Annotated in this window: 188 protein-coding genes, 4 tRNA genes and 1 pseudogene (2 of these 193 cut by a window edge); 115 read left to right on the top strand and 78 right to left on the bottom strand. The window is 63.1% G+C overall.

The features are described from left to right. The 4 genes from JQ628_RS06080 to metC all read right to left on the bottom strand — a co-directional run. Positions 1–148, bottom strand: the 5' end (the start) of a protein-coding gene (locus tag JQ628_RS06080) for a CpaD family pilus assembly protein (protein WP_212220739.1). 593 nt of this gene lie to the left of the window's left edge; the window shows 148 of its 741 coding nt (coding positions 1–148); it begins with the start codon at positions 146–148; its stop codon lies off the left edge, out of view. Positions 149–188: 40 nt separating this feature from the next. Continuing rightward, positions 189–1706, bottom strand: a complete 1518-nt coding sequence (locus tag JQ628_RS06075; protein ID WP_212220736.1) for a type II and III secretion system protein family protein — start codon at positions 1704–1706, stop codon at positions 189–191. Between the two features lie 17 nt (positions 1707–1723). Continuing rightward, the gene (gene cpaB, locus JQ628_RS06070) at positions 1724–2524 is read right to left on the bottom strand and encodes a Flp pilus assembly protein CpaB (protein WP_212220733.1); all 801 of its coding nucleotides are present in this window, start codon (positions 2522–2524) and stop codon (positions 1724–1726) included. 255 nt (positions 2525–2779) lie between these two features. After that, on the bottom strand, positions 2780–3979 hold the full coding sequence (metC, locus tag JQ628_RS06065) for a cystathionine beta-lyase (RefSeq protein WP_212220730.1): 1200 nt from the start codon (positions 3977–3979) through the stop codon (positions 2780–2782). A 324-nt stretch (positions 3980–4303) separates the two neighbouring features. Here metC and JQ628_RS06060 point away from each other — a divergent pair, with 324 nt between their 5' ends. The 4 genes from JQ628_RS06060 to JQ628_RS06045 are packed head-to-tail and all read left to right on the top strand — an operon-like array spanning position 4304 to position 8822. After that, positions 4304–5320, top strand: a complete 1017-nt coding sequence (locus tag JQ628_RS06060) for an amino acid ABC transporter substrate-binding protein (RefSeq protein ID WP_212220727.1) — start codon at positions 4304–4306, stop codon at positions 5318–5320. Positions 5321–5343: 23 nt separating this feature from the next. Beyond that, the gene (locus JQ628_RS06055; RefSeq protein WP_212220724.1) at positions 5344–6546 is read left to right on the top strand and encodes an amino acid ABC transporter permease; all 1203 of its coding nucleotides are present in this window, start codon (positions 5344–5346) and stop codon (positions 6544–6546) included. Further along, the gene (locus tag JQ628_RS06050; protein WP_212220721.1) at positions 6546–8069 is read left to right on the top strand and encodes an amino acid ABC transporter permease; all 1524 of its coding nucleotides are present in this window, start codon (positions 6546–6548) and stop codon (positions 8067–8069) included. Before JQ628_RS06055 ends, JQ628_RS06050 begins: the two co-directional genes overlap by 1 nt. Positions 8070–8078: 9 nt before the next feature. Continuing rightward, positions 8079–8822: an amino acid ABC transporter ATP-binding protein gene (locus JQ628_RS06045; protein WP_212220718.1), complete on the top strand. Its 744-nt coding sequence runs from the start codon at positions 8079–8081 to the stop codon at positions 8820–8822. 138 nt (positions 8823–8960) lie between these two features. Here the strand turns inward: JQ628_RS06045 and JQ628_RS06040 are convergent, their stop codons facing one another. Then, positions 8961–10001, bottom strand: a complete 1041-nt coding sequence (locus JQ628_RS06040) for a cysteine synthase A (RefSeq protein ID WP_212220715.1) — start codon at positions 9999–10001, stop codon at positions 8961–8963. An 87-nt stretch (positions 10002–10088) separates the two neighbouring features. Further along, the gene (locus JQ628_RS06035; protein ID WP_212220713.1) at positions 10089–11315 is read right to left on the bottom strand and encodes an SAM-dependent methyltransferase; all 1227 of its coding nucleotides are present in this window, start codon (positions 11313–11315) and stop codon (positions 10089–10091) included. 664 nt (positions 11316–11979) lie between these two features. Here JQ628_RS06035 and JQ628_RS06030 point away from each other — a divergent pair. From JQ628_RS06030 to JQ628_RS05990, 9 genes are all read left to right on the top strand, one after another. Continuing rightward, a complete protein-coding gene (locus tag JQ628_RS06030) occupies positions 11980–13542 on the top strand; it encodes an efflux transporter outer membrane subunit (protein WP_433996108.1) in 1563 nt (520 codons plus the stop codon). Continuing rightward, positions 13532–14908, top strand: a complete 1377-nt coding sequence (locus tag JQ628_RS06025) for an efflux RND transporter periplasmic adaptor subunit (protein WP_212220711.1) — start codon at positions 13532–13534, stop codon at positions 14906–14908. The genes JQ628_RS06030 and JQ628_RS06025 overlap by 11 nt, the downstream gene beginning before the upstream one ends. A 24-nt stretch (positions 14909–14932) precedes the next feature. After that, entirely contained in the window at positions 14933–18079 is a 3147-nt protein-coding gene (locus JQ628_RS06020) for an efflux RND transporter permease subunit (RefSeq protein WP_212220708.1), read from the top strand. Continuing rightward, positions 18079–21180 carry an efflux RND transporter permease subunit gene (locus tag JQ628_RS06015; RefSeq protein ID WP_212220705.1) on the top strand — a complete coding sequence of 1034 codons (3102 nt, stop codon included), beginning with the start codon at positions 18079–18081 and terminating at the stop codon, positions 21178–21180. The genes JQ628_RS06020 and JQ628_RS06015 overlap by 1 nt, the downstream gene beginning before the upstream one ends. 36 nt (positions 21181–21216) lie before the next feature. After that, complete coding sequence (locus tag JQ628_RS06010; RefSeq protein ID WP_212220702.1) at positions 21217–21933, top strand: tRNA-uridine aminocarboxypropyltransferase; 717 nt, start codon at positions 21217–21219, stop codon at positions 21931–21933. Positions 21934–22013: 80 nt separating this feature from the next. Continuing rightward, positions 22014–22087, top strand: a tRNA-Cys gene (locus JQ628_RS06005). Between the two features lie 65 nt (positions 22088–22152). Continuing rightward, on the top strand, positions 22153–23136 hold the full coding sequence (locus tag JQ628_RS06000) for an SGNH/GDSL hydrolase family protein (protein WP_212220699.1): 984 nt from the start codon (positions 22153–22155) through the stop codon (positions 23134–23136). A 200-nt stretch (positions 23137–23336) separates the two neighbouring features. Further along, the gene (locus tag JQ628_RS05995; RefSeq protein ID WP_212220696.1) at positions 23337–24845 is read left to right on the top strand and encodes a TIR domain-containing protein; all 1509 of its coding nucleotides are present in this window, start codon (positions 23337–23339) and stop codon (positions 24843–24845) included. Next, on the top strand, positions 24842–28057 hold the full coding sequence (locus JQ628_RS05990) for an AAA family ATPase (protein ID WP_212220693.1): 3216 nt from the start codon (positions 24842–24844) through the stop codon (positions 28055–28057). Before JQ628_RS05995 ends, JQ628_RS05990 begins: the two co-directional genes overlap by 4 nt. A gap of 25 nt (positions 28058–28082) precedes the next feature. Here JQ628_RS05990 and JQ628_RS05985 read toward each other — a convergent pair whose 3' ends face one another. Beyond that, positions 28083–28262 (bottom strand): hypothetical protein, encoded by a 180-nt coding sequence (locus tag JQ628_RS05985; protein WP_212220690.1) that lies wholly within the window; start codon positions 28260–28262, stop codon positions 28083–28085. Positions 28263–28517: 255 nt separating this feature from the next. Here JQ628_RS05985 and JQ628_RS05980 point away from each other — a divergent pair, with 255 nt between their 5' ends. The 9 genes from JQ628_RS05980 (at position 28518) to JQ628_RS05940 (ending at position 44067) form a co-directional block, all read left to right on the top strand. Then, positions 28518–28778, top strand: a complete 261-nt coding sequence (locus JQ628_RS05980; protein ID WP_212220688.1) for a hypothetical protein — start codon at positions 28518–28520, stop codon at positions 28776–28778. Positions 28779–29055: 277 nt separating this feature from the next. Continuing rightward, positions 29056–30147 (top strand): helix-turn-helix transcriptional regulator, encoded by a 1092-nt coding sequence (locus JQ628_RS05975; RefSeq protein WP_212220685.1) that lies wholly within the window; start codon positions 29056–29058, stop codon positions 30145–30147. A 445-nt stretch (positions 30148–30592) separates the two neighbouring features. Further along, complete coding sequence (locus tag JQ628_RS05970) at positions 30593–35782, top strand: FG-GAP-like repeat-containing protein (protein ID WP_212220683.1); 5190 nt, start codon at positions 30593–30595, stop codon at positions 35780–35782. A gap of 515 nt (positions 35783–36297) precedes the next feature. Next, positions 36298–36372, top strand: a tRNA-Asn gene (locus JQ628_RS05965). Positions 36373–36628: 256 nt separating this feature from the next. Further along, a complete protein-coding gene (locus JQ628_RS05960; protein WP_212220680.1) occupies positions 36629–37294 on the top strand; it encodes a protein-L-isoaspartate O-methyltransferase family protein in 666 nt (221 codons plus the stop codon). Between the two features lie 227 nt (positions 37295–37521). Continuing rightward, positions 37522–38928 (top strand): TolC family outer membrane protein, encoded by a 1407-nt coding sequence (locus JQ628_RS05955; protein WP_212220677.1) that lies wholly within the window; start codon positions 37522–37524, stop codon positions 38926–38928. A gap of 391 nt (positions 38929–39319) precedes the next feature. Further along, positions 39320–40042, top strand: a complete 723-nt coding sequence (locus tag JQ628_RS05950) for a PopZ family protein (protein ID WP_212220673.1) — start codon at positions 39320–39322, stop codon at positions 40040–40042. Between the two features lie 188 nt (positions 40043–40230). Next, entirely contained in the window at positions 40231–43098 is a 2868-nt protein-coding gene (locus tag JQ628_RS05945) for a valine--tRNA ligase (RefSeq protein WP_212220671.1), read from the top strand. Between the two features lie 183 nt (positions 43099–43281). Then, positions 43282–44067, top strand: a complete 786-nt coding sequence (locus JQ628_RS05940) for a hypothetical protein (protein ID WP_212220668.1) — start codon at positions 43282–43284, stop codon at positions 44065–44067. Between the two features lie 30 nt (positions 44068–44097). On the opposite strand, the gene JQ628_RS05935 is transcribed toward JQ628_RS05940, so the two are convergent. Continuing rightward, complete coding sequence (locus JQ628_RS05935; protein ID WP_212220665.1) at positions 44098–44703, bottom strand: DNA-3-methyladenine glycosylase; 606 nt, start codon at positions 44701–44703, stop codon at positions 44098–44100. Positions 44704–44838: 135 nt separating this feature from the next. Here JQ628_RS05935 and lipA point away from each other — a divergent pair, with 135 nt between their 5' ends. From lipA to JQ628_RS05920, 3 genes are read left to right on the top strand one after another with little or no spacing between them, the layout of a single operon-like run. Further along, positions 44839–45798 carry a lipoyl synthase gene (gene lipA / locus JQ628_RS05930; RefSeq protein ID WP_212220662.1) on the top strand — a complete coding sequence of 320 codons (960 nt, stop codon included), beginning with the start codon at positions 44839–44841 and terminating at the stop codon, positions 45796–45798. A 15-nt stretch (positions 45799–45813) separates the two neighbouring features. After that, positions 45814–46350 (top strand): DNA topology modulation protein, encoded by a 537-nt coding sequence (locus tag JQ628_RS05925; RefSeq protein ID WP_212220659.1) that lies wholly within the window; start codon positions 45814–45816, stop codon positions 46348–46350. Beyond that, the gene (locus tag JQ628_RS05920) at positions 46350–46808 is read left to right on the top strand and encodes a type II toxin-antitoxin system RatA family toxin (protein ID WP_212220656.1); all 459 of its coding nucleotides are present in this window, start codon (positions 46350–46352) and stop codon (positions 46806–46808) included. Before JQ628_RS05925 ends, JQ628_RS05920 begins: the two co-directional genes overlap by 1 nt. Positions 46809–46824: 16 nt before the next feature. On the opposite strand, the gene JQ628_RS05915 is transcribed toward JQ628_RS05920, so the two are convergent. The 3 genes from JQ628_RS05915 to JQ628_RS05905 form a co-directional block, all read right to left on the bottom strand. After that, positions 46825–48024: a Spy/CpxP family protein refolding chaperone gene (locus JQ628_RS05915; RefSeq protein ID WP_212220653.1), complete on the bottom strand. Its 1200-nt coding sequence runs from the start codon at positions 48022–48024 to the stop codon at positions 46825–46827. A gap of 137 nt (positions 48025–48161) precedes the next feature. After that, positions 48162–48770: a CinA family protein gene (locus tag JQ628_RS05910; protein ID WP_212220650.1), complete on the bottom strand. Its 609-nt coding sequence runs from the start codon at positions 48768–48770 to the stop codon at positions 48162–48164. 2 nt (positions 48771–48772) lie between these two features. Continuing rightward, positions 48773–49954 carry a bifunctional 2-C-methyl-D-erythritol 4-phosphate cytidylyltransferase/2-C-methyl-D-erythritol 2,4-cyclodiphosphate synthase gene (locus JQ628_RS05905; RefSeq protein ID WP_212220645.1) on the bottom strand — a complete coding sequence of 394 codons (1182 nt, stop codon included), beginning with the start codon at positions 49952–49954 and terminating at the stop codon, positions 48773–48775. 354 nt (positions 49955–50308) lie between these two features. On the opposite strand from JQ628_RS05905, the gene dusB reads away from it, so the two are divergent. From dusB to ntrC, 3 genes are read left to right on the top strand one after another with little or no spacing between them, the layout of a single operon-like run. After that, positions 50309–51310 (top strand): tRNA dihydrouridine synthase DusB, encoded by a 1002-nt coding sequence (gene dusB / locus JQ628_RS05900; RefSeq protein WP_212221135.1) that lies wholly within the window; start codon positions 50309–50311, stop codon positions 51308–51310. Continuing rightward, positions 51307–52479, top strand: a complete 1173-nt coding sequence (locus tag JQ628_RS05895) for a two-component system sensor histidine kinase NtrB (protein WP_212220642.1) — start codon at positions 51307–51309, stop codon at positions 52477–52479. Before dusB ends, JQ628_RS05895 begins: the two co-directional genes overlap by 4 nt. An 18-nt stretch (positions 52480–52497) precedes the next feature. Continuing rightward, positions 52498–53940, top strand: a complete 1443-nt coding sequence (gene ntrC, locus JQ628_RS05890; RefSeq protein ID WP_212220639.1) for a nitrogen regulation protein NR(I) — start codon at positions 52498–52500, stop codon at positions 53938–53940. Here the strand turns inward: ntrC and JQ628_RS05885 are convergent. Beyond that, positions 53937–55172 carry an MFS transporter gene (locus JQ628_RS05885; protein WP_212220636.1) on the bottom strand — a complete coding sequence of 412 codons (1236 nt, stop codon included), beginning with the start codon at positions 55170–55172 and terminating at the stop codon, positions 53937–53939. The genes ntrC and JQ628_RS05885 overlap by 4 nt on opposite strands. Before the next feature lie 98 nt (positions 55173–55270). Further along, on the bottom strand, positions 55271–56101 hold the full coding sequence (locus tag JQ628_RS05880; RefSeq protein ID WP_212220633.1) for a class I SAM-dependent methyltransferase: 831 nt from the start codon (positions 56099–56101) through the stop codon (positions 55271–55273). A gap of 192 nt (positions 56102–56293) precedes the next feature. Here JQ628_RS05880 and JQ628_RS05875 point away from each other — a divergent pair, with 192 nt between their 5' ends. From JQ628_RS05875 to JQ628_RS05850, 6 genes are all read left to right on the top strand, one after another. Further along, positions 56294–57823: a helix-turn-helix domain-containing protein gene (locus JQ628_RS05875; RefSeq protein ID WP_212220630.1), complete on the top strand. Its 1530-nt coding sequence runs from the start codon at positions 56294–56296 to the stop codon at positions 57821–57823. Between the two features lie 158 nt (positions 57824–57981). Continuing rightward, positions 57982–60333 carry a sensor histidine kinase NtrY-like gene (locus JQ628_RS05870; RefSeq protein WP_212220627.1) on the top strand — a complete coding sequence of 784 codons (2352 nt, stop codon included), beginning with the start codon at positions 57982–57984 and terminating at the stop codon, positions 60331–60333. 17 nt (positions 60334–60350) lie between these two features. After that, on the top strand, positions 60351–61721 hold the full coding sequence (locus tag JQ628_RS05865) for a sigma-54-dependent transcriptional regulator (protein ID WP_212220624.1): 1371 nt from the start codon (positions 60351–60353) through the stop codon (positions 61719–61721). A 278-nt stretch (positions 61722–61999) separates the two neighbouring features. Beyond that, the gene (gene hfq / locus JQ628_RS05860) at positions 62000–62248 is read left to right on the top strand and encodes an RNA chaperone Hfq (protein WP_006020546.1); all 249 of its coding nucleotides are present in this window, start codon (positions 62000–62002) and stop codon (positions 62246–62248) included. 11 nt (positions 62249–62259) lie between these two features. Beyond that, the gene (gene hflX, locus JQ628_RS05855) at positions 62260–63639 is read left to right on the top strand and encodes a GTPase HflX (RefSeq protein WP_212220621.1); all 1380 of its coding nucleotides are present in this window, start codon (positions 62260–62262) and stop codon (positions 63637–63639) included. Between the two features lie 3 nt (positions 63640–63642). Beyond that, positions 63643–64599, top strand: a complete 957-nt coding sequence (locus tag JQ628_RS05850) for a phosphotransferase family protein (RefSeq protein ID WP_212220618.1) — start codon at positions 63643–63645, stop codon at positions 64597–64599. Between the two features lie 50 nt (positions 64600–64649). Here JQ628_RS05850 and JQ628_RS05845 read toward each other — a convergent pair whose 3' ends face one another. Together JQ628_RS05845 and mazG are read right to left on the bottom strand one after the other, a co-directional pair. Continuing rightward, entirely contained in the window at positions 64650–65627 is a 978-nt protein-coding gene (locus tag JQ628_RS05845; protein ID WP_212220614.1) for a Bug family tripartite tricarboxylate transporter substrate binding protein, read from the bottom strand. A 181-nt stretch (positions 65628–65808) separates the two neighbouring features. Further along, positions 65809–66648 (bottom strand): nucleoside triphosphate pyrophosphohydrolase, encoded by an 840-nt coding sequence (mazG, locus tag JQ628_RS05840; protein ID WP_212220611.1) that lies wholly within the window; start codon positions 66646–66648, stop codon positions 65809–65811. Positions 66649–66775: 127 nt separating this feature from the next. Here mazG and queC point away from each other — a divergent pair, with 127 nt between their 5' ends. Further along, entirely contained in the window at positions 66776–67489 is a 714-nt protein-coding gene (gene queC / locus JQ628_RS05835; protein ID WP_212220609.1) for a 7-cyano-7-deazaguanine synthase QueC, read from the top strand. A 123-nt stretch (positions 67490–67612) separates the two neighbouring features. Here the strand turns inward: queC and JQ628_RS05830 are convergent, their stop codons facing one another. From JQ628_RS05830 to nthA, 3 genes are read right to left on the bottom strand one after another with little or no spacing between them, the layout of a single operon-like run. Beyond that, entirely contained in the window at positions 67613–67987 is a 375-nt protein-coding gene (locus tag JQ628_RS05830) for a nitrile hydratase accessory protein (protein ID WP_433996107.1), read from the bottom strand. Next, complete coding sequence (gene nthB, locus JQ628_RS05825; RefSeq protein WP_212220608.1) at positions 67987–68646, bottom strand: nitrile hydratase subunit beta; 660 nt, start codon at positions 68644–68646, stop codon at positions 67987–67989. The genes JQ628_RS05830 and nthB overlap by 1 nt, the downstream gene beginning before the upstream one ends. Beyond that, positions 68643–69284: a nitrile hydratase subunit alpha gene (nthA, locus tag JQ628_RS05820; RefSeq protein ID WP_212220606.1), complete on the bottom strand. Its 642-nt coding sequence runs from the start codon at positions 69282–69284 to the stop codon at positions 68643–68645. The genes nthB and nthA overlap by 4 nt, the downstream gene beginning before the upstream one ends. A gap of 98 nt (positions 69285–69382) precedes the next feature. Here nthA and JQ628_RS05815 point away from each other — a divergent pair, with 98 nt between their 5' ends. Then, on the top strand, positions 69383–70189 hold the full coding sequence (locus tag JQ628_RS05815; protein ID WP_212220604.1) for an enoyl-CoA hydratase/isomerase family protein: 807 nt from the start codon (positions 69383–69385) through the stop codon (positions 70187–70189). A gap of 26 nt (positions 70190–70215) precedes the next feature. Here the strand turns inward: JQ628_RS05815 and JQ628_RS05810 are convergent, their stop codons facing one another. After that, on the bottom strand, positions 70216–71985 hold the full coding sequence (locus tag JQ628_RS05810) for an outer membrane beta-barrel protein (RefSeq protein WP_349628023.1): 1770 nt from the start codon (positions 71983–71985) through the stop codon (positions 70216–70218). Between the two features lie 262 nt (positions 71986–72247). On the opposite strand from JQ628_RS05810, the gene JQ628_RS05805 reads away from it, so the two are divergent. After that, complete coding sequence (locus JQ628_RS05805) at positions 72248–73300, top strand: S1/P1 nuclease (RefSeq protein WP_212220600.1); 1053 nt, start codon at positions 72248–72250, stop codon at positions 73298–73300. Positions 73301–73449: 149 nt separating this feature from the next. On the opposite strand, the gene JQ628_RS05800 is transcribed toward JQ628_RS05805, so the two are convergent. Next, entirely contained in the window at positions 73450–74322 is an 873-nt protein-coding gene (locus tag JQ628_RS05800; RefSeq protein ID WP_212220597.1) for a LysR substrate-binding domain-containing protein, read from the bottom strand. A gap of 280 nt (positions 74323–74602) precedes the next feature. On the opposite strand from JQ628_RS05800, the gene JQ628_RS05795 reads away from it, so the two are divergent. The 15 genes from JQ628_RS05795 (at position 74603) to JQ628_RS05725 (ending at position 92835) form a co-directional block, all read left to right on the top strand. Then, positions 74603–75682 (top strand): ABC transporter substrate-binding protein, encoded by a 1080-nt coding sequence (locus JQ628_RS05795; RefSeq protein WP_212220594.1) that lies wholly within the window; start codon positions 74603–74605, stop codon positions 75680–75682. Positions 75683–75785: 103 nt separating this feature from the next. Beyond that, the gene (locus JQ628_RS05790; protein ID WP_212220591.1) at positions 75786–76667 is read left to right on the top strand and encodes a branched-chain amino acid ABC transporter permease; all 882 of its coding nucleotides are present in this window, start codon (positions 75786–75788) and stop codon (positions 76665–76667) included. 3 nt (positions 76668–76670) lie between these two features. Continuing rightward, positions 76671–78509, top strand: coding sequence for a branched-chain amino acid ABC transporter ATP-binding protein/permease (locus JQ628_RS05785; RefSeq protein ID WP_212220589.1), 1839 nt, complete (start codon positions 76671–76673; stop codon positions 78507–78509). Next, the gene (locus JQ628_RS05780) at positions 78509–79210 is read left to right on the top strand and encodes an ABC transporter ATP-binding protein (RefSeq protein ID WP_212220586.1); all 702 of its coding nucleotides are present in this window, start codon (positions 78509–78511) and stop codon (positions 79208–79210) included. Before JQ628_RS05785 ends, JQ628_RS05780 begins: the two co-directional genes overlap by 1 nt. A gap of 36 nt (positions 79211–79246) precedes the next feature. After that, positions 79247–80569 (top strand): LLM class flavin-dependent oxidoreductase, encoded by a 1323-nt coding sequence (locus JQ628_RS05775; protein WP_212220584.1) that lies wholly within the window; start codon positions 79247–79249, stop codon positions 80567–80569. After that, positions 80562–81062, top strand: coding sequence for a flavin reductase family protein (locus JQ628_RS05770; protein ID WP_212220581.1), 501 nt, complete (start codon positions 80562–80564; stop codon positions 81060–81062). The genes JQ628_RS05775 and JQ628_RS05770 overlap by 8 nt, the downstream gene beginning before the upstream one ends. Beyond that, positions 81055–82164: a mandelate racemase/muconate lactonizing enzyme family protein gene (locus tag JQ628_RS05765; protein WP_212220579.1), complete on the top strand. Its 1110-nt coding sequence runs from the start codon at positions 81055–81057 to the stop codon at positions 82162–82164. Before JQ628_RS05770 ends, JQ628_RS05765 begins: the two co-directional genes overlap by 8 nt. A 280-nt stretch (positions 82165–82444) precedes the next feature. Then, the gene (locus JQ628_RS05760; RefSeq protein ID WP_212220576.1) at positions 82445–83230 is read left to right on the top strand and encodes an ABC transporter permease; all 786 of its coding nucleotides are present in this window, start codon (positions 82445–82447) and stop codon (positions 83228–83230) included. Between the two features lie 29 nt (positions 83231–83259). Then, positions 83260–84255 carry an ABC transporter substrate-binding protein gene (locus JQ628_RS05755; protein ID WP_249127502.1) on the top strand — a complete coding sequence of 332 codons (996 nt, stop codon included), beginning with the start codon at positions 83260–83262 and terminating at the stop codon, positions 84253–84255. Between the two features lie 10 nt (positions 84256–84265). After that, on the top strand, positions 84266–85102 hold the full coding sequence (locus JQ628_RS05750; RefSeq protein WP_212220573.1) for an ABC transporter ATP-binding protein: 837 nt from the start codon (positions 84266–84268) through the stop codon (positions 85100–85102). A gap of 27 nt (positions 85103–85129) precedes the next feature. Next, positions 85130–86803, top strand: coding sequence for a carbon-nitrogen hydrolase family protein (locus JQ628_RS05745; protein ID WP_212220570.1), 1674 nt, complete (start codon positions 85130–85132; stop codon positions 86801–86803). Positions 86804–86886: 83 nt separating this feature from the next. Further along, a complete protein-coding gene (locus tag JQ628_RS05740) occupies positions 86887–87822 on the top strand; it encodes a LysR family transcriptional regulator (RefSeq protein ID WP_212220567.1) in 936 nt (311 codons plus the stop codon). A gap of 383 nt (positions 87823–88205) precedes the next feature. Further along, the gene (locus tag JQ628_RS05735) at positions 88206–89225 is read left to right on the top strand and encodes a TRAP transporter substrate-binding protein (RefSeq protein WP_212220565.1); all 1020 of its coding nucleotides are present in this window, start codon (positions 88206–88208) and stop codon (positions 89223–89225) included. Positions 89226–89264: 39 nt separating this feature from the next. Continuing rightward, positions 89265–91160: a TRAP transporter large permease gene (locus JQ628_RS05730; RefSeq protein WP_212220562.1), complete on the top strand. Its 1896-nt coding sequence runs from the start codon at positions 89265–89267 to the stop codon at positions 91158–91160. Positions 91161–91179: 19 nt separating this feature from the next. Further along, positions 91180–92835, top strand: coding sequence for an acyl-CoA synthetase (locus JQ628_RS05725; protein ID WP_433996106.1), 1656 nt, complete (start codon positions 91180–91182; stop codon positions 92833–92835). A 103-nt stretch (positions 92836–92938) separates the two neighbouring features. Here the strand turns inward: JQ628_RS05725 and JQ628_RS05720 are convergent, their stop codons facing one another. From JQ628_RS05720 to JQ628_RS05690, 7 genes are read right to left on the bottom strand one after another with little or no spacing between them, the layout of a single operon-like run. Then, entirely contained in the window at positions 92939–93571 is a 633-nt protein-coding gene (locus tag JQ628_RS05720; protein WP_212220556.1) for an antibiotic biosynthesis monooxygenase family protein, read from the bottom strand. 17 nt (positions 93572–93588) lie between these two features. Next, positions 93589–94395 (bottom strand): MBL fold metallo-hydrolase, encoded by an 807-nt coding sequence (locus tag JQ628_RS05715; RefSeq protein ID WP_212220553.1) that lies wholly within the window; start codon positions 94393–94395, stop codon positions 93589–93591. Continuing rightward, positions 94392–95183, bottom strand: coding sequence for a TatD family hydrolase (locus JQ628_RS05710; RefSeq protein ID WP_212220550.1), 792 nt, complete (start codon positions 95181–95183; stop codon positions 94392–94394). The genes JQ628_RS05715 and JQ628_RS05710 overlap by 4 nt, the downstream gene beginning before the upstream one ends. A gap of 9 nt (positions 95184–95192) precedes the next feature. Beyond that, positions 95193–97118, bottom strand: a complete 1926-nt coding sequence (metG, locus tag JQ628_RS05705) for a methionine--tRNA ligase (protein ID WP_433996105.1) — start codon at positions 97116–97118, stop codon at positions 95193–95195. 50 nt (positions 97119–97168) lie between these two features. Beyond that, on the bottom strand, positions 97169–98218 hold the full coding sequence (locus tag JQ628_RS05700) for a DNA polymerase III subunit delta' (protein WP_212220544.1): 1050 nt from the start codon (positions 98216–98218) through the stop codon (positions 97169–97171). Beyond that, entirely contained in the window at positions 98215–98904 is a 690-nt protein-coding gene (tmk, locus tag JQ628_RS05695; protein WP_212220541.1) for a dTMP kinase, read from the bottom strand. Before tmk ends, JQ628_RS05700 begins: the two co-directional genes overlap by 4 nt. Before the next feature lie 3 nt (positions 98905–98907). Then, positions 98908–100164 carry a D-alanyl-D-alanine carboxypeptidase family protein gene (locus JQ628_RS05690; protein WP_212220538.1) on the bottom strand — a complete coding sequence of 419 codons (1257 nt, stop codon included), beginning with the start codon at positions 100162–100164 and terminating at the stop codon, positions 98908–98910. A gap of 170 nt (positions 100165–100334) precedes the next feature. On the opposite strand from JQ628_RS05690, the gene JQ628_RS05685 reads away from it, so the two are divergent. Then, complete coding sequence (locus JQ628_RS05685; protein WP_212220535.1) at positions 100335–101270, top strand: alpha/beta fold hydrolase; 936 nt, start codon at positions 100335–100337, stop codon at positions 101268–101270. Positions 101271–101282: 12 nt separating this feature from the next. Here the strand turns inward: JQ628_RS05685 and JQ628_RS05680 are convergent, their stop codons facing one another. Together JQ628_RS05680 and JQ628_RS05675 are read right to left on the bottom strand one after the other, a co-directional pair. Next, complete coding sequence (locus JQ628_RS05680; protein WP_212220532.1) at positions 101283–102206, bottom strand: septal ring lytic transglycosylase RlpA family protein; 924 nt, start codon at positions 102204–102206, stop codon at positions 101283–101285. A gap of 667 nt (positions 102207–102873) precedes the next feature. Beyond that, positions 102874–103464 (bottom strand): hypothetical protein, encoded by a 591-nt coding sequence (locus JQ628_RS05675; RefSeq protein ID WP_212220529.1) that lies wholly within the window; start codon positions 103462–103464, stop codon positions 102874–102876. Positions 103465–103690: 226 nt separating this feature from the next. Between JQ628_RS05675 and JQ628_RS34685 the strand changes: the two genes are divergently transcribed. From JQ628_RS34685 to JQ628_RS05660, 4 genes are all read left to right on the top strand, one after another. Continuing rightward, positions 103691–103813 (top strand): hypothetical protein, encoded by a 123-nt coding sequence (locus JQ628_RS34685; RefSeq protein WP_283815767.1) that lies wholly within the window; start codon positions 103691–103693, stop codon positions 103811–103813. 98 nt (positions 103814–103911) lie between these two features. Further along, positions 103912–104001, top strand: a tRNA-Ser gene (locus JQ628_RS05670). A 541-nt stretch (positions 104002–104542) separates the two neighbouring features. Next, positions 104543–105190, top strand: coding sequence for a CoA transferase subunit A (locus tag JQ628_RS05665; RefSeq protein ID WP_212220526.1), 648 nt, complete (start codon positions 104543–104545; stop codon positions 105188–105190). Between the two features lie 5 nt (positions 105191–105195). Continuing rightward, positions 105196–105846, top strand: a complete 651-nt coding sequence (locus tag JQ628_RS05660; protein WP_212220523.1) for a 3-oxoacid CoA-transferase subunit B — start codon at positions 105196–105198, stop codon at positions 105844–105846. Between the two features lie 130 nt (positions 105847–105976). On the opposite strand, the gene fabI is transcribed toward JQ628_RS05660, so the two are convergent. The 3 genes from fabI to JQ628_RS05645 are packed head-to-tail and all read right to left on the bottom strand — an operon-like array spanning position 105977 to position 108953. Further along, positions 105977–106768 carry an enoyl-ACP reductase FabI gene (gene fabI / locus JQ628_RS05655; RefSeq protein WP_212220520.1) on the bottom strand — a complete coding sequence of 264 codons (792 nt, stop codon included), beginning with the start codon at positions 106766–106768 and terminating at the stop codon, positions 105977–105979. Beyond that, positions 106765–107979 carry an acetate/propionate family kinase gene (locus JQ628_RS05650; RefSeq protein WP_212220517.1) on the bottom strand — a complete coding sequence of 405 codons (1215 nt, stop codon included), beginning with the start codon at positions 107977–107979 and terminating at the stop codon, positions 106765–106767. Before JQ628_RS05650 ends, fabI begins: the two co-directional genes overlap by 4 nt. Positions 107980–107984: 5 nt before the next feature. Next, positions 107985–108953 carry a phosphate acetyltransferase gene (locus JQ628_RS05645; protein WP_212220514.1) on the bottom strand — a complete coding sequence of 323 codons (969 nt, stop codon included), beginning with the start codon at positions 108951–108953 and terminating at the stop codon, positions 107985–107987. 299 nt (positions 108954–109252) lie between these two features. On the opposite strand from JQ628_RS05645, the gene pflB reads away from it, so the two are divergent. From pflB to JQ628_RS05625, 4 genes are read left to right on the top strand one after another with little or no spacing between them, the layout of a single operon-like run. Further along, positions 109253–111523: a formate C-acetyltransferase gene (gene pflB / locus JQ628_RS05640; RefSeq protein ID WP_212220511.1), complete on the top strand. Its 2271-nt coding sequence runs from the start codon at positions 109253–109255 to the stop codon at positions 111521–111523. Positions 111524–111539: 16 nt separating this feature from the next. Continuing rightward, positions 111540–112367 carry a pyruvate formate-lyase-activating protein gene (gene pflA / locus JQ628_RS05635; RefSeq protein WP_212220508.1) on the top strand — a complete coding sequence of 276 codons (828 nt, stop codon included), beginning with the start codon at positions 111540–111542 and terminating at the stop codon, positions 112365–112367. A 27-nt stretch (positions 112368–112394) separates the two neighbouring features. Next, on the top strand, positions 112395–113996 hold the full coding sequence (locus JQ628_RS05630; RefSeq protein ID WP_212220505.1) for an aspartate:alanine exchanger family transporter: 1602 nt from the start codon (positions 112395–112397) through the stop codon (positions 113994–113996). A 23-nt stretch (positions 113997–114019) separates the two neighbouring features. Next, positions 114020–114892, top strand: coding sequence for a formate/nitrite transporter family protein (locus JQ628_RS05625; RefSeq protein ID WP_212220503.1), 873 nt, complete (start codon positions 114020–114022; stop codon positions 114890–114892). Here JQ628_RS05625 and JQ628_RS05620 read toward each other — a convergent pair. Next, positions 114887–117097: a DUF3141 domain-containing protein gene (locus JQ628_RS05620; protein WP_212220499.1), complete on the bottom strand. Its 2211-nt coding sequence runs from the start codon at positions 117095–117097 to the stop codon at positions 114887–114889. The two genes, JQ628_RS05625 and JQ628_RS05620, sit on opposite strands and share 6 nt — an antisense overlap. A gap of 115 nt (positions 117098–117212) precedes the next feature. Here JQ628_RS05620 and JQ628_RS05615 point away from each other — a divergent pair, with 115 nt between their 5' ends. After that, positions 117213–117731, top strand: a complete 519-nt coding sequence (locus JQ628_RS05615; RefSeq protein WP_212221129.1) for a GNAT family N-acetyltransferase — start codon at positions 117213–117215, stop codon at positions 117729–117731. Positions 117732–117778: 47 nt separating this feature from the next. Here JQ628_RS05615 and JQ628_RS05610 read toward each other — a convergent pair whose 3' ends face one another. Together JQ628_RS05610 and JQ628_RS05605 are read right to left on the bottom strand one after the other, a co-directional pair. Beyond that, positions 117779–118705 carry a DUF2950 domain-containing protein gene (locus tag JQ628_RS05610; protein ID WP_212220496.1) on the bottom strand — a complete coding sequence of 309 codons (927 nt, stop codon included), beginning with the start codon at positions 118703–118705 and terminating at the stop codon, positions 117779–117781. 1 nt (position 118706) lies between these two features. Next, positions 118707–120398: a DUF3300 domain-containing protein gene (locus tag JQ628_RS05605; protein WP_212220493.1), complete on the bottom strand. Its 1692-nt coding sequence runs from the start codon at positions 120396–120398 to the stop codon at positions 118707–118709. A 348-nt stretch (positions 120399–120746) separates the two neighbouring features. Between JQ628_RS05605 and JQ628_RS05600 the strand changes: the two genes are divergently transcribed. After that, entirely contained in the window at positions 120747–121199 is a 453-nt protein-coding gene (locus tag JQ628_RS05600; RefSeq protein ID WP_212220490.1) for a hypothetical protein, read from the top strand. A 33-nt stretch (positions 121200–121232) separates the two neighbouring features. Beyond that, entirely contained in the window at positions 121233–122033 is an 801-nt protein-coding gene (ppk2, locus tag JQ628_RS05595; protein WP_212220487.1) for a polyphosphate kinase 2, read from the top strand. Between the two features lie 39 nt (positions 122034–122072). Here the strand turns inward: ppk2 and JQ628_RS05590 are convergent, their stop codons facing one another. From JQ628_RS05590 to JQ628_RS34810, 3 genes are read right to left on the bottom strand one after another with little or no spacing between them, the layout of a single operon-like run. Next, positions 122073–122507, bottom strand: a complete 435-nt coding sequence (locus JQ628_RS05590; protein WP_433996104.1) for a hypothetical protein — start codon at positions 122505–122507, stop codon at positions 122073–122075. Positions 122508–122552: 45 nt separating this feature from the next. After that, positions 122553–124286 (bottom strand): SulP family inorganic anion transporter, encoded by a 1734-nt coding sequence (locus tag JQ628_RS05585; RefSeq protein ID WP_212220484.1) that lies wholly within the window; start codon positions 124284–124286, stop codon positions 122553–122555. A gap of 12 nt (positions 124287–124298) precedes the next feature. Then, on the bottom strand, positions 124299–124481 hold the full coding sequence (locus JQ628_RS34810) for a hypothetical protein (protein WP_349628022.1): 183 nt from the start codon (positions 124479–124481) through the stop codon (positions 124299–124301). A gap of 218 nt (positions 124482–124699) precedes the next feature. Here JQ628_RS34810 and JQ628_RS05575 point away from each other — a divergent pair, with 218 nt between their 5' ends. Further along, positions 124700–125533 carry an alpha/beta hydrolase family protein gene (locus JQ628_RS05575; protein ID WP_433996110.1) on the top strand — a complete coding sequence of 278 codons (834 nt, stop codon included), beginning with the start codon at positions 124700–124702 and terminating at the stop codon, positions 125531–125533. 6 nt (positions 125534–125539) lie between these two features. Next, a complete protein-coding gene (locus tag JQ628_RS05570) occupies positions 125540–126115 on the top strand; it encodes an invasion associated locus B family protein (RefSeq protein ID WP_212220478.1) in 576 nt (191 codons plus the stop codon). Between the two features lies 1 nt (position 126116). Here JQ628_RS05570 and JQ628_RS05565 read toward each other — a convergent pair whose 3' ends face one another. The 3 genes from JQ628_RS05565 to JQ628_RS05555 form a co-directional block, all read right to left on the bottom strand. After that, on the bottom strand, positions 126117–126494 hold the full coding sequence (locus JQ628_RS05565) for a response regulator (RefSeq protein ID WP_249127499.1): 378 nt from the start codon (positions 126492–126494) through the stop codon (positions 126117–126119). A 174-nt stretch (positions 126495–126668) separates the two neighbouring features. Then, positions 126669–127280 carry a response regulator transcription factor gene (locus JQ628_RS05560; RefSeq protein ID WP_212220475.1) on the bottom strand — a complete coding sequence of 204 codons (612 nt, stop codon included), beginning with the start codon at positions 127278–127280 and terminating at the stop codon, positions 126669–126671. 9 nt (positions 127281–127289) lie between these two features. Further along, positions 127290–129116 carry a sensor histidine kinase gene (locus JQ628_RS05555; RefSeq protein ID WP_349628021.1) on the bottom strand — a complete coding sequence of 609 codons (1827 nt, stop codon included), beginning with the start codon at positions 129114–129116 and terminating at the stop codon, positions 127290–127292. Between the two features lie 271 nt (positions 129117–129387). Between JQ628_RS05555 and JQ628_RS05550 the strand changes: the two genes are divergently transcribed. Beyond that, complete coding sequence (locus tag JQ628_RS05550) at positions 129388–130071, top strand: helix-turn-helix domain-containing protein (protein WP_212220469.1); 684 nt, start codon at positions 129388–129390, stop codon at positions 130069–130071. Between the two features lie 126 nt (positions 130072–130197). Here JQ628_RS05550 and JQ628_RS05545 read toward each other — a convergent pair whose 3' ends face one another. The 3 genes from JQ628_RS05545 to JQ628_RS05535 all read right to left on the bottom strand — a co-directional run bounded on the left by JQ628_RS05545 (position 130198) and on the right by JQ628_RS05535 (position 133501). Next, on the bottom strand, positions 130198–131316 hold the full coding sequence (locus JQ628_RS05545) for an AI-2E family transporter (RefSeq protein ID WP_212220466.1): 1119 nt from the start codon (positions 131314–131316) through the stop codon (positions 130198–130200). 401 nt (positions 131317–131717) lie between these two features. Further along, a complete protein-coding gene (locus JQ628_RS05540) occupies positions 131718–132101 on the bottom strand; it encodes a carboxymuconolactone decarboxylase family protein (RefSeq protein ID WP_212220463.1) in 384 nt (127 codons plus the stop codon). A gap of 11 nt (positions 132102–132112) precedes the next feature. Beyond that, positions 132113–133501 carry an MmgE/PrpD family protein gene (locus JQ628_RS05535; RefSeq protein WP_212220461.1) on the bottom strand — a complete coding sequence of 463 codons (1389 nt, stop codon included), beginning with the start codon at positions 133499–133501 and terminating at the stop codon, positions 132113–132115. A 199-nt stretch (positions 133502–133700) separates the two neighbouring features. Between JQ628_RS05535 and JQ628_RS05530 the strand changes: the two genes are divergently transcribed. From JQ628_RS05530 to JQ628_RS05480, 11 genes are all read left to right on the top strand, one after another. Further along, on the top strand, positions 133701–134594 hold the full coding sequence (locus JQ628_RS05530) for an NAD(P)-dependent oxidoreductase (RefSeq protein ID WP_212220458.1): 894 nt from the start codon (positions 133701–133703) through the stop codon (positions 134592–134594). Then, complete coding sequence (locus JQ628_RS05525; RefSeq protein WP_249127497.1) at positions 134567–136009, top strand: MmgE/PrpD family protein; 1443 nt, start codon at positions 134567–134569, stop codon at positions 136007–136009. The genes JQ628_RS05530 and JQ628_RS05525 overlap by 28 nt, the downstream gene beginning before the upstream one ends. 63 nt (positions 136010–136072) lie before the next feature. Then, entirely contained in the window at positions 136073–137008 is a 936-nt protein-coding gene (locus JQ628_RS05520) for a branched-chain amino acid ABC transporter permease (protein ID WP_212220455.1), read from the top strand. Between the two features lie 2 nt (positions 137009–137010). Beyond that, positions 137011–138792 carry a branched-chain amino acid ABC transporter ATP-binding protein/permease gene (locus tag JQ628_RS05515; protein WP_212221122.1) on the top strand — a complete coding sequence of 594 codons (1782 nt, stop codon included), beginning with the start codon at positions 137011–137013 and terminating at the stop codon, positions 138790–138792. Then, a complete protein-coding gene (locus JQ628_RS05510; RefSeq protein WP_212220452.1) occupies positions 138779–139486 on the top strand; it encodes an ABC transporter ATP-binding protein in 708 nt (235 codons plus the stop codon). Before JQ628_RS05515 ends, JQ628_RS05510 begins: the two co-directional genes overlap by 14 nt. A gap of 36 nt (positions 139487–139522) precedes the next feature. Beyond that, positions 139523–140773 (top strand): ABC transporter substrate-binding protein, encoded by a 1251-nt coding sequence (locus JQ628_RS05505; RefSeq protein WP_212220449.1) that lies wholly within the window; start codon positions 139523–139525, stop codon positions 140771–140773. Positions 140774–140811: 38 nt separating this feature from the next. Then, positions 140812–142047, top strand: coding sequence for an ABC transporter substrate-binding protein (locus JQ628_RS05500; RefSeq protein WP_212220446.1), 1236 nt, complete (start codon positions 140812–140814; stop codon positions 142045–142047). Between the two features lie 28 nt (positions 142048–142075). Continuing rightward, on the top strand, positions 142076–142456 hold the full coding sequence (locus JQ628_RS05495) for a carboxymuconolactone decarboxylase family protein (protein ID WP_212220443.1): 381 nt from the start codon (positions 142076–142078) through the stop codon (positions 142454–142456). Positions 142457–142465: 9 nt separating this feature from the next. Further along, a complete protein-coding gene (locus JQ628_RS05490; RefSeq protein ID WP_212220440.1) occupies positions 142466–143236 on the top strand; it encodes an SDR family oxidoreductase in 771 nt (256 codons plus the stop codon). A gap of 125 nt (positions 143237–143361) precedes the next feature. Then, positions 143362–144075 carry a GntR family transcriptional regulator gene (locus JQ628_RS05485; RefSeq protein WP_212220437.1) on the top strand — a complete coding sequence of 238 codons (714 nt, stop codon included), beginning with the start codon at positions 143362–143364 and terminating at the stop codon, positions 144073–144075. 23 nt (positions 144076–144098) lie between these two features. Further along, positions 144099–145076, top strand: a complete 978-nt coding sequence (locus tag JQ628_RS05480; RefSeq protein WP_212220434.1) for a tripartite tricarboxylate transporter substrate-binding protein — start codon at positions 144099–144101, stop codon at positions 145074–145076. Between the two features lie 98 nt (positions 145077–145174). On the opposite strand, the gene JQ628_RS05475 is transcribed toward JQ628_RS05480, so the two are convergent. The 5 genes from JQ628_RS05475 to JQ628_RS05455 form a co-directional block, all read right to left on the bottom strand. Then, positions 145175–146485 (bottom strand): HlyD family type I secretion periplasmic adaptor subunit, encoded by a 1311-nt coding sequence (locus JQ628_RS05475; protein ID WP_212220431.1) that lies wholly within the window; start codon positions 146483–146485, stop codon positions 145175–145177. A 3-nt stretch (positions 146486–146488) separates the two neighbouring features. Further along, positions 146489–148234, bottom strand: coding sequence for a type I secretion system permease/ATPase (locus tag JQ628_RS05470; protein ID WP_433996103.1), 1746 nt, complete (start codon positions 148232–148234; stop codon positions 146489–146491). Between the two features lie 114 nt (positions 148235–148348). After that, complete coding sequence (locus JQ628_RS05465) at positions 148349–158389, bottom strand: choice-of-anchor I family protein (protein ID WP_212220428.1); 10041 nt, start codon at positions 158387–158389, stop codon at positions 148349–148351. Positions 158390–158674: 285 nt separating this feature from the next. Next, positions 158675–160126, bottom strand: coding sequence for a catalase (locus tag JQ628_RS05460; protein WP_212220425.1), 1452 nt, complete (start codon positions 160124–160126; stop codon positions 158675–158677). A 62-nt stretch (positions 160127–160188) separates the two neighbouring features. Then, positions 160189–160830 (bottom strand): HD domain-containing protein, encoded by a 642-nt coding sequence (locus JQ628_RS05455; protein ID WP_212220422.1) that lies wholly within the window; start codon positions 160828–160830, stop codon positions 160189–160191. Positions 160831–161004: 174 nt separating this feature from the next. Here JQ628_RS05455 and JQ628_RS05450 point away from each other — a divergent pair, with 174 nt between their 5' ends. Then, a complete protein-coding gene (locus JQ628_RS05450; protein WP_212220420.1) occupies positions 161005–161991 on the top strand; it encodes a GlxA family transcriptional regulator in 987 nt (328 codons plus the stop codon). A gap of 115 nt (positions 161992–162106) precedes the next feature. Here the strand turns inward: JQ628_RS05450 and JQ628_RS05445 are convergent, their stop codons facing one another. From JQ628_RS05445 to JQ628_RS05425, 5 genes are all read right to left on the bottom strand, one after another. Then, positions 162107–162571, bottom strand: coding sequence for a DUF1348 family protein (locus JQ628_RS05445; protein WP_212220416.1), 465 nt, complete (start codon positions 162569–162571; stop codon positions 162107–162109). Between the two features lie 149 nt (positions 162572–162720). Further along, positions 162721–165570, bottom strand: a complete 2850-nt coding sequence (locus JQ628_RS05440; RefSeq protein ID WP_212220412.1) for an ATP-binding protein — start codon at positions 165568–165570, stop codon at positions 162721–162723. A gap of 247 nt (positions 165571–165817) precedes the next feature. Then, the gene (locus JQ628_RS05435; RefSeq protein ID WP_349628020.1) at positions 165818–166276 is read right to left on the bottom strand and encodes a GlcG/HbpS family heme-binding protein; all 459 of its coding nucleotides are present in this window, start codon (positions 166274–166276) and stop codon (positions 165818–165820) included. A 438-nt stretch (positions 166277–166714) separates the two neighbouring features. Next, positions 166715–168013, bottom strand: coding sequence for an MFS transporter (locus JQ628_RS05430; protein WP_212220405.1), 1299 nt, complete (start codon positions 168011–168013; stop codon positions 166715–166717). A 156-nt stretch (positions 168014–168169) separates the two neighbouring features. After that, entirely contained in the window at positions 168170–169162 is a 993-nt protein-coding gene (locus JQ628_RS05425) for a Bug family tripartite tricarboxylate transporter substrate binding protein (RefSeq protein ID WP_212220402.1), read from the bottom strand. 357 nt (positions 169163–169519) lie between these two features. Here JQ628_RS05425 and JQ628_RS05420 point away from each other — a divergent pair. Next, a pseudogene (locus JQ628_RS05420) lies at positions 169520–170164 on the top strand (transglutaminase-like cysteine peptidase); the annotation flags it as partial. 261 nt (positions 170165–170425) lie between these two features. Here JQ628_RS05420 and JQ628_RS34440 read toward each other — a convergent pair. From JQ628_RS34440 to JQ628_RS05410, 3 genes are all read right to left on the bottom strand, one after another. Next, positions 170426–170659 (bottom strand): DUF6894 family protein, encoded by a 234-nt coding sequence (locus tag JQ628_RS34440; RefSeq protein WP_249127494.1) that lies wholly within the window; start codon positions 170657–170659, stop codon positions 170426–170428. 58 nt (positions 170660–170717) lie between these two features. Further along, positions 170718–171203: a helix-turn-helix domain-containing protein gene (locus JQ628_RS05415; RefSeq protein WP_212220399.1), complete on the bottom strand. Its 486-nt coding sequence runs from the start codon at positions 171201–171203 to the stop codon at positions 170718–170720. 310 nt (positions 171204–171513) lie between these two features. Continuing rightward, the gene (locus tag JQ628_RS05410) at positions 171514–172188 is read right to left on the bottom strand and encodes a type 1 glutamine amidotransferase domain-containing protein (RefSeq protein WP_212220396.1); all 675 of its coding nucleotides are present in this window, start codon (positions 172186–172188) and stop codon (positions 171514–171516) included. 267 nt (positions 172189–172455) lie between these two features. On the opposite strand from JQ628_RS05410, the gene JQ628_RS05405 reads away from it, so the two are divergent. Next, the gene (locus JQ628_RS05405) at positions 172456–173097 is read left to right on the top strand and encodes a helix-turn-helix domain-containing protein (RefSeq protein ID WP_212220393.1); all 642 of its coding nucleotides are present in this window, start codon (positions 172456–172458) and stop codon (positions 173095–173097) included. A 143-nt stretch (positions 173098–173240) separates the two neighbouring features. Here JQ628_RS05405 and JQ628_RS05400 read toward each other — a convergent pair whose 3' ends face one another. Then, positions 173241–176102 carry an ATP-binding protein gene (locus tag JQ628_RS05400; RefSeq protein WP_212220390.1) on the bottom strand — a complete coding sequence of 954 codons (2862 nt, stop codon included), beginning with the start codon at positions 176100–176102 and terminating at the stop codon, positions 173241–173243. Between the two features lie 322 nt (positions 176103–176424). Here JQ628_RS05400 and ccoN point away from each other — a divergent pair, with 322 nt between their 5' ends. The 8 genes from ccoN to ccoS are packed head-to-tail and all read left to right on the top strand — an operon-like array spanning position 176425 to position 183341. After that, entirely contained in the window at positions 176425–178077 is a 1653-nt protein-coding gene (ccoN, locus tag JQ628_RS05395; RefSeq protein ID WP_212220387.1) for a cytochrome-c oxidase, cbb3-type subunit I, read from the top strand. Between the two features lie 5 nt (positions 178078–178082). Next, positions 178083–178826 carry a cytochrome-c oxidase, cbb3-type subunit II gene (ccoO, locus tag JQ628_RS05390; protein ID WP_212220384.1) on the top strand — a complete coding sequence of 248 codons (744 nt, stop codon included), beginning with the start codon at positions 178083–178085 and terminating at the stop codon, positions 178824–178826. Then, positions 178823–178993, top strand: coding sequence for a cbb3-type cytochrome c oxidase subunit 3 (locus JQ628_RS05385; protein WP_212220381.1), 171 nt, complete (start codon positions 178823–178825; stop codon positions 178991–178993). Before ccoO ends, JQ628_RS05385 begins: the two co-directional genes overlap by 4 nt. After that, complete coding sequence (gene ccoP / locus JQ628_RS05380) at positions 178984–179868, top strand: cytochrome-c oxidase, cbb3-type subunit III (RefSeq protein ID WP_212220378.1); 885 nt, start codon at positions 178984–178986, stop codon at positions 179866–179868. Before JQ628_RS05385 ends, ccoP begins: the two co-directional genes overlap by 10 nt. Beyond that, a complete protein-coding gene (locus JQ628_RS05375) occupies positions 179865–180110 on the top strand; it encodes a hypothetical protein (RefSeq protein ID WP_212220375.1) in 246 nt (81 codons plus the stop codon). The genes ccoP and JQ628_RS05375 overlap by 4 nt, the downstream gene beginning before the upstream one ends. After that, complete coding sequence (locus tag JQ628_RS05370; protein ID WP_212220372.1) at positions 180107–180901, top strand: DUF2189 domain-containing protein; 795 nt, start codon at positions 180107–180109, stop codon at positions 180899–180901. The genes JQ628_RS05375 and JQ628_RS05370 overlap by 4 nt, the downstream gene beginning before the upstream one ends. 26 nt (positions 180902–180927) lie before the next feature. Next, positions 180928–183189 (top strand): heavy metal translocating P-type ATPase, encoded by a 2262-nt coding sequence (locus JQ628_RS05365; protein ID WP_212220369.1) that lies wholly within the window; start codon positions 180928–180930, stop codon positions 183187–183189. Then, entirely contained in the window at positions 183186–183341 is a 156-nt protein-coding gene (ccoS, locus tag JQ628_RS05360) for a cbb3-type cytochrome oxidase assembly protein CcoS (RefSeq protein ID WP_212220366.1), read from the top strand. The genes JQ628_RS05365 and ccoS overlap by 4 nt, the downstream gene beginning before the upstream one ends. Before the next feature lie 13 nt (positions 183342–183354). Here the strand turns inward: ccoS and JQ628_RS05355 are convergent, their stop codons facing one another. Next, positions 183355–184173 (bottom strand): aminoglycoside phosphotransferase family protein, encoded by an 819-nt coding sequence (locus tag JQ628_RS05355; RefSeq protein ID WP_212221118.1) that lies wholly within the window; start codon positions 184171–184173, stop codon positions 183355–183357. A 1212-nt stretch (positions 184174–185385) separates the two neighbouring features. Between JQ628_RS05355 and JQ628_RS34680 the strand changes: the two genes are divergently transcribed. Next, positions 185386–185508: a hypothetical protein gene (locus JQ628_RS34680; protein WP_283815766.1), complete on the top strand. Its 123-nt coding sequence runs from the start codon at positions 185386–185388 to the stop codon at positions 185506–185508. 294 nt (positions 185509–185802) lie between these two features. Here JQ628_RS34680 and JQ628_RS05350 read toward each other — a convergent pair whose 3' ends face one another. Beyond that, positions 185803–185976 carry a hypothetical protein gene (locus JQ628_RS05350; protein WP_212220363.1) on the bottom strand — a complete coding sequence of 58 codons (174 nt, stop codon included), beginning with the start codon at positions 185974–185976 and terminating at the stop codon, positions 185803–185805. A gap of 179 nt (positions 185977–186155) precedes the next feature. Next, positions 186156–187256 (bottom strand): substrate-binding domain-containing protein, encoded by a 1101-nt coding sequence (locus JQ628_RS05345; RefSeq protein WP_212220360.1) that lies wholly within the window; start codon positions 187254–187256, stop codon positions 186156–186158. A 115-nt stretch (positions 187257–187371) separates the two neighbouring features. Between JQ628_RS05345 and JQ628_RS05340 the strand changes: the two genes are divergently transcribed. Next, positions 187372–188859, top strand: a complete 1488-nt coding sequence (locus tag JQ628_RS05340; RefSeq protein ID WP_212221116.1) for an aldehyde dehydrogenase family protein — start codon at positions 187372–187374, stop codon at positions 188857–188859. 1665 nt (positions 188860–190524) lie between these two features. Here JQ628_RS05340 and JQ628_RS05335 read toward each other — a convergent pair. Next, positions 190525–190686 (bottom strand): hypothetical protein, encoded by a 162-nt coding sequence (locus tag JQ628_RS05335; protein ID WP_212220356.1) that lies wholly within the window; start codon positions 190684–190686, stop codon positions 190525–190527. A gap of 1189 nt (positions 190687–191875) precedes the next feature. Between JQ628_RS05335 and JQ628_RS05330 the strand changes: the two genes are divergently transcribed. Together JQ628_RS05330 and JQ628_RS05325 are read left to right on the top strand one after the other, a co-directional pair. Further along, on the top strand, positions 191876–192121 hold the full coding sequence (locus JQ628_RS05330) for a hypothetical protein (protein ID WP_212220353.1): 246 nt from the start codon (positions 191876–191878) through the stop codon (positions 192119–192121). Between the two features lie 57 nt (positions 192122–192178). Beyond that, positions 192179–192838 (top strand): DsbA family protein, encoded by a 660-nt coding sequence (locus JQ628_RS05325; RefSeq protein WP_349628019.1) that lies wholly within the window; start codon positions 192179–192181, stop codon positions 192836–192838. On the opposite strand, the gene JQ628_RS05320 is transcribed toward JQ628_RS05325, so the two are convergent. Together JQ628_RS05320 and JQ628_RS05315 are read right to left on the bottom strand one after the other, a co-directional pair. Beyond that, complete coding sequence (locus JQ628_RS05320; protein ID WP_212220350.1) at positions 192835–193098, bottom strand: PilZ domain-containing protein; 264 nt, start codon at positions 193096–193098, stop codon at positions 192835–192837. The two genes, JQ628_RS05325 and JQ628_RS05320, sit on opposite strands and share 4 nt — an antisense overlap. A 523-nt stretch (positions 193099–193621) precedes the next feature. Beyond that, positions 193622–194401 carry a Spy/CpxP family protein refolding chaperone gene (locus JQ628_RS05315; RefSeq protein ID WP_212220348.1) on the bottom strand — a complete coding sequence of 260 codons (780 nt, stop codon included), beginning with the start codon at positions 194399–194401 and terminating at the stop codon, positions 193622–193624. 461 nt (positions 194402–194862) lie between these two features. On the opposite strand from JQ628_RS05315, the gene JQ628_RS05310 reads away from it, so the two are divergent. From JQ628_RS05310 to JQ628_RS05270, 9 genes are all read left to right on the top strand, one after another. Beyond that, positions 194863–196203 (top strand): ABC transporter substrate-binding protein, encoded by a 1341-nt coding sequence (locus JQ628_RS05310; protein ID WP_212220345.1) that lies wholly within the window; start codon positions 194863–194865, stop codon positions 196201–196203. A gap of 108 nt (positions 196204–196311) precedes the next feature. Beyond that, positions 196312–197250: a carbohydrate ABC transporter permease gene (locus JQ628_RS05305; RefSeq protein ID WP_212220343.1), complete on the top strand. Its 939-nt coding sequence runs from the start codon at positions 196312–196314 to the stop codon at positions 197248–197250. Then, a complete protein-coding gene (locus JQ628_RS05300; RefSeq protein ID WP_212220340.1) occupies positions 197250–198161 on the top strand; it encodes a carbohydrate ABC transporter permease in 912 nt (303 codons plus the stop codon). The genes JQ628_RS05305 and JQ628_RS05300 overlap by 1 nt, the downstream gene beginning before the upstream one ends. A gap of 11 nt (positions 198162–198172) precedes the next feature. Beyond that, entirely contained in the window at positions 198173–199273 is a 1101-nt protein-coding gene (locus tag JQ628_RS05295; RefSeq protein ID WP_212220337.1) for an ABC transporter ATP-binding protein, read from the top strand. 28 nt (positions 199274–199301) lie between these two features. Beyond that, positions 199302–200291 (top strand): hydroxyacid dehydrogenase, encoded by a 990-nt coding sequence (locus JQ628_RS05290; protein ID WP_212220334.1) that lies wholly within the window; start codon positions 199302–199304, stop codon positions 200289–200291. 72 nt (positions 200292–200363) lie between these two features. Then, the gene (locus JQ628_RS05285) at positions 200364–201788 is read left to right on the top strand and encodes an amidase (RefSeq protein WP_212220331.1); all 1425 of its coding nucleotides are present in this window, start codon (positions 200364–200366) and stop codon (positions 201786–201788) included. 170 nt (positions 201789–201958) lie between these two features. Continuing rightward, complete coding sequence (locus JQ628_RS05280; RefSeq protein ID WP_249127493.1) at positions 201959–202333, top strand: hypothetical protein; 375 nt, start codon at positions 201959–201961, stop codon at positions 202331–202333. Between the two features lie 182 nt (positions 202334–202515). Beyond that, positions 202516–203334, top strand: a complete 819-nt coding sequence (locus JQ628_RS05275; protein WP_212220325.1) for a DUF2147 domain-containing protein — start codon at positions 202516–202518, stop codon at positions 203332–203334. Positions 203335–203559: 225 nt separating this feature from the next. Then, positions 203560–203880, top strand: a complete 321-nt coding sequence (locus JQ628_RS05270; protein WP_212220322.1) for a hypothetical protein — start codon at positions 203560–203562, stop codon at positions 203878–203880. A gap of 5 nt (positions 203881–203885) precedes the next feature. Here JQ628_RS05270 and JQ628_RS05265 read toward each other — a convergent pair whose 3' ends face one another. Beyond that, entirely contained in the window at positions 203886–204293 is a 408-nt protein-coding gene (locus JQ628_RS05265; protein WP_212220319.1) for a (R)-mandelonitrile lyase, read from the bottom strand. A 23-nt stretch (positions 204294–204316) separates the two neighbouring features. Then, positions 204317–205015, bottom strand: a complete 699-nt coding sequence (locus tag JQ628_RS05260) for a ribonuclease activity regulator RraA (RefSeq protein ID WP_212220316.1) — start codon at positions 205013–205015, stop codon at positions 204317–204319. Between the two features lie 213 nt (positions 205016–205228). On the opposite strand from JQ628_RS05260, the gene pxpB reads away from it, so the two are divergent. The 4 genes from pxpB to JQ628_RS05240 all read left to right on the top strand — a co-directional run bounded on the left by pxpB (position 205229) and on the right by JQ628_RS05240 (position 208325). After that, positions 205229–205963, top strand: coding sequence for a 5-oxoprolinase subunit PxpB (pxpB, locus tag JQ628_RS05255; protein ID WP_212220313.1), 735 nt, complete (start codon positions 205229–205231; stop codon positions 205961–205963). Next, positions 205960–206994, top strand: a complete 1035-nt coding sequence (locus tag JQ628_RS05250; protein ID WP_212220310.1) for a biotin-dependent carboxyltransferase family protein — start codon at positions 205960–205962, stop codon at positions 206992–206994. The genes pxpB and JQ628_RS05250 overlap by 4 nt, the downstream gene beginning before the upstream one ends. An 18-nt stretch (positions 206995–207012) precedes the next feature. Then, positions 207013–207783: a LamB/YcsF family protein gene (locus JQ628_RS05245; protein ID WP_212220307.1), complete on the top strand. Its 771-nt coding sequence runs from the start codon at positions 207013–207015 to the stop codon at positions 207781–207783. A gap of 161 nt (positions 207784–207944) precedes the next feature. Further along, positions 207945–208325 carry a hypothetical protein gene (locus tag JQ628_RS05240; protein WP_212220305.1) on the top strand — a complete coding sequence of 127 codons (381 nt, stop codon included), beginning with the start codon at positions 207945–207947 and terminating at the stop codon, positions 208323–208325. 299 nt (positions 208326–208624) lie between these two features. On the opposite strand, the gene JQ628_RS05235 is transcribed toward JQ628_RS05240, so the two are convergent. From JQ628_RS05235 to JQ628_RS05215, 5 genes are all read right to left on the bottom strand, one after another. Continuing rightward, a complete protein-coding gene (locus JQ628_RS05235; RefSeq protein WP_212220302.1) occupies positions 208625–208780 on the bottom strand; it encodes a hypothetical protein in 156 nt (51 codons plus the stop codon). A gap of 231 nt (positions 208781–209011) precedes the next feature. Next, on the bottom strand, positions 209012–210616 hold the full coding sequence (locus tag JQ628_RS05230; protein ID WP_212220299.1) for a sulfite reductase subunit alpha: 1605 nt from the start codon (positions 210614–210616) through the stop codon (positions 209012–209014). Beyond that, positions 210613–212406: a NirA family protein gene (locus JQ628_RS05225; RefSeq protein ID WP_212220296.1), complete on the bottom strand. Its 1794-nt coding sequence runs from the start codon at positions 212404–212406 to the stop codon at positions 210613–210615. Before JQ628_RS05225 ends, JQ628_RS05230 begins: the two co-directional genes overlap by 4 nt. Before the next feature lie 335 nt (positions 212407–212741). Continuing rightward, positions 212742–213908 carry a CmpA/NrtA family ABC transporter substrate-binding protein gene (locus tag JQ628_RS05220; RefSeq protein WP_212220293.1) on the bottom strand — a complete coding sequence of 389 codons (1167 nt, stop codon included), beginning with the start codon at positions 213906–213908 and terminating at the stop codon, positions 212742–212744. Continuing rightward, complete coding sequence (locus JQ628_RS05215; RefSeq protein ID WP_212220289.1) at positions 213905–214495, bottom strand: ANTAR domain-containing response regulator; 591 nt, start codon at positions 214493–214495, stop codon at positions 213905–213907. Before JQ628_RS05215 ends, JQ628_RS05220 begins: the two co-directional genes overlap by 4 nt. A gap of 114 nt (positions 214496–214609) precedes the next feature. Between JQ628_RS05215 and rimO the strand changes: the two genes are divergently transcribed. Then, positions 214610–215935 (top strand): 30S ribosomal protein S12 methylthiotransferase RimO, encoded by a 1326-nt coding sequence (gene rimO, locus JQ628_RS05210; protein ID WP_212220286.1) that lies wholly within the window; start codon positions 214610–214612, stop codon positions 215933–215935. A 13-nt stretch (positions 215936–215948) separates the two neighbouring features. Here the strand turns inward: rimO and JQ628_RS05205 are convergent, their stop codons facing one another. After that, entirely contained in the window at positions 215949–216905 is a 957-nt protein-coding gene (locus tag JQ628_RS05205; protein ID WP_212220281.1) for a hypothetical protein, read from the bottom strand. Between the two features lie 321 nt (positions 216906–217226). Here JQ628_RS05205 and JQ628_RS05200 point away from each other — a divergent pair, with 321 nt between their 5' ends. Together JQ628_RS05200 and JQ628_RS05195 are read left to right on the top strand one after the other, a co-directional pair. Next, positions 217227–218423 (top strand): acetylornithine transaminase, encoded by a 1197-nt coding sequence (locus JQ628_RS05200; protein WP_212220278.1) that lies wholly within the window; start codon positions 217227–217229, stop codon positions 218421–218423. 29 nt (positions 218424–218452) lie between these two features. Next, positions 218453–218529: transfer RNA gene (locus tag JQ628_RS05195), tRNA-Arg, on the top strand. A gap of 48 nt (positions 218530–218577) precedes the next feature. Here the strand turns inward: JQ628_RS05195 and JQ628_RS05190 are convergent. From JQ628_RS05190 to pcsA, 3 genes are all read right to left on the bottom strand, one after another. After that, the gene (locus tag JQ628_RS05190; protein ID WP_212220276.1) at positions 218578–219552 is read right to left on the bottom strand and encodes a quinone oxidoreductase family protein; all 975 of its coding nucleotides are present in this window, start codon (positions 219550–219552) and stop codon (positions 218578–218580) included. A 90-nt stretch (positions 219553–219642) separates the two neighbouring features. Next, positions 219643–220371 carry a TerC family protein gene (locus tag JQ628_RS05185; RefSeq protein WP_212220273.1) on the bottom strand — a complete coding sequence of 243 codons (729 nt, stop codon included), beginning with the start codon at positions 220369–220371 and terminating at the stop codon, positions 219643–219645. Next, a complete protein-coding gene (gene pcsA, locus JQ628_RS05180; RefSeq protein ID WP_212220270.1) occupies positions 220368–221102 on the bottom strand; it encodes a phosphatidylcholine synthase in 735 nt (244 codons plus the stop codon). The genes JQ628_RS05185 and pcsA overlap by 4 nt, the downstream gene beginning before the upstream one ends. Before the next feature lie 126 nt (positions 221103–221228). Between pcsA and JQ628_RS05175 the strand changes: the two genes are divergently transcribed. Next, positions 221229–222413, top strand: a complete 1185-nt coding sequence (locus JQ628_RS05175) for a UbiH/UbiF family hydroxylase (protein ID WP_212220267.1) — start codon at positions 221229–221231, stop codon at positions 222411–222413. Between the two features lie 112 nt (positions 222414–222525). Here the strand turns inward: JQ628_RS05175 and JQ628_RS05170 are convergent, their stop codons facing one another. Then, complete coding sequence (locus JQ628_RS05170) at positions 222526–223479, bottom strand: AEC family transporter (RefSeq protein WP_212220264.1); 954 nt, start codon at positions 223477–223479, stop codon at positions 222526–222528. Positions 223480–223600: 121 nt separating this feature from the next. On the opposite strand from JQ628_RS05170, the gene hspQ reads away from it, so the two are divergent. Next, positions 223601–223933, top strand: a complete 333-nt coding sequence (gene hspQ, locus JQ628_RS05165) for a heat shock protein HspQ (RefSeq protein WP_212220261.1) — start codon at positions 223601–223603, stop codon at positions 223931–223933. Positions 223934–224077: 144 nt separating this feature from the next. Here hspQ and JQ628_RS05160 read toward each other — a convergent pair whose 3' ends face one another. Beyond that, complete coding sequence (locus JQ628_RS05160; protein ID WP_212220257.1) at positions 224078–224911, bottom strand: invasion associated locus B family protein; 834 nt, start codon at positions 224909–224911, stop codon at positions 224078–224080. 185 nt (positions 224912–225096) lie between these two features. Between JQ628_RS05160 and JQ628_RS05155 the strand changes: the two genes are divergently transcribed. The 4 genes from JQ628_RS05155 to JQ628_RS05140 all read left to right on the top strand — a co-directional run bounded on the left by JQ628_RS05155 (position 225097) and on the right by JQ628_RS05140 (position 230282). After that, complete coding sequence (locus JQ628_RS05155) at positions 225097–227004, top strand: extracellular solute-binding protein (RefSeq protein ID WP_212220254.1); 1908 nt, start codon at positions 225097–225099, stop codon at positions 227002–227004. After that, positions 226988–228508, top strand: a complete 1521-nt coding sequence (locus JQ628_RS05150) for a class I adenylate-forming enzyme family protein (RefSeq protein WP_212220251.1) — start codon at positions 226988–226990, stop codon at positions 228506–228508. The genes JQ628_RS05155 and JQ628_RS05150 overlap by 17 nt, the downstream gene beginning before the upstream one ends. Positions 228509–228590: 82 nt before the next feature. Then, positions 228591–229817 (top strand): GGDEF domain-containing protein, encoded by a 1227-nt coding sequence (locus JQ628_RS05145; RefSeq protein ID WP_212220248.1) that lies wholly within the window; start codon positions 228591–228593, stop codon positions 229815–229817. A 66-nt stretch (positions 229818–229883) separates the two neighbouring features. Further along, the gene (locus JQ628_RS05140) at positions 229884–230282 is read left to right on the top strand and encodes a PRC-barrel domain-containing protein (RefSeq protein WP_212220245.1); all 399 of its coding nucleotides are present in this window, start codon (positions 229884–229886) and stop codon (positions 230280–230282) included. Between the two features lie 54 nt (positions 230283–230336). Here JQ628_RS05140 and mfd read toward each other — a convergent pair whose 3' ends face one another. Then, a protein-coding gene (gene mfd, locus JQ628_RS05135; RefSeq protein ID WP_212220242.1) for a transcription-repair coupling factor crosses the window boundary here: on the bottom strand, positions 230337–230686 show its end. It continues 3169 nt past the right edge of the window; the window shows 350 of its 3519 coding nt (coding positions 3170–3519); its start codon lies beyond the right edge, outside the window — the gene reads right to left on this strand; the stop codon is at positions 230337–230339.

Below are 230686 nucleotides of genomic sequence, written 5' to 3'. Positions count from 1 at the left end.
GATGACGCTGCCGGTAATCGGTCGGCGGAACGCTCGCGGTGACTTCGCCGCCATAGACCGTGCACGCGCCGAGCGCCGCCGAAAGGGCGACGAGCGCAGTCAGGCTGCGCAGCGTCTTGAGGCGGTTGAGATCTGTCTTGCCCGTCATTCTGTCGTCCCCTATGCCCCGCGTCAGTCGAGCGCCCGCCTCAGTCGATGATGTAGCCAAGCTGACCCTGGTAACCTGTGCCCGGCTCGAAGCGCGCGATGCCGTAGATCCGGTTGATGCGGGCGAGCAGGACGGATTGGGAATCGGAAGCCGGCGCGAAATTGTCATCCGGGCGCGACAGCTCCTTCTGCGCGACCGCGCGCACCACATAGGGCGTCACCAGCACCATCAGCTCGGTCTCGTTGTTGACGAAATCCTGGCTGCGGAACAGCGCGCCAAGCACGGGAAGCTGGTCGAGTCCGGGCAAGCCGTTGATCGCCTGCTTGGTCTGCTGCTGGATCAGGCCGGCCATCGCCATCGAACCGCCCGAGGGGATTTCCAGCGTGGTTTCGGCGCGGCGGGTCCGGATCGAGGGCACCGTCAGCGACGAGCCGTTCTGCACCAAGGTGATGGAATTGTCGTTGGAGACCTCGGAAACCTCGGTCATGACGCGCAGGCTGATCCGGCCTTCGGTCAGCACCACCGGCGTGAAGTTGAGCGAGATGCCGAACTTCTTGTACTGGATCTGCGTCGTACAGACGCCTGTCCTGGGATCGCAGAAATAGCCGGCTGGAATCGGAAATTCGCCGCCGGCGATGAAAGTGGCGGATTCGCCCGAGATGGCCGTGAGGTTGGGCTCGGCCAGCGTCCGCACGACACCGGCCGATTCCATCGCGCGCAAGGTCGCGGTGACCTGCGGCACGCCCTTGAGGAGCGCTCCCGCCTGGAAACCGTTGTCGGGCACCAGCGGACGGCCGAGGGCGGTGAACGGGGTGGAGTTGTTGAAGTTCACCACGGCGGTGCCGTAGTTCATGCTGGCGCTGAGATCGACGCCCATCTGCTTGACGATGTCGCGCCGCACTTCGGCAACGGCGACCTTGAGCATCACCTGATCGCGGCCGCGCACGACGATGGAGTTGATGACCTTGTCGGGGCTGCCGACCAGCCGCGAGGCGACGTCGGCGGCCTGCTGGGCCTCGACAGGGCTGCCGACCGTTCCGGTCAAGAGCACGCCTTCGCCGACACCTTCGATATTGATCCCGGGCAGGCTCTGGCGCAGCGCCGCCCGGACGCCGTTGAGGTCGCGCTTCACCGCGATGTCGTAGGAGGCGATCTGCTGGCCGTCGCCGTCGAAGAACACGACGTTGGTCTGGCCGACGTCCCCGCCGATGATGTAGGCGCGCTGCGCCGAACGGATCACGGCGTTGGCGACCTTGGGATTGGCGACCAGCACGTCCTTGGCTTCGCGCGGCAGGTCGACGATCACGGACTTGCCGGTGCCAAGCGACAGGAAGCGCGTCCTCAGCGATCCCGAATTGATCGCGCCGGTCGGAGCGGGATCGGGTTTCAGCTCCGGCCGCGATTCGGCTCTGGCTTCTGCTTTGGAGTCGACCCTGGCTTCCGGCTCGTTCGCAGTGACGGGCGAGGGGACCAGATGGAACGCCACCGCGGCGACCGCCGCCAGTGACAGCGCACGGACGGCCGTTCGAGCCGTCAGTCGATTGTTACCGCACTTCATACTCGCGTCCCCTCAAATCACTTCTGTGTCGTCGTGATGGTTTGGACGCCGTAGCGAACCACCTTGACGCTCTCGCCCCGCTTCGGGGACTCCTGATCCGATGAATTGTCGGCATCGGTCTTGTTGATGTCGGCGATGCTGCGCAGCGCGAGCTGTAGCGTGCCGGTCTGGCGCGCGCGGGCCAGCGTCTCGGCCTGCTCGGGCTTCAGCTCGAGCGTCACGGTCTTGCCGACGACGGCGTTCTGGCCGTCCTTTTCCTTCGGCGCCTGGTCGATCGCGAGCACGCGGACGTTGGAAAGCAGGATTTCCGAATTGACGATGTCGGCGCCGCCCTTGTCGGGATTCTTCTCGCGTTTGGAGAGGATCACGTCGACGCGGTCGTTCGGCAGGATGAAGCCCCCGGCGCCGGTTTCGGCCGAGATTTCCGTCGAGATGGCGCGCATGCCGGTCGGCAGGATTGCCGCCATGAAGCCGGAGCCGTTGGCCTTGACCAGCTTCTGCTCGCGGATCGGTTCACCCGTGATGAAGGGCGAGCGCGCGATCGAGCCGATCACGCTCTCCATGCCGTTGCCGTTTTCACGGCGGATAAAACTGTTGCTGGCGGTCGAGGCTGGCCAGGTCTGCCATTGCAGATCTTCCGCCTTCACGGTCTGGCCGAGGCCAATGTCCGATTTGGCGACGAGGATTTCGGTTGTCGGCAGTTGAACGACCGGCGGCGGCTCGGGGCGCTGCGATGTGTCGGTGCCACGCGCCAGATATGCCGCGATACCGCCGGCACCAAGAGCAATGGCAAGGACGACGATACGGGCTGTCTTCATACGCTACGCTACTCACACGCCGGGACGGTGCGGCCTTTCGAGCCTCACCCGCGACCATGACTAGGCCAGTAAAAGTATAAGGGAGATTGCGCGGCCCGATCCCGGTTCCAGGGAATCGTCGCCATGGTGAACAGTCCGTTATTGAAACGAGACAAACCCGCATAAACACGGAGCGTTTGCACCGGCGGCGACGTCAAAGGCCGCGCAACCTCTGCGCGACCGGAGCCTGGTTAACCGTCGGTAAAGGGGGCGGTTCTAGCTCGACGCAGCCTTCAGCGCCGCAAAGCCGCGGTCGAGATCGGCCTTGAGGTCGTCGACATTCTCGAGGCCGATGTGCAGGCGCAAGGTCGGCCCGCCCGGCGACCATTTGGTGGCGGTGCGGTAGCCGTCGCAGTCGAAAGGGATGGCCAGGCTCTCGAAGCCGCCCCATGAATAGCCCATGCCGAACAGCGTCAAGGTGTCGAGCATGGCGTCGACCGCCTGCTGCGGCGCCGGCTTCAGCACGATGCTGAACAATCCGGAGGCGCCGGTGAAATCCCGCTTCCAGATCGCGTGGCCAGGATCGCTTTCCAGCGCCGGATGCAGCACGCGAGCCACTTCCGGCCGCGCCGCCAGCCAGCGCGCCATCTCAAGGCCTGAGCGGTAATGCTGCGCCAGCCGCACCGACAGGGTGCGCATGCCGCGCAGCGCGAGATAGACGTCGTCAGGTCCGGCGCAGACGCCGAGCAGGCGGATGTTTTCCGAAATGATCGGCCAGGCCTTTGCGTTGGCCGAGATGGTCCCGAACATGATGTCGGAATGGCCGCCGATATATTTGGTGCCGGCCTGCATGCTGATGTCGACGCCCTGGTCGAGCGAGCGGTGGTAGAGCGGCGTCGCCCAGGTGTTGTCGTCGATGACGAGCGCATCGCGCGCATGCGCCACCGCCGCGATGGCGGGGATATCGGGCATCTCGAAGGATTGCGAGCCGGGCGCCTCGACCAGCACCGCGCGCGTGTTCGGCTTGAACAGCTTTTCGATGCCGGCGCCGATCTGGGGGTCATAATAGCTGGTTTCGACGCCATAACGGGCGAGCAGGCCGTTGCAGAAATTGCGCGAAGGCCGGTAGACGTTGTCGCAGACCAAGAGATGGTCGCCGGCCTTCAGCACCGCGAGCAGCGTGGTCGAAATCGCGGCGAGGCCCGATGGCGCAAGGCCGACGCCGGCGCATTGCGGGCCCTCCAGCTTCATCAGCACATCCTGTAGCGCCCGCGTGGTCGGGGTGCCGTGACGGCCATAGGTGTATTCGGCGCGATGGGCATGCAGGTCGTCGGCGGACGGATAGAGCACGGTGGAGCCGCGGAACACCGCCGGATTGACAAATCCCTTTTGCGCCTTGGCATCGCGGCCCGCCGTCACCAGTCGGGTTTCGGCTTGTTGCTGAGACGACCGATCGTCCGCCCCTGAAGAGTTCATGCGCTTGCACCAAAGACTTTTTGCCGCAGCCGCAACGCATCAGGTCCGCCGGGCTGCGGGTCCGGTCGGGTTTTCCTAGTAACAGGACAGCGAAGAGCGCCGTCAACCCCTTGACCCGGAGCCCCAGTCGTTCTGTGATGCAACCCGACACTCCAGTCGCAGCATGTTGAGGGGCCTGCCGCGACCTTCGGTCAATTGCCTGTCTGTAGCGAACGTCTATCTGCCGTTTTACAACGACGTTTCCGGCAAGGGATCATCGGGTTGGCCCACGACATGCATGGCGCGGAGCCAATGTTCCCGGACGACCCCTGAAAGGCCTTTGCCATGAAACGCGTATCCCTCGTTCTCACCCTTGCCGTTGCCGCCGGTCTCTCGGCCCAGGCCGCCTCCGCGCAAACCCTCAAGACGGTCAAGGACCGGGGCATGCTGTCCTGCGGCGTCAGCCAGGGCCTGCCTGGCTTCTCCTCGCCGGACGACAAGGGCAACTGGACCGGGCTGGACGTCGACATCTGCCGTGCGATCGCGGCCGCGGTCTTCAACGATCCGTCCAAGATCAAGTTCGTGCCGCTCTCGGCCAAGGACCGCTTCACCGCGCTACAATCGGGCGAAATCGACGTACTGTCGCGCAACACCACCTGGACGCTGTCGCGCGATACCTCGCTCGGCGCCAATTTCACCGGCGTGACCTATTACGACGGGCAGGGCTTTCTGGTGAAAAAGTCGCTCCAGGTGAAATCGGCGCTGGAACTGAATAGCGCCTCGGTCTGCGTGCAGACCGGCACCACCACCGAGCAGAACCTGGCCGACTACTTCAAGGGCAACAACATGAAGTATGAGGTGATCGCGTTCGCGACCGCCGACGAAACCGTCAAGGCCTATGAATCCGGCCGCTGCGACGTGTTCACCTCCGACGTCTCGCAGCTCTATGCCGAGCGCTTGAAGCTCGCCAACCCGGCCGACCATGTCGTGTTGCCGGAAGTGATCTCCAAGGAGCCGCTCGGGCCGATGGTCCGCCATGGCGACGATCAGTGGTTCGACGTCGTCAAGTGGACGCTGTTCGCCATGGTCAGCGCCGAAGAGCTCGGCATCACCCAGAAGAACGTCGACGAGATGGCCAAATCGGACAAGCCCGAGCTGAAGCGCGTGTTCGGCACCGACGGCAATCTCGGCGAACAGCTCGGTCTCACCAAGGACTGGGTGTCGCGGATCGTTAAGGCGGTCGGCAATTACGGCGAATCCTTTGAGCGCAACGTCGGCGCCGGCTCCAAGCTCGGCATCGCCCGCGGCCTGAACCAGCTCTGGAACAAGGGTGGTATCCAGTACTCGCCGCCGATCCGCTGATCGCTGGCCGGGGGGCCACGGCGATGACCATCGAACCTCGAAAGCCGCCATCGCAGTTCATTCCAAGACTGCAACGGGCGCTGGGCGGCAGCGCGGGCTGGAGCGGCTTTATCGTCCAGTTGCTGTTCGTCGCTGCGCTCGCCTGGATCGCCTATGAGATCGTCGCCAATGCCCGCGCCAATCTGCAAGCGCAGCGGATCACCGCGGGCTTTGGCTTTCTTGCCAACAATGCCGGCTTTGACGTCAGCCAAAGCCTGATTCCCTATTCGGGCTCCGATCCCTATACCCGCGTCTTCCTGGTTGGCTTGCTCAACACGCTGCTGGTCTCGGTGATCGGAATCTTCTTCGCCACCGTGCTCGGCTTCCTCGTGGCGCTGGGCCGGCTGTCGCCGAACTGGCTGCTGTCGCGCATTTCGGGCGGCTATGTCGAACTGATCCGCAACCTGCCGGTCCTTTTCCAGATCCTGTTCTGGTATCTGGCGGTGCTCGCCGCGCTGCCCAACCCGCGGCAGAGCATATCCATCCTCGACAGCATATTCCTGTCCAACCGCGGTCTGGTGGTTCCAAAGCCGGTGGGTACGGCAGGTTTTGAGCCGTTCGTCGCGGCGCTGCTGATTGCGATCGTGGTTGCCATTGCGCTGTGGCGCTACGCGCGCCGGCAACTGTTCCTGCACGGCAAGATGATCAAGGTCTGGCCGTATGCGCTGGGTCTTGTGATTGGACTGCCGCTGCTGTCGGCGCTGATCTTCGGGGCACCGGTGAAGTTCGACGTGCCGGTGCTGCGCGGCTTCAATTTTGCCGGCGGCTCGCGCATCATCCCTGAATTCGTCGCGCTGACGCTGGCGCTTTCGACCTATACGGCCGCCTTCATCGCGGAGATCGTGCGCGCCGGTATCCTTTCCGTTCACAAGGGACAGATGGAGGCGGGCTCCTCGCTCGGCCTCCAGCGCGGCTCGGTGCTGCGACTGATCGTGATCCCGCAGGCGCTGCGCGTGATCCTGCCGCCGCTCACCAACCAGTATCTCAACCTGACCAAGAATTCCTCGCTGGCGGTCGCGATCGGCTATCCCGATCTGGTGTCGGTGTTTGCGGGCACGACGCTGAGCCAGACCGGGCAGGCCATCGAGATCATCGGCATTACCATGGGCGTCTATCTGCTGATTTCGCTGGTCACCAGCGCCATCATGAGTTTCTACGGTTGGCGCATCAGCCGGAGTATGGGGTGATGAGCGACGCGCTGCCATCTTCGTTCGTCCGCCAGGAACTGGTGCCGGAACGCCCGGCGCCGGTGAAGACCACCGGATTCATCGGCTTCCTGCGCACGCGCCTGTTCAACTCGCCGACCAACATCCTGATCACCATCGTCAGCGCACTGCTGCTGTGGTTCCTACTCGTCCCGGCCATCAGGTTCATGCTGATCGATGCGGTCTGGACCGGCAAGGACCGCACCGCGTGCCTTGCCAAGGATGCCTCGCAAACGGTCGGCGCCTGCTGGCCGTTCATCCAGGCCAAATTCAGCCAGTTCATCTACGGCTTCTATCCGGAGCCGGAGCGCTGGCGGGTCAACATCGTGTTCTTCCTCGGCGCGATATTGTTGCTGCCGCTGCTGATTCCGCGACTGCCGGCCAAGAGCCTCAACGCCGGCCTGTTCTTCCTCGCGTTTCCCGTCGTCGCGTTCTTCCTGCTGTATGGCGGGGGATTGAAGGGCTTGGGCGTCAGTTGGACCGCCGGGCTTCTGTCCGGATTCAACGACAGCATCGGCGATGGCGGGCGCAAGCTCGTGGCGTCAGGTGAGGCCACGGCGGTGATCGGACCCTTGCTGTGGGTGATCGGAAAGCTGCTCGTGCTGCTTTCCACGCTCGTGTCGTGGATCCTCTTGCCGCTGACCTGGCTGCGCGACTTCATTCAGAGTTTTGGCCGCCCGGTATGGGCGGATCTCGCGTTCACCACGATCATCGTCGTCGGTCTGCTGTTCTGGCTCACCGGCGGCTTCCGCGCCGGCTGGCGACCCCTGATCAATTGCCTCGCGGTGTTTGCCGGCATCGGCCTCCTCATCGCGATCATGGGCCTCGACCGCGGCGGATTGCCCATCGTCGACACGCGGCTGTGGGGCGGCCTGCTGGTGACGCTGGTGGTCGCCGTCGTCGGCATCGTCACCTCGATGCCGGTCGGTATCGCGCTGGCGCTCGGGCGGCGCTCGACCATTCCGCTGATCCGGATCTTTTCGATCGCCTTCATCGAATTCTGGCGCGGCGTTCCGCTGATCACGGTGCTGTTCTTCGCAACCTACATGTTGCCGCTGTTCGTCCCGACCGGATTTACCATCGACGGACTGATGCGCGCCCTGATCGGCATCGCGCTGTTTACCGGCGCCTACCAGGCCGAAAACATCCGCGGCGGCCTTGCCGCGATCCCGCGCGGGCAGGGCGAGGCCGCGAACGCGCTCGGCCTGTCCTGGGCCAAGACCACGTTCCTGGTCGTCTTGCCGCAGGCGCTGCGTCACGTCATCCCCGGCCTCGTCAACAGCTTCATCAGCCTGTTCAAGGATACCTCGCTGGTCTCGATCGTCGCGCTGTTCGACCTGCTCGGCCAGTTGCGCGCCTCGTTCTCCGATCCGGTGTGGTCGACGCCCACCACGCTGTTCACGGGCTTTGCGTTCACCGGGATCATCTACTTCGTGTTCTGCTTTGGCATGTCGCGCTACTCGCTGTTCGTCGAGAACAGGCTGAACGCGCATCGCCGCAACTGAGTGAACAACATGGCAGCGAATTCGATCGTCAACATCAGCGGCCTCAACAAGTGGTACGGCGATTTCCACGTGCTGCGCGACATCAACCTTGCGGTCGCCAAGGGCGAGCGGATCGTGATCTGCGGCCCGTCGGGGTCGGGCAAGTCGACGCTGATCCGCTGCATCAATGCGCTGGAGGAATTCCAGGAGGGCCAGATCAACGTCGAGGGCATCGAGCTCGGCCCGAACCTGAAGCGCGTCGATGAAGTGCGGCGCGAAGTCGGCATGGTGTTCCAGAGTTTCAACCTGTTTCCGCATCTGACCGTGCTGGAGAACTGCACGCTGGCGCCGATCTGGGTGCGCAACATCCCGCAGAAGGATGCCGAAGCGACCGCCATGAAATATCTGGAGCGGGTGAAAATCCCGCATCAGGCCAACAAATATCCCGGCCAGATGTCGGGCGGACAGCAGCAGCGCGTCGCGATCGCCCGCGCGCTCACCATGAGCCCGAAGGTCATGCTGTTCGACGAGCCGACCTCGGCGCTCGACCCGGAAATGGTCAAGGAAGTGCTCGACACCATGGTCGATCTTGCCAGGGAAGGCATGACCATGCTGGTCGTGACCCACGAAATGGGATTTGCGCGGGAAGTCGCCAACCGCGTCGTGTTCATGGACGCGGGGCAGGTGATCGAGTCAAATACGCCGCAGGAATTTTTCGCCAATCCGCAGCACGCGCGGACGAAGCTGTTCCTCAGTCAGATTTTGCGGCATTAGCGGCTTTCATCCTTCGAGACGCACGCTGACGCGTGCTCCTCAGGATGAGGTCGAGAGCGGAGTGGGATTGCTAGACCCTCATGGTGAGGAGCGCGGCAACGCCGCGCGTCTCGAACCACGAGGCCGAAGTCTAGCCTATTACACCTTCTCGAACGGCGGCTCGATCTTGCTGCGCTTCTCCATCCATTCCGGCACGGGGAGATTCTTCGAGCGCATGAATTCCGGATTGAACAGTTTTGACTGATAGCGATTGCCGGAATCGGCGAGGATGGTGACGATGGTCTTGCCCGGTCCGAGCTGCTTCGCCAGCCGGATCGCGCCCGCGATGTTGACGCCGGTCGAGCCGCCGAGGCAGAGGCCTTCGTGCTGCAACACGTCATAGATCACCGATACCGATTCCTCATCGGGGATGAGGAAGGCGGTATCGACCCTGGCTTCCTTGACGACGGACGTGATGCGGCCAAGTCCGATACCTTCGGTGATGGAGTCGCCTGGTGTCGACTTGGCCTCGCCGTTCTTGAACAGCTCGTACATGGCAAAGCCGGGCGGATCGGCGCAGGCCGTCACAATGTTCTTGTTCTTTGATTTCAGGAACGCGGTGGTGCCGGCGATCGTGCCGGCGGTGCCGACCGAGCAGATGAAGCCGTCGACCTTGCCGCCGGTCTGCTCCCAGATTTCCGGACCGGTGGATTCGAAATGTGCCTTCGCATTGTCGAGGTTGTTCCACTGGTCGGCGAACAACACGCCATTGGACTCGGTCTTGCGCAATTGATCGGCGAGCCGGCGGCCGACATGCTGATAATTGTTCGGATTGGAATAGGGCAGCATCGGCACTTCCACGAGCTCGGCGCCGCACAACCGCAGCATGTCCTTCTTTTCCTGACTCTGGGTGTTGGGAATGAGGATCAGCGTGCGATAACCGCGCGCGCTCGCCACCACGGCAAGCCCGATGCCGGTATTGCCCGCGGTCGATTCCACGACGAGGCCGCCCGGCTTGAGGTCGCCGCGCTTCTCGGCTTCCAGGATCATCCATTTGCCGGCACGGTCTTTCACCGACTGGCCCGGATTCATGAATTCGGCCTTGCCCAGAATGGTGCAGCCCGTCAGCTCGGAGGCCTTCTTGAGCTTGATGAGGGGCGTGTTGCCGATCGCCTGGATGACGTCGTTGTTGATGGTCATGTCTTTGATATCGCCGGTTGTTTCCTCTGCGCGGGCGACCCTAAAGGACCGCCGCCCGGGGCACAAGCCGACGGGAACGCGCGCGTGTCATCCGGATTTGGCGAACACCACCTGACGCACGTCGATATTCCCCGACAGAAATCCGGCCTCGCAATAGGCGAGGTAGTATTCCCACAGCCGCTTGAAGCGGTCGTCGAAGCCGAGCGGCTTCAGGTTCGGCCACGCCTCGCGGAAATTGCTGCGCCAGGTCGAAAGCGTCTTGGCATAATCTTCCCCGAAAATGCGCTCGCGGATGACCGGCACGCCGAACTTTTCGCCGAGCGCTTTGAGCACCTGCGGCGAGGGCAACATGCCGCCGGGAAAAACGTAGCGCTGGATGAAGTCGACCTCGCGCCGGTAGGCGGCGAACAGGCTGTCCTGGATGGTGATGGCCTGGATGCCGGCGAGCCCGCCTGGCAGCAGGCGGTCGCGTAGCTGCGAGAAGTATTTCGGCCAGAACTGCTCGCCGACCGCTTCGATCATCTCGATCGAGGCGATGCGGTCATACTGGCCGCGCTCGTCGCGATAGTCCTGTAGGCGGATCTCGACCTTTTCCGAAAGTCCCGCCCGCTGGATGCGGGCTTGCGCAAAATCGCGCTGCTCCCGGCTGATGGTGAGGCCTACCACCTTTGCGCCCTGCTTGGCGGCAAACTCCGCAAAGCCGCCCCAGCCGCAGCCGATCTCCAGCAATTTCTGGTCGGGGCGCAGATCGATCGCTTCGGCAAGCCGGCGATACTTGTTGTTCTGCGCCGAGGTCAGGTCCGGCGTGTGATCTTCATACAGCGCCGACGAATAGGTCATGCTCGGATCGAGCCATGCCGAGTAGAAGGCGTTGCCGATGTCGTAATGCGCATAGATGTTGCGGCGGGCCTGCCGCCTGGTGTTGCGGTTGAACCAGTGCCTGACGATCTGGACCGAGCGCATCACCGGATTGCCGACCAGCATCTTCTGCATCCAGTCCTGGTTGACGCAGAACAGATACAGGAACTGCGTCAGGTCGGGCGTATCCCATTCGCCGCGCAGATAGGCTTCGGCAATGCCGATATCGCCGCCGCGCAGCAGGCGCGAGGCAAAGGCGAAATCATGGACGTTCATGGCGGCTGATGGTCCCGGCCCGTTGCCGCCAAGCCGAACCGTGCGGCCGTCGGGCAGCGTCACGTCCAGCGTGCCGCGCTGAAGTTTGGCGCCGTAACTGAGCGCCAGGCGGACCACGCGCGGCAGGTCGGGCGGCAGTTTGTCTGCGGTATCAGAAGTGATCGCGATCAATTCGGGCATGGCCGATCCCATCCACAGGCCTCGCCCTTCGGTCCAAATTTCCCCGTGACAGATCGGCTAGTCCGACCCCCACTGGACCAGAGCGCCTTGGCGCGGGCAGGCAACGCCAGCGTAACATAATTGTTCCCGTCGGGAACCGACAAGGTGTCGCGCGCTTCGTTCGCATTTGCGGAATCAGGACGCGGCACGATGGTGGCATATCGTTGCCTCGACAAAAGGCAAAGGAGAGGCGGGCAAGAGTTCTTCTATCGCGGCGGCCGCAAATCAATTTGGCTGCACTGATGACGAGTCCCTGAGGCATCGTCGGCGATTCCCGTTCCGATGACCGCGATCCGCATTCCAGTGGCTCTCGCTTGCGCCATCGAGATTCGGCGCGGCGGGGCCTTGCGCCGCGAGTGCCTCCGAAACCGGGGAAAATCCCCATGAAATCTTGGTAATCCTTTTCCCTTTCAGACTGTCTCGAATCGCGAGAAGTGCCCATAAAATAAGGAGAAGTAAGCTATCCGGCTTCGCCTTCCGGCACTCAAACAGCAACGCGCGTCAAGGTCTGCGGGACTGGGCGCGTCGGGATCGCAAGGGTAGGATGGCGTTCCGGTTCCATCGGATGCATCACCGTGTTCGCCTTGCAGAAATGCCCTTCAGAAATCGTCCGCGCCCGGGCCGGATGCGATTCGGTGCGGCTGCGGGGCACGCTACTGAGGCGGGGAGAGCGGGGGTGACCCAAAGCGTCATGGGGACGGGCGCCGCGGGGCTGAATTTGACAGGACGCGATCTAGGAAGGCCCGATTTAGGAAGGGCTGGGCGCCTGGCGGGATGGCTTGCCGTGCTTTGTCTTGCGCTGAGTTCGTCAGGCTGCCTGCTGACCAAGGATCTGCCCGATCCTGCGCTGGATATCCCGCCGGCTTACAAGCAGGCCGGCAAGAAGAATCCGCTCGATGCCCCGCCGACGCTGGACTGGTGGCACGGATTCCGCTCGTTGGAGCTCACGCATCTGATGGAGGAAGCACAGACCGTCAACCTCGACATTGCAGCGGCCACTGCGCGCTTCCAGCAGGCCGATGCACAGGCGCGCATCGCCGGCGCCGTGCTGCTGCCGGCACTACAGCTCAACGGTTCGGAGAGCTATTCGCGCACCTCGGGCTCGAGCCAGAGCGGCCTCTCCATCGGCGGGCGCGAGGTCGTCAATTATTCGGCTTCGCTCAGCGCCAGCTACGAGCTCGATTTCTGGGGCAAGAATCGCGACGCCGCGCAGGCGGCGGAAGAGACGGCGATCGCCAACCGCTTCGACCGCGACGTGGTGGCACTGACCACGCTGACCAGCGTCGCCACCGCCTATTTCCAGGTGCTGGCCTCGCAGGATCGCCTCAAGGTCGCCCAGCGCAACATCGCCAGCGCCACCCGCATCCTCGATGCGATCAAGCAGCGGCTCTCCGCCGGCACCGGCACCGATCTGGATGTGGCGCAGCAGGAGAGCGTGCTCGCCAACCAGCGCGCGCTGGTGCCGCCGCTGCGGCAGACGCTGGACCAGAACATCAACGCGCTCGCAACGCTGGTGTCGCGCCCGCCGGAGAGTGTCCGTGTCGCGGGCGGCACGCTGGATCGGATTGCAATCCCGCGCGTCACGCCCGGGCTGCCGTCCGAGATCCTGACGCAGCGTCCGGACATCAGGCGGCAGGAGGCGCAACTGGCTTCCGCTACCGCCAATGTCGGCAATGCGCGGGCGCAGTTCTTCCCGAGCATCCAGCTCACCGGGCAGGGCGGCTATCAGAGTTCGTCGCTGTCGTCGCTGTTCCAGCCGCATGCGGCGTTCTTCAGCATGGTCGGCAGCCTGACCCAGCCGATCTTCGACGGCGGACGGATTCTGGGCAATTTCGAGTTTACCAAGGCGAGACAGGACGAGTTGCTCCAGACCTACCGCAAGACGGTGGTGCAGTCCTTTGCCGACGTCGACAATGCCCTGACGTCGATTCGCGAAACCACCATCAGGCTGCGGCTACAGCGCGACGTCGTCGCCTCGTCGCGCCGGGCCTTTCAACTGGCCGGGGATCAGCTCCGGGCCGGAACAGCCGACATCGTAACCGTGCTAAACGTACAACTGACATTGTTCCAGGCTGAGGACGCGCTGGTGCAGGCACAACTGGCGCGCCTGCTCGCGATCATCAGCCTTTATCAGGCGCTGGGGGGCGGCTGGGAGCCGAGGATGGAAAGGCCGGTCGATGCTCTTTAAGCCGGAATTGAACGAGACCGCGAAAGCCGCCGGCAGAAGCGTCGTGCGCAGCGTGCTGCGGCGAATGGTGTCGCTCACCATCCTGCTGCTGATCCTCGGCGGGCTCGGTTACATCGGCTGGCTGGCCTATCAGCCGAAGCAGGGCGGCGCCGGCCGCAACGGTCCGCCGCGCGATCTTCCCGTGCCGGTGCTGGCGGCGACGCCGCGCGTGCAGGATGTGCCGGTTTATCTCGATGGCGTCGGCTCGGTGCGCGCGCTCAATACGGTCACCGTGCGCGCGCAGGTCGACGGCAAGCTGCTCGCGGTCAATTTCGTCGAGGGGCAGGACGTCAAGAAGGGCGATGTGCTCGCCGAGATCGATCCGGCGATCTATCAGGCGCAATACGACCAGGCGGTAGCGAAGAAGGCGCAGGACGAAGCGATGCTGGTCAACCAGAAGCTCGATCTGGCGCGCTATCAGCAGCTTGCGGCGTCCAATGCCGGCTCCAAGCAGCAGGCCGACACGCAAAAGGCGCTGGTCGCGCAGCAGGAAGCGCTGATCAAGGCCGATCAGGCAGCGATCGACAATGCGGCGGCGACGCTTAGCTACACCAAGATCGTCGCGCCGCTGACGGGGCGCGCGGGCCTGCGCCAGGTCGACCAGGGCAATATCATCAAGGCCTCTGATACGACGGGCCTGGTGATCCTGACGCAGCTACAGCCGATCGCGGTGTGGTTCAGCCTGCCGCAGCAGCAGATCGTGCGCGTGAACGCCGCCGCCGCCAAGGGCCCGCTCTCCGTCGACGTGTTCGGCAATGACGGCGTCACCGTGGTCGACACCGGCATCCTGAGAGGCATCGACAACCAGGTCGATCCCACCACCGGCACGCTGAAGCTGAAGGCCGAATTCCCCAATAGCAATTTCCAGCTCTGGCCGGGGCAGTTCGTCAACGTGCGGCTCAAGGTCGAGACGCTGCCGAAATCGATCGTCATTCCGACATCGGCCGTGCAGCGCGGACCCGCCGGCACGTTCAGCTACGTCATTGGCGAGGGCGACATCGCCACGGCAAAGCCGATCGTGGTGACGCAGCAGAACGAGCACGATGCCGTCATCGCGAGCGGCATCTCGACCTCCGATCGCGTGGTGACGACCGGGTTTGCCAACCTGTCTGACGGCGCGAAGGTGTTCATCGGCAAGGATGACGCCGCGCCGTCAGCCGATCTCGCGCCGCGCAAGCGCAGCCGCAGTCCGGATGCCAAGGGCACCGATAAGGGCGGCGGTCCGGCCAGGGAGGGCGAGCATCGCGGCCGGCGCGGCGAGGGCGATCAGAAGGGGCAGACCGGCCCGGCTCCGGCAAGTCCGTCGTCCGGCACTGCCAAACAGTAAACGCGTGACAACAGCGAGCGCGCCATGAGCGTCTCCGAACCATTCATCCGCCGGCCGATCGCGACGTCCCTGCTCGGGATCGCGCTGATGATCGGCGGCGCGCTGGGCTACTGGGCGCTGCCGGTCTCGGCGCTGCCGCAGGTCGATTTCCCGACCGTGCAGGTGACGACGCAACTGCCGGGCGCGAGTCCGGATGTGGTGGCTTCGCTGATCACCGCGCCGCTGGAGCGCCAGCTCGGGCAGATTCCGTCGCTATCCGCGATGCAGTCGACCAGCTCGTTCGGCGTCAGCCAGATATCGCTACAGTTCGATCTCAACCGGGACATCGACGGCGCGACGCAGGACGTGCAGGCCGCAATCAACGCCGCCGCCGGAATCCTGCCGCGAACCCTGCCGTATCCGCCGGTTTACGCCAAGGTGAATCCGGCCGATGCGCCGGTGCTGACGCTGGCGCTGACGTCCGAGACGATCTCGCTGCGCGCCATGAGCGACATCGCCGACACTGTTTTGGGCCAGCGCCTTGCCCAGATTTCCGGCGTCGGACGGGTGTCGATCCTCGGCGGCCTGAAGCCCGCTATCCGTGTGCAGGCCGATCTGGCGCGACTCGCCGCCTACGGCATCTCGATGGAGGATTTGCGCAACGCGATTGCCGGCGCCAATGTTTCGGGGCCCAAAGGCTCGCTCGACGGCGCGCAGCAGTCCTATACCATTGCCGCCAACGACCAGATCGCGGCGGCGGAAGCCTACAAGCCGATCATTATCGCCTATCGCAACGGCTCTCCGGTGACCATCGGCGACGTCGCCGTGATCGTCGACGGGCTGGAGAATGACCGCACCGGCGGCTGGTACCAGGGCACGCCGGCGGTGATCATCGACATCCAGCGCCAGCCCGGCGCCAACGTCATCGAGGTGGTGCGCCAGATCCGCGATGAGATCCCGAAGCTGCAACGCCTGATTCCGGCCGGCGTCAATCTGCACATCGTCAGCGACCGCACCGTCACGATCCGAGCCTCCGTGCGCGACGTGCAGTTCACGCTGATCCTTTCCGTCGTGCTGGTGACGCTGGTCGTGCTGCTGTTCCTGCGCTCGCTGCGGGCAACGTTGATCGCGGGCGTGGCGCTGCCGCTGTCGCTGATCACGAGCTTCGGCATCATGTATTTTGCCGGCTTCTCGCTCGACAATCTGTCGCTGATGGCCCTGACCATCGGCACCGGTTTCGTCGTCGACGACGCCATCGTCATGATCGAGAACATCGTCCGTCACATGGAAGACGGCGATTCTGTGATGGAGGCCTCGCTCAAGGGCGCCAGCGAGATCGGCTTTACCGTGATCTCGCTGACGGTGTCGCTGATCGCGGTGTTCATCCCGCTGCTGTTCATGTCGGGACTGGTCGGCCGCATGTTCCGCGAGTTCGCGCTGACGCTGACGATCGCGGTGGTGACGTCAGCCATCGTCTCGCTGACGCTGACGCCGATGATGTGCTCGCGGATGCTCAAGCATCTGCACGAGGAAATGGCGGTTCCCGGCCTTGCCACCATCAGCCGCGGCATCGACCGCATGGTCGAATTCTATCACCGCACGCTGTTGTGGGTGTTGCGGCACCAGCGCGCGACGCTCGCGGTGACCTTCGCCACCATCGTGGCCACGCTGCTCATGTATGTGATCGCGCCGAAGGGATTTTTGCCGCTCCAGGACACCGCCTCGATCACGGCAGTGACCGAGGCCGGGGCCGATGTCTCGTTCGCGGAAATGACGAGCCGGCAGGCGAGGGCGGCGGCCGAGATCAAGGCCGATCCCGATGTGATCGGCGTCGTCTCGGTGATCGGCGCAGGATCGGTCAACCCGACGACGAATGTCGGGCGTCTCGTGATGACGTTAAGACCGCGCGGCGAACGCCACGACGATATTTCCGTCGTGGTGAACAGGCTGAAGCGGCGCGTCGCCGACATCCCCGGCATGACCATCTACTTCCAGCCGGTGCAGGACGTGCAGATCTCGACCCAGTCGAGCCGCTCGCAATACCAGTACACGCTGACCGGGACCGACGCTGCGGAAGTGAGCCTTTGGGCCGGCAAACTCGTTGCCGAGATGCGCAGGGATCCCCTGTTCCGCGACGTCTCGTCGGAAGCGCAGGAAGGCGGCCTGCGCGCCGCGCTCGACATCAACCGGCAGCGCGCCGGCCAGCTCGGCGTCAGCCTTCAGGCCGTCAACGACACGCTCAACGACGCCTTCGCGCAGAGGCAGATTTCGACCATCTACGGCCAGGCCAACCAGTACCGCGTGGTGCTGGAGGCGCTGCCGATGTACCAGCGCGATCCCTCGATCCTGTCAAAACTCTATCTGCCGGGAGCGGCGGGCACCGCCGGCGGTCCCGGCGCGCAGGTGCCGCTCTCGGCAGTGGCGACGCTGACGCGCACCACCGCACCGCTCGCGATCTCGCATCTGGCGCAATTCCCGGCCGTCTCGCTCAGCTTCAATCTCGCTCCGGGCGAGGCACTCGGCGACGCGGTCGAGGCGGTGAAGGCGATCGAGAAGAGGATCGGCATGCCCGCCAGCATCGCCGGTGTCTATTCGGGTGACGCGGCGGAGTTCGCAAAATCGCTGGCCGGGCAGCCCTGGCTGATCCTAGCCGCGATCGTCACGATCTACATCGTGCTCGGCGTGCTCTATGAGAGCTACATCCACCCGATCACCATCCTGTCGACGCTGCCGTCGGCGGGCATCGGCGCGATTCTCGCACTGATGCTGTGCGGCCAGGATCTGTCCGTGATCGGCCTGATCGGCATCATCCTCTTGATGGGCATCGTCAAGAAGAACGCGATCATGATGATCGACTTTGCGCTGGAGGCCGAGCGGCATCGGGGCATGTCGGCCTATGATGCGATCGTGCAGGCTTGTCTCCTGCGCTTCCGCCCCATCATGATGACGACGCTGGCAGCGCTGTTCGGTGCGCTGCCGCTCGCGATCGAAAGCGGCACCGGCGCCGAACTGCGCTTTCCGCTCGGCATTTCCATCATCGGCGGTTTGCTGCTCAGCCAGGTGCTGACGCTCTACACCACGCCGGTGATCTATCTCGCGCTCGACCGGCTCAATCGTAGGATCGAGCAGGCGGTGCCCGATCCCGGACCGTCCGGCCGGCCGGTGCCGGGGGCCACCGAAGGGATGCAGTGATGGTCTCGATATCCGAGCCCTTCATCAAGAGGCCGGTCGGCACCACGCTGCTGGCAATCGGCCTGTTCCTGCTCGGCATCGTCGCCTACCGGTTCCTCCCCGTCGCTTCCGTCCCGAATGTCGACTTCCCGATGATCATGGTCTCGGCAACGCGTCCGGGCGCCGACCCGTCGGTGATGGCCGCGACCGTCGCCGCACCGCTGGAACGAAAGCTCGGCCAGATAGCGGGCGTCGAGCAGATCACTTCGACCAGTTCGCTCAGCAATACCAGGATTCAGCTCCAGTTCTCGATCGGGCGCGACATCGACCGCGCCGCGCGCGACGTGCAGGCGGCGATCAACGCTTCGCTGGCGGACCTGCCGAGCGACCTGCCGACGCTGCCGCGATTCCGCAAGGCCAATCCGGCGGCGGCGCCGGTCTTCGTGCTGGCGCTGACCTCGAAGACGATTTCGACCAGCGCGATGTATGACGTCGCCGACACGGTGCTGGCCCAGCGGATATCGCAGGTGCCGGGCGTCGGCGAGGTCACTGTGTCAGGCGCGGACCAGCCCGCGGTGCGCATCGCGCTCAATCCGGTGGCGCTGTCGAATGCGGGGATTGCCACGGATGACGTCCGGCAGGCGATCGTCAATGCCAATCCGCTCGGTCCCGTCGGCATTTTCAACGGCGACCGCCAGAGCGAGACGCTCTCGATCAACCGCCAGATGCGCACCGCCGCGGAATTCCGCGACATCGTCATCAAGAGTTCTAGCGGCAATTTTGTGCGGCTGTCCGACGTTGCCGACATCGAGGATTCCGTTCGCAACAGCCGCTCGATTGCCTGGTTCAACAAGCAGCCGGCGGTCCTGATCCAGATCACCAAGCAGGGCGATGCCAACGTCATCGACACCGTCGACCGGGTGAGGGCGCTGATCCCCGAGATCAAGCAATGGATTCCGGCCGGCGTCGAAATCTCCACGCTGGTCGACCGCACCGGCACCATCCGCGCCAGCGTGCTCGACATGCAGTTCACGCTGCTGGCGACCGCCTTCCTGGTGATGTTCGTGGTGTTTGTATTCCTGCGCAGGATGACGCCGACCATCGCGGCAGGCATCTCGGTGCCGCTGGCGCTCGCCGGCACCTGCGCCGGGATGTGGCTCGCCGGCTTTTCGATCGACAACCTCTCCCTGATGGCGCTCGCCATCTCGGTCGGCTTCGTGGTCGACGACGCCATCGTCATGATCGAGAACATGTACCGCAATCTCGAGCAGGGCATGGCGCCTTATCCGGCGGCGCTCGAAGGAGCCAAACAGATCGGCTTCACTGTCGTGTCGATCAGCCTGTCGCTGATCGCCGCCTTCACGCCGCTGATCTTCATGGACGGTCTGGTCGGCCGGCTGCTGCGCGAATTTTCGCTGACGCTGACGTTCGCGATCCTGTTTTCCACCCTGGTGTCGCTGACCATCACGCCGATGATCTGCGCCCACTACATCAGGGAGGCCACGTCGGACCGGGCGACCTGGTTCGACCGGCTGGTCGAGGGCACGCTGTCGGCGATGGTGCGTTTCTACACGCGCACGCTTCGGGTCGTGCTCGGCTTTCCGTTCCTGACATTGATCGTGTTCTTTGCCACCATCGCGCTGACGGTGGTGCTGTATATCAAGACGCCGAAGGGCTACTTTCCGACCGACGATTCCGGCTTCGTCATCGGCTCGACCCGCGCCTCGGCCGATATTTCATTCCAGGCGATGCTGAAATTGCAGCAGCAGCTTGCCGATATCGTGATGGCCGATCCGGCGGTGGCCGGCATCGGCTCTTCGCTGGGCAGCGGCGGCGGGCCCGGCGGCGGCACCTCCAACCGCGGCACCATGTTCATCAGCCTGAAGCCGCCGGAAGAGCGCGGCGCCACCACCGCGCAGGTGATCGATCGCCTGCGGCGCGAACTCTATCGCGTCGCAGGCATCCGCCTGTTCATGTTCGCGGCCCAGGATATCCGCACCGGCGGCCGCCAGAGCGATTCCGATTACCAGTACACGCTGTCCAGCACCGATCTCGATCTGTTGCAGAAATGGGCGCCGATCGTCGCCAAGCGCATGGAGACGGTCGAAGGCATCACCGACGTGTCGTCGGACCGCGATCCCGGCGGGCTGCAACTGACGCTGAAGATCGATCGGCAAAAAGCGTCGTCGCTCGGCGTGCGCGTGCAGGACATCGACAACGCGCTCAATAACGCCTTCGCGCAGCGGCAAATCTCGATCATCTATACCCAGCGCAACCAGTACATGGTGGTGCTGGAGATCGATCCGAAATTCCAGAGCGATCCCTCCAACCTCGAACGCATCTATGTCGCCGGCGCCGGCGATGCACAGGTACCGCTGTCGGCGGTGGTGCGCTACGAGCGCGGCCTGTCGCCGCTGGCGGTGTACCATTCGCAGTCCTTCCCCTCGACGACGGTGTCGTTCAACCTGATGCCGGACGTTCCGCTGGAGGTCGCGACCACGAATATCCAGCGCGCGGTCGACGAATTGCACATGCCCGAGGGCATCCGCGGCAGCTTTGACGGCAACGCCGGCGATTTCAGAAAGACCAGCGGCCGGCAGCCGCTGCTGATCCTCGGCGCGCTGGTGGCGATGTATATTGTGCTAGGGGTGCTCTACGAGAGCCTCGCCCATCCCCTGACCATCATCTCGACATTGCCGTCGGCAGGCCTCGGCGCGCTGCTGGCGCTGCAAATCACCAATACGCCGCTGACCGTGATCGCCTTTGTCGGCATCATCCTCTTGATCGGCATCGTCAAGAAGAACGGAATCATGATGGTGGACTTCGCGCTTGACGCCGAACGGCATCGCGGCCTGTCGTCGGCCGACGCCATCTTTGAAGCCTGTAGCGCGCGCTTCCGCCCCATTCTGATGACCACGATGGCGGCGCTGTTTGCCGGCATTCCGCTTGTCATCGCGACCGGTCCGGGCACCGAGCTGCGCCGCCCGCTCGGCATCACCATCATCGGCGGATTGTTCGTCTCGCAGATCCTGACGCTCTACACGACGCCGGTGATTTACCTGCTGATCGACCGGCTGCGGCGGCGGCAGGAGCCGAGGGCGGTGGCGGCGCCGGCGGAATGACCTTGAATAGCGGGCCATAACGCGTATAGCGGGCCCATGCCGGAACAAACCGAACCCGCCGAGCTGCTCGCCGACTGCCCGCATTGCGGCAAGCCGATGCCGCTGTGCATCTGCGACAGCGTCACGCCGATCGAGAACCGCATCTCGCTCCTGATCCTCCAGCACCCGCAGGAGCAGGACAGGGCGCTCGGCACTGCACGACTAACGGCGCATCACTTTGCAAATGCCGTCGTGAAGATCGGCCTGTCCTGGCCAAGCCTCTCCAAGGCGCTGGGACGTCCCGTGTCCGATCCCTCGCGCTGGGCCGTTCTCTATCTCGGTTCCGCGACGGTGGAGAATTTCGGTACCGACGCCGAAATCGTCGCCATCAACCGCAAGGGCGAGATGGAGCAGGGGCAGCGCGCCATCCTGAACGGCATCGAAGGCGTCGTGCTGCTCGACGGCACCTGGAGCCAGGCCAAGGCGCTGTGGTGGCGCAACGCCTGGATGCTGAAATGCCAGCGTGTGATTCTCGGCCCCAAACATCCCTCGCGTTACGGGCAACTGCGGAAAGAACCGCGCCGCGACGGGCTTTCCACCATCGAGGCGGCCGGCCTGCTGCTCGGCGCGCTCGAAAAGCGGCCAGACATCACCGCGGCGCTCGATGGCAGCTTCGGACGAATGCTGGCGCAGTATCGCGAGGTCCAGCGCACGATGCCGGAATTGGCGCCAAAGCCGAAGAAACGCGATTTCCGTCGCCGGAAGCGGGGCTGATATCGACGCTTCGAGCGCGTCAAAAGAGAGGAAGCTCTCGGTTGCCTATATCAGGCAGGGTGTATATGAGTGCCCCATGGGGCCACGTGGCGGAGTGGTTACGCAGCGGTCTGCAAAACCGTTTACTCCGGTTCAATTCCGGACGTGGCCTCCATCCAACTATTTGAAAATATTTCAAAAATACCGTCCTGATCTGTTCCGTTGACGGAACCCCCGGTGATGACGCAAGCGCCCGAGCGCGGCAGGTTCCGGCAGATGTCGGGGGCAATCGCCACTGGTCTAGTGGTGACGATCCTGACGCTTGCGGCGCTCGAAATCGTTCTCCGCATCGCCGACTTTCGGGAATTGCGCCAAGGCGTGAGCGAGCGGTCGCTCAGCTATCGCTATGACGCGGAACTGGGATGGACGGCAATTCCCGGTTCGGCTTCGACCGCCACCAATGCCCGCACCGTTGCCGTCCGCCACAACAGTCTTGGCTTGCGCGACGAGGAATTTGCGCCGGACGGCAAGCCGACCATTCTGTTCCTCGGCGATTCCTTTGTCTGGGGGCTGGATGCCGAACCCCACGAGCGCTTTTCCGAGCTGTTGAAGCCGCGCATCCCGAGCCACAGGATTCTCGCGGCCGGGATTTCCGGCTACGGCACCGACCAGGAATATCTGCTGCTGCAAAAGCTCTGGCCGCAGGTCAAGCCGGCGATCGTTGTGCTGGTGTTCTGCACCATGAACGATCGGGGAGATAACAGCACCAACATCCGTTACGAGGGCTATCACAAGCCGTACTTCGTCACCGCTGCGGATGGCTCGCTCGAACTGAAGGGGCAGCCCGTTCCGCTGTCGCGCCTGCAATACATCAACGAGGTCTGGTGGGTCCGCAACATCTGGTTGGGAAGGCTGGCCAACGCGGTCTACCTGAAGATACGCCATCCGAAGCTGGAGGTGCCGGATCCGACCGAGCGGCTGGTCGACAGCATTGCTGAATTCGTCTCGTCCAAGGGCGCGAAATTTTTCGTCGGCCTACAGGCAACGGACAAGGAACTCATCGAGCACCTGCAAGCGCGCAATATTCCCTTCGTCAATCTTGAAGGCGCGCCGTTTTATCCGGGTGCATCGGTTGGCGGTCACTGGACCCCCGAGGGTCAGAAAGTCGTGGCCGATCGGCTGTTCGACCTTTTGTCTGCCAGCAAGGCGATTCCGGCAAACTGATTCCAGTCCTGCTGCGCACTTGCTTTGGCATTGTCCCGATTCAGGACTCCAGCCATTCGGCCATTGTGAATTACCGCACACTCGGCAACGTCATTATCGCGTACAGATTGTAGAAGGCGGTCAATGCTTGACCCCGCGATGGCGGTCATACGAAACTGGTCCAACGGACAGTCGACAACCGGAGCGAAAGGGGCGCGACTGTGGCGGATATTTTTGTTTCCTACGCGCGCGACGATGATCTTCCGCCGCCGGACAGGCCGGATCGAAAAGGCTTTGTCTCGTTCCTGTACGACTCCGTTCAGTACGAATTTCGCGACCTCGGCCCCAACCGTCCGAAGATATGGCGGGACATCAACCGCATTTCGGACGGCGACCAGTTTACGCCCGAACTGGAAGGCGCATTGCAGCAGGCGTCCATCCTCCTCGTCGTTCTCTCGCCAAACTGGATGGCGAGCCAGTGGTGCAACCGGGAACTCCAGACATTCGCCAGGTATCACGGCTCCGATCCCCAATGCATCGTCGTCGTGAGCAAGCACCATATCGATTTCGACCAGCGGCCTGCGTTGTTGCAGGGACAAACCGGTTTCGAATTCTATGTGCGGAACAAGGACCCCGACGACATTGCCGGCGACACCGAGTTCTTTGACCGCGGCGAAGCCCGCGATGAACGCTACTGGGAAAAGGTCAAGGCACTCGTCGCGCATTTGCTGAAGCGCAAGCCTCCGCCGCCTCCGCCGCCGCCTTATCCGCCGAGCGGCAGGACGATCTACGTCGCCAAGCCCGCATCCGACATGCGCGCAAGCTATGACCGGATCGTCAGCGAGCTGATCGGCCGGGGGCACACCGTCGTGCCGCCGCCGGCCGAGGAGATTCCGCTCAACAATGCGGTCGAGATCATCGACAAGGCGCTGTCGAGCGCGGAAATTTCGATTCACGTCCTCGGCGAGAAGGCGGGCCAGGCGCCGGAAGACCAACTGCCGATGGTCAAGCTTCAGCTCGCGCGCGCCGCCGAAACGGCGGGCGCCGACGGCAGCGGTAAATTCCACCGGCTCGTGTGGGCTCCTTCGCTTTGGGCGGCGCCGGCAGCAGTGGCCGGCCAGCCTCCGGAGGAGGTGGTGCGGCATCCCGTCGACGTGCTGGCGCGGTTCGACCGCCAGTTGCCTTCCGACAAGGTCGAAGGCGACAGCCTCAGCAAATTCGTCGACTTCATGAACCAGCACCTGGCCGCAATTGCGCCGCCACGACCGCTGTCGGCGCTGGCGGGCACGAGGAGCGGCGACATATCGCTCTACCTCTATCACTCGCAGGAGGACAGCGATTATGCGCTCAACCTTGCGGCGGCGCTCCAGCAGCGCAAACTCGATGCATTACTTCCCGTATTCGACGGGCCTGATGCCGAGATCAAGAGCTTTAACGGCAAGCAGCTTGCGCAATGCGACGCGGTGATCCTGTGCTGGGCGGCCGCGTCGGAAGTCTGGGTGCGCGCCCAGGCAAGCGCGTTGCGCAACTGGCAGGAGCTCGGCCGCAAGCAACAGTTCTCCTATCGGGCGGTGGTCGCCGCGCCGCCACCCGGCGTGCGCAAGAAGAACGGCAAGCTGCTGTTCCCGCGCAGTGACATCGACCTTTGGATCGACCTGTCCGACAAGGACATTCCGAGCGCCGACCTGCTCGATGTGCTGGTGCCGGCCGCGCATGCGGGCGGTCCGTGAACGCCCCGGTGCAATTCCTGGCGACGTCGGCCGCGTCTCCCTTTCCCGGCCTCCGCCCGTTCGCCTATCAGGACCATGAGTATTTTTTCGGGCGCGAGGATCAGATATTTGCGCTCTACCGTCTGATCGACCGGTCGCGCTTCATCGCGGTGGTGGGAAGCTCCGGCAGCGGGAAATCGTCGCTGGTCCGCGCCGGACTGTTGCCGCTGCTCGACCTCGAGACAAAGGATTCCGGCGGACGCAACTGGCTGTGGCGCGAAATGCGGCCGGGCGATGCGCCACTTCAGCGGCTGGCCAATCTGCTCGCGAGCCTGTCGACCGCTGACGATCCGGCCGTCGCATCCGGCCGTCGCGAACGGATCGCGATGCAGTTGCAGCGATCGAGCTTTGGCATATCGGAGGCGCTTTCCGAAACCAGCGGCGCGACCGGCAAGACGCTGGTCATTGTCGTCGACCAGTTCGAGGAGTTGTTTCGCTACGCCGCTGCGGGCGCGGCGCGGACCAATCTGACTGCGGAAGACGCGCGCGCCCGCGACGAGGCGGCGCAATTCGTCCAGCTCCTGCTCGAAGCGAGTAGGTCGCCGCTCCGGCAGATCAGTATCGTGCTGACCATGCGCTCCGACTTCATCGGCGATTGCGCGCGCTTTCACGGGCTTCCCGAGGCGGTCTGTGCGGCTCAATTCCTGGTGCCGTCATTGACCCGCGACCAGCTCGACGAGGTCATTCGGCGCCCCATCGAGAAAGCCGGCGCGACGATCGAGCCGGAACTGGTCGAGCGGCTGCTGAACGATTGCGGCACCGAACTCGATCAATTGCCGGTGTTGCAACATTGCCTGTCGCGGCTGTGGGAGGAGGCGGGAGAGTCGTTGGGCAAGATGACGCCGAGCTCTTCCGCGCCATCGGGCACACCGGGAAGCAGCGGCGGCGCCGGACGGCACCTGTCGCTGATTCATTACCGCAACATCGGCGGGTTCTCCGACGCCTTGTCGCGCCATGCCGACGAAATCCTGAAAGACCTCGGCCCGCGGCTTGGACTTGCGGTGACGCAGGTGTTCAGCGCGCTGTCCGAACTCGACAAGGAAGGCCGCGCCATCCGCCGCGCATTGCGGTTCGCGCAGCTTGTCGCGGAAACCGGTATTGACGAGGGCGATGTCCGGCGGGTGCTCGACCGGTTCCGTGCCGATGACTGCTCCTTCGTGGTGCCGCCGCGGTTCGACGTCAAATGGCTGGAGCCGGATACGCGCATCGATGTCGGGCACGAGGCCCTGTTGCGGCGCTGGGAGAAGGTGAGCGGCCACGGGGTAGAGCTCGGATGGCTGCGGGCCGAACAGCAGGCGGGCGAACGCTATCGCGGTCTGCTTGCGATAGCCGACAGCGGCGCCACGCTGCCGTCGCATCTGGTCGACGAGCGCCTGGCCTGGTGGAAGGCGCGGCCGCGAACCGCGGCCTGGGCCGAGCGATATGGCGGCGGTTTCGACCACGTGGTGCGGCTGCTTGAGACCTCGCAATGGAAGCAGCGGGTCAAGCGATGGAGTTTTGCGGCGACATTCCTGTTTGCCATCGGACTGGCCGTCCTGATGGGCTCGCTCTGGCAGCGCGCCAGCACCGCGCAAAGGGAGGCCGACGAAAGCCGCAAGACCGCACTCAATGCGACCAGTGAATCGGTCGGACGGCTGGGTGACTTCGTCAACAACGGCACGCTGTCGGCAAAAAACGCCGAGCAGCTTCTTGAAGACGCCAGGGGAACGCTGGAGGATCTGGCGAGGAACGAAAATCAGTCGCCGGATATCTCCGCGATCGAGATCGTGCTTCTGCTCAATTTCTCCGATGTGCGTGAGGCGCTGGGATATCATGACGACGCCTTGACGTACGCCGAACGCGCGCTCGCGATCGCGGGACGGCTGAACCGGCAATATCCCGATAACCAGGATGTTATGCGGCACATCTTCGCGGCGCGCTTTCGTATTGGCGACCAGAAAGCGGCCCGCAAGCAAAATGCGGAAGCCGCAACGCATTTCGCCATCGCGCTCGACTATGCGGAGAAGCGGGCCTCGCTCAAGTCGGGCGACCTGCAACGTCAGCGCGACATCGCGTTCATCCTCAACAAGCTCGCCGATCTCGACACGGTGAAGCATGACTGGAACACGGCGCTGGATCGCTATAACAGGGGCTTGAGGATCGCCGAGGCCGGCGCTGCGAAATATCCGATCGACGTCGCGACACAGAAGAGCCGAATAGCGCAATTGCTGAGCGACCGCGGCGAGCCGGAAGACGGACAGAAGGCGTTAGCGACATATCGCGAGGCGTTGGCGATCCAGACCGCGCTGCTGCGGGAAAAGCCCGACAATTCGACCCTGCTGTCGAACGCGGCGCTGACTCATCGGCGCATTGGCGGGCTGTTGAAGGCCGACCCCGCAGCGGCGCAGGCCGAATACCGGGCTGCGGTCGACATGCGCAAGACGCTCTACGAGAGGGATCCGGGTATCGTGCCGTGGCGAACCGGACTGGCGATGGATTACAAATTGCTTGGCGATACTCTGCTGGCCCAGAAGGATTTCAGAGGCGCGTTGCAGAACTATGCCGCCGCCGGTTCGATCGAGGAGGGCCTGCTCAAGAAGGAGCCCGACAACATCGCCTGGCAGCGCACGCATGCCATCACCAACACGAAACGAGGCGATATCCTGATCGCCCGGGCCAATGAGGCGCTGATCAATCCGGAGCCGGTTGTCGACGAAACGGTCCGCCGCATCGCCGATGCCTCGCTGCGATACCAGCGCGCCGCTGAAATTTTTGAAAAGCTCCTCGATCGGGAAGAAGCCGGTTCCGCGCGGTTTGCAAACCTGTTCTCGGTCAGGATCAAGCTTGGCGATGTGCTGGCGCGGCAGAACAAATATGGCGAGGCGCTCGATGCCTACCAGTCGGCACTGGCGGTTGCGACAAAGGCGCCCGCGACGCAGCCTGCCGCGGCGTGGCAGATCAAGGTCGCCGACATGATCGCGCAAGCCTGCGAATTCCTCGCGCACAGGGACGGCGATGGGACCGGCCGCAATCCCGCGCTCGCCGGCGCGGACGGGCCCGACGCCCTGACCTGCTATCAAAAAGCATCGGCGGCCATCGAGGCTGCCGCGGAGAGGGAGCCAGACGATTCGGCCGTGAAGGAGAAGAGGGCTGCGCTGTCGGCCAGAATCGAGGCGCTTCGCGCCGGAAAATGATCTTCAACCGTTTGCTGAACTTGCTTCAGCAGGCCGCGTACCAGCCTTCGGGAAACGGCAGCAGCGGCCAGGCCTTGCGCTGATTGTCGTTGGCGGCGCGTGGCGGCTGACGAACAGGCAATGGTTGGGCCACGAAATCCTCCTCGGGCAGCGCAATGGCCGTATTCACGGCGTCCAGCAACAGGTCGAACTCAACTTCACTCATCGCGCACTCCCGCCTTGGGCAGTGCACGGTCGCAAAACTGTCTTGTGGGCGAATTTAACGGATCGTTCGAATTTTAACGATCCGCCGATCGCGGTAACGACAGTAACTGAATGGTTGATCGCCCCTTTGGGACCGTAGTCCGGCCAGCGGGAGACCAAGTGTGAGAAAAATCACATTTCGCGAAAATAATTTGACGTATGCGCTCTGGTCAGCGGAGGCGCTGAGAAGCGCCGGCACGATCAGGGAGACGCAATCATGATGGCCGGATTTTCACGAATATCGAGCAGGGCCCGCACGCGTTGCGCGATCGGCTTGTTTCTCTCGCTGTTCGCAGCCGCGCCGGCGTCTGCGCAGTACCAGGGTACGGCCGAGCAGCGCCGCGCCTGCACGCCGGATGTCTATCGTCTGTGCGCCGGCGAAATTCCCAATGTCCGCGCCATCACGGCATGTCTGCGCCGGCAGCGGGGAAGCCTGAGCCCGGCATGTTCGGCGGCCTTCGAGCAGGCGCAGCGATAAGCGCAGCATCTGGTTCGCACCATCAGCCTTTAGCCGCGGCTGTGATGCCGCTTCGATTGGGCCGCCTCTGCCTCGGGCGCTCAATGCCTGAAACCTGGAGTAATCAAATTCCCGGAGTTGGATTCGAGCCAGCGATCGGTCGACCAACAGTCATTGAGCCCATCGTTTCTCGGCATCTCAACAGCATTTTACCCTAAGCGATGGATATCATTGACTTATCCACCAATGCCCAGCATTCCTGTACCATACCACCAAGCATTTCATTTACGGACAAAAATTGGCTGAGTTCGATATCAACGCAATCGCTTCGACCTTGAATGCTGCTGCGCTGGATCCCGATCGGTGGGATCATGCGATTGAGGCAATCGTCAAAGCCACAAGTTCTTTTGGGGCTATCATCTTTCCTGTCCGGGGCGCGCTACCGTTCGTTCCGGCAACCAAATCGATGGGAAAGGCATTTGAGGTATATGTTCGGGACGGATGGGTGCACCGGGATGAACGGATAATACGCGGCACAAATCGAATCTTCAGAAAGGCCGTCCTCACCGACAAGGACATAATGCCGGAGCAGGAAATCCGCCGGCATCCCTACTATCAGGACTTTCTCGGCCGAACGAACCTCAAAGGTTGGGTGGCAGTGCGGGTTGGCGTGGACGATCAGGTGTGGTCGCTCACCTTCCATCGCACCACGCAACAGGACGAGTTCTCGGCTGCCGAACTTCGCAATTTTGAAGAGCTATCGCGTCAACTGGCCAGTACCGCGCAAATAGCCAGCGCGCTTGCATTCGCCCGAGGCCAAGCGGCGCTTTCCACCTTCGAAATATCGGGAAAGGCCGCACTGCTGCTTAATCGTGGTGGAGAGGTCATTCTGGCAAACGCTGCCGCCGATCGACTCTTCGATGAGCACGTCAACATCTCCAAGAAGCGCCTCTTCTGTTCGGACCGCCAGGCTACGGATCGCTTCGAAAATGGCCTGAAGCGGCTGTTGTGGTCGGCAGACCAAGCCGGCGTACCCCCGATAGCGCTTCCACGCCCCGGCAAGAGCGCAGTCGCTGCGTATCTGATGAGGAGCTTTCAACTGGCCGATACGCCGCTCTCCACCTATCACGCGATTGCGGTTCTGGTTGATCCAGATGCAAGGCTGACGCCGGATATCGGTACTTTGAGAGCAATGCTCGACCTGACGCCTGCTGAAGCTCGCCTCGCCGTAGCATTGCAATCAGGTAACGATGTTAGTGAAGCGTCCGTTCAATTGCACATTTCGCCGGAGACCGCCCGCAAGCATTTGCGATCCATTTTTGCCAAGACCGGAACCAGGCGTCAGGCCGACCTTGTCGCTTTGATCTCCAATCTGCTGCCCGACGTCTGAAAGCTCTGACCGCTCAACAAATGGGCCCACATACCCCGTTTGGGGTATGAAAAGTGCGTCGGGGTGGGATACGCAGTTTTGAATATTTTTGCGACTGGCGTGATGCAATTGCCTCGTGTGGCGCCTGTGAAGTTGAAAATGCCGTTGTTCGATTATTTTTGCTTTCAAACGAATTGGCCAACAGACAATCAGCTTTCATTTGCGGGGGCGAATTTCGATTGCCGAAGCGCCCCTTCTTCGCGGCTAGCCTCTCCGAAAAGCGCCTCCCGTATCACGCTCTGCGCCTTGCGGCGATCTCCGTTGCCTGGAGGGGCCGCATGTCGCCGCCAGTAAACAGACTCTCCGTCAGCGGCATCGATGCAGATGCCCACGTGATTGCGCGCTGCTTTGAGCAAAACGCCGCGCCAGGCTCCTTACTCTCATCTGCAAATTGCTGGAGGAACACATGACCAGAAAGCACAACGACTTCAACGGCGACGGCATGGATGACATCGTGTGGCGCAACGATGCCGGCGTCGTGCAGCTCTGGGACATGAGCGGTAGCACGATTCTTCACGCCAACTCTCTGGGCGCGGTGCCCAACAACTGGAATATCCTCGGAACCGGCGATTTCAACGGTGACAACAAGACGGATTTTATCTGGCGCAACGATGCCGGCGTCACGCAGATCTGGAACATGAACGACGGCACCATCGCCAGCACGCGCGCGCTCGGCGTGATTCCGGCGAACTGGAAGCTCCTGGGCACGGACGACTTCAACGGCGACGGCAAGACGGATCTGCTCTGGCGCAACGATGCCGGCGTCACGCAGATATGGAACATGGACGACGGCACGATCGTCAGCACCCGCTCGCTCGGCGTGATCCCGGCGAACTGGAATCTCGCAGGCACCGGAGATTTCAACGGTGACGGCAAGGCCGACCTGTTGTGGCGCAACGATGCCGGCGTCACACAGATCTGGAACATGAACGACGGCACCATCCTCAACACTCCCTCGCTCGGCGTGATCCCGGCGAACTGGAAAGTTGGGGCCGTGGACGACTTCAACGGCGACGGCAAGACGGATCTGCTCTGGCGCAACGATACCGGCGTCACTCAGATCTGGAACATGAACAGCGACGGCACGATCGCCAGCACCCGCTCGCTCGGCATAATTCCGTTGAACTGGACTCTCGCAGGCTCGGGAGACTTCAACGGCGACGGTATGGCCGACTTGCTTTGGCGCAACGATGCCGGCGTCGTGCAGATGTGGCAGATGAACGACGGTACCATCAGCCAGGCCACTTCGCTTGGCGTGATCCCGGCGAATTGGCGCATCGTCCTGCCTGGCAGCAACATCAACACCGTGACAGGCACGTCCGGCAATGATTCATTGTCCGGCACCAGCCAGGTCGACAACATCTATGGACTGGACGGTAACGACCGCCTGCAAGGCCTTGCCGGCAACGACACACTGGACGGCGGCAACGGCTTCGATCGCGCTGTTTACGCCGATGCGACCGGGTCGGTCACGGTGAACCTGGCGGCCGGCACGGCCGGCGGGGCCGGGGTAGGCACCGACACGCTCGTCGGCATCGAAGCGGCGTACGGCAGTGCCTTCGCTGACACTTTGACCGCCGCGGGATTTACCGGATTGACCGGCCAGCCCGGCGTCGGGGCCGGCCAAAGCGGCTTCGAGGGGGCCGGCGGCAACGACACCATCACGGGTGCGATCAACGCCCTGGGCCAGTCGATGACCCGTGTCGAATACCTCAACGCTTCCGCCGCGGTGACGGTGGATCTCGCCGCCGGCACTGGCCAGGGTACGGCGGCCGGCGATGCCGCCAATGTCGGTGTCGACACCTTCACCAACGCGTTGCAGGGCGTGTGGGGGTCGGCTTACGGCGACACAATTTATGGCAGGAATAACGGCCCCTTCACGTTTGAAGCGTTTGAAGGGCGCGGTGGCAACGACTTCATCGACGGCCGTGGCGGCTACGACATCGCCAACTACAACAACGACACGACGACCACCTCGGGCATTACGGTCAATCTCGCTGCGGGCACGGTGACGGGCGACTCCACGGTCGGCACCGACACGCTTCGTGACGTCGAAGCTGTGCGCGGCACAAACTTTGCTGACGTGCTCGATGCAACCGGTTATGGCCTTGCCGGGGCGCTGAACATCTCCTCCACCCAGGGCAACTTCGTCGACTTTGCCGGAGCCGGGGGCAACGACACCATCATCGGCAACGGCAACACCCGCCTTAACTTTCAGATCGCGGCGGCTGCCGTCACGGTCGATCTGCAGGTCACCGCCGGCACGGCACTCACGGTCGCCGGCGCATCGTCCGGTGCTACCGAGGGCGTTGATACCTTCACCGGCGTCAATGCGGTGCAGGGCTCGATGTTCGGCGACACGCTGCTGGGCTCCAGCTTCAACAACCAGTTCATCGGCCTTGGCGGCGACGACCTGATCGACGGTCGCGGTGGGTTCGACATCGCGATCTATCAAAGCCTGAGCACGGTGACGGGCCCCGTCACGGTGAACCTGGCGGCTGGTGTCGCGTCGGGCAATGCCTCGATCGGCACCGATACGCTGCGCAACATCGAGGGCGTTCAGGGCACCAATTTTGTCGACACTTTCAATGCCACCGGTTACGGGCTCGCCGGGGCGGCTAACGTCTCCACCAGCAATGGCAACTTCAACCAGTTCGAAGGTCTCGCGGGTAACGACAGCATCACCGGCAACGGCGCCACACGCGCGGTCTACGGCAATGCCACCTCCGCGGTGACGATCACCATCGGGGCGGGCGGCACGGGCTCGGGATCCGGCGATGCATCGGTTGGCACCGACACGTTCACCGGGGGCGTCAATGGCGGTTGGGGCAGCAACTTTGCCGATACTTACAACGCCTCGGCTTACACCGGCGGCAACACGTTCCAGGGCAATGGCGGCAACGACACCATCACCGGCAACGGCAGCACGCGGGTCGAGTTTTTCAATACCAGCGGGGCCGTGACGATCACGATCGGGGCCGGCGGCGCCGGTTCGGCGACAGGTGATAGCTCAGTCGGTACCGACACCTTCACCGGCGGCGTAAATGCTGCGATCGCCGGCAATTTTGCCGATACCTACAACGCTTCGGCCTTCAACAATGGTTTCAACTGGTTCCAGGGCAATGGCGGCAACGACACCATCACCGGCAATGGCTCTACCCAGATCAGATATGACACCGCAACCGCCGCGGTGACGGTCAACTTGTCGACCGGCACGGCGACGGGCGACGGTTCGGTCGGAACCGATACGATTACCGGCGGCGTGAACAACGTGCTCGGCTCGAACTTCGGTGACAACATTACCGGTAGTGCGAACGTTGACTTCCTGTTCGGCGGCGCCGGCAATGATCGTCTCCAGGGCCTGGGCGGCAACGATCAACTGGATGGCGGTCTTGGCTTCGACCGGGCGGTCTACGGCGATGCCACCGGCGGTGTTACCGTCAATTTGGCGGCTGGGACGGCGAGCGGTGCGGGCGTCGGCAGCGATACGCTGATCGGCATCGAGGCCATCTCCGGCAGCAATTTTGCCGATACGCTCGACGCGACCGGCTTCACCGGCGACACCGGTACGCCCGGCACGCAAGTCGGTTTCAACGAGTTCGAGGGCCGGGGTGGCAATGACACCATCACGGGCGGCACCAACAGCCAGGGGGCGATGCTGACGCGCATCTCCTATGCCAATGCCACGGCCGCAGTGACCGTGGATCTGGCGGCGCACTCGGCCACCGGCGATTCGTCCGTCGGAACCGATACGCTTGTTGGTTCGGGATTTAGCGGTGTTGTCGGTTCGGGTTTTGCCGATCAACTGCTCGGCAGCAGCAATGTCCAGGGCACGGTTGAGATATTCGAAGGCCGGGCCGGCAACGACACCATCAACGGCCGCGGCGGCTTCGATCGTGCGGACTATGCGCTCGATCCGGCGGCGGTGGGTGGCATCAGCGTGAACCTGGCCGCAGGCACCGTCACGGGCGATGCTGCAACGGTTGGCACCGATACGCTTATCTCTGTCGAAGCAGTGCGTGGGTCGATCAACGCCGATACCTATGACGCTACCGGCTTCAGCGGCAGCAGCACCAACGCGGGTTCGAACGGCACGTTCAACGAATTCAATGGCGCGGCGGGCAATGACACGGTCATTGGCAACGGCAACACACGTCTGGCCTTTGTCAATGCGACCGGAGCGGTCTTTGTCGATCTTCAAACGGGCGGCACGCCGGGTACCGGCACGGCGATCGGTGACGCATCGACGGGAACGGACACATTCAGTGGCGTCAATGCCGTGCAGGCCACGATGTTCAACGACACCATGTTCGGCAGCAACAACACCGCGGTCACCGAAACGTTTACTGGTCTCGCCGGCAACGACACCATAGATGGTCGCGGTGGCTTCGATATTGCCAGCTACAACAACATCTATTACTCGACCGGTCCTTTGACCATCGACATGGCGGCCGGCACGGCCACGGGAGATGCCTCGATCGGAACGGATACGCTGCGCAACATCGAAGGCATCCAGGGCACCAACTTCGCTGACAGCTACGTTGCGACTGGTTATGGCAGCGGCGGCGCCCTCAACGTGGGCAGCAACGGCAACTTCAACCAGTTTGAGGGTGCTGGCGGCAACGACACCATCACCGGCAACGGCAACACGCGCGCGATGTACCAAAATGCCACGGGCGCCGTTGCCGTGACGATCGGCGCCGGCGGCGCAGGCTCGGCCACCGGCGATGCATCGACAGGCACCGATACCTTCACCGGCGGCGTCAATTCCGCGTGGGGCAGCAACTTTGCCGACAGCTACAACGCCTCTGCCTTCGACAGCAACCAGTTCAACGCGTTGGAGGGCCGGGGCGGCAACGACACCATCACCGGCAACGGCTCCACCCAGGCGCATTACAGCACCGCCACCGGGGGCGTGACGATCACGCTCGGGGCCGGTGGCGCCGGTTCGGCGTCAGGCGATGCCTCGGTCGGCACCGACACCTTCACCGGCGGCGTCATCGGCGCGCTCGGCGGCAACTTTGCCGACAGCTACAATGCCTCGGCCTTTGTCGGGTTCAACTCGTTCCAGGGCGGCGGCGGCGCCGACACCATTACCGGCAACGGCTCCACCCAGGTGCAGTATGGTGGCGCCACCGGTGCGGTGGACGCCAACCTGTCGACCGGCATTGTGGCCGGCGGCGATGCTTCGGTGGGCACCGACACCATCACGGGTGGCGTCAACAGTGTGATGGGTTCGAACTTCAACGACCTCATCACCGGCCGCACCGCCGCTGACATCCTTAACGGCAATGCAGGCAACGACACCATCAAGGGCGGCGGCGGGGCCGACGTGCTCACCGGCGGCTTGGGCAACGATAATTTCGTGTTTGTATCGGGTTCCACAGTCGGTGCGACCATCACCGACTTTACCGGCAATGACGCCTCGGCCGGCGATACGCTCGAATTCCACGGCTTCGGCACGGCTGCCGGTGGTGCGACCCTGACGTTTATTTCGGGCACCCAGTGGCAGGTTCATTCCGGTCTGGACGGGCATAACGAAATCATCAACATCACCGGCAACGTTCATGCCAGTGACTACCAGTTCCTGGCATGATGCGTACTCGAGCGGAGCTCTACTGATCTTCTGTTCAATGCCCGTGGGTTGGTTGAAGACCACTTCTGGCCCATGGCAGGATTCCAGAACTGAAGCCCGCTTTCGGTGTTAGCCGAAGGCGGGAGGCGAGGGCACGCTGAAATGCCACGACACCTGGTCACACGGTTCAGCGGAATGGCCCGCTGAACCCGCGACGAATCGTGCTCGTCCATTGCGTTGCCAGGGGCGCACAGGACCCGGATCGAGCTCGCAGTGGTCGCGCTCTCCGATATGCCCGATCGGTCAGGACGGCGAGCCCGCCGATCAGCGTCTCTTGCAGATGTTCGGAAAAGATCGCCGTGGATGGCGAGCCGCGCGAGGGCAGCGTCCGCGCGGGCCGAAAATCCCGGCAAATCCTTATCGCGCAGGCGGTTTCGGCCCTCGCCTCAGGCAGCCGAAACAGTCGATTTGGTCCTTTGCAACGGCAAAAGCCTTTGTTATACGCAGGCCCGCTGCGGAACGCCTGTTTCGCCTATTCCCGGATAGCTCAGCGGTAGAGCATTCGACTGTTAATCGAATGGTCGCTGGTTCGAATCCAGCTCCGGGAGCCAATCAAATCAACCAGTTACTCACTTTTCGGCGCAGCGCCCTCAGGTGCCGCTTCCTGTTGGGCCACTTCTAGGGCCCACGTGAGAAATTTTGGGCTCATGAGCCGCATGCATTGGGTGCTGCCACAGCATCGTCAAATCTGAAGCGAGCCAGTTTGCGTCGGCGGCCCAGCGCTTTCGGGCGCGCCGATTATTGCGTTTTCGCCCGCGCTGTACCAAAAGGTGGCCAGTTTCTCACCGGTTTTCGGGGTCTCTTCACATGTCCGGTTTTTCGACGGCACGCCAGAAAATGGTCGATGGCCAGGTGCGTACCAGCGACGTTACCGACAGCCGGATTCTCGATGCCATGCTGGAAGTGCCGCGCGAGGCCTTCGTGCCGGAGAGCAAGCAGGCGCTGGCCTACCTCGATCTCGACCTCGACGTGAGCGCGGCCGGCGGCCCAAAGCGCTGCCTGATCAAGCCGGCCGTGACCGCAAAGCTGCTACAGGCCGCCGCGATCAAGGCCACCGACAGGGTGCTGGTGGTCGGCGTGGCCAGCGGCTATGCGGCCGCGCTGGTGGCGAAGATGGCTGCCGAAGTGACGGCGACCGAGAGCGATTCGGCGCTGGCGGCGAAGGCCGGCAGCATTTTGCGCCAGATCGGCTGTGGAAATGTCACCGTCAAGACGGGGGCGGCTGCCGACGGGGATACCGCGGGCGCCCCCTATGACGTGATCGTCCTCAACGGGGCCACCGAAATCACCCCGTCGGGGCTCTACGAGCAGCTCGCTGAGGGGGGCCGTCTGGTCGGGGTTTTTGCCGCTTCCCAGCCGCCCCGGGCGGCCATCGTGACCCGTTCCCACGGCGATTTCGGGAACCGGACGCTGTTTGACGCGGCGGTGCCCGTCCTGCCGGGCCTGGAACGGATGCCAGCATTCGTGTTCTAGCCCCTTGCTGGAAGTCTTTCCGTAACTAATGCCCGATAAAATCCGTTCTAAATCAGAAGTGTGGCCAGATTGCCCCACGTGAAGAGTTTCCGCAGCGCGGTGCTCGTTGGGGTGTTCCGTCGCGACTGGCTGCGCACTAAGGTGAGCTGGGACTCACTTGGAATGAAGCGGCACCGGCCCATGCGCGCGGGCCGGCAGTTGAACTGAACATAGGCGGATATTTGGGGATGCTTGGGGTGAAGGTATTCACCGGAGCTGCGGCTGCGGCCCTTCTTTTGGCTTGTGCGGGCCCGATGCCTGCTTTGGCCGATACGATCGAGGCCGCGCTAATTCGCGCCTATCAGACCAATCCGCAGCTCAACGCGCAGCGCTCACAGGTGCGCGCCACCGACGAAAACGTGCCGCAGGCCTTGTCGGGCTATCGCCCGAAAGTCGCCGTCACCGCGAGCGCCGGCTATCAGTATACCGACGTGCTCACCACCGCCGGCGGTACGCCCAACACGCTCGTGCGCAGCAACGTTCACGGTACCAACGCGCCGAGGAGCGCAGGCGTCACCATCTCGCAGACGCTGTTCAACGGCAATCAAACCGCGAACCGGACCCGCGCCGCGGAGAGCCAGGTTTCGGCGGCGCGCGAAGGTTTGCGCGTGCTGGAGCAGACTGTGCTGCTCTCGGCCGCGACCGTGTACATGGACTATCTGCGCGACTCCGCGATCGTCGAGGTTCAGAAGAGCAACGTCCGCGTGCTGGAGCAGACGCTGAAGCAGACCAGGGACCGCTTCAACGTCGGCGAAGTCACCCGCACCGACGTTGCGCAGTCGGAAGCCCAGCTTGCCGCCGGCAAGACCCAGCAACTCACTGCCGAATCCAACCTGACCACGACGCGAGCCAATTTCCGGCGCATCATCGGCAGCGAACCCGTGGCGCTCGCACCGGGCTCGCCGGTGGATCGTTTTCTGCCGCCGACCTTGCCCGGGGCTGTCGATCTCAGCCTGACGCAAAACCCGAACGTAACCGCGGCGATGTTCGGCATCGACGTCAGCTATCTCCAGGTCAAGGTGAACGAAGGCGCGCTGTTTCCGACCGTGACGCTACAGACGTCGGTGCAGCAATCCTATGAGCAGTCGCTGACGATCTTCCGTTCCTTCGGCGCTTCCACCGTCGCGCAGTTGTCAGTACCGGTCTACCAGGGCGGCGCGGAATATTCGCTGATCCGCCAGTCCAAGGAAACGCTGGCGCAGCAGCGCCTCAACCTGGAACAGGTCCGCGACCAGGCCCGCGCCAACGTGGTGCAGGCGTGGGGTCAGCTCGTTGCCGGCAAGGCGCAGGTGCAATCGGCGCAGTCGCAGGTGACCGCTTCCGAAATCGCGCTGAACGGCGTGCGCGAAGAAGCCAAGGCCGGCCAGCGCACCACGCTCGACGTGCTCAACGCGCAGCAGGCGCTGGTCAATGCGCGCGTTGCGCTGGTCACCGCCCAGCACGACCGGGTGGTGGCGTCCTATTCGGTGCTGAACGCGGTTGGTCGGCTGTCGCCGATCGTGCTCAATCTGAATACGAACGTGTATGACCCGAGCATCCACTATCACCAGGTCCGCGATAGCTGGGCCGGCGTGCGGACACCCGACGGCCGTTAACGTCGATTGCGTGTTCGCTTGATGGCGAGCCGCTCATTTGCTTGCACTATTATTGTCATGACGTAGCCTTATCTGGGGCGAGAGGGCGATTCGCGCCGTGCTTTCGCGCCGGTCGGCGTTAGAACATGATCCGGAAAAGTGGGTACCGGTTTTCCGAAAAGATCATGCTCGAACAAAAAGATAGAGCGGGATGACGATTCGAAGAAAAGTCATCGCGCTCTGGTGATTCGCCGACGGGCGCAGAATAGCGATGTGCGCGATCGGTTTTTGCGGCGCTTGATCTGGGGACAAGTCAGGCGGTTGCCATGGAAAATCCGGACCCGCAAATGCGGAACCAGCGAATCTCCTCCGGCTTGGTGTAAAACTCGGCGTTGATGATGTGGAGTCGGAGATGACGCAGCCTGCAAAGGTCCAAGAGCCCTCGATGGAGGAGATTCTGGCGTCGATCCGGCGTATCATCGCCGATGACGAGGCGAAGCCCGCGGCCGAAAAGTCCGCTGCGCCGCCACCAAAGTCCGCGATGAGGGATATCCCGCCCTCGGCGATTTCCACCGCATCGGCTGCGGCGGCCAGGACGGCCACGCCACCTCCAAAGCCCGCGCCGCCACCTCCGCCGGCGCCTGCTGCGGCCAACAGCCAGGATGACATCGACGCGATGCTGGCGAGCCTCGACGAGGCGACGCCTGAGGCCGAGGTGCGCTCGCCCCAGCCCGACGCTGAAGTCCTTGAGCTCACCGACGAGATGGCGCTGCCGGATCCGCCGCCACCGGCACGAGCTACCGCATTCAAGAAGGTCGATCCGCAGGACGATATCGAATTCACGGAGGCCGCTGCGGCTGCGCGGACCATGCCGCCACAGCCGGCCTATGAACCGCCGCCGATCGAAACGGCGGCTTCCCAGCAGGCGATCCTGTCGCGTTCGACCGTGAATGCGGTGGAGTCCGCCTTCAATACGCTCGCCAATACCGTCTTGAGCAACAATGCGAGGACGCTCGAGGATCTGGTGAAGGAAATGCTGCGGCCGATGCTGAAATCCTGGCTCGATGACAATCTGCCAGGACTGGTGGAACGCATCGTCAAGGCCGAGATCGAACGGGTTTCCCGCGGCAGGTAGGGCATGATCCGGAAAAGTGGGCACCGGTTTTCCGAAAGATCATGCCCAATTGAATAGCCGTTTCGGGTCGATATCGCCCCGATTTGACCAATACAAAAGCTTCAAATTGGCCTTTCCGGCGCCGGTCATGTTGACTTGGGGCGCCATGGCGGCTTTCTAGCCCTCCTCAAGCCATTTCCCGCGATGCCATGATCGAGAAAAATTACCAGCCCGCCGACATTGAAAGCCGCATGTCCCGCATCTGGGATGAGAGCGGCGCCTTCAAGGCTGGCCGCCCCGAGCGCAAGGGCGCCGAGCCCTTCACCATCGTGATCCCGCCGCCGAACGTGACGGGCTCATTGCACATGGGCCACGCGCTCAACAACACGCTCCAGGACATCTTGTGCCGCTTCGAGCGCATGCGCGGCCGCGACGTGCTGTGGCAGCCCGGCACCGATCACGCCGGCATCGCAACCCAAATGGTGGTCGAGCGGCAGTTGATGGAGCGGCAGGAACCCGGCCGGCGCGATCTCGGCCGCGAGAAATTCCTCGAACGCGTCTGGCAGTGGAAGGCCGAGAGCGGCGGCACCATCATCAACCAGTTGAAGCGACTGGGCGCCTCCTGCGACTGGTCGCGCGAGCGCTTTACGATGGACGAGGGGCTTTCGCGCGCGGTCGTCAAGGTGTTCGTCGAGCTGCACCGCCAAGGCCTGATCTACAAGGACAAGCGGTTGGTCAACTGGGATCCGGCGCTGGTCACCGCGATTTCCGACCTCGAAGTGCAGCAGGTCGAGGTCAAGGGCCATCTCTGGTATCTGCGCTATCCGATCGAGGGCAAGAATTTCAGCCCTGATGATCCGACCTCGTTCATCGTCGTCGCTACCACGCGGCCGGAGACGATGCTGGGCGATACCGGCGTCGCCGTGAATCCGGACGATGAGCGCTACACGAACCTGATCGGCAAGAACGTCATTCTGCCGCTGGTCGGGCGCAAGATCCCGATCGTCGGCGACGAAATTTCCGACCCCGAGAAAGGCTCGGGTGCGGTGAAGGTCACCCCCGCACACGACTTCACCGACTTTGAAATCGGCAAGCGCCATGGCCTGCCGCAGATCAACGTGTTCGACAAGGAGGCCTGCCTCACCCTGGTCGATAACGAGGATTATCTGCGCGGCCTGCCTGAAGGGGCCTCGCAGCTTGCCGAAGAGCTCAACGGGCTTGACCGTTTTGTCGCGCGCAAGAGGATCGTTGCGCGTCTGGAGGACTTTGGCTTCCTCGAAAAGATCGAGCCGAACGTGCACATGGTGCCGCATGGCGACCGCTCCAACGTGGTCATCGAGCCGTACCTGACCGATCAATGGTATGTCGACGCGAAGACCCTTGCCGCGCCCGCGATCGCAGCGGTGCGTTCCGGCGCCACCACGTTCGTGCCGAAGAACTGGGAAAAGACCTATTTCGAGTGGATGGAGAACATCCAGCCCTGGTGCATCTCGCGCCAGCTCTGGTGGGGTCACCAGATCCCGGCCTGGTATGGTCCCGACGGGAAATTCTTCGTCGCCGAGACCGAGGAAGAAGCCGTCGGCAACGCGCTCGGCTATTACGTCGAGCAGGAAGTGATCACGCCGGAGCAGGGCGCCGAGATGGCGCGCGACGCCTCGAAGCGTGAAGGCTTCATCACCCGCGACGAGGACGTGCTCGACACCTGGTTCTCCTCGGGACTGTGGCCGTTCTCGACGCTCGGCTGGCCCGACGAGACGCCGGAGGTGCAGCGCTACTATCCGACCAACGTGCTGGTCACCGGCTGGGACATCATCTTCTTCTGGGTCGCCCGCATGATGATGCTGGGCATCCATTTCATGGAAGAGGCGCCGTTCTCGACCGTCTACATCCATCGCCTCGTTCGCGACGAGAAGGGCGCGAAGATGTCGAAGTCGAAAGGCAACGTCATCGATCCCCTCGGCGTCATCGACGACTATGGCGCGGATGCGCTGCGCTTTGCGCTGGCGCGCGGCGCCGCGCACAGCCACGACATCAAGCTGTCGCCGCAACTCGTTGAAACCAATCGCAACTTTGCGACCAAGCTGTGGAATGCCTGCCGCTTTGCAGAGATGAACGGCTGCGCGATGCCGGCCGATTTCGATCCGGCCAACGCGCAGGAGACGCTGAACCGCTGGATCGCGCATGAGACCTCGCGGGCAACGCGCGAGGTCACCGAGGCGATCGAGGGTTATCGCTTCAACGACGCGGCGAATGCGATGTATCGCTTCGTCTGGAACGTCTATTGCGACTGGTATCTCGAACTCGCAAAGCCGGTGCTGACGGGCGAGGAGGGGACCGCGAAGGCGGAGACGCGCGCGATGGTTGCCTGGGCGCGCGACGAGATTTTGAAGCTGCTGCACCCGTTCATGCCGTTCATCACCGAAGAGCTGTGGGCGGTGACCGCAAAGCGCGACGGCCTGCTCGTGCTGGCGGACTGGCCGCGCAAGGCGGGCGCGCTCTCGGACGAGCAACTGGCATCGGTCGTGACCACCAGTCCGAGCGATGCGGTGATCCCATCGGTGATTCTCGCGCTCGATGCCGGCGAGTTTTCCGATCCCGAGGCCGAAGCCGAGATCGGCTGGGTGGTCGACCTCGTCACGGCGATCCGCTCGGTGCGCGCCGAAATGAACATCGCGCCGTCTGTCCTGACGCCGCTGGTGCTGGCCGCCGCCTCGGATGAAAGCAAGGCTCGGGCGCAGCGCTGGATCGACACCGTCAAGCGGCTGGCGCGGCTGGCCGATGTCTCCTTTGCCGACCGCGCGCCGGAAGGCGCGGTGCAACTCCTGATCCGTGGCGAGGTGGCCGCGCTGCCCCTCAAGGGCGTGATCGACTTTGCGGCGGAGCGCTCGCGGCTGGAAAAGGAGATCGGCAAGGCCGACGGCGACATCAAGCGCGTCGATGCAAAACTCGGCAACGAGAAATTCGTGGCGAACGCGCCGGAAGAGATCGTCGAGGAAGAAAAGGAAAAGCGCGAGGCCGCGCTGGCGCGAAAGACAAAGCTACAGGAAGCGCTGGAGCGCCTGAAGCGGGCATCCTAGCCGGCGCCTCTCGGCCGAAGCGGTCTGTCATCATCCGGTTCAACTTGTACCGGTGGCGTGAACCTCTGTCCGCATGGCGCCGACCAAACAGCCGACATGTTTGCCAGACAATCCGATCCTGCCGGCCGAAATCCCCGAAGAATTTCCCGCCGGGCCCTTTTGTTGACGATGGGAGCATTGCCGATGATCGCGGTTGATGGCGCCGCCGCGCCGGCGAAATCCCAAGTGAAATCCCAAGTGAAGCCGCGCCACGTCCTCTGCTTTCTTGGCGGTGAAGGTGGCAAGCAACGCCTGTCCGAGGCAGTGTCGGGGGCAATCGCAGAATTCGCAAAGGGTTTTGCCATCGACGAGATCTATTCCCGCACGGAAGCAGACCCTCGGATGGAACGCTCGTTCGGCGTTTGCTGGGACCGCGTCGAGCCCAATGCGTGGACAGACAAGGACGAGGAAGCCGTCCTCAACCATAAATCCGTGCTCTATGTGCAGGGACCACCGATGACGGCCGACACCGCCGTCACGGTTTCGGCGGGGGCCCTGATGCTGGTCGTTGCCGCAATCAAGGCGGGCGCTGTGGCTATCAAGGGCGAGAGCGCCGGTATCGCGCACGGGTTGGCGCGATGGCAGCGATTGGCCATTCAGGCCGGTTCGGCGTTGCAGTCCGACGACGACCTTGCGCTGCGTCGCATCTGCCGTCTTGCCTTCGCCAAGCGGCCGTTGTCGTCGGAAAAGTACCTTGAGAGCGTCGGCTTTCATCTGATCGGCCTGCCGGACGTCTATGTCGCAAAATCGTATGGCAGCGAGCGGGAGGCTGTCGCGCTGATGGATGGCGTTGCCGAAGACATGGCGCGGCAAAAGCTCGGCGATGTGCTGCGGGCGCGCAAGGCAACGCTGTCCCGCGAGCAGTCCTATGCTGCCGATGATTTCAAGTTCAACCCCTACGGCATCGTGGTCATCGACCGGCGCATCTGAGGCGAGGGCGCAGTCGCGCGATCAACCTCCTCAAAACGGCTTGCTCAGGAATTTCGAACCCATCAGCCCATAGCGCCACGGCAGTGCCACCGCCTTGGTGATGCCGATGCGGATGCCCGTTGCGATCTCAGGCTTTGCCATGCGCGCAAACAGCGCGATCGGCGGCTTATCGAGCGGCAGCTCGCTGTGCGCGATCGTGATGCCCATCGCCTGGCAGAGCTTTCCTGGTCCCGAACACAATGCGCGCTCGTCGCCGAGGCCGCGGCGGCGGCGCATGGCGGCGAGCCCATGGGTCGGCTCGATCGCGCGGATCAGCACCGCGCTCGCAGAACCCTCGCCTTCGCAGACGAAATTGACGCACCAGTGGATGCCATAGGAGCGGTAGACATAGGAAAACCCAGCCGGTCCGAACATCACGCGGTTGCGGGGCGTCGGGCCGCGATAGGAATGCGCGGCCGGATCGGTGTGGTGGTAGGCCTCGACCTCGACGATGATGCCGCCGACGCCATTGACCAGGAATGTCGCCCCGATCAAATCGGGCGCAACCTCATGCACGCTGCGGTCGAAAAACGCGCGCTTGAGCGGCTTGCCGAGGGTCGGGGTCACGGCAATGGCCGGTTTCGAGTTTCGAGGCATTCTGAAGCGGGGAATCGGGCTGGAACAGTCGGGAATAGGCCGCAAAGTGTTGCATGTTTGGGACGGCTTCGCGAGCCGGGTTGCAGGTGCCGGCCATACGGATTACCTAGGTATTTCAATCGCCGGGCACAGCCAATGGTCACCATCGTCGATACCATCTCATCCAATCCGCTGCGCCCGCGCCACCCCGAAAAGGTGAACCGGCCCGACGCGCTGTCGCCGCCAAAACCCGATTGGATCAGGGTGCGCGCGCCGAACACGCGCGGCTATGCCGACACCCGTAACATCGTCAAGGAAAACGGCCTCGTCACGGTGTGCGAGGAGGCGGGCTGCCCGAACATCGGCGAATGCTGGGACAAGAAGCACGCCACCTTCATGATCATGGGCGACACCTGCACCCGCGCGTGCGCGTTCTGCAACGTCAAGACCGGCATGCCCGGCGCGCTCGATCTGTCCGAGCCGGAACATGTGGCGGAAGCGACCTTCAAGCTCGGGTTGAAGCACGTCGTCGTCACCTCCGTCGACCGCGACGACCTCGCGGACGGCGGCGCCGGGCATTTTGCAAAAACCATCCGCGCGATCCGCGCCCGGTGCCCGAACACCACCATCGAAATCCTCACACCGGACTTCCTGCGTAAGGAAGGCGCACTGGAAGTGGTGGCCGCCGCAAAACCCGACGTGTTCAACCACAACCTCGAAACCGTGCCGTCGCGCTACCTCTCGGTCCGCCCGGGTGCACGCTATTTCCATTCGATCCGGCTGTTGCAGCGGGTCAAGGAGATCGATCCCACCATCTTCACCAAGTCGGGCATCATGGTGGGGCTGGGCGAGGAGCGGCACGAGGTGTTGCAGGTGATGGACGATCTTCGCTCGGCCGAGGTCGATTTCCTCACCATCGGGCAGTATCTACAGCCGACCCGCAAGCATCACGCTGTCATGCGCTACGTCACGCCGGATGAGTTCTCGGGCTATGAGAAGGTCGCCTACACCAAGGGTTTCCTGATGGTGTCCGCAAGCCCCTTGACCCGCTCGTCGCATCACGCGGGCGAGGACTTTGCCAAATTGCAGGCAGCGCGCGCGGCGCAAGCACGCTGACGCCGGAACGTTTCAATGCAACGCATCATGGTCATGGGATCGTCGGGGTCCGGCAAATCCACATTTGCTCGGCGGCTGTCTGACATCACGGGTATTCCCGTGGTGTCGATCGATGCGCTGTTCTGGCAGCCCGGCTGGGTCGAATCCGAACGGAGTGAGTTCAGGAAGCGACTGGCCGAGGCAACGCGCGAGCCCCGCTGGATCATGGACGGCAACTACACCTCTGCCGAGGGCGAATTGCGCCGCGAGATCTGCGATACCGTCTTCTGGTTTGACTTGCCGCGCCGGACCTGCATGCTCGGCATCCTGACGCGGATCGCAAAGAGTTACGGCCACGTCCGGCCGGAAATGGCGCCGGGTTGCCCCGAAAAGATCGATCTCGAATTCTTCCATTATGTCTGGACCTACCGGGCAAGGCAGCGGCCGAATCTGTTGGCCTTTTTCGAAGGGCTACGGCGCGATCAGACATTCATCACGTTTACCGACCGTGCGCAGGCCGACCGCTACTTACGCGACCTGGCGCCCGTGCCGAACCTTGCGAGCGTGCACTGATGCCGCGGTTTTCGAGCAAGCGCCGGGTGCGTCATACTGCACCGCAAATGTTCGACCTCGTCGCCGATGTCGAGCGCTATCCCGAATTCGTGCCGCTCTGCCAGGCGCTGAAAATCCGCCAGCGCACGCCCAACGATGACGGCACGGAGGTGCTGATCGCCGACATGACCGTGTCGTTCAAGCTGGTGCGGGAAACCTTCACCAGCCGCGTCACGCTCGACCGTCCCAATCTGAAAATCCTGGTCGAGTATTTGAAGGGCCCGTTCAGCAATCTGGAAAACCGCTGGACGTTCGAGCCGCGATCCGAAACCGAGTGCGATGTCGGCTTCTTCCTGTCCTACGAGTTCAGGAGCCGCATGCTCGCGATGCTGATGGGCTCGATGTTCGATGCGGCCTTTGCGCGATTTTCCGCCGCATTCGAGAAGCGCGCGGATAAGGTGTACGGGAAGGTAGGCTAGCGTATTCTCGTGCCCCTTACGCCGCTCGCTTCTGCCCGATCGCCTCGAACTGCGCCTTCTGCTCGTCGCTTAGTGTCTCATAAAATTCCCCGAGCGCGGTGTTCACGAGATAGACGGCTTGCTGCATGGCATTCAGCCGCCCTTCCACGGCATCGAGGCGGGCAGGTGGTGTCGTCGTGTCGTCCGGCGGGCACGCACTCAGGATCTCCCTGGCTGTGCCGTTGGCGTCCTGGAGCGCCTTGAACGCGGCGCGTTGGGTGTCGTTCAGGCGAAGCCTGGTCCCGATTTCATCCGGCCATCGCAACGGAGCCGGTTGCGCCGGACTGCAAGCTCGTGCGGGTGCGTCCATCTTGCGGCGGTCTTCGGCGAGCATCTTGAGCCTTGCTTCCTGCTCCTGGTCGAGGAGGTCGTAGAATTTGATCAGCGCCGGCTGCACGGTCGATTGTGCCTTGATCATCACGCCGATGCGATGCTGCATGATGGTGAGCCGCTCCGGTGCTGAAAGTGCAGCGTGTGCCGGACAGGTCGCACGGATCATGTGGCCGGCCGTGATCAACGCCGTGGCGAGATCCTCCAGGGCAGCGCGCTGTGCCTCATTGCCCGGCTGCACGGTTTGCTGGAGCTGGCCGATGAGGCCTTCGGAAATCAGGCGGCTGTCGTCGCCGCAGAGCTGTGCGACCAGCGGGACCTTGCGGTAGCGCCGGCCAGCGGGACGCGAGCCGGTGTAGGCGGCAAGCTCGGTGCGGCTATAAGGGGTGAAGATCGCGGCATGGATATCCGGGTAGCCGTAGCTCCAGAAGCCGGTGCCGTCGCCCCACATCGCATAATCGTAGACGTCATAGATGGCGAACGGCCAGAACATCGGCCCGACCCAACCATATCCGCCATCGTCGTGTTCCCACCATCCGCCCGAGGCGCGGCCGTTGTTCCAGCCCGCCAGCGCCGCGACCGCCGCGATCTGCTTGCGCGCCGCCGGGTCGGTCACGCCTGAGGCCATGGCCCTGCGGACGTTTCGCGACCTGTCGCCGGCCATTCGCGCGTGGCGGTAGTGGGCGTGACGACGGACGTGATGCGGTCGTCCGAGCGAAAGCACGCGGCCTACCGCGAGCCTGGCGACGCCGATGGGACTGACACCGATACGGATACCGGCAAACGCTTCACTCGACGGCAGAATCGTCAGAAGGGCAACGGCAATTCCTATGGGCCATTTGGGCATGGCACCTCTCCCGCGGAAAGCCCGGTCGCGTTACTTGTCGGCGGATAGATGACGCGTGGGGGAACTGAAAGTTCCCGCGAGTCGAACCTTGCGCTGAAAACCGGCAACAATCAGGTCGTCGCGCCTGAGATCGTCGATTAAGCGCGCGGAGGCGGCCTTCGCCGTTTTACCGGTGTACCGCCGCGCAGTGTCCGCGCCGCGCGTGGCCGCAGGCGGCTGGCCGCCTCGCGCCGCGGCTTTTTCGGCGCCTGCGGGCCGCGCGCCAGCTCCATCAGCATGCGCAAGGCTTCCACCACCGAACGTTGGCGCACGGCAATGCGGCCGATGGCGCCGAAACGATGCTCGCGGTGGATGATGCGGCCATCGCGCGCGGCGACCGCGAAATGCACGAGGCCGACCGGCTTGCCGGGCGTGGCGCCGCCGGGGCCGGCAATGCCGGTGATGGATACCGCAAGGTCGACACCAGCCTTTTCCAGCGCGCCGATCGCCATCTGTGTCGCGGTTTCCTTGCTCACCGCGCCAAATGTCGCAAGCGTGCTGGCTTTCACTCCGAGCATCGCGCGCTTGGCGTCGTTGGAATAGGTGACAAAGCCGCGGTCGATGACGTCGGAGGAGCCGGGGATGTCGGTGAGGGCGCCGGCGACGAGGCCGCCGGTGCAGGATTCGGCGGTCGCAATGGTCAGCTTGCGCATCCGGCAGAGATCGAGCAGCGAGCGGGACAATGCGCGGGCGTCGCTGCCGCTCATGGCTACTCGCTCCAGGGAAGTCGGATAGTGGCGCTCGCGGTCGCCGCGATGCCTTCCTCGCGGCCGGTGAAGCCGAGCCGCTCACTGGTGGTCGCCTTCACGGCGATGCGGGAGATATCGATGCCGGAAATCTCCGCGATCTTCGCGCGCATGGTGTCGCGCAGCGGGCCGATTTTCGGCCGCTCGCAGATCATGGTGACTTCGAGATTGGCGACACGCCCGCCGCGCGCGGTGACGCGGTCGACCGCGTATTTCAGGAAACGGTCGGAGGAGGCGCCCTTCCACTTGGGATCGCTGGGCGGAAAGTGCGAGCCGATATCGCCATCGGCGAGCGCGCCCAGAATGGCATCGACCAGCGCATGCAGGCCGACATCGCCGTCGGAGTGGGCGAGAAAGCCCTTATTGTGCGGCACGCGCACGCCGCAGATCATGACGTGGTCGCCCTCGCCGAAGGCATGCACGTCGTAGCCGGTGCCGGTCCTGATGTCGCCAAGCATGGCGCCAAGCCGGGCTTCCTCGCGCACAAAATCCTCTGGAGTGGTGAGCTTCATGTTCGCAGCATCGCCTTCAAAGGTCGCAACCGTCAATCCCGCCCATTCGGCGAGCGCCGCATCGTCGGTGAAATCGCTGCGGCCATCGCGCGCGGCGCGGCGATGCGCTTCCAGGATCACGTCATAGCGAAACGCCTGCGGCGTCTGTGCGATGCGCAGCCGGGCGCGCTCCGGCGTGCCGGTGACATCGCCGCCGTCATCGACCTGCTTGATCGTGTCGGTGACGGCAATGACGGGGACAGCCGCGCCGGTGCGCCCCGCCGCGTCGATCGCGCGCGAGATCACCGCCGATGTCACGAAAGGACGCGCCGCGTCGTGGATCAGCACGATATCCGGCTTGTCGTTTGCCAATGCCTCGAGCCCGGCATGCACCGATTGCTGACGCGTCGCGCCGCCATTGGCGGGAGGCGCGTGGCGCAGGCTGGAGACGGCCTCGTTGAAGAGAGCGACATCATCGGGATTTACGACCGGCTGCACCGTCGCCACATCGGGATGGCGGCAAAAGGCCTGCATGGCCCGGAAGATCACGGTCTGGCCGCCGATCGTGCGGTACTGCTTGGGGCCGCCCGCGCCCGCGCGGAGCCCGCGCCCGGCTGCGACTAGGATGGCGGCGGTACGCACGGGCTTTTGCATTTGACTCAAAATCTTGGAGGCGTCGGTTGATGCGGGGCAGGAGGTTGCCGTCGGCGCCCAGCCCTTACCACGGCTCGCGCTGAAAGACAGAGCGATTCCATAGCGCGGGTTGGAAAAGTGGAAACCGGTTTTCCGAGGCGGACAGAACGGGATGACGGGTCAAGCCGTTCTTCCTGTGGAAAAGCAGATTTTGTTGCAGTGCACTTGCACAAATGATAGAACTGTCTAAACTGTAGGCATGAAGCTTGACTGCACAAGATTTGTGCTCAGAATAGGCGCTGGCGGTTGCAATGGCGCGGCTGCCCGAGAAACGAGACACCTGTGACCGGCCTGGAATTCCGACGCCCTAAGCCGTTGAAAATAGGCGACATTGAGCTCGCCAACCGGGTTCTTCTCGCGCCGATGTCCGGCGTTACCGATGCTCCCTTCCGGCGACTCGTGGCGCGCCTTGGCGCCGGTCTGGTCGTCTCCGAAATGACCGCCAGCGACGACCTTGTGAATGGCAAGCCGATGTCCCGGCTGCGCTGCGAGGCGGCCGGCATCGGCCCCCACGTGGTGCAGCTTGCGGGCTGTGAGGCCCGCTGGATGGCAGAGGGCGCGCGGATTGCCGAGGCCGCCGGCGCCGACATCATCGACATCAACATGGGCTGCCCGGCCCGCCATGTGACGGGCGGCCAGTCCGGCTCGGCGCTGATGCGCGATCTCGACCACGCGCTCACGCTGATCGAGGCGACGATCTCGGCGGTGAAGGTGCCGGTGACGCTGAAGATGCGGCTCGGCTGGGACGACCGCTCGATCAACGCGCCGGAGCTGGCGCGCCGCGCGGAAAGTGCCGGTGTGCAGATGATCACCGTGCATGGCCGCACCCGCTGCCAGTTCTACAAGGGCGATGCCGATTGGGCCGCGGTGCGCGCGGTCAAGCAAGCGGTGTCGATTCCGCTGGTCGTGAACGGCGACATCACCTCGTTCGAGATGGCCGTCAGCGCGCTGGAAAAATCCGGCGCCGACGCCGTCATGGTCGGCCGCGGCGCGCAGGGCCAGCCCTGGCTGCCCGGCCAGGTCGGCCGCCGGCTCGATACCGGCACGACAGAGGCCGCACCGCCGCTCACCGAGCAGCTCAATCATGTCCGTGCGCTCTATGACGAGGTCTGCCGCCATTACGGGCTGCGCGTCGGCCTTCGTCATGCGCGCAAGCATCTCGGCTGGGCGCTCGACGTCGCTGCCCTCTACAGCCGGGCGCCGGCCGCGACGCTGAAAGGCTGGCGGCAGAAGATCTTGACCTCCGACGAACCGGCGAGTGTGCACCGCTCGCTCGGCGAGGCCTATGACGACTTCGCATGGAGTGCCGCTGCATGAACACAGCCGCAGAATACCGCAGCAGGCCGACGCCCTCCGACGGCGAAGCGATTCTCAATGCGCTGCCGAATCCTGTGGTCCTGGTTGCGCCCGACGGCAAGATCGTCGATGCCAATATCGCAGCGGAATCGTTCTTTGAAATCTCAACGCAATTCCTGCGGCGCCAGTCGCTGAAGGAGCTGGTGCCGTTCGGCAGTCCGCTGCTTGCGCTGATCGATCAGGTCCGCGCCACCGGCTCGCCGGTCAACGAATACAAGGTCGATCTCGGCACGCCGCGGATCGGCGGCGACCGCCAGGTCGATCTGCATGTCGCACCGCTGACCGAAAGGCCCGGCCATATCGTCGTGATGCTCCAGGAGCGCACGATCGCCGACAAGATGGACCGTCAGCTCACCCATCGCAGCGCCGCCCGCTCGGTGATCGCGCTCGCCGCCATGCTGGCGCACGAGATCAAGAATCCGCTCTCCGGCATCCGCGGCGCGGCGCAGCTCCTGGAGCAGCAGGCCTCGTCCGAGGACCGCATGCTGACACGACTGATCTGCGACGAGGCCGACCGCATCGTTACCCTGGTCGACCGCATGGAGGTGTTCGGCGACGAACGCCCGGTGGCGCGCGGGCCGGTCAACATTCATTCCGTGCTCGATCACGTCAAACGGCTGGCGCAGTCGGGCTTTGCCCGCAATATCAAGTTCATCGAGGATTACGATCCCTCGCTGCCGCCGGTGCTGGCCAACCAGGACCAGCTCATCCAGGTGTTCCTCAATCTCGTGAAGAACGCCGCCGAAGCCGTCGCCGACCTCGGCAGCGATGCGGAAATCCACCTCACGACGGCGTTCCGCCCGGGCGTGCGCCTCTCGGTGCCGGGCAAGAAGACGCGGGTATCGCTGCCGCTCGAATTCTGCGTCAAGGACAACGGCTCCGGCGTGCCGGAAGATTTGTTGCCGAACCTGTTCGATCCCTTCGTCACGACCAAGCAGACCGGCAGCGGCCTTGGCCTTGCGCTGGTCGCCAAGATCGTCGGCGATCACGGCGGCATCATCGAATGCGAGTCGCAACCGCGCAAGACCACGTTCCGCGTGCTGATGCCGATGTACAGCACTTCCAGGAAATTCGACCCCAGCAATCGCGACGACGTTCCGGGTACGCCGTCGCCTGCCTCACAGGAATAACGATGAGGAATAACGAAAATGCCCGCAGGTAGCATTCTGGTCGCCGATGACGATACCGCCATCCGCACGGTTCTGAACCAGGCCCTGTCACGCGCCGGATACGAGGTGCGCCTGACCGGCAACGCGGCAACGCTCTGGCGATGGGTAAGCCAGGGGGAGGGCGATCTCGTCATCACCGACGTGGTGATGCCGGACGAGAACGCATTCGACCTGTTGCCGCGCATCAAGAAGATGCGGCCGAACCTGCCGGTCATCGTCATGAGCGCGCAAAACACCTTCATGACGGCGATCCGCGCTTCCGAACGTGGCGCCTACGAATATCTGCCAAAGCCGTTCGACCTGAAGGAGCTGATCACCATCGTCGGCCGCGCGCTGGCGGAGCCGAAGGAGCGGGCGGCCAGCCACGAAGACGAATCCGAATTCGATGCGATCCCGCTGGTCGGCCGCTCGCCGGCGATGCAGGAAATCTATCGCGTGCTGGCGCGGCTGATGCAAACCGACCTGACCGTGATGATTTCGGGCGAGTCCGGCACCGGTAAGGAACTGGTGGCGCGCGCGCTGCACGATTACGGCAAGCGGCGCAATGGCCCGTTCGTCGCCGTCAACATGGCGGCGATCCCGCGCGACCTCATCGAGTCGGAACTGTTCGGCCATGAGCGCGGCGCGTTCACCGGCGCCAACACCCGTGCTTCCGGCCGCTTCGAGCAGGCCGAGGGCGGCACGCTGTTTCTCGATGAAATCGGCGACATGCCGATGGAAGCGCAGACGCGCCTGCTGCGCGTGCTCCAGCAGGGCGAGTACACCACCGTCGGGGGCCGTACTCCGATCAAGACCGACGTGCGCATCGTCGCCGCCTCGAACAAGGATTTGCGCATCCTGATCCAGCAGGGCCTGTTCCGGGAAGACCTGTTCTTCCGCCTGAACGTCGTGCCGCTGCGCCTGCCGCCCTTGCGGGAGCGGATCGAGGATCTGCCCGATCTTGTCAGGCACTTCTTCTCGCTCGCCGAAAAGGACGGCTTGCCGCCGAAGAAGCTCGACACGCAGGCGCTGGAGCGCCTCAAGCAGCACCGCTGGCCCGGCAACGTCCGCGAACTGGAAAACCTCGCGCGCCGGCTTGCTGCGCTCTATCCGCAGGACGTCATTACGGGTTCCGTCATTGACGGCGAGCTTGCGCCGCCCGCCGTCACGTCGGGCAGCAACGCCAGCCAGAGCGTCGACAATCTCGGCGGTGCGGTCGAGGCCTATCTCTCCTCGCACTTCTCGGGCTTTCCCAACGGGGTGCCGCCGCCGGGCCTCTATCACCGCATCCTCAAGGAGATCGAGGTGCCGCTGCTGACGGCCGCGCTGGCGGCCACGCGCGGCAACCAGATCAGGGCCGCCGATCTGCTCGGGCTGAACCGCAACACGCTGCGCAAGAAGATCCGGGATCTCGATATCCAGGTCTACCGCAGCGGAGGCTAGGCGAGGGCGGGGCGGCCCAGCCTCGCCTGACGATGCCGCCGGTACCAGAACAATGCCGCGACAATCAGAAGGTTGATGATCCCTCCGATCGCGGCGTTGGCGTAGGGCAGCAAATAGCTCGCCGTGATGTCGTAGAAGAAGCCGGCCTGATAGCCGCCGAGCCCCATGCCGATCCACCCCGCCGTGGTGACGATCGACATCGCCGTGCCGGATAGCCGCAGCGGCGCTGCCTCGCGGGCGCAGATCAGGAGGCATGTCATTACGCCGGCAAAGCCGAAGCCGAACAGGATCGAGAGGTTGAACAGCATGGCGATGTCGCGCGTCTGGGTGAACCAGAACACCACGGATGTCTGCGCCAGCGAGGAGAGGAAGTAGGTTGCGAGGCCACCGATCCGGTCGGCAAGCCATCCAAAGAACACGCGGCCGAAAACGCCCGAGATCATCAACGAAAGCAATAGGCCCGCGGCCGTGCTCGGGCTGCATCCGATATCGATCCCGAGCGGCACCAGATGCACCAGCGGCACCGCCATGCAGATGCAGCAAAACAGGCCGGCGAGGCTGAGCCAGGCGATGCTGATCGCATGCGGCACATTCCAGAGATTGGAATCGTCCTGCACGTTCTGGCGCGTCGCCATGGCAACCGAGGGCGCGGGCAGCAGGAAAAACATCAGCGGAAACAGCAGGACGAAATAGCCGGCTCCCAGATAAAGTGCGGCGGTCCGCCAGCCGAAATCGGCGATCAGATGTTGCAGGGCATAGGGCACGATGCCCTGACCGATCGCACCGCCCGCGGTCGCGATGCCGATGGCAAGACCCTTGCGCGCGCTGATCCACAATCCCGCGAGCGCCAGCATCGGCGTAAACAGGCAGGCAAATCCGGCAAAACCGATCAGGAAATAGATCGCGTACAGCGACGGCAGACCGGCAAGCCATCCAAGCGCCGCGATGCCGCCGGACATTCCGAAGGTGCCGATGACGGCAATCCGCTTCACGCCGATCCTGTCCGAAAGGCTGCCCCACATCAGGCCGCCGAGCGCGGCGCCAATCGTGTGCATGGTGTAGGCCATCGACGTGTCGGCGCGCAGCCAGCCAAACTCCTGCTCGAACGGCTTCATGAACACCGACACCGTGGCGCCGGCGCCGAAGCCGAGCGCCAGGCAGACGGTGGATATCGCGACGATCACCCAGCCATAGGGCGGATCGGTCACGCGGTCGTTTGCAAGCGTCGTCATGCTATGTCTTCCGTCGGGCAGTGCGAAGCGTAAGGCGGCACTGCCTCGAAATCCGCCGGAGGCAGCGCCGCAGGTTGATGGCTGTGGAGACCCGTGGCTCAGCCGCGCCTGGTGGCGACCACTTCGAGATATTCGCTCGGGATCACCACGGTGCCATCCTTGGCGGTGTTGAACTTGCTGATGAGCGCGTGAATGTCGGCCGCGAGCGACTGCTGCGCGGTGGAATCGATCGCCGCAAAGGCTTTCAGCACGGGGCCATAATAGGTGCGGAAGATCTCCAGCTTGTGCTCGGGCGATTTGTAACGGAACGCGAAATACTTGCTCGTTGCCTCGACCGTCGCCTTCGCGCCGAACAGGGCGTCGAGATGCGCCTTCGTGCCCCACAGCGCGGGCGATTTTACGCCCGGCGCCGGCGGCACGTATTTTCCGATGGTCTTGAACAACTGGCCGATAAACCCATCCGGCGTCCAGTTGGCGAGGCCGATCTTGCCGCCTGGACGGCAGACGCGTGCAAGCTCGTTCGCGGCCTGCTGCTGGTCGGGCGTGAACATCACACCGAAGGTCGACAGCACCACGTCAAAGCTGGCAGCGCCAAACGGAAGCCTTTCCGCGTCGGCTTCCTGAAAGGTGACAGGCAGCCGTTCCGCGGTCGCGCGTTCGCGGCCGCGTTCGAGCAGCGCGCCGACATAGTCGGTCGAAACGACTTCAGTGAAGCGGCGGGCGGCGGCAAGCGTTGCATTGCCATTGCCGGCGGCGACGTCGAGCACGCGCTGGCCGGCGCGCAGGTCGATCGCCTCGCAGAGCGATTCACCGACGATCTGAAGCGTGGTGCCGACGATCGCATAATCGCCCGAACTCCAGGCGGTTTGCTGGCGGGTCTTGACGGCGGACAGGTCGGCGGTGGGAGCGGCCGTGGTCTGAATGTTCATCCTAAGGCTCCTTGGCTTGGGGTGAATGGCGCGCCGCCGGAGACCGGCGCTTCCATCGCAATTGAGTAGGCCGAGGGGCGGTTTCCACCTATCCAAATTGCGACATGGCTATCCGTCCGGCGAAACCTTCGGCGCGTTCGCAGCCGGGAACTGGGCTATAATGCCCCGACCAGCGCCTCCCGAAGGTGACTCGTGACGATCGAGCGAAATGAAAAATCCGAAGCCGCCGCCGTGCTGCCGCGCGGCGTTCGGCGCGCGCTCGACCTGATGCAGTCGGCCGGGAAGCGCGACATCGGCATCGCCGAGCTTGCCGCGGCCGCCGGTCTTTCCGGCCGCGCCCTACAGCGGCAGTTCCGCGCCTTCCTCGGCAAGACGCCTTTGGAGGCGTTGCACGATGTGCGCTTCGAGGATGCCCGGCGGCAGTTGCTTCGCGCCGCGCCCGGCACGAAGGTAATGGATGTCGCAGCGCGTTGCGGCATTGCGCATTTCGGCCGGTTCTCGATCGAGTACCGCAGGCGCTACGGCGAGACGCCGTCGCAGACGCTCAAGCGTCAGGCGACTTTCTTCAACACCATCTCCTCGCGCCTGTTGCCGCCGATCCATGACGAGCGGCCGCGGCTGACGATCGGTCCGATCGAAACGGTAGACGGTCATGGCGAAGTGGCCCGCGACATCGAAGGCGAACTGTCGACCGCGCTGCTGCGGGCGGGCGTTGCCGTTTGCAGCCACACCGGGTCGACGCGCTATCATCTCAGCGGCACGATCCGCCAGACCTTGGGGCAGGCCCGCCTGATCTTTCGGCTGATCGATCGCGAGACCGGACGGCATCTGTGGGCGCACCGGGCGGAAGCCCCGCTCGGTGTCGCCGCTTTCGACGAGCAATTGGCAACCCGCATTGCGGGCGCGTTGTATCCGAGCCTGCGCTCCGCGGAGATCGACCACGCACGCGACAAACCGGACTCTGAACTTAACGCCCGCGATCTCGCACTCCGTGCCATGCCGGGCGTGCTCTCGCTCGATGCGGAGGGCAATGCCCGTGCGCTGGCTCTGTTGAACCGCGCGATGGAGCTTGATCCGGATCACGCGCTCTCGGCCGCGCTCGCGGCCTGGGCATACGGCCAGCGCAGCATCTATTTCTTCGTTTCGGATCCGGCCGAGCGCGCCCGCGCCGTCGAACTGGTCCGGCGCGCCTTGACACTACGTGGCGATCCGACGGTGCTGGCGATCGCGGGCAGCGCCCTTTCGGTGCTTCACGAGATCGATGCGGCGGAACAGGTGATCGGCAAGGCGCTCGCGACGGGTGCCAGCCTGTCCTGGGTCTGGAACCGGGGCGGGTGGATCGATGCCTACAGGGGCAACGACGAATCAGCGATCGAGAAATGCACCATCGCGCTGGAACTGGCGCCCGATGATTCGCTCGCCTTCAACGCCATGGTCGGAATCGGCGCCGCGCATTTCAATGCCGGCCGGTACCAGGAATCGGCGCGCTGGCAGGCGAGGGCGCTGGCCGAGCATCCGTCCTCGGCCTGGATCCATCGCACGCTTTGCCCCGCTTACGCGCTCGCCGGCGAACGGGAGATGGCCGAACGCAGCCTGCGGGCGCTGCGGCAGGCCCATCCGGACCTGACACTTTCAAAGGTGATGGCGGATTTTCCGCCGCTGACCGACAGCTATCGCGCGCGCGTTTTTGAAGCCCTGGAAGGCCTCGGACTGCCCTCGTGAGTTGAATCGGTCGGGAAGTATTTCTAGAATCGTGTTGTTGACGGTGTTGTTACGGAAGAACACGCCGCGGAATTGTCGCAATTCGGCAACAATGTGATATGAATGCATCAGTCCGTTGGCAGGCGGACCAAAAGCTTCAGCTCACCATTTTAGTTTTGATGACCACGGCAGACAACTCGGCCACCGAACTCGACCCGCCATTCCCCGCGCCGAAGGGCTTTTCCCTGCGGCGATGGCTGGGACCGCTCGCGGTCGGCATGGCGTTGCTGTCGGCCTTCCTGACCTTCGTTGTCCTCACCGGGCTGACGCCGATCGAGCCGAAGCGCGATGTCGTCTACAGCTTCCTGCTGATCAACGCGGCGATGATCCTGCTGCTGATCGGGATCATCGGCCGCGAGGTCTGGAAGGTCGTGCAGGCACGGCGGCGGGGCCGGGCGGCGGCGCGGCTGCATGTGCAGATCGTCAGCCTGTTCTCGGTTATCGCGGTGCTGCCGGCGGTGCTGGTGGCGATCGTCGCCAACGTCACCATCGATCGCGGCCTCGACCGGCTGTTCTCGGGTCCGACCAAGGAGGTGATCCAGAACTCGCTGATCGTGGCCAATGCCTATCTGCATGAGCACGCCCAGCTCATCCGCGGCGACATCCTGGGGATGGCCAACGATCTCTCCCATGCCCGGCCGCTGTTCGATCTCGATCGCTCCAGCTTCCTCAAGCTGCTCACCACCGGCGCGGCCTCCCGCAATCTGCCGGGCGCGATGCTGATCGACGACAAGGCCAACGTGCTGGTCACCGCACAAACGGGCATTCAGGCGGATTTCCAGACGCCCGCGCCGGATTTCCTGACAGGCGTCGACGACAACGAGCCGCAGATCGCGGTCTTTCTTGAAGCCAATTACGTTGCCGCCGTGATCCGGCTGCGTTCCTTCAACAATACCTTCCTTTACGTCGCCCGCCTGCTCGATCCGCGGCTCGTGGCGCAGTTGCATCAAACCCAGGCCAGCGTGGCCGAATATGCCGCGCTGGAATCGCGCAAGCTCGGTATCCAGGTCGCGTTTGCGCTGATGTTTGCGGTGATCGCGTTGACCATTCTGATGGCCTCGGTGTTGATCGGCCTCAACTTCGCCAACCGTCTGGTGGCGCCGATCCGGCGGATCATGGGCGCAGCCAACATCGTCTCGACCGGCGACCTCAACGTCCAGGTTCCCGTACTGAAGTCGGAGGGCGATCTCGCCCAGCTCGGCGAGACCTTCAACAAGATGACGCAGGAACTGCGCACCCAGCGCGACGAGCTGGTCAGCGCCAGCGAGCTGGTCGACAGCCGCCGCCGCTTCATCGAGGCTGTGCTGTCCTCGGCCAGCGCCGGCATTATCGGCGTCGATGCCTCGGGCAGCATCGGCATCCTCAACCGCTCCGCCGAAAAACTGATCGGCAAGGCTGAATCCGAGGTGCTGGACCACCCGCTGTCGGAAGTTCTGCCCGAACTCGACGATCTCATGAAGACCGCGCGTGAAGGCACGCAGAAGCTGGTGCAGGGCCAGATCACCATCAACCGCGAAGGCCACGAGAGCAATTTGTCGGTACGCGTCAGCGCCGAGCAGACCAGCCAGTCGCGCGACAGCTACATCATCACGCTCGACGACATCACCGAGCTCGTCTCGGCGCAGCGCACCTCGGCCTGGGGCGACGTCGCCCGCCGCATCGCGCATGAGATCAAGAATCCGCTGACGCCGATCCAGCTCTCGGCCGAGCGCATCCGCCGAAGATTCGGTCGTACCGTCACCGAGCCCAAGGACAAGGAAATCTTCGACCAGTGCACCGACACCATCGTGCGCCAGGTCGACGACATCAGGCGCATGGTCGATGAATTTTCGCGCTTTGCCCGCATGCCAAAGCCCGTGATGGAAGGCGAGGACGTCGCCGACGTGGTGCGGCAGGCGGTGTTCCTGATGAAGGTCGGCCATCCTGACCTCGATATCGAGGCCGACATCAAGCAGGACAAGATTGCAGCCCAGTTCGACCGCCGGCTGATCTCGCAGGCGCTCACCAACATCATCAAGAACGCCACCGAGGCGATCGAGCAGGTTCCGCCGGAAGAGCTCGGCAAGGGCCGCATCGACGTCATCGCCGCGCAAGAGGGCGACGACGTCCTGATCGACGTCATCGACAACGGCATCGGCCTGCCGAAGGTCGCGCGACAGCGCCTGCTCGAGCCCTATGTGACGACGCGTCAGAAAGGCACGGGCCTTGGCCTTGCGATCGTCGGCCGCGTGCTGGAAGACCATGGCGGCCGCATCGAATTGAAGGATGCCTCCGACTTCCGTCCCGGCCAGCGCGGCGCCTGGATGCGGCTGCGCTTTGCCGTGTCGGGACAGGCCGCCAGGCCGGAACACAAGCAGCAGGGCGAGCAAAAAGACGCGCCCGAACAAAAAAATGCGCCGGAATCTGAGACCAACAACCCGCCAGACGCGACCAACAATGAATCAAAAATCAAAGCCGCAACAGGTAGCTGACAAGACAGGTGTAACCCATGGCCAGTGACATTCTGATTGTCGACGACGAAGCCGATATTCGTGACCTCGTGGCGGGCATTCTGGACGACGAGGGATTTTCCACCCGCACGGCGCGCGACAGCGATTCCGCGCTGGCGGAAATCGCCAATCGCCGCCCCCATCTGGTCTTCCTCGATATCTGGCTACAGGGCTCGAAACTGGACGGGCTGCAACTGCTCGAGCAGATCAAGAAGGACAATGCGGATCTGCCTGTCGTGATGATCTCCGGCCACGGCAACATCGAAACCGCCGTCGCTGCGATCAAGCGCGGCGCCTATGACTTCATCGAAAAGCCGTTCAAGTCCGACCGGCTGATTTTGGTGGCAACGCGCGCGCTGGAAACCTCGCGGCTCAAGCGCGAGGTCAAGGAACTCAAGCAACTGGCCCCGGCCGCGAGCATCCTGACCGGCCGCTCCGCCTGCATGAACCAGCTTCGCCAGACCATCGACCGCGCCGCCAAGGCCAACAGCCGCATCATGATCGTCGGCCCCTCGGGCTCCGGCAAGGAACTGGTGGCCCGCACGCTGCACGTTGCCTCCAGCCGTTCCGACGGCCCGTTCGTGGTGATCAATGCCGCTGCCATCACGCCCGAGCGGATGGAAGTCGAGTTGTTCGGGATCGAGCAGACCAATGGCGAGCAGCCGCGCAAGGCCGGCGCACTGGAAGAGGCGCATGGCGGCACGCTGTTCATCGACGAAGTCGCCGACATGCCGCGCGAGACCCAGAACAAGATTCTTCGCGTGCTGGTCGATCAGACGTTCCAGCGCTCCGGCGGCACCGCAAAAGTCCATGTCGACGTCCGCATCATCTCCTCCACCGCGCGCAACCTGGAGGAGGAGATCGCCGAGGGAAGGTTCCGCGAGGATCTCTATCACCGCCTGTCGGTGGTGCCGATTCGCGTGCCGCCGCTGTCGGAGCGGCGCGAGGACATTCCTGAACTGATCGACTACTTCATGGACCAGATATCCGCCGCCACCGGCCTGCCGAAGCGGCAGATCGGGCAGGACGCGATGGCGGTGCTGCAATCGCACGTCTGGCCCGGCAACGTGCGCCAGCTCCGCAACAACGTCGAGCGCGTGATGATTCTGGCGAGCGGCGGTCCGGAGGTGATCATCACCGCGGACATGTTGCCGCAGGACGTCGGCTCGATGGTGCCGGCGATGCCGACCAGCAACAATGGCGAGCACATCATGGGCCTGCCGCTGCGCGAGGCGAGGGAAGTGTTCGAACGCGACTATCTGATCGCCCAGATCAGCCGATTTTCCGGAAATATCTCTCGAACGGCGGAATTTGTCGGCATGGAGCGCTCGGCGCTGCATCGGAAATTGAAGGCGCTTGGGGTCGGCTGAGCACGTTTTTGCGGCCTTTACGGATCATGTTAGCGCAAACAGTGTGGATGCACTTGCTTGGGAAATTTCTCTCTTTCCGTGGCCTAATGGAGAAAGGCCACCGCGTTATCCCGGCCGGATACGCGAACCGACTTGCCTAAAAACCGCGCCTGCCTTCTAATCATACCGCCGCGCCCCAGGAGGGGGATCTCAAGGGGTGGCGGGGGCTGGGGGAGGCTCCGTTAGAGGGCAGCAACCGGGCTCAAATAAAAAACAAACAAGACTGCGGGATAAGAAAAATGGCGGCAGACCGCGCACAAAACCTACAAGACACCTTCCTTAATCACGTTCGCAAAACCAAGACGCCACTCACGATCTTTCTGGTCAACGGAGTAAAGTTGCAGGGGATTGTCACCTGGTTCGACAATTTCTGTCTGCTGCTTCGGCGCGACGGTCATTCGCAGCTTGTCTACAAGCATGCGATCTCGACCATCATGCCGGGCGCTCCGATCCAGTTGTTCGAGGGCGGGGAGGATGCTCCGGCTTGAGAGTGACCTGATTGGAACCCCGGCAATTTGACGGGGGCGCCGACCGTCCACGGTCGGACGGGGGGAAGGCAACCGGGCGGGTGATTGTCATCGGCCCGTATTTGCGGATGCGCCGCGGCGAGGCCGATGCGCAAACGGATCACGCTGTCCGCGATTCCGAGGCACGACTCGAGGAGGCCAAGGGGCTGGCGCGCGCCATCGACCTCGTGGTCGCTGACGCGCTGATCGCGCCGATCGGCCAGATCAGGCCCGCGACTTATCTCGGCAAGGGCAAGGTCGAGGAGATCAGCGGTCTCATCGCTGGCCATGGCATCGAGCTCGTGGTGATGGACTGCGCGCTGTCGCCGATCCAGCAGCGCAATCTCGAAAAGGCCTGGAATACGAAGGTGCTCGACCGCACCGGGCTCATCCTCGAAATCTTTGGCCGCCGCGCCAAGACCAAGGAAGGCGCGTTGCAGGTCGAGCTCGCCCATCTCAATTACCAGCGCAGCCGCCTGGTGCGCTCATGGACTCACCTTGAGCGCCAGCGCGGTGGTTTTGGCTTCATGGGCGGCCCCGGCGAAACCCAGATCGAGGCCGACCGCCGGCTGATCGGCGATCGCATCACACGGCTCGAGAACGAATTGAAGAAGGTGCAGGCGACGCGCCGGCTGCACCGCGCGGGACGCCAGCGCGTACCGTACCGTGTGGTGGCGCTGGTCGGCTACACCAACGCCGGCAAGTCGACGCTGTTCAACCGCCTGACCCGCGCCGACGTGCAGGCCGTCGACATGCTGTTCGCCACCCTCGATCCGACCTTGCGCGCGCTCAACCTGCCGCATGGCGGCAAGGCGATGCTGTCAGACACCGTCGGCTTCATCTCCAACCTGCCGACGCAACTCGTCGCCGCCTTCCGCGCCACGCTGGAAGAGGTGCTGGAAGCCGACGTTATCCTGCATGTCCGCGACATCTCGCATGAGGATGCCGAAGCGCAGGAGCGCGACGTCGAGGCGGTGCTGCGCCAGCTCGGCATCGATCCCGATGCCGGCTCCGGCCAGCGCATCATCGAGGTCTGGAACAAGATCGACCGCTTCGATCCCGAGGAGCGCGAGAACCTGAAAAACATCGCCGCGCGCCGTCCGCCGGAGCGGCCGTGCTTTCTGGTCTCGGCCCACACGGGGGAGGGCCTGGACGAATTGCTGCTCGCCATCGAGAACCGGCTCGCCACCAAGCGCGCCACGCTCGACCTTTCCATCGACGCTTCCGACGGCGCCGGCATTTCCTGGCTGCACCGCAATTCCGAAGTGCTGAACAAGGAGCTGCACGACGGCCGCTTTGCGATGACCGTGCGCGTGGACGAGACCAAGCGGGATATTGTGGTGAGCCGGTTTGCGGCTGTGCCGCACGCGTGACAAATGCCGTTGCACCTCAAGCCGGACTTGCAATTGTCGGTCGCGACTGCGCAGGCGATTGTTGATCAGGCCGGATCGGAACACGCGGTTGCGGCGGTCTCCAGGCTGCATGGCGGCGAGATCGCAGCGGTCTACGAGATTGCTTTCGTGGACCCGGCGTCGTCGCCGCTCGTGCTGAAGGTCTATCCCGACGAACTGCATTGGAAGATGCAGAAGGAGGTCACCGTCATCGGCCTCGTCCAGGATCGCGTCAGCGTGTCTGTGCCGCGCATCCTGTTTTCGGATGACTCGAAAAGATTGCTCGGTCTGAACTTCACGTTGATGACCAGGCTCGATGGTTCGATATTGGGACGGCTGGAAACAGCTTTGCCTTCGGCGCAAAAGCTCTCCGTCTACGCACAGATCGGCGGACTGCTGCGGGAGTTTCATCGCATCTCGATGGAGGCTTTCGGCTATATCGGCCCGAAGGGCGTCTGGACGGCGCACCCGACAAATCGGCTCTACCTGACGCATCAATTCCAGCGGAAGCTCAATGAATTTACCGAGCGCGGTGGAGATGCCGGCCTCGCCCAGCAGGTCGCCGACCATTTCGCCGGCCGCGCCGAATTGCTTGACGCCTGCACGCGCGCAGTGCTGTGTCACAATGATCTGCATGCCGGAAATCTGCTTGCATCAGTTGCAGACGGGAGCCCACGGCTCACGGGTGTCCTGGATTTCGAAAACGCGCTGGCTGGCGATCCGTTAATGGACGTCGCCAAGTCGCTCTATTATCTGGACGCCGAGTCCAGACAGGCCGTTGTCCGGGGATACGGCACCATGGACCGGGCACGCTGGTCGCAAACGCTCGATCTCTATCATCTTTACTTCGTGCTCGAGCTTTGGTGCTGGATGGCGCAAATCGGAAACGGGCAGCGGCTCGAACAACTGACGTTGGACCTGACAACGGCGCTGGAAATTTGATCGCACTCGATGGGTGCGAGGGTCATCCTGATCTCGCCGCGCCGCGCGTCCTAATCGACCTTGGCGCCGGCGAACTTGACCACCTTGCCCCATTTCTCGGTTTCATTGGACAACAGCTTAAAGAAGTCCGTCGGCGAACCCGGGAGCAGAAGCGCGCCAAGTTCTGTAAACCGCGCTTTCGCCTTGGGATCGGCAAGTATCTCGTTGATCGTGCTATTGAGCCGAGCGATGATTTCAGGCGGCGTGCCCTTTGGCGCCGTGACGCCGTACCAGGCGCTCGCCTCGTAGCCGGGCAGAAAATCCGCGAGCGTCGGCAGGTCCGGCAGCACGTCCGAGCGCGTCGTGCTGGTGACGGCGAGGCCGCGAAGCTTGCCGGATTTGACGTGCTCGGCGCAGGTCGGAAGGTTATCGAACATCACCTGGACCTGGCCGGCGAGCAGATCGGTGAGGGCCGGAGCCCCGCCGCGGTAGGGCACGTGCACCATGTTGATGCCGGTCAGCATCTTGAACAGTTCGCCCGACATGTGGATGGTGGATCCGTTGCCGGAGGACGCCATGTTGAGCTTGCCGGGATTGGCCTTGGCGTAAGCGATCAGCTCGGGGATTGAGTTGATCGGCAGCGAGGGGTGCACCACCACGACATTCGGAAAGCGAATGAGCCCGGCGACCGGGTCCATATCCCGCAGAAAATCGAAATTGAGTTTGTCGTACAGCGTGGCGTTGATAGCGTTTGCCGGCGCGGCCAGCAGAAGCGTGTAACCGTCAGGCGGCGCGCGGACCACCGATTCCGTCGCGATATTGGTGCCGCCGCCTGGCCGGTTCTCGACGACAAAGGATTGCCCGAGCCGTTCCGACAGCCACTGCCCCATCAGGCGCGCGGTGAGGTCCGCCGAGCCGCCCGGAGTATAACCGATCACAATGCGAACCGGCCGCGACGGATAGGCCTGTGCGTGAGCGATCCCTGAGGCAATCGGGAGCGTCGCAGTACCGGCCGCCAGCCGCAAGAATTGACGACGATGAAGTTTCATGACGTCTCCTCCGACAGGACCCCGGCCGGCGCCGTTTAAGTGAGGAGAGCGCGCCGGGCTTGCTCAGGGTCAGCGTATCCTAGCGGGTTGCTTCGGACATTCCTATCAAGCCGACGACATTTTCGTCCGCCCTATTCTGCCGCCTGTCGGGACTCTCGGAGACAAGCCTGCCAGGCCGGCTTTATGCCGAACTGGGGCTCGCGAGGACGGCTTCCTTCGCCTTCGCCTCATCCCACAAGGCATCCATCTCTTGCAGTGTTGCGCTCTCCAGCGTCCGTCCCTGCGACGCCAGCGTGCGCTCGATATAGCCGAACCGCCGCTCGAATTTTGCGTTGGCCCCGCGCAGCGCCATTTCCGGATTGGCATCGACATGGCGCGCGAGATTGACCAGCGCGAACATCAGGTCGCCGGTCTCTTCCGCCAGCTCTTCCTTGTCGCCGCGGTCGAGCGCGGCTTCGATCTCGTCGGCTTCCTCGCGGATTTTGCGCAGCACCTCGCGCGGGTCGTTCCAATCGAACCCGACGCTGGACGCCTTGCGCTGGAGGTCGAGCGCGCGGCCGAGTGACGGCTGCCCCGTCTTGACGCTGGAGAGCAGGGTCTTCTCAAGACGCTCGCCCGGTCGCCGCGCAGCGCGCTCGGCCCGTTCCTCGGCCTTGATGCGCTCCCAGGCGCTGGTGGCGCCCGCCGGCGTCAGGCGCCCGTGCTCGTCGGCGAACACGTGCGGGTGCCTGCGGATCATTTTCTTCGTGACCGCCTCGACCACGTCGCCGAATGCGAACGCGCCTTGTTCCTCGGCCATGCGCGAGTGGTAGACCACCTGCAACAAGAGATCGCCGAGCTCGTCCCGGAGGTCGTCGAAATCGCCGCGCGCGATAGCGTCGGCGACCTCATAGGCTTCCTCGATCGTGTAGGGCGCAATCGTCGCAAAATTCTGCTCGAGGTCCCATGGGCAGCCGGTGACGGGCGTGCGCAGCGCCGCCATGATCTCGATCAGGCGTGAAGTATCGCGGGAAGGGGTCATGGAATTTCCGAATGCTTGGCGTTTCCCGCCTTATGCCGCATCGGGCCCGCCGATCCCAGCGAAACGAGCCGGCTGGCGCGAATTCGGGCCGGTTGGCCTGTGGATCGCGGGGTGGTAGAGCCACCGCATGACCGATCAAAGTTCCGAAACCGCGCTTGTGCTGTTTTCCGGCGGGCAGGATTCCACCACGTGCCTCGCCTGGGCGCTGTCGCGCTTTGCCCGCGTCGAGATGCTGGGCTTTGCCTACGGCCAGCGCCATGCCATCGAACTGGACTGCCGGGAGCGCCTGTTGTCAGGCATCAAATCGATGCGCCCGGACTGGGCCGCAAGACTCGGCGACAGCCACACGCTGGAAATCCCAACGCTCGCCGAAATCTCCGACACCGCGCTGACCCGCGACGTCGAAATCAGGATGGGCGAAGACGGCCTGCCGAACACCTTTGTGCCCGGTCGAAACCTGGTCTTTCTGACCTTCGCCGCTGCGCTCGCCTACCGGCGCGGCATCCGTCACATCGTCGGCGGCATGTGCGAAACCGATTATTCCGGCTACCCCGACTGCCGGGACGAAACCATCAAGGCTTTGAACTCCGCGCTCAATCTCGGCATGGCCAAAAACTTTGAGCTGCACACGCCGCTGATGTGGCTCGACAAGGCCTCGACCTGGCAGCTCGCGCACGATCTCGGCGGGGCAGGGCTGGTCGACCTGATCCGCGAGCACTCGCACACCTGCTATCTCGGCGAACGCGGCGCCCGGCACGACTGGGGCTATGGCTGCGGCGAATGCCCGGCGTGCAGCCTCCGCGCCAAAGGCTGGCGGGAGTATGCGGGGCGCGTTTCGTAGGATGGGTAGAGCGAAGCGAAACCCATCACGCTCCGTGTCGTATCGATGGGTTTCGCTTCCAGCATCGCCTGCGGAAGCTTCGGCACTCGTAGCCGCTCTACCCATCCTACGAACGGAGTGGCACTACCCAAAATCCTCTTCCGTCAGCTCAATCGGCGACCCATGCGGGGTGCGATCGGCGGCATGGTCCCAGGCGTCGCGGTATCGATGCAGGGTTTCGGATGTGGCAACGCCCTTTGCGGCGACCAGATTCTCCAGCGTTGCCAGCCAGTGCCGGTAATAGGTCTCGCCGGTGTCCGGATCGCCCTTCGCTTGCGCGCGCTTGATCTCATCGGCGAGGGCCGCGGCCCATTCGGGCCAAGTGAACAATCCGCGCTCGTGCAATGTCAGCGCCATCGCGAATGCCTGAGCCTCCCAAGGCTCGCGAAACACAGGACCGTCCTCGTCGCGCGGAATGCCCGGAACAGCTTTAGCCGCTGCGGCAGCAACGGTGTCCATCAGATCGCCTCCAAATATGGTTCGAATGCGTCGATGGATATCTTCACGGTTGGATCGGTACCCGGTCCCCAGAGTTCAGCCCCATCGAATACGACAGTGTAGAGCCACTGCGGGTCCTCGCCGGCCTCCATCGCAGCGGAGTCCGGAAACACATGGCACCCGTGATCACGCTCGATCACGCCGACGTGGCCGCGTACGTAGCGCGGCAGCCTTGTGTGGGTTGCCGGATGAAGATTTTTCGCACGGACGCGATCGCCCTGCTTGAACCTTGCAGCGGCGGGAGCGGGACGATCGAATTTTCCTCGCACCATGACGCGCTCGACATCGCCGAGCACGAACTTGCCGCGCTTGAGCGGCTTCGGCGGTTGCACGGCATGGCCGGCAGCAACATCGTCGGCGGTGACAAAGCCCTTGTCGATCAGGAGGTCTTCGAGGCCGAGCAGCCATTTCCTGTAATATGAGCTGCTGAGATAGACATGCGGCGGCAACATCTCCCGATAGAACCGCGACGTATCGATATTGAAAGCACCGGCGGCGCCCATCGCGCGCACCATCGCCAACACACGCGCCTCCCATTCGGTGTGAAACATCGGCTCGTTCGGTTCGGGCTCGACCTTGCCAAAACCATCCATGCCGCCCATGTCGTGCACGCCGTTCATGATGGCGCACCAGGCAGCTTCGGAAATCCGGTGCCGATCATCGAGTCGCGTGTGACGAGTTCGGCGAGCTGCCGCTCGCTCCAGCCCTCGGTGCCCGGAGGTCGCATCGGCAGCACCAAAAAGCGCGTTTCGGCAGTCGAATCCCAGACGCGGATCTCGGTTTCCCTCGGCAGGCTGACGCCGAAGTCGGCGAGCACGCCGCGCGGGTCCTTTACTGCGCGAGAGCGATATGGCGCGGCCTTGTACCAGACCGGCGGAAGCCCGAGCATTTCCCAAGGGTAACAGGAACACAGCGTGCAGACGACCATGTTGTGACGCGCCGGGGTGTTCTCGACCACGACGAGATGGTCGCCGACCCGGCTTACATGGCCGAGGGTGCTGACCGCCTTGCTCCCATCCTCGAGCAGGGCGCGCTTGAAAACCGGGTCGGTCCAGGCCTTGGCGACGACCTGCGCGCCGTTATGCGGGCCGATCTTGGTCTCATAGGCCTGGATGATGGCGTCGAGCGCAGCCGGTTCGACATAGCCTTTTTCAGTCAAAATCGTCTCGAGCGCGCGCACGCGCAGCTCGGTCTCCGACAATTCGGAATGGTCGTGATCGTGGTGGTGATGATGGTGGTCGTGATCGTGTCCGTTCATGAGCGGAGGATAGGCGCAAAATCCCGGCTATGTCGAGGCGGGCGGTCTGGTACATTCGCCGTTGTGAACGAACAAGAAAAGCGGGCAGGGAGGTTGCGTTGACGGGATATGTCAGAATCGAGAAGGGCCTCGGCCCCGAAGGCCGCATTGCGGTGGTGCGGTTCGACCGCGGCGACGGCATCAACGCATTGTCCCCGGAAGCGCTGCGGCAGCTTACCGATGCCGCGCGCAGTTTTGAGGATGATGCGGCAACCTCGGTGGTGGTGCTGACCGGCGGCGCGAAATCGTTCAGCGCGGGCTTCGATCTCAAGGATGCGGAAGGCCGCTCACGCAAGGAAATGGACCTCGGCACGCTGCGCCGGCACCTGAAGCTCGGGCCGCGGCTGACGCAGGCCTGGCAGGACATGGAGCAGGTCACCATCGGTGCGATTGAAGGCTTTTGCATCGGCGGCGGCGTAGCGCTCGCGGTGGCGCTGGATTTTCGGATAATGGCGCGCGATGCCCATCTGCGCGTGCCCGAGATCGGGCTCGGCATGAACATGAGCTGGCAGAGCGTGCCGCGCATGCTGCATCTGATGGGCCCGGCGCGCACCAAGCAGGCGGTGATCCTGGCTGACCAGCGCATCTCGTCCGCGGAGGCCTACGAATGGGGGCTGGTGGAGGAGGTGGCCGATCCCGGCAAGAGCTTTGATGCCGCCATGGCGCTCGCGACAAAAGTCGCCGCGCAGCCGCCGCTGTCGGTCGCCATGACCAAGCTGACCGTCAACCGCCTCGCGCACGCCCTCGACGATCTCGCCAGCCACATGGACGTCGACCAGTTTGCGCTGGCGAGCCTGAGCGAGGATCACAGGGAGGGCGTGGCCGCATTCCTGGAGCGGCGGAAGCCGAGGTTCCGGGGACGCTGATCGGATCAGCGCCGGCTCATCCAGAACTACAGGTGCGGCCGGCCCACGGCGGACGGAACGCTAAACCTGTAGGAGGCTTGCACCAGCAGGCCAGCCTGTTCAGTCGCTGCTTTGATTGGAGCTGATGGCATGCAGGGTGCGGTACCGGCTGCGAATGCACAGTACTGCGCCTGCGTCGTCCACATCGCCCAATAGCGGCCGCCCAGCCCAACGCTGAACCGGTCAGTCAACGCATAGGAGAGCATCGCCTCGAGTTGGACGCCCGCACCATGTCCGGCCTGCGGGAACACCGTGTCAAGTATTCCGGAGTTGCCCTTGAAATGATTGTCCTCGCCGTCAAATTTCACATAGGGCAAATAGGCGGCCTCCGCCGTAAGCTTCAGGCGATCGGTCAGCATGTAGTCCCCGACGACGCCGAGGCGCAGCGACTGCCACGTGGCCCTTTCCGTGATGACCGCACTGCCGGTTGTCGGAACTGGTTGGAAACCGGGATTGCCCGGAGCGCAAGGAGCGCCTGGATTGGCGGGACTGGCGATTTGAACGCAGCCGAATGCGTTCATCTTCTCGTTAAAGTAATTGTAGCCAATGAATGAGCCGACCCTGTAGCGCGCGTCCTTCAGCCACGCGTAACCCAGATCAGCGGTTGCATAGCGAATGCTGCCGTCGACTTTGTCATGCCGGGTGTTGGTATAGGAAATCGCCGGTGCGCCAGGGTCCTGTATGCCCCAGTCCTCGTCATTCATATGGCCGCCGCCAGTCCAGCCCCTGCCGACGAATCCTTTGGCGAAGATCCCCCACGGGCTGTCAACGCGCCCGAACACTTCGCTGGCGTGCGTTTTCCGATCATCATAGGTCAGCCGCGATTGAACGAGACCTCCGACGGCACCGGCATTGTCCCATTGGAATCGGTTGAGATTGTACCAGTAGCGCGGGCCGATCTCGATGTCCCAACCGGAAGCCCACGCAACGCGCGGAGGCGCCTTCACGGGAAGGGCCGTCGACACGGCGCTGTCCCAGCCCGCTTTGGGAGCCACGCCCCATCGATAGTTCACGCCAAGCTTCACCAGATGGAGGTCCTGGGACGCACTCGATACGTTGCCGGGAATAATTGTCGTTATTCCGCCGGGGGTCACTGTTTCGCTGGCAGGTGTAGCGACGTTCATGCCGCCGAAATGCAAATAGTCGTACTCCAGTTTCAAAGACCATGCTGGCGTTAGCGCTTGCTCAATACCGGCGCCGGCCGTCCAACCCCATCTCGTGGGTCCGCTTGCCGTCGAAATGGCAACGCCGCTGTTGAACAGATTGTTGGTCGTTATGTCGATGCTGTCGTGCAGCCAGGCGGCGCCGCCTTTGGCATAGAGCAAGGTACGCCCGCTCGGGCCGGCGGCATATCCGAAGCGTCCGGTGAAAGTGCCGGTAGCGCGCGGACGAACCCGGCAATTCGCTGAGACAAAGTCGCCGGAAAACGCAAAGCAGGTGGAGGTCCCGTCCGAATCGAGGCCGCTGATATCGGCCTCGGCCCCAAGAACCCAGCGTGTCGACGGCAACTCCCAGTTGTAGCCAATCTGGCCGCCGCCGAGGAAGCCGGGGGTTCTGACCTTGTCGCCGAAAATGGAGGGACCGAACGGATCAGAAAAATTGCTTGCGCCCGATCCGCCACCGACGTGGAATCCGACATAAAGCCCCGTCCAGCTCCAGGGCGCAGGCGGCGGCACCTTGACTGCAAGGTCGGCTGCGCTCGCAGCGACAGTTGTAGCGAACGAAAAGAGCAGAACGCTCCGAGCAAGCACTTTCACGGCAGCCCCCAAGTTCTTGCCGACGACAGCAAGCGACGTGCAAAGAACGCAACCAAACGAACGACCGAATCTCTCTGACGCCGTCTCAACTATAGCAAAAACTGAAGGCCGGCATTTTGCGGGATGGCTGTTGCTGACGCGTGACATCGCTGATCGCAATTTCGCCCGGTGCGGACAACATCCCCGTCACATGGCCGCGTTAAGACGTTGGCTTCGAGATTGTATATCGCGTAGGCTACAACCATTCTGCAGCGAGGCCGTCATGTGTAGATTCGTCTTTGCGCTCAATTGCCTGCTCGCGTTGCTTTACCCGGTCACGGCATCCGCCTGGGGCTATCAGGGCCACAAGGTGGTCGGCTCGATTGCCGACAAGCTGCTCAAGCCGAATGCGAAGGAGCAGGTGAGGCAGATCCTCGGTCCCAATCTCGATCTGCGAAGAGTCGCGCCATGGGCCGATTGCGTCCGCAGCGTGGTCCGTCACGACAACGGCACTTACGAATACGTCGCGAACCCCGAACATCTCGACTATGAAGTGCCGTGCACGCCCTTCAAGTCCGACGCGGAGAGGGCCGCCATGGTGGACTACGTCTCGCGCAACTGGACCACGTGCACATACCAGCCCGATCCGAACCGGCCGCCGCAGGGCTGCCTCAACCTCTTCCATTTCGAGAATATCGCGATCCAGCGCGACCGCTACGAGCAGGGCTACAGGGGCACCAACGAGCGCGATCTGGTGGCGGCGATCGGCGCCGCCATCGCCGTGCTGGCGGACAAGCCGCCCTCGCCATTGTTCTCGTTCAAGGACAAGCGGGAGGCGCTGTTCCTGCTCGCGCATTTCATCGGCGACCTGCATCAGCCGCTGCATGTGGGAACGGTCTATCTCGACGATGACGGCAAGCTGGTCGATCCGGACAAGGCCAATCCTTACGATCCCAAGACCGAGACCGCCGGCGCCAACGCCATTCAGGACCAGAACCTCAACCTGCATCACGAGTGGGACGATATCCCCACCGACATCGGCGAAGCCTCGACACGGGAGCTGCTTGCCGCAGCCAGAAAGGTGCCGGCAAGCCAGGGACCGATGGAAAGCTGGCCTGCCGCATGGGCGACAGAATCCCTCCTGGTCGCGCGCGACGCGTTTGCCGGCCTGAGCTTCAAGTTCAATCCGCCGGAGCCGCCCGACACAAGGCGGCAGTGGTTCGTCTCCTTCGACGACCACACCGCCTATCTGTGGCAGGCGGATTTGATCAAGCGCAAGCAGCTCGCCAGGGGCGGCGCGCGGCTGGCCGAAATCCTCAATACGATCTGGCCCTGAGCATAGCGGCCGCGTTCCGGCTGCAGGCAGGTAAACCCGAGGGCCGGCGGCGATAGCCTGCTTGGCACGCGCTGCCCATCGGCTTTGCGAAAATAACCTGTTTGCTCACTCATTGGGCATTGCAAGCCTGATGGCGCAACAGCCGCGCATCAGGCGGGTGCGCGTGCCGTGCGTTCGATTTCTTCCGCCAACCGTTTCGCAGCCACGGACACGTCGGACCGCCGCCGCCAAAGCATGAGCTCGACGGCAGGGAGCGGCGGAAGTCCGCTTCGATCTCCGAGAATCTCGAGACCTTCGGTCTGGACCGACTGCGCCGTGACGATGATTGCGGAATCGGACAGCGCAACGGCCTGCAAGCCGGAAATGCTGTCGGACGTACACGTGATACGCCAAGGTCGTCCGGCCTGATGAAGCGAATTCAACGCGAGATCGCGATGAAGATTCCCTTCGGACAATAACGCCAGCGGCAGCGTTTCCTGCCGAGACGCGCTGCCCCCCTTTGCGCCCTGCCAAACCAATGGCTCGGTGCGAAGCTTGCAGACCAGGCCGTCCCTGGGCGCGACGCCGGGCATGCGGGTGGCGACCGCTACGTCGACCCTGCATTCATCGATCGCGCGCGCCAGTTCTTTCGTCAACGCGCATACGACGGTCACCTCGACCTTCGGATAGGCCTGCCTGAAGCTTGCGAGAGTTCGCGGCAGAATGAATGCCGCATAGATGTCGGGACAGCCCAGCGTCACGCGCCCGTTCACTTCATCGGCCGACAGGCGGGAGTGAACTTCGTCATGCGTCGTCAGCAGATTGCGGGCGTAGGGCAGTAGCATCTCACCATGAGCCGTGAGACGGATATGACGAAGATTGGATTCGAACAGCGGGCGCTCGACCGCGTCTTCAAGACGACGAATCTGTAGACTGATAGCCGGCTGTGTCCGGTGAAGTCGTCTCGCTACGCGAGTGACGCTGCGTTCTTCGACAAGCATCACGAACGTGCGTAGAAGGCCAATCTCCAGAACACGCTGCATGAGTGATAAAAAACACTTTGGTTGCTGCAAAGCAAATTAAATTTGTCTTTGCAGAAACGTTCGCCCATCCTTCTTGTAACACGCAATCTGCTCTGCCAAGTCAACAAGCACGTTGCGATAAAAATAAACAGCAATCGAACAAATCTTGATCAATCACACGCGGCCGCGTGAACGAGGCCGCATGCGCAGGGGACTGGTGCTGATGAGTGTTTCGATCTCGGGACGATGGAAAGCGATCGCTGCAGGTGTGGCAGCTGCAACGATATCAACAGCAGCGTCGATGCCAGGCGCTGTCGCAGCAGAGCCCACCATTCCGATCGGCATCTGCCAAAGCACCGCGCAGGGTCCCGCGAAATTTGCAACCGCGCTGCTGAAGGGCGCCCAGCTCTCGGTCGACACATTCAATGCTGCGGGCGGCGCCAAGGGCCGTAAGATCGAGATCATTCCACTCGATATCGGCAACAACGATCCGTCGCAGGCGCGGCTGTCGTTCACGAAGGGTATCGAGGTAGACAAGATCGTCGCGCTGATCTGCTGGGGAACGAACGTCATGGCCCAGAACGGGCCGATTGTAGATGGGGCCGGCGTTGCCGCGTTCGCGATGTCCCAGGGCCTGAACGTGCCGAAGAAGTCGAAGTTCACGCAGCAGCTCGAAGCCATCACGACGATGCAGTGCCGCGTCACGGCAAAGTACACCAAGGAAAACTTTCCGAACGTGAAGCGCCTGGCGGTCCTCTACGTGAACTACGAATTCGGCATCGAGATTCGTGACCAGTGCCAGATCGAGTTCGGAAAAGTCGGTATCGAGATGGTTGCTTCCGAGGGCCATCCGAACGCGCCGACCGATCTTCGCGCCCAGACGACGAAACTGCTTGAAGCCAAGCCCGACGCCATCTTCCTCGCGCCGATCGGCGGCGGCACCATTCCGCTCGGCATCCGCGCCGGTCGGGAGCTCGGATACACCGGCCTCTACATGACGACGTCGGCCGGCGATACCTCAGACGTCTACACCTTCAAGCTTGCCGAAAAAGACTTCTTCTTCGTCGCGCACGACATCCCGGCCAGCGCACCGGCTGCGTTAAAGGATGTTGCGGCAGCCTACGGCGGCTATGCCGCCGCCGGTTATGAGTACGGCTGGCTCGTCGGCAAGCTGGCGAACGACCTCACGGCTGCGGGACAGCCGGTCAACGGGCAGGGGATCATCGACAAGATCCGCGGCGTGAACACAGTCGAAACGCCCCTTAACACTTATGTGTTCAAGAAGGACGGCGATACCGTCCGGCCGCTTGGCATCTTCGGCGTCAACGGCGGCGCGCGGAAATTGCTGAAGGCCTATTCGGCCAAGGACCTCGCGGAATAGCGCCGGTCATCACGATGAACCGGGGCGCGCCAATCGCGCGCCCCTCGGCACCGGGCCCCGTCGGCACTCGATCAGTAACATTCGACGATCATCCGAGAGCAAAATGCAATTCGTTCCCTATGTCGTCAACGGCATCGCGCTCGGCCTGTCCGTTGCGCTGATCGCCCTCGCGCTCGCCTTGATATGGCGTACGGTCGGCATGATCGATTTCGGCCTCGGTGCGGTGTACCTCGCCGCGGCCTATGCGGCGTACTTTGCGAAGGGCGTTCTCGGCCTGCCATATCCGGCCGCTGCCGTGGTCGGCCTGCTGGCGGGACCCGTGGCAAGTGTCCTGATCTATCTCATTATCTACCGATTCTTCCTACAGAAGGGGGCGTCGCTGTTCGTGCTGGTGCTGGTGGCGCTGTCCGTGTTCACGGCGGCACAGCACGGGCTAGGGGCGACCGTCACGGCGCAGAAATTCTATCTGATCGACGATATCGTGCCGGGCTTTTCATTCCTGGGGACACGGCTGAATATCGTGCAGATCGCCAAGATGCTGGTCAGCCTGATCGCACTGGCGGGCCTCGCATGGTTCTGCCTGTCGACAAAAGCGGGCCAGTGCGTCCTGGCGGTCGCGGACAATCCGTCGCTCGCGCAAGCCCTCGGCGTCGACACCAATCGTGCGCGCATGTGGACGTTCGGCGTGGCAGGCCTGATCGTCGCGGCAGCGGCCGTTCCGGAAGCGACGGAGAGCGGCGTCGATCCCTATCTGGCATCCAATCCGATCTTTCTTGGCCTTGCCGCCATCATCATCGGAGGACTCGGGCGCTTCCGCAATCCTGTTCTCGGCGGCTTGCTGCTGGGGCTGGCGTTTCATCTGGCCGTCTGGGCGTTTTCCTCGCAGTGGCAGGAAGTGGTTGCGTACTCCCTCGTGCTGCTGGCGCTGATCGTTCGGCCGCAGGGCTTGTTCGGCGGCATGTCCGTTGCGCGTGAACGGGCCTGATCGATGACTTACCTTGTCGATGTTCTCACCCTGACCGCGATCCTGATCGTCGCCACCCACGGCTATATGATCATCAAGGGTCTGGGTGGGATGCTCCACCTCGGCCATGCGGTGTTCTACGGACTTGGCGCCTATGGCGCGGCCATTCTGTCCACCCGCGTGCTGCCGACCGGACTGTTTCCGATCTCCCTGATTGGCGCTGCGATCGTCGCGGCCATTGGCGGTCTGATCGTGGGTTGGCCCGCGCTGCGGAACCGCGGCCGTTACTTCATGATCGTGACGTTCTCGATCCAGCTGATCTTCGTCACTTTCGTCATCAACCTGGCGGTGACGGGCGGACCGGACGGCATCACGTCCATTCCCGGCCTTTCGCTCGGCCCCTGGCAGCCGACAAGCCGCGAAAGCCTGCCGCTGGGCTTCGTCACACTGACCTATAGCCAGCTGAAGCTCGCTGTGATGATCGGCTTTGCCGTGGGGTCGTTCTTCCTGTGCCGGTACATCATCGGCTCGGCTTACGGCCGGCTAGTCCGCGCCGCCCGTGAGGACGAGGTCGTCGTCGAAGCTCACGGCCGTTCCGCTATCCTGGTAAAACTGTCGGCCTTCGTTCTCGGTGCTGCCATTACCGGACTGGCCGGCGGCTTGTTCGCCCATCACTTCAACTATGTCGGCCCGACCCAGTTCGAACTCGACGCGACCATGCTCTTCCTCGTGATGCTGATCGTCGGAGGGCAGTACAGCCTGGTCGGCGCAACCCTGGGGCCGATCCTCGTCGTGCTCATGCTGGAGGCTTTGCGCTATCTGCTCGAAAGCATTCTCGGTGTGCCTGCGGAACTCACGGCGCACCTCCGGCAGCTGTTCTTTGTCCTGACTCTAATCGCCATCCTCTCGGTCCGCAGCAACGGATTGGTGCCGGAACGGCGTCCGCGGCACGACAAGCAAGGTACACCGGTGCTGGAATACGGGCAGGGCTCTCCGCGCATGGTCGATCCAACGGTCGACGTAGCATCGGCCAAGGTCATCGCCGGAGAATTTGGGACCGGAAAGCCGGCTCGCGAGGAGAAGTTGCCTGCGGTCCTTACCTGCAGCGGCCTGCAGAAGCGCTTCGACGGCGTTCAAGCGGTTGCCGACGCAAGTCTCGAGCTGGTCGCCGGCAAGATTATCGTCGTGATCGGCCCCAATGGTGCGGGCAAGACCAGCCTGTTCAACATCCTCTCGGGCATCACCGACTGCGATGCCGGCAGTGCCACGTTGAAAGGCGAGTCGATCATCGGTCTATCGCCGGAGCGCATTGCAAGGATGGGTCTGGCTCGTACTTTCCAGGAGGTCAGGACGTGGAAGGGGCTTACCGCCATTGAGAATATTCTCGCGGCGCGGCGCGACCAGCCTGGCGCAAACCTCGTCAACCTGTTCACGCAGCCGCGGTTGTGCCGGCGGGCCGAAGCGGAAGGTGTCGAACGCGCCTATGCCGTGCTTGAACGTTTCGGCCTCCAGCAATTCGCCAACATGCCCTCCAGTGATCTGTCCTATGCGCAGCGAAAAATGCTTTCGCTGGCGCGGATCAGCGCCTTCGAGCCCGACGTCATGCTGCTCGATGAGCCGACGTCCGGGGTGGATCCGCGGCGGCTCGACATCTTTCTCCAGCACATCCGCTCTTTCGCCAAGGACGACAACAAGGCTATCTGCCTGATCGAGCACAACATGTCGGTCGTGAAGGACCTCGCCGATTGGGTCGTCTTCATGGATGAAGGCCGTACCCTGGCTGCCGGCGCACCCGATGACATTATCGGTGATCGGGTCCTGATGCGCATGTATCTCGGACATCGCGAGCGCAAGGGTGCTTGATGCTGGAACTCAATGAACTCGTCAGCGGCTATGGCCGCGATCCTATCCTGCGAGGCGTCACCTTTGCGGTACCCGATGCCGCGATCACGGCCGTGTTCGGCCATAACGGGGCAGGGAAATCGTCGCTGGTGCGGGCGCTGGTAGGCATTCTGCCGGCATGGAGCGGCAGCCTGAAGCTGGATGGCATCGAACTTTCGAACCAGCCATCCCGCCGACGAGTCGAGCTTGGCGTGGTCGCGTCGTTTCAGGATCAACCGGTGTTCCCGACGCTGACGGTTCTGCAAAATCTGTATCTGGGCGGCCATGTCCGCTGGAATGACAAGGCCTGGCTCGAGGCGCGCGTCGATCACATCATGACGATGTTTCCGCGCCTGTCGGAGCGTGCAGATCAATTAGCCTATACGCTCAGCGGCGGCGAGCGGCGGATGCTCTCGATCGCGATGGCGCTGATCAGCGATCCCAAGGTGCTGATCCTGGACGAGCCGTCGACCGGATTGTCGCCGGGCGTCACCGATTTCATGTTCAAGACCATTCAAGACATCAGAGATGCATTCGGAAAGTCGATCATCCTGATCGAGCAGAACGTGCAGAACGTGCTTCCGTTTGCCGACAAGGCAGTGGTGCTGAAGACGGGCCTGGTGAGCTTCGACGGCTCGCCCCGAACGCTGCAGGAAGATCCGGACCTCGTGATGATGTTCTAGGAAAACCAAACACCAGAAAAGACCAAGGAGAGGACCATGTCGTCCCAAAAGTCCATGCATCTCTGCGCATTCCTTTGCGCAGGGCCGGTGTCGCACAGCCATGCGATCTGGCGAAATCCCGCGCACGAAACCGGATTTCTTCGCGGCGACTTTTACGTCGAACTCGCCCGCACCCTGGAGAGGGGCAAGTTCGACTTCGTCTTCCTTGCCGACCGCTTGGCGATCGCGGACCAGTACGGCAACAGCTCCGAGACGGGGCTGCGCTACGGCGATCAGGACGCGACGCGGCTGGATCCGATTCCGATTTTGGGGTTGATGGCCGCCGCCACCAAACATCTCGGCCTCGGCGCGACACGTTCCACGACCTACGGCACGCCGTACAGTCTCGCGCGGGAGATGGCGACGCTCGATCACATCTCGGGCGGGCGGGCCGCCTGGAACGTCGTGACATCGATGAACGACAGCGAGGCAATGAACTACAGCGCGGCCAGGCATCTGAAGCACGACGAACGCTACGACCGCGCAGACGAATTCATGGAAGTCACGTTCAAGCTCTGGGATAGCTGGGAGCCTGACGCACTTGTGCTCGATCGTGCCAATGGCATCTACGCCGACCCCACCAAAGTTCACTATGTGAACCACGTCGGAAAGAATTTTCAGGTTCGAGGTCCGCTCAACATCCCAAGCTCGCCGCAGCAACGGCCCGTGATCATCCAGGCCGGGTCATCGGGCCGGGGCAAGCGCTTCGCCGCGCGATGGTCGGAAGTGATCTTTGCGCTTCAGCCCACCATGGCTCGGATGAAGGATTTCCGGAACAGCATCCGGGCCGAGTTGGCAGATGCCGGCAGGCCGGAAGATGCCAGCAAGGTGCTGATGGCGATCATGCCCTTCGTCGGGACGAGCCGATCGGAGGCCGAGGAGAAGCGCGATCTTCACGATAGCCTCGTTGTTCCCCAAGTGGGCCTGTCGACCCTGGCGGCCCATTCCAATTCCGACTTCAGCAGCTTGGCGCTCGATGCGACCGTTAGCGAGATCGAGAGCACTGGCAGCCAGGGCAACATGGCGGCACTGCGTAGCATCGCGCCGGGCGGCTCCCTCACCATTGCGGAAGCAGGCCGCGTGTACGGCAGCGGCGTGATGTGCCCGCGCAGCGTCGGTACGGCCAAGGACGTCGCCGAACATCTGCTCTCGATCATCGACGACGATGCCGCCGACGGTTTTGTGTTGTCGCCGGCGTTCCTGCCGGATTCCTTCCAGGATTTCGTCGAGCACGTCGTCCCGATCCTGCAGAAAAGCGGCCGTCTGCGTAGGGAGTATGGCACCGAAACGTTGCGCGGGAGGCTCGCTGGCCATGCGTGATTTTCGCGGGATCGTTTCCGTCGACCCTTCCGAATACAAGCGGGCGATGAGGCAGTTGGCCACCGGCGTCGCCGTCGTGACCAGCCGCAACGGCAAAACGATGAATGGCATGACCGCGACGGCCTTTTGCAGCGTCAGCGCCGATCCACCGATGATGCTTGTCGTTGTCAACCGGTCGAGCAACTCGCACCAGATCATCGATGCAAGCAGGAGTTTTGCGGTCAACATCCTGCGGGCCGATCAACAGCATATCGCGGAGTATTTCGCCGGCCGCGCCGACAAGAGCTTTGCTGACGTCGGCTACAGAGAAGGCGTCACGGGATGTCCGTTGCTCGCAGGCTCCATCGCGACGCTGGAGTGCCTGACGGCAAAAGCGGTCGGGGCGGGAAGTCACACAATATTCGTCGGCCGCGTGGTCTCGGCGAATACCAACGAAGAAAGTCCGTTGCTCTATCGCAACGGCGCATTCGCAACGATGGTTGAACATGCCTAGCTCGAACCTCAGGATCACCGAAGTCCGAATCCGCCGGATCAAGATGCGGCTCAAGGAACCCTTCGTCATCGCATCCCAATCCATCGTTGAGTGCGATCATCTTATTTGTATCGTGAACACCGATAGCGGCGTCAGCGGGGTCGGCGCGGTCGCGACCATCCCGGCGTTCATGGGAGAAACAGGCGAGACGATCGAAGCCGCGATGATCTATCTGTCCGACGGCATGAAAGGGAAAGACCCATTCGGCATCGATCGCATCGTTCAGCAGTTCGACGAGCAGCTGCCGGGCAACAATTCCGCGAAAGCTGCGCTCGACCTGGCGCTCCACGACCTGATGGGGAGGGCATTGGGCTTGCCGGTGTACCGCCTTCTCGGCGGCGCGGTACGCCACCGCATCCCGCTCGCCTGGATCATCGGACTGAAGAGCGTCAAGGAAACCGTGGACGAAGCGGTCCGGAAGTACCAAGGCGGCTTCAAGGTCATCAAAGTCAAGATCGGCCATGATGACGGCGAAGATCTTGAAAAGATACGCCTGATCCGAAATGAACTGGGTGCGGACGCACTCATCCGTGTCGACGCGAACTGCGCCTACACGGCCGATGGCGGCTTGCGCATCCTCAGCAAGCTCGAGCAATTCGATCTCGAACTGATCGAACAGCCATGCCGCCAGGCTGACATCACTGGAATGCGCCGGCTACGTCAGGCCCTGCAAACGCCGATCCTCGCGGACGAGTCGGTCATGTCGCCGGAAGACGCGCTTAGGATCGTGATGGAGGAGGCGGCCGACATCATCAACATCAAAGTCGGCAAGGTCGGCGGCATTGCGAAGGCCCGGCGCATCGCGGCGATTGCGGATGCCGGCGGGCTGCCCATCGTGATGAGCGGCAACCTCGAACTCGGACCGGGTATTGCCGCATCCGCCCATGTAGCCGCGTCACTGAAGAACGCGCGCTACGCCACGGACATCTTCGTCGGAGGCCACAAGCACTTTGACGATACGATTCTGGAAGGGTGGGGTGAGGAGGGTATGACCATCCGTGTCCCCGAAGGGCATGGGTTGGGCGTCACGGTCCGTCCCGAGTTCATGCCGGAAGCATCCTGACGCCGGAGTGCGCAGCCAATGAAATCGAGCCGATTGGGCGGTAGGTCGCTGCCGCTCACATGCGCGCTGCCCATTGATTGCGCGGAAATGAGCGGTTTTGCCGACCAAATGAGCATGCAAGCCTGCAATCAATCACCTAGCAGATTGATTTCAATATGCATTCTTGCACGATCAATTGCACATCTCGGCATTTTCTTTTGTTTCGCGCAGGCCAACACTTCGCCTGTTCGCAGCGGAAGGAAGACAGGCAATTCCGCCGAAGAGCCGACTGGGCAATGTCATGCGATATGTCACTGACGCGATCTCGAATGCAAAGGTCAAGCGCGCCATCGAGCTGGCGATAGGGCCGCTGCTGCTGTTCGCGTTGTGGTGGGTCGCCTTCAAGGGACAACTGGTCAACAAGGATTTGCTGCCGTCGCCGGTCGATACGCTGCGCGACACCGCTACCAGCATCGCGGCCGGCAAGATGACCGGGGATTTCGTACATACCATCGTGCGCGTCGGCTACTCGATCCTGATCGCGGTCGTCGCCGGCGTTCCCATCGGGATCGTGCTCGGCGCCAAGGCGGCGATTTATCGATCGGTCGAATTCCTGGTGGACTTCTTCCGCTCGACGCCGGCGACCGCGATGTTTCCGCTGTTCCTGCTGCTGTTCGGTCTTGGCGACTTCGCCAAGATCGCGGTTGCCGCCTTTGCCGCCTGGCTCGTCATCGTGTTCAACGTCGCATATGGCGTGATGAATGCCCGCCAGACCCGCATCCTTGCGGCCCGCTCAATGGGCGCATCGTCACTCCGTATCTTCAAGGATGTGATCTTCTATGAAACCCTGCCGCAGACCTTCGTCGGCCTGCGCACCGCGGTGTCGCTCGCGCTCGTCGTGATCATCGTCGCCGAGATGTTCATCGGCGCGACTGACGGCATCGGTCATCGCATCATCGACGCGCAGATTTCGTACTCGCTCACCGATATGTACGGCTCGATCCTCGTCGCCGGCGCGATGGGATACGGGCTCAACCTGATGCTCCTGATGATCGAACGCTCGCTCATTCACTGGTCCGGGAAATAGTCCGCGCAAATCCAAACGAAGAGGCCATCATGCAGATGAAAAGAATCCTTGGGGCAGCGGCAGCTTCCGCGTTCCTGCTCGGCGCGACGGGCGCACATGCAGCCTGCGACAAGATGGAGAAGGTAACCGCGGTCTGGTTGCCGATCATGCAGACCACGGCCTATTACGTCGCTCTGGAAGAGAAGCTGTTCGAAAAAGCTTGCATCGAGATCGTTTCCACCAAGATGGAAGCGCCAAACCAGATCATCGACGCCCTGATCGCGGAGCGTGCCGATTTCGGTCCTCCGGGTGCGGCCGCCGGCATTGCAATGATCGCGGAGGCCAAGTTTCCCGGCAAGCTGAAGGTCTTTGGCCTACAGGGCGGGGGTGTCGCGGTCGATCGCATCAATGATGGCCTGATCGTCAAGCCCGGCAGCCCGATCAAGAGCTTTGCCGACCTGAAGGGCAAGTCGCTCGGTCACGTGCCGGGCATCCAGTGGCGCACGATTTCCCGCCACATGGTCCGTTCGGCCGGCCTCGATCCCGATACCGATGTCAAGCTGGTCGATCTCGCCGTCGCCATGCAGGTGCCCGCCGTGGTTGGCGGCACTGTCGACGCAACGCTGTCGCTGGAGCCGGTCGGGTCGATCGCGGTTGCGTCTGGCAAGGCGGCCCGCGCCATGACCAACCCGGTCGCGCGCGTGATCGCCGATCCCTTCTATTCCGGCGCTTCGCTGATGACCACGAAGTTCCTGAAGGAGCGGCCCGACGTGGCGCGCAAGGTCGTCGCCGCCATCGACGAGGCGACCGATCTCGTGAACGCCAACTTCGCCAAGTACAAGCCGATCCTCACCAAGTACACGCCGACCAAGGAGGACCAGCTCGAGTTCCTGGCGCAGCCCTATCTGCGCGGCTTCAAGGACCTCAACGAGACCGACATGAAGTCGTACCAGGCGCTGGTCGACGTCTTCATCAAGGAAGGCGTGGTGGCCGGTCCCATCAACGTGAAGGACAAGGTCCTCGCCAAGTCCGATCTCGGGAATTGAGCCGATACCGATGGGGAACGTGACCGCGATCCGCAACGCAGACTGGCCAGCCGCCGAAAGCCCGGCGCCTGCCCAGTCGCCCAAGCCCCGGCAGGCCTATGTCACGGTGCGTGGGCTGAGCAAGAAGTTCCAGGGCACGACGATCTACGACGACTTCTCGATCGACCTGCCGATGGGAAAGTTCATCTCGGTGTTCGGCCCGAACGGCTGCGGCAAGAGCACCTTTATCAACATGATCTCCGGCCTGATGCCGATGGATGCGGGGCAGGTGCTCTACGACGGCCAGACCATCCGCGACACCAAAATCTCGTACGTCTTCCAGAATTACCGGGAAGCATTATTCCCCTGGATGCGCGCGATCGACAACATCCACTACCCCCTGAAGGTATTGGGGGTAGATCGAAAGGAACGCCGCCGGCGCGTCGAAAAGTTGCTCGCCGAATTCGACGTGCCGTTCGATCTCAATGCCTATCCCTACACGCTGTCGGGCGGCCAGCAGCAGACCGTTTCGATCCTGCGGGCGCTGGTCACCGACCCGGAAGTCCTGTTCCTCGACGAGCCCTTTTCGGCGCTGGACTACGAGATGACGCTGTTCATGCGCGAACGGCTTCAGCACATCTTCATGAAGTTGAAGACGACCATGCTGCTGGTCTCGCACGATCTCGAGGAAGCCATTCAGCTTGCCGACCAGGTGGTGCTGCTGACGCGGCGGCCGACGCGGGTGGCTGAAATCGTACCCGTTGATCTGCCCTGGCCGCGCGACCTCGACGTCACGACGGGCGAGGGGTTCATCAACCTGAAACGCCATTGCCTCGACCGCTTCTGGCGCGAGGTCAAACGAGACTGATCAATACTGAGAAAAATGGAGACCGATATGACGAAGCGCCGTTTCCGCGCTGCCGCCGTCCAGACGCTCGCCCGTTTGGGCGACTTTGACCACAACATCGCGCTGGCGACCCAGTTCGTCGAGGACGCGGTGAGGCAGGGGGCCGAGCTGGTGGTGTTCCCCGAATGCATGGACACCGGTTACCTCTTCGATTCCGCCGAGCATTGCCGCGAACTCGCCGAGACGATGAAAGACGGACCGTTCGTGACGGCGCTGTCCGCGCTCGCCAGGAAGCACGGCATCTACATCGCCAGCGGCGTCACCGAATGGGACCCGGAGAAGGAGAAGATCTTCAACACCGGCATCATGTTCGGCCGCAAGGGCGAGACCGTCTGCCATTACCACAAGCAGTTCCTGGCGACCCACGATCAGAACTGGTTCGCCTTCGGTGAGCGCGGCTGTCCGGTAGTGGACACCGATCTCGGAAAGATCGGCCTCTTGATCTGCTTCGACGGCCGCATCCCCGAAATCTTCCGCTCGATGGCGATGCAGGGCGCGGAAGTGATCGTCGACATGGCGAACTTTTTCGCCATGGACCAGGCCGATATGTGGGGACCGGCCCGCAGCTACGAGAACGGCCTGTGGCTCGTTGCCGCCACCAAGGCCGGCTACGAGCGGTCGATCTACTATCCCGGCGGCAGCATGATCGTCGATCCCAAGGGCCGGGTGCTGTCGAAGGTGCCGTACGATACCCATGGCATGGCAATCGCCGACGTCGACCTCGACGCCGCGCACGACAAGTCGATCTACTCGGCCAACGACAAGATCGCCGACCGCCGTCCCGAAACCTACGGCCTGATGGCGCTGCCGTACGAGAAGACGCCGGTCTACCGGATCGCGGAGAAGCCGCTGATCCCGGCAAAATCTGTCGCCAAGGTCGCGGCCGTGCAGATGCATGTGACCAGGGACTGTCCGGCCGGGGAAGTGTTCGACATGATCGATCACGCCGCCAAGCTCGGCATCAAGGTGCTCACGCTGCCGGAATATGCATTCTGTCCATCGGCTATTCCGAACGCTGCGGAGGCCGCTGCGCTGGCCGACCAGACGCCGGCGCTGCTGGCGAAGACCGCTGCGATCGCGGCGCGCTATCAATGCCTGATCACGCTGCCGACCGTCGAGCGCGCCGCCGCCGGCCTTTACGTGACGACGTTCCTGATCGGGCCTGACGGCAAGGAAGTCGGCAAGTATCGCAAGACGCATCTCACGGCCGAGGAGCGGAAATGGGCGAGGGCGGGCGACGACTATCCGGTGTTCGATACGCCGTTCGGCCGGATCGGCATCATGTCCGGCTATGACGCCGTCTTCCCGGAAACATCGCGCTGCCTCGGCATCGCGGCGGCCGACATCATCCTGTGGCCGGCCTCGCTGCGCGAGCCGTTCGAGCGGGAGCTGCTCGCCATTCCCCGGGCCGAGGACAACCGCGTGGCCGTGGTGCTGGCGAACCGCGTCGACTCGCCCTATCCGGGCGGCAGCCTGGTGATCCCGCCGACCGGCTTTCCGCTCTGGGACATCAACGTCGTAGCGCCGCGCGTGCTCAAGCTCGGCGCCGTGATGCCCAAGCACATCGATCTCGCGGTCTGCCGGCAGAAGTTGATGATCCCCAAGGTCGACATGTTCGCCAACCGGCTGGTCGAGACCTACGCGCCGATCATCGCCGCCTGACGGTTGCCGTGTCGGCCGATATGCCCGAAAGTAGCGCGCGTTCGATGCGAAGGCTCGCGAACGGGCATATCAGGACGGCTGAGGTGGCAAAGGCTGCGCGAACGCTGCGCTACAATTGGGACGACGTCATCTTCTTCCTGGAGGTCGCGCGGGCGCGCAATCTCGTTCGCGCCGGCCAGAAGTTGAAGGTCGATCACACGACCGTCAGCCGGCGGGTGAGGGAGCTCGAGCGAAGCCTCAACACCACGTTGTTCAAGCGCAGCAAGGCGGGCTTCGCGCTGACCGAGGCGGGCCTGCGGCTTCTCCAATATGCCGAGGGTATGGAGAACAACGCCAACGCGATCATCGAAACCGTGGTCGGTTCCGAAAAGGCCGACGCCGCCGGCGCCGTCCGGATCGCCGGCATGGAAGGCATCGGCAGCATGTACTTGACGACGTGCATGGCGGCCTTCGGCAAGGCGTACCCGTCGATCCAGGTCGAGCTGATCACCGACACCCGTCTCCTCGATATGACGCGGCGGGAGGCGGACATCTTCATCAGCTTCTTCAAGCCGAAGGGAAGGCGGCTCTCCGTCAAGAAGATCGGCGAATTCAGGATATTCCTGTACGCCTCCAGCGCCTATCTCCAGCGCCAGCGGATGCCGTCCGATCTGAAGGATCTGGACAACCACGACTTCATCGATTTCATCGACGAACACATCCACATCAAGGAGAACCGCTGGCTGTCCGACATCCTGCGCCCGGCCCATGTCGTGTTCCGCAGCACCAGCCTGGTCTCCCAATACATGGCCGCGTCAAGCGGCCTCGGCATCGCCATGCTGCCGTCCTACGTGGCCGCTCATAACAAGGACCTGCGGCCGATCCTGCCGAGCTATTTTTCGGTCCGCGACATATGGCTCTCGGTCCACGAAGATCTTCTCCACATCGCCCGCATCAAGGCCGTGATGGCATTCCTCGAGAAGCGCGTGGCAGCCGATGCCGGCTACCTGATGTCGGCGACGCATCACGCCAAGGGCTGACCTTGGGCTGGGCGGGAGCCAACCGAGGGCGCCGACTCAAAAAGTCGAAAACAACCCCATGCACAGTAGGAGCGGCCTTGGAGTAGCCTTGGCCCGGTACCCGGCAAGTCATATATCGAATTCGCATAAGGTATATTATGGAATATTTATATCTATAATTAGATCAAATGTTTAGACGGGATTTCTCGCGGGTCGTATCAGCTTCGCGGCTTGAAGTTCGCTCCAGTCCATGGCCAGCCCCATGGCCATGCACGGGCGTGCGTCGGCCATCCGTCAGCCGATATTGCCGCCGCCTCCGGACGCTGCAATAAGCGCGGCTTCCCACGAGCTTGCAGACCGTGCGGCTCACAAGAACAACAAGCCTCTCAAGGGAGAAACCTTACATGAGCTTTTCACGCCGCACCTTGCTCAAGGCATCGGCCGCCTCGGCGGTTATGGGCAGCATCGGTGCGCCGATGGTGGCACGGGCCCAGAGCGCCGAGTTCACCTACAAATACGCCAACAACCTGCCGGACACCCATCCGATGAACGTCCGGGCCCGCGAGATGGCTGCGGCGATCAAGACCGAGACCAATGGCAAGGTCGACATCCAGATATTCCCGAACAACCAGCTCGGCTCCGATACGGACATGCTGAGCCAGGTCCGTTCCGGCGGCATCGAGTTCTTCACGCTGTCGGGCCTGATCCTGTCGACGCTGGTGCCGGCCGCGTCGATCAATGGCATCGGCTTCGCATTCCCGGACTACGACACGGTCTGGAAGGCCATGGATGGCGGGCTCGGCGCCTATGTGCGCGGCGAGATCGGCAAGGCCGGCCTCGTGGTGATGGAAAAGATCTGGGACAACGGTTTCCGCCAGACCACGTCCTCGACCAGGCCGATCAACGGCCCTGACGACTTCAAGGGCTTCAAGATCCGCGTGCCGGTATCGCCGCTGTGGACCTCGATGTTCAAGGCGTTCGATGCAGCGCCCGCCTCGATCAATTTCAGCGAGGTCTATTCCGCGCTCCAGACCAAAATCGTCGAAGGCCAGGAGAATCCGCTGGCAATCATCTCGACCGCAAAGCTCTACGAGGTGCAAAAGTTCTGCTCGCTGACCAACCACATGTGGGACGGTTTTTGGTTCCTGGCCAACCGCCGCGCCTGGGAAAAGCTGCCTGACGATCTCAAGGCGATCGTCGCCAGGAACATCAACGCGGCCGCGGTCAACGAGCGTGCTGATGTCGCCAAGCTCAACGCCGGTCTCCAGCAGGACCTGGCGTCCAAGGGCCTCACGTTCAATCAGCCCAATGCGACGGCATTCCGCGACAAGCTGCGGTCGGCCGGCTTCTACGCCGAATGGAAGGGTAAATACGGCGACCAAGCCTGGGATCTGCTGGAAAAGTCCGTCGGCAAGCTGAGCTAAGCCAGGCCGAGTTAAGGTTAAGCGCGTAGGGGGCCGGGCATGGCTCATGCCGAGATGACGAAAACGGCCGGCGAGGTGGAGTCCCCTCCTCGCCGGCGTTCGTTTGTCGGCTCACTCGAGCATGTGCTTGGCGTGCTCGTGGAGATTCCGGCGGCGCTGCTGGTCGTCGCCGAGATCGTCATCCTGTTTGCCGGCGTGGTCGCGCGCTATGTCCTGCACAAGCCGCTGATCTGGTCGGACGAACTGGCCTCGATCCTGTTCCTGTGGCTGGCGATGCTGGGCGCGGCAGTCGCATTCCGCCGCGGCGAGCATATGCGGATGACGGCGGTTGTGGCCGGCACAAAGCCCGCGATGCGCGCCTATCTCGATCTGGTCGCGACATCGGCCGCGCTGGCGTTCCTGCTGCTGATCGCCTGGCCGGCCTACGAATACGCCTACGAAGAGAGCTACATCACCACGCCCGCGCTCCAGATCCTCAACAGCTGGCGCGCGGCGGCGCTGCCGGTCGGCATCGGCCTGATGGCGCTGTTCGCATTGCTGCGGCTGGCGCGGGCCGGCGACAAGAGGATGGTATTGGCCGCCATCCTGTCGGTCGCCGCTGTCATGGCCGTGTTCTGGCTGGCACAGCCCTGGCTGCGGCCGCTCGGCAATCTCAACCTCATCATCTTCTTTGTGGGCGTGGCCGGCTTCTGCGTATTCGCGGGCGTGCCGATCGCGTTCGGATTTGGGCTGGCCACCTTTGGCTATCTGGCGCTGACGACGCGCACGCCTGTCATGGTGCTGGTCGGCCGCATGGACGAGGGCATGAGCCACCTCATCCTGCTGTCGGTGCCGCTGTTCGTCTTCCTTGGCCTGCTGATCGAGATGACCGGCATGGCGCGGGCCATGGTGGCGTTCCTGGCGAGCCTGCTCGGCCATGTCCGCGGCGGCCTGCATTACGTGCTGGTCGGCGCGATGTATCTGGTGTCCGGCATTTCCGGCTCCAAGGCCGCCGATATGGCGGCTGTTGCGCCCGTGCTGTTCCCCGAGATGAAGCAGCGCGGCGCCAAGCCGGGCGATCTCGTCGCCCTGCTCTCGGCCACCGGCGCGCAGACCGAAACCATCCCGCCGAGCCTCGTGCTGATCACCATCGGCTCGGTCACCGGCGTCTCGATCGCCGCGCTGTTCACCGGCGGGCTGCTGCCGGGCGTGGTGCTGGCGATCACGCTGTCGGCGCTGGTGTGGTGGCGGTACCGCAATGAGGATTTGAGCCACGTCAGGCGCGCCAGCGGCGGCGAGATCCTGAAGTCTTTCATCATCGCGCTGCCGGCGCTCGCGCTGCCGTTCGTGATCCGCTACGCCGTCGTCGAGGGCATCGCGACGGCGACCGAAGTTTCCACCATCGGGATCGTTTACGCCTTCGTGGTCGGCTTTTTCGCCTATGGCCTTTTCATCTACCGCAACCTCGACTGGCGCCGGCTTGTGCCGATGCTGATCGAGACCGCGAGCCTGTCCGGCTCGATCCTGCTGATCATCGGCGCCGCCACCGGTATGGCCTGGGGCCTCACCCAATCCGGTTTTTCGCGCGCGCTGGCGGCCGCCATGACCGGCCTGCCCGGCGGCTCCGCCAGCTTCATCGCGGTCTCGATCCTGGCCTTCGTGATCCTCGGCAGCGTGCTGGAAGGCATTCCGGCGATCGTGCTGTTCGGCCCCCTGCTCTTTCCGATCGCCCGCACGGTGGGGGTGCACGAGGTGCACTACGCCATGGTCATCATCCTCGCCATGGGCATCGGACTGTTCGCGCCGCCGTTCGGAGTAGGCTATTATGCCGCCTGTGCGATCGGGCGCGTCGATCCCAACGAGGGGATCAGGCCGATCTGGGGTTACCTGCTGGCGCTGATGGTCGGTCTCATCATCGTGGCGATCTTCCCCTGGATCTCGATCGGATTCTTGTAAGAACATTTTTTGCGGGGAAATGCCGATGAGCGGGACGCCGAACCAGTACAGCATCGGATTGGACAAGACGCCGGCCAATTATGTGCCGCTGACGCCGCTGAGCTTTCTGGTTCGCTCCGCGGCGGTTTTCCCGAACCATGTCAGTACGGTCTATGAGGGCCGCGAGTTCACCTGGTCGCAAACCTATGCGCGCTGCCGCCGCTTTGCGTCCTGGCTGGCCGGCCGCGGCATCGGGCAAGGCGACACGGTCGCGGCGATGCTGCCGAACATCCCCGCGATGAACGAGCTGCATTTTGCCGTGCCGATGGCCGGCGCCGTGCTGAACGCGCTCAACATCCGCCTCGATGCGCCCTCGATCGCCTTCCAGCTCGACCATGGCGGCGCCAAAATCATTCTGGTCGATCCGGAATTTGCCGGCGTGATCGCGGAAGCCCTGACGCAGATGAAGGGCCCAAAGCCGTTCGTTGTCGACGTCGACGATGCGGCGTTCACAGGCGGCAAGCGGATCGGCGAGATCGAGTATGAAGCCGCCGTCGCCCAAGGCGATCCAAACTTCGAGCCAAGACTGCCGACCGATGAATGGGACGCCATTGCACTCAGCTACACTTCGGGCACCACGGGCAATCCCAAGGGCGTGGTGACGCACCATCGCGGCGCGTACCTCAATGCGGTCAGCAACATTCTCGCCGGCAATCTCGGCCAGCACCCGGTCTATCTCTGGACCCTGCCGATGTTCCACTGCAACGGCTGGTGCTTTCCGTGGACGGTCGCGGCCTCAGCCGGCGTCAATGTCTGCCTGCGCAAGGTCGACCCTGCCAAGATATTCGAGCTGATCCCGAAGCACGGCGTCACCCACATGTGCGGTGCGCCGATCGTCTACAACACGCTGATCAACGCGCCGGGCGCGCCCAAGGGCGCGAAGGCGCGGCCCGTGGTTGGTTTGATCGCGGGCGCGGCGCCGCCGGTCGCGGTGCTCGAGGGCGCCGAGAGCATCGGCATCAAGTTGACCCATGTCTACGGCCTGACCGAAGTCTATGGCCCCGCCTCGGTCTGCGCCGAGCAGCCCGGCTGGGACGAGCTGCCGGCGGATCAGCGGGCGCAGTTGAAGCGGCGGCAGGGCGTGCCCTACCCGCTGGAGGAAGCCGTCACCGTGCTCGATCCCGCAACGATGCGCGAGGTGCCGCGCGACGGCGAGACCATTGGCGAGGTCATGTTCCGCGGCAATATCGTGATGAAGGGCTATCTGAAGAACGAGAAGGCCACGCAGGAAGCCTTTGCCGGCGGCTGGTTTCACACCGGCGATCTCGGCGTGCTCGACGAGCACGGCTACGTCATCATCAAGGACCGCTCCAAGGATATCATCATCTCCGGCGGCGAGAACATCTCGTCCGTCGAGGTCGAGGACATCCTCTACAAGCATCCGGCCGTGCTGTTCGCCGCCGTGGTGGCCAAGCCCGATACGAAATGGGGCGAAGTGCCCTGCGCCTTCATCGAGCTGAAGGAAGGGGCGAAAGCGACCGAAGCCGAGATCATCGCCTATTGCCGCAGCCACATGTCCGGCTTCAAGACGCCGAAGGCCGTGGTGTTCGGCGCCATCCCGAAGACGTCGACCGGCAAGATTCAGAAATTCCTGCTGCGCAACCAGGTGGAATCGGCAAAGGCGATTTCGGCCTAGGTCTCTCGGCCCGTCATTGCGAGCGAAGCGAAGCAATCCATCTTTGCGCTTGCGGCGATATGGATTGCTTCGTCGCTTCGCTCCTCGCAATGACGGTCTTCGCTTAGTGTGACGCTCGCTCAACGGGCGGATAATACTGCGGCGCCTCCGATCGATCGTACATGGTATAGTCCCGCATCACTTCGAGGACGCGAAAATATTCGGTCGTGGCATCCGCAAACAACCGCTGGCCGAAATCGATGCCGGACTGAGGGTCCGGCAGATCGATCAGGTGCGCGAAGTGGCCTTCGCGATAAACGCTCTCGAATGCGTCCCGCCGCCATTCGGTTTCGACCGGCAGGCTGGCGCTCTTTGATTCCGCTGATAATACGTAGGTTGGTTGACGACGCGCCGGATCGTTATAGGGCGTACGACGTTCCGGTCGCCAGACCGGCTTTCCCGGCCGCGCCTCGTGGATCACCTGGGCGATGCGGATGCGATAATCCGAAAAGACCTTTTCGCGGCCGAGCTCCTGCACCTTGTGATGCTGGCCGTGGACCCGCCATGCCGTGAGTGCTCCCTCGTCCTGCCAAATCTGATGGGAGAGCAGCAGGTTTTCCCGCGTGAGGCTCCTGAACCGCTCGATCGACAGGCAGCCGCCCGTCGCCTCAAGGGCGGGCTTCAGCGCGGCGGCGAGATCGAGATACTGGTCTCGGTGCCCTTCCCGGGTCTCAACTTCAAAAAACAAGCCGATCATGGAAAGCTCCTCCCGATCTAGCCACTGGCCTCCAGCGTCAACCGCATCCCGTCATGCGCTGGGACGACTCCCGCCGGCAGGCTCTGGCGCAGCACTTCGTAATCGATGTCGGCATGCATATTGGTGATCACGGCGCGCTTCGGCTTGAAGCGGGCAATCCAGGACAGCGCATCGTCGACCGAAAAATGGCTCGGATGCGGCGCGTAGCGCAGTCCGTCGACGATCCAGAGATCGAGGTTTTCCAGCGCCGGCCAGCTTTTCTGGGGGATGTCGCTGAGATCGGGCGTGTAGGCGGCGTTCCCAATGCGATAGCCGAGCGCGGGAATGTTGCCGTGCTGGAGGTTGAAGGCGGTCAGCGTGATCGCGCCGCCCTTCCCCGAAATTTCCCGGCTTTCACCGGCTTCGATCGAATGCCGGTTGAGGATCGGCGGATAGTCGCTGCCCTCGGGCGAGATGAAGCAGTAGGAGAACCGCGCCATGATGTCCTTGGCGGTCGACTGGTTGAAATAGGTCGGGATGCGTTTGCGCTGATGCAGCACGACGGAACGCAGATCGTCGATGCCGTGGGTCTGGTCGGCGTGCTCGTGGGTCAAAAACACCGCGTCGAGGTGATCGACATTGGCGTCGATCAATTGCTCGCGCAGGTCGGGCGAGGTGTCGATCACGACGCGGGTGGTGCCGTTGCCGGAATTCTGCTCGGCCAGCAGCGAGCAGCGGCGGCGGCGGTTTTTCGGGTTATTGGGATCGCAGCGGCCCCAGCCGAGCGCCGGACGCGGCACGCCGGCGGAAGACCCGCAGCCCATGATTGTTAGCGTCAGCGTCATGCGGCGGCCTTCGACGCCGGTACTTTGGAGAACAGGCGAAAGAAGTTTTCGGTGGTCTGCCGCGAGATTTCTTCCAGCGTCACGCCACGCGTCTCCGCCAGCACCTTTGCCACCTCGACCACATAGGACGGCTCGTTGCGCTTGCCGCGAAACTTGCCGGGGGCGAGATACGGCGCGTCGGTCTCGACCATGATGCGGTCGGCCGGCAATTCGGCCGCCAGTGCCCGCAAGGTGTCCGACTTCTTGAACGTGAGGATGCCCGTGAAGGAGATGGAGAGCCCTAGCGAGATCGCCTTCATCGCAAGCTCGCGCCCGCCGGTATAGCAATGCAGCACCGCCTTGAACGGGCCCTTCGCCACCTCGTCTTCGAGGATACGGCCGCAATCCTCATCCGCCTCGCGGGTGTGGATCACAAGCGGCAGACCGGTGGCGCGCGCAGCGGCGATATGGGCGCGAAAACCGCGCTCCTGCGCTTCACGCGAGCCGTGCTCGTAGAAGTAATCCAGCCCCGCCTCGCCGAGTGCAACGACCTTGGGATGTCTGGTCAGCTCGATCAGCTCCGAGGCTGGAATGCCGTCCTCCTCATCCGCGTTATGCGGATGGGTACCAACCGAGCAATAGACGTTCGGAAAACGCTCGGTGATATCAAGCAATTCGCCGAGCCGCCTCACCCGGGTCGAGATCGTAACGATGCGCCCGATCCCGGCGGTCTCGGCGCGCGCGACGATGCCGTCGAGGTCCTCGGCGAAATCAGGAAAATCCAGATGGCAGTGGCTGTCGACGAGCATCACCCTCAATCACACTTGGCCGTTTTCTGGCTCTTTTGGTTCGACATAGCGCGGGAACACACCGACCGGTAGCGGCAAGGCCGTACCGGCTGCTATGCGCGTGCCCAGTGCCGCGAACTGGCGCTCGCCCTGGGGAATGCCGAGGCTGTCGAGCAGTTTGCTCATCGATTCCGGCATCACCGGCTGCGCCAGGATCGCGATCTGGCGCACGACTTCGGCGGTGACATAGAGCACCGTCTTCTGCCTGCCAGGATCGGTCTTCGCCAGCGCCCATGGCGCCTCGCCCGCGAAATAGCGGTTGGCTTCGGCGACGACGGCCCACACCGTGTTGAGCCATTGGTGGATCTGCTGCGTCGCCATCGCGGTGCGTGAGGCCTCGATCATGGCATCGGCCTGCGCCAGAATGGCCTTGTCGTTGTCCGAAAACTCGCCCGGCTCCGGCAGCACGCCGCCGAGCTGCTTTGCGATCATCGACAGCGAGCGCTGCGCCAGATTGCCGAGATCGTTGGCGAGGTCGGCATTGATGCGCGCGACGATGGCCTCGTGGTTGTAGTTGCCGTCCTGCCCGAACGGCACCTCGCGCAGGAAGAAATAGCGCACCTGATCGACGCCATATTGCTTGGCGAGATTGAAGGGGTCGACGACGTTGCCGACCGACTTCGACATCTTCTCGCCCCGGCTGAACAGGAAGCCGTGGGCATAGACGCGCTTCTGCAAGGGCACGCCGGCTGACATCAGGAACGCCGGCCAGTACACCGCGTGGAAGCGGATGATGTCCTTGCCGATGATGTGCACATCCGCCGGCCAGTAGCGCCAGTTCGCATCGGTCTCGTCGGGAAATCCGACGCCCGTGACGTAGTTGGTCAGGGCATCGACCCAGACATACATCACGTGCTCGGGGTCGTTCGGTACCTTCACGCCCCAGTCGAAGGTGGTGCGCGAGATCGAAAGATCCTTTAGCCCGCCCTTCACGAAGCTGATGACCTCGTTGCGGCGCGAGTCTGGCCCGATGAAATCCGGCTGGCTTTCGTAGAGCGCAAGCAGCTTGTCCTGATAGGCGGAGAGCCGGAAAAAGTAGCTCTTCTCCTCGACCCACTCCACCGGCGTGCCCTGCGGGCCGCGGCGCACATCGTCCTCGCCGACGGAGGTTTCCTCCTCGAAATAGTACGCTTCGTCGCGCACCGAATACCAGCCGGAATAGACGTCGATGTAGATGTCGCCGTTCTGCTGCATCCGGTTCCAGATCGCCTGCACCGACTTGTGGTGAGCAGGCTCCGTGGTGCGGATGAAGCGGTCGAAGGAGACGTTGAGTGCCTCGTCCATCTCCCGAAAGCGGCCGGCGTTGCGGGCGGCCAGTTCAGCCGGGGTCATGCCTTCGGCGGCAGCCGTCTGGATCATCTTCTGGCCGTGCTCGTCGGTGCCGGTCAGGAAAAACACGTCCTTGCCGTCGAGCCGCTGAAAGCGCGCCAGCGCATCGGTCGCGATCGCCTCATAGGCGTGGCCGATATGCGGCTGGCCGTTCGGATAGGCGATGGCGGTGGTGATGTAATAGATGTTGCCGCGCGATGTCGCCGGCACAGGCGCTGCGGCCGGCGGGGCCTTCTTCGGTGCGGCCGGTTTGGGTGCAACTGGCTTTGGCGCGGCTGGCTTGGGTGCGTCCTGGGCAGCGGTCTTGGCTTTCGGGCGCGCAGCCGCTTTCGGGGGCGCGCTCTTGGCCTTCTTTGCCGGTTTCGCGGCTGATTTCTTGGCTGATTTTTTGGCGGCCTTTTTCGCGACCTTCTTCGGCGCCTTCCTGGCCGTCTTTTTGGATTTCTTCGCGGCTACTTTCCGGGCCTTCTTCGCGGTCTTTTTCGCGCCCGCCTTTTTCACGCGCTTCTTCGAAGCGGCGGCCGCTGTCTTCTTCGTCTTTTTCTTTTTCGAAGATTTCTTGGCCACCACAAATTCCTTTGTCGGTTCGAACGCAGATGATTTTTCGGTATGCGCCGCTAGCGCGTTGCTTCCGCGAGCTGCGAAAACACCGAGAAAACCAGCGGCTTTCGTTCCAGATTATATTCTGCGGTGTCGCGCGCGGCGCGGGCGATCTTTTCCCATACCTCCGCCAGCCGTGCAAGGCGGGGCAGGTTCGCATTGGCGTTGGCCTCGTCCGCATGCAGGCGCTCCGAGACCCAGCGTTCGACGCCGTCCATGAAGGCGGCCAGCGCCACGCGGTCGCTGATCCCAAGGGAATCGCCGAGCGCATGCAGTTCGCGCGGATCGACTCTGGGCAGCGTCGCAAGCAGTGCCGCGGTACGCTGCTGAAGCTTCAGCGCGTCACCGCCGAGCAGGGTCAGCGCGCGCGCCACGCTGCCTTCCGAAGCTGCGGCAGCTTCAACGAGCGCCGGATCGCCGGCCGGACGATCGCTGGCGCCCGCCGCTGCGCGAATGACGTCCTCGCTCGCCAGCGGCCGCAACGGCAATTTGCGGCAGCGTGACAAGATGGTGGGCAGTACCCGCGAAGGCGCGTGGCTCACCAGCAGGAACAGCGATTGCTGCGGCGGCTCCTCGAGGATTTTCAGCAGCGCATTGGCCGCGTTCGGATTGAGCTCGTCGACGGTATCGACGATGCAGACCCGCCAGCCCTCCACCGCCGCGGTCGAGCCGAAGAACGAAATCGTCTCGCGGGTCTCGTCGACCGTGATCACTGTGCGGAGCACGCCGCGATCGTTGAGGCCGCGCTCCAGCACCAAGAGCCCGCCATGGGCTTCGGCCGCGATCTGGCGCGCGACCGGATCCGACGGGGCGATCTCGAGCGAAGTGGCGCGCTCAACATCCGGCGCATGCGGATTGCGGTGCGCCAGCACGAACCGGGCCATGCGGTAGGCCAGCGTTGCCTTGCCGATGCCCTGCGGCCCGCCGATCAGCCAGGCATGCGGAATCCGCCCGCTGCGATAGGCATCGAGTAGCGCTTTCTCCGCCTCGCGATGCCCGAACAGGTCGGGGGTCTCGCGTGGGTGGCGGACCGCACTCTCCTCTTCGGATGATTTTCGCGGGCTCATGCGGTGCCGGCTGAGGTCGCTATCGCGAACAGATGGTCGCGCAGCGCCGTCCACACCTGGGCGGCGACGGCGTCCTTGCTTTGCGTGGCGTCAATCAGCACGCAGCGGTTGGGGTCTTCGGCGGCGATCTGGCGAAAAGCCTCGCGCAGCTCCTGGTGAAACCTGATGTCTTCGGCCTCGAACCGGTCAGGCGCGCCATCACCGCGGCGGGCGGCGGCGCGTTTGAGGCCGACCTCGACGGGAACGTCGAGAATGATGGTCAGGTCCGGCTTCAGGTCGCCGATGGTCACCCGCTGCATCGCGTTCAGCACACCGGCCGGCACGTTCCCCAACCTGCCCTGATAGGCCCGCGTCGAATCCGAGAAGCGATCGCACAGCACCCAGGTGCCTTGCGTCAGCGCCGGCTCGATCACGGTATGCACGTGGTCGTCGCGCGCGGCGGCAAACAGCAACGTTTCGGCCTCCGGCCCAAGCAGCTTGCCCATTCCTGACAGCACCAGATGGCGGATGATCTCCGCGCCCGGCGAGCCGCCAGGTTCGCGCGTGACGATGGCGCGCAGCTTTGCCGCTTCAAGGCGCTGCGCCAGCAGCTTGATCTGGGTCGATTTTCCCGACCCCTCGCCGCCTTCGAACGAGATGAACTTGCCGCGCCCGGAGGGCCGTTTGACCGCTGCTGCCTCCCCCATGGTTCAGAGCTTCTCGGCGCCGGCGCGGAACATGCCGATGACGAGTTCGCTCGCGCCATCGATGGCGCGGCGCACCGTCGAGCCCGTGCCGATCGGTTCGGCGGCGTAGACCGGCGCTTCCACGGCGACATTGGCGCCGCGCCAGACGCGCACGATACCGACCGGTTGGCCCTCCGTGATCGGCGCGCGCACCGGCCCGTTATAGACCACCCGCGCGATCAACCTTTCGCTGCCGTTTTTCGGCATCATCACCTTGATCGGCTCGCGGCTGGCGAGCTTTACCGAGCGGCTTTCGCCGCCGAACACTTTTGCATAGCCGACGAACTGGTTGGCTGCGAAAAGCGTTCTGGCCTCGAAATTGCGAAAGCCCCATTCCAGCATCTTCTTGGCTTCCTGGGCGCGGTCGTCGGGATCCTCGAGGCCGTTGATCACCACGATCAGCCGGATGTCGTTCTGCACGGCCGAGCCGACCATGCCGTAGCCGCCTTCCTTGGTGAAGCCGGTTTTCAGCCCGTCGGCGCCGTTGAGCGAGTTGAGCAGCGGATTGCGGTTCTGCTGGCGGATCTTGTTCCAGGTGAATTCGCGCTCGCCGAACAACTTGTACATGTCGGGATAGGTCAGGATGATATGGCGCGCGAGCTTTGCGAGCTCCCGCACCGTCATCTTGTTCATGGGATCGGGCAGCCCGTTGGAATTGCCGAAGGTCGATTTGGTCAGGCCGAGTTCGCGCGCCCGCTTGGTCATGAAGTCGGTTGCGAACATGCGCTCATTGCCGGCCATGCCCTCGGCCAGCGCGATGCAGGAATCGTTTCCGCTCTGAATGATCGCGCCGTGCAGGAGATCGTCGACCGACACCTTGCTGTTGATGGCGGCAAACATGGTCGAGCCGCCCGAAGGCGCGCCGCCGCGCCGCCAGGCATTCTCGCTGATGCGGTACTCGTCAGTGAGCTTGACGTCGCCCTTCTTGATGGCGTTGAACACCACTTCCGCCGTCATCAGCTTCATCATGCTGGACGGCGCGCGAAGTTCATCGGCGTTCTTCTCGAACAGCACGCTGCCGCTGGTCGCCTCGATCAGGATCGCGGTCGGCGCGTCACCGTCAAAGGCGTTGTCGTCTTTCTTGGCCCCCTGCACGCTGTTATTGGCGGCGTAAACGGCGCCGGCAGAGACGACCGCCAGGACGAACGCCGCGGTCGCAGCTCCCCGCCAGAGGGGCTGGATCGACCGGAATCTGTGTAAAAACGAAGGTTTGGCGGCCATTGCTCAAGTCCTTGCGGAGCGGCGTTCTACCAGTTGCAGGGGATGCGAACAACACGGCTTTTGCCGGGCACGATAGCCGAACCCGTCACGATTGCGAGCGTGGTGGAGCCCGAATATCGTGATCGCTCCCCGGCCCGCGACGACAACTCCCGACAGGACAGGAAATGGCGATGGCATCCTCACGAACGATTCCGCTCAACGGGATCGAGATGTTTGTGCGCGAACAGGGCGAAGGCCCCCTCGTCGTGCTCTGCCACGGCTGGCCGGAACTGTCCTATTCCTGGCGGCATCAAATCCCGGCGCTGGCTGCCGCCGGCTTCCATGTCGCCGCGCCCGACATGCGCGGCTTCGGCCAGACCAGCGCGCCCGCCGACGTGAATGCCTACAGCATTTTTGACAATGTCGGGGACATCGTTGCGCTCGTCACCGCGCTCGGCGAGAAGCAGGCCGTGGTGATCGGCCATGATTGGGGCGCGCCGGTCGCCTGGCATTGCGCGATGTTCCGGCCGGACATGTTCACGCGTGTGGCGGGCCTCAGCGTTCCCCCGCCCTTCCGCGGCCGCGGCCGGCCGCTCGATCTGCTGCGCGAAGCCGGCGTCACCGATTTCTATTGGCAGTATTTCCAGGAGCCGGGCGTTGCTGAAGCCGAGTTCGAGCGCGATATCGATCTGACCATGCGAACCGTGCTCGGGCGCGGCATTTCGGAGACGAGCCATCTCCACATTCGCGATGGCAAAAGCTTTCTCGGCAATCTCGATCCGGATCGCCTGCTGCCGGATTGGCTCAGCGAAGCCGACATCGGGCATTTCACTGATGCCTACCGGAAGTCCGGCTTTCATGGCGGACTGAACTGGTATCGTAACCTCGACCGCAACTGGGAGCTGACGGCGCCATGGCAGGGCGCGCAGATCCATCAGCCATCGCTGTTCATTGCCGGCTCAAAGGATTCCGTCATCACCGGACTGATCGGCGCCAGGCGCGTCAACGAGCTCGAGCGCGTGCTGCCGAACCTGAAGGCGAAGATCATCCTGGAAGGCGCCGGTCACTGGATCCAGCAGGAGCGGCCTGAAGAGGTCAACGCCGCGCTGATCGATTTTCTGAAGTGAGTCTGGAATGGCTCAGTAGAGCCCCCGCCCCGCCAGCAAGTCCTTCGGCCCACGCGGATCGATCGGAGCGTAGGCTGCCGGCTGAGAGGCAAACCGCTCGTCGGTCTCATAGGACACGGCGCGGGGATTCTCGATCGTTCGGCCTCGCGTACGGCTTGAGGCCGACATTTCCGACGTCGCGTTGATCGAGGCGTAGTCGGCGGACGTATTGCCGAGGTTGTAGGGCCGCCCCTCCGGCATCGGAACCTCGCCCCGGATCGGCCGGCCCGATGAAGGCAAGTCCGGAACGAAGGAGCGCGCGGAGGCTACCCGGACCATGGACGGGGTCGGCGCCGGCACGCCGGTGCGCAGGGTCGCCAGCAACTGGCGGTCGTCGGAGCCCTCCAGCGGAGCCCGGCCGACATATTCGACCCGCACCTTGGCGACGCCATTGTGCTTGAACTCAAGCAGTTCGGCCGCCTTGTTCGAGACGTCGATGAGGCGGTTGCCGTGGTAAGGGCCACGGTCGTTGACGCGGACGATCAGCGACTTCCCGTTCCGCATATTGGTCACACGGGCATAGGACGGGATCGGCAGGGTCGGATGGGCTGCGGTGAGCGAGGTCATGTCGAAGACCTCGCCATTGGCGGTCAGCCGGCCGTGAAAGTCATCGCCGTACCAGGACGCCAGGCCCTCGGCGCGATAGTTCGGATCCTCTTCGGGAACATAGACCCGGCCCGCCACGGTGTACGGCTTGCCGACGCGGTAGGTTCCGCCGCCCTTCGGCACGGGATCGCCGAACGCCACCACCCGCGGGCTCGAGGACACGCCGTATTTCGGATCGACGCGGCTGGCGAACTTGTCCGACGAGGCGCAATTGGCCAGCACAAGGCACACTGTTGCGGCAGCAACGCCGCGTGCCGCCCGGATCACCTGATCTGACCGCCGAATCCCCATCCGCCCCAATACCATTTCTGCCAGCCGTGCGACGCGGCCCACCTCCACATCGAACCGTGACGATATCGCAACCCGAACACGGCGGAAATGGGGAGAGCGTTCCGGTGGTGAACGAATGGTTGCAACAGTTTTCCGTGGATTTACGGGCATTTCTCGCAAGTTCTGTCCCTCTTCCGGACAGGGTGTTGCGTCGAATCCTCAGTCATTTCCGATCTGGAAGTCCTGCACCTGAATCTTTTTGACTGTGCAAGGCCGCAGTCGTTCTCTCGCACGTGGGGTGGGAAGGAAGATTGCAAATGATCGAGACGGTAAGCGCGGTGATGGGCCTGGTGAGCGTAGGCATTTTTCTGGCCCATGCTTTCGAAGGATTTCGTTCCAGAGCGTGAAATTCTGAACAAGACGAGGCACGCCCGTTCTGAGAGGCTGATTCCGAAATCTTTAATCAATTCGGACGAGCATCAATGGTGACAGGTGGACCATGCGCAATCAGGACCTTGTTTCCGGTGGTTTCCTTGCGTTGACGACAGCGAGCATGGTGCTGCTCTGTTCGAGCCTGCTCGCCTTCGCCCTCAGCTAAGGCCAAACGAGACAGCTTCTCGCGCGGCCGCGCGCGAAACTCCCAAACGACGATTCGTGGGTTCGTGCCCCTACGCTTGCGCGGCAGGCGTCAGCGGCTCAATTGTAATGGTGCGCCGCCGGTCGAAATCGGCCCGTTGGTCGGCTTGGCCTCGACCGGCTTCGCTTCGGCCGGCTTGGTCTCGGCCGGTTTGGCGGCGACCGGCTTCGGGGCGTCAGGCTTTTTCTTCGGTGCGTGCGTCACGGCCTTTGGCGCCGGCGCCGCTGCGGGTGCCGGTACCACCGGGACGGGAATCGCCGCTTGGGCAGATGTGACGGGCCGCTGCAACAGTTCCAGCTTGTTCGAGAGTGCCGCCACCTGCTCGGACAGCCGCTTGATCTCCGCCTGCTGGGCGGCGAGCAATTGTTGCGTCGATTGGACAGAACCCGTGACCTCCCGCCGCAGGGCCGCCAGGTCGCCTTGTCCGGGCGCTTTTTCGGCTGGTGCCGCCGCGGTCGTGGTTGACGCCATAACCGGGCCGCCACCAAACGTGCGCCAGATCAGGGCCGATCCGCTGCCGGTCCCCATCAGCATTGCGATGATCAGAAGCCAGGAAAGCAGCCCGCGCCGGGGCTCTTCGTCGTCGTCCGCCTCGTAGGCTTCTTCCTCAAGGTCGTAAGGACTGTCGGTTCGATAGGTCACCGGGAACTCCGCGGCATGCTCGTAACGAGTGCCTTACCAGCATTAATTCGACGTTAAAGGTCTGAAAATGGGGTCGCAACCCTCGGCTGCGAGCTTTTACTTTATTTGTGTTGCAATGCGAACACCCTACCCGAGTGCGGCTCCGGTGTCGCGCGTTCTCGGTGAGTTGATCGAACCGCGACGCGGCGTCCGCGACCAATAAGAGCCTATTTGAGGAGGCAACGCCATGCTTGCCGAAAAGTTTTTTCTTTTGTTGGAAACGCTCAAGAGCAACACCCATCCCGACGGCAGTTCGCGCACGGTGAGCACGTCGCCTCACGTGCCGGTCAAGCTGCCGAGCCGTAAATAGCGGCCCGGTGGTATGGCATCTGCTTCCTGAAGCCGGGATCGACCCGCCCCAGCCCGTCCTTGATCTTTGCGCGGCTAAATGATTGAGGTTGCGCGGACGGAAGGGTGGCCGAGTGGTTTAAGGCACCGGTCTTGAAAACCGGCGTGCCTGCAAGGGCACCGTGGGTTCGAATCCCACCCCTTCCGCCATCCGCTGTTCGACGGACCATGCAGGACCTGCGCGAGGTCGTGTATGACCTCGTCGTCGATCAGCTCAAGGTCAAGCAGGCAACCTATCTCGGTCACTCGCTCGGCGGCCAGCTCGTCATGGGCTAGCGGAGTTGCCGGCCAGGTGCTGGCGATGACGATCGACATCGCCGCGCTCGGGCATGCCGTCCATGGTGCCCATTCGGCCGGCCGCGCTGCTGCCCGTCGATATATCCGCAGAAGATCCTTATTGCGATCGCACTGCGCCGGATCGAGTTCGAACAGCGGTCGGCTGATCCAGGCGCAAATTCACTTCCTCAAGAGCGACGATCTCAAACCGCTTCGCGACGCCGTCAATAGCGCGGCCGAAGCAGGCATCGGCAGGCGCGGAAATTGTAGGAAGAGCCGCTCGCAGGGATCGGCATCAAGCGCGGAACAGGAAGCGCCTGACCAGACCTTTGACCCAGATCAAAGGTCACCCTTGGACCTGACGGCATCATTTTCCGGCGGATGTCCATCTCCGATCGATTTCCGGAGTCAGACCATGAAGGCCGTTTCCGCCGAAGAAGCCGTTGCGATGATCCCCAATGGTGCGAGCATCATGGTCGGCGGTTTCATGGGCGTCGGTTCGCCGGAGCGGCTGCTCGACGAACTGGTCCGGCAAAAGAAATCCGGCCTTGCACTGATCAGCAACGATGCAGCGGTGCCCGGCAAGGGCGTCGGCAAGCTGTTCGAAGGCGCGCAAGTGTCGCGCATGATCGGCACCCATATCGGTCTGAACCCAAAGGCGCAGCAGCAGATGCTGGGCAAGCAGATCAGCGTCGATCTCATCCCGCAGGGCACATTCGTCGAACGCATCCGCGCTGGCGGCTGCGGCCTCGGTGGCGTGCTCACTCCGACCGGCGTCGGGACGCTGGTCGAGGACGGCAAGCAGAAGATCGAGGTGGACGGCAAGGCTTACCTGCTCGAGACCGCCCTGCGCGCAGATTTCGCGCTGGTGCACGCATTCCTCGCCGACTATGCCGGCAACCTTTCCTATGCCCTCACCGCGCGCAACTTCAATCCTGTCATGGCGATGGCGGCCAACACGGTGATCGTGACTGCCGAACATATCGTTCCGGTCGGCGTCATCGCACCCGACCATGTCGTCACGCCTGGCCCCTTGGTCGATTATATCGTCGCGAACGGGTGACCCCCATGGACGCACAAACCATCATTGCCCGCCGCGTGGCGCAGGAGCTTCGTCCCGGCAATCTGGTCAACCTCGGCATCGGCATCCCGACGCTGGTTGCCAATTACGTTCCGAAAGGGCTGAATGTCTTTTTCCAGTCCGAAAACGGACTGATCGGCACTGGTCCCATTCCCGAGCAAGGCATGGCACATCCGTTTCTGACGGATGCCGGCGGAAGGCCAATCAGCGCCCTGCCCGGGGCAGCCACTTTCGACAGCGCCATGTCGTTTGGACTGATCCGCGGCGGTCATGTCGACATCACCGTTCTCGGCGGGCTACAGGTCGATGCCGGAGGTCGGCTCGCGAACTGGATGATCCCCGGCAAGCTGGTCCCGGGCATGGGCGGCGCCATGGACCTGGTAAGCGGCGCCAAGCGCGTCATCGTGGCCATGCAGCACGCTGCCAAGGGCAAATCCAAGATCGTCGCCAGGTGCAATTTGCCCCTGACATCGGCACGGGTGATCGATCTTGTCGTCACCGAGATGGCGGTCATCGCCTTCCCTGACGGCAAGGCGACGCTGCTGGAGACGGCACCCGGTCTCAAGATCGCCGAGGTGCTGGCCGTCACGGAGGCCGAACTCGATATTCCCGACAAGGTGCCGGAAATGAAGTTCTGATCAACGCGGATCGCTACCCCGCCTTAGGGGCCACTACCGCGTGGTGATCGAAATCGACGGCGGCAAGCGCCCGGTCTGTGTCGCCGAAGTGATCGGGCTGCATTACGGCTGAGGCAAAGGTTTCGTGGTCTCAATCGATGATGTGATAGCCGCCATCGACATAGAGCACGCCGCCCGTGATCAGCTTGGCCCCATCGAGTGCCAGAAAAGCGGTGGCATTACCGACATCATCGATGCTGACCAGGCTTCGCGTCGGCGCCTGCGATTGCGCCTTGTCCATCAATTCGTCGAATTCGGGGATTCCCGACGCGGCGCGCGTGGCCAGCGGCCCGGGAGAGATGGCGTGGACACGAATGCCCTTCGGCCCGAGCTCTGCCGCGATGTAGCGAACCGCGGCCTCGAGAGCGGCTTTCGCAACGCCCATGACGTTATAGTTCTTCACCACCATCTGGCTACCGTAGTAGGTCATGGTAAAAATGGTGCCGCCATTCTTCATCAGCGGCTCGGCCAGATGCGCCATCCGCATGAACGACCAGCAGGACACGTCCATGGTCTTCTGGAAGCCTTCCCGATCGACGTCGACGACGCGGCCGTGCAATGCCGCCTTCGGCGAGAAAGCGATCGAATGAAGCAGGAAGTCGAGCTGCCCCCATTCTTTCTTGATATGCTCGAATACCTTCTCGGTTTCGCCTTCGACCATGACGTCGAGTGGCATGAAGATCGGCGATTCCAGCGCCTTGGCGAGCGGCTCGACGTGCTTCCTGGCCTTCTCGTTCAAGTAGGTGACGGCCACCTCGGCACCGAGCGCCCGAAACGCCTTGGCGCAACCCCAAGCGATGGATTGGTCGTTGGCAATGCCGACGATGAGCCCCTTCTTGCCCTTCAGCGCGACATTGGTCTCAGGAAAAACGGGAATGTTCATGACACTCTCGCGCGATGCTGGCTGGGCGATTGCTGGTTCATGAGCAGCGCCAGCGTATGCTGGGCAATCATCCGCTCTTCGTCGGTGGGTACGACATAAACGGGAATGCGGCTTTCGGACCGCGATATCCTCGTGGCATGCCGCGCATTCTCGGCCGGATCGATCGCGACACCAAGCCAGGCCAGCTTCTGGGCGATGCGGGCGCGGAGGGTTGCCGAATTCTCGCCGATCCCTGCCGTGAACACGAAGGCGTCAAGGCCCTGCAATGCGGCCGCCAGCATGCCCGCATTGAGACCGACTCGATAGACAAAGTAATCGATCGCGAAGGCTGCGCGCGGATCCTCGCTGGTTTCGAGTTCGCGCATGTCGTTGCTGACGCCGGACAGACCTTTCAAGCCGCATTCGCGATAAAGGAAATTCTGCACGTTTGTCGCCGACATGCCCTTCTCTGAGATCAGGTAGAGCACGACTCCCGGATCGATCTGACCCGGCCGCGTCCCCATCGCCAGTCCATCGAGCGCGGTAAAGCCCATCGTGCTCTCGACGCTCTTTCCATCCTTGATCGCACTCATTGAGGCGCCGCTGCCGAGATGCGCAACGATTACCCGTCCGGCCGCAATATCGGGCGCCACCTCCGGCAACCGCCGGGCAATGTACTCGTAGGACAGGCCGTGGAAGCCGTAACGCCTGACGCCTTCCGTATGAAGCTGGTGCGGAATCGCATAATAATCCGCCAGCGCATCGTGATCGCGGTGGAAGCCGGTATCGAAGCAGGCAACCTGCGGCAGGTTCGGGCGGGTATTGAGCAGCGTTTTGATCGGCGCCAGATTATGCGGCTGATGCAGCGGCGCCAGCGAGACGAACCGCTCCAGTCGGCTCACGACCCCATGATCAATCAGCACCGGGCGGGAATAGTCCGGTCCGCCATGCACGACGCGATGGCCGACGGCGATGGGATTGATGCTGTTTTCCTCCCGAAGCCACGCGCCCGCAACCGCCATCGCAGCCGGCACGTCGGCAACGGCTTCGATCGGATAGGCTCTGTCGGCCATGGGATCGCCATTCGGACCACTTGCGCGCAGCCGCGGACGGCTGCCGATGCCGTCCATCTGGCCCTTGATCTGCCGCTGCAACCGGCCCTCGCCTTCTACCGCGAAGACCTGGAATTTCACGCTGGAGGAGCCGGCATTGACGACGAGGATCGTATCCATGGCGGTCACGCGGCGGCGACAGGCGCCTTGCGCCTGCGGGCATCGGCCATGAGCGCAGCAACCGCAGCGGAAGCCATCCGCGACCGCGCGGAGTCGGCCCGCGACGTCAGGACAACCGGCACGCGTGCGCCGAGCACGATACCGGCGCCGTCGGCCTTGGCGAAATAGGCGAGATTCTTGGCCAGCATGTTGCCGGACTCCAGATCCGGCACGACCAGTATCTGCGCCTTGCCGGCAACCTCCGACTTGATGCCCTTGATCCGCGCCGCCTCCGTGTCGATGGCGTTGTCGAAAGCAAGCGGACCGTCGAGCAAGGCGCCCGTAATCTGCTTGCGGTCGGCCATCTTGCACAGCGCGGCAGCCTCGATGGTAGACGGAATCTTGGAGGTCACGGTCTCGACTGCGGAGAGGATCGCGACGCGCGGTGTCGTGCCGAAGCCGGCCTGGTTGAACAGATCGACGGCGTTCTGAATGATGTCGCGCTTGACGTCGAGATCAGGGAAAATGTTGATGGCAGCGTCGGTGACGAACACGGTTTCGGCGTAAGCCGGCACGTCCATGATGAAGACGTGGCTGATGCGCCGGTTGGTGCGCAGCCCGCCCTCCTTCGCCGTGACGGCGCGCATGATCTCGTCGGTGTGCAGGCTGCCCTTCATCAGGGCTTCGCCCCTACCTTCGTGAATCAGCTGGACCGCGCGCGTCGCGGCGGCCGCCTCGGTCGGCGGCGTGTCAATGAGCTCGCAATCTGAAATGTTCAGGCCGTGCTTGGCGGCGACATCGTTGATCCTGGACGCCGGACCAACAAGGATCGCCTTGATGATCCCGGCCTGCGCCGACTCGATCGCGCCACGCAACGAACTCTCGTCGCAGGGATGCGCGACGACGGTGGAGACAGTCGGGACTCCCTTCGCGGCAGCGATCAGACGGTCATACTTTGACCCGGGCGGCTTCGTGTCGGCTGGCATGGCGCTCATAATTCGCTCCGGAAATTTTTGTGAGACCAACGCTGGCGAATTTGCACCCCAACCCAATCTGACGAGCCTTGATCTAGGTCAACATCGCGGCGCGCCGCAGGACGCGGCTTTGAAGGACGCGCCGACGTCAGCACCCGCACGAAAGCGCTGACATTCGTCTGATTGGCTTGACATAGATCAATTCGAGACCGCTCCGGTCACCCTTAGCCTGACAGGAATAACCTGGTTCGCTCCGCGGCGATCCTGTGCCAACCGGACGCAGGCGAGGCCGACGCAAAATTCGACACGGGGAGGTTCTCATGAAGGGCAGCGCTGCGCTCAAGAAGGACGTCGGTACGGCGGATAGCTGGAGAAGCTTCCAGCCGGGTGACTGGACCTCGTCCATCAATGTCCGAGACTTCATCGTAAGGAACGTTGCCCCTTATTCGGGAGACGAGCAGTTTCTGGCGCCGGCCTCGCAACGCACCAAGGCCGTATGGGCAAAGCTTCAGCCCTATTTCGCAGAAGAACGGAAGAAAGGCGTGCTCGCCGTTGACGCGAAGAATCCGTCGACCCTGCTGGCGCACGAGGCCGGTTATATCGACCGCGACAACGAGGTCATCGTCGGCCTTCAGACCGACCAGCCGTTCAAGCGGGCAATCTTTCCATTCGGCGGCCTGCGCATGGTGGAGGCGGGCCTCAAGGCTGCGGGCTTCGAGCCCGACGCTCAGGTCCACGAAGCCTTCACCAAGTATCGCAAGTCGCACAATGATGGCGTCTTCGACGCCTATACGCCCGAGATCATGAATTGCCGCCGGTCCGGCATCATCACCGGCCTGCCTGATGCCTATGGCCGAGGCCGCATCATCGGCGATTACCGCCGGGGCGCGCTGTACGGCACCGACCGCCTGCTCGAGGTCAAACGCCAGGAACGCGCACAGATCGACGACATGTGGCCGAGCGACGAGATCATTCGCCAGCGCGAGGAACTCGCCGAGCAGATACGCGCTCTTCAGGATCTTGCGGCCATGGCAAAGCGCTATGGCTTCGACATCACCCAGCCCGCGATGAACGCCCGTGAAGCGTTCCAGTGGACCTACTTTGCCTACCTTGGAGCGATCAAGGAAGCCAATGGCGCGGCCATGTCGATTGGCCGCATATCGAGCTTCCTCGACATCTTCATCGAACGCGACCTGAAGGAAGGGACGCTCGATGAATTCGGCGCGCAGGAACTCTGGGATCAACTGGTGCAGAAGCTGCGGATCGTGCGCTTCCTTCGCACGCCCGACTACGATGCGTTGTTCAGCGGCGACCCCTACTGGGCGACCGAATGCGTCGGCGGCATGGATCTCGACGGACGCGCGCTGGTGACCAGGAGCAGCTACCGCATGCTGCATACGCTCTATAATCTCGGGCCGGCACCTGAGCCGAACATAACCGTGCTCTGGTCCAACCATATGCCGCAGGCCTTTAAGCGCTACTGCGTCAAGGTCAGCAAGGACACGTCGTCGCTGCAATACGAGAACGACGACCTGATGCGGCCGTTCTGGGGCGATGACTACGCAATCGCCTGCTGCGTGTCGGCCATGCGGCTCGGCAAGCAGATGCAGTTCTTCGGCGCCCGCGTCAACCTGGCAAAGGCCCTGCTCTACGCCATCAATGGCGGCCGCGACGAGGTTTCGGGCGAACAGGTTGCGCCCAAAACCATGCCGGTTACCGGTGACTTCCTCGACTACGACGACGTGATGGCGAAGTTCGACACCACCATGGAGTGGCTAGCGAAGACCTACGTGCATGCCATGAACTGCATCCATTACATGCACGACAAGTACTTCTACGAGCGCCTGGAAATGGCGCTGCACGATCGCGACATCCTGCGCACCATGGCGTTCGGGATCGCCGGACTATCGGTGGTTGCCGACAGCCTGAGCGCCATCAAGTACGGCAAGATGCGTGTTACGCGTGACGCGACCGGACTGATCGTCGACTACCAGAACGAGGGCAACGCCTCGACCCCGCAGTTCGGCAACAACGACGACAGGGTCGACCAGATCGCGTCGGAGATCGTCACCTCCTTCATGGAGAAGATCCGCAAGCATCCGACCTATCGCAACGCAACACATACGCAGAGCGTTCTCACCATCACGTCGAACGTCGTCTACGGCAAGGCGACCGGCAACACGCCGGATGGCCGCAGGAAGGGAGAACCGTTCGGCCCGGGTGCGAACCCGATGCACGGCCGCGACAGTCACGGCTGGCTGGCGTCCTGCCTCTCCGTTGCAAAACTGCCCTACAAGGATGCGCAGGACGGCATCAGCTACACCGTCTCGATCGCACCGCAGAAGGCGCACCTGTCGGAAGGCCAGCTCATCGAGGAGGCCACCAAGGCGTTCGACATGTATTTCGGCCGCGGCGGCTTCCACATGAATCTCAACGTGATCGATCGAGAGACGCTGGAGGATGCCATCAAGAATCCGGACAAGTATCCCCAGCTCACCATCCGCGTGTCGGGATACGCCGTCAATTTCGTCCGCCTGACGCCGGAACAGCAAAGGGATGTGATCAGCCGTACCTTCCACGGCCAGATCTGAATTTCGGGGATTGGCGATGTCGACGGTGCAACCGCTCGAATCGGGCAGTCGCCACGACCTCCGTACGGGCGCCTCACCTGATGCGCCCGACGAGGACAAGTTCAAGGACGAGGAAGGTGCGTTCGGATACTGCCATTCCTACGAGTCGTCGTCGCGTTACGACGGGCCCGGCCTGCGGGTCGTCCTGTTCATGTCAGGCTGCCTCTTGCGCTGTAGCTATTGCCACAACCCGGACACCTGGCACCTCAAGGACGGCACCTACGTTTCGGCAGAACAGGTGCTGAAACGTCTTGGCGACTTTGCCCCCTCGCTGCGCAGCGTCGGCGGCGGGCTGACCATCTCGGGCGGCGAAGCGATGGTGCAGCTCGCTTTCGCCAAGCGCATTTTTGCCGGCGCCAAGGCGATGGGTTTGCACACGGCGATCGAGACGTCCGGCTTCCTTGGCGATCGGGCTGACGACTCCTTTCTCAACGTGGTCGATCTCATACTGCTCGATATCAAGAGTTCCGATCCCCTCACCTACCGAAAGGTGACGGGCCGGGACATCGCACCAACACTACGCTTTGCCGAGCGTCTGGCGTCGATCGGCAAACCCGTCTGGGTCCGTTTCACACTCGTTCCCGGCGCCACCGACGACCCGGCCAACGTCGAAGGCATCGCGCGGTTTGTCGCTCCCATGAAGAACGTCGAATGGGTCGAGGTGCAACCCTTCCATCAGATGGGTTCCTTCAAATGGAAAGCGATAGGCCTCGACTACAAGCACGAAAACACACCACCCCCTACGCGAGAGTTGGTGAACAGGGTTATCGGCCAATTTCGCGATGCTGGCTGCAATGCCCGCTAGCTGCCCTGAATTGAGTCGGAGAGTGAAATGTTGGATGTTGCGCGCGATATCATCGGCAGCCAGCCGATACTTACAGCCTTTCTCGCGATCGGCGTCGGCTATCTGGTAGGCCAGATCAATATCTTTGGTTTCTCCCTCGGCGTCGGCGCCGTGCTCTTCGTGGGCCTCGCCATCGGCGCGTTCGCGCCGAAAGCCCAGATCATTGGTCCGATCGGTCTCACCGGCCTGATCATGTTCCTCTACGGTATCGGAATTCTGTACGGCCGGCAGTTTTTTGAAGGCATGGTCGGCGCCGGACAGAAGTACAATCTCCTCGCCCTGATCGCGTGCCTTGCGGGTCTTGGTGTGGCGCTCCTGCTGGGGCAGATGTTCGGCGTAAAGATGGGGCATACGCTCGGAATTTACGCGGGATCGATGACGAGCACGGCCACCCTTCAGGCGGCGCTGGATGTCACCAAAAGCAAAGACCCGTCGATCGGCTACTCGATCGCTTATCCATTCGGCGTCATCGGCCCGATCCTGTGCATCTATTTCATGACGCGCATGGTGAAGCCGAAATTCCCAACCAAGGCCCAACGCTTTCACATGGGCGAAATTTCCATCGGCGCCGGCTTTGCCGGCCGTACCCTGGATGAACTCAGCAAGGAAGCTCTGAGCGGTGCCCAGGTCACCATGGTTCGCAAGGCGGACCAGAATATCGTGCCATTGGGTGACATTGTGTTGTCCGCCGGCGATGCCGTGCTCGTTGTTGCGGAAAGCCAGGACGCGATTGCAAGCGCCGCAGCAAAAGTCGGAAAACTGGAACCGGGGCGGCTGGCCAGTGACCGGGCTGATCTTGACTACATTCGCGTGTTTGTCGGCAAGGCCAGTGTGGTCGGAATTCCGCTCTCCAGTCTCCCCATGCCATCAGGTTTTCCCGCTCACCTCCTCCATGTACGGCGCTACGATGCCGACCTTGTGCCGTCGCCCGACTTGATGCTGGAGTTTGGCGACCGCGTCGGCGTTCTGACACGCCCGGATCGCAAGGAGGAAATTCGCAGGCATTTCGGCGACACGGTGAAGGCGACCGCCGAGTTCAGCTACGTCTCCCTCGGGCTTGGCATGGTGATGGGCGTTCTCCTTGGCTTGATCCCGATCCCGATCCCGGGCGTTGGCGTGGTCACGCTTGGCATTGGCGGCGGACCGCTGATCGTCGCCCTCATCCTTGGCAAGCTGCGCCGTACGGGCCCCATGCTCTGGACCATGCCGCTGCCGGCCAACATCGTGCTGCGAAATTTCGGCCTTGCGATGTTTCTCGCAACCGTCGGCGTCAACGCCGGGCAACCCTTTGTCCGAACGGTCGCTGAATCCGGCTTCACGATGCTGTTCATCGGAGCTGCCGTCCTGCTCACCACGGTGGCGATCGTTCTGCTGGTCGGCCACTATCTCATGCGAATTCCCTATGACGATCTCGTCGGAGTGGCGTCGGGAGCGACCGGAAATCCCGCCATTCTCGTCTACTCGACCAAAATGGCGCCTACCGAGCGGCCCGATATCGGGTACGCGATGATCTTTCCTTCCATGACGCTGGTGAAGGTCATCGCCGTGCAGATCGTCGGACTTCTGGCGATAGGTAGCGCCGGTGGCTGAGGCCCGGCGATCGAGGATGCACAATGGCTGACTCCGGACGCGCGCCCATTTTTAATCTGCAGGCCTACAGCCCGGCCGAGATCAAGGAGGCTGTCGAAAAGGTTGGCGTGAAGAAGGCCAATCTGCCCTTCCTTACCTCTTTCATGCTGGCGGTCGTGGCAGGTGGCGGCATCGGGTTCGGCGCGCTCTATTACACGATCGTTGCCAGCGATCCGACGCTCAGCTTCGCCACGGCACGCGTCGTTGGCGGACTCGTTTTCACCCTCGGATTGACACTCGTTCTCGTGGGAGGAGCCGAGCTGTTTACAGGCAACAACCTGATCGTGATGGCTTGGGCCAGCGGCAAAGTTTCCACGGGTACGATGCTGCACAACTGGACCATCGTCTACTTCGGCAACTTCACCGGAGCGCTTGGGCTGGTTTTCCTGGTCTTCTTTTCCCATCACCTCGACATGAATGATGGCCGTATCGGCCTGTCGGTACTGAACACGGCTGCCGGAAAGATCCGGCCCGATGTCGTCGCGCTGTTCTTCAAGGGCATTCTGTGCAACGTGCTCGTGTGCGCGGCCGTCTGGCTTGCTTATGCAGGCCGATCGGTCACCGACAAGATGGTTGCAGTCGTGCTGCCGATCTCTGCCTTCATAGCAGCCGGGTTCGAGCACTGCGTGGCTAACATGTACTTCCTGCCGTTGGCATGGCTACTTGTCCAGACCGGGCATGCCCCGGCGAATTTCGATACTTCCCTCATCACCATACCAGGCATATTGCACAATCTCGTGCCGGTAACGCTGGGCAACATTGTCGGCGGCGCCGGCTTTGTCGGCGCCGTCTACTGGGTGATCTATCGAGTAACGTTCGGCGTATCCCGCGAGAAGCAGGAGCAAGCGCGCCTATGACGCCTTGCTCCCAAGCGATCTGACATTCGAGCCGTCTGCTGCATCCAGCCCGAACAGGCCGGCGACCTGCTTGAGCCGTTTCGCCACCTCACCGGATATCTCGGCGCTGGCCGACAGCACTTCCTGAATGGCCGCAAACACCTTCCTGCGCTGTTCCGCATTCTTCGGCAGCAGCTTCGGTATCGCCGCGAGCGCCGCTTCGCGGTCGAGCAACAACATGAAGAATTGCTCTCGAACCAGCGTCTTGAATTCGGCCAAGGTTATTCGTTTCGACTCGTCGGTCTGGCGCAGTCGCCGTAAGGCTTCAAGGCTGCGCTCATCCACCATGCCGCGGGCGGATCCGACGTAGAGCAGCGCACGCACGCCGGCTTCGCGCAATCCGCCGGAACTGATCTTTGACTTCAACTCGGTGACACGCGCCTCCAGCAGCTCGCGATGCTTCGGATCCATCTCGCGCGGACCCGACGGCATGGACTTCGGATCGACGCCAACCGCGGCTTGCAATGCGGGCGAGCCGTAGATGGCAAGGAACATCGCTTCGCTGAGCGCTTCCTGTGAATCTCGCCATTGATCGAGGGAACTGACGATCTGCTTCGATATCCTGTCCTGGAATGCCAGGAAAGGATTGTCGTTGGCGACGGGCTTGCGTCGTTCGCGCGCCTTTTCGGCCGCATTTCCTACGACCTGCATGAAGGGATTCTGGCTGCTGAACGCCTCGTACTGAAGCCGAAGTGGATGCCAGTTGCGCATCATCTCGGCCATCTGCGGCGTAACCATGGACTTGACCCAAGGCTGCACATACTTGCGGTAAGCCTCGATGTTCATCTCCGAAACGCGCTTGGCGGTCTCGAAGCGCCGTTCATCTTCGGGCGAATTGCCGCCCATATTGCGGATATCATCCAGCGTGCGCGCTTCACAGCGCATCACCCATTGCCCGACCGCGAGCTCGGCGTTTGTGGTGTCGGCCCCCCTCGCCTCGAAGGTCGCCTCATAGAGCCCCGGCGGCAGCACGTCGATCAGGTCGATGTTGCTGGAGAACTCGGCATGTTCCTTCTTGGCGATTCCCCCCGAGACGAAGATGCCGAGGTGACCGATCGTTTCATGGACGGTGTAGACGATCGTCTGGCCATAGGCCCTGATCTCGTCGACGTCGGCATATAGCTCGAGAATCCAGTGCAGCGCCTGCTGCGGTGGCGTGATGTTGTCGCCCTTGGAGCAGAACACGACGATCGGCGAGCGAATGTTGCGCAGATCAACGGGGCTTCCGTCCGACATCTTGATGCGGCCGGCGGCAAGGTTGTTGCCGATGAACAACTCGTCGACGATGAACTGGATTTCTTCCGCGTTCAGATTGACGTGGCCGCCCCACCAGCGCTCGAACTCGAGATAGCGGTCGGCCTCGGTGTCGACCTTGGAATAGACGTTGTATTGCTTGGTCCAAAGCGTGTTCGACGGGTTCTGGTTCTCGAAATTCTGCACCAGCCAGGCGCCGTCGAACTTGCCGCCTCCGAGGTCGCTGGACAGCGCGGTCAGCCAACTGCCGCCGAGCAGGCCGCCCGAATAGCGCATCGGATACTGGCCGCGCACGCCCGCCCAATAGGCTAACGGTGCGCCGGCGATGATCAGCGGGCCGAACAGTTCCGGCCGGAGCGAGGCAAGGATCATGACCGCCCAGCCCGCCTGGCAATTGCCGATCACGCATGGCTTGCCGTCGGCCTCGGGATGCCGTTCGATCACCTTCTCGATAAAGATCGCCTCGGCGCGAGCGATGCGCTCGATGGTCTGGCCCGGCATGGGCTCGGGCAGGAAGCCGACGAAATAACAGGGATGGCCAGCCTTCATGGCGACGCCGATCTCGCTATCGGCCTTGAAGCCGCCGATGCCAGGCCCATGACCGGCGCGCGGATCGACCACGATGAACGGCCGCCGCTTGAGGTCGATCTCCACGCCCTTGGGCGGAATGATGCGCACCAGCGCGTAGTTGACCGGCTGTTCAAGCTTACGGCCGTCGATGATCAGTTCCGCTGCATAGCTCAGGACGTGTGGCGCTGTCTGAGCGACGTGCTCGCGGTACTGGTCGCCGCGCTGGCGCATGATATCCAGGAACAGCACGCTGCGCTGCCCGGCATCGACCATATATTCCACGGCCTTGGCGACGAGCCCCGACATGGGGCCGCCCGGTAGTTGCGAATTGTCCAGTGACATCTCTCGCTCCTTCCACCAGCGATGGGATTGAAGGCGGTTGGCATCATCGGACCTTGACTTAGGTCAATCTCGCACGACCGGACCGGGCCCAATAAGCCACGGACAGGGAACATTCATGTCGGCGCCAGGCGACTACTCCGCTATCGAGCACATGCGCGACGGGCGCAATGTCGAAATCCGCGCGCTACAGCCCGACGACAAGGACGACATGCTAACCGCTGTCGGCCGCACCGGCATGCAGTCGCTGCAACGACGCTTCTTCGTGGCAAAGCGCGGTTTCTCGGAAAAGGAGATCGCCTTTTTCATGAATATTGATTTCATCAATCATGTCGCTCTTGTGGCGCTGGCCGATGAGGACGGATGCAAGGTGATAGTCGGTGGCGGGCGGTACATCGTGACGGAGCCAGGAAATGCCGAAATCGCCTTCGTGGTGATCGACGACTACCAGGGACAGGGCATTGGCACGCTATTGATGCGTCACCTCGCCGTCATCGCTCGCAAGGCAGGATTGACGCAACTGATCGCCGAAGTGCTGCCCGAAAACGCCGCCATGCGGAAGGTCTTCAGCAAGTTCGGCTTTCAGGCACGCCGGGGACGTGATCCACAAGTCGTTCATCTGACGCTCAGTCTGTAAAGAGCCGCAACCGTCGCCGACGGCGCCATCGATCACCGCTTGCCGTCTCAAGGCTTGGCGGCGTCTGCCTTCTTCCAGGTCTGATCGGGATCGAACCAGTTCATCCGCTTGACGAGCGACCTGGTCGAGTTGCCAAGGTCCTTCTGATAGACCACGCCGTTGTGGTTGACGAGGAAAGTCATGACGCCGGAATTGCCGTATTCGGCTGGATAGGCGAGCAGCGCGAAACCGCCGATCATCTTGCCCTTGACGACATAGCTGAGTGTACCGCCGGGCGCATTTGGGCCTTGCTGGGTGAGAATGCGGTAATAGTAGCCATGATAGGGGATCGGCCCCTCGCCGACCTTGTAGCCTTCTCCGGAGGCCTGCGCCGCGAGTTCGCCGAGCGGGCTGTCGTCGCCGGGCCAGTAGAGGCCGTCCCTTTTGCCTGTGGTGCTGACGATACGCTGCGCATAGGCGCCGACCCCCTGCCCGCGATCCTTCTCGGCATATTCGTTCTGTGCATCGACAAAGGCCAGGCAGGTCTGAATCGCATCGAGTTCGTTGCGGCCGATGCGGCGGTAGAGGATCTCGAGACGGCCTGCCGCAGTGTCGAATTCCCATCCGCTGTTGTTCTTCGTCAACGGGATCGGGAACGGGAAGTCGTCGTTGCCGAGCATTATCACGGCCTTCTTGTCGTCCTCGAGCTTGACCGCGTGCTTGGCGTCGTAAGCGGCCGTGAAGCGCTCACGCGACTCCTTGTCTGCGACATCGTCGCCCGAGGAAATGATGTCCTCGCCGCCGGAGCCGAGCACGCGCAGCATTTCCCTGCGCACGCCGGACTTGATCGCCGTGGCGAGCGCGCTGGCCGCCTCGTCGGGCGACTTGTATATCTGCTGCGCGCTGGCGTTCGGAATGGCGAGGGCCAATATTCCGGCGAACGTGAACCCGGCGCAGGCGATTTGAACAGAGGAAAGCGAACGATGCCCGGTCATGTCAAATCCTCGATCGCGTGGGGACATGCCCGCCCGCGGCAAGCCAGTCATGGTAGGTGCGGAATTGCAAGCCGAGCTTGTCGTAATAGACGCGCAGATAGCCGTCGCCGCCACGCGTCACCGCATCCGGCCTCACCATCTGCACTTCCTGGGCAATCACGCCGACGTAAGCCTTTTGGCTGCCGAGATAGCTGAAGCGGTAATAGCCGAGGCCATTGTCGAGATGGCCGAGCAGCACGACGTCGTGCTTCAGCGCCATGTCGGAACGTCGGCCACCGCCGCCGCCCCGGAAACCGCCACCGCCACCACCTCCACCGCGGAAACCTCCACCGCCGGCCGCGGCAAATCCGCCGCCACCACGGCCACCGCCCGCGAAGGCATGGCCGCCACCGCCTCGTCCGCCAAGACTCATCTGACCGCGCGCGGAAGCGACGTTGGCAGCGCGTCCGCCGCCCGACATACCGCCCAAGGCGCTGTCGCGTCCGCCGCCGCGGCCTCCACCTGAAGGTCCGCGGGCTCGATCGGCCGCAGCCGCGCGGTTGCCGCCGCCACCACCCTTGGCGCGATCACCGCCGCCCTTGGCGCGATCGCCGCCGCCTTTGGCACGATCACCGGCTGCGGCGCGGTCACCCCGATTGCCCCCGCGATCACCGGTCCTGTCGCCCGCACGATCGCCGGCGCGATCACCTGCACGATCACCGGCTCGATCGCCCGCACCCGGACGATCGCCGCCGGGCTTCAGCACCTGCTGACCGTCGCGGCCGCGATAGTTCATGCGGTCGCTGGCACCCGCCCGCGCGGTGTTTTGGCCAAAGCGATTGGCGATATTCTGGTTGGGATATTTGACGCCCGCGCGGTGCGCCGGGTTGTGCTGCCAGCCGCCTCCAACGTTGTTGATCTTGTTGAAGTGGTTGACGTAGACGTTGCGGTTGCCCCAGTTGCAGCCGCCGCCCCAATAGTTGCCCCAGCGCCCGATCGCCCAACCGGCGCCGAAGGCAAGACCGGCTGCGATTACGCCTGCGCCGATATAGGACGGATAGCCGAAATAATAGGGCGGATACTCTGCGTAGGGCCAGGTTCCGTAAACCGTCGCGGGATCGTAGTAGGGAACGTACATGGTATCGGGCTGCGCCTGCTCGATCACGATCACATCCCGATTGTCCTGCTTCTGAACACTGACCTTCTGCTGCTTGTTGCTGACGAGCTTGTTGTTCTTTTGCGCCCTCTCGCGCAGCCGCTGGATCGCGTCCATCACGTCAGGCTGTTGCGCCAACACGGCATCGCCGAGATTCTTGGTCCAGTCGACCTTGTCGCTCATCATGGCAAGCACGTCAGGCGTTGAAACAAGGGCCCTGACACTTTCGTCCCAGGCCTGCTTGTCGACCGCCGCCTTCAGCGCATCGCCCTTCAGGGTCTTGTTGCCCTTCACCCAGCGGTCGGCCTGCACGACTTCCAGCGGATAGGTCGAGGCCGCCAGCACGTTGGCGAGCAATTCATCCGGATACAGCGCGATCGGCGCGACCAGTGCCTCGAGTTGCTCGGGCTTGAGCGTCTCGGCCTGCGGCTGACTCGGCGCCGTCGCCTGGGTCGGCTCAGGCTGGGCTGGTGGCTGCGCTGGTGTTTGCGCCGGTGTGGCTACCGGAGCCGCCAACAGCAGCGCCAGTGCAAGCAATATCGTGCCGCAACGGAACATCGTCGCCTCCATTCCTGTCCTGGCGCAGCTTCCGGCGACCGGCCCGGCGTCCATTGATTCAGATCAATGAAGCGTCGTTCTCTGCGCAGCGGGATTTTGTGCAAGGCATCCAGCGCTCCGATCGCATGGGCCGTCAAGGCCGTGAAAGACTGCTACGCAATCAATGCGCGGGCCACGGTGATATCGGCTGCCGAACGGGCTCTCGGCATCAAGAATGTGCAGCTATGGGCCCGCAGCGTTGAAGATGCGCCATCGAGGCTTGATCTGAATCAAGGTCCGGATCGCGGCCGCAGTCCTAACCTTCTGTGCGGCAGCGGACCCGACCGGGTCTTTCAGGAGAGACTTGTCATGGCCAAGATTGACGACCTGATCCCCAGCGCAAAGGAAATCCAGAAGCAGGCAGCCTTGAAGGAGGCTCAGAAGGCCGACGAGCACGCCAAGCGCCTGGCGGCGGCCGACGCTGAAAAGCGGGCCCTGATCGACAAGTTGAGCAAACCGTCGGGACTGTCGGAGGAGGAGAAGGTTCAGCTTGCCTCGACCGTGATCCAGCGCGCGGTACGCAACGGCTTGTCCGAAGTGCAGGTCTACCGCTTCCCGAATTCGCTATGCACGGACAAGGGCCGCGCCATCAACCAGATGGAGAAGGGCTGGGAAACGACGCTGACCGGGATTCCCAAGGAAATCTTTCAGCTTTGGTCCGATTACCTACAGCCGAGGGGCTATCGCATCCGCTACCAGATCATCGATTTTTCCGGCGGCGTGCCCGGCGACATCGCCATCACCATAAGCTGGGACGGCTAGCCTTTCCGCATCTGAACGGGGGAATCTTTGCGCATGGACAAAGACCGCGCTTCGCCGAAAATGAAGCGGAAGGAATATGAGAAGGAGCTGCGCAAGCTCCAGGTGCAGCTCTGCCATTTGCAGGATTGGGTAAAGGCCAAGAAGCTGAAGGTGATCATCATCTTCGAAGGCCGCGACGCGGCCGGCAAGGGAGGCACCATCAAGGCCCTCACCGAAAAGGTCAGCCCACGGGTGTTCCGCGTCTGCGCCCTTCCCGCGCCGTCAGACCGGCAGAAAAGCCAGCTCTTCCTGCAACGCTACATCGACCAATTCCCCGCCGGCGGCGAGATCGTGATCTTCGATCGGAGCTGGTACAATCGCGCCGGTGTCGAATATGTCATGGGCTTCTGCACTCCAGAAGAGCACAAGCGCTTTCTGGAGCTATGCCCGCAGGTCGAGAAATTCGCCGTCGATGGCGGCATCACCCTGATCAAGCTGTGGCTCGAGGTCGGGATGGAGGAGCAGGAAATGCGCTTCCAGGCTCGCATCGAGGATCCGCTGCGGCAGTGGAAGCTCAGCCCGATGGATACCGAATCGTTCGGGCGCTGGTACGATTATTCACGGGCGCGCGACATGATGTTGGAGGCAACCGACACTGAGCATGCGCCTTGGCGGCTGATCCGCTCAGACGACAAGCGGCGTGCTCGCTTGAACGTAATCTCGCACATCCTCCGAACGATTCCGTACAAGAAGATCGCGCGAGACAAGGTCAAGCTGCCGAAGCGGACCCACAAGGGGCGCTACGACGATCAGGCGAGCTTACGCAGGATGAAATTCGTCGAGGAGCGCTACTAGCGAAAGTGAGAACCCGCACAAGGCGGGTCCCGTCATCTCTCATTGCATCGCGATCGTGACGCCTCCGATGGCGGCCGAGGCTTCGACGCCGACTCTGGGCCCGCTAAGCTGTAGGATCACGCCATTGGCATTCTGCAATTGCACGCCGCCGGCGCCCGCTGCGAGCGCACCGCCCGCCCCACCCACGGCATAGCTGCCGGCGAGATCGCCGGGGCTGCGCAAATTCAAGGCCCTGCCGACAAACTTGCTGGTGGAGGCACCGATCGTGAAGCCCACGCTCATGCCCGACACCGTGAACGGATAGCGCTTGCCGCGGAAGGTAAGCACGCCTTGCCCGCCACCGACGCCGACGATAAAGCCACCCTTGGTGAAGACCACGGCCACCTGGCCGGTTTCAGCAAGGCTTGGCGTCGGCAGACCGGCAGAGACCAAAAACCCCAGTACGCCCGCCAGCGTCATCCAGTTCTTCTTCATCGTTTGCCCCTTCAGGTTTTCGCTTCGCTGTCACTCGATCGATGATCATCCGCGCGCTGGGCGGCTACCTTGATCCAGGTCAAGGTCGAGTTGCGCCGCACGGGTCGATCCGGCCTTCACATCGCTGAGCACGCTGTCCATCCGCCGGGTCCAATTGGCGCTGTCAGTCTTCTTTGCGAGGCCATCGGCCTCCAGGACATCGCGCACCTGTCCCCGCGCACCGACGATCTGGAAGGCAATCCCACGCGAGGCGAGCTCGCCGTGGAGGTCGTGCAGCATCTTGGCACCCGCAAGATCGATGAACGGCGAGGAGGAGAGCCCGCAAACGACCAGCCTGGTGTCCTGCGATGCGTTGACCCTCGCCAGTACGGTCTCCAGCACGGTTTCGGCATTGATGTAGAGCAGCGATGCCTCGGGGCGAAATGCAATCACGCCTGCGAGCGGCTCGACATCCGGATTCCTCGCGCTGTCCGCATAGCGGCCGGTTCCCGGTAGGCGACCCAGGAAAGCCACGTTCGGCTGCGAGGCGCGCGCCAGCAGCAGCAAGATCGAGGCTAGCGCCGCCAGCAGGATGCCTTTGAGAATGCCGAGCAGCAGCACCGAAACAAGTGCGATCGCGGCGGCGTAGAAGTCGATCCGGCTGATCCGCCACATCCGTACCAGCGCAGCGATATCGACCAGCTTGTAGACCGCGGTGAAGACGATGGCGGCCAGCACTGCCTTCGGCAGGTTGGTCAGGAGGCCGGTGAGGAAGAGCAGGCAGATCGCCAGCGTCGCCGAGCAGATGATGAGCGCCAGAGGCGTTTTTGCGCCCGCCTGGTCGTTGACCGCTGATTGCGACAATCCGCCTGCAACGGGATAACCATGGCCGAGCGACACCGCGAGATTGGCCGCACCAAGTCCCAAAAACTCCTGCCGGACGTCGATGGGATAGCCGTGCTTTGCGGCAAAGCTGCGCGCGGCGGACACGCCTTCGATATAGGCGAGCAGCAGGACGCCGGCCGCGAGCGGAAACAGTTCGTCGAACTCCAGCAGGCCAAAGGTCGGCACGGCAAGGCTTGGCAGCCCGCTCGGGATATTCCCGGTCACGGGAATGCCCAGTGACGGCAGTCCGAATATCGTCGCAACAAGAATGGCCAGAGCGACCACCGTGAGCCCGACCGGCCGTCCCGGCAGGAAGCGTTCGCCGAGCAGGAGCAGAAGTATCGCTACCAGTCCGATCGTCAGCACGATCCAGTGAATGCTGCCGAGCTGGCCGGCGAGCTTGATCAGGCGTTCGAAGAAATTATGCCCGCCGCCGGCAACGCCGAACAGGCTTGGCAACTGGGTCATGATGATCGTCAACCCTGCCCCGGCCTTGAAGCCGACCAGGATGCTGTCGCTGATCAGGCGCACCAGCATGCTGAGCCGGAAAATCCAGGCGATCAGGCAAAGCACCGCGACGGCCACGGCTGCAAGACTTGCAATCTGCGCATAACGAACCGCATCGCCCGCCGCGAGCGGGCTCACCGTCGCGGCGATCATCAACGAGATCGCGGAGGTGGGACCGACCGCGAGTTGCCGGGACGAGCCGAGCAGCGCATAACCGATGCCGCCCAGCATGTAGCCATAGATGCCGATCTGCGGCGGCAAGCCGGCAAGCGCCGCGTACGCCAGCGACACCGGGATCGCATAGGCGGCAAGCGTGACGCCTGCGATGACATCCGGGCGAAGCCAGGAAGCGCGATACCCGGCGAGCCATGTCAGCGGTGGAAAGAATGCTGTTACCTTCGATTTCATGGTGTCACCGGTTCAAAATTGCTCCGATGCCTCGATGGGGCGCGCCAAGCTGCACACCAGAAGCACAAGCAGCAGTACGAAAACGGGAACGCTAAGGGTCAGCGTCGTCTCGGCGTTGGCAAGAACACCGTGCGTGATCCATGTATAGGTGTCGAGGTAACCGCCTGCGAACGCGAGCAGCACGGCGACCAGCAACGTCTCCTCGCGACGCGCTGGCGGAGCGACGGATTGGATCGACGGCAGCCTTGAGCTCATCGGACCCAGTAAAAGTCGTGGCGGTGCAGGTCAGGCTTGATCTGAATCAATCGGTTCGCGGAAATCCGGCCCTCTGATGAGGGAGTTTCGCACCTCTGCCTGGGACAACGGGAATGTTCCGTCGCCTCTGGAAGATGCTGGTCGTATCCGCGACCGTCATGGCCGCGTCGTTGGCGATGGCGGCCGACGATCCGCCGCCGCGCTTGCAGGAGGAAGTGTGGGCGCTCCCCCTTCCCGTGCCGACCATCGCCTATGTCGTACGCCCTGTCGGCGATGGCCCCTTTCCGCTTGCGATCATGAATCACGGTGTGTCGATGGATCCGGCGCAGCGCATCTTCTTTCCGCTGGTCGAATTTCGCGATGCCGCCATGTGGTTCGCGCGCCGTGGCTACATGGTCGTGGCGCCGTCCGGACCAGGCTACGGCGCAGCAGCAGTCGAAGCTCCGGAAGCCGGCCTGTTCAGCGTGTTCTTCTCCAAAATCGGCAAATGCACGAACCCGAATTTTCGTGACGCGGGGCTTGCGAAGGCTCAGCTCAGCCTTTGGATTATCGAATATATGAGCACGTTGAAACGGATCGTCCCCGACAACGTGATCGTTATCGGCCAATCCGCCGGTGGATGGGGGGCGATCGCGCTGTCGAGCGTCAACCCACCGCCGGTGAAAGCCATTATCACCTTCGCCGCCGGGCGCGGTGGGCGCGTCGACGGCAAGCCCAACAACAATTGTGCGCCGGACAAGCTGGTGGAGGCTACGTCGGAATTTGGCCGCACCTCCCGTGTGCCGATGCTCATGATGTACATCGAGAACGACACTTATTTCGGACCGGAACTGTCGAAGCGGATGCATGCGGCCTTCACCGCAGCCGGCGGCAATGCCGAATACCATCTGTTTCCGCCGCACGGCGGCGACGGGCATTTCTTCGTCGGCATGGCCGATGCGATCCCTGTCTGGTCGCCCTTGGTCGGCGCTTTCCTCGACAAGCACAAGTGAGGAGCCATGCGACATTTTCGATTGCTGCAATTTCTTTTCGGCGTCGCCCTCACCGTGTCGTCGACTGCGCCGGCGCTTGCACAGCAAGCCAAAAAGCTGGCCGCGGACGAATTCGCCACGCGCGGCCAGCGTGAAGCGCGCGCCATCAAATATGGCGCCTGGCAAAAGATCTGCTTCAAGCCGGGTGGCGCAAAAATGGTCTGCCGCACCACCATCGCCGGAACCTTCGAGACGGGTCAGATCGCTGTGCGCATTTACGTCGTCGAGCGAGAGGACGACAGTACCGCAAGGCTGCAACTGTTCCTGCCGGTCGGCCTCTATGTCCGCCCCGGCGTCAAGCTCACCGTGGACAGGGGAACGGCACACACGATCCCGTTCAACTGGTGCCTGACCAACACCTGCATCGCCGGTGATGCCGCGAATCCGATACTGCTCCGCGAGATGGAAGCGGGCAAGGAACTGACGGTGGAGGTCGTCGACACCAACATGCTTGCGGTCACGACCTCACTCCCGCTCGTTCAGTTCGCCGCCGTTCGCAAGGGGGCGCCCACGAAAACCTACGAACAGAATATTGACGAATAGATCACGCCAACGCCGCCGCCTGCTCGATCGTTTCGATCAGCGAGCGGGCGGTGAACGGCTTGGTGAGATAGGCAAGGCAACCCGACGCCATCGCGGCCATGCGAGTGGCGTTGCTGTCATTTCCGGTGATGTAGATGACCGGCAGCGTCACGCCCAGTTCCGTCAGTTGATGGCGCAGCTCGATACCCGATCCGTCGCTCAGGTTGATGTCAAGCACGATGCAAAAGGCCTGATCGAAGTGGTCATGATCCTTCAGGGCCCTTGCCGTTTCGAATGGGATGGTTTCAAAACCGTATTGCTTCAGCAGCCGACGCATGCCCTTGAGCATGGACGGATCATCATCAGCGACAAGGACGGTTTTGCGGCGCTGTTGGGACAAGGTTCTCTGGCTTTCAGATACTGGAAATCAATTTTCGCGGCCACGTAGGACGATCAGCCAACCTTTCCGGTGGACGAAAGTTCCAGAATAACTCCGGCGCCTCATACCGGCTGCCGCACCAGCGTATGTTGCTGCCGAACGCGAAATCTTCATATTGTCCCTTGGGACAGGCGGTTAGGCCAGCAGGCCGAGCCGCTCGGCGATCGTCACCAGCTCCGCCAACGATTGCACCTTCATCTTTTCCATCACCTGATGGCGATGCGCCTTGATGGTGCGCTCGGTCGCTCCCAGCTCATGGGCGATCTGCTTGTTCAGCTTGCCGCGCACGACAAGGTCAAAGACCTGCCGTTCGCGTGGCGTAAGTTCGGCCACCAGCGCGCGCATCTGATCCAGCTTCTGCCGCTCGCATCGAAGATGGGTGTGCCGCGCCAGAGCGCGCTCGATGGCGCGGAGCAATTGCTCCGACTCAACCGGCTTGGTCAAAAAATCCTCCGCGCCGGCCTTGATGGTCCGCACGGTGGTCGGTGTATCGGCATGCCCGGTCAGGAATACGATCGGCAGCGTAGAGCCGACCTCGTTGAGGCGGTCCTGCAATTCCGGGCCACTCAATCCCGGTATCTGCACGTCGAGCAGGATGCAGCCGGGCTCGTTTTCTTCCGGCAGGCGGTCGAGCAACTGCTGGCCCGACGGATAGGACGCGACCTGATAACCGGCCAGCTTCAGCCGCCGCTCGATTGCAGCGCGGAAGGACTCATCATCGTCGACGACATGCACGCGGCTCGTCACAACTGCCTCCTACGCGGCCAGCGGAAGTGTAAAATGAAATGCCGCCCCGCCGCCATGCTGGTTTTCGGCCCAGATCTGGCCCCTGTGGGCCAGCACGATGGTGCGCGCAATGGAAAGCCCGATCCCCATTCCCTGATCCTTGGTGGTGAAAAACGGATCGAAAACCCGACTCAGTTCATCGGCTGGAATGCCCGGTCCGGAGTCCGAAATCGAGACCACGGCCGACGATCCGCCGTTCAGTTCGGTACGGCCGATGACGGTGCGGCCATAGGGCATCGTTGCCACCGCGTCCATGCTGTTGACGACAAGGTTGAGGATGACCTGCTGGAGATGGATCGGATCGCCCCTGATGCGCAGCGCGTTCGGCGCCGTCTGTAGGTACAGCGCCACATTGCGAGCAGAGGCCTGCACCGACATGAACTTGAAGGCTTCGCTCATGATCTCGTTGAGATCGATGTCGCGGGTCTCGAACGGCGTGCGTTTCAGGAAGCCACGCAGGCGGCGAAGTACCTCGCCGGCGCGCTGATCGTCCCGCTTGATGTCGGCGAGGATTTCCCTGATCTCGCCAAGATCGGGATTGTCGGATTTCAGGATCAGCTCGGCGGTCTCGGCATTGGTGAGGATCGCCCCGAGCGGCTGGTTGAGCTCATGCGCGATGGACGATGACAATTCGCCCGTCGTCGCCCGCCGGTTGACGTGCGCAAGTTCGGTCATTCGCTTCCGCGATTCCACCTCTGCGTGACGCCGCATGTGCCGCTCATGCAGCAAAAAAGCGATCAGCCCCGCCTGGATCAGCAGCGCTGCGGCGACGAGCGCGCTCTGCCAGCGATACTTTTCGAGGAAGCTCGGGTCACGGAAACGGATTTCACTGCCAGCCGGCAGACTGGATTGGCTGACATTCCAGCGCTGCATCTGCGGCCAGTTGAAGATCGGCTTGACGCCTCCGTGCACAGGTGGAACCTCCGCCGCACGCGCGCCGTCCAGAATGCGAAGCGTGACCCCGGCGACCTCTTCGCCGATCTGGCGGGGAAGCAGGACGTATCCGCCGATTCCGCCGGGGACCAGAAATGTTTCGGCAGGAGTGATGATCGGCCGGTTCGCCCTCTCCGCAATGAGTCCAAGTGCGACGGATGGCAGATAGAATTTTCCTTCGCCGTCGGAGAACATGGCGGAGTAGATGATGGCGCTGCGTTCCGGCAGCTCTGCCACGCGTTGGCGGACGTCCGCCAGTTTTTGACCGACGAGATCGATCACCTTCAGGCCGGCGGCCGCGGTGCCGACTTCATCGCCCCAGTTGCGGTAGACAACCAGCGAATTCCAGGGGTCCCCGACAAGAGCGATCGTATCGAGATCGGGCACCACGGCCCGCGCCGCCTCGATCTCGAAGGCAAGCGGCAAGTGGTTGATCACGCCCGTGACATTGGGCGGCCGCTTGAGGCGCGCGACATCCATCTCGTCGAGCATTGCGTAAACCACCGGAATGCCCGGCCACAATTCGTCGCGCCATTTGACCACAAGCTCGGTCGTGGCGGCACCGACCGATACAAGCGCGCCGATCGTCTTGTCTTGATACTTCTCCTTCAGGTACCGCTTCAGGCTGGCCTCAAAGACCGGACCGGAAAAGCGGCTCAGGTCGAGATTTTCGCTGTACAGCGCCACGTGCTCATCGGGATGATTGGCGACCGTGCCGCGCAGGCTTGAAAGCAACTGATAGTAAAACGGTCCTCCGTCCGACTGATCGAGCACCAGAACGGAATGCGGCCGCCTCTCCTGCGCCGAAAGCGACATCGGCGCGAGCAGCGTGACCAATCCGACGATCAGGCCTTTGATCCTCACCACGTCCCCCCGGACAGCAAGGCGTTGCAATCGAAATTAGCACTCCGCCGCTCGAACGGAAACACCGCGGTCGCTGTCCTCCGGCAGCCATGTTGACGCATCGGCTCTCCGCCATCGGACCTGTCCTCAGGGACAATGGATTGCGCCCGCGCAATGGTGAGAATGCCTGCCGCTGTGAGACGACCTTCGCGGAATGCGACAACGGCGTTGCATGCACTATTTGAGAAGGTTTGGCCTATCGCCAAAGCGTCACCTTCGAAGGAGATGGTCCATGTTTGCCTGCACCAGCCTCGGCCCGGCCGGCTTCCCCGGCATTTTCGATGCGGAATACCCCGAAAAAGGTTCAGCCTTACGGATCAATTTGAATGAATTCAGCTACAGGAAGGGCGCCGAGATTTTCGGCGAGAAGGAGCCGGCCGATTACGTCTACCAGATCGCTACGGGTGCGGTGCGAAGCTACAAGCTGCTCTCGGACGGACGCCGCCAGATCGGTGCCTTTCACCTCGCCGGCGATATTTTCGGTCTCGAGATCGGCACGGACCACCGCTTCACCGCGGAGGCGATCGTAGATACTACCGTTCGCCTGATGAAGCGGCGCAGCCTCGAGCTCGTCGCCCAGAACGACCTGATGGTCGCCCGCAATCTCCTCAGCATGACCACGAACAACCTGCGACATGCCGAGGATCATATGCTGCTGCTCGGCCGCAAGACGTCGCTCGAGCGCGTCGCCGCCTTCCTGATCGAGATGGACAAGCGATCGACAGCGGCCGGCATTCTTGCGCTGCCGATGTGCCGCCGCGACATTGCCGACTATCTCGGACTGACGCTGGAGACGGTGTCGCGCGCGCTCTCGCGCCTGCATGCCCTCGGCATCCTCGCCTTCATCGGCAACAACCAGCGCCAGATCGTGCTGCGCGACCGGGACAAGCTCGCGAGCCTCGATCTTCAGTACTGAAAAAGCGTGCCGGGGCCGCCGTCCAGCCAGGATGCGCGACAGTGACGCTCATCAGATGCAGCCGCTTTCCGCCGCGCCGCGGGCAACGCTGATCGCGCTGGCCGTCGCCGACGCACTAATTCAGCATCACACTTTTCCCAGTTCCCTGTCTTTCGCGACCACATCGGTATCGGATGCAATGGTCAGTGGGTCGTCATCGCGCACCCACGCCGTCAGCAATTCCCAGACGACCGCCAGTATAATCGGTCCGATGAAGAGGCCGACAATGCCGTGCGCCAGCGTGCCGCCGATCACGCCGAGGAAGATGACGAGGGCGGGCGTGGTCAGTCCGCGTCCCATCACGATCGGTTTGAGCACGTTGTCGGCGAGGGACGCCGGCAGGATGCAAAGCGTGATCACAAGCGCTACGGCAAACGATTTGGTCATCCAGACCCAGATGAGTACGGGAATGACGATGATGGCCGAGCCGATCTGTAGAATTCCGAGCATCATCACCGCAAAGGCCAGCAGTCCCGCCCACGGAACGTCGGCCAGCTTCATGATGATCCCGATGACCAGGCCCTGCGCGACCGCGATGCCGATCACGCCTTGCGCCACCGAACGGATGGTTGCTCCCGCCAACGCCAGAAAGTCCACGCTGCGTTCAGCGACGACCCGGGACAGGAACCGCTTGCTCGCCGCAACCAGCCGTGGTCCAGCCGGAAAGAGGAAGCCGGTGAGCGCGACCGCCACGAGGAATTTCAGGGTGCCTACCCCCGCGTCGCCGGCCAGACCGAGCATGGTTCCGGCCAGCGGCTTCAACTGCGGAGCCACTTGCCCCACGAGCGCCCGCAGATTGGTCGAAGCCTGATCCCAGAAGCCGTACGCCTGCTGGCCGATGATCGGCCAATCCCTGACGCTGGGTGGCGGTGACGGGATCGCGACCGTACCGGCGCTGAGCTGCGCGGCAAAGCTGCGAAGCCCCTCCACCGCGCCGAGCCCAAGCCAGGTCGCCGGACCGATGACGATGCCGAGGTTGATCAGCGTCAGGATCGTCGCGGCTGTTTTAGGACGATGTCCCAGCAAGCGGGATAACCAGTTGAAGACCGGATAGAGCGCGACTGTCAGCACCATGCTCCAGGCAAGGATCGGCACGAATGGCCGGATCACAACGAACGACCAGTAGATCAGCAATGCCAGTAGCGCGAGCCGGACGGCAAGCTGGATTTCGTCCTCACCCGCAAGGAGCTGTCGGATCGTTCGCAAGATGCGCCCTCGGATCTGACCTGAAGATATTTGGCGCCTTGATTCGTGAGCTTGACTCAGATCAAGCGCCGAGTTTCTCCCCATCTGTTGAACCGGCATAAAGCCGGGTCGACTGCCCGTAGTCAGGACTTTTTTATCCTCGTCCGAAAACTCAAAAGATTCAAATAGGTTGACGGGATACGCCTTCCGCCAGACATCTTCCGCCAGACGTCATCAGATCCTCCCGCCGGGCGCGTTCGACAGCCCGATGTGAACCGTTTCATATTCTCATGGCACAGGCGCTGCTATCCATCAGTGACTGGGGATTGCAGGGCCCAGTTTGAGACAGGGCGCCGCCGGGATGACGCATTTCGAGCCCGGCGGCGTATCTTTTGAGAACTGAGGAAAGCCCTCGCGATCGATCACTTTGCGTCGACCTCGTTGAACGCCTCGCGCGCGTTGCGGAAGGCGTCGATGCCGGCGGGCACGCCGCAATAGACCGCCACCTGGAGCAGGATTTCCTTGATCTCATCCTTGGTAAGGCCGTTCTTCAGCGCGCCCTTGACGTGAAGTTTGAGTTCATGCGGCCGGTTCAGTGCTCCCAGCATCGCCAGATTGACGATGCTGCGGGTCCGTTTGTCCATTCCCGGCCGGGTCCACAGCGCACCCCAGCAGAACTCGGTCGACCATTCCGCCATGGTACGGGTGAACTCGTCCGCGCCCGCGATCGACTTGTTGACGTAGTCCTCGCCGAGCACTTCCTTGCGGACCTTGAGGCCCTTTTCGTAAAGTTCGCTTTTGCTCATGGATCGTCCTTTCAGGTTTGAAGAGCATCTTTCCTGGATGAATGGCTCGGCGCCGACAGGATGCGCGAGCCATTCATCAGACCGGGAATGTCGTTGCAAGTGTCGAGCCGCCAGACCGCCTCGATGATTCGGTCGGCATCCCAATCGCTGCCGCCGGTGCGCACGCTTTCACGCAGCTTGGCTTCGATATCATGATCTCGAAGCGGATCGGCCAGGCTGCCGCGGGGAGACATCACCGTCTCGGTGATCGTTTCCCCCGATGTCAGGCGGATGGCCACGCGCGCAGCGCCGTCGGGCATGGAAGCATCGAGTTCGGCCCGCACCTTCTCGCGGAATTTTGCGATATCCGGCCGGAATACAGTTTCGCGGGCAAACTCGGCGACGCCGGCAGCGCCAACCAGCAGGCCGCAGGCAACGCAATGATGGATGCTGACGCGGGCGTCGCGCTCATTGCCGACCGCCCGGTCGCCGCGCGCAAGCAATAATGCCGACCCCTGCACTGTCACTGCCTCGACCTGATCGAGCCGCTCAATGCGCTCGCGCAGCGCAAAACAGGCGTCGATGACGGCATGAAACACGATGCCCGCCGGATAGGGCTTGTAGGTATTTTTCGAGATCTCCCAGGTCCGGCCAAGGCCGTCCAGCAACCGCCCGAGGTCGGGATCATCGCCCATGGCGCGCGCCCAGCCGAGCGGCCCCTCGATCGCCCGCGGCGCGGCCTCATACCCCTGCTGGGCAAGGAATGCCGCAAACAAGCCGTTGCGCGCCGCATTGCCGACGCTGACATTCTTGGCGGCGGTCGGAAGATTCTCGACATTGCCGGCGGACTGGCTCGCCGCGATGCCGATCGCATTGGCGATTCCCTCGGCGGATAGCCCGAGCAGTTTCGCGCAGGCCGCCGCCGCGCCGAAAATCCCGCAGGTCGATGTGATATGCCAGCCGCGTGCATAATGCCGCGGCGAGACGGCGTTGCCGATACGGCACTCGATCTCCACTCCCAGGATGAAGGCCGTCAGCACCTCGCGGCCGGACAGCTTGCGCGCCTCAGCAAGCGTAAGTGCAGGCGCGGCAACCGGCGCTGCCGGATGAATGATCGTCTCCGGATGCGTGTCGTCGAAATCGAGAAGGTTCGCCGAGATCGCATTGACGAACGCCGCGCCCATCGCATCGAGCCGCTCGGTGCGCCCGATGACGGTCGAGGTCGCGGGGCCGCTGAATGGCAACAACGTCCGCAAGGCGATGGTAACGGCCGGATCATGCGCCGAACCGAGTGCGGTAGCGAAAAAATTGAGCAGCGACCGCTTGGCCTCGTGCTCCTGCGCCGCAATGTCCGCCCATGAGGTGACGGCAACCAGATCAGCCAACGTCCGGCTGACACCTGAAACTTCGTTTTGCGGCACCTGGGCGCATTCCTCTTTTTCCGAACCTTAAGCCGACCTGCGGCCAACTGTCGACCTCAAATTCTTCAGCTTGACAGATTGACTGACAATCTGAACAGATAGCCGCCGCGGAAGCCCGACGGCCACAAGCAAACAACGACGACAAGTCGGAACAACAACAGCGCGCTCGCCTTCGAGACGCGCGGCAGGGGAGTAAACGATGGCGGGAGAGACCCTCGGCGTAATTGGCACGGGCCGCATGGGCGGTCCGATGGCGGGACGCTTGCTTGACGCGGGCTATTCGCTCGTCATCTACGATACCCAGAGCGAAGCGATGCAGCCGCTGCTCAAGCGCGGCGCGCAGCAAGCCAAATCACCCGCCGATGTCGCTTCCCGCGCGGAGATCGTGCTGGCCAGCCTGCCCACCCCCGATATCGTCAAGGCGGTTGCCCTCGGCGTCGACGGCATCAGCAGCGGTAACAAGGCGCGTATCGTGGTGGATCTATCCACCAGCGGTCCCGGCGCGGCCAAGCTGGTGGCGGAAGGCCTAAAGGCCAAGGGCATGACGCTGGTCGATGCGCCCGTCAGCGGCGGCATCAAGGGCGCCGTCAACGGCACGCTCGCCGTGATGGTGTCATGCCCGCAAACGACCTACGACACGGTGCAGCCGATCCTGAAGAATTTCGGCAAGCTGTTCTATACCGGCGATCAACCGGGCGTGGCCCAGACCGCCAAACTCGCCAACAATCTGATGGCAGCCGCGGCGCTGGTGATCACATCGGAAGCGGTGGCGATGGGCGTCAAGGGCGGCGTCAACGCAAAAGTCCTGATCGACATCATCAATGCCAGCAGCGGCCGCAACAGCGCGTCCGAAGACAAGTTTCCACGCGCGGTACTGCCCGGCACCTTCGATTTCGGATTCGCGACCGGCCTTTCCTACAAGGACGTGCGGCTCTGTATCGACGAGGCCGAGGCCATGGGCGTGCCGATGGTCTGCGGCGCGGCGGTGCGACAGATGCTTGCAATCACCAACGCCAAATTCGGTGCCGCCTCCGATTTCACGTCGATCGCCAAGGTCGTCGAGGAATGGGCCGGCGTGCAGATGCGCGGCTGACCGGAGCAACGCAAGCGATGGTGATCGGCGCGACCGGATCGGCAACTGAACCGCTGGCGCGGCGAATGGCGCGGTCGGCGCTTGCCGTCGAGCTGTCGGATTTCGGTCCGGAGGTCGTCGCTAAGGCGAAACTGTGCCTGATCGACTTCCTCTCCTGTGCATTCGAAGCTGGAGGCCATCCCTGGAGCCGGCAGGCGGTTGCAGCGGCTCATCCCGCGAACGACGGCGCAACCATCATCGGAACCTCGCGGCTTGCGTCGCCCGCCGATGCCGCCTTTGCCAATGCCGTGATGGGTCACGGTCTCGTGCGCGAGGACATGCATGCGGGCAGCATCTCGCACCACGGCGTCGTGGTCTGGCCGACCCTGCTCGCGCTTTCCGAACAGACTGTCATGCGTGGCACCACCTTGCTCACCGCCGCTATCATTGGCTACGAGGCCGGCGCGCGGATCGGCCGCGCGCTCTTCAACACCGACCTTGCCCGCCTGTATCGGCCGACCGGTCTGGTCGCACCGCTCGGCGCAGCGCTGGCCGGCAGCTTCGCGCGGGGCCTTTCCGAACAAGCCGCAGCCAGCGCCGTCGCGATCGCCGCCAACACTTCCAGTGGCCTCAACCAGTGGCCGCATGGCGGCGGCTCGGAAATGTATTTTCACCCGGGTTTTGCAGCCGCCAACGCGCTCCGGGCCATCGCCCTCGCCTCTTCCGGCGCACTTGCTTCGGAGACGATCCTGGAGGGCGAGGCCGGCCTGTTCGCGGCTTACCGGCGGCAAGGCGCGCCTGACGACATCGAGCTGTTCGCCGGCGGCGAGGCCGAAATCATGGCCGTCTACAACAAGCCGGCTCCGGCATGCAATTTCGCCCAGACCGCATCGCAAGCGGCGCTGCGTGTCTCGCGCGAGATTGCCGGCACGGATGCCATCGAGCGCGTGATCATTCGCGCGCCGGAAGCCGCCGTTCGCTATCCCGGCTGTGATGCCAAAGGGCCCTACCGGAACGCGCTGCAAGCGAAGATGAGCATTCCCTTCAGCGTGGCAGCCACGCTTGCCCGCGGCGAGATCGGCGAAGAGAACTATGCATCCCTCGACGAGCCGGAAATCCTCCGCCTGATCGCCACAACCGATCTTCAGGATGACCCCGCTTTCACCGCCGCCTTTCCTGCCCGGCAAGGCGCCGAAGTCGCCATCCGGCTACGTGACGGCAGGACGATCCGGCACAGCCTTCCCGACGTGGTCGCCGCGACCCCGCAGGAAATCCGAAGCCGTTTTCGATCCGCCGCAGGACGCGTTATCGGCGCGGATCGTGCGCAACGGCTGGAACAAGCCATCGATGGCTGCGAACAGCTTGGCGATGCCGGACTGATCGCCGCTTCATGCCGGCTCGAGCCGCCGGGACAGATTTTGCGAACCGCATCGTAAGCGAATGCCAGGGGGAATCGTGAACCAGCAAGCCAGCGTTGCATTAGTCGGGAGCGGCCGCTGATGGAGGCCTTTCTGCAAGCGCTCACGGCCGGCCTGCTGATCGGCGCGGTCTACGGCCTGATGTGTGTGGGCCTCGGCCTGATCTTCGGCGTCATGCGCGTCATCAACTTCGCCCATGGCGACTTCATGATGCTCGGCATGTATACGGCCTTCTATCTCTTCACCGCAGCCGGCATTCAGGCGGTCTTCGGCAACGCCGTCGGGCCGTTCGTCGCCATCCTGCTCGCAGGGCCTGTGCTTGCAGTCTTCGGCTATTTCGTTCACCTCACCCTGATCTCTCACGTGTCGGGCACGCGCACGGCTTCGCTCGAAGGCGAAGGCCACTATGCCCAGCTCATCCTTACGCTCGGCATCGCGCTGATCCTGCAAAACGGCGGCCTCCTCATCTTCGGATCGGTGCTGGCCTCGATCCGTACGCCGCTCTCGAGCTCGGCCTGGGCGCTCGACCTGTCTTCCGACATCAGCGTGTTCATCAACAAGGCGCGCGGTATCGATGCGATCGTGTCGTTGGTGATCATGACGCTGCTCAGCCTCCTGATCACGCGCTCGCGCATCGGCAAATCGCTTCGTGCCGCCGCCGACAACCCGACCGCGGCCACCTATATGGGCATCGACGTCGACCGTGCGCACCGAATTGCGTTTGCCTTGGGCTCCGGCATCACCGCCATCGCCGGCGGCCTGCTTGCCACCAACTACCCGTTCCATCCCTTTGTCGGCCTTGAATATGTGATCGTGATGTATGCCGGCGTCGTGCTGGGCGGCATGGGCAGCATCATCGGCGCGTTCTGGGGCGGCATGACAATCGGCCTGGTTCAGCAGATGTCGACGCTGATCCTGCCGACGCAGTTGCAGAACGCTGCGATCTTCGTGGTCTTCCTCCTCATCATCTTCTTCCGTCCGCAAGGCTTCTTTGGGCGCATGGTGGAGCGGACGTGACCATGCCGCATCTGCGCTCGCTATTGCCCGCCATCGTCTTCACCATCGCTTATGCCGTGGTTTCGATCGGCGTCACCAATTCCTACTATCAGCTCGTGCTGACGCTGGTGCCGGTATGGGCGGTGTTCGGGCTGTCCTGGAATCTGCTCAGCGGATACACCGGCCTGATCTCGTTCGGCCATGCCGCCTTCTTCGGGATCGGCGCCTATACGACCGCGCTCGGGCAGATCTATTTTGGTCTGTCCCCGTGGCTGCTGATCCCGGTCGCAGCGATGCTCGGCGGTATCGCCGGCCTCCTGATCGGCTTCCCCACGTTCCGGCTACAGGGCCACTATTTCGCGCTGGCCATGCTCGCCTATCCGCTTGCCATTCTCTACGTGTTCGAATGGCTCGGCTTCCAGGAAGTCACGCTTCCGATGAAGCGCGATGCGCCCATCGCCTTTATGCAGTTCGGCGATCCCAGGGTTTACACGCTGGTGGCGTTGGCCATCATGCTGGCCACGATCGTTCTGACCCGGATGATCGAGCAATCCCGCTTCGGCATGGCCCTGCTCGCGATCAAGCAGAACGAAGCAGCAGCCGAAGCCGCCGGCATCAACACGCTGGCGTGGAAGCTGCGTGCGATTACGCTCAGCGGCGCCATCGCCGCCGCGATCGGCGCCTTTTACGCCCAGGTTCTTCTGGTCGTTACCCCGCAATCCGTGTTCGGCATGCTGGTGTCGGCGCAGGCCCTGACCGTTGCCATGTTCGGCGGCGTCGGCACGGTATGGGGACCGGTGATCGGATCGGTGATCCTGATCCCGCTGGCCGAAATCCTGCATGCGGAGGCCGGCGATCGCTTCCCCGGCATCCAGGGCGTGATCTTCGGCTTTGCCATCATCTGCGTGATCCTGGTCGCGCCCGAGGGGCTGTTCTGGAAGCTGCGCGATCTCCTGCGCAAGCGATTTGCAAGATCCACGCCTCAGACAACCGCGGCACCGGATGTAACGCAGCCGGTTGCGGCCACCGTGACACCCTTGACCGTAGCTCGAAAACGCGCCGCCACCTCGGAAGTCGTGCTCGAAGTGCGCAATCTCTCGCGCTCCTTCGGAGGCCTGAAGGCGGTTCAGGATGTCAACTTCAAGCTGCATCAGAACGAGATCCTCGGCATTATCGGCCCGAACGGCGCCGGCAAGACCACGCTGTTCAATCTCCTCAACGGGTTTCTGCGGCCCGACCAGGGCGAAGTTCTCATCGGCGGCCGCGACATGTCGGGCCAACGTCCGCACACGATCTGCGAAGCCGGCATCGGCCGCACCTTCCAGGTCATGCGTCCGTTCCTGCGCATGTCGATCCTCGACAACGTCGTGGTCGGCGCCTATGTGCGCGCCAAGGACGAGGACGAAGCTCGGAAGCTTGCGGCAGACGCGATCGCGCGCGTCGGCCTGTCCGATGTTGCCGATCGGGTCGCCGGCGAGCTCTCGACCAAGGAATTACGCCTGATGGAACTGGCCCGGGCGCTTGCCGGCCAGCCGCGCATCCTGCTGCTCGACGAGACGCTGGCCGGCCTCGGCCATGGCGAGGCGGACGAGGTCGTTGCCGTCATTCAGCAACTTGCCCGCGACGGCATCACGATCGCGATCATCGAACATACGATGCAGGCGATGGTCCGACTCGTCGACCGCTTCGTCGTTCTCGACCATGGCGCCGTCATCACCGAGGGTGAGCCGGAAGCCGTCACGCGCGACAACCGCGTGATCGAGGCCTATCTCGGCAAGAAATGGGTGGCCCATGCTGCGCATTGAGGAATTGAGCGCGGGCTATTCGGCCAAGCCTGTTCTGAACGGCGTGTCGATCAACGTGGAGGCAGGCCAGTTCGTCGCCATCGTCGGTCCGAACGGCGCCGGCAAGACCACGCTGTTCAAGACCATTTCCGGCATTCTCTCGCCGAGCCGCGGTCGCATCACGTTCGATGGAAATGACCTGCTCGCGATTCCGCCCGCACAACGCGCCCATCTCGGCATCGCGCATGTGCCGGAAGGGCGCCAGGTCTTTCCGTCACTGACGGTGATGGAAAACCTCGAAATGGGCGCGATGACCGAGAGCGGCCGGCGCGACTGGAAAGAGAATATCGAGCGCATTTTCCAGTGGCTGCCGGTTCTCGCAGAGCGCCGCGGCCAGTTTGCCGGCACGCTGTCGGGCGGTCAGCAGCAGATGCTGGCCATCGGCCGCGGTCTCGCCTCCTCGCCGAAATTGCTGATGCTGGACGAACCGTCGATGGGGCTCGCGCCGTCGACCGCCGATTTCATCTTCGATCGCCTGATCGATATCCGCAAGCAATCCGGCCTGACCATGCTGCTGGTCGAGCAGCGCGTGGCGGAAGCGCTGGAATCGGCCGATCACGGCTACGTCCTCGAAGCCGGACGGGTCGTGCTCGAAGGCAACAACGAAACGCTGCGCGCCGACGACCGCGTCCGCAAAGCCTATCTCGGCATGTAACGAGTCCTGAGAAACAAAAGAAACAGGGAGAACAAGATGAACAAGAACACTAAAGGCAGGAACGCCGCGGGAATGACGCGCCGGACCGTTCTTTCGGGCGCCGCCGCTGTCGGCCTCTCGGGATTGGCCCGCGCGCAGCAACCGGCCGAGGTCAAGGTCGGCCTGATCGTTCCGCTTTCCGGCATCTACACCCGCCCCGGCCAGGTCATGAAGATGGGCGCCGAGATGGGCATCGATCACATCAACAAGCAGGGTGGCATCAAGGCGCTCGGCGGCGCCAGGATGAAGCTCGTTGTGATCGATTGCGGCGACACCACCGAGAAGGCAAAGAACGCAGCGCAGCGGATGGTCGCGCAGGAGACGGACCTCGTCGCCGCCACCGGCGCCTATCTTTCGTCGTTCACGCTGGCCGTGACCGAAGTGACCGAACGGGCCGAACTGCCGGTTTTGACCCTCTCCTATTCCGATTTGCTCACCGAGCGCGGCTTCAAATACATCTTCCAGACGGCAGCGCCTGCCAGTCGGCAATCCGAACTCGGATTGCCGACGCTGATGAAGCTCGCCGAATCCGCGTCCGGAAAGCGGCCGAAGACGGTGGCGATGCTGATGGACAACACCGCAACCTCGATCGCGACGGCGAAGGCGCTGAAGGAAAAACTGTTCGCGCAGGAAGGCCTACAGCTCGTCGTGGAGGAAGTCTGGACGCCGCCGCTGTCGGACGCCACCCCGCTGATCCAGAAGGTCCGCTCCGCGCGTCCCGATCTGCTGCTCTTCATGCCGAACGCGGTATCGGACGCCAAGCTCGGGCTGGAGAAGATCAACGAGTTCGGCCTCGGCCAGGGCAAGATCCCGACCGTCTCCTTCAGTATCACGATCGCCGAACCCGACATGCTGCAAAGCGTGAGCACGGAAGCCGTGCAAGGCATTATGACCATCGTCGCCAACTGGGGCTCGAAGGGCCAGGAGGAGCTGATCGCGGAACTGAAGGCCAAATACAAGGAGCCCTGGGCGACGCAGAACGTCGTCTCGACCTACGGCGACATGTGGCTGATGAAGGAAGCGCTTGAGAAGGCCGGCAAGGCCGATCGTCAGGCTGTCGCGCAAGCTTTCCGCACGATGGATGCCGGCCCCTCGAAATATTTTCCGGGCGGCCAGCTCAAATTCGACGAGAAGGGCCGCCGTGTCGGCGCCGGCGTCGTCATCGTGCAGTGGCAGAACGGCGTGCCGGTCACCGTCTACCCGCCCGAGCTCGCGCAAGCCACGCCGTTCTGGCCCAAAAAATCCTGACAGGAGCGTTTCGTCACCATCGAGGGAGGAGGATCGTCATGACTGGGAATATCACGACCAAAATGACCCGGCGAACGTTGCTCGCCGGCGCGTCCAGCGCACTGGTTGCATCCCGCGCCTGGGCGCAACAACCTTCGGAAGTGAAGGTCGGCCTGCTGGTGCCGATCTCCGGCATGTACGCCCGCCCGGGCACGGTGATGCGCCAGGGCGCCGAGATGGCGATCGATCACATCAACGCGCAGGGCGGCATCAAGGCGCTCGGCGGCGCCAAAATGAAGCTGGTGGTGCTCGATTCCGGCGACAGCACCGAGAAGGCCAAGAACGCCGCACAGCGCATGGTGGCGCAGGAGACCGATCTGGTGGCGGCGAGCGGCGCCTATCTCTCTTCGTTCACGCTCGCTGTTACCGAGGTTACGGAACGGGCCAATCTGCCCGTTCTCACCCTCTCCTATTCCGACCTGATCACCGATCGCGGTTTCAAATATGTCTTCCAGACTTCTGCGACGGCCGGCTCTCAGGCGCGCCAGGCCTTGCCGCAGATCATCAAGCTGGCGGAAACCGCGTCGGGCAAGCGGCCGAAGACGGTCGCGATCCTGACCGACAACACCGCGGCTTCCATCGCCTCGGCCAAGGCCATGCGCGAAGGCCTGCTTACGGAGAACCAGCTCCAACTGATCGTCGACGAGACCTTTACGCCTCCGCTCGCCGATGCGACGTCGCTGGTGCAGAAGATCCGAACCGCCAAACCCGATCTGCTGTTCTTCCTGCCGACGGTGATCTCCGACGCCAAGCTCCTGCTCGAGAAGATGAATGAGTTCGGCCTCGGCCAGGGCAAGATCCCCACCATCTCCTTCGGCATCGCGATCGCCGAACCGGATATGCTCCAGACCGTCAGCGCCGAGCTGCTACAGGGCGTCTTGACCTGCGTCGCGAGTTGGGGCGCCAAAGGACATGAGGCGCTGATCGCCGAGCTCAAGACCCGCTACAAGGAACCATGGATGACGCAGAACGCGATCTCCACCTATGGCGACATGTGGGTGATCAAGGACGCGCTCGAAAAGGCCGGCAAGGCCGACCGCGTCGCGGTTGCCGAAGCGCTGCGCAGCATGGATGCCGGACCCTCGAAATACTATCCGCTCGGCGAGATCAAGTTCGACGAGAAGGGCCGCCGGATCGGCGCCGGCATGACCATCGTGCAATGGCAGTCCGGCATTCCGGTGACCGTGTTCCCGCCGCAGCTCGCGCTGGCGCAGCCGTTCTGGCCGAAGAACTGACATCGCCCAACAAGAAACGGAGAACAACATGGACAAGGCGACCTACGACCGCGGTCTCGAAATCCGCAAAAGCGTGCTCGGCAGCGAGTTCGTCGACAAGGCATTGGCGAGCGCCGACGAGTTCAACCGCCCGATGCAGGATCTGACGACGGAGTACTGCTGGGGTTATGTCTGGGGCCGTGACGGCCTGGAGCGCAAGACCCGCAGTTTCCTCAACCTGGCAATGCTGTGCGCGCTCAACCGGCCGCACGAACTGAAGACCCATGTCCGCGGCGCGCTGGCCAACGGCGCCACCCGCGAAGAAATCCGCGAGGTGTTCATGCAGGTCGCGATCTATTGCGGTGTGCCGGCGGGTGTGGACGCGTTCAGGAACGCCAAAGAGGTGTTCGCCGAGCTCGACAGGAAGTAGATGCCGCACATGAAGGACAAATGGGCCCTCGTTACCGGAGCGACCGCCGGCCTTGGACTGGCGGTGGCGGAAAGCCTTGCCGGTGCGGGGGTCAATATTATCCTGCACGACCTCGAGGAACCAAGGGAAGCGGCCGATCGCCTCACCACGCGCTTTGGTGTCACCGTCATCGCCGTTGAAGCCGACTTGTCGCGGCGGAAGGCGATCGAAACCATGATGGACGACCTGCTGGTTCTTTGTGGTACGATCGACATTCTCGTCAATAACGCCGTGGTCCGGCATTTCGCTGCGGTGGATGACTTTCCGCCGAAGGAATGGGATCGCGCGCTGGCGGTGAACCTGTCAGCGCCGTTCCATCTCATTCGCCTGGCGCTGCCGGGCATGAAACAGCGCGGCTGGGGCCGCATCATCAACATTGCCTCGATCTACTCGACGCGCGCCGTCGAGGATCGCATCGATTACGTCACCACCAAGACGGCAATCCTTGGCATCACCCGCGCGGTAGCGCTGGAAACCGCCCGCACCGGCATTACCTGCAACGCGGTGGCGCCCGGCACGCTTCCGACACCCGCCATCCAGAGCAAGATCGCATCTATCGCCGCAAAGGCCGGCGAAAGCCTGGAGAGCACCACGGAAAACTACCTGGCGAGCCGCCAGCCTTCCGGCCGGTTCATCGGAATGGAAGCTGTCGGCGCGCTCGTCGTCTTTCTCTGTAGCGCAGCGGCACAGGACATCACAGGCGCCAGCATACCGATCGATGGCGGGTGGTCGATCGCATGAGACGAACGCTCCGGAAAGGAATGCCTTTGACGTTTTCGCCCTCGACCAGCCGCCCCATGTTCAAATTGCCGAAATGATGATTCTGCCTATAAACCGGTACTGAGCCACGCGAACGAAGGCCCGCCATGGACAGACGTACGGAATTGCAGTCGACGCTTCGAATCGAGGACGTTCCGACCGTTCGGGCAATGGTCGCCCAGAAGCTGCGGGAAGCCATCATGTCCGGCACGCTCAAGCCGGGGCAGCGGCTCGTGGAGCGCGAGCTCTGCGAAATGATGGGCGTCAGCCGTCCCTCGATCCGCGAGGCACTGCGGCACCTGGAGGCCGACGGGCTCGTCAACACCGTTCCCCATCGCGGGCCGGTGGTCAGCACCATCAGCCTTGAGGAAGCCCGGCAACTCTATGATGCCCGGGCGGTGCTCGAAGGATTTGCCGGCCGCGAGTGCGCCCGGCTGCGCGATCCCGACGTCGTGCGGCGGATTGGCGATGCGCTGGCCCGGCTGAAAGCGGCGGCAGCCAGGCAGGACCTGGTCGGATGCCTGGAAGCCAAGACCGATTTCTACGGCGCACTGATCAGCGGTTGCCGCAACAGCTTCGTCGAGCGGATGCTCAGACCGCTCCATGACCGCATCACACTGCTGCGCATCACCTCGATGTCGCAGCCCAAGCGGATCAACAAGAGCCTGCGCGAGGTGACTGCGATCTGGCGCGCGATCCAGAGCGGCGATGAGGAGCTTGCCGAGCGTTGCTGCATCGATCACGTCAAGGCCGCGGCGGTCGCCGCCCTCGACATGATCGCACGCAATTCGGCCAAGGAGAGTTCGCTTCCCGACGAATAGGTGAAGCGCATAGGGAGAGTTCGATGTTGTATCTGGTGCGATCGTTTGCCCTGCTTCTGTTGCTTGCTTTTCCTTCAGCCACAGCGCTCGCGCAGGACTATCCTTCCCGTCCGATCACGATGATCGTGCCTTTCTCCGCCGGTGGCCCCGGTGACGTCATCGCGCGCATTCTCGGGACCGCCATGAGCGCGACGCTCAAGCAATCCTTTGTGATCGAAAACGTGGTCGGCGCCGGCGGCACGCTCGGCACCAATCGGGTCGCGAAGGCTCTACCCGACGGTTACACGCTGCTCCTGATGCATGTCGGCCAGGCAACCGCGCCGGCACTCTATGCCAAATTGCCGTTCGATCCGGTCGGCGATTTCTCGATGATCGGCCTCGTCACCGACGTGCCGATGATCCTGGTAGCGCGGCCGAACTTTCCGGCAAAGGACCTGAAGGAGCTGGTCGCCCGCATCCGAAGCGACGCCGACAAGATGACGCTTGGCAATGTCGGGCTCGGGTCCGCGTCGCAGCTCTGTGGTTTGATGTTCATGAGCACCACCGACACCAAGCTCACATCGGTCTATTACAAGGGCGGCGGCCCCGCGCTGAACGATGTCATCGCCGGCCACATTGACGTCTATTGCGATCCCGCCACCGGACCGACGCCCCACATCAAGGCCGGCACGATCAAGGGCTACGCAATCACCAGCAAGAAGCGTGTTCCGACATTGCCTGATGTGCCGACCTCGGCCGAGGCCGGCCTTCCTGCGTTCGACGTCACAACCTGGTATGGCCTGTATGCGCCGCGCGGGACGCCGAAACCGGTCACCGCCACGCTGGTGGCCGCCCTCCAGACGGCGCTCAAGGATCCGGCGCTGGTCAGCCGCTTTGGCGAGCTCAGCATGGCTCCGGTCGAAGAAGAGCGTGCCACCCCGGAAGCGCTTGAGGCCTTTCTCAAGGCGGAAGTCGACAAGTGGGGCCGAATTATCAAGGCGGCGGGCATCGAACCGCAGTAGGCGCCAGCGGCTTTCGCGAAATGAGGCAGGTGGGTTTCTAAGAGAACAACAACCGGCTGGAGCACAGCGCGCACGTCGCACGCGAGCGCAGGCCGCAGCTATCGCTCTCGAAATGCCCGGGCCACCTGATCGAACAGCGGCTTGACCAGATAGGAGCCGACCGTCCGATCCGCCGTCTTGATGAACGCTTCGACCGGCATGCCGGGCACGAGCCTGACTTCGCCAAGGCGGGCGAGCTCCTCAGGGGTGATGGCGATGCGCGCGGTATAGTAGCTCACGCCGGTGCGCTGTTCGGTCGTTACATCGGCCGATAGCCGGCTGACCATTCCATTGATCTCCGGCGTCGTCCTCTGGCTGAAGGCGGAAAACCGCAGCGCGGCGGCCTGCCCGATCCGTACCTGATCGATATCCTGCGGCATCACCCTCGCCTCGATCGTCAGACGATCCAGGGCCGGCACGATCAGCATCAGCGGCTCGCCGGCGCTGACGACGCCGCCGACCGTGTGGACATTCAATTCATGGACGGTGCCTGAAATCGGAGCGCGGATCTCGATCCGCCGCAACTGATCTTCTGCGGCTACCTTCCGCTCGGTGTATTCGCCTGCCTTGCCGTCGATCTCGCGCATTTCGCGGCCGACTTCGCTCGCCAGTTCGCGATCGATCTGGGTAATCTGAAGTTCGATCTCGGATATCTTGCCTTGACCCTGCGCCGCCGCCGCGACGAGCTGCGCCCGCTCGCCCTCGAGCCGTGCCGCCTCGCGCTCCAGCGCCGTGAGCCGGGTCATCTGGATGAGCTTTTGTGCCCAGAGGTGCCGGACACCCTCCAATTCGTTGTTGACCAAAACCAGTTCCCTGGATTTGGCCTCTTGCTGGGCAACGATCCCGCCGGCTTCCTCGTTGAGCTGAGCGATCCGCTCGCGCAGTTGCCGCTTCTGGCCGAGCCGGGTCGTGTTGCGTAGCTGGAACAGACGCTGCTCGTCGGACATCAGCTCGATGACGCCTTCTTCCTGCCGCCTGTCCTTGAATGCGGACGGCCATGCGACTTCGGATGCGCCGTCGCGTTCGGCCCGCAGCCGCGCGCGCCGTGCGGTCAGCTCGTCCAGCGTCTTCGACACGATCTGCAGGTTTGCCCGCGTCATGGTCTCGTCGAGGCGGATGAGAACGTCGCCGGCCGCGACGCTCATGCCATTGGTTACCGCAATCTGGCCAACCACGCCGCCGGTCGGATGCTGGACCTTCTTCGCATTGGATTCGACGACGACGCTGCCGGGCGCGATCAGGGCGCCCGAAATTTCGGTGGTGGCGGCCCATCCGCCGATGCCGCCCGTGACCAGCATGACGGCCGCGAGACCCGCGACGATGTGCCGTCGGGTTGACGCGCGCGGATCGATCAAATCCGGATCTGACATGGCTTATGCCTGCACGGCCTGAACGACCTTGGGCGCGCTGACGACAGGGTCGCGCCGCAGCACCTTGGCCAGCACTTCGTCCTTTGGGCCGAACGCCTGCTGCCGGCCGCTATTGAGCGCGAGCACATGATCGACCCCCGACAATGCGCTCGGCCGGTGCGCCACCACCACCACGATCGCTCCCCGCGCCCGCGCGCCGAGAATGGCCTGCGTCAATGCCTCGTCGCCTTCGACGTCAAGATTGGAGTTCGGCTCGTCGAGCACCACCAGAAACGGATCGCCGTAAAGGGCGCGCGCCAGCGCGACGCGCTGCTGCTGGCCGGCCGACAAGGCCGAGCCCTGCTCGCCGATCTCCGCGTCATAACCTTGCGGCAGAGCGAGCACCATTTCATGGACGCCCGCGGCTTTTGCCGCAGCGATGATAGCCTCAGACGTTGCGTTGGGATCGAACCGCGAGATGTTCTGCGCGACGGTCCCCTCGATCAGTTCGACATCCTGCGGCAGATAGCCGACATGTCGTCCGAGCTCATCGGGCATCCATTGATCCAGCGTCGCGCCATCCAGCCGCACGGTGCCGCGCGCCGGCGCCCACAGCCCCACCAGGACCCGGGCAAGCGACGATTTGCCGGACGCGCTGGGACCGATCACACCGAGCCCGTTGCCGGCCTTGAGGGAGAACGACACCTCGTGCACGACGGCACGCGGCACGTCCGGCGGCGCCGCGCTGACATTGTCGACGCTGAGCCCGCGCTGCGGCTTCGGCAGCGAGGTCGGCACCCTCACCTCCGGCAGCAGCAACAGCAGCTTGTGCAGGCGTTCGCGCGCCTGCCTGGCCCCGACGAAGCTGCGCCAATGCGAAATCGCCAGATCGACCGGCGCAAGCGCCCGGGCTGACAGGATTGACGAGGCAATGATGACGCCGGCGGTGGCCTGCTGGTTGATCACGAGGTAGGCACCGACGGCAAGCACGCCCGACTGCATCATCATCCGGAACGATCGTCCCATGGCGCCGAGGCCGGCGGCCAGATCGCTTGACCCGGCTTGCCCGGACAGGAACTTCCGGTTCAGCGACTGCCAACGGCCGGAGATCCATCCGGTCATGCCAAGCGCAGTCAACGCTTCGGCGTTGCGACGGCTTGTCTCCGCCAGGCGTGCGCGCTGGTTGCCGATGCGATTGGCGTCGAGCGCCGACCGCTTTGCCAGCAATTCCGACACCAGCGTCAGCGATACCAGTATCAGGGCGCCTACCAGCACGGTGACGCCGATCCAGAAATGGAAAGCAAAGCAGATCGCGAGATAGAAAGGCACCCAGGGCAGATCGAAGAAAGCGGTCGGCCCCGCGCCGGACAGATAAGTGCGCACCGTATCGAGGTCGCGAAGCGGCTGGATCGACTCGCCGCGCTTTGGCGCCTGGATCGGCAGTCGCATGACGGTCGCATAGATGCGATCCGACATGGCCTGGTCGAGACGGATGCCGATCCGAACGAGCAGCCTGCCCCGCAGCGCGTCCAAAAAACCCTGAAAGACATAAAGCGTGAGCGCCAGCACCAGCAGACCGACGAGCGTCGGCACGCTCCGGCTGGGCAGAACCCGGTCATAGACCTCCATCATGAACAGGGAGCCGGTCAGCGCCAGAATGTTGAGGATCGCGCTGAATCCGGCGATGGCAAAAAGGGCCGAGCGGAAACGCGCAAGCGCCGTATCCAGCTCGCCTCTGATATCTCCGGATTGTTGCCGGCTGGGTGTCAATGGATACGCTCACTCGTCTGGCTGTGGCCGTATCTGAGAATTGTTACAGTTATCTGACGACGCAAAAATGGGGGCGCGAACGCCCCCATTTCGGGTCTCGACTGAGCTGGACGATCAGGCGAAGCGGAAGTCGTCCACCGTGAGAGATGCCTTGTTGACCCCGATCAGGGTGATGCTGGACCCGTCATTGTAGGCGATCTCGGTACCGATCGCGGTGTTTGACACTGCGCTCGACTGCATCAACGCGTTGAAGTCGGCAAATACCGCAGCATCGAGTTGAATGACGTCGTCCGAGCCCGCACCAGCCTGGAAATCGAACACGAGATCGCGTCCGTCTCCCCGCTGGAACACGAAGGTATCGTTGCCCGCGCCGCCGTAAAGCTGATCGTTGCCCTGACCGCCGGCGAGCGTGTCGTTGCCGTTTTCACCAAACAGGACATCGCGGCCGGCTTCTCCGCGCAGGATGTCCCTGCCGGAACCGCCGAACACGAAGTCGTTGCCGGATCCGGCATTGACGATGTCGTTGCCGCCTTGGCCGAACAGGAAGTCGGCCGCACCGCGCCCGTTGATGATATCGACCCCTTCGGTACCGAACAGCAGATTGCTGGCGTTGGTGCCGTCGATCACGTTGGCATCCGTCTCGCCGGTGACCGTCAAGGTGAAGGTTCCGGTCGAGGCGGCGTGAGCATTGTCCTCGGCTGTATAACGAATGGAAACGGTAGCGTTTTCACCGTCGTTCAGGCCATCGAACAGGTTGCCGGGGTTGAACTGCAACTGGCCGCTCTGGTTGATCGAGAAGGCCGACTGCGCGGCGCCGTTGCTCAGGTTGATGCCCGAAACACCGGTCACCTCGAACGCGGTCAAGGTCGGCGGTACGCCGTCCTCGACATCGGTGTCGTTTGCCGTCAGCGCGAAGGCCTGCGACTGGTTTTCGCCGACCGTCGCCGCGTCGTCCACCGTGACCGGCGCGTCGTTCACCGGAGCGACCGTCACGTTCACCACGGCGTCAACGGCCGGCGCAGTGCCGTCGCTGACCTTGATGATGAAGCTGTCGCTGCCGTGGAAGTTCGTATCCGGCGTGTAGGTGTACTGACCCTGGGCATTGACGCTGACCGTGCCGTGCTGCGCAGCCCCGGCCTGGTAGGTCAGCACGTCGCCGTCCACATCGCTGGCGGCGATCTGGCCAACCAGCTGGGTGTCCTCGTTGGTGTTCGCTGCCACCGGCGTCGTCACCGTCGGGGCGTCGTTCACCGCTGCGACCGTCACATTCACCACCACGTCGACGGGCGGCGCGATGCCGTCGCTGACCTGGATGATGAAGCTGTCGCTGCCGTGGAAGTTCGCGACCGGCGTATAGGTGTACTGGCCCTGCGCATTGACGCTCACCGTGCCGTGCTGGGCACTGCCCGCCTGGTAGGTCAGCGTGTTGCCGTCCGCATCACTGGCGGCGATCTGGCCGACCAGCACGGTGTCCTCGTCGGTGTTTGCCGTCACCGGTGAAGTCGCCGTCGGTGCGTCGTTCGCCGACGTAACGGTGAAGCTGACCTTGCCGGTGTCCGAACCGCCGCGGCCATCGCTGACCGTGTATTCGAACGAGGCCGGGCCGTTGAAATTGGCCGCTGGCGTGAACTTCACGCCGCCTGCGACCAGCTCCACGGTGCCGCCGACTCCGTTCGACACGGCGCTGATGACGAGCGTGTCGAGGTCGGCGTCGGTGTCGTTGCCAAGGATGTTGGCGAACGGGATGATGAACGCTGCCGCATCTTCGGCCACGTCCGCAGCCGTGTCGTCGGTGGCTACCGGCCCGCGATTGACCTGCGCGTCGGTGATGCCGGTTCGGTCGAGTTCCTCGCCATCGGCGAACATCACCCTCTCGACGCCGCCGCCGGCCTGCTGGCCCTTCAGCGTGACGATGCTGCCGTCCGACAGGACGATCTGGGTGTCGTTGCCAAGCTTCTGGAACGTAACCTCTGACGAGGCGACATCCTGGAACACCAGGATATCGCTGTCGGCGGGCGTACCCGCGGCCTCGGTGATGGTGTCTGAGCCGTCGCCGAACTCGTAGGAGTACGTATCCGACCCGGCGCCGCCGGTAGCGGTGTCGTTGCCGCGACCGCCTTCGAGTTGATCGTTCTGCTCGCCGCCATCAAGCAGATCGTCACCCGATCCGCCGAGCAGGGTGTCGCGGCCCGGTCCGCCGTAGAGCTTGTCGTTGCCGCCACCGCCCCGCAGCAGGTCGTTGCCGCCGTAACCGAACAGCGTGTCGTTGCCGGCATTGCCGGTCAGCACGTCGTCAAGCGCCGATCCGGTGAGATGATCGTCTCCGGCGCCGCCGTTCTCGGTCACGGCGACGGCGTTGAGCACGGTATCGGTGCGTGCCCCCTGGTTCTGGATGCGCAGATCACCGGCCTGGGTCGTGTCGGCCATGTTGTAGGCGGTCTCGGGGGTGCCGTACCTCTCGGACATATAATCCGCGAACGCCGCCTGTTCGCCCAGCACGTTGGCCGCGGTGACGCCACCTCCCGCGAAACCGGCCGCAGAAGTGAAGTCGAGCGACTCGTCCACCGGCGCCGACAGCGTTCCGTCCGCCAGCAGATAGCGGAAATTCTCGCCATTCGCCTTGGTCGGGTACCCATCGCCGCCATTGGCGGTGAAGTTCAAAGTGATCACCGTGATGACGGACGGGACATCCTGGAGGATGACGCCGTTGTCGACGAGCTTGACGATGGTGTTGCCGTCCTCATCGATCAGCGCAAGGTCGCGGATACGCGATCCCGGCGTGGTGCCGACGTTACCCTGGCCAGTCGGATCGTAGGAATAGGCCACGCCGCCGATCTGCGGGAATCCGCCGTTGTTCGGACCGAGGCCCGCGCCCCAGTTGAGGATGTTGAGCAGACCCTGCACCGTGGTGTCGAACGCCATCAGCTTGTTGTCGAAGCGCAGGGCGTTCTCGACGTCGAGCTGCGAGATCGCGCCTGCCGGCTTGCCGGCGTCCGGATTGGCCGCGGTCGGCAGCTTGTCGATCTCGCCGGTGACCGGGTCCGGATCGGACACCGTCCCGATGGCCGAGCGGATGCCTCCGCCGTTCTTGAGCGAAACCACGAACGGTACGTCACCGACCGCATCGCGCAACGCCGCGGCGTTGGCGTCGGCAGTGATGTCTCCGAGGTTGGTTTCCTCGTTACGAATGATGGCGCGCTCGCCCTCGAGATAGACGTTGGAGAAGCCGAAGACATTGCCATCCTTGACGTTGATGACGGCCTGGACGGCGTCGGTGACGTCACGGACCTTGTCGCCGCGGGTGCCTTCCGCGAAGGCCGTGTTTTCGAGGTTGCCGACCGTCGTGTTCCAGGCCTCGGCGACGTTCTCTTGCGTCGAAGCATAGGCGCCGTTGATCGACTGGTTCTCGGTGAGGCTCGGCAGCACGATCCGGCCCTGCTGGTCGAAGTCGACGACCAGACGCCCGAGATAGGTGTACTCGTTGTCGGTATTGACGATCAGGGTCGTGCCACCGTCGGCGCCCGTTGTGACGAGCGGATAGGTATCGTCGGGGGTCGGGCTGTGTCCCGGGAAGGCAACCAGCTCGTCATCGGCATCGGCAAGGCGCGTATCCGAGCCTGCCGACAGGATGATGTCGACGCCGCGCAGCAGGGTCGCCAGCAGCTTCTCGTTCTGGATCTGCTGTAGATGCGACTGCACGATGATCTTGTTGACGCCTTCGGCAATCATCTCGTCGATGATCGGCTGCAACTGGGCTGCGAGCAGCACCATGTCGTTGACTTCGCCGTTGGCGCCGGGGCCGGTCGGGAAGCCCCTCACCTCGGTGCCGGTCGGCGATGAGATCGACTCCAGGAGCTGCGTGGTGGCGCCGATGAGACCGATTCTCTCGCCGCCTTCGGTGATAACCGCCGCCGGAGCGATCCGGCCCTTCAACGTGTTGGCTTCCGGGGTCAGCGTCCCTGCCCCGTTGCCCACCGTGTTGGTGAAGCGCGGATTGAGGTCGGCATCGCCCGAGAAGTCGAGGTTCGAGGACAGGTACACGAAGTTCGCGCCCGACCAGCCCGCAACGCTGCCCGGCGTGAACGCGTCGCGCAGAACACGCGAGCCGAGATCGAATTCGTGGTTACCGATGGTCGACGCTTCGACGCCGATCGCATTGAGCATTGCGATATCGGCGGCCGCAATCGGCACGTTCACGCCGGCCGCAACGTTCGAGCCCGACGCCGCGTTGATAGCGGCCCGGACCGACGCATCGGTACCAGCCGAGAGGAACGGACCGGCAAGGAAGTTGTCGCCGCCCGAGAGAACCAGCGTGTTGGCGAACTGATCCTCGAAGGCATCGACCATGGCCGCGAGGTTCTTGGCGGTGCTGGTCGCAAGCAGACTGGCTTCGCCGTCCGAGAAGTGCAGCAGTTGCAGGCGGAAGTTCTGCGACGCTGCCGTGACGGTGAAGTCGAGGGCATCCTGGGCGATACCGCCGAAGGCATTACCGGCAGCATCGGTGATCACGCCCGAAGCCATCGTGACGTCGTAGGAGGCTCCAGCCACCAGATCGGCCGTCGGATTGACGGTGACGGTGTTGCCGGAGATCGTGACCTGCGAGGCGTCGTTGATCGAGATCGTACGCGTATCACCGGCGCCGTTGCTGATGACGATGTTGCCGGTGCCGGCTGCAACAGCTTCGTCGAAGGTCAGGACGATGTTGCTGCCGGCAGCAACGCCGGTCGCGTTGTCGGCGGGGTTTGCCGTCGTGAGCACGGGTCCCACCTGGTCGATCAGTTGCGCGGCCGTGAGCGTCCGGTCCGAAAACTCGAACCGTTCCACGTTCACGACGGTGTCGACACCATCGGCGGAGCCTGCACGGTTGTCGGTGATGACAAAGGAGCCGCTCTGCATGGTGATCGTGTAGTTGCTGCGTGCACCGGTGTAGACGGCGACGTCGCCGGCCGCCCCGTTGCTGCCGCCGTCGATCAGGTCGTTGCCGCCGCCGGCGACAAAGCGGTCGTCACCGCCGAGGCCGCTGAACGTGTCATCGCCGGACAGGCTGCCGCGCGCGCCGAACTTGAGGGTATAGGCGGCCTGGTCGAACACGTCATTGCCGGCGGTTGCGATCGCAGCCGAGCGGGACATCACGAGCGACGACACCGAGGGATCATGATCGGAAAGCTGGTCGATGAATTCCGAGTTGATGTGCACGATGTCGAACTGGGTGCTGTCGAACAGGTTGTTGGTGACCAGGATGTGATCGAGCGCCTGCGCGTTGCCGTCGAAATTGTAGGAATAGCGCTCGTTCTCGGGCAGCTTGCTGATCAGCTCCGCCAGTACGGCGCTACCGGGCGCAAAGATGCTGGCGGTTCCGTCCGGATTGGCGGTGGTGCGGGTGAGCGCGCCGGTGACGAGATCGACGACCGGGAAAAACTGGAAGTCGTTCAGGTCGCCCAACACCACGATACGGTCATCGGTCGTCGACACGTTGCCGAGGAGACTGTCGACGAAGGCGTTGATCGTTTCGGCCTGCCCTTCACGCTCGTTCGAGGTGCCGGTCTGTTGCGCGGTCCCGTTGATCGGATCGGCATAGAGCGGCAGGTCGAGCAAGGTGGTGTAGAGCGGAGCCGAACCGCCCTTGGAGGAGAGATGGTTATTGACGGTCCAGAACGTTCCGCCCTGGTCGTCGGTGTAGCCCACCGGCGACCATTCCATCGGCAGCGATTTGCGCGTGGCGGCAAAATCGGTATTGCCCTGCCCGATCTGGTCGGCGCTCGGGAATTCCTGCACCTTCACGCCATCCGCATCGGAGAGGATGGTGGTCAGGCCGTTGCGCGAGGTCGGCGAAACCGCATCGGGATTGTACAGGTAGGCAACACGCTGATTGCCGCCGGGGATGCCGCCGATATTGTCGATCGGCGGTGAGTCGATGGCCACATAGCGCGGCCCGCCCGCGGCAACGATGGCGTCGATGAGCTGCGACAGGGTCAGCGAAGCGCTTGTGGTGCCCGAGCTGGTGGCGCCGTTATTGTCCAGCACTTCCTGGAGCGCAATGATTTCGGGCGCCTTGAGGTTGTTGACGATGGCGGCCGCAAGACCGTCGAACTTGCTTTGCGGCGTGGGCACGCCATCCACGGGTTGACCCACCGGCGCGAGATTCTCGACATTGAAGGTCGCAACCCGCATCCGGTCGAAATTCTCCACGATGGTGGTGGTTTCCTTCTGGAGGTTCGCCGCCGTAACCGGGCCATAGGCCTCGGTCGTGTTCACCTCGTACTGGCCGTTGGCGTAGTTGACGACGCCGGTCACATCGCCCAGGCGATCGCCGGTCTGCCAGCCGGTTGGCAGCGCAACGCCCGCCTCGTCATCGAGCTGGATGCGCTCCGGATTGAAATCGAACACCTTGTCGGCAGGCTGCGCCGTTCCGGGCGTCGTGTCGCTGATGGTCAGGCCGCCCCGCGGGTTGTCCGAGGGGTTGGCGCCCACGTTCGGCGTGACGAACTGCTCGTCAAAAGCCGAGTGGAAGGGAGACGTGACGCGCACGTCTTCAAGCGTGACCCGCATGCCCTCCAGCGATTCCCAGAAATCCGATCCCTGATGGACCGGATCGTAGACGCCGCCCGGCGCCGTGGTGTCGACATCGTCGTCACCGAGCGAAACCAGGGCCGGCTTGCGCTCAAGTCCGGTCACGAGGTTGTCGACGTCGCCGATGCGTACCGCCGTCGGCAATGCATTGCCGGTGGACAATATGCTCGTCGTGCCTGCCACCGGATTGAGCTGTGTCACCGAGAGCTGGTTCGTGCTGGCGAATTCGTTGACCGTTGCGGTCAATTGCACTTCCGCGCCGACCACGATGCCGGCCGGGATCGTTGCCCCGGCGCCGGTGCCCAGGAAGACAAAAATGCCGTCCGAGGTCCGGTAGTCGCCGTCGCCCACCGCGTCCTGGATGTAATAGCCGACCGGGTTGTTGCCGCCATTCTCGGTGCCGGACGCATCGATGGCCGTGACGATGCCGCGCACCGTGACCTGCTGGCCGACATGCTCCGAGCGATGTCCCGCGCCCTGAACGTCGTAGATATGCATGATATCGTCGTTCTGGATCGTGCCGGTCGCGACCGCCTGGGTGGCGCTCACCGCAGCGGCCACGCCTTCCTGCGTCGTCGTTGCGCCGGTGATGGTAGCCGTGAAGATCTCGTTGGCTTCGAACGAGCTGTCGCCGGCGACGTTGATCGTCACTGTCGCCGAGGTCTGGCCAGCGGGAATCGTGACCGTGACGGTGCTCGGCAGGTTCGCGATGCCGGAGAAGTCCTGCGCATTGGCGCCGTTGCTGGCGCCCGGCGCCAGTTGCAGCGTCACGTCGATCGAGCCGATCGTGCCGTTGGTACGCTCGACGGTGAAGGTGAACGCGGTGGTGCCGCTATTGCCTTCCGCGTGCGTGACATTGGTCGAGGAGGACGCAATACGAACCTCCTGCGTGTAGTCTTCCGGCAGGGCCGCGTAAACGGTCAGCCCAGAGCCGGCATATCCCGCGCTTGAGTCGCCCTCGTTGGCGGTCAGCACGAGTGCCGTGCCGGTCGGGCTGTCAGCGGCGCTGATAAACTTGGTGACTTGGGGCGCGTTGCCTTCACCTGCCAGCGGCGGCCGGTAGCCGACATAGGAAGCATTGGCCGGATCGGTGATGTCATAGATCATGACGCCGCCGACACGCTCGAGGCCGACAAAGGCGTAGGTGCGGCCATTGATGACGCCGATATCGACGCCCTCCGGCTCCGGACCCTTGTTGTCGGAGCGATTGTCGGCAGCGCCGCCTCCCCCGTTTTCGGCGGTGTCGATGTTGAACCGCGCCGCAAAATCGCGCGCAATGATCGCCTCGAACTCACCGCCGGTTTCGCGAACCTTGGTGATGGTGCCGTCGGCATTTTGCTTGAAGATCGAAATGCCGCGGCCGCCGTATGCGTAGATCTGATCGATGTCGCCGTCGCCGTCGGTATCGCCGAGGTCGGACCGGACACGAAGCCGCCCGAGGCCGGTGGTGTTGTTCTGGAGGGCCGCGGCGTTCGGATAGGCCGTGGAGTCGAGCAAGAGGTCGGCGAGATTGGACTCATCGTCGAGTTCCACTCGCGCATCGCCCTCGTTCGCGGTGACGAAGTAAGTCGCGCCGCCGACCTCAAAGCTGGCAATGGCATCCGGCTGAAGCAGACCGATCACGTCGGCGGCCTGGAGATTGATTCCACCACGATCGGTGCCGTCAAAAGCGTTGCCGGCCAGATTGCGATCGACGCCGCCAAGCGGCAGGATCGCGATCGGCTTGCTTGCCGTGGCATCGGTCAGATCGATCACCGCGACCGCGTTGACCTCCTGTAGTGTGACATAGGCGCGGGTTCCGTCCGGCGAAACCGTGATGTATTCCGGTTCGATATCCGCGGACGCCGTTTGGCCGTCCAGGATCGCAACGCCTGCCTGCTCGAGCACCGCTTCAAAACCGTCGAGGCCGTCGAACGAGATGGTGTTGGTCACGGCCGCGTTGGCGGCACCGCCCGAAAGGTCGATGATGGAGATGCTGCCCTCAGGGTTGATCAATTGCGTACCGCCGCCGGGGAGCGAAACCACGACCGGTTCGCCTTCGTTGGCGACCAGCAGTTTCGATCCGTCAGCGCTGAAAACCACTTGGTCGGGGCCGGCGCCGACATCGACGGTGTTGATCAACGTACCGTTTGAATCGAAAAGGGCGATGAACCCGTCCGTTCCGGCCGGGGCGCCGCCGCAAGCCACGGCGAGAATGCCGTTCTTGATCGCGACCGAATTTGCGCCGCCGAAGCCGTCGAGTTCGCTCAGGTCGATCGAGGACACGAAGCTGACGGCGCCGGTCGCGCTGATGGCGACGATATCGATCGTCTCGCCGATGGTGTTGAGCACGTAGGCCCGATCGGTCGTGGGGTCGAACGAAACCACCTCGGCGTTGGTGCCGGCGGCGGGCGCGTAATTGCCGAGACGAACGAGCTCGACCGCGTTGGTGCCGACCGGTGTCACGGCATTGCCCTGTAGCGACGGCGCCTGGTCGAGGATCGCGATGCCGTTGATTTCGTTTCCGGGAGCGGAATCGTCGTTCTGAATCGTCCCGGCGGCAACCGTCTGCGCGCCAAGCGAGGTCGATACGCCGCTGCTGTTGTTCGAAGCCGTCTGCAACGTCAGTGTGAAATTCTCGTCAGCTTCGACCGTGGTGTCGCCCGCGATCTGCACGATCACGGTTGTCGAAGTCTGGCCGGCGGGTATGACGCCGTTGAAGGTGAACGGCACGGCCACAACGCCGCTGAAATCCGCGGCATTGGCCGCTGCCGAGGTGAGCTGTCCCGTGAAGCTGAGGTCACCGGTGGTGCCGCCGGTGCGTTCGACGGTGAAGGTGAAGATCGTCGTTCCGGCATTGCCTTCGGCGTGGGAGACGGAGACCGAGCCGGCGTTGAAGGCAACGGTCTGCGCCTGCGTGCCGGACGGGATGTCGAACGTCACGCCTGCCAGCGGCGATTGCGGATCGGTGCGGAACGGCGCATCGGGCCTCGTACCGTCATTGTCCTGATCGCCGCTGCCGCTTTGCGCGATATAATTGGCGGTGGTGTTGAACGCCGTCAGAGCGGCAATGCGCGATGCGAAGATCAGGCCGCCGACAGCCGGATCGTAGACGGCGACATCGGCGCCATCCGTCCGGGGCAGCACCAGCGCCGTCTGCCCCGCAGTGAGGCCGGTACCGCCGAGCAGCCCGCTGCCGGTCGCAGTGGTGAAGCCGCCGTTGGTGTTCGTCACCGCAGCCAGGAACGTGGTCGGCGTGCTCTCGGATGTTCCAAGGAAAGCATAGATCGACTCGTCGGAGTTGCCGAGCGCGATCGTTCCGCCGGAAACCGTGCCGATGTTGACGCTGCGGGTGGCGGTGGAAGAAGTATTGAGGATTTCGACGATCGTGCCGGCCGCCAGTTCGCTTGCGCCGTTGGTCCAGGTCAAACCGCCTTCACCCGAGTTGAAAGCGCCGCCGGCGCCGATGGCCGAGCCGTTCCATTCGTTGTCGCTGAACCGGATTACCGTTCCGGCAGCAATCGGATCGATGACAATGAAGGCGAAGCCGTCATTTCCGTCTGCGTTGAAACCGACGAATGCAATCGAACCGGGACCGAGAGCCATCGAAATTCTCCATATGAAGAAGGCAAAGGAATGCCGTGGCGGCACGAGGTGCTCGCGCAGCATTGAAGGAGGGTTTTGTTTGACGCCGCAGCTAACGTCGGCGCGCGGGAATATAGGCGGCCGTTAATTACATCGAGGTGACGGTTTATTAACCATGCACGTCGTCGATATTCTCGCTCACAGCGGCAATTCGGCTGTTTGCGCGAACTTTCATCGGAAAATTCGCGCTTGCTGATTTATTCCTGTTTATTCCCGGGTCGCGCCAAAATGACGCAGGCGTTGTCACTATCGAAATCGCAGTCCCAGTGCCGCCGCGACGCCTGCCCCGTAGGCAGGATCGGCCTTGGCGCAATTGTCGATGTGGCGCTGCTTCACTTCGAGGCGCGCATCGCCCATCGCTCGCGCGGTGTTCTCGAACAGAAGCTGCCGTTGGGCCGGCGTCATGAGACGGAACAGGTTGCCCGGCTGCTCGAAATGATCCTCATCGACGCGATGATCATAATGGTCTGCGCTGCCCTCCAACTTGAGAGGCGGCTCCATCAGTTCGGGGGCGTCGCCCATCCAGGCCCCGCGCGAGTTCGGCCAGTAGCTCGGCTTGCCCTCGGCATTGCCGTCGGTGCGCATCTTGCCGTCGCGATGATAGCTGTGAACCGGGCAGCGTGGCGCATTGACCGGAATGTGGTTGAAGTTGACGCCAAGCCGGTAACGCTGGGTATCGCCATAGGAGAACAGCCGCGCCTGCAGCATCCTGTCGGGCGAAAATCCGATGCCGGGCACGACGTTCGCCGGGGAGAAAGCGGCCTGCTCCACTTCAGCGAAGTAGTTGTCCGGGTAGCGGTTCAACTCCATCTCGCCGACCTCGATCAGTGGATAGTCCGCCTTTGGCCATACCTTGGTGAGATCGAATGGATTATGCCTGTGACTGCGGGCCTGCGCCTCCGTCATTACCTGGATGAACAGTGTCCATTTCGGAAAGTTGCCGCTGTCGATCGCCTCGAGCAGATCGCGGCCATGCGTCTCGCGATCGCCGGCGACCCGTGCGGCGGCCTCCTGATCGGTCAGGTTTTCGATGCCTTGCCGCGTTCGGAAGTGAAACTTGACCCAGACCCGCTCGTTCACCGCATTGATCATGGAGAACGTATGGCTGCCGAAGCCGTGCATATGCCGAAAACTTTTCGGTATGCCTCGATCCGACATCACGATCGTCACCTGGTGCAGCGCCTCCGGCAGCAGCGACCAGAAATCCCAGTTGCTGTCGGCCGAACGCAGGCCGGTACGCGGATCGCGCTTGATGGCGTGGTTCAGGTCGGGAAACCGCATGGGATCGCGGAAGAAGAACACCGGCGTGTTGTTGCCGACGATGTCCCAGTTTCCCTCTTCCGTATAGAACTTGACGGCAAACCCGCGGATATCGCGTTCGGCATCCGCCGCGCCGCGCTCACCGGCCACCGTCGAGAACCGGACGAACAGGTCGGTCTTCTTTCCGATCCCGGAAAAAATCCGCGCCTTGGTGAAACGCGTGATGTCGTGCGTCACCGTGAACGTGCCGTAGGCACCCCAGCCTTTCGCATGCATCCGGCGCTCGGGAATTACCTCCCGATCGAAATGCGCCATCTTTTCGATGAGCCAGATGTCCTGGAGGAGCGCAGGACCGCGCGGTCCGGCCGTCATCGTGTTCAGGTTGTCGACAACCGGTGCGCCGGTCGCATGGGTCATGGGAGGACGAGAATCGGTCATTGCTTGATGTCACTTCGTGTGTGGAGGACGTCGACTGCTGGGTTGCGGGCTGCTTGTAGCCTTTAGCTCGGCCAGGCCGATGCAAGGATGATCGAGCAGAAATTCTGGCGGACGTAGTTCATATCCTTGAGTGCGAGCACGTCGGCTTTCACGTTGCCGAACGTCGTCAGCGGCTTCTTGATGATTCCTCGCGCAAAGTGATCGATGATGTTTTCCTTGAAGTTCGTCTCGCGCGGATGATGTGCGCAGACATGATCGCGCTGCTCATGCGTGAAATCGTGATAGGCGATGCCCAACACGTCCATCTCGACCCCCGCGGTAACGAGCGCAATGGTCGGTCGCATGTGTTCCGGGATGCCCGGCGTCGTATGAAGCGCGATCGCGGCCCAGACATCCTCGATGTCCTGTTGGGGCACGCTATAGCTTCTGAGGAAATCGCGCGCGGCGTTCGCGCCGTCGACCTCGAACCGCAGATCGGGGCTGGAATGCGCTTCGGTCAGCCCCATGTCGTGAAACATCGCACCGATATAGAGCAACTCCGGATCGTACTTCAGCGCCTTCCTTTCGCCCGTCAAGGCGCCCCAGAAGAACACCCGGCGGCTGTGATTGTAGAGCAGATCGTCCTCGGTATCGCGGATGAGCTGGGTTGCGGCGCGCGCCATGGCGCTGTCGGGAACGCGGATACCTGCAATGAACTCGATCATCGAAACACTCCTTTCATGGGTTCGTGGAGGCCCGGATGGCTGGAGATCCGGCCCATTGTCGAGAGCGGCGGTCTGTCTTGTTATGGAGATTTCGGCGCGCGATCGCACTAACGCTTGCCCGTCGGATCGGGACAATGGCACACCGTTTCCAGCCAACATCGGAGGAAGGCGAAAATGGCCGGCCAGAAAGTAGGCATCGTCATTCACGAGGGCGTGCAAGCCCTCGATGTGGCAGGCCCGGTCGATGTGTTCGCTGAAGCCAACGGCTATGTCGCAGGGGACGCACAGTATGAAACGGTGTTGATCGCCGCCGACCGCAAGCCGGTTCGCGCATCGAACGGGATGCAGATGATGGCTGACCTGAGTTTCGAGGAAGCGGCCGGCGGCTTCGACATGCTGTTTGTCGCCGGCGGCCCGGCACTGCCCGACGCCGATCCGGATCCTCGCTTTACCGAGTGGCTGCGCGAGGCGCCATGGCGCGCCAGCATCTATGGCTCGATCTGTACCGGCGCCTTCGCGCTCGGTCATGCCGGGCTGCTCGACGACAAACGTGCAACGACCCATTGGCAGAATGCCGCAAGGCTCGCCGCACGCTTTCCGAAAGCGCGTGTGGAGCCCGACCTGATCTATGTGCGTGATGGCCGCCTTGTCACATCGGCCGGGGTAACCGCGGGCATAGACCTGGCACTTGCGCTGGTTGGCGAGCGCCACGGCCCTGCCGTGGCTGTGGCCGTCGCCAAACGCCTCGTGGTGGTGGCACAGCGTCAGGGCGGGCAGTCGCAGTTCAGTCCGTATCTCACGGCGCCCGCCGATCCTGCTTCGCCGATCGCACGCATTCAGGATCATGTGATGGCCCATATCGGCAGCCGTCATACGCTTCAGTCGCTCGCCGAAACGGTCGGAATGAGCACGCGCAACCTCGCCCGGCATTTTGTTCGCGAGACCGGCATCACGCCGCACGAGTTCGTCGAGCGGGCGCGTGTCGATGCCGCGCGCATGCGGCTTGAAAGCAGCGACATGCCTCTCAAGGCAGTCGCCTATGACTGCGGGTTCGGCACGACTGACCGGATGCGCATCGTGTTCAGCGAACGTTTGGGTGTGACGCCGGCGCAGTATCGAGCGAGCTTTCGGCGGACCGAAGTGCAGGCTGCAGGTTCGTGATTGAAGCATGCCTCCCGCCGTCGTGACCGCGTGAGTGGAGAGGTGCTTCCTGTCGAAGATTGCGATCGGCACTGCCTGCGGGGGCCATTCAGACATGGTCAGATGCTTCGCCGACCTAGAAATCGAAATCGCTGAGTTCGGGATGATCGTCGGGCCTGGGCCCTTCGGGCCACCGGAACATCCGCTGGGCTTCCAGGATGACGTGCTCGTTGATGCTGGCCACGCGCAGGCGTATCAACCCATCGCGATCGAGTTCCCAGTTCTCGTTGCCGTACGCCCGGTGCCAATCGCCGCGTTCATTGAGGTATTCGTAGCTAAACCGCACGGCTATGCGGTTGCCCGTAACGGCCCAAAGCTCGTGGATTCGGCGGTATTCCGCGAACTTCGCCCACTCGCGTCGCAGAAACGTTTCGATCGCCGCACGCCCCGAAAGAAACTCGATGCGGCTGCGCCAGAAACTGTCGATGGCATAGTCGCGGGCAACAAGCTCGGGATCGCGGATATTCCAGCTATCTTCCGAGCCGCGAACCTTTGCCGCGGCGGCCTCCCAACTGATGGATGAAACGCGAGAAGACGCCATGAACTTGCTCCAGCCAGTGACGAAAATGCTGTCACAGACTGACGCCTCGCCTGCCCGGTTGCGAGTTTATTGGTGTTACGAAGTGTGAATGCAGGCGAAGCCCGTTAGCGTCTCTACAAGTAAACTGGCATACAAGACAGGAAGACAACCTATCGGACGCCGAGGGTGTGAAGCAGATGTTCGGTCTGACGCAGGTCAGTCGTCTCGTATCCCTCCGTAAACCGTGAACGGACCTCAAAAAGGAGGGATCGTGCCTCATCGGCGCGCTCAAGATCCGTCCATAAGCGAGCCAATGCGATTGCGGCGCGCAATTCCCATCCCGGGGCAGCTTGCCGACGGGCGCAATCGAGCGAAGCGGTGAGAGAGGCCTCTGCAGACCTCCAGTTTTCACGTGACGCCGCCAACTGCACCGCGGCACGGGCCCGCAACAGGTCGGGCAGCTCAAATGTCCCCGAGCCGCGCCCGGCTCCGTCCACGGCCGCATCGATGATCATTATCGCTTCTGCGGGATGCCCAGTCGCCGCCAATCCTTCCGCCAGCGCGCGTGAGAGGGTTGTTGAGAGGATATATCGCTGTTCGGTTTGCACCGTAGACAGCGCAACACGCAGGGATTCGACCCCGGCGCTGGTCTCGCCACGCGCCAGCATGGCTTCGCCTCGCAAGCCGAGGCCGCCGGCCTGATACATCGTTAGCGAGTACCTGCTAGCCTGTGCAATGAGCCGGTCGATGAGTTGCTCGGCTGTTTGATAATCGCCGCGCCAGATGAAGACCGGTGTGGCGTACATCAGGCAGATGCAAAGCGAAACAGGATGACCGAGCCGTTCGGCAACTTCGATGCCCTGGCGGGCGATTTCGGAAGCCTGATCGGCAAAACCACGCAACCACAGCGTCCGTGCATAGCCGATCAAGGCCCTGACCTGATGATCATATCCGAAGGAGTGCACTTTGCTCACGCCGGCTGTCGCGGCACGCCGGAAACCGTTCTCATAACTATGCTGCGCAAGAGCCTGGCTTCCGATGAGATGATGAGTAGCTCCTAACATCCACTGGGCGGTAACGATCTCGTGGTCACCACGAAGCTCTCCGGCGGTGGCGGCATAGCGTTCGGCGGCCGCGAGGGCAGCGCCATGATCGGCAAGCCGCGTCCGGAAAAGATTAAGGCCTGCCAGAAATTCCAGCTGATACTCGGTATCCCCCAGGGAATCGGCTAGCGCCAATCCACGTTCCAGCGCCGATCCGACTTCAGTGCTGTCGCTGTGACCGTGGTTCGATGCGGTGGCAAGCGACAGCAAGAGGCTCAATTCGAGCCGGGTCCCAAGATGCTCGCCCGACAACGCATTCATTGTCTCCAGGCACCAGTGCCTGCACTCACGCAGCATCGACATGCCGAGAAGCAGAGGAACAGCGCCCGAGGCGAGCGCCACCCCGACTGAAGCGTCGCCGGTATCCGAAAAGCTCCATTCCAGCGCGGCCCTGATGTCGCCGATCTGCCGCGCGTGAGCCGTCAAATCGCGATCCCTCCGGACGGGAGCCCGAACGGCTGCCAAACGTTCTGCAAAGTGCAGGGCATGGCGCCTGGCGACCGCGTCGGCCTCGCCCCGTTCGGTCAACTTGGCTGCGGCGTAGGTTCGGGTCGTGTCGAGCAGACGGTAGATATTGTCGCGTTCCGACCGATTTACCGAGATCAATGATTTGTCGATCAGGCTCGCTATCGCACCGATGATGGAGCATGCGTCCCGATCCATGTCCGACGCGATTGCCTGCGCCATTTCGAGTTCGAAGGCGCCCACGAAAATAGACAGCGCACATAGAACGGCCTGCTCGTCTTCCGACAACAGATCGTAACTCCAGTCGAGCATTGCCTGAAGCGTCTGATGGCGCGGCGCGCCGAGACGCTTCTGCCAGGCAAGCATCAACCGGTCGCCGATCAATTGAGCGAGACCGTTGATGCCGTAGGTGCTGGTCCTGCTTGCTGTCAGTTCGATCGCCAGTGGCATGCCGTCCAGCTGGCGGCAGATTTCTGAAACAAGCGGCGCGTCCTCGTCGGATAGACCAAGCCGATATCCGCCGGCGGCGGCCCGATCCATGAAAAGCTGCACGGCCGGTGACGCCAACGCTGAAGCGGCCGAGAGGCTCGCCTCTCCTGACGGGGTATCCAAGGCCTGGAGCAAGTGGACATGCTCGCCTTCCACCCGGAGCGACTCGCGCGAAGTCGCGATGATATGGACGAGCGGCGCCTCACGGCATAGTCCTTCCGCCAGCGCCGCTACGGAGTCGATGACGTGTTCGCAACTGTCGAGCACGAGCAGCACGCGCTTGTCCGCCGCGAAGGCGAGTAGGCGCGGCAGCGATTCCTGGACCTGCTCCAGACAGCCGATCGCCGATGCCACGGCCGGCACCACCAGCACGCCATTCTTGAGAGCGCCGAGATCCACAAAGCAGATGGCATTGCCAAATTCGGCGGCGATTTCGTGCGCAACAGCGATGGCGACCGTTGTCTTGCCGACGCCGCCTGGCCCCACAATGCTGACGAAACGTTGAAACGTGACTTGGGCGCGCAACGCATCGATGGTCTCGTTGCGGCCGACCATCCGAAGCAATCGCACCGGAAGGGTTTCGCCCTGGATGCTCCAGGCTGGCGCGGCAGCCGGCATGCTGTCCGGCGCCGAACGCTGGACCGATCCCACGAAACAATATCCCCTGCCGGGCACATTGGTGATGTAACGCGCGCCCTCGCGGCCATCGCCGAGCGCACGGCGAAGTCCCGCCATATGAACCCGGAGACTGGTCTCTTCGACAACGACGTCAGGCCAAGCCCGTGTGACCAACTCCTTGTGGCTGACGACTTCGCCTGCCCGCTCGACCAGCGCGATCAGGATATCGAACGCACGGCTGCCGATCGCGACAGGCTCATTATCCTTCAGCAGCAATCGCTTCGAGACGACCAGACGGAACGGCCCGAATTGAAACACGTCGAGTTCGTCGGATCGTTGCAGCAAATTCGACCTTCGAAATATGCGCGCCGCATGCACCCCGGTCCCGGATAACATGTTCCAATCGCAAAATGCAGCCGCTTTTTGGATGGTTTCGGCCGTGCGGGTGCACGACTGGCGCGCCGGATGGCACTACGGTTCCCGCTTCAACTTGACGAAAAGTTTCCGTGTGATGCCAGCGTCGGCGGAAGGTTAAGTCATAAACGAGTCCCGAGTTCTCCCGGCTCTGCTCGCCTCGTGGCGGACATGGGGATCATCGTCCAAGTACCGCGAGGCCGGCCTCGGCAATTTGTACATCGTGTTCCGGAGTATCAAAGCTTGCACCGATGCCACCGATGACCTGCCCATCGACAACGATGGGAAGTCCGCCCTTCATCTCGACGAATTTGTGAGCTGTCACGGCCGCGATGCGGCCCTGATTGATCGCGTTTTCGAGCGCTTCGGTCGGCTTCTTGAACAAAGCGGCAGCTCGCGCCTTCCCGGGCGCCAGATCAACGCTCGCGAGATAGGCTGCGTTATCCATGCGCACGAGGACAATCGGCCAGCCACCATCGTCGACGATAGCGATCACGCCTGCGATATGATTGCGTTCAGCCTCCGCCTTGGCGGCTGCCGCCATGTTCAGTGCCGTAGCCAGTGTGAGGACCTTCTTGTCCATGAACTGGGCCATCGCCGCAGGGATTTTCGCCACCACCACAAGTGCAACGATCACGACCGCAACCTGTATTGCCCTCATAATCTGTCCTTCCTCTCTTTACGCGCTCAAACGCTCTTAAGAACGTTCACATTCATCTCAATGTTTCCGGGTAGGCAATGAGGTCGCTGCGCACCGCGACGACTACGGCTTTAGCAGTAACTTCGAGACCGGATCGAGGAACGTGAAATTGCATAAAACGGCGAGAGGTGTGGTGAAGGACTGATATATCCCGCTGCCTGAGTGAACAGCCACGTACAAACGAGCAGCGATCCGCTATTCCCGCCGGGGCATCACTCTCGATGCAGCGATCAGAACGTCTATGGACGGCATGGCCCATCCTGTCAGGAGAGAGGATTCCGGTCGTGCTGCCGATTGAGCTCGTCGAGCTATCCATGACCAAGCGCGATGTTTCGTAGACGCAGAATGTTCACGCGACCTGGCCCAAAAACAAGGCTACGACAGAGGCTGGCGATACCGGTCCGTGAAACCCTGCAGCGTGCACCCGCTGAGGATTCCTGCACCGATGACCGCAAAAGCCGGTGCATTACTATCGCCGGTCGCAGTAATGAGCCATGTTGCGACGGCCGGCGCAAAGGCGCCGATGACACCCGCTACACCATATGTCAGCGACACGGAAGCGGCTCGCGCTCGTGTAGGAAACTGCTCCGCAAGTGCCGGGAAGAGCGGCCCTACGTACAGTGCAATCAGCACTCCGAATCCTGACTGGACGAGCGCAAGAAGTGCGACCGATGGCATGGTCGTCAGAAGGACGAAAGCGGGATAGGTCACCAGCAGAAAGCCGGCGATCGAAATCCACAGCAGCGGCTTGCGGCCAAATCGATCCGACGCAGCGCCGGCCAGCGGTGTACAGGCGATCGTCACGCTCGTCGCAACGACGGTTGCGAGCAACGCCCCGGAGCTGGCGATCCCGAGCTTCTGCACCGCAAAACTCGGCATGTAGACGAACAGCACGCTGCCCGCAGTGACGTAGAGCAGCAGCATGCCAATGGCACGGAACATCGGCCGGATTACGCCAGTTGCAATAGCAGCGGCCGCCTCCATACGCTCCCTGGATTTTTCAAGGAACATATCCGGCTCTTGCAGATTCGCCCGAATATAGAGCGCAGCAGGCACGATGGTCAAACCGAACACGAATGGCAGGCGCCAACCACCTCCCGCTATCTGCTCCGGCGTCATGACCAGATTCATTACCATCACGACCGATGCCGCGAGCACGAAACCGATCTGCTGGCTCGATGCGTTCAAGCTTGTGTACAGCCCTCTTGATCGTGCGGGCGCGCTCTCGACGAGGAGAGCCGTCGCGCTGCCGATCTCGCCCGCCCCCGAAAACCCCTGCAGCAAACGCGCAATCAGAATGATCGACGGCGCCCACACCCCGATCGTTTCATAGGTAGGTGCAAACGCGGTCAGTGCCGTACCAAGCCCCATGATGAGCATTGCAAGATAAAGCGCCGCCGCGCGGCCGACGCGATCCGCATAGGTGCCCAGGATGATCGCCCCGACCGGCCGCATCGCCAGCCCTGCTCCGTAGGTGACGAAGGCCAGGATCAGGGAAGTGACCTCGTTCCCGGTTGGAAAGAACAACCTTGCCATGGTCAGCGCGAGTACACCGTAGGCAAAGTTATCGTACCACTCCAGCAGGTTTCCGATCGTGGCGGCGGCGATGATCCGCCGATGCCGAATGTCGAGCGGCTGAATTGCTGGAGTGATGATGAGTTCCGGACTGGACATGTAGAAAGCCGTGCGTCGCGGCGCATTCAATTCTTTCGTGCGGTGACACTATCGATCACGTGCCGGCGACGCAATTTGGCTAACTTCAATTTTGTCAAATAGCCCGATTTCAAGAACGAACGCGCAGGGAGCGACGCGTGAAATCCCGGCCTTCGCTCAATCGCGCTTCAGGCCGATCGATTTGATGATCGGGCCCAGACGGAAAAATTCGTCCTCGACCAGCCGCTGGAATTGGTCCGGGCCCGAATGGGCATCAGGCTCCAGGCCCTGAGCGCGGTAAGCTTCCTGTAGTTTCGAATCTGCCACGGCGAGACGGGTCGCTCCGGCGATCCGATCGACAATCACATCCGGCGTTGCCTTGGGTGCAAACAAGCCAAACCATCCGGCATACGCAAGATCGGGCATGCCGGCCTCGATCACGGTCGGAATTTCCTGCGCGCCACTCAGTCGCTTTTCACTGGTCACCGCGAGTATTCGAATCTTGCCCGCTTCGCCCAACTGTAGCAACTGGGCGGACACGACGGCGATCACGAGGGCGATCTGTCCGCTGATCAGATCGTTGGTAGCCGGCCCCATGCCCCGATATGGAATGTGCACCAGATCGAGTGAGCCCGATTGCTGCTTGAATATTTCGCCGATCAAATGATTGCCCGTACCCACTCCCGGCGTTCCGTAGGAAAGCGTGCCCGGATTGGCCCTCGTGTAAGCAATCAGCCCTTGCAGATCCCTTACCGGCAGCGACGGATGAACCGCGAAAGCGAGCGTGCTGGTGATCAACCGGTAGATGGCGCGGAAATCGCGGATGCCATCGTAGGCAGGACGGGCCGAAGTCAGGGGAATCATGACATGGGTGCTGCCATTGCCGAGCAGCAGCGAGTAGCCGTCAGGCGCGCTCTGTGCGACGGCCGCGCTGCCCACCGCGCCGCCGCCGCCGCCGATATTCTCGACATAGGTTGGGCCCAGCAGCGCTTCCATTTTGTCGGCCCACGGGCGGCCGATCTGGTCGCCCGCGGCGCCTGCTGTGTAGGGGATCACCAGACGGATGGGACGCGAGGGGTAGTTATCGGCGCTTGCGCCTCGCGGCATGGCGAGCAGCGCAGCACCACTCGCGGCCCTTTCAAGGAGCTGTCGTCGTGAAAGCAAAGGCATTTTGCAAGACTAGCACAAGGCGAGGAGCAGATTTGCGAACCTTCTCGGATTGAGCAGAACAAAAGAGGGCCGATGGCAACTGCCATCGGCCCAGGTAGACCTGAAGGGGAAAGCAAGATCCCTGAGCGTCTCGGGGGGAGAGACAGGCGCTCAAAACAGGTCGTCACGCTCGCATCGATCAAGGGGGGCGAGGAAGCGTGACGCCAGTAACCTACAAGGGGCGCGCGGTCCCTTCTTGTACAAAATTGCGTCCACGCGCACGTGTTTATGCAGCTCCCGGAAATCAACAATCCGCCAGATCACAGCAACGTTGCTTGATTCCGAGATCAAGCGTTCGATCATCTCCGACACCCCCTTATGGCGGCTGAGCGACCGCAATCATACTTTCTCCCTGGAAGGTGTCGCGTCATGACGTCGAGAACTGCCCTTGCCGTTGGTCTTGCGTGCGTCATGGCAGCCGCATGCTCCTCGGTATCCCATGCGACCTCCGGCGCTGCAGTCCAGGCGCGTCAATCGGCCGAGCCATTCGGCCTGATCGTTCTTCCGTTGACTGACGAGCAGTTGAAGAAAAAATGGTCGGCGCTCGCGCACGACCTCGGCGATGACAAAGTCCAGCTTGCACTGTGCGATGGCGACCGCACCGGTTGTGCTTCGTCATCCGCCATCAACTTTCTTGCGATCGTCGACAGGGCGAAAAAGCGTGATGGTCTCGCGCGCGTCGGCGAAATCAACCGGTCGGTCAACCTTGCCATCCGCCCCGTGAGCGATCTTGCGCAATATGGTCTGTTCGACGCCTGGAAATCTGCGCTGGTCACGTTCTTCAGGGGCGCCGGCGATTGCGAGGACTACGCGGTCGCCAAATATGTCGCCCTGCGGGAAGCCGGCGTGCCCGCGGACAAACTGCGGATCGTCATCGTACGCGACGAGCTTCGGGGGGGAGACCACGCGGTCGCCGCCATCTGGTTCGACGGACGCTGGCTCATCCTCGACAACCGCCGCATGGCGATCGTGGAGGACAGCTATGCCCGGCACTATCGCCCGCTATTTGTCTTCAACGAAGACGGAATATGGAAATACGAGCGAGGCTCGACGTTCCATGCGGCGAGGCGTGCAGGATGGGAAGTCGCCACGAGCACAGGCCCGGGGAAAGCGAGCTTTGCCTTCAGTGCAGCCGGAATTGCCATCGAGTGGAGCAAAAAGCCTGATACGGCCGATGTTGCGACGCGCCCTGCCCGGCCTCGCGAAGCCGCCACGGTCACCGTCTCAATGCGGCCTGCCGAGCACGAACGCAAAGGGCACGACAAAAAGCTCCGCACCGACCTTGTCGGTGACGTGCACGACCCAACTGCGCCAGTCTTCAGCGCTGCGTGTCATGATGAGCGAACGAACCACGCCCGTGGCATGGTCACGTGCTTCGTTCAGGTCGTCGACCGCGGTGCCGCTTTGATCGACTAGCACGCCTTGCGCGTGAGAGCAGTGGAAATAGAGCTGGGTCATGTTTCATCTCCAACTGCACGAGGCGGACGGTTGCAGACGCGTCCGCGGCTCGTGCCAATTACGGAATTGACCAACGGTAGTGGCGGGGCGACATCCCGACATGCTGACGGAATCTGCGGGCGCAATGGCTCTGATCGGCAAAGCCGGCCGCCAGCGCGATCTCGGAAAGCGACATGTCGGTGCCCGATAGAAGCTGCATCGTCCGCTCGACCCGGCGCCTGATCAGGTAATCGTGCGGGGTCACGCCGACGGATTGCTTGAAGGCGCGGACGAAATAGCAGACCGAAAGATTTGCGAGGGCAGCCAGCGCTTCGACGCTGATCCGTTTTTCGATGTGGGCATCGATGTGCTCGCGCACCCGCCTTACGACCCTCGGCGGCAGCCCGCCGCGGGCAAAGGCCTTGGACGGAACGGCTCCTTCCCTGTCCGCCTGATCTCCGACCACCAGCCGCAGCTGCAAGGGTTCGCTCTGACCGTCGGCGATGGTCGCGTGAAACGGCACGGCAGACTGTTCGTTCCGATATCCTTCCGCGAGCTTGAGCATGAATAGATCCCTTTCAGAGCGTTTGGGTTTGCTTCAATAGCGGTATCCGAGCGAGCAACCGTCCTGCATGTTGCGAACTAAGGCCGGCTCATTTGTCATCGTAGCGAAACAATGGATCGACTCACCCTGCTGCGGCAATTGTGCGTGCGGTTTAGTCGCCCCACCCATTGGTATGGTCCGGGGATCCATTGCTGCAAAGCGCGCGCGTTCCACACAAGCCGGCCGGCTGTAGCGGCGCTGACTGCCGCGACTTTTCAGAGCTCGGGTTGTCAATTCGCACGCTTTTGTCGGATGCGGTGACATGGCGCGCCTACGTTGCCGCCCGGATCAAGGCGCGCGCGACGATCTCGCTCGATGCGGCGTTTTGTCCGGTGATCCAACTGCCGTCCTGAACCAGATGCGGCATGCAGTCTGGTCCGCTCGTGTAGAACGCTCCAAGCGAGGTGAACTCGCGCTCGAGCGAGAGTGCATCTGGCGGCATGTCGTAGATGGCATCCTCCGCCTGGTTCGGAGCGGTGATTCCGCGCCCCTTGGCGAGCGGCACCGAGTCGGGCCCGCGAACGTGCAACAGCGCGGCCGTGCCATGCCCGACGAAGGCGCAGGGACGGCGCAACTCATGCAGCCTGAGGATCAGGCTGTGAGCGGCCGGATCATTTGCGAGATCCCACAGCGCGCCGCAGCCTTCCGAAAAGTAGACCGCCGCAAAATCGGCGGCACATACTTGTGACAGCGCCAGGGCGTCCGCGAACTCTTCGCGCGCGGTCCGATCGGAATGAAACCGTTGCAAGATATCAGGCGCCTCGCTGCGGCAATTGCAGAGATTGTCGATCGGCGCCTGGCCGCCCAGCGGCGAACAGATGGTCACATCGAAGCCGGCATCCACGCAGGCGTAATATCCATACGCAAAGCTCGACAGGCAGACGCCCGTCTTGCGCCTGGAATCTCCCAGACGATCATGTGACGTCAAAACGATGAGGGCATGCATTTGGCGACCTGCGGACAACATTCGGCTTTGCTTGCACGACAGTGGGTCCGCGGCCGCGATTTGAATAGGAAGCCGCGCGCCGGATTTGTATAAAACGCGCGAAGTTCTTCATCCTTTGCTTTAACAACGCCGTAACCGGCTGGAATCGCTGACGATTCGTCCCGAAAGCGAAAGTCGGATTTAACAATACTTAACGAGCAGCAACGCCCGTCCTGAGCGATGCTGCAACTCGGCGGAAATCACCATCGCCTGCCGAGGAGCTGCCCCGTGAACGCCCCCGTTGCTTCCGACCTGTTGCAATCCGTTACCCTTCCGCTCGGCGGGCAAGACCCCCACGCCGCAGCGATGGCCGATGTCGTCGCCAGGCTGCTTCGTGCAGGGCTGAAGGCTCTCGACACCGATCAGGAAGCCGCCGCCCAGATCATCGCAAAGGCCTGCGCGGTGCTCGAGGCGTCTGCGGTGACGGACGGGATCATCGACCGCACCGCCCCGGCCACGGTGTCGGGCGGACTGACGCCGTGGCAGATTCAGCGGATCAAGGTCCATGTCGAGGAGAATTTGGGCAGCAGCATAGCGGTGACGGAGCTCGCCAGTGTCGCGCATCTTGGCCCGAGCCACTTCCGGCGCGCCTTCAAGAAGAGCCTCGGTGTCAGCCCGCATGCATTCGTCGTCGAACGTCGCGTCAGGCGCGCGCAGCAATTGATGCTGGGAACGGATCAGCCCTTGTCGGAAATTGCCTTGCAGGTCGGCTTTGCGGATCAGGCCCATCTGACCACGCGATTTCATCGTGTCGTCGGCAAGACGCCCGGCGCCTGGCGCCGTGAACGGGGTTGTGCCGGCGACAGGCGACAGGCGTTGAATGAAAATCGGCCTAGCGCGGCGTCCGACCGGCCCGGCCTGGTCGGCTAGAGCATGATCCGGACCCGCAGGGCCGCGTCAGCGCAAAGTGGACACCGGTTTTCCCTGCGACAAACGCGAAGCGTTTACGCGGAGATCATGCTCAAACAAAAAAGATAGAGCAGGATGTCGATTCGAAGAAAAGTCATCCCGCTCTAGACAGACGGTAGCGCCAGTAGGGATCTGGCTGCCCGAAGATCGGCAATCTCGAATCCTTCCGTAAACTTCTCATAGACCGACAGAACAACGGCCCGCGCCTCCGCCATCCGGTCCTTGTCGATCCTCAACCGCGCGAGATTCAGGCTGCTTCTCAGCTCCCAGAACAGCGCGCCTTGCTGTTGCGCCAGCTCCAGCGATTGCATGAAGCATTCCTCGGCATCGGATGCCGACGATCGGCCGGCCTCGCGGAGTATGAGTTCGCCCTTGATGCGCAGCAGCTCTGCAACGAACCATCGTTCTTCCCGGGCCTCGCATCTGGCCAAGGCGTCATCGACGACCCCCAGCCCCTCGCCCACCTGGCCGGCCTGGCCCAGACCAGCGGCGAGTTCGCCAAGCGGCAGCAGGAAGCGCGGCAGAAACCTCGCCTCGCCGGCCCCGTCCAGAGCGCTCCGCAGCGTCGCAAGTCCGCCTTCGATGTCCCCGCGCTTGGCCATCAGCATGCCCTTGAAGCCCCGCGCCCACAGATGCCAAAGCCGTATCGGATGACGTTCGGTGTGATCGAGCAACGCCGCGCAATAGAGCTCGGCGGCATCAAGGTCGCCGGAAAAATACGCGAGCGGGCAAGCCCCCTGCCCGAGCACGCTACAGAACGTCAGGGCGTGTCCGCTGGCGCGGCCTTCCTCGATATTCCTCGCGACGATGCGCAAGGCCTGGTCGGCGAGACCCTGTAGCCAGAGAATGCGCGCCTGGAAATAATGGGTCGAGACCCGTACGTCGAAGCTGAAACGGATGATCGGCGTCCTTTGCGGCACGACGGCCAGTTGGGTGATAACGCGGTCGATATGGTGGCGGGCACCGCTCTGGTCACCGAGGTAATGGAGCGTCGTTGCGAACAGACGATCGGCCATCATCAGTTCGATCGCGTCATCGGAGGTTGCTGCGAGGTCCGCGAAACGCTGCGCAAGTTCGAGCGCCTTCTGGAATTCACCGTTGTTGAACTGGTCGATGCACAATGCCCAGAGCGCACGCAGCCGGTAATCCCGGTCGTCGAGCTGTTCGGCAAGCTCCAGCACGCGGGTCCAGGCCGGGCCCGCTTCGCGGGCGCGGCCGACCCCGTACATCAGCGACCAGCCAAGGGCAGCCGACAGCTCCATGCGCAGACGCGCCGATTCCTCTCCGGCGCCGTCCAGATTTGCCAATGCAAGCTGAACCCGTTCGCGGCACTCGGCCAGCATCGAGGCTTGCACCCACAACGGCACCGCCGCGGCCATCAGAGCCACCCCGATCCTGGTGTCGCCGCCGCTGGAAAAGGCCCAGTCCAGCCCTGCGCGCACATTGTCGATGTGCGGCGCGTAGATCGACAGCCACTCGCCCTGTGGCGTCGACCGGCTCGCCTTGTCGGCCCGCGTGAAGAGCTGCACGTAGAACTCGGCCAGCCGCCTCGCGGCCTGCTGGTATTCTCCGCTGCCGCGCAGCTTCTCCATCGCGTAGACGCGTGTGGTGTCCAGCAAGCGGTAGTGCGGGCTGTCGCCGCGCAGATCGACCGCGATCAATGACTTCGCCGCAAGGCTCGCTAGATTGTCCGTCACGGTTCCGGCCGCATCTTCACCGGTGACGAAAATCGCAGCCTCCAGCGAGAATTCCTTGGCGAACACCGCGAGGCGGCACAACACCCTCGCCTCGATATCCGGCAGCAATTCGTAGCTCCAGTCGAGCGTGGCCCTGAGCGTGCGGTGCCGCGGCAACGCCGTGCGCCGGCCCGTGGTCAGGACGTTGAACCGGTCATCCAGTGAAGCTGCGACCTTGGGCGGCCCGAGGGTGACGGCACGCGCTGCGGCAAACTCGATGGCCAGCGGAATGCCGTCAAGCCGCCGGCAGATCGCCGCGATGGCCGTCAGATCCTCCTCTGCGCTGAAAACGACGCCGAGCGCTTTCGCCCTCACCAGAAACAACTCGACTGCCGGGCTGCTGGTGTCGGGATCCGCTTCGTCTGCCGAAGGCGCATCGAGCGGAGGAACGCGGCAAACATGTTCGCCGTCGATCCGCAATGTCTCGCGGCTGGTCGTCAGGATCGTGATCGAGGGACAGCGGCTGACCACCGTTTCGGCGAACGGCGCGACCGCATCCACCACATGCTCGCAATTGTCGAGGACAAGCAGCATTTTGCGGTTTGCGAGCGTTCTCGCCACGGCGTCGGCGGAGGTCTCCTCGCCATCCAGCTTGAGGTTGAGCGTTCTGGCGACGGCGGAAGGAACGAGCTTTGGGTCCGAGATCGAAGCCAGTTCGACAAAGACGCAGTCGCCATCCAGGGTTGGCACCACCGCGCGTGCCGCCTCCAGCGCCAGCACCGTCTTTCCGATACCTCCGGGGCCGGTGAGCGTGATGACCCGATAGGCCGAAAGCAGCTCCTGCACATGCGCAATGATGGCGGCCCGGCCGATCAAGCCGGACGTTGCGGTGGGCAGATTGGTCGCAATGGGCGGGGCGAGCGTCCGGACAGGCTCCAGCACGACTCTGGCGGTATCGGCGGGTTCGCGCGCTTCCCAACTGCCGAGCAGCCGATAGCCCCGCCCGACCGCGGTCTCGAGCATGCCGCGATCCGCGCCGAATGCCTTGCGAATGGCAGCGATGTGGACGCGGAGCGCGATCTCTTCGACATAGACGCCGGACCAGATCCGCGCCAGCAACTCTTCCTTGGTGACGAGCTGACCGTCTGCTGCCGCGAGCGCCGCAATGATATCGAACGCACGCCCGCCCAGAGGCACATGCGCGCCGCGCAGCCTTACTTCGCGACGGGTCAGGTCGATCTCCCAGCCCGAATAGGTGTACACGGATCGCTGGCCGTGATCGCGCGCCATTGCGGCCGCTACTCCCTTGTTGTCGCGCGAAAAACACGCTTTTCATCCCATTTTGCAGTAGCCCGCGGCGGCAGACAATGAGCCGGGCGTATAGCAGATCGGCTCCGATTACAGGCGGATGGGCCGCTGACGTTGCAGGGGAAGTCGGATTCGCGGATCCCGCGAGTCATTCCGGCTGGGTCAAAGTTAGATGCGATTCATTGCGCTGGATCAAAGACAAAAACTGCAAGGCCGTCCAAGAACGGCCAAATACCTTTGGGCATGAAAGCAGACCTGTGGTGCCAAACTGGCTAGTATGTCGAGAACCGGGGGGAATCTCGCAATGATCGCTCAATTGACCCTGATCGAACGGCAACGTGCGATCGCGATTTGCATCGCGGTGGCCGTCGGCGGCGCGCTGATCATGCTGGGCGGACGCGACGACGTAATGGGCATCCACGGCGCCCTGATTTTCGTCGCGGGCATGCTGATGATCTTCCGCATCGGCATGAGCTACTACGCGCCGGAGCCGTCCGAAGACCGGCTCACGCGGTATTATGACGATCCCAGCAGGGCCGGCATTGTCCTTGCGATGATATGGGTCGTTTTCGCCCTCGCCGTCGGCGACTGGGTGGCCTGGCAACTGGTCGAGCCGAACCTGACCTTCGGCCCCGCCTGGTCGAGCTTTGGCCGGTTGCGGCCGGTTCATACCACCGGCGTGATCTTCGGCTTCGGCGGCAACGCGCTGATCGCCACGTCATTCTACGTGGTGCAGCGGACCTCGCGCGCGCGCCTGCCGGACCAGGTGACGCCGTGGTTCGTCCTGCTCGGCTACAACCTGTTCTGCCTGCTCGCGGTGACCGGCTACCTGATGGGCATCACCCAATCCAAGGAATACGCCGAGCCCGAATGGTACGTCGACCTGTGGCTGGTCGTGGTGTGGGTGATCTACTTCGTGCTCTATCTGCGCACGCTGGCCCGGCGCAAGGAGCCGCACATCTACGTCTCCAACTGGTACTATATGGCGTTCATCCTGGTGGTGGCGATCCTGCACATCGTCAACAACCTCGCCGTGCCGATCTCGCTGACGAGCGCCAAGAGCTACTCGGCCTTCGCGGGGGTGCAGGATGCGATGACGGAGTGGTGGTACGGCCACAACGCCGTCGCCTTCTTCCTGACCGCCGGCTTCCTCGGCATGATGTACTACTACCTGCCGATACGCGCCGGCCGGCCGATCTATTCGTACCGGATGTCCATCATCAGCTTCTGGGGCATCACCTTCTTCTATATGTGGGCCGGATCGCACCACCTGCACTACACGGCGCTGCCGCAGTGGGTGCAGACGCTCGGCATGACCTTCTCGCTGATGCTGCTGATCCCGTCCTGGGGATCCGCCGGCAACCTGCTGCTGACCCTGAACGGCGCATGGGACAAGGTGCGCGACGATGCCACGCTGCGCTTCATGATGGTGGCGGCCGTGTTCTACGGCCTCACCACCTTCGAGGGCTCGTTCATGGCGATCCGGTCGGTGAATTCGCTGTCGCATTACACGGATTGGACGGTTGGTCACGTTCATGCCGGCGCGCTCGGCTGGGTCGCGATGATCACCTTCGGCGCGATCTACGCCTCCGTTCCGTGGCTGTGGAAGCGCGAGCAGATGTACTCGCCAAGGCTGGTCGAGGTGCATTTCTGGCTCGCGCTCTCGGGTACCGTCATCTACGTCTTCTCGATGTGGAATTCCGGCATCGTGCAGGGGCTGATGTGGCGGACCTACAATGAAGGCGGCACGCTGGCCTTTTCCTTCATCGACACGCTGGTGGCGATGCATCCCTATTACATTGCGCGCGCCGTCGGCGGCCTCTTCTTCCTGATCGGCGGCTGCGTCGGCGCCTACAATGTCTGGATGACCATCCTGCAACCCGGCGCCGCGGCAAGCCAGGCGGGCGATGTTCCGCAACCACCGCCGGCTTCCGGCGTGCTGCAACCCGCGGAGTGAACGCCATGTCAATTTTTGGATTTCACTACCGGATGGAAAGCAAGGCGATCGGCCTGACGATCGGAATCATCGTCGTGGCCAGCATCGGCGGGCTGGTCGAGATCGCGCCGCTCTTCACCATTCACCAGACCGTGGAAGATGCACCCGACATGCGCGTCTACACGCCGCTCGAGCTGGCGGGGCGCAACATCTACATCCGCGAAGGCTGCTACGCCTGCCATTCGCAGATGATCCGCACCCTTCGCGACGATGTCGACCGCTACGGCCCCTACTCGCTCGCGGTCGAATCCAAATACGACCACCCGATGCTGTGGGGCTCGAAGCGCACCGGGCCTGATCTCGCCCGCATCGGTGAAAAATATTCCGACCAGTGGCACGTCGCCCACCTCAACAATCCGCGCGACGTGGTGCCGGTTTCGGTGATGCCTGCCTATAACTGGCTCATGACCACCGAATTGCGCACCAGCGATCTCGGCCTCCATCTGAAGGCGCAGCGCGCCGTCGGCGTTCCCTATACCGACGACATGATCGCCAATGCAGCGCAGGATGCCTTCGCGCAGGCCAACCCGGATTCGCCGCTCGCCGACGGCGTGACGAAGCGCTACGGCAAGGCCACCACGATGCGCTCGTTCGACGGCAAGCCCAGCGTCCTGACCGAGATGGATGCGCTCGTCGCCTATCTCCAGATTCTCGGACGTCTCACCGAAGCCGCGCACAAGCCGGTTGCACAGGCGGAGGCCGCGAAATGATCGTCGAGCACGCATTCCTTGTCGGCTTCTCGAAGTCGTTCGGGCTGTTTTACCTGATCGCCCTGTCGATTGCCGTCGTGATCTACGCCATGTGGCCGTCGAACAAGAAGCGCTTCGACGATGCCGCCCAGTCGATCTTTCACGATGAGGGCGGACCATGTCGGTAGAGCAACCGGAGCGCGATAGCCTCACCGGCTATCTCACCACGGGCCACGAATGGAACGGGCTGAAGGAATTGAACTCGCCCGTTCCGCGCGCGGTCTATTTCTTTCTGATCCTGTCGTTCCTGTTTTCCGTCGGCTACTGGGTGCTGATGCCGGCCTGGCCGCTCGGCGTGAGCTACACCAAGGGCCTGCTCGGCATCGACCAGCGCAACGTCGTCACGGCTTCACTGCAAGAGGCCGCGCTCGAACGCAGCGTGTGGACGAAGAAGATCGAGACCGAGGATTTCGCCGCGATCCAGTCCGACCCACGCCTGATGGCCATCGTGCGCGAAACCGGCGGGGCCCTGTTCGGCGACAATTGCGCCGTTTGCCATGGCGTCAATGCCAAAGGCGGTCCGGGATTTCCCAACCTGACCACCGGTTCGTGGCTGTGGGGCGGCAAGCCGGAAGACGTCTTCAACACCATCCGCCTCGGCATCAATTGGACCAATCCGGATACGCGGGTGTCGCAGATGCCGGCGTTCGGCCGCGATCAGATGCTGCCGCGCGCCGATATCCTCAAGGTCGTCTCATACGTCTACTCGCTGTCTCATCCCGGCGCGAAGGAGCTTGATCCCGCGAAGGTCGATGCCGGCAAGGCGCTCTTCGCCGCCAATTGCGTGACCTGCCACGGCGAGAATGCCAAGGGCAATCCGGAGCTCGGCGCGCCCGACCTCACCGACGGATTCTGGATCTATGGCGGCTCCCTTGAAAACATCGACACGTCGGTGTGGGGCGGCCGTCAGGGCCACATGCCGAGCTGGGAGAACCGGCTCTCCAACCTCGACCGCAAGATCCTGACGCTCTATCTCCTCGACAAGCGGAAGGCCGGTCCATGAGCGAGCTCGCGGCCGGCGCACGCAGGAAAGGCAGTCAGGCCGTCTGGGTCTGGCTGCTGGTCGCCTGCGGCGTGATCGCTCTTGTCGCCGCCAATGCCCACCTCGTCTATGTCGCCTCCACCTCGCAGCCGGCCTGCGTCGAGCATCTGCGCGATGCCGGCGCTTTGCCGGGGCAATATCGCGCCGCCAAATCGTCCTGTTCACCCGCGGCCGGCGCATCCCAAGAAGGACAACCGCGATGACGATGCTTCCTCCCGTCTCGCCGCCGCTTCCGACCGTCAACAGATGGATCCGGGCCCTGACGGCTGATGATCCGAAGAAATGGCTGGCGCAGGGCTGGCAGGATTTCCGCACCGAGATGCCGCTGAGCCTCGCCTATGGCGTGGTCATTCTCGCGATCTCGATCGGGCTCGTTGCCGGTCTTGTCGCATTCAACCGCGACTACATTCTGTTTCCGGCCTTCGCCGGCTTCATGGTAATCGGTCCGATCCTGGCGATCGGCCTTTATGAGAAGAGCCGCCGGATCGAGGATGGCAAGCCGCTGAGCTGGAAGCACATGGTTTTCGTCCAGCCGCGTTCCGGCGGGCAGATCCTGTTCACCGGCGTGTTGCTGTGCCTTCTGATGATTGTCTGGATACGGGCGGCCGTGCTGATCTACGCCCTGTTCTTCGGCATGGTCGCGTTTCCCGGTCTCGACCGCATTGCGCCGATGCTGTTCACGACGCCAACCGGCTGGGCGATGCTCGTGGTCGGCACGCTGGTCGGCGGCCTGTTCGCCGCGTTCTCCTTTGCGATCAGCGCATTCTCCATTCCCATGCTGCTCGATGAGCGCACCGATGCGTTCACGGCGATGGGCTCGAGCATGGCGCTGGTGTGGAACAATCTCGGCGTCCTCCTGATCTGGGCGGCGATCGTGCTCGCGCTGTTCCTGGCAAGCCTTGCCACCTTCATGCTTGGCCTCGTCGTGATCTATCCGCTGCTCGGGCACGCCACCTGGCATGCGTATCGTGCGGTGCAGGCGGAAACGGCGTGACCGCCTCGATGCGACGGAGCTGAGCCATGAGCTGTTGCGCACCCGGAGCCGAACTCCATCTCCAGCAGGTGAGTGCGCCTGACGACGAGATCATGCTCGCGAGCCGGCAGGTCGCGGACGGCCTGCGGCAAACCGACCTGTCGGTGCCGGACATTCATTGCGGCGGATGTCTACAGCGCATCGAAGCGGCGCTCGGCAAGCTCGACGGCGTGGCGCGCGCACGTGCCAATCTGTCGGCGCGGCGGGTGAGCGTGTTCTGGCGCGGCGATACGCCTCCCGCCTTCATGCAAGCGCTGAAGGCGATCGGCTACGACGCCCATCTGCACGATGCGGGCGCCGACCGCAAAGACGTAGTGCTGAGCCAGTTGCTGCGCGCGCTCGCGGTGGCGGCTTTTGCGTCCAGCAATATCATGCTGCTTTCCGTTTCGGTGTGGTCGGGCGCGGACGCGGCCACGCGCGATCTCTTCCACTGGATTTCGGCACTGATCGCGCTTCCGACGCTCGCCTATTCCGGCCGCGTCTTCTTCGCCTCGGCCTGGCGCAGCCTCAGGCATGGCCGGACCAACATGGATGTCCCGATCTCGGTCGGCGTCCTGCTCGCTTTCGCCATGAGCCTCTACGAGACCATCCATCATGGTCATTATGCCTATTTCGACGCGGCGGTGTCGCTGTTGTTCTTCCTGCTGATCGGCCGCACGCTCGATCATGTCATGCGCGAGCGAGCGCGGCAGGCGGTTGCGGGCCTCGCGCGGCTGTCGCCGCGCGGCGCGCTGGTGCTCCAGCCTGACGGCGCGCGGACCTATCTGCCGGTCGACGAGATCGAGCCGGGAATGACCATCCTGCTCGCCGCCGGCGAACGCGTCCCGGTCGATGCGCGCGTGATCAGCGGAAATTCCGAGCTCGACCTCTCGCTGGTATCGGGAGAAAGCGCCCCGCGGCCAGCGGGCGAAGGCGAACAGTTGCAGGCCGGCGTTCTCAACCTGACGGGCCCTCTGACGATCGTCGCGACGAAAGCGGCCAGGCAATCATTCCTTACCGAGATGACGCGCATGATGGAAGCGGCGGAAGCCGGCCGGTCGGCCTACCGCCGGATCGCCGACCGGGCCGCGCGGCTCTACGCGCCGCTGGTGCACTCCCTCGCCGTCCTGACCTTCGCGGGCTGGATGATCGCAGGCGGCGGCGCTCATTTTGCTATGACGGCGGCGATCGCCGTCCTGATCGTCACCTGCCCCTGCGCGCTCGGCCTTGCGGTGCCCATGGTCCATGTCGTCGCGGCACGGCGGCTGTTCGAGCAGGGCATCATGATCAAGGACGGCAGCGCGCTCGAGCGGCTCGCCGCCGTCGATACAGTGATCTTCGACAAGACCGGCACGTTGACATCTGGGCAACCGCGGCTCGCCGTCATCGGCAACGCGGCCGACGAGGCGCTCGGGATCGCGGCCGCCATGGCGGCCCACTCTCGTCATCCCTATTCGCAAGCGCTGGCAACGCTCGGCCATGGCCGGCCGCAACTCGCATTTGACGCCGTGTCCGAGCACCTCGGCGACGGTATCGAGGCGCGGCGTGGCGGCGATCTGTACCGTCTCGGGCGGCCGGACTGGGCCGTCACTGACCGCACCGCTTCCGAAGTTGCGCGCGATGCGACGGTCGCTCTGGCGATCAACGGCAAGGCCCTTGCCTGCTTTGGTCTGGACGATCAGTTGCGCGCGGGCACGGCAGAAGCCGTCGCCCAGTTGAAAGGCTCTGGCGCCGTTGTCGAAATCCTGTCCGGCGACCACGACGCGCGCGTGCAAAAAATCGCTCGCCAGCTCGACCTGACCTGGACGGCCGAGGCGCGCCCGGCCGACAAGATCCGGCGTGTCGAGGCGTTCAGGCAGGCCGGCAACAAGGTGTTGATGGTCGGCGACGGCCTCAACGATGCACCGGCGCTGCGGGCCGCCGATGTCTCGATGGCGCCGGGATCGGCTTCCGATATCGGCCGCAACGCCGCCGACCTCGTGTTCCTGCGCAAAAGCCTGCAAGCCGTTCCGCAGGCGATCGCGATCGCGAAAGGCGCCGGCCGGCTCGTTAGCCAGAACTTCGCTCTCGCGGTCGTCTACAATGTCGTGGCGATCCCGCTCGCGGTGCTCGGCGAGGTCACCCCGCTGCTGGCCGCGATTGCGATGTCGCTGTCGTCCATCACCGTCGTGCTCAACGCCCTCCGGCTCGGCCGCTTGAGGCCGGCAACAAGCGCACGGCCGGCCGCGCCACGGGAAAAGCCGCCTGTCCTGATCGGGGCGGTCAAATGATCGATTTCTTCTTTCTCGTGCCGATCGCCATCGGCCTTGGCCTCGCCGGCCTCGCCTCCTTCATGTGGACGCTGCACAACGATCAGTATGACGATCTCGAAGGCGCGGCCGAACGGATTTTGTTTGACGGCAACGACCGGCCTGCGCCGTAGGCCGCAAGCGCGTCTAGGACATCCGATCGATCTCGGCCGCGGCGAGCCGGGCGATATGCAGGTCGATTTCCGCCATCGGATCATTGTCGCTCAGAAACCACGCCGCAGACAGCCCGGTCCAGGCGAGGATCCAGGAAAGCAGGCGGAGCCGGTCAAGTTTCGCGGCCTCTGCAACGATCTCAAGGCGGCGCGCAAAGCGTCCAGGCTCGGTCGCTACCGGTCGTGTCGGGTCGGCCAGATCGGGATTGGTAAAGATGTTGGCGAAGTCAAAGCCGCGCTCGCCGGCAATATGTTTGGGATCAATCGCCAGCCAGCCGCGCGCACCGAAGTCCAGCACGTTGTCGTGGTGCAAATCGCCATGCAGGACCACGATCTCGCGCTGAGTGCGCAGCAACGTGTCGGCCGTTTCAGCGCACCGGACAAGAATGCCGCCGTGGGTTTTCGCGGCCGGCGCCAGCTCGCGAAACCATTGTGCAAGCGGCGTCAGTTTCGGCAACGGCGCTGCCCGGGGCGCATGAAGGCGTGCGGCCGTCGAGCACAGGATGCGGCAAGCCGCATCGTCCTGTCCCGTGCGGGCGATGTCGCTGAGAGAAGTAAGGCCGCAGGCGCGCTCCAGAAGCAGAGCGTGATCCTCCCGCGCCAGCACACGGGCCGAGCCGTCACCATTCCACCATTCCATGACGAGGCCGCCGCGTCGTTCGTCCTCCTCAAGCGATAGTTTGAGCATGGCAGGCTCGCCACGCCGGATTACCGGTAGCAGCCGCGCTGCACGTGTGACGATTGGTTTGCCATCGGGAACGAGGTCCCACTTCGCGAGATACGAATCGAACATGTGGCGAAGATGTACAGACATCCCTGCCGTCACACAGGGAGCGAGAAGTCGCAGTCACCCCACGTCCGGCTCCCAACGACCTCCCGTTCTTCCGGAAACGGCGAAACGGCGAGCAAGGGGGTTTGGCGGTTCCCCGCGAAACCATTTTCTGAACCGGACGAAACACTTCAGAAACACTGACGCGCGTAAAGTGCCGCCAAACCAATAGGTGGCGTCATGGATATCGTTGTTGCGTTCATGCTCCTTGTGAGCATCGGTGTGTTTGCGGCCCATACGGTGGACGCGCTGCGCACCGGTTAGAGCATGATCCGGACCCGAAGGGCCGCGTTAGCGCAAGGTGGGCACCGGTATTCCGAAAAGATCATGCTTAAACGAAGATGTAGAGCGCGATGACGATTCGAAGAAAAGTCATCACGCTCCGGCTCACACCCACGCGGCAATAATTCTGACACTCCACACCAGAAATACGGCGAACAGCGCCAGCGTGGCGAGCGTCAGCGCGTTTTCGAAGGAAGCGAACTTCATGACGAGTTCTCCGCTTCCTACCCCGCTCCGACTGTAGTTGATTCGCGCGTGTTCGACCTGCTTTCATTGCAGTTTGCTTGCCGGCACTGAGGCTTGTCCAAGCCGGTTGACGATCGCCTTTAAGACGGGAACGTCAATCCTGCGACAGCCGGTAAATCGGCCGGAGCTCCGCCTGGATTTGCTCGATGCACTTGGCGAGCTGCGGCTGGGAATTTCGATACCGGCGCGATGTTATGGCTTCCCAGCCATCGGCGGTTGGCACGATCGCAATCGGCGCAGTCCCGAAACGATCGCTGATGGACGAGAGCCGCTCACGAAAAATCCACAACAGATCGCCGCTCGTAATTCTGGTCGTCCTGCCCATGCGAAAATCTCTCTCTCATAAATAGCGCAACCGGCGCTCAGACTGAAATCAAACGCAATCAGCAAACGGTGGTGCGATACGCCTCCATTCGGGCAAACCAATGACGACACATCCGCCGAGGCTGATCAGCGGCGGATTGTCCCGGACATGTGATCTGCCAGCCATGATAGGATCATGCGTCCCGGCTGTTTGGCGGGTCAAACGATAGTTCGGGGACTACCCGACAGTCGCTATCGAAAATCGGCAGAGTGTTCTGCCCGCAATTGAACAGACGCATTTTTGACGTGACGCTCATCGGTCCCTCAAATTGTGAGGTCAGCGCCATGAGAGTATTTATCGCAGCCTGCACGGCTATCGGAATTTTGTGGCTGATCGACATCGAGTTCAACAAGGGCAGATACAGCGACGTGGTGCAGCGGGCTATCAAGAGCATGCTCCCGCGATAGCCCTGGCAACCGCGCAATCCCGTAGCCATTAATTCGCCCACGTTCGGCCATCGATGGTCGACACCAACGCGTCGCGGGTTCCGGCGTGGGAACACCGTGCTTTTCCGGAATCCACAATGACGGCCACAGTCGGTAAAACTGTCGGGCCGGGGCTACATTTCATTTCCGAACAAGATTTTGCCGGCAGGGGGTCGCGGTTGAGCGGCCCCTTTTGTTTCCGCGCCAGAGCATGAAAGTCATCCCGCTCCGGGATAATAGAGCCGAACTCCAGTGCCATCGCGGGCAGGCTGCAACCTAAGATGGCCTTGAATACGCCGCGACCTTCCTGTCGCCATGCCACAATTCGACATCGTGCTCGCACGCGAATGGTCGAACACGATCCTTCGCTGTTTCTTCGTCGGCAAGAAACAGGGCGATAAACTCAACGCGGCCGTCCGGCGCGATCAGGTAAGCGTGGTACTCTTGCATTTCCGCCCCCCGGTGGAAAATTGGAGTGCCCTATCTACGTCCGCGACGGACTTTCTGTCGATCCCAATCGGGACACACTTAACAACTAAATGACACGAGGCTTCGAGGCGCGCTCCACCGCTGACGGGTGTGATAAATTCGACACGACGGGAAATCGCTTCTGATTGCCGGAAATGCGGTCAGGTAGAAGCTGCGCCGCGGGAGGCGTCCACCCTGTCGAGGAATTCCCTGACTGTGTGAACGACGCCCGTGTCGGTCGCCCTGTAACCCGGCAGCGCCGCCACAGCTTCGTGAAATTCCTGGCCTTTCATGATGTCGAGCACGCGCCGCATCGGCGCCGTATCCAGAAACGTGTGGCGGCATACGAAGAAATAGTCTTCCGTCAACAGACGCACGAAATCGAGGCCGAATTGCCGCGCGGCTGCTTCGACGCCGAAGCTGACATCGGCCATGTCGCTCGCGACGTAGGCCGCCACCGCCGCGTGGGTGAACTCGATCTGCTGTGCACCGTTGATCCGTGCCTCGTCGATGCCATGCAGCGTCAATAACTGGTCGAACAGCAGACGCGTGCCGGAATCGTGATCGCGATTGACGAACCGCGCCTTCTTCTGAGCGATATCCTTCAGCGAGCCGATCTTCAGCGGATTGCCGCGCTTGACCATCAGACCCATCTCGCGCGTCACAAAGCTGATCACGCGATCCTGGCGCGGGTCGAGCCATTCCTTGCAGGCCTGAACGCCCTGCGCGCGCAGTTCGCCGCGCGGCAGGTGCACGCCCGAGAGATCGCACGCGCCTTGCGCCAGCGAGACCAGCGAATGCTGATTGCTGACATAGCGCAGGTCGACGCCGATGCCCGGCTCGCGGTCCAGCAGCTCGCGCAGCTTTGACACCGCAAAACCATGGCTGGCGTGAACGCGGATGACTGATGGCCGCTGATGCAGGAACGGCTTGATCTCGGTCGCAAGCTCCTGCGCGAGGTTTTCGAGCTGCGGCCCGAGCCGCGCCTGCATGCGTTCGCCGGCCCACACCAGCTTCTCGCCGAATGCGGTGAGCGTCGAACCCTTGCCGCGCCTTGTTTCGACCAGCGGCACGCCGAAAAACTGCGACCAGTGCTCGATCAGGTTCCAGACGTGGCGATAGGAAAGATGCGCGTCATTGGCCGCGCTCGTGATCTTGCCGGTTTTCCTGATTTCGTTGAGGACGCCCAGCATCACCACGACGCTCTGCGGGCTGCCTTCCCGGTGGAAACGCCAGACGGTCTCGATCTCGATGTTCAGCATGTATCACCAGTATATGAAATACAGTTCATATTTAGACGAGCCATAGGCACACGATATCATATTTACTGTTGAAAATATCCTCCTACCTTCAAACACAAGCTACGGAGGAAATATGATGTCGATTGCATATGACTTTACCCCCGAGACGGCGGCAGCCGCCTTCCTCTCCAAACCGCAGGGGCTGCTTCTGGACGGCCGCCGCGTCGCCTCGGCCTCCGGCAAAACGTTCAAGTCGCTCAATCCAGCCACCGAAGAGGTCATCGCCACCATCGCGGAAGGCAATGAGGCGGATGTCGACCGCGCGGTCGCGAGCGCGCGCCGCGCCTTTGAGGGGCCGTGGCGCACGATGCGCGCCGCCGAGCGCGGCCATATCCTGCTCAAATGGGCGGAGCTTCTGAAGCGACACGCGGATGAAATCGCCGAGATCGAGAGCCTCGATGCCGGCAAACCGATTGCCGCAGTGCTGCGCCAGGATTTTCCCGCGGCGATCGACACCCTCACCTATTACGCCGGATGGGCCGACAAGATCAGCGGCGACGTGATCTCGACGCGCGACGACGCGCTGACCTATACGGTGCGCGAGCCGGTCGGCGTGGTGGCGGCGATCGTGCCGTGGAATTTTCCGCTGATGATCGGCATGTGGAAGCTGGCGCCGGCGCTGGCCTGCGGTTGCACGGTCGTGATGAAGCCCGCCGAGCTGACCTCGCTCTCGGCCTTGCGCATCGGCGAACTGGCGCTGGAGGCCGGCCTGCCGCCCGGCGTTTTCAACATCGTGACCGGCCCCGGCCGCACCGTCGGCGACGCGCTGGTCAACCATCCCGATGTCGACAAGGTCACCTTTACCGGCTCGCCCGGCGTCGGCCGCGGCATCATGAAAGGCGCCGCCGGCAACTTCAAACGCGTCTCGCTCGAGCTCGGCGGCAAGTCCGCCAACGTCATCTTCGACGATGCCGATCTCGACGCCGCCGCCAAGGCTGCCGCGGCCGGCATCTTCTTCAATGCCGGACAGGTGTGCTCGGCGGGCTCGCGCGTGCTGGTGCAGGAGAAGGCTTACGATGAGGTCGTCGAACGGCTTGCCGCCCGCGCAAAGTCGCTGCGGATGGGCGATCCGCTCGATCGCGGCACCTCGCTCGGCCCGGTCATTTCCGAGAAGCAGATGAAGTCGATCCTCGACTATGTCGACATCGGCCGGAATGAGGGTGCCTCCCTCGTCACGGGCGGCGAAAAGATCGGCAAGCGCGGCTATTTCATCAGCCCGGCCGTATTCGCCGGCGTGAAGCACGAGATGCGGATCTCGCAGGAGGAAATCTTTGGCCCCGTCGTCAGCGTGATCAAGTTCAAGGACGAGGCCGACGCGCTGCGCATCGCCAACGGCACCGCCTACAGTCTTGCCGCCGGCGTCTGGAGCCGCGATATGGGCCGTGTCCAGCGCTTTGCCAAACGCGCCCGCGCCGGTACGGTCTGGATCAACACCTATGGCTACACCGATGTGCGGTTGCCGTGGGGCGGCGAGCGCGATTCCGGTCTCGGCCGCGAGCATGGCACCGCCGCGATCGAGAACTTTACCGAGCCGAAGGCGGTCTGGATGAACCTGAATGTCTGAGATGCTCGACGCGTTGTTACGTATGATTGACCGTGGGCATCGCGAACGGGGGGATGCCCGCGACGCTCTACAGTGTTGGCGTCTCACTTCGGATTCGTCTGCGGTCTACTTTGCGTGCCGAGCGCAAAAAGGCCGCTGAAACCGTCAGCGGCCTTCCGGGCTCACAATCTTCCACTGAAATGTCCTCCTCCCCGGATGGTCGATAATGGCCTATCCGGCAGGCTCCTGTCGTATCAAATGATAAGCTAGACTCGATATTTGCTTAAATTCCCCATCTTCACACTATGTTGCGTAAACAGCTGGAATTGCCGCCTGAGGTGGCCCAAGCCTTCGTTCGCGACATGCGGGCATTCTTCAAAGCAAAAGACCAGCTCGCGGGCGACAAGATCGCCGCGGGACGAGCTGGATGCTGAGGCAGCACTTGCCGCGCGGACCAAGCTTCGTTTGACTGATGTCAAAGGGCTGTTCACCCCTTGAAGTCTGATGGACGCTTTCGATCGCTGGTGGCAGTAGGCCAACAAGGACGTGCGGGATCGACTGACGATCCCGGCTGAAATCTACCATCCGGTGATCGCCCTCCCCGAAGCGGAGCGGCACGATCGCAACCTCGTCAACGAGGCCGTGCGCCGTTATGATGGGTTCTTCAAAAGATGAGGAGCCGCGCGCACTGGCGCTGCTGGTGACGGTCGGGCTCAACAATCTATTGCTCTGGCACGTAAGCGGCCTGCATCGAAGCCGCCGCCTCTACTGCGGCGGTAGAGCGACGACCAAATCAAGGGTGCCATCAAAGGACTTCGTTCGAGGCTGCATGCAGGGAACGCAAGGACGAAGGCTGCTCTGATTGCGTGGCTTGTGTTCTGCTGGTTGCTTGTCGATTACCCTTACGGGCTATTGTCGTTTGTCCTGAGCTCGGCTGGTGCGGGCTTACTTATCAACACTCCTCCCAGACCTTGGAAGAGGGCCGCCCTTTAGCTCGATTGGTTGAAAGTCGCCGCCTACAAGCAGTCGGCCGTGGGTACATACCCCTGCGGACTAGTCCCGAGCGGAAATGGAACAACTCAATCTTTAACCACTTTTTAATGGTTTCGAAGCCAGCCTTGGCGCTGAGGTTCGTCCGTCCAACAATTGAGGCGCAACATGCGTAACGATTGGATGCTGACACCGTCGGAAATGGCTCTCTTTATTGCGGCTGTGACGTGTATGGCCAGCGGGTTCATGTTGGTGGCAACCGGCGGCTGATGCCGTCTAGCCGTTTTTGAACCCTCCGGACTGGGCCATGCTCCTGATCGGATTCGCTGCTTGTGGCTTCATGGCTTGTCGCCAGCAAATGGAATATTCCTTTCTCAAGGAATGCCTGGTCAGACTTGGAACGCCGACGTGAACGCGTCCTTCTGGAATGCGCCCGTCTCGGCGACGGCTCGAACGTGCGCCGTCAACACCACGACACAGCCGCGATCGAGAATTTTACCGAGCCGAAGGCGGTCTGAATGAACCTGAACGCGTGAGACGCTTGAATGCCGAAGGGAATGCCACGAAGCATTTTGATGCGTTACGCAGTACGAGCCGGAGAGTCCGCGGGATTCAAGTTGCGCGACTTTTGAGCCTGTGCATGCTCCTTTTTGGTTTGCAAAGACCAAAGAGGACTTGAGAGCATCGTTCCTATAATTACGGCCGCCGGCTTACATACTTGGCACGTTGGGCGAGTTTCAGCCATTCGTCGGCCATCTGGTGCAATGCTTCCCTTTCAATACGACTAGCTGCGTTCACCGCGAGGCGACGACACTTCGCGGCCTGTTTGCGGTAGCGGTTCGCATCGGCTTTGGTCATGTTACATTCCGAAGATGATGTAGATCAGGGCGGCGCTAAGAAACAGCATCCAGATCAGTGCGATCGAGAATAACAATTCGCCTCTATTTGCTCTGATCGGGCGCATGCTCAGGTCGGGCTTTCTGATGCGCGCGATCTAAACCACTCATTCACGAGCGAGCCTGTCTCGCACTGGCGGGCTTTCCGCAAGACTCGCTCACGCACCGCGCCAGGTGGAAGCAACTTGGCCTGCTCTCGCAGTCGGGCAGCCTCCGCGGCAAGGCGCTCTTCGAGCGTGATTGTATGCTCTTGATACGGTGACGCGTGCCGACCATCGGATTCTGGCCTCCCACGGCACTCAAACAGGCGCTGGCGTCCCGGTGTTCCTAATCGGGTTATTCTTAACGGATTCGCAACTGAGCAAGTTGGCGACAGAACGGTCTGCGTGTTCTATCCACTCAGCGCGCAGTGCTAGTCACACCTTCCAGGGCACACGAATTCCGTTGCGCCTGAAATCTATTTTCCTGAACAATCTCAAGCTGATTTGGGTCGTCCAGATCGCCGCGCAAAAAATCACTTTACAATTCGGAAAATCAGAAGTATAACCTGCCCGTCTCGCACCCAGATGAGGGGCGTATCGCCATCGTCACGACACGTTGGGCGCGGGATGCGATGGACGCGGCGGCGCCACAGGCGAGTGGCGTTGCGCTTCAAGAGAGGACCGCACGGGCCGTGCCCGGCGAAGCTCTTGCGAAGCCGGGCTGCGTACGGCGAAGTCGTGTGGTTCTGACGCCGCGACGCTGGCGTCAAGTTCTTAAGAAGCTCACGCTTCTCAGGGACGACGGTGACAACAAGCTCGCTCCACCGGGAAGATCACGAAGTAAGCCGTAAAGCCATTGCGCAGGGGATGTCGGAGTGTTCTCCGCTCACCTGTATGCTCGTGTGCAGCCTTTTGTGCTTGCGCAATTGGCACGCGAGACCGCGGGTGCAGCGCGCACCCGGCATTCCCTGCGCCCTCTTCTCAAGGAGGGTCAACGAAACGGCAAAACCCGGGCAAAATCGTGCCGCGGGAATGCGAAACCGCGCCATGCGGGGTAACTGTGGCCAAACGGCGCAAAAGACGCCGCAACGACCCCTTGGCCGCCATCGTGGCAGCCGTGATAGACTGCCCTATCTGAAATGCGCAACGTTCAGTTTTATGAGAGACACAATGAGAGTTATCCTGTCGGCAGCCATCGTCATTGCCCTGGCCCAATCCGCATTTGCGCAGCAGGAGCGGATGCCGCGGTACGGAGAGGAAGACAAGGCCAAGACTACGACGGAACGCCAGGCCGAGCGCGATGCGCAACGGGCTTACAGCAATTCGCTGAAGAACATTCCGGACAAGGGCCCGACCGATCCCTGGGGGACGGTGCGCTCGCCGGATGCGCCGAAAGCCGCTGGGAAGCAGAAATAGAGCGGCGCCCGGCGCCATCATCGCCACAGCCATTTACCGGCCATTCGGGAGCAGCCTGTGCAAGGCATTCGCCAAACCATCGCCCGCGCGCTGTTGCCGGCCGGGCTTGTCGCGCTGGCTGCGATGCTGCCGCTCGCCCTTCCCCGCCAGGCGGTAGCGCAAAGCGTGATCGCGGCGGAGGTTGCCAAACCCGTATCGCTGCCCGACATCGCGATCGGCTCGCCGAAGGCGCCGGTCACCATCACCGAATATGCCTCGATGAGCTGTCCGCACTGCGCGGCTTTCGGCGAGAACGTGTTTCCGATGCTGCGCAGCCGCTATATCGATACCGGCAAGGTGCGCTTCGTGTTCCGCGAATTCCCGCTCGATGCGGCGGCAGCGGCATCCTCGATCCTGGCGCGCTGCATCAGCAAGAACGATCCCGAAAAATATCTCGCCGTGGTCGAGACCGTGTTCAAGCTACAGGCACGCTTGATGGCCGAGCCCAAGGAGACCCTCTACTTCGTCGGCCAGCAGAACGGCCTGAGCGAAAAGGAGGTCGAGGCCTGCGAGAGCGATCGGACGATGATCGAGAAGCTCTCCGCCGACCAGCGTTTTGCGTTGGACACGTTGAAGGTGGATTCGACCCCGACCTTTTTCATCAATGGCCAGAAATACAAGGGCGCGATGTCCTACGAAGAACTGGAAGCGCTCCTCAAGCCGCTGCTCAAGCGCTAGCCGGCGAGATCCGCCGCATCGACGAAGGTCAGTCCGATGCGGTTCTGCTGGATCCAGGCGACGCGGCACTCATGGACGTTGGAAGCATCGTTCGCCATCACAAGGCGAAAGCGCGCCGGCACGAAGGCCGGCTGCTCGACGTCGATGGCCGCGCCTTCCGGCGAGATGTTGCGCACCACGCAGCGCATCACCGAACCGCCGGAGGAAACATAAGCGGGCTCGTTGACCTCGGTTCGCGCGTGCTTGCGCCTCTCGTCCATCCGGCCGCCCTTCCCCTGGAATCGCCCGGAAGCATAGCCGCAAGGGTGTGCCGTGCAATCACGCTGGGATTGTCTGGCGTCTTGATCTCGCCTTCTATTCGACACCAATCCGGCCGGCCTGCGTTGACGGGATGTTGGTTTGACGCATGAATTCGGGAGCGTTGTGATTGCCGCGCAACACCTGTTGCGAAAGGCCAAAGTTCCCGACAAGGCCGCGACTTGGCCATCACTCCGGCCACAGTCGGTCAGCGTTTCTTCACGATTGGACGAGAATTGGAGGGCGCCGCGCCGCTGCGGCAGGATAGCCGGGTGCCGCGCCTCTCAACCTACCCCAGGGCATGGTCGCCCGGCTATTCGCAGCCGGCCCCGTCGGCCGGCCGCTCCTGCGGCAGCCCCGTCATCATGGCGGTTGGAACTGCGGCTAGAGCATGATCCGGAAAAGTGGATACCGGTTTTCCGAAAAAGATCATGCTCAAACAAAAAGATAGAGCGGGATGACGATTCGAAGAAAAGTCATCCGGCTCTAGTCCAGCCCGCGTTCGTGGCTGAGGCGCACCATCTCGTTGATGAATATCTGCTTCTGCTTGTCGTCGAGCGCGGCAAACAAGGGCTCGGCGGCGTCGGCGACGTTGCGCTGGTCGACCGCGCGGTCGTTGAGGAATTGCGCCTCGTTGCGCATCTGCTCGATGATGTCGTCGGGCGGATCGCGCTTGGCGCGCGAGACGCGCAGGTTGAGGCGCTCGGCGCCGTTGTGGCCGAGATAGTGCATGGCGCTGTTGAAGCCGCCCCAGTGCTTCTCCTGCTCCGGCGTCAGATTGAGCTCTTTCTTGATCCGCTCGATATTGGCGTCGCTGGTGGCGACGATCTGGTCGGCGGTCAGTTGCGGCGCGCCGGGCTGGGTCAGCACTGCCGGTTGCTTGGCGGCAGCGGCCTTGGCTGTCTTGGTGTTCTTGGCCGCCTTGTCGGACTTGGCGCCATCCGACTTGGCCGCGTCGGACTTGGCGGCGTCCTTGGCAGCATCCTGCTTGGCCGCGGGCTGCGCACCCTTCTGGTTCTGATTGTTGTTGCCGGTGACCGCGCCGACCACGCCGCCGACTGCGCCGACCACGCCGCCGATGGCGCCACCCAACACGCCGCCGATCGGCCCGGCCGCCTTGTTGCCTTCACGCGCCCCTTGCTGGACGCCCTGCACCAGTCCTTGTGCGTTCACGATGGCCGGAATGCCGACAGCCAGGACGAGGACGGATGCGACAGCAAGACACAACCGCGATCTGGCGCGCGCGATCGGTTCAGGGCGGGTCATTACGTGGTCTCCATGGTCGATCTGAAAGTCTGGCGTGAGCAAACGCTGTTGGCCGAGGTTCAAGACTATCGTTTTCGCCCCGAACTCGTCCACCGTCGCGCGGCTCCACCGGCGCTCGGGAAAATCTTGTCGGGCGAACGAGTTAAACCGGCAACAGTGGAACTGCGGCGCAATCGCGCACGATCCCGGTTTCGAGTTCGCCCCGTAATGTGTGCGGCGCAATATCGTGGGACCGATTATTGATGATCCGTGATCATTGCCGTGCACACGACCATCATCGCTCATTTTGCACGCAACGTTAGTTCAATGAGATTGCCCAACCTGTTTTCTCGACAGACGCAAACAATTCTGCTCTGATCCTGCTCAAGAAAAATCCGCCGCCACACCGTCCGATCCGGTGTGAAGCAGGACGGAGCAAATAAAAAACAATCAAAAACCTGGCTCAACAAAGAGGAAACCCCATGTCTCGGAAAAAGCTTTCTCGCCGACAATTTGTTGCTGCTACTGCGCTGACCTCGGCCGCGATGATCACGGCGCCCTATGTCCGCGGCGCCCACGCCGCCGGCAAGCTCTCGATCGGCTTCTGGGACCACTGGGTTCCCGGCGCCAACAAGGCTTCCACCGATATCGTCAATGCCTGGGCGGAGAAGGAAAAGGTCGAGGTTCAGATCGACTACATCCCGAGCCAGGGCAACAAGAATCTGCTCACCATCGCCGCCGAAGCGCAGGCCAAGTCGGGTCACGACATCCTCGCGATGCCGACCTGGTGGCCGCATGCGCAGGCCGAGCTGCTCGAGCCCATGAACGACGTGATGGGCGATCTCATCAAGCAGAACGGTGAAGTCAACGGCACCGTGAAGTATCTCGGACAGTCCAAGGGCAATTGGCTCGCGGTGCCCGCGAGCGTCGGCAGCCAGATCAAGGGCCCCTGCTCGCGCATCGACCTCATGAAGAAGCATGCCGGCATCGATGTGCAGGCGCTCTATCCCGCCGGCCAGGCGCCCAAGGCCGACAGTTGGAACCTCGAAACCTTCCTGAAGGCCGCGGAGGCCTGCCAGAAGGCCGGCGTTCCCTTCGGCATCGGTCTCGGCGAGACCAGCGACAACGTCGACTCCGCCGGCGCGTTTTTCCAGGCCCACGGTGCGGCCCTTGTCGATGAGAAGGGTAACCTTACGGTCAAGACCGATGCCGTGCGCCAGTCGCTGGAGTTCTACAAGAAGCTGATCTCATTCCTGCCGCCGGATGTCGGGGCCTGGGACGACGCTTCCAACAACAAGTGGCTGGTCTCCGGCAAGGGCGCCATGATCATGAACCCGCCGAGTGCCTGGGCCGTCGCCAAGCGTGACGCACCGCAGGTTGCCGAGCAGTGCTGGACTCATGGCTTCCCGGTCGGTCCGAAAGGGCGCTACGCACCGTATCTGTCCTACTTCTGGGCCACCTGGTCGTTCTCCAAGAACAAGCCGGCCGCCAAGAGCGTGCTGCGCGCGCTGTCCACGCCGGAGGCGATCGAGAAGATGTGCGTGGCGAGCGGTGGCTACGACCTGCCCGGCTACGCGAATCTCACCACGCTGAAGGTCTGGCAGGAGGAAGGGCCGCCGAAGGGCACGCTCTACCATTACCCGAATCCGCACAACCATCAGACGCTTTCGATCGCCGCGGCGCCGGCGCCGCCCAAGATCGCCCAGCAGATCTACACGCAGGCCACGATGACCAAGATGTGCCTGCGTTACGCCCAGGGCGAAGCGATGGAAAAGACGCTCGCCTGGGCCGAAGGCGAGTGCGAAGGCTTCATGCGGAGCTGACGCGGCAGTTCGGGGCGGCCCGTCGCATCGCGGGCCGCCGCTGCCTCATGTCAGGCAGGCTTGCGAGCCTGCCTCGTCCGGGACGAAAACTGACGGGGAAGACGCACCATGGCTGACGTCGCCTTGCAGCCGAGCAGCACGGCCGCCGCGCGGACGGCGCAAAAACGCTCGGGCCTGCGCAATGTGCTGGGCCGGAAATCGACCATCGCGTTCCTGATGGCCCTGCCGCTGATCCTGCTGATAGCGACGCTCGTCATCTATCCGGCCTTCTACGCGGTCCATCTTGCGACGCTGAACAAGTCGATGGCGCGCTTTGTCGGAACCGGGAATTTCGAATTCCTGTTCAAGCGCGAAACATTTTGGCTGGTCGTCAAGCAGTCCTGCATCTTCGCGATCACGGCCGTTATCTTCAAGGCGGTGATCGGTTTCATCGTCGCGCATTTCGTTCACAACATACCGGCGAAGGGCCAGCGCAAGTGGCGCGGCATGCTGCTGGTGCCGTGGGTCATCCCGCCGGCGATGAGCACGCTGGCCTGGCTGTGGTTGTTCGACCCCTCCTACAGCGCCTTCAACTACACCCTTTCGTTCTTCGGCATCGGACCGATCCCGTGGACTGGCGACCCATATTGGGCGCGCTTCTCGGTGATCCTCGTCAATATCTGGGTCGGCGCGCCGTTCTTCATGATCATGTATCTGGCCGCGCTGAAATCCGTGCCGGATCAGCTCTATGAAGCCGCCGCCATCGACGGCGCCAACTGGTGGCAGCGCATCTGGTACGTGACGTTGCCGATGATGCGCAACATCATCGCGATCACGACGCTGTTCTCGCTGATCGTCACCTTTGCCAATTTCGACATCGTGCGCATCCTGACCGCAGGCGGCCCGCTCGACCACACCCACATCTTCGCCACCTGGGCGTTCCGCGTCGGCATCGAGGGCAGCGACATCCCGCTCGGCGCCAGCGTTTCACTCTTCATGGTGCCGATCCTGGCGGTCGCAGCGATCTTCATCCTGCGTGACATCTCCAAGCGCGGGAATGAAGCCTGATGACCACGATCACGATCGACAAGGCCGGACCGACCCGCAAGACCAAATACGGCAGCATGAGCCGCGACCGGGCCTGGGCGCTGCGCTGGTCCTATTTCTTCCTGGTGATCTTCGCGATCTTCTTCCTGACGCCCCCGATCTACATGCTCATCACCTCGCTGAAGACCAGCGCGGAGATTTCGGCGGCAACCAATCCATGGTGGGTCTTCCACCCGACACTCGACAACTACATTGCCCTCCTCACCTCGAACCAGTTCCTGCGCTTCTTCTGGAACTCGGCGATCGTCTCCATCTTCGTCGTCAGCATCACCATGCTGATCTCGGTGCCGGCGGCCTTTGCCTTGTCGAGGATGCGCTTCTGGGGGTCGACGGTTCTCGGCACCGGCGTCTTCCTGACCTATCTCATTCCCGAGACGCTGCTCTTCATTCCGCTGTTCAAGATGTTCGTGGTGATCGGCGACTGGACGGGAATCCAGCTGATCAACCGCTGGTATGTGCTGCTGTTCATCTATCCGACCCTGACGGTGCCGTTCTGCACCTGGATCATGATCGGCTATTTTGCCTCGATCCCGAAGGAGCTGGATGAAGCCGCCATCATCGACGGCGCCTCCTGGTTCCAGACGCTGACCCGTATCTTCATCCCCGTGGCATTGCCCGGTCTGATCGCGGCGACGATCTTTGCCTTCACGGTCTCCTGGGCGCAGTTCCTCTATCCGCTGGTGTTCACCACTTCGACCGATCAGCTCGTGATGCCGGTCGGCATCATCACCACCCTGATCAAGGGCGACGTGTTCAACTGGGGACAGATCATGACCGGCGCTCTGCTCGGCGCCGCACCGCCGCTGATCATCTATGCCTTCCTGATGGACTATTACATTGCCGGCCTGACCGCCGGTGCGACAAAGGGTTGAGGACTGTACTCATGGCCGAAGTGAATCTGCGTAAGGTTGTGAAGCGCTACGACGAAGTCGAGGCGGTGCGCGGCATCGATCTCGATATCGCCGACCATGAGTTCGTGGTTCTCGTCGGCCCGTCCGGCTGCGGCAAGTCCACCACGCTGCGGATGATCGCCGGGCTCGAGGACATCTCCGACGGCGACATCATGATCGGCGGCGACGTCGTCAACGACGTGCCGCCGAAGGACCGTGACATCGCGATGGTGTTCCAGAACTACGCGCTCTATCCGCACATGACGGTCGCCGAAAACATGTCGTTCGGCCTGCGCCTGAAGCGCTACCCGAAGGCCGAGATCAAGGCGCGCGTCGACGAGGCCGCGCGCATGCTCGACATCAGCGAGTTGATCGACCGCAAGCCGAAGCAGCTTTCCGGCGGCCAGCGCCAGCGCGTCGCCATGGGCCGCGCCATCGTGCGCAACCCGAAGGTCTTCCTGTTCGACGAACCGCTGTCCAATCTCGACGCCAAGCTGCGCGTGCAGATGCGGATCGAGATCAAGAAGGTGCACCAGAAGGTGCGCACGACAACGGTTTACGTGACCCACGACCAGGTCGAGGCGATGACGCTCGCCGACCGGGTGGTGGTCATGAATCATGGCCGCATCGAGCAGATCGGCACGCCGACCGAGCTATATCACAGTCCCGCCACCCGGTTCGTCGCCAGCTTCATCGGCTCGCCGGCGATGAACTTTATTCCGTGCCAGATAGAGGATGCCGGCGGCAAGCCGCAGATACGCCTCAGCGACAGGATCGCCTTCCCGCTGCCGGCGGCCCGTGCGGCGCGCTACCAGAAAATTCCGCGTACCGACAAATTGCTGCTCGGCATCCGCCCGGAGCACGTCACCGAGGCGAGCGCGCATGCGGAGTCCGGCGTCGAGCCCTTCGACGCCGTCCTCGACGTCACCGAGCCGATGGGCATGGAAACGCTGGTTTACTTCCCATTGCACGGCGCGCAGGTCTGCGGCCGCGTCAATCCCAATGCAGGCGCGCAGGACGGAGCTCCCATGCGTTTGGCGATGGACCTCAACAATATGCATTTGCTAAACGAGGTGACCGGCGCCGTCCTTTGACGGCGCGCAGGCATCACCAGGGCAGGAAATGGCGTCCAACAAGAAGAAGATTTTCATCACAGAATCGTTCTCGCAGGCCGGCCGCACGCTTCTCGGCGAACGCGACGACATCGAGATGGTCGAATTCTCCAACATGATCTCGGCCGGGGATTTTCAGGCCAAGCTGCGCGAGCATGCGCCGGTGCACGGCGTCGCGTTGGGAGCCACCCGTTTCGGCGAAATCGAGCTCGAGGCTTCCGGCGACATGAAGGTCGTGACCCGGATCGGCGTCGGCTTCGATGCCGTCGACGTCCCCGCCTTGAGCAAGCGCAGGGTGCCGCTGATGGTGGCGGGCACTGCGAACTCGCCGTCGGTTGCCGAGCAGGCCCTGTTCATGATGCTCACGCTCGCCAAGCGCGCGGTCGAGATGCACGCCTGCGTCAAGGACAACAACTGGGCGGCGAGGCTTGGCATGCTGCCCTACGATCTCTTCGGCAAGACCGTGCTGATCGTGGGCTTCGGCCGCATCGGCACCCGCACCGCCAGGCGGTGCCTTGCCATGGAAATGAACGTCCTGGTCTACGACCCCTACAAGACCGCCGCCGACATCAAGGCCGCCGGATGCGAGCCGGTCAGCAGTCTCGATGCCGTGCTGCCGCGCGCCGATTTTGTCAGCATCCACTGCCCGAAGAATCCTGAAACGGTCGGGATGTTCAATGCGGCGCGGATAAAGCTGATGAAGCCGACGGCCTATTTGATCAATACCGCCCGCGGCGGCATCGTCGACGAGAAGGCGCTGTATGACGCGCTGGCATCGGGCAAGCTGGCGGGCGCCGGACTAGACGTGTTCGAGCAGGAGCCGCCGCCGGCCGGCCATTCGCTGTTCAGCCTTCCCAACGTCATCATGGCGCCGCACGTGGCCGGCGTGACGCGGGAAGCGGTCGACCGCATGAGCGAGCAGACCGCCCGCAACATCCTCAGTGCGCTCGACGGCGAGCCGATCCGTCAGAACGTCATCAATCAGGACGTGCTCGGCTGATCTTTGACCGATCGTTTCCATTGGAGCGTCGCCAATCCGACGGCGACGCTGCGCCTCTTCAGCAGGTGTCCCATGGCCTTCAAGGAATACGGCAGTTTTGACGCGGTCGGGCTTGCCGAGCTCGTCCGCAAGAAACAGGTGAGCGCAAACGAATTGCTGGACGAGGCCATCGCGCGCACCACAAAGGTCGATCCGCAGATCAACGCTGTCGTGGTCAAGCACTACGACTACGCCAAAAAGCAGATCGACAAGGGCTTGCCCGACGGCCCCTTCACCGGCGTCCCGTTCCTGCTCAAGGACCTCGATCTGCTGCAAGGGACCGTCACGACCTTCGGCGCCAGCGTCTATCGTAACAGCGTCGCCGATCATTCCGGCACCCTCACCCAGCGTTTCCTCGACACCGGCCTTGCCATCTTCGGCAAGAGTTCCAGTCCCGAATTTGGGCTGATGCCGACCACGGAATCACGCCTGTTCGGCCCGACCCGCAATCCCTGGAATCTCGAGCATTCGTCCGGAGGATCGTCGGGCGGCGCCGCAGCGGCGGTCGCCGCGCGCATCCTGCCGATGGCGCATGCCAGCGATGGCGGCGGCTCGATCCGCATCCCCGCTTCCGCCTCCGGCGTGTTCGGCATGAAGCCGACGCGGGCGCGCAACCCGCTCGGCCCCGATCGCGGCGAAGGCTGGGGCGGGTTCTCGGGCGGCCATGTCGTCAGCATCAGCGTGCGCGACAGCGCGGTCATGATGGACGCGATCCACGGGCCGGAGACGACGAGCCTCTACGTGGCGCCGCCGCCGGAGCGGCCGTTCTCGCAGGAGGTTACTCGCGATCCCGGTCGTCTGCGCATCGCCTTCACCGACCGCTCGCCTTATGGCGATGCGATCGATCCTGAAATCGCCGCGGCCGTGCGTGACGTGGCCGCGATGCTCGGCAAACTCAGCCACCATGTCGAAGAGCGCGCGCCGGCGCTGCCGGCCGATCCCGCCGCCGTCATGGCCGTCATTGTCGGCGCCAACACGGCGCTTACCGTTCGCATGGCCGAGGCAGCTTTCGGCCGGCCGATGACGACGGACGATTTCGAAATCATGACCATGGCCATGAGCCGGAACGCACAGAAGAGCAGCGCAACCGACTATGTTGCGGCTCAACTCGACGCGTTCCGCATTGCTCGCGCGCTCGCCGAGTTCTTCGAAACCTGCGACGTCTTCCTCTGTCCGACCCTGTGCGCGCCGCCGGTGAAGATCGGAGAGCTCAACACGATGTCGAGCGATCTCTCGCATATCGGTCCGATCCTGCGCCGCTACATGCCCGCAACTTCCATGTTCAACATGTCCGGCCAGCCCGCGATGTCAGTGCCGCTGGCGTGGAATAAGGCCGGCCTGCCGCTCGGCATGATGTTCTCGGCAAAGTTAGGCGACGAAGGGACCCTCTTCCGCCTCGCGGGTGAGGTCGAGCGAGAACGCCCCTGGAAGGACAGACTGCCGGCGGTATGTGCGTAAGCTCAGGGGCGTTTTCCCAATTGTGACAAGACTTTGCCGTATTCTCAGCCAAGGAATGGGGAACCGGGCGGCTGAGGGACACCGATTCCGCTGACGGAATTTGATGCGGAGGCCTGATCGTGAGCCAAGGCGACCCGACCGACCACGCGCTGGCTGCCATTGCCAGCATTTTGGACAAGCCCGAGGCGAAACCGCCGCCGCTGCCGCGCGAAGCCGTAGAGGCGGCCGTCGAAGAAAAGCCGGCTGTCGAAGAAAGGCCGCCGGCCCCGGAGCACATCGAAGCCGACGGCTACAGCAAGGTTGGACCCGGTCCGATCGCCTCGATCCGTTTCAAATGGATGGCGCGCCGCGCTGAAGACGGCCATTTTTACGTCGATGAGACGATCGGCGACGGTTCTGCGAAAGTGACGACCGGACCGATGAGCCGGGATGCGGCGATCAAATTCGTTGACGATCGTGAACGTGAGGCGCGCCAGCGCTTTGATAGTTTGCGAAGCGATATGACCGGCCGAAGCACCGCCCGCAAGGACAGTTCCGAAGCGTAATTGCAGCGCAGTTTTCGCGCGAAATTGACCGTCTTTCAGGCTCAAATTACACTGACGGCCGTTGGGTTTGAACCGAAGTTGCCGGCCTACGACTTATGATTTGAAAGTGATCCAGGTCACGTTGCGACCGATGGCCGAAGGCTAGGAATTTCGGCGGGACCCTCCCTGCTCAGGAGACTGTCATGAAGAAGCTCTTGGCGATTGCCGCGCTCTTGCTGGCGAGCACAGCGGCGCAGGCGCAATACAGTTTCGAATATGGCGGGAAGACCATCCGCATCGATCCCGACCGCGGGACGGTGCAGATCCCCGGCGTCTACGACAATACCCGCAAGGAGAAGCGCTCGAAGAAGGATGAGAGCGACCGCCCGGCCAAGCAACCGTCTCAGCAAGCCAAGACCGATCCGCAGCCCCAGCCACAGGCTCTGCCTGCGGTGCCGCCGGCTGCGCCGCTGGCCACCGTCGCCCCTGCGGAGCCCGCAGCGGCGTTGCCGCCGGTGCCTCCACCTTCGACCGAGCCGTCGACGGCGACCGCGGCCGTACCGCCGGCCGATACCCAGGCCGCTGCTCCGCCGAGCCCGCCGCCGGTGCAGCAGGATGCCACCCCTGCCGTTCCGCCTGCGCCAGCCCCGGCCCCTGCGCCAGCTGTCGCTGCCGTACCGCCGGCGCCTGCTCCAGCTCCCAAGCCGGCCCCGGTGCAGCTCTCGAACTCACCGATCGGCGTGTGGCTGACCGAAGAGAAGGAAGGCAAGGTCCGTATCGAGCAATGCGGCCCCAACCTGTGCGGCTATGCGGTCGACAAGAAATCGAACCAGAATGGCGAGCAGGTCCTGATCAACATGAGGCCGGGCAAGGACAAATGGAGCGGACGTATCCTCGATCCGAATTCCGGCAGCACCTACGATTCCACCATCGCCATGAAGGGGACTGACACCCTGCGCGTCCAGGGCTGCGCCTTCGGTGGCATGTTCTGCGGTGGCCAGACCTGGACACGTGTGAACTGAGCGTTCGCACCCTTTCGAATGAAAAGCCCCGCCCGTTCGGCGGGGCTTTTGCGTTTGCGGCTCAATGTGAGGCAGGTCGCATCGGGCCGCGTGTGGCATTCGGGCCGAGGCATCTGCACGTGACAGCCATCACGGTTCCCCCTGTGCCGCCGTGAGACAGTGACGGCATCGAACAAGGGGAAGGTCATGGAAAACGCTCGCAGCAACTCTCTCGTCGCAGGCCTCATGCTTTCAGCCGTTCTGTTCGCCGCCGCGCCCGCCAGGGCGGCGACATTCGACGGCGAATGGAATGTTCGTATCTCCTCGTCGAATTCCGCCTGCACCAATGGTGCGTCGGTCTCGATCGGCATCAGCAATGGCCGCGTCGCCTCCAGCAATGCGGCGGTCACGGCATCCGGCCGCGTTGCCGAGGCGGGCAGCATCAGCGTCACCTTGACCAGCGGCATGAAGCGCGCGGTCGGCAACGGCCAGCTCAGCGGATCGTCCGGCTCCGGCACCTGGCGCGCGGCGATGTGCTCGGGCACCTGGACGGCGCAGAAGATCTGATGGCGCTAGCCACTCGGCGCGACGTTGTACTCGGCGTCGGTGACCTGCTCCATCCACGTCACGTAGCTGCCGTCGAGCGCTTCCTGCATGGCGATGTGGGTCATCGCGTTGTTCGGCGCGGCGCCGTGCCAATGCTTCTCGCCCGGCGGAATCCATACGACGTCGCCGGGGCGGATTTCACGCACCGGGCCGCCCACCGCCTGCACCCGGCCGACGCCCGAGATCACATAGAGTGTCTGCCCGAGCGGATGGGTATGCCATGCCGTGCGCGCGCCGGGTTCAAAGGAAACCCGGTTGGACGCCACCCGCGCCGGAGCTTCGGCGACGATGATGGGGTCCTGTAGCACCGTCCCGGTGAACGATTCGGCCGGCGCCCGGCGGGTCGGCCGGGTACCCGCAAAGTGGATCTGCATGGAGTTACCTCTCGTTGTTGATGTTATTTCTTGGTTGCCGCGTAGCGCGCCTTGGTCTCGGCATTCATGGGATAGAGGCCGGGCAGCACCGCCCCGTTGTTCACCTCGTTGACGATCCAGGCTTCCATCCGTTCCTGCTCGGGTCCTTCAGCCAGGACATGCTCGAGCATCGCTTGCGGGATCAGCACCACACCATCCTGGTCGGCGACGATCACGTCATTGGGGAAGACGGCGACGCCGCCGCAGCCGATCGGCTCGCCCCAGCCGACGAAGGTCAGCCCGGCAACCGACGGCGGCGCCGCATAGCCGTCGCACCACACCGGCAGGTTGGTGCCGAGCACGCCCTCGACGTCGCGCACGACGCCATCGGTGACCAGCGCGGTGACGCCGCGCTTGACCATGCGCGCGCAGAGAATGTCGCCGAAGATGCCGGCGTCCTTGACGCCCATCGCGTCGACCACGGCGATGCATCCGGCCGGCATGGCTTCGATCGCGGTGCGGGTCGAGATCGGCGACGACCAGGACTCCGGCGTTGCCAGATCCTCGCGCGCCGGCACGAAGCGCAGCGTGAAGGCCGGTCCGACCAGGCGCGGCTGACCCGGCCGCAGCGGACGAGCGCCCCGCATCCAGACGTTTCGCAGGCCCTTCTTGAGCAGGACCGTGGTGATGGTGGCGGTGGTCACGCGCGACAGCGTCGCGATCGCGTCAGGGGTCAGGGACATCTGGAAGATCGGCTCCGGTAGGGATTGATTGGCGGGCGCATCTTGCGGGGCGCGCTACTTCCGTCAAGGGCAGGCCGAAGCAAAGCGCGATCAACTCTCCTTATCACCGGCATGCGGATTAATTTATTGAAGTTGCTACATCATTTTGCAGCGCGCAGATTCCACTGCGGCACAAAACAGGCTACCTTGTTCCCGCACGAGTCCGAAAAGGTCATGGCCGCACCACAGAGCAACCCACCTCGCCTTTTGCCGAGTGGCGACAGCGCCATCACGGTAGAATTCAGCAAGAACATCGATGAGGTCGCCAATCTGCGCGTGCTGGCGCTCGACCGTGCACTGGCGGGCGAGCCGATTGCGGGCGTGACGGAAACCGTGCCGACCTATCGCTCGCTGCTGGTGCACTACGATCCCGTCAAAATCTCCTTCGATGCGCTCGGCGTCAAGCTCACTGCGCTGGCGCAGAAGCCTGCACCTTCGGCGGCGAAGGCGCGGCGCTGGCGCATCCCGGTGACCTATGGCGGCGAGCATGGCATCGATCTGGAGGATGTTGCGAAGGCGCTTCGGACCACGCCCGACGACATCGTGGCACGGCATGTCGCGGGCGATTACCGCGTTGCCATGATCGGCTTCACACCGGGCTGGTCTTATCTCAGCGGGCTGGACCAATCGCTGCACCTGTCGCGCCGGCAGAACCCGCGGGTGATGACGCCATCAGGCACGATCTCGATCGGCGGCGTACAGACCGGCGTGCAGTGCCTTGCCGGTCCCAGCGGCTGGCACCTTTTGGGCCGCACCCCGGTGCGCACCTACCAGTTCCACCGCGATCCCATCTTCCTGCTGGAACCCGGTGATCGCGTTACGTTTTCGCCGATTGACGCAAAAACCTTCGCCGAACAGGACCGCGCCGCGGAAGCCGGCGAAATCGTCGCCGAGCTGATGCCGTCATGAGCAAGTTGGTCGTTGCTTCGATCGGGCCTGCAAGCTCCGTCCAGGACGGCGGCCGCCCCGGCTCCCAGCGCTATGGCCTGACCTCGGGCGGTGCGATGGACCGCCTTTCGCTGGCAGCGGCGAACACGCTCGTCGGCAATGAGGCGCTGGCGGCGGCGATTGAAATCGGGCCGTTCGGCGCGGCCTTCACGGCGCGCGACGGCGCCGTCCGCGTCGCTCTGGCTGGAAGCACGCGCAACGCCGATATCGCCGGGCGAGCTGCCGCATTCGATACCTCGATGACGCTGGCTGACGGAGAGACATTGACGCTGGGCTTTGCCCGCGGCGGCGCGTTCTCCTATCTCGCGATCGAGAGCGGCATCGCCGGAGAATTGATGTTCGGCAGCCTCGCCGTGAACGCCCGCGCCGGGCTCGGCAGCCCCTATCCCCGCCCGCTACAGGCCGGCGATGAGTTGCAGGTGAAGGCGGCGAGCGGCACGGCGGAGCGCCGGATCGAGTTGCCCGCGGCCGCCGGTGGCCCGATCCGTGTGGTGATGGGTCCGCAGGACGATGAATTTCCGGATGAAGCGAAAGCGCTCTTTCTGGCCGGCGACTGGAAGATATCGGCCACCAGCGACCGCATGGGCTATCGGCTGGAAGGGGCAAGCATCAAACATCTGCACGGCCACAACATCGTTTCCGACGGCACCGTGAACGGCAGCGTGCAGGTGCCTGGCAACGGCCAGCCGATCGTGCTGATGCCCGACCGGGGAACCACCGGCGGCTATCCCAAGATCGCAACCGTCATCACGGCGGATTTCGGCCGCTTTGCGCAGACGCCGGCCGGCCATGGTTTTCGCTTCAAGGCGGTCAGCATGGCCGAGGCGCAGGCGGAGGCGAAAAAGTTTTGGGAATTGCTGCGGGCCTTGCCTGACCGGCTGCGACCGATCGAAAACTTCGACCTCAATATCGAAGCCCTGAGAAATGCTAATGTCGCCGGCAGCGCCGTCAGCGCCGTCGATGCCGGAACATGGCAGAGTCCGTCGCCCTGAACAAAGCGAGCAAACAACATGAAGACAGTCGATCTGAACTGCGATCTCGGTGAGAGCTTTGGACCCTGGGAAATGGGCAACGATGCCGCGATGATCGAGCTTGCAACGTCGGTCAACGTCGCCTGCGGCTTTCATGCGGGCGATGCCGACATCATGCGCCACACGGTCGAACTCGCCAAAGCGCGCGGTGTCAGCGTCGGCGCGCATCCCGGCTACCGCGATCTGCACGGCTTTGGCCGCCGCCCGATGCCGGGCCTGACGTCACGGGAGATCGAGAACCTGATCGCCTATCAGATCGGTGCCCTACAGGCGATCGCGACCGCGGCCGGCTACAAGGTCACCCACGTCAAGGCACATGGCGCGATCTCCAATGTCGCCTGCGAGGACGATATGACCGCGAAGGCGATCGCTGATGGCATCAAGGCGGTCGATCCGAATTTGATCTTTGTGGTGCTCGCCAATTCAAAGCTGGTGAAGGCGGGCGAAGCTGCCAACCTGCCGATGGTGCACGAGGTGTTTGCCGATCGCGCCTATGAGGACGACGGCTCACTGGTGTCGCGCAAGAAGCCGGGCGCGGTGCTGCATGATCCCAGGCAGATTGCTGAGCGCGTATTGCGGATGGTGCAGGATGGCGCGGTGGTGTCGGTCACCGGAAAAGTCATCAAGATGCGCACTGATACCGTCTGCATCCACGGCGACACGCGAGGGGCGGTCGAGATCGCCAAGGGCGTGCGGCAGGCGCTGAAGGACGGCGGCATCGAGGTCGCGCCGTTCAAGAAGGCGAACTGAACATACGCGCTCAAGCTGGAAGTTCGACTCGAATCTGAAGCGCGGGCCACCGCGCTTCAGATTTCGTTAAGAGTCTTCCTAAACCCAAACTTTCACAATGGTTGATACTTGTGGCTTTCTAGGACCTTAACGTCCCTCACAGGAAAATCGGGTACGAAAGCATGTTGCGCACTTCAGCCGCTCTGATTGTTTCAGCCGTCATCACCGCCGCATTGCCGACGGCGGCTTCCGCCTATTGCCAGGGCTGCTACGTGCCGCCTCCCCAGCCCTGCGTCACCTGCTACCAGATGCAGACCGTGCCGCCGCAATACCGCACCGTGCAGGAGACGGTGATGGTCTCGCCCGGCCGCGTCGTCGCACACCGCACGCCTGCGCAGTATCGCACGGTGATGGTGCCGCAGACGGTCATGGTGGCGCCGGAGGGCGTCGCCTATCAGCGCATCCCGCCGCAATACGCCACCCAGCAACGCGTCGAAATGGTCTCGCCCGGCTATTCCTATTACACGGCGGTGGCGCCGAGCTGCGCGACCTGCGGCTACTGACATCTGTTTGATTGATTTTGTTTGAGGCCGTTGCCGGTTCACGCCGGCGGCGGCCTTGCTTTTTGAGCCGATGCAGCGCCACGCGGGCTAACTTACCGTCTCAGTGCCCGAGCCGGTAGCGCCGGATTTCCATCAATCGCGTCAGGCAGTACAGCCGGTACAGATTGCTGATGATGGTCCACATGATCGAACCCCGTCGTTGATCACGCTGTGGACGCTAGGCCGGTCCGGTTTCAGGGTTCTTTCGCAGGCCAAGGGAAATGGTTTCAGCCCCGTTTCATCCCGCTGGGATACCAACTTCAGAACGGATGAAACGAGAGCGTGCCGAACACCACGGCGGCGATGACCGCAAAGGCGCTGTAGAGCGCAATGGTGTGAATGCGGGCCTCGGTCGTCCGCCGGGACAAGGAGCGTGCATGAAAGTGCAGGCGGGCTTCCGCCGATAGTTGGCGCATTGATGATCTCCAACGCAGCATGGGCTGCATATGGAATATCGTTCTTGCGCACTGCAAGATGGTCACGAAAATAGTGATGCCAACACTCTCGTGACCCCGGCGTGAGAGCAAAAATTCTCCTCGCCGGATTCAGCCGAGAATTTTATTCGGCCGGATTTGGTCCAGATTGGACCGATTCAGAGCATGATCCGGAAAAGTGGGTACCGGTTTTCCGTAGAGATCATGCTCAAACTAATACACATCCTGCTGGAACCGCCCGTTTTTCTTGAGTTCCGCAACGAAGCTGATGGCCTCATCGGTCGACCGCGCGCCGAACTGCGCGACGATATCGACCAGCGCGCGCTCGACGTCCTTGGCCATGCGCTTGGCATCGCCGCAAATGTAGACATGCGCGCCTTCGGCGAGCCACGTCCACATCTCGCGGCCGACCTCACGCATGCGATCCTGCACGTAGAATTTTTTCTCACCATCGCGTGACCATGCGAGCGACAGGCGCGTCAACAATCCTGACGTCTTCATGCCGTTGAGCTCGTCGCGATAGAAGAAGTCGCACTCGCTGCGTTGATGGCCGAAAAACAGCCAGTTCTTGCCCGGCGCGCCGGTCGCGCGGCGGTCGAGCAGGAAGGCTCGGAACGGTGCGATGCCGGTGCCGGGACCGACCATGATGATCGGCGTCTTCGGATCCGGCGGCAGTGCAAAGCCGTGCGCCTTCTGCACATAGACTTTCAGCTCATCGCCGGGATTGATCCGCTCGGCAAGGAAGGTCGAGGCAAGGCCGAGCCGCTTGCGCTTGTTGATGACATAGCGCACGCAATCGACCGTCAGCGACAGTTTGCCCGGCGTTGCATTGTGCGAGGACGAGATCGAATAGAGCCGTGGCTGTAGCGGCTCCAGCGCTTCGATAAAGGCTTCGGGGTGCGGCCGCACTTTCGAGAATTTTTGCAGCACCGCCATCACGTCGAGGGTCGCGGCATCGCCATCGGGATCCTCGCCCTGCGCCAGCGCACGCGCCTTTTCCCGCAAGGCCCCTCCGGTGAGATAGGAGATCAGCTCGAACAGCGAATCCGGCGCGGGCGACAGCGAGACATCTTCCAGCAGCACCTCGCGCAGCGTCTTGCCCCTCACCTCCGTCGTGTGGGACGCGCCGAGCAGCGCGATGATCTGGTCGACGAGGCCAAGATCGTTGCGGGCAAAGATGCCGAAGGAATCGCCGACGACATAGTCGAGGCCGCAGCCCGACAGGTCGAACTCGATGTGCCAGGTCTCTTTCTCCGATCCCTTGCCGTTGAGCAACCGCCGCGACAGGAATTTTGCCGGCGCGGGATTGTCGCGCGAGCGGCCCGGCTCCGCGATTGCGGCCGCGGCTGCCGCAGGTGTAGCCGAGGGCGTCGATGCGGGCGCGGCCGGCGCCTTGTCGATTTCCTCGTAGAGCGACTTCAGCATCCGCGCGGTTTCCTTGCCGCCGGGGACGCAAAGGTTGAGCCGCGCTTCGGTCTTGCCGGCGATCGCCTCGGAATAATCGTGGCAATTGTAGCCGCACTGCCCGCAATCCTGCTGCGCCATCGCCGCCATCATGCGCCGGCGCAACGGGCGGCCCTCGGCGAGCTTCATGCGCTCAGTGATCGGCATGGTCTGGTCATGCCAGGGCGCTTCGCCATCGTCGCCGTCACCGGCGGCGCCGGGCATGAGGGCCGCGCCCTGCTCCGCTGAAAGCGGCGTCGGTGCATCCGACAGCAGGCCAGCAAAAAAGCCGTTCAGCCAGGAGCGCTGCGCTTCCGAGAACGGCGCGCTGGAGGGGATGATCTCGATCTTCGGCGGAGGCGTGATCTGGTTCATGCGGATACCTCGGCATCGGCGAGCTTGCGCAGCGTCTCGCCGTCGTGGCGGCGCACGAATGAAAGGAAGGTCTCTTCAGGTGAACCGCGGTGCGAGAGGTAAGCCTTCAAGAGTTTCTCGACCGTCTTCGGCGCATCCTCGGCCTTGAGGTCGTGATAGACCTCTTGCCCGACATCGGCGTTGGGCCCGAAGCCGCCGCCGGCGAAGAGATGATAGCCCTCGACCGGGTCGTCATCCTCGCCGCCCCCGGATGGCACCTTGGCTGCGATCAGGCCGATATCGCTGATGTAGTGCTGCGCGCAGGAATGGTGGCAGCCGGTCAGATGGATGTTGATGGGCGTATCCATATTGACGCGCGGCTCGCACCAGTCGCCGATGCGCGCCGCATGCAGCTTGGTGTTGGAGGCCGCAAACCGGCAGCCGGCATTGCCGGTGCAGGCGATCAGCCCGGCGCGGATTTGCGAGGCCTCGACTGCCAGTCCGATCTTCTGGACCGCGGCGACCGCGAGTTCGACGTTCTCGTCGCGCACGCCCGAAATCAGCAGGTTCTGCCAGACGGTCAGGCGGATCTCGCCATCGCCCAGATCCTGCGCGATCTTCGCCAAGCCGCGCATCTGCTCGCAGGTCACCTTGCCCAGTGGCAGCGAGATGCCGATCCAGTTGAACCCGGCCTGCTTCTGCTTGTGCACGCCGATGTGTGCCATGCGGTCGAATTCCGGCCGCTGCGCCATGGCTTCCGCCGGCACGCGCGTGAACGGTTTTCCAAGCCGCTGCTCGACCAATTCAAGGAATTTGTCGTGGCCCATGCCGTCCAGCACATATTTCAGTCGCGCCTTGTTGCGGTTGGTGCGGTCGCCCGTTTCGATGAAGACGCGGACGATTGCGTCCGACACCTTTGTCGCATCGGCCGGCTTGACGATGATGTCGCCGTACCTGGCGAAGTCGCGGTGGCCGGTGATGCCGCCAAGCCCCAGGCGAAACCATACGCCGGGTTCGACGCCAAAACCGTCCCTGACCTCGACGGCCGAAAACGCGATGTCGTTGGTGTCTTCCAGCACCGCGATCTTGCCGGCGCCGTCGAAGGCGACGTTGAATTTTCGCGGCAGGCCGTAGAGCGAACGGTCGTTGAGGATGTGGTAGTGCCATTCGCGGGCATATTCGCGGGTGTCGAGCAGTTCCTGCGGATCGATCCCGGCGGTCGGCGTGCCCGTGACGTTGCGGATGTTGTCGGCGCCCGAGCCGCGCGAGCACAGGCCGAGATCCTGAATGCCTTCGATCAGCGCCACCGCATTCTTCGGCGGAATCTCGCGCACCTGAAGGTTGGCGCGGGTCGTGACGTGCGCATACGGGCCGCACAATTGCTCGGCAAGATCGGCCATGCCGGCAAGCTGCCAGTGCTTCATGATGCCGTTCGGAATCCGCAAGCGGCACATGTAGGAATCCTGCGCCGGCGCGACGTAGAAAATACCGAAATAGCGCCAGCGGAAATTATCCGCGGGCGATGGCGGCGCATTGTCGAGCGCCTGCTGCTTCAGCCGCGGATAGGCATCGAACGGATGTTCGTCGCGCTTGAACTTTTCCTGGTCGACGAGCTTTTTGCCCGACGCGATGACCTTGTCCTGCGCCCTGATGTGCGCGGCTTCCGGTCCCGTCGGCTCGGCCTTCGTTGCGCCGGCAGCCCCGCCACCGAGGCCGCGCCCGACCCGGCTGATCTGCAAGCCGGTGGTAAAGCCTTCCAGATAGCGCTTCTGCTCGTCGGTAAAGTCGACTGAGAGCGTTTCGATTTTCATGAGGCGACGAAGCTCCTGCGGCCACGATTGGTGGTTCAACGGAATGGATCGACCGCTCGGAGTTCGGCTCGGCATCGGTGCCGGGCTGTTCTCCTGAAACGGTCCGATCAGCTTCGTTGCTGCGGAAATCCATCTTGGACGTGAGGCCAGCAGGCATCTGCGACGGCTGGCTGCACTGCAACATTCAAGGAGCGTGCCAGCTTGAGTCGGACAAAATATCTATTTGTTTCAGTGGCTTGAGAAATTGGCCGCGGAACAGTGAATTCGACTTCACCGCTAATTTCAGGCAGCGCGCCTAAAATTTAGTCGCCGCCATAGGACTGCATAATTTTGCTTCAGTCGCTTTGGCGCCCGATCCTGAACGCCGCAAGATGGCCCGCGATGTCGGCGGGATTGAACGCCGGGCCGGCAAACGCCCCAATGGGGTCAGGAGCCTCCACAGGCTCTCCAGCGCGGCCGGCGACAGCGTCGTAGAGATCCGGCCGGAAGACGGCCATCGCGGTCTTCAGCGCATCCGCGCTCATCGGCGTCTGCCCCCACCGCACCATCTGCGCATAGAGCCAGGCGGCTTGCGCGGGGTCGGGTCTGTCGGCGCCCTCACGCCCGACCAGCAGATAGCGGCTGCTCTCCCGGAAAGTGCCGTCCGGCGAGATCTTCAGGCGGCCGTCGAGCGTGCGCTGGATCACCTCGGCGGCGACACCGATGCGATCCTGCTGTGCGAGGATTTCCGCCGCCTCGGTGCGGTTTTCCGGCTGCTCGATGAAGTCGGCTGCGCGGATATGGGCGCGCACCAGCGCAGCCAATACGTCCGGATTCTTCTCGGCCCAGTTCTGCCGCACCGCCAGCACCTTCTCGACGGCGCGCACGAGGATATCGGACACGAAGTGCAGGATGTGCCCAATTCCGAGATCGACTGCGATCGAATTCCAGGGCGCGCCGACGCAGAAGGCGTCGACATGGCCGTTCTTGATGCTTTCCACCATGTAGGGTGGCGGCAGCACGACCATCCGCACATCCTCGTCCGGATCGACCCCGCCGGCAGCCATCCAGAACCGCAGTTGATAATTGTGGGTGGAGAACGGAAAGGTCATGCCGAAGGTCAGCGGCTCGGCTCCCGTCTTGCGCCGCCTTTCGACCACGCGCGCCAGCGCCTGCGCGGTCGCCATCGGATCAAGGCGGTCGCCCTGAATTTCCTCCATGATTGCAGCGTGCAAGGCCGGCGTCACCGTAATCGCGTTGCCATTGAGGCCGAGATTGAACGCGGCTGTTATCGGAACCTTGACATGACCCAATCCAAGGCTGGATGCGATCGCGACCGGAGCCAGCAGATGCGCTGCGTCGAACAGGCCGATGTTGAGCTTGTCGCGAACGTTCGACCACGACACCTCGCGGACCAGCGTCACGTCGAGGCCCTCGTCCCTGACAAATCCCTTGTCCACGGCGACGATCAGGGCGGCGGCGTCGCACAATGGAATGAACCCGATTCGCAGCGGTGTCGTCATTTCAGGATCTCCGATGCGGTCAGGATCGACTGGGCGATCTCGCCGATCTTCTTTTTCTCGCGCATCGCGGTGGAACGGAGCAGCACATAGGCCTCGTCCTCGGTGAGGCCCTTCAGCTTCATCAGGATGCCCTTGGCGCGGTCGATCACCTTGCGCTCCTCGAGCGCGGATTTGGTGCGGTCGAGCTCGTCCTGGAGTTTGGCGAAGGCGTTGAAGCGGGAAACGCAGAGATCGAGGATCGGCTTGATGCGTTCCTTCTTCAGCCCGTCGACGATGTAGGCGGAGACACCTGCATCGACGGAAGCCTGGATCGAGGCGGCATCGCTCTGGTCGACGAACATCGCGATCGGCCGGCGCACGGCGCGGCTGACCTGGAACATTTGTTCCAGCACGTCGCGGCTGGGGTTTTCGAGATCGATCAGGATGATGTCGGGGTCGAGCGCGTAGATGCGCGCCAGCAGGCTCTGCATCTCGCTGATATGGACGACGCCGGTATAGCCTGCCTCCCGCAGCCCCTCTTCCAGGATCGCGGCACGGATCGGGCTTTCGTCAACAATGACGATCTTTGGAGAAGCTTCGGCGCTCATATTCACTCGACGGACCCGGCACGGTATCCATAGCATGCCGAAAGCGCCCGCAAAGCCTTGTAATTGTGAGCAATTGGGACTAGCTCCTGCGCATCAATCAGGCAGATTTGGAAAATGCAACAGGCCGCCGCGCCCAAAATCAGCTTTGTCTCGTTGGGGTGCCCCAAGGCCCTTGTGGATTCCGAGCGCATCATCACGCGCCTGCGCGCGGAGGGCTACGAGCTGGCGCGCAAGCATGACGGCGCCGACATCGTCATCGTCAATACCTGCGGCTTCCTTGACAGCGCAAAAAAGGAATCGCTCGGCGCGATCGGCGAGGCCATGGCCGAGAACGGCAAGGTGATCGTCACCGGCTGCATGGGCGCCGAGCCCGAGCAGATCGAGGCCGCCTATCCCGGCGTGCTCTCGATCACGGGACCGCAGCAATATGAGAGCGTGCTGGAGGCCGTGCACCGTGCGCTGCCGCCGCTGCACAATCCCCACATCGATCTGGTGCCGCCGCAGGGCGTCAAGCTGACGCCGCGCCACTACGCTTACTTGAAGATTTCCGAAGGCTGCAACAACCGCTGTAGTTTTTGCATCATCCCGAAACTGCGCGGCGATCTGGTGTCGCGGCCGGCGAGCGATGTCCTGCGCGAGGCCGAGGGGCTGGTCGGCGCCGGCGTGAAGGAACTGCTCGTCATCTCGCAGGACACCTCGGCCTATGGCGTCGACGTGAAATATGCCGCGAGCCCGTGGAAGGACCGCGAGGTCCGCGCAAAGTTCTATGATCTCGCCAAGGAGCTCGGCGAACTCGGCGCCTGGGTGCGCCTGCAATATGTCTATCCCTACCCGCATGTCGACGAGGTGATCGGCCTGATGAACGAGGGCAAGGTGCTGCCCTATCTCGACATTCCCTTCCAGCACGCGAGCCCGGACGTGCTCAAAGCGATGAAGCGTCCGGCGGCGCAGGAAAAGACGCTGGCGCGGATCAAGGCTTGGCGCGAGCAATGCCCTGAGCTGACGCTGCGCTCGACCTTCATCGTCGGCTTCCCCGGCGAGACCGATTCCGATTTCGCCTATCTGCTCGACTGGCTGGAAGAAGCCGAGATCGACCGCCTCGGCTGCTTCAAATACGAGCCCGTCGCCGGCGCGGCGTCGAACGCGATCGAAGGTGCCGTGCCCGACGAGGTCAAGCAGGAGCGCTGGAATGCGCTGATGGCGCGCCAGCAAAAAATTTCGGCACGACGGCTGAAGCGCAAGGTCGGTACGCGCCAGCAGGTGATCATCGATGAGGTCGGGCCGACCGTGTCGAAAGGTCGGTCAAAGGCCGACGCGCCGGAGATCGACGGCGCGGTCTACGTCTCGAGCCGCCGTCCGCTGAAGGTCGGCGAGATCGTCACGGCGAAGATCGAGCGCGCCGACCAGTACGACCTGCACGGCAGCGTCGCCGGATTCTGACCGGCGCTGTCAGTCAGGAATTGACCAGCCAGGCCGGCACCCATCGCTCCGGCCGCGGCGCGCGCAAGAGATCGGCCTTCGCCTCGGAAATATCGGCGGGTGCTTCGCCAAAGGTCGGGCGCGTGTCGTAATCGAACGACGGCAGGATGCAGCCGGACGCGTTCATCCCGAGCACCATCTGATGCCACAGGCCGAGTTCGGGTTTTGCGCGCCACATCTCGTCGCGTAGGGCGCGCAGCACGGGCTCGATCGCAGCCGCTTCTTCGATCGGCTGTCGGCCGCGGCGTAGCACGCGCGCCTGATACTGTGCGCCAGAGATGGCGACCTCGAAGATTGTGCGACCCCACGGATCTTTGCCGGCCGGCTTGTGCGCCGTCAGTTTTGCCGCAAGCTCGGCCATGGCCGGATGGCCTTCCCAATACGCCTCGCGCTCCCTGCACCATTTTCCCATCCAGCCGGCGAAATCCGGCAATCCGTCCGGCATCTGTGTCAGAGGCTCCAGATCGTCCACGCCAAGCCGTTCGCGCAGCCAGTCCGCCAATTCGTCGGTGGCGTCCTCGGCGTCTTCGTGCGGCGTGAAATCAGTCCATACCTGGTTCGTCTCGAACCACAACAGTGCAATCCTGGCCAGCCAGCCTTCGAGCGAAGGCGCGATGATTTCGTGCTGCCCTTCGGAGCCCAGCACCACGATCGGAGCTTTGGCCGCCTCATGGCCTGCGCCGTACCAGGCGCCGACAACCGATCCTTCCGGCAACCGCGCAAACAGCGCGAACTTGTCGCGCAGCGGGCTGCCATCGACAATTGGAGCCCTGTCGGAAAAATCTCCGACAAGATTGAAGCATCCAACGTTGCCCCATGGGCAGCCTTCGAGCCCTTCGGCGAAATCCAGCAGCAAGGATGGTGCGTCATTGCCGGGCGGAAATGCACGGCGGATGCTGTCGACGTCGACGTAGTAGGCGTTCTCGGACAAGGCGGGAAATCCGTAGCTGATTGCGCGGTGCCGACCTTGGTCGGGCAACTCGCCGAAAGGGTTCATGGGGCGACCGGCTTGACATGGCCAACGGTTCGGCTGTATGAGCGCGCCCTATGACATTCAACCGGACCATCCGCCGCGCCGCCGACCGCCGTCGTACCCACGACGATGTGGGCGCGCGCCATGTCCGACGACTACGCTGAACAACTAGATCAGCTAGGTTTTCGAGAAGGCCGCACCCGAAAGGTGCGGCCTTCTTGCGTTTCGGCCTGCCCTTTCATCCCAAAACCCCAAGAGAAAATCGAAGAGGAGACCGACATGACCTACGCTTCCCATCCGTTCGACGCGCTGATGGACATCACCGCGCGCCCGAAAGCCGTGTTCGTGCGCGGCAAGGGCAGCTATCTCTGGGATGAGAGCGGCAAGCGCTATCTCGACTTCATGCAGGGCTGGGCGGTGAACTCCCTCGGCCATTCGCCTGACGTTATTGCGGACGCGCTGGCGGCGCAGTCGGCGCTGCTGCTCACCCCGAGCCCGGCCTTTTACAACGGGCCGAGCCTGAAGCTTGCAAAGGCGCTGATCGAGCGGAGCTGCTTCGACCAGGTGTTCTTCGCCAACTCCGGCGCGGAAGCCAATGAAGGCGCGATCAAGCTCGCCCGGAAATACGGCTCGCTGTACAAGAACGGCGCGCACGAGATCATCACCTTCGAGGGCGGCTTTCACGGCCGCACGCTCGCGACCATGTCGGCCTCGGGCAAGAAGGCGTTCGAGCCGCTGTTCGAGCCAAAAGTCCCCGGCTTTCGCAAGGCAAAGCTCAACGACATCGAGTCGGTGAAGGCGCTGATCACGAGAAGCACCGTTGCCGTGATGCTGGAGCCGATCCAGGGCGAAGCCGGCGTGTGGCCTGCAACCGACGAATTCTTGCGGCAGTTGCGCGCATTGACCAGGGCGCACGGCTTGCTGCTGATCTTCGACGAGATCCAGACCGGCGTCGGCCGAACCGGCAAGCTTTTCCACTACGAGCACGCCGGAATCGAACCCGACATCATGACGCTCGGCAAAGGCATCGGCGGCGGCGTGCCGCTGGCGGTGCTGCTGGCGACCGAGAACGCCTCCTGCTTCGAACATGGCGACCAGGGCGGCACGTTCAACGGCAATCCGCTGATGTGCGCGGCCGGGCTTGCGGTGCTCGAAACCGTCAGCCGGCCGGAGTTTTTGAAGGCAACCACGGATGCCGGGCTGTTTGTCGAAAGCGAGTTGCAGAAGCTGTCGGCGCGGCACGGCCTCGGCGACGTCCGCGGACGCGGCCTGTTGTTGGCGCTTGATCTGAAGCTGCCGATCGGTCCCTCGATCGTCGCGCAGGCCTTTGCCGAGGGCGTGCTGATCAACTCGCCGCAACCCGACGCGCTGCGCTTCATGCCGGCGCTCAACGTCACGCGGGAGGAGATATCGCTGATGATCGGGTGCCTGGATGCGGTCCTGACCAAGGCCGGCGCGGCACGACAGGTGGCGTAGACAGGCCGGATCGCAGCCGATGATGGCAAGGTCCCGTAGCTCAATTGGATAGAGCGCCGCGCTACGGACGCGAAGGTTCGAGGTTCGAGTCCTCGCGGGACCGCCACTTTGCTGGGCCGACTTGTCCAGCAAAGTGTTTGCGACTATTGCGCCCCTACGGCCGCAAGATCGCGGCCCCCGTCGTCGCCCTGCTCTCAAGATCGGTATGCGCCTTCGCTGCATCCTTCAGCGCATAGGCGTGGTTGATCGGCACATGCAGCTTGCCGTTGATCACGGCGGCGAACAGCGTGTCGGCACCCTCCAGCAATTCCTTGCGGTTGGCGACATAGTCGTTGAGCTTCGGCCGGGTCGCAAACAGCGAACCGTGATTGTTGAGCTCGGCGATCGCAAACGGCGGCACCGGCCCGGAGGCGTTGCCAAAGCTTACCCACATGCCGCGCGGCCTGATGCAGGACAACGAACCCGGGAATGTGCTCTTGCCGACGCCGTCATAGACCACGTCGCAGAGCTCGTTGCGGCTGATCTGCTTCACCCGCGCGACAAAATCCTCTTCATTGTAGTTGATGACGTGATCGCAGCCATTGGCGAGCGCAAGATCGGCCTTGGCCTTCGAACCGACGGTGCCGATCACATGCGCGCCCATCGCCCGCGCCCACTGGCACGCGAGCAGCCCGATGCCGCCCGCCGCAGCATGGATCAGCACGCGGTGGCCCTGCTCCACCTTGAACGTCTTGTGCAGGAGATACCAGACCGTCAGGCCCTTGAGCATCAGCACCGCGCCCTGCTCGTAGGTGATGTGGTCCGGCAGCTTGACCAGCTTGTCCGCCGGAATGACCCGCTCCGAGGCATAGCCGCCGAGATTGAAATAATAGGCGACGCGGTCGCCAGGATGAAAATTGGTCACGCCGGGGCCGACCGCCAGCACCTCGCCCGCCGCCTCGTTGCCGGCGATGAACGGCAGGCCCGGCGCCTTGTAGAGGCCGGTGCGGAAATACACGTCGATGAAATTGAGCCCGACGGCATGCTGGCGGATTCGCACCTCGCCCGGGCCGGGCGCCGGCACCTCGACACTCTCGTAGGTTAGGACTTCCGGTCCACCCACCTTGTGTACGCGCACGGCCTTGGTCATCTCGGTCTCCCGGGCATTTGTTTCGATGCGAAACGAATGCCATCGGCGCTGACATGTCAACCGACGGCCACCGGAACCGGTGCGAACGGCCTATTTCGCCGCTGTCCTCCTGCGGTTGCGCTTGGCCAGCACGTTGAAGAATTCGACGGCGGCCGAGAACGTGATGGCAAAGTAGATATAGCCGCGCGGGATGTGGAATTTGAATCCGTCGGCCACCAGCGCCACCCCGATCAGCACCAGGAAAGCCAGCGCCAGCATCTTGGTGGTGGGATGCTCCGCCACGAACCGCGAGACCGGACCGGACGAGACGTACATGACGATGCAGGCAATTACCACGGCCGCCACCATGATCTCGAGATCCTGCGACATGCCGATCGCCGTGATGATCGAGTCCAGCGAAAACACCATGTCGATGACGATGATCTGCATGATCACCAGAAGGAATGCGCTGGCAGGCGACCTCTCCTCACGCCCGTGCTGATGGGCATCGACTTCGGTGTGGATTTCGTGGGTCGCCTTCGCGATCAGGAACATGCCGCCGGCGATCAGGATGATGTCGCGCCACGACAGCGCAAGGTTCTTGATGGTGATGACCGGCGCCGTCAGGCCGATCAGCCACACCAAAATGCTCAAGAGCAGGATGCGGAATACCAGCGCGAGCAAGAGGCCGATCTGCCGCGCCCGCGTGGCCTGCGGCTCCGGAATCCGCGAGACGATCACCGACAGGAAAATCACGTTGTCGATGCCGAGCACGATCTCCAGCGCCGTCAATGTGAGCAGGGCCGCCCAGGCCTCGGGACTGGTCAGTAATTCCATCATGCCTTGAAGGATTTGATCAGCCGGATCGCAGCATCGCTGCCGATGATGTAGGCGCCGATGGCGCACAGCGCCACGACGATGGGAAGCCCGACGTTAAAATCGTTCAGCAGCACGAGCAGCGCCAGCAGGGCCCAGGCGGCCATCAGCCACAAGGTGAGCCAGCGCAATCGTACCACGCGAACCGGATGCAGCACGTGGATGGGAACGAAGGTCAATGCGATGAGCGCGGCAACCGCAAGCGTCGAAAGCACCGGCGGCATGTGCAGCAGGAACAGGTAGAAGGCGGCGGCATTCCACAGCGCCGGAAAGCCGCGAAAATGATTGTCTGACGCCTTCATGCGGCGGTCGGCGAAATAGAGCGCACTGGAGACCACGATGCCGATGCCGAGCACCGGCGCGGCCAGCGGCAACAGCATTCCGCTCGCCGTGATCGCATAGGCCGGCACGAACACGTAAGTGAGGAAGTCGACCACGAGGTCGAGGATGTCGCCGGACCAGTTCGGCTGTAGCCGCACCACATCCAGCCGCCGCGCGATCGGGCCGTCGAGCGCGTCGATGATGAGCGCGACGCCCAGCCAGCCGAACATGTTGGTCCAGTGCTCGCGCACGGCTTCCAGCATGGCGATCAGCGCCACGCCCGCACCGAGCGCGGTGAAGATATGCACGGAAAACGCCGCCGCCCGCATCCGCGAGGTCGCTTCAGGCAGAATGGGCTGGCTGGTTTCCATCATCGCGGCATATCAGGAATCGGAAAGCTTTGCACATCCGCGCTTGCGGCGTTCAGCCGCGTAAACCGCGGAAACTTCCGGAAAGGCTAAAGACTTGAAAAAGCCGCCGGAGGCGTCAATTGTCCCGGCATGAACGGTGTATCCGGAACCTATGACGTCGTCGTGATCGGCGGCGGCCCGGCAGGGCTTTCGGCGGCGATTGCGCTGAGTGAGTCGGGCGCCAAGACGGCCCTGCTCGCCCGACGCGCCCCCTATGCCGACAACCGCACCACGGCGCTGCTGGGAGCCTCGGTCGACCTGCTCGAACGGCTCGATGTATGGCAACGCTGCCGCGACAAGGCCGCACCGCTTCGGGTGATGCGGCTGGTCGACGATACCGGCAGGCTGATCCGCGCGCCGGAAGTCCGCTTTGTCTCCGAGGAAATCGGTCTCGAGCAGTTCGGCTTCAACATCGACAACCGGACGCTGCTGGCGGCGCTCGAGCAGCGCGCCGCCGAACTGGCAGGGTTGACCCGGCTCGACGACGAGGCGCAGGCGGTGACGCCCGACATGGAACAGGCCACCATCGTCACCGCCGGCGGCAAATCGCTGGCGGCGCGGCTCGTCGTCGGCGCCGACGGCCGGCAATCGCTCTGCCGCGAGGCGGCCGGCATCGCGGTCAGCCGGCGCGACCTCCACCAGGCCGCACTCACGTTCAACATCGGCCATACAAGGCCGCACAAGAACATCTCGACCGAATTTCACACGTCCGATGGTCCTTGCGTGTTCGTCCCCCTGCCCGGCGATCGCTCCAGCGTCGTCTGGGTAACCTCGCCCAGGGAAGCCGAACGGCTGATATCGCTCGGCGACGAAGAGCTGTCCGAGGCCATCGAAAAGCAATCGCATTCCATTTTGGGACGCGTTGCCGTCGAGCCAGGCCGGAACAAGTTTCCGCTGTCGATCGAGCAGCCCCGGCAGATTGCCCGGAACCGCGTTGCACTGGTTGGGGAGTCCGCCCATGTCGTGCCGCCAATCGGCGCACAGGGTCTGAACATGGGACTGCGCGACGCCGCTGATGTCGCCGACATCGTTCACGATGCCATTGCAGCCGGCGATGATCCGGGTTCGCAACGCTCGCTCGGCCGCTACGCTCGCGCGCGGGCCAGCGACGTCACGAGCCGCACCATGGTGATCGACATCGCCAACCGCTCCCTGCTGTCGGATTTTCTGCCCATGCAAGCTGCGCGCGCAACCGGCCTGCATCTGATCAGCTCGATCGGCCCGCTGCGGCGGCTCGCCATGCGCGAGGGGCTGGCGCCGTCCTGGCGCAGCTAGCCAGACACCGGCTAGAGCATGATCCGGAAAAGTGGGCACCGGTTTTCCGAAAAGATCATGCTCAAACAAAAAGATAGAGCGCGATGACGATTCGAAGAAAAGTCATCACGCTCTAGGGAAACACCAGCCTTCCGGACTGGATGAGCCACATCACGCTGGTCAGCGTGACGACGGATGCGAACGTCCCGATCAGGACCGCGACGGAAGCCGGCTCGATCCAGGTGTCGTTCTGGCGCGCCATCACGAACACATTCAGTGCCGGCGGCAGCGCGGCCATCAGCAGCGCGGTCGCCGCCCAGGGCTGCGCGAACGGCCCGAATGCCAGCATCAGGCCGAAGGCGATCAGCGGATGGATGAGCAGCTTTACGGCAATGACGCTCGGCACCTCCCATGGCACGCGATCGAACGAACGCAAGGCAACCGTGACGCCCAGTGCAAACAGCGCCGTCGGCGCGGCCGCGTTCTGGAGGAATTGCAGGGTATTGTTGAGGGCGACGGGAAACTGGATATGCAGCGCTGCGGCCAGCGCCCCGAGACAGGCCGACATGATCAGCGGGTTGAGCACGATCTGTTTTGCGGTCACCCCCAGCGCGTGCAGCAGCGAGGGATGGTCGCGGTCGGTCAGCTCGATCAGCAGCGGCACGATCGTGAACAGGAAAATGCTGTCGCAGCAGAAGATCAGGGCCGTCGGCGCGGCCGCCGTGTCGCCGAAAAGGGCCAGCGCCAGCCCCGGGCCCATATAGCCGATATTGCCATAGGCGCCCGCCAGCCCCGCGATGGTCGCCTCGCGCAACGACAATTTGCCGACCAGCTTGCCGACGATCAGGGCAAGCGCAAAGGCGAGCATCGTGCCGAGCGTGGTCGCGATCAGGAATGGCGGGTTGTTGAGCTCCGCAAACGGCGTGCGCGCCATGATCCCGAACAGCAATGCCGGCAGCGACACGTAGAGCAGGAAGAAATTCATCCAGGCGAGCCCGGCCTCGGGCAATCCCTTGATCCTGCCGCAGACATAACCGACCAGGATAAGGCCGAAATAGGGGATCGCGAGGTTAACGATATCGATCATCAGTAAGGCAGTTTTCTTCAGTATTTTCCGTTGCGTGCAGCCGACTCTGACAGCAGCGTCAAAGGTTAATTCGGATAAATGCCCCTAGCATCGGCCACAATGTTGGTCTATCTGCGAAGACATGATCAAAGCGCGTACCGCCAAATTCCAGATCGGCCAGATCGTCCGCCACCGGGTATTCTCGTTTCGTGGCGTGATCTTCGACATCGATCCCGAATTCAACAACACCGAGGAATGGTGGCTGTCGATCCCGGAAGAGGTCCGGCCGCACAAGGACCAGCCGTTCTATCACCTGCTCGCCGAGAATTCCGAAACCGAATACGTCGCCTATGTCTCCGAGCAGAATCTGCTGCCTGACGATTCCGGCGAGCCGATCCGCCATTCGCAGGTGGCCGAGATCTTTGTGAAGGACAAGTCGGGCAGCTATCGGCCACGCAATCCTTCGCTCAATTAACTATCGTCATTGCGAGGAGCGAAGCGACGAAGCGATCCATGCTTCATCATGCGGCTCTGGATTGCTTCGCTTCGCTCGCAATGACGGTTGAGACAAAATAAAGGCGCCCTGCTCGGGCGCCTTTTCGTTGCTGGACCATGCGGCTTATTTCGCCGCCGGATTGGCCGCCGGCGTTCCGGCGGGCGGATTGGCCTCGAGCTTTTTGCGGGCCTCTTCGGCGCGCTTCTGAAGCTCTTCCTGTAGCTTCTTCTGGTTTTCCTCGAACACCTTCGGATCGGTCGGCGGGCCGTCATAGGCTTTTGCGAATTCGCCGGCCAGCGGCAGCGGCAGCGTCAGCGGGGCGCCGTTGGAGTTGATCGCCTGCACGACGAGGTTTTGCCCCTTCTTCAGGTTGGCGATCATCTCGGGGGTCGCTTCGTAGTCCGACATACAGCCGTTGGCGAAGCAGATCACATAGCCGGCCTGCTGCGGCTGGTTGCTGTCGATGATGATCCGGGTGCCGTGCTGGAGCTGCATGCCGAGCGGCAGCGTCACGCGCAAAATCTTTTTCGGCTCGCCTTCCGGCTCGATGATGACGGCGGCGATTACGGGCTGGCCGGACTCGATGCGACCGTCCTTGCCGGTGAAGCAGACCTGCTTGGCGGCGGCGTCCTGGCCCTTGAGGCAGAACTTCGTCCAGGGCGCGTAGATCAACTGGATCTGCTGCTCCTGGGGCTGCTGCTGGCCAGCCGGAGCCTGGGCTTGGGCAGGTGCACCCGCGGCCGGAGCTTGGGCAGCAGGTGCCGGAGCCTTCGGCGCGGCCTTCGGAGGGGCCGCCTTCGGCGGCGCCTTGGGAGCAGCCGGCGCACCGGGAGCCGGAGCCGGCTGTTGAGCTTCCGCGTTGGAAATCAGGAGCGCCGCAGACAGGCTGGTCGCTGCCAACAAGGCGAAAACCCGCCCATGCGGCCGGATCGAACCGGCCAAGATACGGAAATTCATTGCGGAAAACCCTTTCTGAACCGGAGCACCCGACCCGCTGCGGGTACCGACGCCTGAGCCGCTTGGGGCGGCTGTCTCTTTGCCAATTGAGGCGGATGCGTGACAGGTTCCGCCGCCTAGATCAATTGCCCGCCTTCAATACAGCGGCGGACGAAAAGATCAATGCCGACAAGTATCTTTGACCGATGTCGCGGCTGCGCACCGATGCCTGTGGTAAAGCTTCGCGGGTGAAAATTTCCGAATCAAATCCGCACGCGGGAAAAGGCGTTTTGGGGGCGATCGGCGGCCGGCGTCTGGCCTGCGCCCTGCTCGCCTGCGGGCTCATATTCGGAAAGGGCGGCGGCCGCGCTGAAGCCACGGAAGCCCACGCCATCGCGATGCACGGCGCACCGGCGCTGCCGGCCGATTTCACCCACATGCCCTATGCCAATCCCGCGGCGCCCAAGGGCGGCCGCCTGGTCTGGGGCATTTTGGGAACCTTCGACAGCCTCAACCCGCTGATCGTGCGCGGCCTTGCCGTGCAGCAGATGCGGGGCTTTGTCATCGAAAGCCTGATGGCGCGCGGCAACGACGAAGCCTTCACGCTGTATGGCCTGATCGCCAAAACGGTCGAGACCGACGATACGCGAAGCTACGTCACCTTCCGCATCGATCCCCGCGCGCGCTTTTCGGACGGCAAGCCTGTTACCGCCGATGACGTGCTGTTCTCCTGGGCCCTGCTGCGCGACAAGGGCCGCCCCAACCACCGGCAGTACTATGCGAAAGTCGCAAAGGCCGAGGCGGTCGATCCGCTCACGGTTCGCTTCGATCTGGCGGGCGCCAACGATCGCGAACTGCCGTTGATCCTCGGGCTGATGCCGGTGTTGCCGCGCCACGCCGTCGACCCCGCGACCTTTGAGGAAACCAGCATGACGGGGCCGGTCGGATCGGGCCCGTATCGCGTCAGCGCGGTGAAGCCGGGCGCCAGCGTGACGCTCACCCGCAACCCCGACTATTGGGGCCGCGATCTCCCCGTTAATCGCGGCCTGTGGAATTTCGACGAGATCAGGCTCGATTTCTTCCGCGAGTCCAACGCCCAGTTCGAGGCGTTCAAGCGTGGGCTCTACGATTTTCGTGTCGAGCAGGAGCCGCTGCGCTGGCATGACGGCTACGATTTCCCGGCCGCCCGCAGCGGCGAAGTGATCCGCGACACCATCCGGCCGGGCGTGCCGCAGCCGTCGGAATTCCTCGTCTTCAACACCCGCCGTCCGGTATTTTCCGATATCCGCGTACGGAGGGCGCTAACACTGCTGTTCGATTTCGAATGGATCAACAAGAACTACTTCTTCGGTCTCTACGGCAGAACGGCGAGCTATTACGCCGGCTCGGAATTGTCGGCCTATGGAGTTAACGCCGACGCGCGCGAGCGCGAGCTGCTAAAGCCGTATCTGTCGACCATCGCGCCCGACATTCTCGACGGCAGCTATCGTCTGCCCGTCACTGACGGCTCGGGCCGCGACCGCGCCACGCTGCGCAGTGCGCTCGCGCTGTTGTCGGAGGCCGGCTACGAGCTCGACGGCGCGGTGCTGCGCAACCGCGCCACAAAAGCTCCCCTCACCTTCGAAATCCTGTGCACCACGCGCGATCAGGAGCGCATTGCGCTCGCCTATCAGCGCGACCTCAAGCGCGTCGGCATCGAGGCGAGCGTGCGCGCCGTCGATCCCGTCCAGTTCGACCAGCGCCGGCTCGGCTATGAGTTCGACATGCTGCAAAACCGCTGGGACCAGTCGCTCTCGCCCGGCAACGAGCAATCCTTCTATTGGGGCAGCGAAGCCGCCGACATCCCGGGCACCCGCAACTACATGGGCGCCAAGGACCCGGCCATCGACGCGATGATCGCGGCGATCCTGGAGGCGCGCGAGCGGCCGGCGTTCATTTCCGCGGTGCGGGCGCTGGACCGCGCTCTGATGTCGGGTTTCTACGGTATCCCGCTTTTTAACGTCGCCGAGCAATGGATCGCGCGGTGGAATCGGATAGAAAAGCCGTCGACCACCGCGTTGTCCGGATACCTGCCGGAAACCTGGTGGCACAAGGTGGATGCACAACCGAAGTGACGCCGTGACCTATTCCAACGCCTCGCCGACGTTAGACGTCCTGTTCCAGCGAATTCTGGCGCGGCAGCCCGACGCGCTGGCGCTGCTCGATCCCCTGAACAAGCCCCGCATCACCGGCCAGCCGCCCAAACGGCTGACCTATGCCCAGGCCGATCGCGCGATCTCGGCACTGGCGGCACATTTCATCGAGTCGGGCCTGCCGGCCAATTCCGTGATCGCGGTGCAGCTGCCGAACACGATCGAGTTCGCGCTCACCGTATTGGCCGCCCATCGCGCCGGCCTGATCGTGGCGGTGCTGCCGCTGCTATGGCGGCAGGCGGAGTTGACCGTCGCGCTCAACCGCACCGGGGCGCGCGCCGTCGTCACCTCCGGCCGCATCGATGGCGTCGTGCACGCCGACATCGCCATGAACGCGGCGGCGGAATGTTTTTCGATCCGCCATGTCTGCGGCTTCGGCGACGATTTGCCGGAAGGCATGGCCTCGCTCGACCGGGCGATCGCGGCGGAATCGCCGACACGGCGCACGGTGATCCAGGACGGCCGCAAGGCGGCTCTGGTCTCCTTCGACGTCACCTCGGACGGTTTTCGCGCGGTGCCGCGGACGCATCTGAGTGTGATCGCGGCCGGCCTTGCGGTCTCGCTCGAAAGCGACGTGCCGCAGGGTGCGACCATTATGTCCGCTTTCGCACCCTGCTCTTTTGCAGGCGTGGTGTCGTCGCTCACCATCTGGCTGCTGACCGGCGGCAGGCTGGCGTTCCATCACCCCTTCGATCACGAGGTGCTGGAGCGCGAGATCAACGAGTACGAATGCGACACACTGGTGGCGCCCGCGCAACTGGCGCTGCGGCTGGACGAGCTCGACCTTGCGCGGTTGCCGAAGCTGCGTAACGTGATCGGTCTCTGGCGCGCGCCCGAACAGGTGGCCTCCAGCGCGGCCTGGAGCGCGCAACAGGCGAGCCTCACCGATGTCTACCTGTTTGGCGAGGCCGGCCTGTTCGGCGCGCGGCGCGGCGCCGACGGTTCGGCAGCTCCCATCAAGCCGGGCCCGCACGGCGCCCCGCGCGAACTGCCCGGCTCTTCCATCGCCGGAGAAATTTTGCTGACGCCGCGCGGCACGCTTGGCCTGCGTGGGCCGATGGTGCCGGTTGCGGCCTACGCGCCGCCCCCGCCGCCGAACGATTCCATGATCGCTTCGCCGCCGCGCGATTATGTCGACACCGACTATTCCGCGCGCCTCGATCGCGCCACCGGCGCTGTCCACATCACGGCACCACCATCCGGCATCATGGCCGTCGGCGGCTACCGTTTCCTCGCGCAGGATTTGCAGGAATGGGCCAAGCGCCTCGGCCAGGGCGCCCTCCTCACCGCACTGCCGGACCGCATGAGCGGCTACCGGCTCGCCGGCCGCGCCCACGACAATGCCCGCGCCCGCGACGCGCTCTCAGAACTCGGCCTTAACCCCTTGATGGTGGAAGCCTTTCGTGATCGGGCCGGAGCGGCGTGAGGAAGCGGCCGCGAGATTGTTGACCTCGCATTAAGCCGGCAAACCTAGGATCGCTACCTCAATCCGGAGGTCGCGATATCTGATGTCCCAGCAAGGCCCGATCCTTATCGTTTCCACAGGCGGGCGCCCGTCATTCGCAGCGGCGCTGGATGAGACAAAACTGTTTCCGGTAATCGATGCCGGCTGGGCGGACGCCGTGCGAGCCGTCGAGCAATTGCGGCCTGGCGCGGTGCTCATTTCCTCCTTCGGCATCGACAAGTCTGCCTTCGCTGCGTTGGCCGCGCAGATCGCCGCGCGTGAGCCCTATCTGCCGCTGATCGTGATCGATCCCGAAGCGCGGCTGCCTGACAACGCCATTCCCTTCACCTACAGCGGCAATCATCCGGAACGCCTGTTTGCGCGTCTCTATTCCGCGCTGCGGGTGCGCTCCTTACATGCCACCGTGATGCGACGGCTCGATCCGCCGCGGCGCGCCGTAATGTCGGATATCGATCCCGCGCGCGATGCGACCGTCCTGTTGATCGGCCGCGGCGGCGCCTATCCTGCGCTGTCCGTCGCGCTCGGCGAGCGCATGGGCGTGGTCGGCGCGCTCAGTATCGAGGCCGCCGCAAAGCATCTCAACACCCGCGACATTGACGGGATCGTGCTCGGCGAAGGCTTTGCCCCGCGGGTGGTCGATGCCTTCCTCACCGTACTGTCGGAGGATGTGCGCTTCCGCAATTTGCCCGTCGTTGTGACAACGGGAAACGTTCAAGCCAGTTACGATCTTGCCAATCTCGAACTGATTGCCGGAGATCCCGCCCGCGTTGCCGCGTCGATCTTGCCGATGGTGCACCAGCACGCCTTCGAGGTGCATCTGAGCCGGATGCTGCGGTCGATCGATGCCAACGGCCTCGTGGATGCCCGCACGGGGCTTCTGACCCCGGCCGCCTTCGAGCGTGATTTCGCGACCGCCGTCTATCAGGCCCAGTCCGGCGGCAGCGGCCTGTCGGTGGCGCGCTTTGCCTTCGATCCCACCCATGCCCGCGCGCAGTTTGACGGCGCCCGCATCATCAGCCGCCTGATGCGCCAGAGCGATTTCGGCGCGGCCTGCAGCGACGGCTCGGTGATCGTCGTCTTTGCCGAAACGGATTTGCGCAATGCCCACATGATCGCCCGCCGCCTGTCCGCCGTGATGCGCCACACCCGCCATGGCAAGCGCGATACGCGCGCCGAGCCCCTCGTGACGGTCGCAACGCTGATGCCGCACGACTCCGCGAAATCGCTGCTCGCCCGGTTGGATGACGCCGCCCAACGGGCGGCCTCCTGAAGATTTCCTGAAGGAACAACCGCTCCCTCCTCGCATTGTCGTTTGGGCAATGCACTGGAGGAGAATATGAGGAAAATTGCACTGATCGCCGCTTCGCTCGCCGTCCTAGCGGCGCCCGCCGTGGCGCAGGACACCAAGACCACCACCGGCACGGCGCCGGCCGAAGCCAAATTCTCGACCGTCGGCAAGGACGAGATGTTCAGCTCCAAGCTGAAGGGCCTGAACGTCTATAACCAGAAGGACGAGAATGTCGGCGAGATCACCGACGTCGCGATCAAGAACAACCAGGTCGACGCGCTAATCCTGTCGGTCGGCGGCTTCCTCGGTATCGGCGAACGCTATGTCGCGGTATCGCCGCAGTCGGTGAGCATCCGCCACGACACCAAGAACGACAAGTGGGTGGCGTCGATGAACACCACCAAGGAAGCGCTGAAGCAGGCGCCGGAGTTCAAATATCCGAAGTAAGCAATCACATCGCGTAGAGCAGCCGTCGGCGGCAACGCCGGCGGCTGACTTGCGTTAGGCCGCCTTCTTGCTCTCGGCGAGATTGGCAAGCTGCCGCAAAATTTCCGTCGTACCCATCAGCCGTTCCTCGGGCGTCTCCCAGTCCTGGAAGAACACCACCTTCATGTCCGGCCGCACCTTGGCCGCCTGGCCGTGCTGACGGATGAACGCGACGAGGCGCTCCGGCTGCGCAAAACTGTTGTCGCGGAACGAGAGCACGGCGCCCTTCGGGCCGGCGTCGACCTTCTCGACATTGGCTCTCCGGCAATAAGCCTTGATCGCGGCCACCTTGAAGAGATAGCGCACCTCGTCCGGCAGCACGCCGAAGCGGTCGCGCATCTCGGCGGCAAAATTGTCGATCTCCT

The sequence above is a fragment of the Bradyrhizobium lablabi genome (assembly GCF_018129385.1).
In the GTDB taxonomy this organism is placed as follows: domain Bacteria; phylum Pseudomonadota; class Alphaproteobacteria; order Rhizobiales; family Xanthobacteraceae; genus Bradyrhizobium; species Bradyrhizobium lablabi_C.
This window is presented reverse-complemented; position numbering and strand designations above follow the sequence as displayed.

Coding starts and splice junctions, on each gene's coding strand:
- JQ628_RS06075 (WP_212220736.1), bottom strand. CDS start 1,706: ATGAAGTGCGGTAACAATCGACTGACGGCTCGAACGGCCGTCCGTGCG.
- cpaB (WP_212220733.1), bottom strand. CDS start 2,524: ATGAAGACAGCCCGTATCGTCGTCCTTGCCATTGCTCTTGGTGCCGGC.
- metC (WP_212220730.1), bottom strand. CDS start 3,979: ATGAACTCTTCAGGGGCGGACGATCGGTCGTCTCAGCAACAAGCCGAA.
- JQ628_RS06060 (WP_212220727.1), top strand. CDS start 4,304: ATGAAACGCGTATCCCTCGTTCTCACCCTTGCCGTTGCCGCCGGTCTC.
- JQ628_RS06055 (WP_212220724.1), top strand. CDS start 5,344: ATGACCATCGAACCTCGAAAGCCGCCATCGCAGTTCATTCCAAGACTG.
- JQ628_RS06050 (WP_212220721.1), top strand. CDS start 6,546: ATGAGCGACGCGCTGCCATCTTCGTTCGTCCGCCAGGAACTGGTGCCG.
- JQ628_RS06045 (WP_212220718.1), top strand. CDS start 8,079: ATGGCAGCGAATTCGATCGTCAACATCAGCGGCCTCAACAAGTGGTAC.
- JQ628_RS06040 (WP_212220715.1), bottom strand. CDS start 10,001: ATGACCATCAACAACGACGTCATCCAGGCGATCGGCAACACGCCCCTC.
- JQ628_RS06035 (WP_212220713.1), bottom strand. CDS start 11,315: ATGCCCGAATTGATCGCGATCACTTCTGATACCGCAGACAAACTGCCG.
- JQ628_RS06030 (WP_433996108.1), top strand. CDS start 11,980: ATGCGATTCGGTGCGGCTGCGGGGCACGCTACTGAGGCGGGGAGAGCG.
- JQ628_RS06025 (WP_212220711.1), top strand. CDS start 13,532: ATGCTCTTTAAGCCGGAATTGAACGAGACCGCGAAAGCCGCCGGCAGA.
- JQ628_RS06020 (WP_212220708.1), top strand. CDS start 14,933: ATGAGCGTCTCCGAACCATTCATCCGCCGGCCGATCGCGACGTCCCTG.
- JQ628_RS06015 (WP_212220705.1), top strand. CDS start 18,079: ATGGTCTCGATATCCGAGCCCTTCATCAAGAGGCCGGTCGGCACCACG.
- JQ628_RS06010 (WP_212220702.1), top strand. CDS start 21,217: ATGCCGGAACAAACCGAACCCGCCGAGCTGCTCGCCGACTGCCCGCAT.
- JQ628_RS06000 (WP_212220699.1), top strand. CDS start 22,153: ATGACGCAAGCGCCCGAGCGCGGCAGGTTCCGGCAGATGTCGGGGGCA.
- JQ628_RS05985 (WP_212220690.1), bottom strand. CDS start 28,262: ATGAGTGAAGTTGAGTTCGACCTGTTGCTGGACGCCGTGAATACGGCC.
- JQ628_RS05980 (WP_212220688.1), top strand. CDS start 28,518: ATGATGGCCGGATTTTCACGAATATCGAGCAGGGCCCGCACGCGTTGC.
- JQ628_RS05970 (WP_212220683.1), top strand. CDS start 30,593: ATGACCAGAAAGCACAACGACTTCAACGGCGACGGCATGGATGACATC.
- JQ628_RS05960 (WP_212220680.1), top strand. CDS start 36,629: ATGTCCGGTTTTTCGACGGCACGCCAGAAAATGGTCGATGGCCAGGTG.
- JQ628_RS05955 (WP_212220677.1), top strand. CDS start 37,522: ATGCTTGGGGTGAAGGTATTCACCGGAGCTGCGGCTGCGGCCCTTCTT.
- JQ628_RS05950 (WP_212220673.1), top strand. CDS start 39,320: ATGACGCAGCCTGCAAAGGTCCAAGAGCCCTCGATGGAGGAGATTCTG.
- JQ628_RS05945 (WP_212220671.1), top strand. CDS start 40,231: ATGATCGAGAAAAATTACCAGCCCGCCGACATTGAAAGCCGCATGTCC.
- JQ628_RS05940 (WP_212220668.1), top strand. CDS start 43,282: ATGATCGCGGTTGATGGCGCCGCCGCGCCGGCGAAATCCCAAGTGAAA.
- JQ628_RS05935 (WP_212220665.1), bottom strand. CDS start 44,703: ATGCCTCGAAACTCGAAACCGGCCATTGCCGTGACCCCGACCCTCGGC.
- lipA (WP_212220662.1), top strand. CDS start 44,839: ATGGTCACCATCGTCGATACCATCTCATCCAATCCGCTGCGCCCGCGC.
- JQ628_RS05925 (WP_212220659.1), top strand. CDS start 45,814: ATGCAACGCATCATGGTCATGGGATCGTCGGGGTCCGGCAAATCCACA.
- JQ628_RS05920 (WP_212220656.1), top strand. CDS start 46,350: ATGCCGCGGTTTTCGAGCAAGCGCCGGGTGCGTCATACTGCACCGCAA.
- JQ628_RS05915 (WP_212220653.1), bottom strand. CDS start 48,024: ATGCCCAAATGGCCCATAGGAATTGCCGTTGCCCTTCTGACGATTCTG.
- JQ628_RS05910 (WP_212220650.1), bottom strand. CDS start 48,770: ATGAGCGGCAGCGACGCCCGCGCATTGTCCCGCTCGCTGCTCGATCTC.
- JQ628_RS05905 (WP_212220645.1), bottom strand. CDS start 49,954: ATGCAAAAGCCCGTGCGTACCGCCGCCATCCTAGTCGCAGCCGGGCGC.
- JQ628_RS05895 (WP_212220642.1), top strand. CDS start 51,307: ATGAACACAGCCGCAGAATACCGCAGCAGGCCGACGCCCTCCGACGGC.
- ntrC (WP_212220639.1), top strand. CDS start 52,498: ATGCCCGCAGGTAGCATTCTGGTCGCCGATGACGATACCGCCATCCGC.
- JQ628_RS05885 (WP_212220636.1), bottom strand. CDS start 55,172: ATGACGACGCTTGCAAACGACCGCGTGACCGATCCGCCCTATGGCTGG.
- JQ628_RS05880 (WP_212220633.1), bottom strand. CDS start 56,101: ATGAACATTCAGACCACGGCCGCTCCCACCGCCGACCTGTCCGCCGTC.
- JQ628_RS05870 (WP_212220627.1), top strand. CDS start 57,982: ATGACCACGGCAGACAACTCGGCCACCGAACTCGACCCGCCATTCCCC.
- JQ628_RS05865 (WP_212220624.1), top strand. CDS start 60,351: ATGGCCAGTGACATTCTGATTGTCGACGACGAAGCCGATATTCGTGAC.
- hfq (WP_006020546.1), top strand. CDS start 62,000: ATGGCGGCAGACCGCGCACAAAACCTACAAGACACCTTCCTTAATCAC.
- JQ628_RS05850 (WP_212220618.1), top strand. CDS start 63,643: ATGCCGTTGCACCTCAAGCCGGACTTGCAATTGTCGGTCGCGACTGCG.
- JQ628_RS05845 (WP_212220614.1), bottom strand. CDS start 65,627: ATGAAACTTCATCGTCGTCAATTCTTGCGGCTGGCGGCCGGTACTGCG.
- mazG (WP_212220611.1), bottom strand. CDS start 66,648: ATGACCCCTTCCCGCGATACTTCACGCCTGATCGAGATCATGGCGGCG.
- queC (WP_212220609.1), top strand. CDS start 66,776: ATGACCGATCAAAGTTCCGAAACCGCGCTTGTGCTGTTTTCCGGCGGG.
- JQ628_RS05830 (WP_433996107.1), bottom strand. CDS start 67,987: ATGGACACCGTTGCTGCCGCAGCGGCTAAAGCTGTTCCGGGCATTCCG.
- nthB (WP_212220608.1), bottom strand. CDS start 68,646: ATGAACGGCGTGCACGACATGGGCGGCATGGATGGTTTTGGCAAGGTC.
- nthA (WP_212220606.1), bottom strand. CDS start 69,284: ATGAACGGACACGATCACGACCACCATCATCACCACCACGATCACGAC.
- JQ628_RS05805 (WP_212220600.1), top strand. CDS start 72,248: ATGTGTAGATTCGTCTTTGCGCTCAATTGCCTGCTCGCGTTGCTTTAC.
- JQ628_RS05800 (WP_212220597.1), bottom strand. CDS start 74,322: ATGCAGCGTGTTCTGGAGATTGGCCTTCTACGCACGTTCGTGATGCTT.
- JQ628_RS05795 (WP_212220594.1), top strand. CDS start 74,603: ATGCCAGGCGCTGTCGCAGCAGAGCCCACCATTCCGATCGGCATCTGC.
- JQ628_RS05790 (WP_212220591.1), top strand. CDS start 75,786: ATGCAATTCGTTCCCTATGTCGTCAACGGCATCGCGCTCGGCCTGTCC.
- JQ628_RS05785 (WP_212220589.1), top strand. CDS start 76,671: ATGACTTACCTTGTCGATGTTCTCACCCTGACCGCGATCCTGATCGTC.
- JQ628_RS05780 (WP_212220586.1), top strand. CDS start 78,509: ATGCTGGAACTCAATGAACTCGTCAGCGGCTATGGCCGCGATCCTATC.
- JQ628_RS05775 (WP_212220584.1), top strand. CDS start 79,247: ATGTCGTCCCAAAAGTCCATGCATCTCTGCGCATTCCTTTGCGCAGGG.
- JQ628_RS05770 (WP_212220581.1), top strand. CDS start 80,562: ATGCGTGATTTTCGCGGGATCGTTTCCGTCGACCCTTCCGAATACAAG.
- JQ628_RS05765 (WP_212220579.1), top strand. CDS start 81,055: ATGCCTAGCTCGAACCTCAGGATCACCGAAGTCCGAATCCGCCGGATC.
- JQ628_RS05760 (WP_212220576.1), top strand. CDS start 82,445: ATGCGATATGTCACTGACGCGATCTCGAATGCAAAGGTCAAGCGCGCC.
- JQ628_RS05755 (WP_249127502.1), top strand. CDS start 83,260: ATGCAGATGAAAAGAATCCTTGGGGCAGCGGCAGCTTCCGCGTTCCTG.
- JQ628_RS05750 (WP_212220573.1), top strand. CDS start 84,266: ATGGGGAACGTGACCGCGATCCGCAACGCAGACTGGCCAGCCGCCGAA.
- JQ628_RS05745 (WP_212220570.1), top strand. CDS start 85,130: ATGACGAAGCGCCGTTTCCGCGCTGCCGCCGTCCAGACGCTCGCCCGT.
- JQ628_RS05735 (WP_212220565.1), top strand. CDS start 88,206: ATGAGCTTTTCACGCCGCACCTTGCTCAAGGCATCGGCCGCCTCGGCG.
- JQ628_RS05730 (WP_212220562.1), top strand. CDS start 89,265: ATGGCTCATGCCGAGATGACGAAAACGGCCGGCGAGGTGGAGTCCCCT.
- JQ628_RS05725 (WP_433996106.1), top strand. CDS start 91,180: ATGCCGATGAGCGGGACGCCGAACCAGTACAGCATCGGATTGGACAAG.
- JQ628_RS05720 (WP_212220556.1), bottom strand. CDS start 93,571: ATGATCGGCTTGTTTTTTGAAGTTGAGACCCGGGAAGGGCACCGAGAC.
- JQ628_RS05715 (WP_212220553.1), bottom strand. CDS start 94,395: ATGACGCTGACGCTAACAATCATGGGCTGCGGGTCTTCCGCCGGCGTG.
- JQ628_RS05710 (WP_212220550.1), bottom strand. CDS start 95,183: ATGCTCGTCGACAGCCACTGCCATCTGGATTTTCCTGATTTCGCCGAG.
- JQ628_RS05700 (WP_212220544.1), bottom strand. CDS start 98,218: ATGAGCCCGCGAAAATCATCCGAAGAGGAGAGTGCGGTCCGCCACCCA.
- tmk (WP_212220541.1), bottom strand. CDS start 98,904: ATGGGGGAGGCAGCAGCGGTCAAACGGCCCTCCGGGCGCGGCAAGTTC.
- JQ628_RS05690 (WP_212220538.1), bottom strand. CDS start 100,164: ATGGCCGCCAAACCTTCGTTTTTACACAGATTCCGGTCGATCCAGCCC.
- JQ628_RS05685 (WP_212220535.1), top strand. CDS start 100,335: ATGGCATCCTCACGAACGATTCCGCTCAACGGGATCGAGATGTTTGTG.
- JQ628_RS05680 (WP_212220532.1), bottom strand. CDS start 102,206: ATGGGGATTCGGCGGTCAGATCAGGTGATCCGGGCGGCACGCGGCGTT.
- JQ628_RS34685 (WP_283815767.1), top strand. CDS start 103,691: ATGCTTGCCGAAAAGTTTTTTCTTTTGTTGGAAACGCTCAAGAGCAAC.
- JQ628_RS05665 (WP_212220526.1), top strand. CDS start 104,543: ATGAAGGCCGTTTCCGCCGAAGAAGCCGTTGCGATGATCCCCAATGGT.
- JQ628_RS05660 (WP_212220523.1), top strand. CDS start 105,196: ATGGACGCACAAACCATCATTGCCCGCCGCGTGGCGCAGGAGCTTCGT.
- fabI (WP_212220520.1), bottom strand. CDS start 106,768: ATGAACATTCCCGTTTTTCCTGAGACCAATGTCGCGCTGAAGGGCAAG.
- JQ628_RS05650 (WP_212220517.1), bottom strand. CDS start 107,979: ATGGATACGATCCTCGTCGTCAATGCCGGCTCCTCCAGCGTGAAATTC.
- JQ628_RS05645 (WP_212220514.1), bottom strand. CDS start 108,953: ATGAGCGCCATGCCAGCCGACACGAAGCCGCCCGGGTCAAAGTATGAC.
- pflB (WP_212220511.1), top strand. CDS start 109,253: ATGAAGGGCAGCGCTGCGCTCAAGAAGGACGTCGGTACGGCGGATAGC.
- pflA (WP_212220508.1), top strand. CDS start 111,540: ATGTCGACGGTGCAACCGCTCGAATCGGGCAGTCGCCACGACCTCCGT.
- JQ628_RS05630 (WP_212220505.1), top strand. CDS start 112,395: ATGTTGGATGTTGCGCGCGATATCATCGGCAGCCAGCCGATACTTACA.
- JQ628_RS05625 (WP_212220503.1), top strand. CDS start 114,020: ATGGCTGACTCCGGACGCGCGCCCATTTTTAATCTGCAGGCCTACAGC.
- JQ628_RS05620 (WP_212220499.1), bottom strand. CDS start 117,097: ATGTCACTGGACAATTCGCAACTACCGGGCGGCCCCATGTCGGGGCTC.
- JQ628_RS05615 (WP_212221129.1), top strand. CDS start 117,213: ATGTCGGCGCCAGGCGACTACTCCGCTATCGAGCACATGCGCGACGGG.
- JQ628_RS05610 (WP_212220496.1), bottom strand. CDS start 118,705: ATGACCGGGCATCGTTCGCTTTCCTCTGTTCAAATCGCCTGCGCCGGG.
- JQ628_RS05605 (WP_212220493.1), bottom strand. CDS start 120,398: ATGTTCCGTTGCGGCACGATATTGCTTGCACTGGCGCTGCTGTTGGCG.
- JQ628_RS05600 (WP_212220490.1), top strand. CDS start 120,747: ATGGCCAAGATTGACGACCTGATCCCCAGCGCAAAGGAAATCCAGAAG.
- ppk2 (WP_212220487.1), top strand. CDS start 121,233: ATGGACAAAGACCGCGCTTCGCCGAAAATGAAGCGGAAGGAATATGAG.
- JQ628_RS05590 (WP_433996104.1), bottom strand. CDS start 122,507: ATGAAGAAGAACTGGATGACGCTGGCGGGCGTACTGGGGTTTTTGGTC.
- JQ628_RS05585 (WP_212220484.1), bottom strand. CDS start 124,286: ATGAAATCGAAGGTAACAGCATTCTTTCCACCGCTGACATGGCTCGCC.
- JQ628_RS05575 (WP_433996110.1), top strand. CDS start 124,700: ATGGCCGCGTCGTTGGCGATGGCGGCCGACGATCCGCCGCCGCGCTTG.
- JQ628_RS05570 (WP_212220478.1), top strand. CDS start 125,540: ATGCGACATTTTCGATTGCTGCAATTTCTTTTCGGCGTCGCCCTCACC.
- JQ628_RS05550 (WP_212220469.1), top strand. CDS start 129,388: ATGTTTGCCTGCACCAGCCTCGGCCCGGCCGGCTTCCCCGGCATTTTC.
- JQ628_RS05540 (WP_212220463.1), bottom strand. CDS start 132,101: ATGAGCAAAAGCGAACTTTACGAAAAGGGCCTCAAGGTCCGCAAGGAA.
- JQ628_RS05530 (WP_212220458.1), top strand. CDS start 133,701: ATGGCGGGAGAGACCCTCGGCGTAATTGGCACGGGCCGCATGGGCGGT.
- JQ628_RS05525 (WP_249127497.1), top strand. CDS start 134,567: ATGGGCCGGCGTGCAGATGCGCGGCTGACCGGAGCAACGCAAGCGATG.
- JQ628_RS05520 (WP_212220455.1), top strand. CDS start 136,073: ATGGAGGCCTTTCTGCAAGCGCTCACGGCCGGCCTGCTGATCGGCGCG.
- JQ628_RS05515 (WP_212221122.1), top strand. CDS start 137,011: ATGCCGCATCTGCGCTCGCTATTGCCCGCCATCGTCTTCACCATCGCT.
- JQ628_RS05510 (WP_212220452.1), top strand. CDS start 138,779: ATGCTGCGCATTGAGGAATTGAGCGCGGGCTATTCGGCCAAGCCTGTT.
- JQ628_RS05505 (WP_212220449.1), top strand. CDS start 139,523: ATGAACAAGAACACTAAAGGCAGGAACGCCGCGGGAATGACGCGCCGG.
- JQ628_RS05500 (WP_212220446.1), top strand. CDS start 140,812: ATGACTGGGAATATCACGACCAAAATGACCCGGCGAACGTTGCTCGCC.
- JQ628_RS05495 (WP_212220443.1), top strand. CDS start 142,076: ATGGACAAGGCGACCTACGACCGCGGTCTCGAAATCCGCAAAAGCGTG.
- JQ628_RS05490 (WP_212220440.1), top strand. CDS start 142,466: ATGAAGGACAAATGGGCCCTCGTTACCGGAGCGACCGCCGGCCTTGGA.
- JQ628_RS05485 (WP_212220437.1), top strand. CDS start 143,362: ATGGACAGACGTACGGAATTGCAGTCGACGCTTCGAATCGAGGACGTT.
- JQ628_RS05480 (WP_212220434.1), top strand. CDS start 144,099: ATGTTGTATCTGGTGCGATCGTTTGCCCTGCTTCTGTTGCTTGCTTTT.
- JQ628_RS05475 (WP_212220431.1), bottom strand. CDS start 146,485: ATGTCAGATCCGGATTTGATCGATCCGCGCGCGTCAACCCGACGGCAC.
- JQ628_RS05465 (WP_212220428.1), bottom strand. CDS start 158,389: ATGGCTCTCGGTCCCGGTTCGATTGCATTCGTCGGTTTCAACGCAGAC.
- JQ628_RS05460 (WP_212220425.1), bottom strand. CDS start 160,126: ATGACCGATTCTCGTCCTCCCATGACCCATGCGACCGGCGCACCGGTT.
- JQ628_RS05455 (WP_212220422.1), bottom strand. CDS start 160,830: ATGATCGAGTTCATTGCAGGTATCCGCGTTCCCGACAGCGCCATGGCG.
- JQ628_RS05450 (WP_212220420.1), top strand. CDS start 161,005: ATGGCCGGCCAGAAAGTAGGCATCGTCATTCACGAGGGCGTGCAAGCC.
- JQ628_RS05445 (WP_212220416.1), bottom strand. CDS start 162,571: ATGGCGTCTTCTCGCGTTTCATCCATCAGTTGGGAGGCCGCCGCGGCA.
- JQ628_RS05430 (WP_212220405.1), bottom strand. CDS start 168,013: ATGTCCAGTCCGGAACTCATCATCACTCCAGCAATTCAGCCGCTCGAC.
- JQ628_RS05425 (WP_212220402.1), bottom strand. CDS start 169,162: ATGCCTTTGCTTTCACGACGACAGCTCCTTGAAAGGGCCGCGAGTGGT.
- JQ628_RS34440 (WP_249127494.1), bottom strand. CDS start 170,659: ATGACCCAGCTCTATTTCCACTGCTCTCACGCGCAAGGCGTGCTAGTC.
- JQ628_RS05415 (WP_212220399.1), bottom strand. CDS start 171,203: ATGCTCAAGCTCGCGGAAGGATATCGGAACGAACAGTCTGCCGTGCCG.
- JQ628_RS05410 (WP_212220396.1), bottom strand. CDS start 172,188: ATGCATGCCCTCATCGTTTTGACGTCACATGATCGTCTGGGAGATTCC.
- JQ628_RS05400 (WP_212220390.1), bottom strand. CDS start 176,102: ATGGCGCGCGATCACGGCCAGCGATCCGTGTACACCTATTCGGGCTGG.
- ccoN (WP_212220387.1), top strand. CDS start 176,425: ATGATCGCTCAATTGACCCTGATCGAACGGCAACGTGCGATCGCGATT.
- ccoO (WP_212220384.1), top strand. CDS start 178,083: ATGTCAATTTTTGGATTTCACTACCGGATGGAAAGCAAGGCGATCGGC.
- JQ628_RS05385 (WP_212220381.1), top strand. CDS start 178,823: ATGATCGTCGAGCACGCATTCCTTGTCGGCTTCTCGAAGTCGTTCGGG.
- ccoP (WP_212220378.1), top strand. CDS start 178,984: ATGTCGGTAGAGCAACCGGAGCGCGATAGCCTCACCGGCTATCTCACC.
- JQ628_RS05375 (WP_212220375.1), top strand. CDS start 179,865: ATGAGCGAGCTCGCGGCCGGCGCACGCAGGAAAGGCAGTCAGGCCGTC.
- JQ628_RS05370 (WP_212220372.1), top strand. CDS start 180,107: ATGACGATGCTTCCTCCCGTCTCGCCGCCGCTTCCGACCGTCAACAGA.
- JQ628_RS05365 (WP_212220369.1), top strand. CDS start 180,928: ATGAGCTGTTGCGCACCCGGAGCCGAACTCCATCTCCAGCAGGTGAGT.
- ccoS (WP_212220366.1), top strand. CDS start 183,186: ATGATCGATTTCTTCTTTCTCGTGCCGATCGCCATCGGCCTTGGCCTC.
- JQ628_RS05355 (WP_212221118.1), bottom strand. CDS start 184,173: ATGTTCGATTCGTATCTCGCGAAGTGGGACCTCGTTCCCGATGGCAAA.
- JQ628_RS34680 (WP_283815766.1), top strand. CDS start 185,386: ATGAGAGTATTTATCGCAGCCTGCACGGCTATCGGAATTTTGTGGCTG.
- JQ628_RS05350 (WP_212220363.1), bottom strand. CDS start 185,976: ATGCAAGAGTACCACGCTTACCTGATCGCGCCGGACGGCCGCGTTGAG.
- JQ628_RS05345 (WP_212220360.1), bottom strand. CDS start 187,256: ATGCTGAACATCGAGATCGAGACCGTCTGGCGTTTCCACCGGGAAGGC.
- JQ628_RS05340 (WP_212221116.1), top strand. CDS start 187,372: ATGTCGATTGCATATGACTTTACCCCCGAGACGGCGGCAGCCGCCTTC.
- JQ628_RS05335 (WP_212220356.1), bottom strand. CDS start 190,686: ATGACCAAAGCCGATGCGAACCGCTACCGCAAACAGGCCGCGAAGTGT.
- JQ628_RS05330 (WP_212220353.1), top strand. CDS start 191,876: ATGAGAGTTATCCTGTCGGCAGCCATCGTCATTGCCCTGGCCCAATCC.
- JQ628_RS05320 (WP_212220350.1), bottom strand. CDS start 193,098: ATGGACGAGAGGCGCAAGCACGCGCGAACCGAGGTCAACGAGCCCGCT.
- JQ628_RS05315 (WP_212220348.1), bottom strand. CDS start 194,401: ATGACCCGCCCTGAACCGATCGCGCGCGCCAGATCGCGGTTGTGTCTT.
- JQ628_RS05310 (WP_212220345.1), top strand. CDS start 194,863: ATGTCTCGGAAAAAGCTTTCTCGCCGACAATTTGTTGCTGCTACTGCG.
- JQ628_RS05305 (WP_212220343.1), top strand. CDS start 196,312: ATGGCTGACGTCGCCTTGCAGCCGAGCAGCACGGCCGCCGCGCGGACG.
- JQ628_RS05300 (WP_212220340.1), top strand. CDS start 197,250: ATGACCACGATCACGATCGACAAGGCCGGACCGACCCGCAAGACCAAA.
- JQ628_RS05295 (WP_212220337.1), top strand. CDS start 198,173: ATGGCCGAAGTGAATCTGCGTAAGGTTGTGAAGCGCTACGACGAAGTC.
- JQ628_RS05290 (WP_212220334.1), top strand. CDS start 199,302: ATGGCGTCCAACAAGAAGAAGATTTTCATCACAGAATCGTTCTCGCAG.
- JQ628_RS05285 (WP_212220331.1), top strand. CDS start 200,364: ATGGCCTTCAAGGAATACGGCAGTTTTGACGCGGTCGGGCTTGCCGAG.
- JQ628_RS05275 (WP_212220325.1), top strand. CDS start 202,516: ATGAAGAAGCTCTTGGCGATTGCCGCGCTCTTGCTGGCGAGCACAGCG.
- JQ628_RS05270 (WP_212220322.1), top strand. CDS start 203,560: ATGCTTTCAGCCGTTCTGTTCGCCGCCGCGCCCGCCAGGGCGGCGACA.
- JQ628_RS05265 (WP_212220319.1), bottom strand. CDS start 204,293: ATGCAGATCCACTTTGCGGGTACCCGGCCGACCCGCCGGGCGCCGGCC.
- JQ628_RS05260 (WP_212220316.1), bottom strand. CDS start 205,015: ATGTCCCTGACCCCTGACGCGATCGCGACGCTGTCGCGCGTGACCACC.
- pxpB (WP_212220313.1), top strand. CDS start 205,229: ATGGCCGCACCACAGAGCAACCCACCTCGCCTTTTGCCGAGTGGCGAC.
- JQ628_RS05250 (WP_212220310.1), top strand. CDS start 205,960: ATGAGCAAGTTGGTCGTTGCTTCGATCGGGCCTGCAAGCTCCGTCCAG.
- JQ628_RS05245 (WP_212220307.1), top strand. CDS start 207,013: ATGAAGACAGTCGATCTGAACTGCGATCTCGGTGAGAGCTTTGGACCC.
- JQ628_RS05240 (WP_212220305.1), top strand. CDS start 207,945: ATGTTGCGCACTTCAGCCGCTCTGATTGTTTCAGCCGTCATCACCGCC.
- JQ628_RS05235 (WP_212220302.1), bottom strand. CDS start 208,780: ATGCGCCAACTATCGGCGGAAGCCCGCCTGCACTTTCATGCACGCTCC.
- JQ628_RS05230 (WP_212220299.1), bottom strand. CDS start 210,616: ATGAACCAGATCACGCCTCCGCCGAAGATCGAGATCATCCCCTCCAGC.
- JQ628_RS05225 (WP_212220296.1), bottom strand. CDS start 212,406: ATGAAAATCGAAACGCTCTCAGTCGACTTTACCGACGAGCAGAAGCGC.
- JQ628_RS05220 (WP_212220293.1), bottom strand. CDS start 213,908: ATGACGACACCGCTGCGAATCGGGTTCATTCCATTGTGCGACGCCGCC.
- JQ628_RS05215 (WP_212220289.1), bottom strand. CDS start 214,495: ATGAGCGCCGAAGCTTCTCCAAAGATCGTCATTGTTGACGAAAGCCCG.
- rimO (WP_212220286.1), top strand. CDS start 214,610: ATGCAACAGGCCGCCGCGCCCAAAATCAGCTTTGTCTCGTTGGGGTGC.
- JQ628_RS05200 (WP_212220278.1), top strand. CDS start 217,227: ATGACCTACGCTTCCCATCCGTTCGACGCGCTGATGGACATCACCGCG.
- JQ628_RS05190 (WP_212220276.1), bottom strand. CDS start 219,552: ATGACCAAGGCCGTGCGCGTACACAAGGTGGGTGGACCGGAAGTCCTA.
- JQ628_RS05185 (WP_212220273.1), bottom strand. CDS start 220,371: ATGATGGAATTACTGACCAGTCCCGAGGCCTGGGCGGCCCTGCTCACA.
- pcsA (WP_212220270.1), bottom strand. CDS start 221,102: ATGATGGAAACCAGCCAGCCCATTCTGCCTGAAGCGACCTCGCGGATG.
- JQ628_RS05175 (WP_212220267.1), top strand. CDS start 221,229: ATGAACGGTGTATCCGGAACCTATGACGTCGTCGTGATCGGCGGCGGC.
- JQ628_RS05170 (WP_212220264.1), bottom strand. CDS start 223,479: ATGATCGATATCGTTAACCTCGCGATCCCCTATTTCGGCCTTATCCTG.
- hspQ (WP_212220261.1), top strand. CDS start 223,601: ATGATCAAAGCGCGTACCGCCAAATTCCAGATCGGCCAGATCGTCCGC.
- JQ628_RS05160 (WP_212220257.1), bottom strand. CDS start 224,911: ATGAATTTCCGTATCTTGGCCGGTTCGATCCGGCCGCATGGGCGGGTT.
- JQ628_RS05155 (WP_212220254.1), top strand. CDS start 225,097: ATGTCGCGGCTGCGCACCGATGCCTGTGGTAAAGCTTCGCGGGTGAAA.
- JQ628_RS05150 (WP_212220251.1), top strand. CDS start 226,988: ATGCACAACCGAAGTGACGCCGTGACCTATTCCAACGCCTCGCCGACG.
- JQ628_RS05145 (WP_212220248.1), top strand. CDS start 228,591: ATGTCCCAGCAAGGCCCGATCCTTATCGTTTCCACAGGCGGGCGCCCG.
- JQ628_RS05140 (WP_212220245.1), top strand. CDS start 229,884: ATGAGGAAAATTGCACTGATCGCCGCTTCGCTCGCCGTCCTAGCGGCG.